Source organism: Nocardia salmonicida (assembly GCF_036142455.1).
Taxonomy (GTDB): domain Bacteria; phylum Actinomycetota; class Actinomycetes; order Mycobacteriales; family Mycobacteriaceae; genus Nocardia; species Nocardia salmonicida.
Map to the genome: position 1 here is coordinate 3,041,407 of NZ_CP108014.1, position 229,258 is coordinate 3,270,664.

Below are 229,258 nucleotides of genomic sequence, written 5' to 3' on the forward strand. Positions count from 1 at the left end.
TCGCCGTCGGTGTCGGTGTACTCGTCGGCTCGCTGCTCGGCGCGGTGGCGGGCTGGTTCGCCGGGTTCCCCGACAGCGCGGTGATGCGGCTCATCGACGTAGTGCTGTCGATTCCTGGCTTCCTGCTGGCGATCACCATCGTGGTGCTGCTCGGTTTCGGAGTGTGGCAGGCGGGGATCGCGGTCGGGCTCACCTCGTCGGCGACCTTCGCCCGGCTCATCCGCTCGGAGGTGGTCAAGGCCCGCACCAGCACCTACGTCGAGGCGGCCACCACCAGCGGGGCCTCGACCGGCGCGATTCTCCTACGACACGTGATCCCCAATTCGATCGCGCCGACCGTCTCGCTGGTCACCGTGCAGTTCGGCATCGCGATCATCTGGATCGCCTCGCTGAGCTTCCTCGGGCTCGGTGCGCAGCCGCCGGACCCGGAATGGGGTCGGCTGGTCTCCGACGGGCGCAACTACATCGCCACGCGCGGCTGGCTGACGCTGTGGCCGGGGCTCACCATCGTGGTGATGGTGCTGGCGACCAATCACCTGTCCCGCCATCTCTCCAGGAGGGGCTCCGCATGAGCGTCGTCCACGAAATAGCTACGTCTACACAAGAAGTCGATGTGCGGCCGGTGCTGCGCGTAGCGAACCTGCGCGTGGGTTACCGGGTGGACGACCGGGTCTCCCCGGTGGTGCGCGACGTCTCCTTCGACGTCCCGCCCGGCACCGTGCTGGCGCTGGTCGGCGAATCCGGTTCGGGCAAGACCACCACCGCCCACGCCGTCCTCGGGCTGCTGCCCGGCAACGGCGAGGTCACCGGCGGCACCATCACCTTTCGCGACCAGGTCCTCACCGAGCTGAGCGCGAAAGGGTGGCGCTCGATCCGGGGGCGTGCGATCAGCCTGATCCCCCAGGATCCGACCGTCTCGCTCGACCCGGTGCGCCGGGTCGGACACCAGGTCGAGGATGTGCTGCGGCTGCACACCGAGCTCGATGCCGACGCTCGCCGCGAACGCGTGCACGAACTGTTCGAGCTGGTCGGCTTCACCGATGTCGAGCGCCGCTATCGCCAGTACCCGCACGAACTCTCGGGCGGTATGCGCCAGCGGGTGCTCATCGCCGCCGCGGTCGCGGCCGAACCGGATCTGATCATCGCCGACGAGCCGACCTCGGCGCTGGACGCCACGGTGCAGAAACAGGTGCTCGACCTCCTCGACGAAGTCCGGCTGCGCACGGGGACCAGCGTGGTGCTGGTGACCCACGATCTCGGCGTGGCCGCCGATCGCTCCGATCTGATCGGGGTGCTGCGCCAGGGCGAGTTGGTCGAATTCGGGCCGACGGCGCAACTGGTCGCCGATCCGCGACACCCCTACACCCGGCGGCTGCTCGACAGCGTGCCGTCGCGGCGGCCGTGGGTACGCGAGCGCACACCGGTCGCGGTCGGCACCGAGACGGTCATCGAGGTCGACGAGCTGCGCAAGGACTACGGCGGCGTACCCGCTGTGGACGGCATCTCGTTCCGGGTACGACGCGGCGAAACCTATTCCATCGTGGGCGAATCCGGCAGCGGGAAGTCGACGACGGCGCGGGTGCTGACCGGGCTCACCGAAGCGGACTCGGGTCGGGTCGCGCTGCTCGGCACCGACATCACCCGGCTCAGCCGCCGGGAGTTCCGTCCACTGCGCCGCGACGTGCAGATCGTGTACCAGAACCCGTATTCCTCGTTCGATCCGCGCTTCGACGTCTACGACGTGGTCGACGAGCCGCTGCGCTCGTTCGAGCCGCGCCGTGGGCTGCGCCGCGGCAGGCCGAATCGGGACCGGGTGGTGGCCGCGCTCGAGGCCGCCGCCCTGCCTGCCGATTTCGTCGACCGGCATCCTCGCGAATTGTCGGGCGGGCAACGTCAGCGGGTGGCCATCGCTCGCGCGCTGGTGCTCGCGCCGAAGGTGATCGTGCTCGACGAGCCCATCTCGGCGCTGGACGTCTCGGTCGCGGCGCAGATCCTCGACCTGCTGCGCGGCCTGCAGGAGGAACGCGGGCTCACCTACGTCTTCATCTCTCACGACCTGGCCGTGGTGCGCGCGATCTCCGATCGCGTCGCGGTGATGCGCGAAGGCCGCATCGTCGAACAAGGCACCGTAGACCAGGTCTTCTCCTCTCCCGCCGACGATTACACCGTGCGTCTGCTCGACGCGATCGCCGGCCGCGACCTCATCGGAGGACTGTCATGACCACCACCATCGCGCCCGCCACCCTGGCCGAGGCGCTCCCCCGCATCCGGTCCATCCTGGCCGAGTTCGTGCCCGGCACGGGCGAGCGCGACCTCGCCTTCGAGCACCCCGACGCGCTGATCCAGGCGCTGGCCGACGCGGGCTTCGGCCAGTTGCGGGTGCCGGTGGAGTACGGCGGTTTCGACGTCGACCTGCCGACGCTGTTCGGGCTGCTGGCCGAGGCGGGACAGGCGGATTCCAATATTCCGCAGATCTGGCGCGGACATTTCACCACCACCGAGATCCTGCGCGCCGAAACCGATCCGGTGGTGCGCGAGCACTGGTTCCGGGCGGTCGGTGCGGGCGCGGTGTTCGGCAACGCGCAGTCCGAGCCCTCGGCGCTGGTCGCCGAAGCGGTGGGCGAATCCGCAGGCTGGGGCGTGACCACCACGCGCGCCCGGGTGGGCGAGGACGGCGTGCGCGTGGTCTCGGGCACCAAGTTCTACTCGACGGGCGCGCGATTCGCCGACTACATCCGCGCGGCCGTGGTCGACGACGAGGGCACCCGTGGTTTCGTGGTGATCCCGGCCCGGCACCCCGGCGTCACCCACGCCGACGACTGGGACGGCATCGGTCAGCGTCAAACCGGCAGCGGCACTACCTATTTCGAGGATGTGCCGGTCGAGGAGCACGGTGAAATCGGCCGGTTCAAGGAAACCTTGCGCGGACTGGATTCCTTCGTCCAGATCGTGCACCTGGCGAATCTGACCGGGATCGCGCGCAGCATCGTCGCCGAGACGGCGGAGATCGTGCGCGGTCGCACCCGCACCAGCCTGCACGCGCTCACCCAGCACGCCACCGAAGATCCCGACATCCTGTCGGTGATCGGCCTGCTCGAAGCCCGCAGGCTCACCGCCGAAACCCTGCTTCGGCATGCCGCCGAGCAGCTCGAGGCCGCGCACGCCGCCGGGGACGAGGCCGCCTACATCCGCGCTTACCTCGATACCTCCGCCGCGCAGATCGCGGTGATCGAGGCCGTACTCGATGCCGCGACAAGGGCTTTCGACGCAGGCGGATCGTCCGCGATCCGCAACAGCGTCCATCTGGACCGGCATTGGCGCAATGCCCGCACCCTCGCCTCGCACAACCCGGTCATCTACAAACCGCGCGTGCTCGGCGACTTCGTTGTCAACGGCAACGCGCCGGTACCGGGCTACTACCGGCAGCGTCCCTCTGTGGTCACCCCGGACGCCACCGTCGTCGCGACGAAGGGCGAGGCGACCACGGCAGCCGATGCCGCGCCGAGCGGCGCGCGATGACCGCCGTCGACCAGTCGGCGCCCCTGTTCGAACCCGGCGCGACCGATGCAGTACCGGCAAGGCCCGACTACCCGCTCACGGTGGCGGGCATCAGAGCCGCCGCGGCGCCGATCCTGCGGCAGCTCGCCGAGACGGCGCGGCAACGCGAGATCGACCGCGATTACGCCTTCCCACAGGTGCGCGCGCTCGCCGAGACAGGGATTGCCCTGACCGGAATCGCCGCCGCGGAGGGCGGGGCGGGCGGGTCGCTGCGCGAGGTCACCGACCTCGTGATCGAGATCGCGCGGGCCGATTCCAGTGTGGCGCAGGCATTGCGGAGCAGCTTTCTGACCGCGAACCAGGTGGCGGGCAGACCCGACCTGCCGCACCGGGAGCAGACGCTGCGACGGCTACGCGACCGGGACCTGTTCACAGGTACCAGCAATGAAAGAACGGGCGGTGCCAGCGGGCAGGTCAACGCGACCGCCCGCCGTGACGGCGCGGACTGGGTGGTCGACGGCGAGAAGTACTACTCGACCGGTGGGCTGTACGCGAACTGGTTCTCCACGCAGGCACAGACCGAGGACGGGACCGTGCTGCGGTTCACCGTGCCGGTGGATCGCGCGGGGGTGCAACGGCTCGACGACTTCGACGCCGTCGGCCAGCGCCTCACCGCCAGTGGGACCACCCGCTTCACCGGGGTACGGGTGAGCGCCGACGAGATCACCCCGGCACCGGAGACCGAGCCCGACAATCCATGGCAGGGCTCCTACGCCCAGCTGTATCTGGCCGCGGTGCAGGCGGGCATCGCCGCGCGCGCCCGTGACGACGCCGTCGCCTACGTGCGGGAGAAGGCCCGCCCGATCAAACACAGCACCGCGACCAGCAGCCTCGACGATCCCTATGTCCGCCAGACCGTCGGCGAGATCGCCGCCCGTGCCCAGGCGGCGCGAGCGGTGGTTCTGCTGGCCGCCGAAACCCTCGAGGGCGTGCGCGGGCGCACCGGCGACGATGCCAGAGCCGCGGGTGCGGCGGCGGCGGTCGAGGTGGCCCAGGCGGGCGTGATCGCCATCGAATCGGCGCTCGCCGCAGCCGAACTCGTCTTCGACGTGGGTGGCGGGTCGATCACCGACCGTGCCCTCGGCTTCGACCGGCACTGGCGCAATGCCAGGACCGCCGCCAATCACAACCCCCGCCAGTGGAAGCAATCCGTCGCAGGCGCGTTTCACTTGACGGGCGAACAACCCCCGACCACCGGTCTGTTCTGAACCACCGAGTAGAGAGATCCAACCTGATGAGCTACGGCCCCTTCGACCGCACCTACACCGCCGCGGAAGACCGCTACGAGAAGGTCCCGTACCGGCGCACCGGTGCCTCGGGCCTCGACCTGCCCGCCTTCTCCTTCGGGCTGTGGCAGAAGTTCGGCACCGACTACGCCTTCGCCACCCAGCGCGAGATCATCCTGCACGCCTTCGATCTGGGCATCACCCACTTCGACAACGCCGACCGCTACGGTCCGCCGCACCGCGCCGCGCAGAAGAACTTCGGCCGGGTGCTCGCCAAGGACCTCGCGCCGTACCGCGACGAGATCGTGCTGTCCACCAAGGCGGGCAACGCGATCGGGCCGAGCCCGTACCTGCGCGGCGGCTCGCGCAAGTCGATCCTGAACTCCCTCGAGCACAGCCTGCGCGATCTCGGCACCGACTACGTCGATGTCTTCTACCACCACAGCCCCGACCTCGACACCCCGCTGGAGGAGACCGTGGGCGCTCTGGTCAGCGCGGTACAGCAGGGCAAGGCGCTCTACGTCGGCATCTCCAACTACCTACCCGACCGTACCCACGAGATCGCCGAGCAACTGCGCGCCGCCGGTGTCCCGCTGCTGATCCACCAGGCCCGCTACTCGATCTACGATCGCCGCCCCGAGCAGAACGGTCTGCTCGACACCGCGACCCAGGACGGGTTCGGCGTGATCGTCTACTCGCCGCTGGCCCAGGGGTTGCTCACCGACAAGTACCTCGAGACCATCCCCGAGGGTGCTCGCGCGCAGAACAGCACGTTCCTGTCCCCCGATGTCATCGACGAGACCTACCGGCAGCGCACCGCCGAGCTGAACAAGATCGCCGCCGCGCGCGGGCAGTCACTGGCCCAGCTGGCGTTGCAGTGGGTGCTGCGCCGTCCCGAGGTCACCTCGGCATTGATCGGAGCGAGTTCGGTGGCCCAGCTCGACCACAACACCGCCGCGCTGAACTTCCCCGACTTCACCGCCGACGAACTCGCCCTCATCGAGGAGCACGGTGTCCACGGCACCGGCCTGAAGCTCTGATTCCTGCCCGAACACGACGCCGATGACGTGGCCGAGACCGCTCACGTCATCGGCGTTTCCTGCCTCACCGATCGCATCAGAAGGCACCAACCATGTCCGGATTCCATTTGAACCTGTCCCTGATGACACCGGGACACTTCCGTCAGGCGTGGCGACTCGATCATGCCGACCCGCTCGCCTACCTCGACATCGACTACTTCCAGCGCCTGGCCAAGATCGCCGAGGCCGCCAAGATCGACGCGGTCTTTCTCGGCGACGGCCCCGCCCTGCGCGGGGAGATCGAGGAGGCGCCCGGCACCGGGATCGACCCGCTCGTCCTGCTCGGCAGCGTCGCCGCGGTGACCGAGCACCTCGGTGTGGTGATCACCTCGTCGACCACCTACAACTCCCCCTACAACCTCGCGCGGCGGTTCCAGGCGCTCGATCACGTGACGAAGGGGCGGGCGGCGGTCAATATCGTGACCACCGGAACACCGGCTGCCGCAGCGAATTTCGGTCTGACCGATCATCCGGAGAAGGAGACCAGGTACCGGCGGGCCTGGGAATTCCTCGACGTGGTCACCCGGCTGTGGGACAGCTGGGAGCCGGACTGGCTGATCGCGGACAAGTCGACCGGTCGCTACGCCGACACCGACAAGATCCATCGCATCGATCACGAGGGCGAGTTCTTCTCGGTCGCCGGGCCGCTGCCGGTGGCTCCGGGCCCGCAGGGTCGACCGGTGGTCGTGCAGGCCGGCGGGTCCGAGGGCGGGCTCAAGTTGGCGGGTGACTTCGCCGATGTCGTGTTCACCGTCGCCCAGACCAAGGCCAAGGCGGTCGCGTTCCGCAATGACATTCGGCAGCGCGCGGCCGCGGCCGGTCGTCATCGCGATGATGTGAAGATCTCGCTCGGCGTGGTGGTGCTGGTCGCGTCGACTGAGGAGCAGGCGCGTCGGCGCGAGCAGGAGCTCTACGATCTGCTGCCGATCGAGCGGCTCACCACCGCATTGCTGGGTAACCTCGGCCTGCCCGCGGACTCCTTCGGTCCCGATGATCCGATCAGCGTCGACGATCTTCCCGACACCGTTCCGGCCGGTGCGTTCTCGACCGGGTTCAGCATCTCCACCCGCGCGCTCATCGCCGAGGGACCGCGCACTCCGCGCGAGTTGATCCAGCAGGGCGCCGGCGGCTCCGGCCACCGCCTCCTGGTCGGTTCGGCCGAACAGGTCGCCGACGATCTCGCTTCCTGGTTCGAGGCGGGCACCGCCGACGGCTTCACCATCATGCCCGCCGAGACCGCCGTCGACCTGGAGAATTTCGCGACCCTGGTGGTACCGATCCTCCAAGAGCGTGGTCTGTTCCACAAGGACTACTCCGCACCGACATTGCGCGCGCGCTTCGGTCTTCCCTTCCCAGCGGACCGCGCGGCGGAAAGCCTGCCCGCGTAATCACCGCACTCCAACGGCCGCCCCGCTCGCCTTCCGAGCGGGGCGGCCGTTTTACTGCTGTCCGTTACGGGGTCGCGCCGCAGTTGGGCCCGGTGACCGCGTCCTGGGTCGGGACCGGCGGGTGGTCGACCGGCGGTGTGCGCGACAGCGGGATCAGCGCGACAGCGGCAAGGAGGGCGGCGAACCCGATGACTACCAGGAATCGCCAGTCACCGAGCCAGGTGGCGGCCAAGGGGGCGCCCGCACGCGACAGCGCGATCGGGACCGTCATCACCGCGAGGATGCCGGCGAACTGGGGGACGCCGAAGCTGTCGGCGACGATGGAGGGCCGGGCGATCACGCTGGTGCCGTAGCCGGTACTGAAGGCGACGATGCAGGCCAGGGTGAGTGGCAGTGAGGTGCCTGCCAGCGGCAGAGCCAGCAATCCCGCCCCTTGGAGAGCGAAGGAAACCCCTGTCACGCTGGTCATCCCGAAACGGCGAGCCAAGGGGGCCAGCGCCAGGCGGGCGGCGATCTGGGTGACGCCGACGGCGATCGGGAGGGCGGCGGCGGACACGGGCGAATAGCCGATGTCGCGGAAGTAGGTGACCATCATCAGCAGGAAGGCCGAGGTGGACCCGCTCTGGGCGACGAAAGAGACCACCAGCAGCCAGAATTTGCGGTCACGGAGCGCGTCACCGAGGCGAACGCCTGTGCGTTGCGCGACCCGGCTGGTGTGCGCCGCCCGCCCCGGCACCGCCCACAGGTGCGTGGGCACCACGATCACCGCGAAACCGATCGCCAGCACCACCAGTGTTGTGCGCCAGCCGAGTTGCGTCTCGAGCCAGCCCGCGAAGAAGTAGTACAGGCTGGTGGCCAGTCCGACGACCGTGGTCACCGCGACGATCGCCGAATCCCGGTGTTCCGGTTCGGTGGCCACCACGAGAACGGCGAACGCGGCCTCATAGGTGGAAGTGGCCAGTGCCAACCCGATCAGCGTGAACGCCGCGTACAGCTGGGCCAGGCTCTGCGCCTGCGACCACAGCAGAACCGCGCCGACGCCGAGCGCCGAGCCCGCCGTCATCAAAGCCCGCCCACCGTAGCGGTCGAGCAGATTGCCCACCGGCACTGCGGCCAACGCCCCGATCAGCGTGGATATGGTGGCGGCGGCGGCGATTTCGGTGCGTGAGACCGCCAGTGCCTGCGACATCGGGACCAGCAGCACGGTGAACGCCTGGATCATCGCCCCGTAGCCGACGGTCTGGGTCACCGCGAAGACCGCGATGAGCCGGAACCGTCGACTGCGCACCGGGTCGACGGTCAGGACAGGGGTGGCACTCACTCCCCGAGCAACGGCAGCAGCTGGGAACCCTGGCGCTCGATCTCGCGCAGGTACGGGGTGTCGGACAGCACGAAGTGGGTGATGCCGAGATCGCGGTACTTGCGTAGCGACTTGGCGACATCCTCGGCGGAGCCGACCAACCAGGTGGTGCCCGCGCCGCCGCCGCCGTATTTGCCCGGCGCGGTGTAGAGATTGTCGTCGAGCACCTCGCCGCGCGCGGCGAGGTCGAGCAGTCGCTGTTGGCCGACAGCGGTGCGGCGGTGCGGATTCGACGCGCCCTGGCTGTTCTTCGCCATCTGCGCGACCTTCGCCTCCGCGTCCGCCCACGCCTGCTCAGTGGTATCACGGACGAAAGTCGTGATGCGTAAGCCGAATTCGAGTGGTGCGTGTTCACGGCCCAGTTCGGCGCTCAACGCGCGCAACCGTTCGATGCGCTCACGCACCCCTTCCAGCGGCTCACCCCAGAACAACTGCACATCGGCCTCGGTCGCGGCGACCCGTTCCGCCGCCTCGGAGGCGCCGCCGAAGTACAGCGTCGGATGACGGCGATCGCCGCGCTGCTCGATACGGGGCACCACCGTGGAGTCGGTGACCTGGAAGTGCTCGCCGCGGTAGGTGACGTTCTCCTCGGTCCACAGCTTGCGGACGAGCTGGAGGAACTCCTTGGTACGGGCGTAGCGGTCGGCCTGGTCGCCCTCGCTGTCGCCGTAGGCGACCAGATCGTCCTTGCCGGAGACGATGTTCACCCGAACCCGGCCACCGGAGAGATGATCGAGCGTAGCCGCGGCGGAGGCGAAGTTCGCCGGGCGCCAATAGCCGGGACGGATCGCGATGAGCGGCTCGAAGGACTCGGTCCTGGCCGCCAGCGCGGCAGCGACGGTGAGGGTGTCGGGTCGGCCCCAGCCGGTGCCGAGCAGCGCGCCCTTCCAACCGTGCGCCTCCAGCGCCTTCGCCTGCGTGGTCAGGGTGTCCAGACTGTTGTGGTCGGCGGCTACAGGCTCGCCGCGGTGGCCGGGCGTGACCTGATTGGGGATGTACCAGAGGAATTCGAGACTCATGTTCGGTGGTTCCGTTCGGTGGTGATCAGCGGGTCAGCGCAGCGAGCTGGGCGCGACGGACATCGGCGGTCTGTCCCTGGACCAGGACGAAGAGGACGGAGCGGGCGTGAAGTTGCGCGGTGTCGTCACCGCCGAGGCCACGGCCGGACCTGGTGATGAGCAGGGCGCGGCTGATCGCCGAGAGTGCTTCGCCGCTGGCCACTTTGGTGGCCAGGCGCTCGTCGAGGCGATGTGGTCCGCCGCCCGCCGCCGTTGCTTCGTCGGCGAGCGCGTACGCGGTGGAACGGATGTCGGCGACGCGTGGGCGCCAGGTCGCCGCGACGTCGGCGGCGAGCGGCACGGTGCTGTGCTCCAGCTCGGTCAGGATCGTCTCGGCGAGGCCGAAGTGATGGGCTCGCGCGTCACTCGCGGTCCCCGCGTCCGCGAAGCGCGCTTGGTCGAGACTCTGTGTGGTGAGCACGTTTTCGTCAGGAACGAAGACTTCGTCCAAGCGCACGCGGGCCGTCCGGCTGCCCGCGACGGCGCCGAGTTCCAGCGGTCCGGCGCTGCGGGTTCGTTCCCCGACCGGGACGAGCGCGGTGACCACGGTTTCGGTGTCCGGTTCCACGGCAGCCACGGTGAGCGCGGAGTTGAGACCCCAACCGCTGACCCAGGACAGGGTGCCGTCGAAGATCCAGCCGTTCGCCGCCTTCCGTGCCGCGACATAGTGATCGGGGAACCGCCGCACATCGCTGACCCCGGCGCCGAGCAGCAGCTCACCGCGCAGAATCCGGGCGGCAAGCGCCGACACCGGAGCACCCGTCGCGCGTGCGGCGGCGATGCGCCCGGCCAGCGGCGCGTGCTGTGCCCAGACCAGCCAGGTGTTGAAGCAGGCGCCGGCGATGATCTCGTGTACGCGGCGGTCGGTGTCGCGGTCGATCGCGAGCCCGCCGAATTCGCTCGGCGCCAGATGGTTGAGCAGGCCGAGGTCGCGCAGTTCGTCGATGCGGTCCGCGAGAACCCCGTCCCTGTCGGTCGACAACGCGGCGGGTCTCAACACTTGCTCCGCATAGTCGCGCACTCGACCGAGAAACTCCTCGCTCGAGTTGTCCTGCGCTGTCTTCACGTCGAAAGTATCGACCCGGTCGGCGAGCCAAAGCCTTTACCCACCTCCGGCTTACATCGGGTTTCACCGCTGTCACCTGCGCGGACGGGTTGCGGCCCGAGATAAATTCCGGGAGAGCGAGAAGTCGGTGAGATACGTCAGGTGACGAGGATCTACAGGTGCGCGGCGGCATTCGACGAAATGGTGGAACGACACCCTATTTCCCGTCGATCGGGCTGAATTCAACGGTTGACGTCGTCGCCGCGGCCGTTCGCATTCTCCCGGCCACCCCCGCTGGCCACCTGTGATCGATAGCGGCATCGCGCCACGCCCGTCAGGCAACTGCGGCACTCGTACCCGGCGCGCAGCGGGTGCCCGGCATCGAGCGTTGCACCAGGCACCGTTCACCGAACCACAGAAATGGCAGACGATGGCACCGAACCCACTGCACCTGGGTGTCGCGCTCGACGGCGCGGGCTGGCACCCGGCCGCCTGGCGAGCACCGAACTCGCGGCCCACCGAATTGTTCAGCGTCGGCTACTGGACCGACCTGGTAGGCACCGCGGAGCGTGGCCTGCTCGACTTCGTCACGATCGAGGACAGTCTGCGGGTCCCCGGTCCGCTGCACACCCGCGACGACAACGCCGTAGACCAGGTCCGCGCCCGGCTCGACGCCCATCTCATAGCAGCCAGCCTCGCCCCGATCACGCGCCACATCGGACTCATCCCGACGGTGACGACCACCCACACAGAGCCGTTCCACGTCTCCACCGCGCTCGCCACCCTCGACTACACCTCCCGCGGCCGCGCGGGCTGGCAGGTCAGGGTCTCGGCTGGTACCGAGGAAGCCGAGCACTTCGGGCGGCGCGAGATCACCGAGCCGACACCCGCCGAGTTCGCCGACATCATCGCGACCGGCACGCTCCCCGAATACGCCGAAGCATTGTTCGAGGAGGCCACCGACGCCGTCGAGGTGGTGCGCCGCCTGTGGGACAGCTGGGAGGACGACGCCGAGATCCGCGACGTCGCCACCCGCCGCTTCATCGACCGCGACAAACTGCACTACATCGACTTCGAAGGTCGCTTCTTCGACGTCCGCGGTCCCTCCATCACCCCGCGCCCACCACAGGGTCAGCCGGTGGTCACCGCACTCGCCCACGCCCCACGCGTCTACGAATTCGCCGCTACGGCAGCCGATCTCGTTTTCATCACACCCACGCGCGAGCACGGACCGGCGGAAATCCTGCGACAGGTCGCGACCGCCGGTGCGACCAGGGTGGGCGAACCACTGCGGGTGTACGCCGACCTGGTCGTCTTCCTCGACACCGACGACGACACGGGCGCGCAACGCCTGGCCCGCCTGAACGATCAGTCCGGTGCCGAATTCACTTCCGACGCGGCCATTTTCACCGGCAGCGCCGAGGAGTTGGCCGATCTGCTCACCGACTGGGACGCCCAGGGTGTCGACGGATTCCGGCTGCGGCCCGGTGTGGCTGTCGACGACCTGGCCGCGATCGCGGACCGACTCGTGCCCGCCCTCCAGCATCGCGGACTGTTCCGCACCGGCTACCCCGAAGATTCCCTGCGCGGCCTGCTCGGACTGTCGACCACCGTGCCCAACCGCTACGCCCGAGTGTGAGGTCTCACCGATGAGTACACCCCGTAAGCAGGTCATCCTCGGCGCCTACCTCGGCGGCGTGAACCACCACACCGCCTGGTGGCATCCCCAGGCGGGCAGCCAGATCGATTTCAGTTCTTTCGAACACACCGCGCGCACGGCCGAACGCGGCAAGTTCGACTTCTTCTTCCTCGCCGAGGGTCTCATCCTGCGTGAACGCGCGGGCCAGATCTTCGACCAGGACATCATCGGCCGCCCCGACACCTTCGGGGTGCTGGCCGCTATCGCCGCGGTCACCGAGCACCTCGGCGTCGCGGGCACCATCAACGCCACGTTCAACGAGCCCTACGAACTGGCCCGCCAATTCGCCACCCTCGATCACCTCTCCGGCGGACGCGCAGCCTGGAACGTGGTCACCTCCTTCGACGCCTTCACCGGACAGAACTTCCGGCGCGGCGGCTTCCTCGATCCGGCCGACCGGTATGTGCGGGCCGAGGAGACATTGAATGCGGTTCGGGCCCTGTGGGATTCGTGGAACGTCGACGACATCGTCGCCGACAAGGACAGCGGGCGATTCCTGGCCAGACCCGATGCCGGTGCGTTCGCGTTCCGGGGTCAGCAGTTCGACATCTCCGGCCGCTTCACCGTGCCGCGCAGCCCGCAGGGCAGGCCGGTGATCTTGCAAGCCGGTGTCTCGCCGCAGGGCCGCGATTTCGCCGCGGCCAATGCCGACGCCATCTTCTCCCCCTACGGCAAGCTTCCCGAGGCCGCGGACTTCTATCGCGACATCAAGGCGCGCGCGGTGGCAGCCGGGCGCTCGGCCGACGACATCAAGATCCTGCCGTCGGCGAGTTTCGTCCTCGGCGACACCGAAGCCGAGGCGATCGAGAAGTACCACGCGGTCCGCAACGAACAGGTCACCGGACAGACCGCGCTGATCCTGCTCGAACAGATCTGGAATCGGGATCTGTCCGGCTACGACCCCGAGGGCCCGATCCCCGACATCGAGCCGGATCCCGATGCGCCGTCGTTCATCCAGGGCCGTGCCTTCCTACACCAGGATCGCTTCGCCACGGTCAAGCGGCTGCGCGAGATCTCCGAGGCCAAGAAACTGACCCTGCGCGAGACGGTGATCGACCAGTTCGAGCGCGGCCCGATCGTGGGCACCCCGGCCCAGGTCGCGGAGAAGATCGACGAGTTCGTCAACAACGACGGCTCCGACGGTTTCATCCTCGGCTCGCACCTCGTCCCCACCGGCTTGGACGAATTCGTCGACCGTGTGGTCCCGCTGCTCCAAGACCGGGGCGCGCTTCGCACGGAATACACCGGAACGACCCTGCGAGACAACCTCGGCCTTCCCGATCTGCGGTCGGCCACCGTTTCCGTCGACGCCTGAGTGACGTTGCTGCTGTGGGCATCTCGTGTGAGCGCCCACAGCAGCGGCTCACGTCGTCATGCACCCGTGCGGCCGTTACCCTGAGCGAGGTACAGGTCCGGACCGCGTCGGGCTCGTCCCGCGACCGATGGTAGGACCGACATGTCCACCTGACGTACTCCGACGGGACTCACCTATGACCTCCACCGGCAGCAAGCCCACCGATTCCGGCCCGGCAATCGTCACCACGCTCGATGCCTGGCTGAGCGCGAGCGACCGACTCCACGTCGACAACGAGCAGACCCGCTGGGCGGGCGACGACGAGGCCGCGCTCGCGGTCGCCGATCTGGTGCCGACAACCACACCCATTGTCGTGCTCACCCCGCGCGGGGTCTCCCCCACCAGCGACACCGTTCCCCGTTCCGCCGTCGGCGACATCCGCTGGGCTCGCCGCGGTCCCGCCGGTCGCCATACGGAGTTGCTGCATCGGCCCGCGACAGCCGCGACGCTGGACCTGCTTCCGCATCCCGAAGGTGGCTGGTTCCGCGAAACCTGGCGCAGCGCACATACCTTCGTGCCCGAGGGCTATCCGGGCCCGCGAGTCGCCGCGACCGGCATCCTGTTCCTGCTGCCCCCGGACGAACAGTCGATCTGGCACGCGGTGCGCTCCGACGAGCTCTGGATGTGGCACCGGGGCGGGCCGCTGGAGCTGTCCCTCGGCGGCGACGGTGACACACCGGGCACACCCGAGCGGGTGATCCTCGGCCCGGACATCGAACAGGGGCACCGCGTCCAGCAACTCGTGCCCGCGGGCCACTGGCAGGCCGCACGACCCTGCGTGGTCGCGGAAGTACTGGTCAGCTGCGTGGTCGCACCCGGGTTCGACTTCGACGATTTCCGCAGCTGAGATGCGCGGATCTTCGTGCCCGTCCCGGTGCCCGGGCGGACCCCGCACGCATCGGGCACGATGGTGATCATGGACCTCCGCATCTTCACCGAGCCTCAGCAGGGCGCCGACTACGACACGTTGCTGTCGGTGGCGCGCGCGGCCGAGGAACTCGCCTTCGACGCGTTCTTCCGTTCCGACCACTACCTCGCGATGGGCGATGCCTCGGGCCTGCCCGGCCCGACCGATGCGTGGATCACCCTGGCCGGGCTGGCCAGGGACACCTCCCGGATCCGACTGGGCACCCTGGTCACCGCCGCGACCTTCCGGCTGCCGGGACCGCTGGCCATCCAGATCGCCCAGGTGGATCAGATGTCGGGCGGGCGGGTCGAACTCGGCCTGGGCAGCGGCTGGTTCGCCGCCGAACACGCGGCCTACGGCATTCCGTTCCCGGACAATCGGTTCGGTCTGCTCGAGGAGCAGCTGGCCATCGTCACCGGGCTGTGGGAGACCAAGCCGGGGGCGACGTTCAGCTTCGACGGCGTCCACTATCAGCTCACCGATTCCCCCGCCCTGCCCAAGCCGGTGCAGGATCCGGTGCCCGTGATCATCGGCGGCAACGGCAAGGTCCGCACCCCGCGCCTGGCGGCCCGCTACGCCACCGAGTTCAACATGCCGTTCGCCTCGATCGCCGACAGCGCCGCCCAGTTCGACCGGGTGCGCGCCGCGGTGCGCACGGCCGGGCGCACCGACGAACTGGTGTACTCCAACGCCCTGGTCGCCTGTGTCGGGCGCACCGACGCCGAGGTGGCCCGCCGGGCCGCCGCGATCGGCCGCGAGGTCGACGAGCTGAAGGAAAACGGTCTGGCCGGTTCGCCCGCCGAGGTCGTCGACAAGATCGCCCGCTACCGCGAGATCGGCGCGAGCCGGATCTATCTGCAGATCCTCGATCTCGCCGACCTCGACCACCTCGAACTCATCGCCGCCGAGGTGCAATCGCAGCTCTGAGCAGTCCGGCTGTCAGCCGGTGTGCAGGACGAAGAACAGGAAACAGGAACCCTGCGGCTGTGATCGTTGGGATCTGGCCGCGAAGGCAAGTGATCGGGCTAACTCGACAGCCGCCGACGACGGCGGGTGTCGCCCCGGGTGGAAACACTTTGTTCTGGCAGGCTGTCCTGGTGACCGGAGTGATTCTCGCGGTGTCGTCGGCGTTGGTGGTGTGGGCGATGCTGGCCGGGTGGTTCGAGCGGCACCGCATCACCGCGCCGATGGTGGTCGTCGCCGCGGGGATCATCGTCGGTTTCGCGTCGTACGACCACGTTGCCGAAGTCCTCGACGCGCATGCCGCGCTGGAGGTCGCCGAGATCATCCTCGCGGTCTTGCTGTTCATCGACTCCTCCGAAGCGCGCGGCCGACTGCTCGGCGGCCATCCCGGTGTCGTTGTCCGGATGATGGTGGTGGCGCTACCGCTGAGCATCGCCGCGGCCATGCTGCTCGGCTCCTGGCTGTTCCCCACCGCCGGATGGGCACTGCTTCTGGTGATCGCCTGCGTGGTCATGCCCACCGATTTCTCGCCCGCCACATCGATCCTGCGCGACAAGCGGGTGCCCGAGCGGGTACGCGATGTGCTGAATATCGAAGCAGGCTACAAAGACGGGATCCTGGCGCCGGTGCTGTTCTTCGGCGTGGCCCTCACCGTGGGCACCGCACCGTCGGAAACCGTGCTCGGAGCCCTCGGTTCGGCGGCATGGGCCGTCGCCGTGGCGATCATGGTCGGCGTCGCGATCGGTTTCGTCCTCGGAACCACCGTCAACGCGGCCGAACGGCGTGGACTGATGACCACGCAGTCCGAGCGGATGGTCGTCGTCGCGGCCCCGCTGCTGACGTTCGCGGTGGTGCACGAACTGGGAGGCAACGAATTCGTCGCCCCGTTCCTGTGCGGAGTCCTGTTCCATCACCTGCGCCGTCAGTCCGAGAATTTCGCCGAAGGCCATCGACTGATCGACGACGTCGGATTCCTGCTCACCACCCAGATGTGGTTCGCCTTCGGCGCCGCCGCCGTAGTCGCGCTCGCCGGCGAAGTCGACTGGCGATTGATCGTGTTCTGCGTCGCCGTACTCACGGTGGCGCGCATGGTGCCCGTCGCGATTTCCCTCCTGGGATCGAAGGTTCCCCGGCGAGAAGTCCTACTCCTGGGATGGATCGGTCCGCGCGGTACCCCCTCGATCATCTTCGGGCTGCTCGCCTTCAACTTGCTGCCCGAGCAGTACGGCGAACCGGTGTTGACCGTCATGGTCATGACGGTTCTCGGCAGCATCGTCCTGCACGGAGTCGGATCCACACTGGCCGCGCACCTTTTGAGGAGATCGTCGCCGGTGACGTGAACACCTCGCGAACCCCCGTGTGCGAGGGTGGAGGACATGACGGTAGAACGGTTCGAGGTCCAGCGGCATATCACCGCGTCACCCGCGGAAATCTTCTCGCTGCTGTGCTCCCCCGAAGGGCACGTAGCGATCGACAGTTCGGGCATGCTGCAATCGGCGGAGGGAAACCCTGTCACCGGGGTGGGCGACGAGTTCGTCGTGCACATGGACCGTGAGTCGCTCAACGACCTGCCGATGGGCAAATACGACGTGACGGTGATCATCACCGGATTCGAGCAGGACACCCACCTCGAATGGACGATCTCGGGCACCATCAAGCCGCCGATCGAGCACCTGTACGGCTATCGCCTGGAGGCCGACGACACCGGCACACTGGTCACCTCGTACTACGACTGGAGCAAGATCGCGCCCCGCTACCGCGAGGCGGCCATCTTCCCGATCATCCCCGAAGCGGCACTGCGAGCCACCCTCGGCATCCTCGCCCGCACCATCCAGAAGTAGCACGGCACACACCATTTCACGCCGGCCTGATTGACCGCACGAAGCCGGGGTATGCCGCCGGGGAGAGCGAGGGCCCGCACCGGGTGCTCGCCGGCACGTACAGATGATGGGAGTAGACCATGCTCGGTCTCGGAATTCTCGGATGGATCATCATCGGCGGACTCGCCGGATGGATCGCCAGCAAGATCATGAAAACCGATGCCCAGCAAGGGATCCTGCTCAACATCGTCGTCGGTGTGGTCGGCGGACTGCTCGGCGGGTTCCTGCTCAAACTGTTCGGTGTCGATGTCAACGGCGGCGGACTGTGGTTCAGCTTCTTCACCTGCATCGCCGGCGCGGTCATCCTGTTGTTCCTCGTCGGATTGGTCACCGGTCGTCGCGGTGTATCGCGATAACTGACACAACCCCAGTACACGGCCCGAAGCCCATCGGCTTCGGGCCGTTTCTGTCTCCCGCTACGGCTCGCTACCGCTCATATTCGGATGTAGACAGGATCGGACATACCTTTTGGTAGGTTTAACTGTACGGTGAAGTATGGTGCCAGCGGCGAGGAGACGATCATGACCGACGAGCCAGGCAACACCCGGCCGACGGCGCCGGTGTCCAAACGCAAAGCGGCGGCCGCGCGTGGGGCGGCGCGCAGGCTCGGCGTCGAGGACTGGACCGACGCGGCGCTGGGCGTGCTGCTGCGTGACGGCGTCGCCGCCATCACCATCGCCAAGGTCTGCGATGAGCTCGGCGTCACCAAAGGTAGCTTCTATTGGCATTTCGACGGTATCGACCAGTTGCTCGAGACCACCGCGCAGTTCTGGTGCGCCGATCAGAACGACGCGGCTCGCGGGTTCACCGACCTCGACGAACTGCCGACGCAGGAGCGCTTGGCCCGGATGGGCGCCTTGCTCACCGGAGAGCGGGTCTGGCAGGTGGAGCTCGCGGTCCGCGACTGGGCGCGCACGAACGCCAAGGTGGCCGAGGCGGTGAAGGCGCTGGATCAGCGGATCTTCCACACCCTGTCGAAGACCCTGGTCGACATGGGATTCTCCGCGGAACAGGCCGAGATGCGTGCCGGGCTGATGTGCTTCGCCGGGATCGGCTTCGTGCACGGCAACCAGAACCTACCCGTGCCGACCGAGGATCAGCGCCGCGAGTTCTTCCGGTTCATCACCAGCACCGAGTCGCCCCGCTGATCTCCGTTGCGCCGCAGAGGGTTCCGCGCCGGTGAGCACGGCACGGAGGGTCACGTCAGCGCGACCAGTTCGTGCAGCGTGGTCCCGCTGCGTCGCTGCGGTCCGCTCTCGGTGTGCACGGTCAGGTCGAAGCTCGACTCGAATCGGAAGTAGCCCGGGTGCCCGGCCAAGCGGTGCACCAGGGGTTTGACCAGGCGCGAACGCACGATCGGTAGATCGTCGAGCAGGTCGTGGGCGTGGATGACCCGCTCGACGTCCAGGCGCAGTTCGAGTTTTCCCGGCACCTGCAGTGCGATCCATTCGGGGTAGTTCCGCCCCGCCGTGGCGTCGAAGCGCGCGGGCCCCTCGGTGAGGACGGTCTCGCCGGTGGACAGCACGATGTCGGCGTGGTGGGCGAGCATCAGCGGGCTGATCTCGTGTCCGCCTCGGCGCTGCTGGGTGAGCACCGAGGCGAACAGCAGCGAGTAGTCCTCGACGTACAGCCTGCCCCAGTGCCAGCGCTCGATGATCTTCTTCATGTCGCCGACGCCCCAGTTGTGGTCGTGATACCCACGTCCGGTGACCTCGTGTCGCACCCCGTCGATTTCGATCGAGCCGGTGACCGCGGCACGCGGCGCGGCGACCATCCAGCCGAAGGAATCCTTACTGCCGAAACGGGTTTCCCCCTTGCCGGGCATCCAGCTGGGGACCTCGTTGTGGAACCGCAGGTCGAAGACGAGACCGTCCTCGGCCATCCGCAGGTGATGGACCGGAAGGCCGTCGTCGCGGAACTCGGTGCGCGCGGTGTTGGCGCCGACGCGCACATCGCAGGCGTCGGGCGAGAACGAGGTCGCCGAGTGCGGATAGCGCCGCGACACCTGGCGGCGGGTGCCGTCGGGGGCGTAGACCATCATCTCCACCCAGGGCCGGGCCAAGGGCAGGTCCTCGGGTCGGCGTTTGGTCAGGAAGCCGATCACCACGTGGCCGGTGTCGAGGTGCGCGTCGAAGTACCAGTGTTCGAAGGCGAGCTTGCTCGGCGAGGGATGTACTCCGTTGTGGCGCGGCTCGACCGGTGTCAGTTCGCCGTCGCGACGTCCCGGCCCATTCCACACTTCGATGATGTCTGCGGTAGTCATGGCTGCTTTCGGTGGGTTCATCGGCGCAGGGCACCGCTGGCGTCGAACGCCGCTGTGCGGCCCTGCATCTGGGCGCGATACCAGTTCTCGCGATGGGCGAGCATGAGCTTTTCGTGCGCCCGTGCGAACGGCGGGCAGATCCGGCGCACGATCTCCATCGCGGTGATCAGCGGAAAGCGCAGGATCGGGATGAGGATCCACGGGAACGCGGGTGGCATGGTGTAGTGACGGCGGGTGCCGGGGGCCATGTACATCGCGGAGTACACGGAATTGATCCGGTAGTTGTACTTCTCGCGCCACCGGGTCAGACCACGGTGGCCGTCGCGGGGCGCGAAGGCCGCCGGATAGGACTCGATCAGTTCCGTCCCGTGGTGTCCGGCGTCGTAGGACCGCGACACGATGGTCATCGCCAGTACCCGCAGTCCGTCGAGGACCGTCTCCGGATACCAGCGCACCCGCACGCCGAGCAGGTGGCCCATGTACTTCTGGAAGTGCAGCAGCGCACGGATTTCCGACGGCGTCGTCTGATAGCCCAGTGCCCACAGGCCGAGGCCGGGCGTCACGCTGCCCGCCAGCAGGGTGAGCATCTGGTAGGTCTGGCTGATCGGCAACCCCCAGCGTTCGAGGTCCCATTCGGGGTGGCCCGCGACCTTCGCGCGCACCGAGACATGCATGACCCGCACCTTCAGCGCGGTGGCCCGACCCGCCGAACCCGGGGTGAGCAGCGCGTCAGGGGCGGAGACGTCGATCCAGAAGCGAGTGGTCTCCAGGAACCGGCGCAGCGCGCTGTCGCCCGCGTAGCCACCCGCGAGCGACAGTGGCGTCGCGACCGCGGCCTCGGTGTACATCTCGAGCGTCTCGGCACCGGCGAAGCTGAAAAGCATGGTGCCCCAGCGCCGCCAGATCGCCGCGCCCTGTTCCACCAGTTCGGGCACCACCCAGTCGGGCACCGTCTCGAACTCGGCGAACAACGCGCGCATGGATTCCGGCGCGTCCGGCACCGCATCGATGCCCTCGGCCAGCGCCGTCTCCAGCATCGCGCGCCCGGCTTTCGACCCGATCGCACCGTGCATCACCTCGGCGACGAACCGTTCGGCTACCGGGTCACCGGTGAACAGGTCCTCGCACAGCGCACTCGCCTGCTCATCGCTGGGAAACAGCCGCTGCCTGGTGACGGTCGTGAAGACGCGCTCGAGCCCACGTACCAGCGGGGTGTCGCGCGCTTCCCAATAGCGAAAGGCGGTGGGGCACTTCACCGACGGCCCGGAGCGGGTGTGCTCGACCTGACGTTCGACGGCATCGACCACTGTCGGCCTCCTGATCTGACATCCACTCGCTGACTGCGATCGATGTCGACCATACTATGTCGAATCTCTTTCCGTACCTGAAAGTACGGAACCATCACGGCACGATGCGGTACTGCAGCATCATGTCGTGGTCCTCGTGGTCGAGCAGGTGACAGTGCCACACGTATCCGCGCAGGTCGTCGTGCTGATGACCGGCATGGTCGGGCGCGCGGTGACCGGTATGGGTATCCGCGCCGACGCGTTCGGTCGCGACCCGGCGCGGGAACGGCGCGTCCGGGTCGAAGCCCAGTTCCGCCGCGGTCGGGAACCGCACGATGATGCTGGTGACGGTGCCGCCGTCGACGCGCACGATGTCCTTGGTGCCCGCTTCCCACGGCTGCGGCGCCACCATCGGACCGGCCAGGAATCCTTCGGCCGACGGCGCCCATTTCTGTCCGACGGGCGGCTGCGGATGGGCCAGCTGATAGTCGACAGTGCGCAGCGGGGTCCGGCCGAGAACGCGAAAGGTGACCAGGTGCAGGTGAATCGGGTGCGGATCGGGCGTGATGTTGATGATGTTCCACTGTTCGACGGTGCCCTGGCGCGGCATCTCGATATCGGGACTGCTGAAGGTGAGATTGTTCAGCGACATGATCGCGGGCGGCACGCGCAGCTCGTAGGGCTGACTGACGGTGACATCGCGGATCACCGTCGGTGTGTCGATCGGCGGCAGCAGCGGCGCCAGTCCGGCTCCGCCGCGTAACCGTTCCGGCACGCCGCCCGCGAAGCCCGGCCGATCCTCCACCCGAAACTGACAGAACCGCGGCATCGCGACCTCGCCGAGGATCGCGGCCTGGGAGACCGGCGCCTCGTCGTTGCACAGTTCGACGGTCTCGCCCGGGTCCAGTTCGGCGAAGTCCACCAGCAGATCCACCCGTTCACCCGGCGCCAGCCGCAGCTCGTGGGTGGCGACCGGCGCGTCGAGCAGGCCGTGATCGGTGCCGATCACCCAGAACCGCATCCGGTTGCCGAAGAACAGATTCCACACGCTGAACGACGCCGCGTTGAGCACGCGGAAGCGGTAGAGGCAACGCGCGACCGATAGATACGGCCAGATCTTGCCGTTGACCAGGCCGATGTCGCCGACGGCTCCACCCTCCCAGCCCCCTTCCGGCACCACCGATGTCGACCGGACCGATTGGCGCCCGTCCGCGGTGAACAGCTTCTCCTGCAGGACCAGCGGCACCTCGAACTCGCCCGCGGGCAGGCCCAGTGGGTTGCCGGGTCCGCCGGTGTCGAACTCGTCGCGGAGCAACAGCATTCCGGCCAGCCCGGCGTAGACGTTCACGCGGGTGATGCCCATGGCGTGGTCGTGGTACCAGAGGTGGCCGGTGTCCTGCGCCAGCGGGAAGTCGTGGTCGATGTCGCCGCCGGGATAGACGAGTTGCTCGGGATGCCCGTCGCTGTCGGGCGGTGTCACCCCGCCGTGCAGATGCAGCGACGACGGCGGTGCGGTGCGGAAACTCTCGGCGACGCCGTGCAGGCTGGTGTCCATATCGGCGGCGAGCGGGTGCGTGGTCATCCTGTTGGCGAAACGCAGGCGCAGCGGGGTGCCCGCCGGATGCTCGACGGTCGGGCCCAGATAGCTCATGCCGTTGTAGCCCAGCGACGGCGACGGCGGCAGATCACGGTGGAACCGGTGGGTCGTGGTCTCGGCGACGAGCTCGAGCCGGTCGCCCCGCACCACGGGCAGGCGCGGCATCTCGTCGACGAACGGCTCGACCGCCGGGGAGTGGAACAGCAGGGGACTGCGCGCTCCCGGTGGCGCGGTGGGGACCGCGCCGACCTGCGACTCCCCCAGCGCCGCGGCGAGCAGGCCCGCTCCGGCCGCCCGCAAGAATCGACGGCGTTCGATCGGATGTTCCATGCTCGAGCCCTTCCCTGGCCCGCATCGTCGCAGGCACCGCGCGAGCGACCATACCACCGAGTACGGTAACCAGTACCTCTCCGGATGGCACTCGGTGCATCGTCGCAGCACATGCCGATATCGACTGCGTCCGAGGAGGACTCGCGACCCGTTCGTCGAAGGCATTTCGCGGGTCGGCGCCAGGCGTACGATCAGCGGACCAACATGAGGCGGGGGCTTCCAGCGCGAGGTGATGTCGCATGTTCGATACCGATGTTCTGATCGTCGGCGCAGGTCCGGTGGGGTCGGCGGCCGCCGTGGAGGTGGTCCGACACGGTGTGCGGTGCCGGATCATCGACGCGCAATCCGATCCGCCGCAGTACGCGAAAGCGGTGGGCATCCAACCCCGCACGCTGGAACTGTTCGAGGCGATGGGCATCCTGCGGGAGGTCCTCGACGCCGGGATCCTGATGCGCGGTCAGATCGTGTACGTCAACGGCACCGAGGCCGACCGAATGGATCTGACGCTGCCGCCCGAGATTCCTTTCGGGTTTCTCGGACTCCCCCAGTACGAGACCGAGCGGATTCTGCGCCGACACCTCGAGTCGCTGGGCACGCGCGTGGAGCGCGGGGTCCGGCTCGTCGGGTTCACCCAGGACGAGGATGGTGTGGATGCCGTGCTCGCCGGACCCGAGGGCGAGCACACGGTGCGGGCCCGGTATCTGGTCGGCTGCGACGGCGCGCACAGCACCGTCCGCAAGACGCTGGGTCTGACGTTCGAGGGTGCGGCCTTCGAGGAGCAGTACATGCTCGGCGATGTCGAGCTGGACTGGTCACAACCGCACGGTTACAACGTGCGGTCGATGCACCAGACCAACGGGGTCACCGACGACGTGCTGGTGTGCATCCCGTTGCCCGGCCACCACCGCTACCGCGTGTCGATGCGGGTTCCCCCGGAACTCGAGATCGACACCTCCGTCGGCGGCGACAAGATCGAGCACGGACTCGGCACCGGGCCCGGCCCCGGACTGGCCGATATCCAGGCGGTGCTCGACCGGCTCGCGCCCGAGCCGACGACCGCCTCGCATCTGCGCTGGTCCTCGGTCTTCCGGATCAGCCATCGCATCGTCGACGCCTACGGTCGGGGACGGGTCTTCGTCGCGGGCGATGCCGCCCACATCCACCCGCCCACGGGCGCCCAGGGCATGAACACCGGCATCCAGGACGCCCACAACCTCGCGTGGAAGCTGGCGCTGGCGGTCGCGGAGGTGGCCGCGCCGTCGTTGCTGGCCAGCTACGACGCCGAGCGCAGGCCGGTCGGCGAGGAGGTGGTCGGCCGCACCGTCCGGCACGCCCGCGACGGGATCGGCGGCGACGAATCGGACCCCGAACGGGTTCTGCTGCGCGAGGCGCAGCTGCTGATCGACTACCGGGACAGCCCCCTCGTCACCGAATCCCCCACCGGCGCGCGGTCTTCCCTCGCGGGCAGCCGCGCTCCCGACGCGACCGGGCTGACCAGAGACGGCGTGACTCCACCTTTCCGTCTGTTCCCGCTGCTCGCCGGACCAGGGCACACGCTGCTCCGGTACGTCGACAACACCTGCGACACAGCCACTCTCACCGAGATGGAACGCCACGCCGGGCTGCTCCGGAAACTGACCGACGACCACCTCGACATCTACCTCGTCGCCAGTCCGGGGGCCACCATCGCCCCGACGATCCTCCCGGTCATCCGCGACAGCGACGACGACTTCGCCCGGCGATACCACTGCGCCGACGGCGCGGCCTATGTCGTGCGCCCCGACGGCTACCTCGGCTACGCCGCCTCCCCCGCTACCCCGGACGATCTCATCCGTCATTTCGAGTCGACGTTCGCCCCGGCACCCGAGAGTGTCCTGGGGATCGCCTGATCCGCGCGATTACCGCTCGGGTCGGTCCGTCGGTGCGGTGTCGGCCTCGCCGCCGGGATTGTCGCCGGTCCCGATTCTGCGCGGCATCACCCTCGGCCGAGCACGCCCGGGAGAAGAATCGGCCCCCGTACGCTTCCGACGCGACGCGCCGAAATCTATGACATTGCCTTCGTGCTCGGGGTTCTCGTCGGCCTGCGCTGCCCCATGGAACAGCCACGCACCCGTCTCGCCCTGCAATTCCGCACGGGTCACCGGTCGGGTCGGCGCCGGATCGTCGACTTCCTCCGCGGGCCACGGCCGAGGCCGAGCTTCGTCGACCTTCTCCCGACCTCGTCGCGGCAGCCTCGGCAGCCGGACGACATTCGATGCACCGCCCGCGGCGGCACCGGAGCCGTCCTCGGAGGCCTTGGCCTCTTCCCATTTCCGACGCAGCCGCTCCACCGCATCGAAACGGTCTTCATCAGGTCCCATCGTGAACCCTGCCCCGGTTTCCTGCCGACATCGAACTAACCGCGGACAGGTGTCGCGACAGCTATCGGTCCCACAGCAGCCAACACCCCAACCTTCGTCTCAGGCCTATCGTTCACCTTCACATTCTGCATCAAGGCACCCTCCGCCGTCTTCGACCCATCCCAAAGGTCGCGGCAGCGCCCACTCATCTGCCGAACCGAGCCTCACTCCGCACGGCCTCCGCGACCATGACCCATCCCTTTATCGCATCGAAGTCGCATCGTTACCTCGAGCTACGATCAGGGCTTGCCCGCGGTCACGCCGGTCGCACTCGCGCAGAACTCCCACAGGCGATCGCGGTCGGCGGCCGACTCGATGGTGCGCCGCGAGTAGTGCTCGGGCCGCGGCATGCGGTCGTGCCAGAACAGTCCGGACGGCAAGCCGTCGGTGGCGGCGAGCCAGATCGCGGTGTCGGCGCCCTGGGCGGACGTGCGCAACAAGGGGCCGGTCAGCGCCCGAAACCTGGGCAACGAGGTGGCGACACCCGGAGTGTTCACCCAGCCGGGATGCATGCTGTGCACCGCGATGCCCGCTCCGAAATAACGTTCGGCCAGCATCGGCGTGAGCGCGACCTGCATCCGCTTCGAGCGGGCGTAAGCGGTGGCGCCGCGATAGTCGCCGGTGCGGTACTCGAGATCGTCGGGATGAACGGCCTGGGCGTACATGCCACCCGAGGACATCAGGACCACCTGCGCGTCCCCTGCGCGCTGCAGTGCCGGTGAGAGCATTTCGGTGAGCAGCAGCGGTCCCAGGACGTGCGTGGCCACACACAGCTCGTATCCCTGTCGGCTCTCGGTGCGGGTGGTGGGCATGACTCCCGCGTTGTGGACGAGTATGTCCACCTGGTCGGCCCGGCCGACGAAATCGGCAGCGAAATCCCGTACGTCCGCCAGGTCGGCGACATCGCATCGCCGCACCTGGACGAGGGCGCCGGGAACAGCCTCGGCGATCTCCGCGGCCGCGGAGATCCCACGCGCGGTATTGCGCACCACCAAGATGACCGCGGCGCCGAGTTCGGCCAGACCGACGGCGATCGCCTTGCCGATGCCGGAGTTCGCACCGGTGACCATGGCGGTCCGGCCCCGCAGCGCCTGCGGCGCGAACGGCGGCCACCCTCGGCTTCGCACCTGGAAGCCGATCCGGCTGTAGCCGGGGACGACGGTGCGGTCGAGTGCGGAGTCGATGAAGCTCGGAAGGTGAGTGGTCATCGTGCGCCCCTGCCTGATCGATCGACTGACAATCTATGCATCGTTTGTGCGTCGTTTCAATGGTAGCGTCGAAAGTGCGAGCCGGACAGTCCGCCGGCCGACCGAACTCCGGAGGACGTCATGACCCCCACCTCGCCCAGCAGGAAACGACACATCGCCGATTCGCCGGACCTACCGGTCGCGGTCCGGGGAAGCGACAAGCGATGACCGGTGATCGACGTCGGGTGGCCGTGATCGGCAGTGGGGTCGCCGGCCTCACCGCGGCCTGGGTGCTGGCCCGCACCTGTGAAGTCGTGCTCTACGAAGCGGATGCTCGCCTCGGCGGCCATGCCCACACCCATCGGGTGAATTCCCGCGCCGACGGCACCGGGGAGTGGCTCGGCGTGGATTCCGGCTTCATCGTGCACAACGACCGCACCTACCCGACCCTGCAGCGTTTGTTCGGCGAGCTGGGCGTGCGCACGCAGGACTCGGACATGTCGATGTCGATCCGCTGTGACGGATGTGGACTCGAATACGCCGGCGCCAACGGGCTGCGCGGGATCTTCCCGGAACCGCGGTCCCTGACCCGCGGCTCCTATCTGCGGATGCTCGGCGAGATCACGCGCTTCCACCGCCTGGCCCGCGCCGAACTGGACATCGACCACGGCGACGACCTGCGCACCGTGGGCGAATTCCTGCGAGCCAGCGCCTTCTCCGACTATTTCACCGCGCACTTCCTGGTTCCCCTGGTGGCGGCGGTCTGGTCGTGCCCGCCGGATCTCGCGCTGCGCTACCCCGCCCGCTACCTGTTCACCTTCCTCGACCACCACGGCATGCTCACCGTGTTCGGCTCCCCCACCTGGCGCACCGTCACCGGCGGCTCGGCCACCTATGTGCGAGCGGTCGCCGAGGGCGTGCAGGAGGTGCGCACGGCGGTGCCGGTGCGGGCCGTCCACCGCGCCGCGGGCTCGGTCGAGGTCCGCGACGACGCCGATCGGGTGGACCACTTCGACGCCGCCGTGATCGCCACCCACCCCGGTCAGGCGTTGCGGCTGCTGGATCGGCCGACCGCCGCGGAATCCGACATCCTCGCCGCACTGACCTATTCGACCAACCACACCGTGCTGCACACCGACGAGTCCGTGCTGCCCCGCCGCACCGCGGCCCGCGCGTCGTGGAACTACCGACTGCCGCACTGTGATTCCTCCCCGGACCGGGTGCTCGTGAGCTACGACCTGACCCGGCTGCACCGGCTGCCCGCCACCGTCGATCGCCGATTCCTGGTTACCCTCGGCGACGACGGCCGGGTGGCGCCGGACGCGGTTGTCGCCACGATGACCTACGAACACCCGCAGTACACGCCGCGTTCGATGGCCGCCCGACGGCGACTGTCCGAGATCGGCGACCAGACCGTGGCCTTCGCCGGCGCCTACCACGGGTGGGGATTCCACGAGGACGGCGCGCTGTCGGGGCTGCGCGCGGCCGAACGCATCGGCGGTCTGTGGCAACCGCGTCCCGCGGTCGCCCCGGCGGTCAAGCAGGAGGTGCGATGACCCGAGCCCGGCTGGTGCGCACGGTGATCCGCCATTCGCGTCGCGAACCGGTGCGGCACCTGTTCGCCTATCGCAGCTACAGCTGGCTCGTCGACGTCGACGAACTGCCGAGCCTGCCCTGGCCGTTGCGACCGTTCGCCGGCTTCCATGCCCGCGACCATCTCGGTGATCCGTCGGCCACGCTGCGCGACAACGTCGTCGACCATCTCGCCCAGCAGGGCATCGATCTGCGTGGCGGACAGATACTCATGCTCGCCAACGCGCGGATCTTCGGCTACGTCTTCAACCCGCTCACCGTGTTCTGGTGCCACGACGACACCGGCGCCCTGCGGTGCGTGCTCGCCGAAGTGCACAACACCTACGGTGAACGCCATCGCTATCTCGTGTCGCCGGAGCCGAATCCGTCGGTCGCCAAGGAGTTCTACGTCTCGCCGTTCAACCCGGTGACCGGGCGCTACCGGCTGCGTCTCCCGGTTCCCGACACACGGCTGCGGTTGGCGATATCGCTCGAGGGACCGGACGGCCGGTCCACCTTCGACGCCACCGTCCGCGGCCTCGTCCGCCCCGCGACCCGCCGCACTGTGACCAGCGCGGTTCTCGCGCACCCGATCGAAACCTGGCGCATCGCCGCGCGCATCCGATGGCAGGGCCTACGCCTGTGGCATCGGGGTCTGCCGATCGTGCCACGCACACCGCATCTCTCCCAGGAGGCTCTGTCATGACCACCATCTCCACCTGCGGTGCGCCGCCTGTCACCGCGTTCGTCGACCGATGGCCGCACCTGGCCGAGGTACCTCGCGGAGTCCGCGCCGGCGCCGGTCGGCTGGTGGCGGCGGCATTGTTCCGCCGGGCCGCGCAACGGCTCGCGCTGCGGGTCGAACTGCCCGACGGCACGATGTTCGGCGGCGGCGTCGACGACCCGACGGCCCCGCGGATGGTCCTGCACGACCCGGACGCGTTCGCCACCCGGCTCGGCGCGACCGGCCTCATCGGATTCGGCGAGGCGTACATGACGGGCGACTGGTCGGCACCGGACCCGACGGCGGTCCTCACCGTGCTGGCCTCGGACCTGAGCGCCTTGGTCCCGGCGCCGCTGCAAGCACTGCGTCCCCTCTTTCTGCCCGGACAACCCAGCCGAACCAGGGCCACGCCCGCCGGTGCCCGCAGCAATGCCGCGCACCACTACGACCTGTCCAACGACTTCTTCGCATTGTTCCTCGACGAGACCATGACGTACTCGTCGGCGCTGTTCGACCGGCTCGACCCCGCCCCGGAGTGGGACGACCTCGCCGCCGCCCAGCACGCCAAGATAGACCGCCTGCTCGACGCCGCGAACGTCGGACCGGGCAGCTCTGTGCTCGAAATCGGCACCGGCTGGGGCGAACTCGCCATCCGAGCCGCACAGCGCGGCGCGACCGTCCGCTCCGTGACGCTCTCGGCGCAACAGCTCGTGCTGGCCCAGCAGCGCGTGGCCGCGGCCGACCTCGCCGACCGCGTGACGATCGAACTGCGCGACTACCGCGATGTCGACGGCAGCTACGACGCGGTGATCTCGGTGGAGATGATCGAAGCCGTCGGCTACGAGTACCTGGCGGACTACCTGACCGTGCTCGAGCGACTGCTCGCGCCGGGTGGTCACGTCGCGGTGCAGGTCATCACCATGCCGCACGATCGGATGCTGGCCGGCCGCGCGACCCACACCTGGGTGCAGAAATACATCTTCCCCGGCGGCTTCCTCCCCTCGGAAGAACTGCTGGCGCAACTGCTCTCGGACCACACCGACCTGGAACTCGTAGATCGGAGCGCCATGGGACAGCACTACGCGCACACCCTGCGACTGTGGCAGGACAGGTTCACCGCCGCCGACGCCCAGGTCACCGCACTGGGTTTCGACGAGGTCTTCCAGCGAATGTGGCGGCTGTATCTCGCCTACTCCGAAGCCGGCTTCCGCTCCGGGTATCTGGATGCGCTGCAACTGATCCTTCGACGGAGCTCGTCGGCCGAGCTCGATGCGGTGGTGGCGCGATGAACCCGACCACGCCCTCGAGGATCCTCGGCGTCGCGACCGCGGCCTACGGCGTCGCGGTCACCGTCCGACCCGAGATCTTGCTGCGACCCAGCGGGCTCGGCACCGGCGCGGAACCCGAACTGCGCGCGTTGGCCCGCTCGGTCGCGCTGCGCGATGTGCTCTCCGGGCTCGCCTCGGTCACGGCGACCGGCGCCCGTGCGCGCACCGTGGCCGCCTTCGTCCGGATCGGCTCGGACGCCGCCGATACCGCCGTGTTCGCCCACGCGCTGAGGGGCCGTCCCGAACTCGGCAAGACTCTCGCGGTGACCTCGACGTGGGGACTGCTGTGTCTGGCCGGCGCTGTCTACGAGCGTCGCGGGAGAACCCGGCCGGTGCTCGAACGGGGCGCTCACCGGCCATGACGGCCACACCGGACGGCCCTCAGGCGGCGACGGAGCTGACCGTCGGCACCGTAGCGCGCCTGCTGGGAGTTCCGGTCGCCACCCTGCGCAGCTGGAATCAGCGCTACGACCTCGGCCCGCGCGGGCATCTGCCAGGTCGGCACCGCCACTACACCGGTGCCGACCTGGCCGTGGCCACCAAAATGGTCGAATTGGTCAGGGCCGGCGCCACTCCGGGAAGCGCCGCGCAGGCCGCGCGCACCGTGCGCGCCCCCGAGCCGGAGCTCGGCGCGGTCGATCCGGTGATCATCGCCGCCGAGAACATGGACATCTCCCGGCTGCTGGACCTGCTGGCGGCGCACATCACCCATCACGGCGTCGTGCCCACCTGGAACCAGCTGTGCCGACCCGCCTTCGAGCACATCGTGACTCGTCAGCAGCAGGGCCGCGGCTACATCGACGTCGAACACCTGCTGTCGTGGGCGATCACGACCAGTCTGCATCGCTGTGTCCCGCCCTTGACCGATGCGGGTCGAGAGCCGGAGGTCGTCCTCGCCTGTACCGCGGGCGAACACCATGTGCTGCCGCTCGAGATTCTGCGTGCCGCACTCGCCGAGAAGGGCAGGGCCGCACTGCTTCTCGGTGCGAATGTGCCCGACGACGCGCTGGCCCAATCGTTGTCGCGGCGGACACATCCCGCCGTCGTCGTGCTGTGGTCGCAGACGCCCGCGACCGCGGCACCCGCCGCGCTTCACGCGCTCGCCGGGCGAGGTCCGGTAATGTCCGCCGGTCCCGGCTGGACGGACGTCGTCATCGGGCGGCGGCTCAGCTCTCTGGAGGAGGCCGTCGATGTCTTGTCGAACCCCGTGCTGTGACTCGTCGGACAGGAGTGAACCGCTATGCGCTGTGTAGTGTTCGGCGCCACCGGATATCTGGGTGGCCGACTCGTTCCGGAACTGCTCGATGCCGGGCACACGGTCCGGGTGCTGGCCCGAGACCCGGGCAAACTCGTCGACGCGGCGTGGCGGGAACAGGTCGAGGTCGTGCGCGGCGACGTCACCCAGGCCGAGGATGTCCGTGCCGCGCTGGACGGACAGGAAGTGCTCTACTACCTCGTCCATTCCCTGGGCCGCGCCGATTTCGAGCACGTGGATCGCGAGGCGGCGCGCCTGGTCGCGGCGGAATCCGCGCGGGCGGGCCTGACCAGATCGGTGTATCTGGGCGGCATCACCCCCAGCGGCCAGGAGTTGTCGCGCCACCTCGCCTCACGGGCGGAGGTGGGCCAGATCCTGCTGGACGCACCGACGCCCGCCGTGGTGTTGCGGGCGGCGGTGATCATCGGTTCGGGCTCGGCCAGTTTCGAGATGCTGAGGTATCTGACGGAACGGCTACCGGTCATGGTGACGCCGCGCTGGGTGCGCAGCCGGATCCAGCCCATCGCGGTGCGCGATGTCCTGCACTACCTGGTGCACGCGGCCGACCTGCCCGACACCGTCAACGACGCCTTCGATATCGGCGGGCCCGATGTGCTCACCTATGAGGGCATGATGCGTGGCTACGCCGTGGCGGCGGGGCTGCCGCGGCGGGTGATCCTGCCGGTGCCGGTACTCACGCCGTGGCTGTCGGCGCAATGGGTCAACCTGGTCACCCCGGTACCGAAGGCACTCGCCGTGCCGCTGATGGAATCGCTTGTCAACGACGTGGTCTGCGCCGAACACCGCATCGCCGACCACATCCCCGACCCGCCGGAGGGGCTCACTTCCTATCTCGGCGCGGTGAGCTTGGCACTGCACCGCATTCGCGATCGGGACGTGCCCACCCGATGGTCGGATGCCGGCCTGGCCGATGCCCCGTCCGATCCGCTGCCCACCGATCCGGACTGGTCCGGCGGCACGCTCTACAGCGATGTGCGCGAGCGGGACACGACTGCCGACCCGGCCACGCTGTGGGCCGTCGTCGAAGCCGTCGGCGGCGAACACGGGTGGTACTCCTTCCCGCTGGCCTGGGCACTGCGCGGGTGGATCGACCGCCTGTCCGGCGGCGTCGGCCTCCGCCGCGGCAGGCGCGACCCACATCGCCTGCACGTGGGCGAGGCGCTGGACTGGTGGCGGGTCGAACACCTCGACCGCGGACGGTTGCTGCGCTTGCGCGCGGAGATGCGCGTGCCCGGACGAGGCTGGCTCGAGCTGTCGGTCACCCCGGCCGACGGCGGCGGCGCGCATTACCGCCAGCGGGCCCTGTTCGAACCACACGGACTGGCCGGACACCTCTATTGGAAGTCCCTCAGTCCCTTTCACGCGATCATCTTCGGCGGGATGGCCCGCAACATCACCGGGGCGGCCGAGTGACAACGGCATCCGGCCGGGCGCACTGCCCGGCCGGATGCCGTTGTCGCACAGATCGACTCAGCGCGGCGCCATCCGGATGGCGCCGTCGAGGCGGATGGTCTCGCCGTTGAGCATCGGGTTCTCCACGATGTGGCGAGCCAGCGCGGCGAACTCGGTGGGCTGCCCCAGACGCGAGGGGTGCGGCACCTGCGCGCCGAGGGACTGCAGCGCCTCCTCCGGCAGCGTCTCGAACAGCGGAGTGCGGAACAGTCCGGGCGCGATCGTGACGACGCGGATCTTGTAGCTCGCCAGGTCACGCGCGATCGGCAGGGTCAGGCCGACGATGCCGCCCTTGGACGCGGCGTAGGCGGCCTGGCCGATCTGGCCGTCGTAGGCGGCGACGGAGGCGGTGTTGATGATGACGCCCCGCTCCTCACCGACCGGGTCGGTGCCCGCCATGCGTTCGGCGGCCAGCCGGATCACGTTGAACGTGCCGACAAGGTTGACGTTGATCACCTTGGTGAAATCGGCGAGCGGGAACGCGCCCTTCTTGCCGACGGTCTTGATCGCGTTGCCGATGCCTGCGCAGTTCACGGCGATCCGCAGCGGAGCGAGCGATTCAGCGACGTCGAGTGCCGCGGCAACCGCCGATTCATCGGTCACGTCCGCGGCCGCGAAGGCCGCGCCCTCGCCCAGTTCCTTGGCGACGGCCGCACCGTTGGACGAGGGGAGGTCGACGATGACGACCTTGGCGCCCTTGGCGTGCAGTTCCTGCACGGTCGCCAAGCCGAGACCCGACGCACCACCGGTGACGATCGCGGACAAGTTGACGAAATCCATACTGTTTCTCCTGTTTTTCGGTGAGGTCTCACCGATATTGACACACTTCGCCAAAACTGTTTGGCTTTCGTGGTGACCCAGCCAGCGCCCCGCCGCCCCGGCCGTCCCTCCGTGCTGGACACCAGGGCCGTGTCGGCCGGCGCACTGCGTCTGTGGGCCGACCGCGGTTTCGCCACCACAAGCTGGAACGATCTCGCCGAGGCCACGGGGATCAGCACCCGCACCCTGTTGCGGCACTTCTCGTCCCGATCCGAGATCGCCTGGATCGGCGTCGCGCCTGCGACCGAGCGCCTGCAATCCGCACTCGGCGCCGCCGCCCCCGAGGAGCCGCCCGCGGTGGTCGTCCGGACCGCGATCGTCGAATCGGTATCCCGCGATCCGCAAATCCAGGAGCTGGCCGCGGGCTGGCTGCGGCTGATCTCCTCGGAACCCGAGCTGGCTGCGACCGCTCCCCGGATCTACCGGCCGTGGATCGATACGCTGTCGGGCTACCTGGCCGACCGGCTGCCCGGCTCCCCCGCCGCCGTCTGCCGGGCCATCGCGACCGCGTATCAGTCCGCCACCTTCGCCGCGCTGATCGAGTGGGCCGAGTCCGGCTCGGAGGGCGACTGCGCGGATTCGGTCGACCGGATGCTGCGATGGATGGATCCGCACCTGCCCGGCTCGGCGCCGGACTGAGCAGCGCTCCACCGGAGCGGGGGCGTCGGCGGGCAGGAAGTCTCCCGCTTACCGGTCATCCGGTGGTGTCGTCGCCACCGGCGTGGGACTGTCAGGAGGCGAGAACTTTCGATCGAGGAGGCCACCGGAGATGCGGGGAATCAACCACATCGTTCTGTTCGTCGCGGATCTGCCGCGCAGTATCGCGTTCTACGAGGACGTGCTCGGATTCGAGCGGCTCCCCGAAGGATTTCCCGGCGGCGCGTTTCTGCGCTCCCCCGGCTCGGCCAACGACCACGACCTCGGGCTCTTCCAGGCCAGGACACCCGCGTCCGGACCCACGGGCTCGGTCGGGCTCTATCACGTCGCGTGGGAAGTGGACACTTTGTCCGAGCTCGTAGCCGTCCGGGACCGCCTGGCGGCGGCGCACGCGCTGACGGGGGCCAGTGACCACGGGTCGACCAAAGCGCTCTACGCCCGCGACCCGGACGGCATCGAGTTCGAGGTGTGTTGGCTGGTCCCCGATGAACACGTCGAGGCCGCACTCGCGCCGGGCACCTCGCTGACCGCGCCGCTGGACATCGACGCCCAGATCCAGCGATACGGCGCAGCCACGCCGGGCGGCCCGCGCACCGATCCGCAGGTGTGGGCGCGCGTCGCGGCGCAGCGGGCCGCGACGTCCTGACCCTGCCGTCCTCGGCGTCCCGTAGGAATTACCAGCTGATGTCGGCCGTCGACTCGAGCGGGCGACGGCGGTCGACCGACTCCTGGGTCACGAACGTGTCGGCGATGTGCAGGGCCGCGGGGAATCGGCAGCGTGCTCGTTGCTCGATCTCGGGCACCGCTACCTGGAAGACGCGGAACTCGTCGAGCGCGAGCGCTTCGAGTTCGTCGAGGTGCTGGGTCAGCAGAAACGCCTTGCACCGCAGCCGGTTTCCCGCCACGAAGCAGATCACCTTCCAGTACTCCCGCGGCAATGCCACGCCACGATGCACCTGGTCGTCGGCGCGGAAAGCGGGTCCGCCGAAGACGCTCACCTTGAGGTCGTCGATGTCGACGTCGGCGAAGACCGCGTCTTCGAGCTGCCCCCACACCCCGGCGCGGCTGCTCTGGTTGAAGTCGTCCATCTGCGGGGTGATGTTGGTGTAGAAGAACGAGTCGATATTGGCCTGCTCGGCTTCGGTCTCGGTGCCCCACAGCAGATCCGCGCGCCGCGCCAGGTGTCCACGATCGAGCCGATTCCGTTGGTACAGTTCGTTTCCCACCTGCACCTCGGCCGGGATACGCGGATCTTTGACGAAGTCGATGCCGGTGCGAGGCAGTTTCCGCATCGCGGCGCCGTCGATGTTCCAGGCCACCCAGAACGCGAACCGTCGCGGCGTGCTCAACGCCAACGAGAAGTGCGTGTAGTCGATGACGTCGGAGCCGTCCAAGCGAACCGCGTCAGCGCGGACCGCGGCATCCAGTTCCGGGACCTCGACCCTGGGCCCGAGAAAGTCCGGGTCGTATCCGGTGCGCAGCGTGTCGCTCGCGCTACCGTTCGTCGACGCGGTAGCCAGGTTGGCGGTCATCGGGTGCCCCTTCCAGCAGGCGGACGTGGTGTATCGGTAGTTCGAACACCATCGTCGCCGCCGCCGGAGACATCCTCACGAGTAGTCGACTACCCGTTCGCGGGCCGCCCGGCCGGGTCCGGAGTCGCGTCATCGGTCACCGTGAACGTCGCCCACGCCCGCACGACGACGTTGCCCGCGGCATCGGCGCCGGCCAGTGCGACATCGACGCGCGATTCGCCGTCCTGCACATAGCTCTGCGTGACGCGGCCCGAACAGGACATGACCTCACCGGGCGGCAGAGGTCGCACCGACCTGGTACGGAATCGGCGGATAGCCTCGGCCCCGAGCCAGTCGGTGGCATAGGTCGCCAACAGCGCCGCCGCCTGTGGCGACACCTGCTCGCCCGCAAAGGTTTCCGCCGTAGCCCAGGATTCGGCGACCAGACCGCCGGTGCGGTCGAAGTATCGGGTCAGCGACTCCGTGGCGACGGCGGCGGGCTGGTCGGTGGTCGCGCCCGCGCGAATCGCGGTCAGCTGGTCACCCGCGCGGGGCGGCGGACCGAAGAACCGATGATCGGTCTCGACCCGCTCCCCCACGCCGGAGGCGAATCCGTCGGCGGGCAGGAAGGTCGGCGGCACCACCGGCCGATCGGCGAGCCGGTAGGCCGGGTTGTGCGAGCGCGCCGCCTCGGCGAACAGCCGGATGGCATCGGTTTCCAGGAGCATGCCGTCACGGTAGGACCGCTGCGCCCGTTGTGATCGGTTCCGCTCCCACTCATCGGGACGCCGGGTCGACCGCGCCGAAAACATGTCCGCTGACCGGGAACGCGACGGCCCGAACACCCGCGCACAGCGCGACCATCGGCGCAGCTCATCCCCACTCCGTCCGAACATGGAGGTTTCGATGCCGGAGAACCCGCCGAACGGCCGAACACCCGACGCCACCGACTACCGACAGATCGAGGCTGCTGCCGCGCCCACCCGCTTCGCGCGCGGCTGGCACTGCCTCGGCCTGCTCTCGTCGTTCCGCGACGGCAACCCGCACGAGGTGAAGGCCTTCGGCACCATGCTCGTGGTGTTCCAGTCCGAATCCGACGGCGCGCTGCACGTACTCGACGGCTACTGCCGCCACATGGGCGGCAACCTGGCCCACGGCACCATCAAGGGCGACTCGATCGCCTGCCCGTTCCACGACTGGCGCTGGGGCGGCAACGGCAAGTGCACGGCGATTCCGTACGCGCGCCGGGTCCCGCCGCTGGCCAAGACGCGCACCTGGCCGACGCTCGAGCGCAACGGCCAGCTCTACGTCTGGCACGACCCGCAGGGCAGCAAGCCCACCGACGAGGTGACCATTCCCGAGATCGAGGGCTACGGCACCCCGGAATGGACCGACCTGACCTGGAATTCGATTCTGATCGAGGGCTCGCACTGTCGCGAGATCGTCGACAACGTCGTCGACATGGCGCACTTCTTCTACGTGCACTACTCGTTCCCGCGCTATTTCAAGAACGTCTTCGAGGGTCACGTCGCCACCCAGTACATGCGCTCGACCCCGCGCATGGATATCACGGTCGGCACCAGCTACGACGATCCGAATTCCACCCTGCGCTCGGACGCGTCGTATTTCGGTCCGTCCTACATGCTCGACTGGCTGTGGAGCGAGGCGCAGGGCATGACTATCGAGACGGTGCTCGTCAACTGCCACTACCCGGTCGACGAGAACTCGTTCGTGCTGCAGTACGGCGCGATGGTGAAGAAGCCGGAGGGCATGTCCGACGAGGACGCCGACGCGATGGCGGCGCAGTTCGCGCAGGGCGTCGAGTACGGCTTCGAGCAGGACGTCGAGATCTGGAAGAACAAGGCGCCCATCGACAATCCGCTGCTGTCGGAGGAAGACGGCCCGGTGTATCAGCTGCGCCGTTGGTACAAGCAGTTCTATGTCGACGTCGACGACGTCACCGAGGACATGACCAAGCGGTTCGAGTTCGAGATCGATACCGACCGCGCGGTGACGAGCTGGGAAGCCGAGGTCGCCGACAACATCGCCCGCGGCGCCGTCATCGACACCATGTCCTGATCCCTCACCCCACCACGAACAGAAAGCATCATCGGAGATGACCAGAGTTCTCGACAATATCGCCGCCATCGCGGACCAGCTGCGCGAGCAGGCACCGGAGGCGGAGCGTCTCGGGCAGCTGCCCGATGCCACGGCCCAGCTGCTGAAGACGGCGGGCCCGATCCGTCTGCTCCAGCCCAAGAAGTACAGCGGTTACGAGGCGCACCCGCGCGAGTTCGCCGAGACGGTGATGGCTACCGCCGCGCTCGACCCGGCCAGTGGCTGGATCGCCGGCATCGTCGGCGTGCACCCGTGGCAGCTGGCCTTCGCCGACCCGAAGGTGCAGGACGAGGTGTGGGCCGACGACCACGACACCTGGATGGCCTCGCCCTACGCGCCGACCGGCATCGCCCGACCGGTCGACGGCGGCTACATCTTCAACGGCCGCTGGCAGTTCAGTTCCGGCACCGATCACTGCGACTGGATCTTCCTCGGCGCCATGCTCGGTGACACCGAGGGCAAGATGGCCATGCCGCCGACGATGCTGCACATGATCCTGCCGCGCCAGGACTACCAGATCGTCGAGGACTCCTGGAATGTGGTGGGCCTCAAGGGCACCGGTTCCAAGGACATCATCGTCAAGGACGCGTTCGTGCCCGACTATCGGGTGATGAACGGCGACCACGTCATCGACGGCACCGCGCAGAAGGAGTACGGGGTCACCGAGACGCTGTACAAGATGCCGTGGTCGACGATGTTCCCGCTGGGCATCAGCTCCGCGGTGGTCGGCATCGCCGAGGGCGCGCTGGCCGCGCACCTGGACTACCAGCGCGACCGCGTCGGCGCACAGGGCACCGCGGTCAAGGACGATCCGTACGTGCTGTTCGCCATCGGCGAGGCCGCCGCCGACATCAACGCCGCGCGCCAGGAACTCCTCGCGAACGCCGACATGATCTTCGACGCCGTCGACGCCGGCAAGGAGATCAGCTTCGCCGAGCGGGCCGCGGTCCGGCGCACCCAGGTCCGCGCGGCCTGGCGCGCGGTCACCGCCGTGGACCAGATCTTCGCCCGTTCCGGCGGCAACGCCATGCGGATCGACAAGCCGCTGCAGCGCTATTGGCGCGACGCGCACGTCGGCCTCGCCCACGCCATCCACGTGCCGAGCACGGTGTATCACGCCTCGGCCGTCAGCTCCCTCGGTCTCGAGCCCGCGGACAACCTGCGCTCGATGATCTGACCCGAATACCCAGAAGGACAACGGAAATGACAGACATCAAAGGCCTCGGCTACGTCAAGATCCAGACCGCCGACATGGACCGCTGGCGCAAATTCGCGTTCGAGGTGCTCGGCTTCGCGCAGGGCAACGGGCCCGACGAGAACGCGCTGTATCTGCGCATGGACGAGCGCGCGGCGCGGATCACGATCGTGCCCGGTGACAGCGACGCCATCGTGACGATCGGCTGGGAAGTGCGCGACCACGCGGCCCTGCTCCGCGTGCAGGAAGCCGTGACGGCGGCCGGGATCGCGGTGAAACCGCTGTCGGTCGAGGAGGCCGACGCACGCCGGGTCGAGGAGGTCATCACCTTCCAGGACCCGACCGGCGCCACCCTCGAGGTGTTCCACGGCGCGGTGCTCGACCACAGTCCGGTGGTGACGCCGTTCGGCGCGAAATTCGTGACCGGCGCACAGGGCCTCGGCCATGTCGTGCTGCCGACGATGGACCCCAACGGCGCGTTCGATTTCTACACCGACGTGCTCGGGTTCCTGCCGCGTGGCGCCTTCCGGATCCCGGCGCCGCCGGAGTACGGCCCGATGCGGGTGCGGTTCCTCGGCGTCAACGAACGCCATCACAGCCTGGCGCTGTGCCCGGCTCCGCACGGCGGCGCGCCCGGCCTGGTGCACATCATGGTGGAGGTCGACAGCCTCGACGCTGTCGGTCAGGCGCTGGACCGGGTGACCAAGGACGGCTTCTCGGTGTCGTCCACGCTGGGCAGGCACACCAACGACAAGATGGTCTCGTTCTACGTCCGCGCGCCCGGCGGCTGGGACATCGAGTTCGGCACCGAAGGCATGCGGGTCGACGAGACCTCCTACAGCGCTGAGGAGATCACCGCCGACAGCTACTGGGGCCACGACTGGTCCGGTAGCGAGCCGCTCGCGGCGATGTAACCCCGTACCCGACCCACGACGGCCCCCGGCCCGAGCCCATCGCTCGGACCGGGGGCCGTCGTCTTGATATGGACCTGCCGAATCATGTGACAACGACCACAACGGATGGTATGAATAGGTATATGCCTAATCGAAATATGCGAGTGGGCATCAGCTCGTAGATCCGAATGGAGAGCTCATGGTCATCCAGGCCGAGGCCACCACCCCGAGCGCGATCCTCGATCGCGCGTCCCTGCTGCTCGACGCCTTCGACGGCCCGGGCAGGCTCACCCTCGCCCAGATCGTCCGGCGCACCGGTCTACCCCGGTCCTCGGCGCATCGCATGCTCGATCGGCTGGTGCAGCTGCGCTGGCTACGTCGTGAAGGGCGCGACTACGAGCTCGGCATCCGGCTGATGGAGCTCGGCTCGCTGGCGGTGCACCAGGACCGGCTGCACCGTGCGGCGATGCCGTTCCTGCACGAGCTGCACCGGGTCACCGGGTTCGTCGTGCACCTGGCCGTGCTGGACGGTCCCGACGTCGTCTACCTCGACAAGGTCGGCGGCGAGCTGTCGGCGGTGGTGCCCACCCGCGTCGGCGGCAGGCGCCCCGCCGCCTGCACCGCGGTCGGCAAAGCGATCCTGGCCTACTCCGACGAGCGCCGCATCGCCGACGCCCTCGCAGGCCAGGTCGGCGCGCGCACGCGCTACTCGATCACCACCAAGGCCCAGCTCGACACCGAACTGGACAAGGTGCGCGCGCACGGAATCGCCGTCGAACGCGAGGAATCCCTGCCGGGCTTCGGCTGTATCGCGGCGCCCATCGGCGATCTCGGCGAGGCCGCTGTGGCGGCGGTGTCGGTGTGCGGGCCGCTGGATCGGATGCTGTTCGATCACCGTCTCAGCGCGCCGGTGCGCACGACCGCGCTCAATATCTGGCGCCACGTCGACGACGGCCGGGTGCGGGTGCATCCGACGTTGCAGCAGCATCCCCGCCCGCTCGGGGTGGGCCCGGCGGCGCGTCCGTACGCGGAGCAGCGTGGTCCGCGCACAGCCTGATCCATCACCTCACCGAGTCGCCGGCCCGGATTCGGGCGGCGACCGGCGCGAGGGTCAGGCCGGACTGTTCACGCAGAAGCTGTGACAGATACGGTCGCGGACAATCACTTCGGGACATTCGGGATCGAACCATCGGTCGACGTACGCCCAGTGGACGGGATGCATCAGATAGGGGCCGGCGAGGCCGTCCAGGTCGGTGAACTCCTGTTCCCAGACATGGGTCCACGGCGAGGATCCGGTACCGCGCGTGACCCGGCTCAACTGCCAGGACCGGATGCTCGGTAGATAGCGGGGCATCCGCAGCAGGTCCGCTTCGAAGCGCTCGATCGTCGCGCGCGGTGTGCCCGGCGCGACACGTAGCAGCAGGACCCGGTACACCGATCCGGTGGCGTCCGGTTCGGCGATACCCGTTGTGCCGCCCTGATATTCGGCGCCGTCGACGTGGGCCACCGGACTCTCACTCAGCAGCGTGTCCACCTCGGCAGTGGTCCCCGTCCAGTCGGCGGACTCGTCGAAGCGCAAGTGCACCAGCACATCACCGCCGTTGCGGACTCCCGGCAACGTGGGTTGGACCAACACGCGGCGCGCCACCGGAGCGGCGATTCCACGCAGCCCGGTCATCAACCGGTCACGTGCGTAGGGGTCGACGTCGGGCGAGAGATGCACCAGCCGCGTCACCTCAAACATCGCCGAGCCTGTCGACATCGGCGGCGAGCGCACCGGTGGCGCGAGTCCGTTCGACGATCAGGTCCGCCGCCGCGGCCCACCACTGCCGCACCGACTCGTCGCGACGCCCCTGCCAGGTCATCGCCCACCAGCCCTGAGCACCCTCGAGCACCCAACTCGCGATGACCGTGTTCGACTCGTCCGGGAACCACACGGGCGGGCTCACCACGATCCGCTCCAGCACCATGCCGCGTTCCCGCGCGCCCGGCGCGTAGTCGCGCAGATAGGCGTCGACGAATTCTCTGGCGCGGCCCGGCTTCGTCACTACGGTGTCGATCACGTAGACCTTCGTGGCTTCCATCCGCCGACCGTAGGCAGCCGCCGACGGGCATCGACCTGGTGTTTCCGCCCAGTGGGAGAACGCGGCCATGGGCCGGTCACTCGAACCCGACGCTCGCGAGAGCGTATTCGTGACCAATTGATTGACACTAAGAACCACATTGACAGTGACTGTCATCTCGAGTGATACTTTCACCTGTGATGCGGTGGATAGTTCGTCGCACGGTTCTCGAAAGGTGGTGGGCGGTGTCATTGCGCGATCGGCAACGTCGTCGGGTTCGCGACGACATTCAGCGGGCGGCCTACGGGTTGTTCGCACGGTCGGGGTTCGAGGCGGTGACCACCGAGCAGATCGCGACTGAGGCGGGGGTATCGCCGAGTACGTATTTCCGGCATGTGCGGAGCAAGGAGGATCTGCTGCTCGAACCGGTACGGGAAGGAGGTGCCGGTATCGCCGGCCTGTTGGAGGCCCGGCCCGGAAACGAGCCGGCCGATATCGCGTTGGCGGGGGCGATCCTTGCGCGTTCGACGTCCATGGCGGTCGAGGAGCTCGAGCAGTGGCGAGCGGCGTTCACGACAGCACCGCACCTGCTGGAGCGGGTCACGTTGATCCCGCCCGATCATCGGGTCCGGTTGGTCGAACTCGTCGCCAACCGGATGTCACGCGATCCCGAGGCCGATCCCACGCCGGGACTGTTGGTGCATCTGATGCTCGCGGCCGCGGAGTTCGGTCTCCTGCAATGGCTACGCGACGCACAAGACCCGGCGACGTCGCTGCCGATGTGTATGGAATCCGCGCTGGCCGCAGTTCATGGCCCTCGATGGCGTAGCGCCGAGGCTTGATCTCCCTGGCTCCCGATGTATTTCACAGATAGGAATCCACCCCAGTCATGCACCCAGAACACAGCGATACCGACACCGTCGACGTACTGGTGGTCGGCTCCGGCGCCGCCGGGATGACCGCCGCGATCACCGCTGCCCACCACGGGCTTTCGGTACTCGTCGTCGAAAAGGCCACCCATTGGGGCGGATCCACCGCCAGGTCCGGAGGTGGCGTCTGGATTCCGAGCAATACCGTGCTGCGCCAGGAAGCGCCTGATGACGACCTCGAGGCCGCGCGCACCTATCTGACCGACATCATCGGCCCAGCAGTCGACAAGGACAAGATCGACACCTATATCGACCACGGGCCGCAGGTATTCGACTTCCTCACTGCTCACAGCCCGCTGCGGATGCGGTGGGTGCCTGGTTACAGCGACTACTACCCCGAGGCCGAAGGTGGTCGCAGCCACGGGCGTTCCATCGAACCTTCCCCCTTCGACGCCCGAGGGCTTGGTGCGGAGTTGGCCACCCTCGAACCCGACTACTCGAAGGCCCCCCGCAATTTCGTGCTCACCCAGGCCGACTTCCGTCAGATCCACCTCGGGTTGCGCAATCCCCGTGCGCCCTGGCACGCGATCCGAATCGCCGCCCGCTGGCTCACCGCTCGCGTCCGAGGCCGTCACCTACTCGCTCGCGGCCAGGCGTTGAGCGCCATGTTGCGGACAGGGATGCTCGACGCCGGGGTCCCGCTGCTGCTCGACACCCCACTTCTCGAGTTGATCCGCACCGATGACCGAGTCACCGGCGCGATCGTGCGCCGTGGCGGCCGTGAACACCGCATCACCGCGCGAGCCGGGGTGATCTTGGCGTGTGGCGGCTTCGAACGCAATTCTGCTCTCCGTCAACTACATCAGCGCGCACCCATCGGCTCGGAGTGGACCGTCGGCGCCGCCGCCAACACCGGCGACGGTATCGCTGCCGGTGCCGCTCTGGGCGCGGCGACCGGATTCATGAACGACTCCTGGTGGGGACCATCGATCCCGTTACCTCGTCAACCGTGGTTCTGCCTGGCTGAACGGAATCTGCCCGGCAGCCTCATCGTCAACGACCGCGGCCAACGGTTCATGAATGAATCATTGCCCTATGTCGATGCCGTACACCGCATGTACGGCGGAGAATACGGACAGGGCGACGGTCCAGCGGAAAACCTGCCCGCTTGGCTGATCTTCGACCAGCGCTACCGCAACCGCTACCTGTTCGCGGGCCTTCCCCCGCGACAACCCCTGCCCCGGCGTTGGTTCGATGCCGGTGTGCTCGCCCGCGCCGCCACCATCGGCGAACTCGCCGACAAGATCGGCGTGCCCGCCGAGCGACTCACCGGCACGGTGAACCGGTTCAACACCTTCGCCCGCACCGGTGTCGACGAGGACTTCGGTCGAGGCGACAGCGCCTACGACCGTTACTACGGCGACCCCCGTCAACACCCCAATCCCAACCTCGGCGCCTTGGCCACCGGCCCCTATTACGCCGCCCGCCTGGTACCCGGCGACCTCGGCACGAAAGGCGGTCTGGTCACCGACACACACAGCCGAGTCCTGCGCGCCGACCACACCGTCATCGAAGGCCTCTACGCCGCGGGCAACACCGCGACACCGGTCATGGGCCACACCTATGCCGGACCCGGCGCCACCATCGGACCCGCGATCGTCTTCGCCTACCTCGCCGCCCATCACATCGCCACTACCGGACACCGCGCACTGCGCACCGCAAATCAGAACAACGGGTGACGCATCCGCGACGACTGTCGGTCGACCGAGTCGACGGGCATCGACCTGGTGTTTCCGCACAGTGGGAGAACGCGGTTCGGATCGCGCCGCACCGGTTCTACGGTGAGGCCGACGACGTGCTCGACCGCCGATCGCGTCGCCGAAGACCAGGAGGACCAGTGACTGTGCGAACTTTCCCGACCACCGGGCCGGGTGCGGTTCCCGATCCGGAGGTCGCGGCCATGCTCGCCACGCTCGACGCCGGATTCCCCGATGTCGCCACGATGGCCGCGGCCGATGTGCGCGCCGCGATCCGCGCCAGACGCGCCCCGCTGCAACGACTTCCCGACATGCGCCGAGCGCGCGACCTCACGATCGACGGACCCGGCGGCCCACTGCCGCTGCGCGTGTTCCGTCCCCATCACGACGGTGGGGCCCTGCCGGTGATCGTGTTCGCCCACGGCGGTGGCTTCGTGTTCTGCGATCTCGACAGCCACGACGAGTTCTGCCGCTCGATGGCGGCCGGTGTCGGCGCGCTGGTGATCTCGGTCGACTACCGGCTCGCGCCGGAGCATCCCGGCCCCGCGGCGCACGACGACATGTTCGCGGCGCTGCGGTGGGCCGCGAACAACGCCGGCGCCTACGGCGGTGATCCGTCGCGGATCGCACTGGCCGGTGACAGCGCCGGCGGCAATCTCGCGGCCACCGTGGCCATCGCCGCCAGGGACGGCGGCGGTCCGCGGCTCGCGGGGCAGATCCTGATCTATCCGGTGATCGACGACGACGTCGAGACCGAGTCCTACCGGCGTTTCGGCACCGGCCACTACAACACGACCAGCGCGATGCGGTGGTACTGGCAGAACTACGCCCCGGACGGCACCGACGACGTTCGCCTCGTGCCGACCAGGGCCGACTCACTCGCCGGTCTACCGCCCGCCGTCGTGATCACCGCTGAACTCGACCCACCCTGCGCCTCAGGCGACGCCTACGCCCAGCGCTTGGCAACCGACGGTGTCGCGGTCCGGCATCGCCGCTACGACGGGCTGTTCCACGGATTCCTCAGCATCCCGTCGCTGGCCGCCACCGTGTCCGCGCGCAAAGAGATCTGGGCCATGGTGCGCGAGATGCTCGACCTCCCGGGATCTGCCGATGGCCGGGGCGAGCGAAGCCACTAGCCTCGGCCGATCCCCGAAATTCATGGCGACCCGCCTGGAACCTCGATCCCCTCGATTCGAGGCAACTTCGCGCGCCGGTCGCCGCGGTCTCAGCCGAACGCGAACATCGTGGCGTGAGTGCGACATCGGCTGGCAGGGTGAGGCGCATGGAGAACTTACGCGACGCCGAGCGGCGGTTGCAGGCCGCGCAACTTGCTGGTGATGTGCAGGCGCTGGATCATCTACTGGATGACCGATTGATCTTCACCTTCGGCGCGGACACCTACACCAAGGCCGATGACCTGGAGCTGCACCGCACCCGGACGCAGGTGATGACGGCCCTGGTCGAGGAAGAATTGAACGTACTCACCGACGGGCGTGCCGGGGTGACCTGGTTTCTCGGGACCGTCGAGGGGACCGTCAACGGCGAGCCTTTCGGAGCCAGGATGCGTTACACGCGTTCCTGGTTGCACGACGATACGCATGGCTGGCGGATTATCGCGGCACACGCCAGCACGACGGATTGATGGTCCTGTCGTCGGCGCGGTTGGCTCGAGAAAGGTCGAGCCAACTCACCACCGGCGCAGCAGTTCGGGTTCAGACCGCGGTGAAGTACTCGATCTTCGGCGCACCCGCCAGCAAGGGAGCCATCAACTTGCCCGCCGCGCGGAAATGGTCCGACCGGCCGTGGGCTTCGACAGCAGCGTCGTCGGAATACAGTTCGAAGAACCGGTAGTGCTCGGCATCGGTGCGCGAACGCACCAATTGGTAGGTCAGATTGCCCGGCTCATTGGCCTTGATCTGTTCGATGAGATCGGCGACGACGGCTTCGAACTCCGCACCCGCACCGGCTTTGACGGTGACCTCGGCGATGACTGCGATCATGATTTCTCTCCTTTTCGGTGCGACGCTACCCGCGATCGGGCGCGCCTGACTCAGGTCTGTAGGTAGGCCACGATGCTGCCGGTGAGTCCGGCGAGGGCATCCTCGAGGTTGCCGTAGGTGCCGAGCGTGCGTTCGGAGGTGATGCCGCGCATCGCGGCGGGGATCAGCGCGGCCACCTGCCGCACCCTGACCGGGTCGACCCCCAGATCCGCGAACGCACGGTGACACGCATCGTCCCAGTTCGGTTTCCACGACGACAATTCCGCGGCGGTGAGCGGGAACTCGCGTTCGAGTTCGGCCTGCTCGCGCGGTAGCGCGGCGCGCAACGTCTCGATGGCCAGTGATTCCGGCGTGCGCAGGCCGACGGCCATGGCGTCGACAAGGGCAGCGACGCGTTCGTGCAATGTCCCGTCCGGCCGCAGATTCGCGGGTAGGTCGCCGCGCTTGTCGGCGGTGTAGCGCAGCACCGCGGCCCACAGGCCGTCGATATCACCGAACTGGTACTTGACCACACCCCAGGTGGCACCGATATCGCGAGCGATGCGATTGCCCGATACCGCTGCGGGATCGCCGGTGGCCAACGACGCGATAGCCGCCTTGATCATGCTGTCTCGCGATTCGATACCACGCCTGTTCGCGCGTCGCCCACCGATCGCCGGTTCTGTCACGAGGCTCGACTCTAGCCGCTCCGAGCTGCCTGTTCCAGTTTCACCGAACCCTCTTGTATTTTTTGATAGAGGGTTCTATTCTAATTCCGTTCTGTGGTCGGCATCACACCGAACAGCTCATGACCGCGTCGGCACGCGCCGGGTGCCTCTGGAGGATTCCGATGGCCAAAACACCCCTGCCCATGGAGCCGACAGGCTGGTTCCAAGTGGCGTGGTGCACCGAGATCACCGCAGGCGCCGTCCACCGGATGAAGTATTTCGGGCGCGAAATGGTCGCCTGGCGTTCGGCTTCCGGCCGGATCGCGGTATTCGACGCCTATTGCGAGCATCTGGGCGCCCACCTCGGCTACGGCGGGCATGTCGAGGGCGAGAATCTCGTGTGTCCGTTCCACGGCTGGGAATGGAACCGCGAAGGGCGCAATGTCTGCATCCCGTACGAGAGCCATCCGAACAAGGGTCGCCGCATCCGCAGCTATCCGGTGGTGGAGCGCAACGAGGCGGTGTGGATCTGGTACGACACCCAGGGCCGGGCCCCCTATTTCGAGGTGCCCGACATCTTCGCGGACTTCGACGACGACAAGACCGCCCAGGACTACTACCAGCCGATACCCGTTGCGACGCTCTATCGGCAGCAGCTGGAACTCCATCCGCAGTACGTACTGGAGAACGGTGTCGACTTCGCCCACTTCACGTTCGTGCACAAAACACCGTTCGTCCCGAATTTCACTCGCCACGACTTCTCCGGGCCGGTGTCGTTCGTGGACTTCACCATCGCCTTCGACACCGGCATCGCCGAGAACGACGTCAACAGCGGAGTCGAATCGATCAACGCGGGCCTTGGCTGCACGGTCACCAAGAGTTGGGGCATGGTCGACAACCGCACCATGCCCGCGGTGACACCGGTCGACGATGCCACCTGCGACGTCCGCTTCACCGTCTGGATCGGACGCGAACCCGGCGACGACAGCTCCGAGATCACCACCTACGGCAAGACGATGGCCGCCTACATCATCGAGCAGTTCGCAGCCGATATCCACATTTGGGCGCATCAGCGCTACTCCGACCCACCAGCGTTGTCGCGCAAGGAATTCGACGGGTTCACCGCGTTGCGCGCGTGGGCCGCCCAGTTCTATCCCGACACCGGCGCAGCCACAGCTCTCGACCAGCGACCCGCGACACAAGGATTCACATCATGAGCACCTCCGGCAGAGTCCGTGTATTCCAAGTGGCGACCGGCAATCTCGGCACCGAGATGATCGGCCGCATCCAGCAGCATCCCGATCTCGAACTGGTCGGACTGCATTGCTATTCGCCCGACAAGATCGGACGCGACGCCGGGGAGATCGTCGGTATCGATCCGATCGGAGTAACCGCTACCGGCTCGGTGGAGCAGATCATCGCCGCACGACCCGACGTGCTCACCTTTCACGGCGTATTTCCCGACGAGGACCTCTACGAGAAAGTCCTCGAGGCAGGCATCGATGTGGTGACCACCGCGGACTGGATCACCGGCTTCCACCGCGACACCAACCATCCGCACCCGTCCGGCAGGAAGGTGAGCGAGGTGATCGCGGCCGCGTGCGAGCGCGGCAATGCCACCTTCTACGGCACCGGCATGAATCCGGGACTGAGTCAGATCCTCGGAATCGTGCATACCGCCGATGTTTCCGAGATCGAGAACATCACCGTCACCGAATCGGTCGACGTCTCGTGTCACCACTCGGTCGACACCTGGAAGGCCGTCGGGTACGGGCGACCGATCGACGATCCCACGATCGGGGAATCGCTGCACAAATACACCGCGGTCTTCGCCGACGCCGTCTACCTGATGGCCGATGCCTTCGGCCTCGAACTCGACGAAGTGCGGTTCGGGTACGAACTCGGCGCCTGCACCGAGGACGTCGATCTCGGCTGGTACTTCCTGCCGAAAGGGTCTTTGGGTGCCAACTACATCAAGTACCAGGGCATGGTCGACGGAGTCGCGCGGGTGGAATCACATCTCGAATGGCAAATGACCCCGCACACCGATCCGGCGTGGAATATCAAAGGCTGCTACATCACTGAGGTAACCGGCGATCCCAACATCTATAGCAAGCACATGATCTTCCCTCGTAAAGGGTTCGACCTGTCGGATCCGAGCAACTTCGCCTCGATCGGCATGACCGTGACCGGGCTGCCCGCACTCAACGCCATCACCTCGGTGGTCGCGGCGCCCGCGGGAATCATCACCAGCGCGGACCTTCCCTTGCGAGCCTTCGCGGGACGCTTCAAGATCTGAGCCAGGACTGGAAATCACGGCCTAGTCTGCCGGGTCGTGCTGCTCGAGTTCTTCCGCGCGCACGCGCTGCTCGATCTCGCGCCAGCGTCCCGGCGTCGGATGGGGGTATTCGGCACGGTCGTCGTGTTCGGCGTCCGCCAATGTGGTGGCCGCGTTGTCGATGTCATCGATCAGCTGCTGGGCGAGGTCGCGTTCGGTCGCGTAATGGCGCTGCGCCCATTGCAGTACCAGCTGCGAATAAGCCCAGCCCGGTTCGGATTTCGCGGCTTCGGCATCGATCGCGGCGCGTTGCGCGAGTTTGTCGACATCGGCGATATGGTCGTGCAGGATCTGCTTGAGCCGATCCGGGGACCCGAGATGGCCGAACATGACGCGCAGCAGCACGTGGTGTTTGAGTACCGACGGATCGACGGGCGCCTTGTTCCACCACGTGGTCACCGCGGCCCGACCCTCCGCGGTGATCTGGTAGAGCCGCCTGGCGCGCATGGTGTTGTCGGGGTCGAGGCGCGAACTCGCGAAGCCGTGCTGCTCGAGCTTCTTCAGCTCGGCATAGATCTGGCTGTAGGACGGGGTCCAATAGATGTAGCGCAGGCTCCAATCGGCCCATTTCTTCAGGTCGTAGCCGGAGATCTCCTCCTCGTACGAGAGCATGGCGAGCACCGCCCAGCTGGTCGGCGGCAGATTCGGCACGCCGGTATCGGGGTCAGGGGTAGCCATTGCTGAATGCTAGCAACCGCCATTATCGGAATTCACCCGTCAACAACCGCTGACCGGGAGGCCGTCTTGAGCCGCGCCCCGATCTTCCCGGATTCTGGGAAACATCGAATTCCGTTCGGAAGGACCCCTATGAATGCGGACAACGTCGTCGTCGACGCAGGTATCCCGGCCCCCGCGGACCTACGCAGAGTGCTCGGTCACTTCGCGACCGGCGTCGCGGTGATCGCCGCCCACGACGGCACGCGACCGCTCGGCTTCACCTGTCAGTCGGTGGTGTCGGTGTCGCTGGACCCGCCGTACGTGTCGTTCTGCCCGGCCAAGAGTTCGACCAGCTGGCCGCTGCTGCGCGAGGCGGGCGCCCTGTGCATCAACATCCTGGCGCAGGACCAGAGCGCGCTGTGTCGCCAGTTCGCGGTGAGCGGCGCCGACAAGTTCGCCGGTGTCGAGTGGGACAGGGCGGGCAACGGCGCGCCCGCGCTGGCCGGGGCGCTGGCCCAGATCGAGGTGACCGTCGAGCTCGAGCACGATGCGGGCGACCACACCGTGGTGCTCGCCCGCATCGGTGACCTGCGGGCCACCGAGGGCGCCGAGCCGCTGCTGTTCTACAAGGGCGGGTTCGGCGGCTTCGCGTCCTGATCCGACGACAACGGGGTAGTCCTGCGGACCACCCCGTTGTCGTGTGTCACGCCTCGATGACGTCGAAACCCTTGTACCCGGCGGCCGCGACCTCGGCGATGATCTCCCCATAGACGCCGAAGCCGCCCACGAACGGCATGAACACCCGGGGCCTGCCCTCGATATTCGCGCCCAGATACCACGAATTCGCCTGTGTCATCAGCGTTCCCGCGGCCCGGTCGACGCATTCGAGCACCCACTCCGACACCGCGTCCCGGCGGGCCTCGAGCGCCACCGCTCCCCTGCCGTCGAGGAAGCCGATGGCCTCGGCCACCCAGTCCACGTGCAGTTCCGAGTGCAGCACCATATTGGCCAGCACCGACGGACTGCCGGGCCCGGTGAGGTTGAACAGGTTCGGAAAGCCTGTCATCCCCAGTCCCAGATAGGTTTTCGGCCCTTCCCGCCATGCCTGGTTGAGCGTCTCGCCACCCCGGCCGACGATGTTCATCCGCGATACCGAGCCGGTCATCGCGTCGAATCCGGTCGCGAGCACCAGGGTGTCGAGCGGGTAGTGCGCGTCGGTGGTGTGCACGCCCGCGGCGTCGATCCGGGTGATCGGCGTGGCCTTCAGGTCGACCAGCTCGACATTGTCGCGGTTGAAGGTCTGGTAGTAGTTCGTATCGGTGCAGATTCGTTTGGTGCCGATGGGGTGGTCGTGCGGGACGAGCAGATCGGCGACGCGCGGGTCCTCGATCACGGCCCGCACCTTCTCCTCCCAGAATTCGCGCGCGGTGTCGTTGGCGGCGAGGGTAGTCAGCTGGTCGGGGAAGGTCTTGCTGAACAGCACACCGCCCAGTGCCCAGCGCTTCTCGTAGGCCTCGCGCCGTTCCCGATCGCTCACCGCGACCGCGGAATCCGGATGCGCCTGATGCGGCGAACCGCCGCCGCTGGCCATCGACAGCCGCCTGCGCTCGGAATAGTTCGCCTTCTGCGCCGCCCGATCCTGCTCGGTCAGCGGCGTATTGCCAGCGGGCACACTGTAATTGGCGGTGCGCTGGAACACGTGCAACCGCTGCGCTTGTTCGGCCACGCACGGGATCGTCTGGATACCGGAGGATCCGGTACCGATCACGCCGACCCGGCGGCCGGTGAGGTCGACCCCCTCGTGCGGCCAGTGCGAGGTGTGCAGGATCTGCCCGGCGAAGGTCTCGAGTCCGTCGATGGCCGGGGTGTTCGCGTTCGACAGCGGGCCGGTGGCCAGCACGACGAACCGGGCCGAGACCGCGCGGCCGGTGTCGGTGTCGACCTGCCAGCGCAGGGTCTGCTCGTCGAGCACGATATCGGTGACACGGGTACCGAATTCGATGTCGCGACGCAGGTCGTAGCGATCGGCGACGTGCTCGAGGTAGGAAAGGATCTCGGGCTGGGTGGCGTATTTCTCGCTCCAGTTCCATTCCTGTTGCAGGGCGTCGTCGAAGGAGTACGAGTAGTCGACGCTCTCGACATCGCAGCGCGCGCCCGGATAGCGGTTCCAGTACCAGACGCCGCCCACGCCGTCACCGGCTTCGAACACCCGCACGGTGAGGCTGCTGCCGCGGAAGCGGTGCAGCGCGTAGAGGCCGGCGATGCCCGCACCGACGACGACCACGTCGACGTCGGTCGGGCCTTTCGCTGGTGCCGATGGGGTCTCGGGGTTCACAGTGCCTACCTTTCGATGGAGACCGGTTTCTCTGCGGCGACGCTAAGGACGCGCGCACCGTTCGAGCAGGTCCCCTTCCCGCTGACCGGCACATTCGCGGACCGATGCCCTCCCGGTGATCGGGAGATCGGCCCCACGGCCACCGGCGGCGGGCCTACCGTCGAGCGCAATTCGAGGTGGTACCAGGAGGAAACAGTGGTGGACTGGAACGACGAGGTCGATGTACTGGTCGCGGGGTCGGGCGGTGGCCTGGCCGGCGCCTACACCGCGGCCCGCGAGGGACTCAGCGTCGCGGTGGTCGAGGCGACCGACAAGTTCGGCGGCACGACGGCGTACTCGGGCGGCGGCGGAGTGTGGTTTCCCTGCAACCCGGTGCTCGAGCGGGCGGGCACCGACGACACCATCGACGACGCGCTGACGTATTACCGCGCCGTGGTCGGCGACCGCACCCCGGACGAGTTGCAGCAGACCTACGTCCGGCGGGGTCGCGATCTCATCGAATACCTCGAAGCCGACGACCATTTCGCGTTCATGGTGCTGCCGTGGCCGGACTACTTCGGCAAGGCCCCTAAGGCCCGGCTCGACGGTCAGCGCCACATCATGCCGACGCCGCTGCCTGCCGCGGAGATGGGTCCGCTGCGCGAATCGTTGCGCGGAACGCTCGACGCCGACCGGCTCGGCGCTCCCCCGCAGGACCTGCTGATCGGCGGGCAGGCGCTGATCGGGCGGATGCTGCGTGCGATCTCGAGCTACCCGCACGCGCGGCTGCATCTGGATTCGCCGCTGGTGGAACTGGTGGTCGAGGACGGGGTGGTGACCGGCGCGATCGTCGAACGCGACGGCGCCAGGATCGCGATCCGTGCCCGGCGCGGAGTGATTCTCGCGGCGGGTGGATTCGAGCAGAACGAGGCACTGCGCGAGCACTACGGCGTGCCGGGCGAGGCACGGGACACGATGGGGCCCTGGGGAAATCAGGGCAGGGCGCACCAGGCGGGCATCGCGGCGGGCGCCGATACCGATCTGATGGATCAGGCGTGGTGGTCGCCCGGGCTGACCCATCCCGACGGGCGTTCGGCGTTCGCGCTGTGGTTCACCGGCGGCATCTTCGTCGACCAGGAGGGCAATCGCTTCGTCAACGAGTCCGCTCCCTATGACCGGCTCGGGCGCGATGTCATCCGGCAGATGCGCGAGCGCGGGCTGACCCTGCCGTTCTGGATGATCTACGACGACACAGAAGGCGAGGTGCCCCCGATCAAGGCCACCAACGTCTCCATGGTCGAGACCGAGAAGTACGTCGAGGCGGGGCTGTGGCACACCGCCGACACCCTCGCCGAGCTCGCCGCGAAGATCGGCGTGCCCGCGGCGAACCTGGAGGCCACCGTCGAGCGGTTCAACGCGATGGTCCCCACCGGCGTCGATCCCGATTTCGGGCGGGGTGACGAGGCCTACGACCGGGCCTTCACCAACGGCGAACCGCCGCTGGTGACCATCGAGAAGGGCCCGTACCACGCGGCGGCGTTCGGCATCTCCGATCTGGGCACCAAGGGCGGTCTGCGCACCGACAGCGCGGCGCGGGTACTCGGCCGCGACGGCGAACCGATTCCCGGCCTGTACGCCGCGGGCAACACCATGGCCGCGGTGAGCGGCGAGGTCTACCCCGGCGGCGGCAATCCGATCGGCGCGTCCATGCTGTTCAGCCACCTCGCCGTTCGGCACATCCTCGGCGAATGACCCGTTCCCGGTCTCTCCCGCTGGTCGGGAGAGACCGGGGCATCCGGGCCACCGCATGTGGTTCGGTTCACAGACTCATCCCTTTCGACATTTCAGGAGCGACACGATGGCTTCAGCGGACGACATTCGCGCGACGGTGCGCAAGTATGTGGAGGCCGTCGGCAGCGGTACGGCCGCCGACGTCGTCGCCCTCTACCGCGAGGACGCGACGGTGGAGGACCCGGTCGGCACCGAGCCGCATATCGGGCACGCGGCGATCACGAAGTTCTACGAGAACATCGAGCCGCTCGAGCGTTCGACCGAACTGTTCACCCTCCGCGTCGCGGGCGACAGCGCCGCGTTCAGCTTCCGGGTGGTCACCAAGTTCGGCGAGCAGACCTTCACCCTCGACCCGATCGATGTCATGACCTTCGACGAGGACGCCCGCATCGTGAGCATGCGCGCGTTCTGGTCCCAGGACGACATGGTCGTCGGCTGAGCGAGGCGGACATGACTGCGACCGAACAACACTGGGATCACGAGGTCGGTTTCCTCGTCGTCGGCAGCGGCGCGGGCGGGCTCACCGCCGCGCTCGCCGCCGCCGATCGCGACCTGGACACCCTGGTCATCGAGAAGGCCTCGGTCTACGGCGGCAGCACCGCGCTCTCGGGCGGCGGCATCTGGGTGCCCAACAACCCGACGCTGCTGCGCGAGGGCCTCGGTGACTCCCGCGCCGACGTGCGCGCCTATCTCGACGCCGTTGTCGGCGACCGGGTGCCGACGACGAACCTCGACGCGTTCATCGACGAGGGCCCGCGCATGCTGGCCTTCCTCGAGACCAGCCCGCACCTGCGATTCCAGTGGTGCGCCGGCTACTCCGACTATCACCCCGAAGCGCCCGGCGGACGGCCCGCGGGCCGGTCCATCGAGCCGCTGCCGGTCGATCTCAAACAGCTCGGCGCGGACGAGGACCTCCTGCGTCCCGCCGCGCTCGCGACACCGCCCGGACTGTTCATCACCTCCAAGGACTTCGTCCAGCTCAATATGGTGACCCGCACCTGGCGGGCGCGCTGGACGGCGCTGCTGACCGGCCTGCGGGCGATCAAGGCGATCGTGTTGCGCAGGCACATGGACACGCTCGGCCGGGCACTGATCGCCCGGCTGCGGCTGGCGGTGCGCGATGCGGGAGTGCCGCTGTGGCTCGACACCCCGTTGCGTTCGCTGATCACCGACGACACGGGCGCGGTGCTCGGCGTGCTCGCCGAGCGCGACGGCCGCGAGATCCGGATCAGGGCGCGCGACGGTGTGCTGCTGGCCACCGGCGGTTTCGAGTACAACCAGACCATGCGCAAGGACCACCTGCCCGAGGGCGGGCGCGACAATTTCAGCGCGGCGTCGACGGACAACACCGGCGACGGCATCATCGCGGGCGAGCAGGTCGGCGCGGCAGTCGATCTCATGGACGACGCCTGGTGGATGCCCTCGTTCCAGCGGCCGGACGGCATCAATCAGGTGCTGGTGTCGGAGCGCTCCATCCCGCGCTCGATCATCGTCGACAACACGGGCAAGCGGTTCACCAACGAGGCGTCGCCGTATGTGACGTTCGTGCATGCCCAGCTGAAGGGCGGCCACGATCCGGCCTGGCTGATCTTCGACGCGAAAGCCAAGAGCCGCTACCCCATCGGCGGCATCGTGCCCGGCCAGAAGTTCCCGTCCTCCTGGCTGACGAGCGGCCTGATGCAGACCGCGCCCGACATCGAGGGACTGGCCGCGGCGATCGGCGTTCCCGTCGACAGTCTGCGCGACACCGTCGGGCGCTTCAACGGTTTCGCCCGCGACGGGCACGACGCGGACTTCGGTCGCGGGGTGAGCGCCTACGACAACTACTACGGCGACCCGACCCTGGCCACGCCCGCGCTCGATGTGCTGGACAAGGGTCCGTACTACGCGCTGCGGGTGCGGATCGGCGACCTCGGCACCAAGGGCGGACTGGTCTACAACGCCGACGCCCAGGTGCTGCGCGCCGACGGCTCGCCCATTGCTGGCCTCTACGCCGCGGGCAACACCTCCGCCGCGGTGATGGGCAACGACTACGCCGGCGCGGGCGCGACGATCGGTCCGGCCATGGTGTTCGGCTACATCGGCGCGCGCCATGCCGCCGGCGAGCGATGAGGCGGGTGAGAATGCAACCCGTCGAATGCGCTTCCTGCGGCAACAAGGTGCTCGCCGAGAAGTTCAGTCCGAGCCACACCAGCATCCAGTGGCTCGACGACGCCGAGTCCGCGTGCCCCGAGTTCGCTCGGCGCGCGGCGCTCGGTGAACACAGCAGTTGGATCCCCACCTGCCCCGCCCTTCGCGATTCCATCGAGGACGCCGTCCGCGCAGGCGCGCTGGCGACCGATCAGCTCCGCCACGAACCGGTTCCCGGCCGACTCGGCTGACACCCAGACCAGGAGAGAACCCATGAACAGACTCGACAACCACCGGACGCTGGTCACCGGCGCCGCATCGGGCATCGGCCAGGCCACCGCGCTGCGGCTGCTCGACGAGGGCGCCACGGTGGTCGCCGCCGACGTGTCGGCCGACGGCCTCGCCGCGACCAGCGCACAGGCTGCCGAGCGCGGCACCGCGGACCGGCTCACCACCCTGGTGATCGATATCGGCGACGAACAGTCGGTGGTCGAGGGCGTGCGCGCCTCGGTGGAGACCCTCGGCGGACTGGATTCGCTGGTGAACGCGGCGGGCATCCTGCGCGCCTCGCACACCGAACAGACCTCCCTCGACCTGTGGGACCTGATCATCCGGGTGAACCTCACCGGCACCTTCCTGGTGGTCCGCGAGGCACTGCCCGCGCTGCTGGCCAACCCGCGCGCGACGGTGGTGAACTTCAGCTCCACCTCGGCCGCGTTCGCGCACCCGTACATGGCGGCCTACGCGGCGAGCAAGGGCGGCATCCAGTCCTTCACCCACGCCATCGCCCTCGAGTACGGCGGCAAGGGCCTGCGCGCGGTCTGCGTCGCGCCCGGCAGCATCAAGTCCGGAATCACCGACGCCACTCCGGGATACGTGCCCGCCGACTCCGACTGGGCTCTGTTCTCCAAGCTGTCTCCCGTCCTGCCGACCGACCGCGAATCCGGCGGCGCGGGCATGGGTGACCCCACGGCGGTGGCGGGCGTGATCGCGATGCTCGTCTCCGAGGACGGCGCCTTCATCACCGGCACCGAGATCCGCATCGACGGCGGGACCCACGCATGACCGACCTGAGCTACGAGGGCACGCTGCGCGAGATCACCACCGACGCGGGTGTCCTGCGCTACCACGAGGCGGGCGAGGGACCACCGCTGCTGCTCCTGCACGGATCGGGGCCCGGCGTCACCGGGTGGCGCAACTTCGGCGCCAATCTCGCCACCTTCGCGGACCGATTCCGTTGTCTCGTCCTGGAATTCCCCGGCTTCGGGGTGAGCGACGACTTCGGCGGACATCCGATGGTCACCGCGCTCGATGCGGTGGTCCGTTTCGTCGACGCGCTCGGCCTGGACAGCGTCGACATCATCGGCAACTCGATGGGCGGCGGCGTGGCGCTCAACTACGCCATCGCCCATCCGGAGCGGGTCGGCAAGCTGGTGACGATCGGCGGCATCGGCCGTAACCTCTTCAGCCCCGGCCCCGGCGAGGGCATCAAGCTGCTGCAGGAGTTCACCGAGGAACCCACCCGCGAGCGGTTGGTCCAGTGGCTGCACTCGATGGTCTACGACCCGGCGATGGTCACCGAGGAATTGATCGAGCAGCGCTGGACCCAGGCCACCGATCCCGCGACCCTCGACAGCGCCCGCCGGATGTACAGCAAGGCCGCGTTCGCGATGATGGTCCGCGCCATGGAAGCCTCCGACGCCCCACCACCGTGGGCGATGCTGCACAAAGTGCAGGCGCCCACGCTGATCACCTGGGGCCGTGACGACCGCGTGAGCCCCCTCGATATGGCACTGATCCCGATGCGCACGATCCCGCGCGCCGAACTGCACGTGTTCCCGAACTGCGGGCACTGGGCGATGATCGAACGCAAGAACGAATTCGAGTCGGCGGTCATGGCTTTCCTCACTCGCAAGGACACCGCACTCTGAACCAGCACAATGCGCGGGCTGCCATTCGGCAGCCCGCGCATTTGTTGTTTCTGTGGCCGAGGATCCCCGCGACTAACGCTGGGTGCTGCCCGCGTCGATGGGCAGCGTCACCGCGGTGATGTAGCGGCCCTCGTCCGAGGCGAGGAACAGCGCGGCATTGGCGATGTCGACCGGTTCGACCCACGGGATGGGCAGCATGTTCATCGTCACGGCCGCCTCGGCGAATTCCTCGCGGGTGGGGTTGTCCCGGTCGGGCCGGAACACCCTGCGCACCATGTCGTTTTGGATCATCGGGGTGTCGACATTGGTCGGATGCACCGAGTTCACCCGGACATGGTGCGGTGCGAGCTCTTTCGCGAGCGAGCGCATCAGTCCCACCACCCCGTGCTTGGCGGCGGTGTAGTGCGCGACGCCGACCAGCCCGCGTAGCCCGGCGATCGAGCTGGTCAGGATCATCGCACCGCCACCGCGCGCGATCAGGTGTGGCGTGGCGGCCTTGCACGTCTGCCACACGCCGGTCAGGTTGACGTCGATCATCGTCTGCCACTGCTGTTCGGTCAGTTCCAGTGCGCCGCCGCTGGAACTGATTCCGGCGGTGGCGCAGACGATATCGAGACCACCCAACTGCTCGGTCGCGGCGTCGACCGCGGCCCGCAGCGCCGCGCCGTCGCGGACGTCGACGGTCGCGGCGACGATCCGCGCGCCGGTCGCCTCGACCGCGCGCACGGTCTCGGCGAGGTCGTCGTGGGTCGCTCCCGGCGACACCACGGTCTCGACCGGCCCGCAGATATCGACGGCGACGATGTCGGCGCCTTCCTCGGCCAGCCGGATCGCCTGTGCGCGGCCGATGCCGCGCGCGGCGCCGGTGATCAGCGCGATCTTGCCCGAAACCCGTCCCATGTCACACCTTCTGAGTAAGTCCGGCATCGACCACGAGTTGGATTCCCGTCACGTAACGGGACTCGTCGGATGCGAGGAAGAGCACGGCATTGCTGATGTCGACCGGATCCACCCACGGAACGGGCAGAATCGTGCGGCGGGCGAGCGCCTCCGCCGCGTCCTCGCGGGTCGGATTCGGCAGGTCGGGGCGCAGTTTGGCGTACACGGCGGCATTGAGGATCATCGGCGTCGCGACCGAGCCGGGATGCACCGTGTTCACCCGGATCCCGCGCGGGCCGAGTTCATTGGCCAGTGTGCGGGCGAGGCCGACCACGGCGTGCTTGCTCGCCGAGTAGTGCGCGGCCGCGGCCGCGCCGACGATGCCGTTGGTGGAGCTCACGATCACGACCGAGCCGCCGTCGGTCAGAGCCGGAACGGCTGCCCGCACGGTGTGCCACATGCCGGTGAGGTTGATGTCGATGGTGCGCTGCCAGGCCTGGTCCGACAGTTCCCAGGACAGGCCGAGGTCGGTGTAGATGCCGGCGTTGGCCACGATCACGTCGAGGCGGCCCAGTGCGGCGACCCCGTCGGCTACGGCCACATCGAGCTGCGCCTGATCGCGCACGTCGGCGACACCGGTGACGCACAGGCGGCCCACCGACTCGACGTCCCGTGCCGTCTTGCCCAATTCGTCCGCGGCGGCCTCGATGTCGAGGGCGATGATGTCGGCGCCTTCCTCGGCCAGCCGACGGCAATGGGCGCGGCCCATTCCCCCGGCCGCGCCGGTGACCAGCGCGACGGTGTTCTGCATGCGGTTCATCGGGCGCCCCCGGAATATCTGGTGTCCACGAGCCCGACGCTAGGGTCGTCGGCCACCGCGTCTGCCCTGGTCTTCCCGGTCAGCGGGCTGTGCGCGGCGATCTCCCGGCTACCGGGAGCCATGGGCTCCGCACCGTCGTCGGGCCTGCGACGGTTGCTCCGCAACGCCGGTTCTGTGATCGAGGAGGACACCAGTGACGAGGGCGACTGTCGACGTTCCGCGTGGCTCGCGGGTGGTGACGCTGCGAGTGTCGGCGGTGATCGAGGAGACCGAGGACGCCCGCTCGCTGGTGTTCGATGTGCCCGATGCGGTCGCCGACCGCTTCGCCTATCGGCCTGGCCAGTTCCTCACGCTGCGTATCCCGAGCGAGCGGACCGAGACGGTGGCGCGCTGCTACTCGCTGGCGAGTTCGCCGTTCACGGGCGATCCGCCGCAGGTCACAGTCAAACGCACGCCCGGCGGCTACGGCTCGAACTGGTTGTGCGACAACATTTCTGTCGGCGATACCCTCGACGTACTGCCACCGCAAGGAACCTTCACACCGGCCTCCCTCGACACCGATCTGCTGTTGTGGGCGGCGGGCAGCGGCATCACACCGGTGATGTCGATCCTGCGCTCGGCCCTGGTGCAGGGCGCGGGCCGGGTGGTGCTGTTCTACGCCAATCGCGACCAGGAATCGGTCATCTTCGCCGAGACCCTGCGCGGTCTCGTGGCGCGGTATCCGGGCCGAATCACCGTGGCGCACTGGCTCGAATCCCTCCAGGGACTGCCGACCGCGGCGCAGCTGGCCGAGTTCGCCGCGCCGTATCCGTCCTTCGCATCGTTCGTGTGCGGGCCGGGCCCGTTCATGTCGGCGGTGACCGAGGCGCTGTCCGGCGCCGGATGGCCACGCGAGCGCATCACCACCGAGGTATTCGTCTCGCTGTCCGGTGATCCCTTCGCCGAGCCCACGCCACTCGACCCCGTCGACGCCGAGGATGCCGCGCGCGTGGAGGTGGAGCTCGACGGGACGGTGCACGCGCTGAGCTGGCCGCGCTCGCGCACCCTCGTCGACGTGATGCTCGCCGACGGACTCGATGTCCCCTATTCCTGCCGCGAGGGCGAATGCGGTTCGTGCGCGTGCACCGTCGTCGACGGCGAGGTCACCATGACCAACGCGGCGATCCTCGATCAGGAGGACATCGACGCCGGCTACGCCCTGGCCTGCCAGGCCCGTCCGCGCACCGACCAAGTCCGTATCCGCTTCTGAAGCGAAAGGTGTGCTGTGGCAACCGATACCGCGCGATCCGATGTCGGATTCGGCTCGGACCGTGGGCCGGTGCTGGCCTCGCTGATGCTCGCCACCGGACTCGTCGCGCTCGATTCGACGATCCTGGCGACCGCGGTGCTGTCGATCACCGACAGTCTCGGCGATTTCACGCTGTTCCCGTGGCTGTTCACGATCTATCTGCTCGCCCAGGCGGTCACCGTGCCGATCTACGGCGCGCTCGCCGACACGTTCGGTCGCAAGCCGGTGATGCTGTTCGGCATCGCGGTGTTCGCGCTCGGCTCGCTGCTGTGTGGGTCGGCGAGCAGCATGCTCGCCCTGATCGTGTTCCGCGCCGTCCAGGGCATCGGCGCCGGCGCCATCCAGCCGACGACCATGGTCATCGCCGGTGACCTGTACACGCTGACCGAACGTGCCACTGTCCAGGGCTATCTGGCCGGGGTGTGGGCGGTGGCGTCGGTGACGGGGCCGCTGCTCGGCGGCATCTGCGCCGACTACCTCGGCTGGCGGTGGATCTTCCTGGTCAACCTGCCGCTGGCCGCGCTCGCCGCGTGGATGCTGGTCCGCAACTTCCACGAGTCCGTGCCCCGGCGTCGCCGCCACATCGACTACGCGGGAGCGGTGCTGTTGACGATCGGCGCGGGGGCGCTGGTGCTCGGACTGCTCGAAGGTGGGCACGCCTGGGCGTGGGGGTCGCCGGTCGGCTTCGCGGTGTTCGGTTGCGCCGCACTGTCGCTCGCGCTGTTCGTGGCCGTGGAAGCGCGGGCCGCGCAGCCGATTCTGCCGCTGTGGGTGTTCACCCGGCGGGTGGTGGTCGCGAGCTGTGTCGCGGCCATGCTCGGTGGGGCGCTGCTGTTCGGGTTCACGACCTATGTGCCGATGTTCAATCAGGGCGTGCTCGGTACGAGCGCTCTGGTCGCGGGGCTAGTCACCGGCGCGCTCACCCTCGGCTGGCCCTTGGCGGCGGCTCGTGCGGGAAAGGTGTACCTGCGCTTCGGCTTTCGCACCTGCGCCGTGCTCGGTAGCACCGTGGCGGCGATCGGCGCGGCGACGACGCTGCTCCTCGACGAGAACTCGGCGCTGTGGCAGGTCGCCGTCTCGTGTTTCGTGGTCGGCGCGGGCATGGGGTTGGTGGCCACACCCACGCTCATCGCGGCGCAGACGAGCGCGCAGTGGACCGAACGCGGCGTGGTCACCTCGGCCACTCTGTTCGCGCGGTCACTGGGCAGTGCGGTGGGGGTCGCCGCGTTCGGCGCGATCGTCAACGCGCGCCTCGGTGACGTGGGTGAGCCGTCGCCGCAATCACTCTTGGCCGCAACACATCTCGTGTTCGCGACCATCGCGGCGATGACCGTCGTACTGGTGGCCGCGTGTGCGGCGATCCCGGGCCGGGCCTCGCAATTTCCTGTCCATCCAGCGGGAGAGCCCGCCCCGGTGCGCGGTCTCGGCCACGAGCATGGGGTGGAATCACCAGAAGAGAAGAGGGAGCCAGGATGCTGACAACCGGCATGCGCGCCGAGCTCGCCGCCGAACTGGCGCGGGCGGAGCTGGACCGGGTGGCCGTGTCCCCCATCATCGGCCGGTATCCGGGCATCGATGTGGTGGACGCCTACGAGGTCCAGCTGCTCAATATCCGGCGCAGGCTCGACGACGGTGCGAAGGTCGTCGGGCACAAGGTGGGGCTGTCGTCGAAGGCGATGCAGCAGATGATGGGCGTCGACGAGCCCGACTACGGTCACCTGCTCGCCGACATGGAGGTCTACGAGGACCTCCCCGTCGACACCTCGAAGTTCCTGCTTCCCCGGGTGGAGGTCGAGGTCGGGTTCGTCCTCGGCGCCGACCTGCCCGGCGAGGACTGCACCGAAGCCGATGTCCTCGCCGCGACCGTGGCCTACGCGCCGTCGATCGAGCTGATCGACTCGCGGATCACCGAGTGGAAGGTCGGGCTGGCCGACACGATTTCCGACAACGCGTCCTCGGCCGGGTTCGTTCTCGGCAAGGAGCGAGTCGCCCCGGGCGACATCGACATCACCGCGATCGACGCCGTGCTCACCCGCAACGGTGAGGTCGTCGCCGAAGGCCGCAGCGACGCGGTCCTCGGCGATCCGACGATCGCGGTCGCCTGGCTGGCCCGCAAGGTCGCGACCTTCGGGGTGCGGCTCACAGCCGGTGACATCGTGTTGCCCGGCTCCTGCACCCGCGCGATCGACGCCAGACCCGGCGACGACTTCCTCGCCGACTTCGCCGGACTCGGCTCTGTCCGCTTGTCGTTCACCTGAGCCGACCCCACCCCGCCGGCCTGCCCGGCCGCTATTCCACGAGGAGGCCAACCGTGTCCCACGGTTCCGTCACCGCCGCGATCGTAGGATCCGGCAACATCAGCACCGATCTGCTCTACAAGCTGCTGCGCTCGGAGTCCATCGAGCCGCGCTGGATGATCGGCATCGACCCCGACAGCGAAGGGCTCGAACGCGCTCGCGGACTCGGCCTGGAAACCTCCGCCGAAGGTGTGGACTGGCTGCTCGCCCAGGACGAGAAGCCCGACATGGTGTTCGAGGCGACCTCGGCCTACGTCCACCGCGCCGCCGCGCCCCGGTATGCCGAACTCGGCATCCGCGCCGTCGACCTCACCCCCGCCGCGGTCGGCCCGGCCGTGGTGCCGCCGGTGAACCTGGCCTCGCTATTGGACGCGCCGAACGTCAACATGATCACCTGCGGTGGCCAGGCCACCATCCCGATCGTCGCCGCCGTCTCCCGCGTCGTGCCGGTCACCTATGCCGAGATCGTTGCCTCGGTTTCGTCCAATTCCGCAGGCCCCGGCACCAGGGCGAATATCGATGAGTTCACCAAGACCACCAGCCGTGGCGTCGAGACCATCGGTGGTGCGCAGCGTGGCAAGGCGATCATCATCTTGAATCCGGCTGAACCGCCGATGATCATGCGCGACACCATCTTCTGCGCCATTCCCGACGACGCCGATCACGACGCGATCACCGCCTCCATCCACCAGATGGTCGCCGATATCCAGCAGTACGTGCCCGGCTACCGGTTGCTCAACGAACCCCAGTTCGACGAACCCTCCGTCGTCTCCGGTGGGCTGGCGAAGGTATCGGTGTTCGTCGAGGTCGAAGGCGCGGGCGACTTTTTGCCGCCCTACGCGGGCAACCTCGACATCATGACCGCTGCCGCCACTCGCGTCGGCGAGGTCATGGCCGAACAGATCCTGTCGACTCGAGTGTGATCATGACCGATTCATCAGCCCTCGACACCATCACCCCCGAGGCCCTGCGCTCGTCGCAGCCGAGCCGGGCGTAAGGAGACTCGACCATGCCATTCTCTGCCGATCTCGACATTCGGATCACCGACACCTCCCTGCGTGACGGCTCCCACCACAAGCGCCACCAATTCACCACCACCGAAGTCCGCGATATCGTCGCCGCCCTCGACAACGCCGGCGTCCCCGTCATCGAAGTCACCCACGGCGACGGCCTCGGCGGCTCCTCGTTCAACTACGGATTCTCCAAAACCCCCGAACAAGAACTCATCACCATCGCCGCCCGAACAGCCAAGAACGCCAAAATCGCGTTCCTCATGCTCCCCGGCGTCGGCGTCAAAGAAGACATCAAGATCTCCCAGGACAACGGCGCCTCCATCTGCCGCATCGCCACCCACTGCACCGAAGCCGACGTCTCCATCCAACACTTCGGCTACGCCCGCGACCTCGGCCTGGAAACCGTCGGCTTCCTCATGATGTCGCACACCCAACCCCCCGAAGCCCTCGCGAAACAGGCTCGGATCATGGCCGACGCAGGCTGCCAATGCGTCTACATCGTCGACTCCGCCGGCGCGCTGGTCCTCGAACAAGTCTCCGACCGCGTCGCCGCCCTCGTCACCGAACTCGGCACCGACGCCCAAGTCGGCTTCCACGGCCACGAAAACCTCGGCCTCGCCGTGGCCAACTCCGTCTACGCCGTGCGCGCGGGAGCCACCCAGATCGACGGCTCCACCCGCCGCTTCGGCGCCGGCGCCGGCAACACCCCCGTCGAGGCGTTCGTCGGTGTCGCCGACAAACTCGCCATCACCACCGGTGTCGATTTCTTCGCCATCGCCGATGCCGCCGAAGATGTCGTCCGGCCCGCCATGCCCCAGGAATGCCTGCTCGACCGCCAATCACTGATGATGGGCTATGCGGGCGTGTACTCCAGCTTCCTCAAGCACGCCGAACGCCAAGCCGAACGCTACGGCGTCTCCGCCGCCGAAATGCTCGTCCGCGCGGGCAAACGCAAACTCGTCGGCGGCCAGGAAGACCAGCTCATCGACATCGCCTTGGAACTCCAGCGCGAAGCCTCCGTCACCATCTGAGGCGACCGGTCGGCATCTGAGCGGCACAGCTTCGCCCCGCGTGAATCACGGAGCAATGGTGACTCACCACGAAGGAAGCCTTGCCGTTATGGTGTTGCACGCGAGATCATCTGTCCGGGTAGACATTCCGACCCGATCGGCTAGCGTCTCATGCACGCCGATCGGGACAAGGAAAACCCTTCAGGAGTGATAGCCGGGAAACCGGCGGTGCAGCGCGGCACCTGCAACACCCTGTCTGTCTACCCACCGCTCGGCATTTTCTCCTCGGCGTCGACGTGCGAGCATCGCACGCGAGGTCTTGATGAAGTGGGGGATCATGGCCCAGCGGAGTAATCGCAGGCGTCAGGGCGAGGTACTGATCACGTCCGACACCACACCCTCACACGGCTTGGACCAGGTGCGCGTCAGCGGCACTGTCTCCCTGGCTGTTTCACCGGAAAAGCTGTGGGACTTGTTGTCCCAGCCGGAGCACATCGCCTCGTGGATGTCCGAACTCCACGCCTGGACCGGCCCGGCAACGGATCGAGTCGGCGCCGGTCGCGAACTCGCCGCGCAGGTTCAGATGTTCCACATGATCCACGACGTGCGCTTGGTCGTCACCGAATACCGCCCGACCCTCGGTTGGACGATGACGTGCGGCGGGGTAACCGGGGTCGCTGTCGCCTTCACCGTGGAAGTCGAGCAGCTGCGAGACGTTACCCGCGCGACGCTTCGAACCAGCCTGCACGGCCAGGTATTGCGGGACGCCGATGTGGTCGTGCTTCGTCACGCCATCCAGTCCGGACTGGACTCGAGCCTGCGACAGCTGGCCGACATCGCACACCCCGATATCGCCGCCTATCCGCTCCCGGTAGCCCTCGGTTACCACCCGACACGGGACAGAGCCGCCGGTTTCCCCTGATAGTCAGGCGACGCGTACGTGTTCCTCGACCGCCGCGGGCTCGGCCACAGGCTGCGCGGGCCGACGTCCGGTGACGAGGAACAAGACGACGAGCGCGACGGCCAACCACACGTACGTGTCGCCGATGATGTGCTGATCCCAGGTCCATGAGGTCTCACGGTGTTCGCCGTCGGGCAGGAAACTGTGCGGCGCGATCACGAAGACCGCGGCGACGACGACAGTCGTGGCATACCAGCCTCGGGCGCCTGCGACGGGCAGGGTGCGGGCGTGGCAGACCATCGCGAGCAACGCGGGCGCGATCCAGACCCAGTGGTGCGACCACGAGATCGGCGACAGCAGCAGCGTGAAGACCGCGTTGAGGGACAGGGCGATCGCCGGGGCGTCGGCGGCCTTGCGCATCGCGGCGACGACGAGGACGAGCAGCAGCGCACCCAGCACCAGCCACAGGACATCGAAGGGGAGGCCGGTGATGTGCAGTCGAGCCATGACGGCCTGGATCGACTGATTGGTATGGAAGGCCGAGCCACTCAGACCCGAGACGTTGCCGAGGCCACCGAACCAGTAGCGGGTGGATTCGGTGGGCAGGAACGCGAACGAGGCGATGGTGGCGATCGCACCGGTGGCCGCGGCGGTCGCGGCGGCCTTGTAGTCCTTGCGGACCAGGAAGTAGAGCACGAAGGCGGCGGGCGTGAGCTTGATGGCGGCGGCGAGGCCGATCAGCATGCCGCGCGGGTACCGGGTCTTCGGGAGCAGGCAGTCGGTGGCGACCAGCACCATCAGCAAGAGGTTGACCTGACCGAAGTCGATGGTCGAGCGGACCGGCTCCAGCAGCAGCGCCAGCGGCAACGCGCAGGCGGTGACGAGCAGGGCGGCCTGCTTGCGGTCGGGGTGGTAGCGCCGGGCGACCAGGTACAGGGTCCAGGCGACGGCGGCGATCGACACCACGACGTAGAGGATCTTCGCCGTGCCCCACGGCAGCAGCGCGAACGGCGCCAGCGCGATGGCCGCGAACGGCGGGTAGATGAAGGGCAGGCCGATGCCGATCGTGGTCTTGGGCAGCTGGCCGTACATGTCGGCGCCGTCGCGCATCGCCTCGATGCCGAGGCGGTAGACCTGAAGATCGATGAACCCGTCGGAATAGCGTTCGAAGGGCCAGATCGGCATCCTGACGCAGACGACCGAGACAATGGTGAGCAGCACCGGCACCAGCCACCATGCTCGATTGATCGGGCGTGGTGAACGCTCTTGCACGGGGTGGGTGGTGTCACTACTCATCCGCGGCGACTATACCGACTCGCGTGCGCTGCCGGGGCACCGCCCATCGGCCGGAGTGATGCGCGCAATAGCCAGCCGGATGCCCGCCGACGGAGCGATCGCGCTGAATACCGGGCTGGTCAGTCGCCGCGGTTGTAGCGGGTCAGGTAACCGGCCATGGCCGCGACATCCTCGTCCGTCCAGTCGGCGAAACGCGCCTGGAAGGCGTCCCGACGTCGCCGTTCGGCCTCTCGGGCGACGATTCGGCCCTCAGGGGTGGCGTGCAGGACGTGATTGCGCCGATTGCCGGGGTCGACCGCCCGTTCGAGGTAACCGAGCTTCTCCAGCGCGCCGACCTGCCTGCTGACGGTCGACTTGTCGAGCAGGAACTGGTCGGCGAGATCGGTAGCCAGGCAACCGTCGCGTTCGAGGATCAGGTCGAGAATGCTGTAGGCGACCAGGCTCAGCTCGGGATGCAGCTCGGCGGCGCGGCCACGGGCGCGCCGAGCGAAGGCGGTGAGCTCTCGCTGGATGGTGTCGACAGCCTGGGTTCTTGTGCTCCGCGCATTCATAGTTGTATCATACAACCATACATAGTTGCATTTACCAACTGTTTGGAGATTCTCTTCGATGACTCGCGCACAGTTCCGCCACCTCGCCGGACACCTGCTGACCCCGCTGCTGATGTGCCTCGGCATGGCCTTCGCCTACCTCGGCGCGTTCCACCAGCCCGAGCCGAACAATATGGCGCTCGCGGTCGTCGGCGACTCCCCGCAGACGATGGTGCTGGCGCAGACGATGAAGGACAAGGGCGGCGCCGGCCTCGACATGGTCACCGTGCCCGACCGCGAGGCGGCGGTCAGCGCGCTCCAGAACCGCGAGCTCATCGGCGCCTACGTGCCCGACGCCGACAAGCCGGAACTGCTCGTCGCCACCGCGAGCTCCGACACCAGCGCGATGGCCGCGGAGCTGGCCTTCCGGTCGGTGTCCGATCATCAGGGCGTGCCGCTGGTGGTCACCGATGTGACGACCAAGGCCGACGGTGATCCGACGGGTCAGGGCATTTTCTTCCTGCTGGTCGCGTTGAGCGTCGGCGCGTACGGCAGCGTCGCCGTGATCGGCGCCGCCGGGGCGATGCTGCGCATGCGGGTGCGCGCGGCGGTCGGTGTGGTGACGGCGCTGGTGGTCAGCCTCATCGGTGTCCTGGTGGCAGGTCCGGTATTCGGCGTGATCGACAGCGACTTCGCGAGTGTGTTCGGTATCGCCTGGCTCTATGCCTCGGGCATCATCCTGATCGGTATCGGCCTGCACACGTTCCTGAAGCGCTGGACCACCCTGGCCCTGATCACCCTGTTCGTGATGCTGAACTTCACCACCTCCGGCGGCGTCTACGGACCCGAGCTCCAGAACGGCTTCTTCGGTGCGCTGCACTCGTTCTGGAACGGCGCCGACTTCGTCGAAGGTCTGCGCGACCTGCTCTATTTCGACGGTGGGGCCGGGTTCGGTTCCCGCCTGTTCGGGTTGCTCGCCTGGTTGGTGGTCGGTCTGGTGCTGGTCGTGGTGGCGGGTCGCCACGAGGCACGGCACGCGCCGACACCGATCGCGCCTGCCGCGGTCGAGGAGGAGATCGGCGAATCGGTCGCCGTCTGACGAGGTGACGCCCCGCCCGATCAGTCGGGTCACGCCCCGGCGAATCCCGTTGCCCGACATCCGGACACACAGCTCCGGACCCGGTCGACGCGCTCGCCGGGGCGCTTTCGTATTCCCCGGCGATGTTGACGTGAATCGGCCACGGCCACCCGTAGACGCGAGTACGGTGTAGCGCGCAACCGCGGACCATCTGGCGCCGCGAGGGGGTGTGACAGCGGAAAGGGTGGGTGCCACCGATGAATGACCCCGGCGCGCAACGCCCTGGCGAATCGGTACCGCTCGATCAGCGCTATCAGGGCGCCGATCCGATCGAATGGTGCGGTGCGGCGGTCTATCCGATGTATGCCGAGGCGCTACCCGCCGGGACGACGGCGCTGCATCTGCGCGCACTGTCGGTGATGGCACCCGAGGATGTGACGGGCCTGGGCCTGGGGCTCTCCGTGCACGACGGACACGTGAACCTCGACGGGAGATCGCTGGCGGGCGTCGACATCTGGTACGAAGCACTCGCCGACGGCATCGACATCTCGGTGACCGCCGACGCACCCGACGCACTGTTCACTCTCACGCCCGTCTGGGTGGCGGGGTCGGGCACACACCAGTCCTGGACCGGCAATTACGGCGTAGTAGTCGACCTGCTTCCCGACGGAGGGTCGACGCTGTGGTGCAGTACCGGACCCGGCACACCCGATTTCAACGAACTGGTCGTCGAACTCACCACGGGACCGACAGAACCCGATCGAACACCCGTCGACGCGACCGAGCCTGCCTCACCCGCCGACCCCACCGAACCGACTCCGCCGTCCGAATCCACGGAGCCGACACTCCACACCGCGAACCTCGATCCCCCGACAGACGTCGCCATCGCACCCGCCTACCCCGTGACTCCCCCGCGATCGGCCGACCAAGGTGTCGGCGCCGCCCTGTACGACCTCGGAACCGCCATGCACGAACGCGGCGAACACGATTCGGCCCGCGCCCTGTGGACCCAGGCCGCCCAGGCAGGCCACAGCGGCGCCGCCTACGACCTCGGGGCACTCCTCTTGCGGCAGGGCGAACGCGCCGCCGCCGAACGATGGTGGAAAACCGCCGCCCACGACGACCCACGAGCAGCAGCCTCCCTCACCGCCCTGTCCGAACTGCCCTAGGTGTCGCGGGCACGACAAAGCCGCCGCCCGCGATGATTCGCGAGCGGCGGCCGTGTGGCTGATCTAGGTTGCCTGGTCCGCCAGTGCGCCGACAGCTTCCGGAGAGACCTCACGCATCGGCGTGAAGTCGCGGGCCGCGATGTATTGCGGACGGCGCTGGGGGGCCGCGAAGGGCTCCTCCAGGGCGTTTTCCACGCTGTTGAACACCATGAAGATGTTCGAGCGCGGGAACGGGGTGATGTTGTTCGACGATCCGTGCATCATGTTGGAGTCGAACAACAGTGCCGAACCGGCCCGTCCGGTGAACTGGGTGATGCCGTACCGGGCGGCCAGGAACGTGACGTCGTCCGTCGTCGGGACCCCGATCAGCTGCTCGCGCAACGACTCCCGATAGTGACCGCTCGGCGTTTCGCCCAGGCACGGCACGAAGGTGCGGTGTGAACCGGGCATCAGCATCAGGCTGCCGTTGAACGGGTAGTTGTCGGTCAACGCGATCGACAGACTCACCGCACGGGGAGTCGGCATGCCGTCCTCGGCGTGCCAGGTCTCGAAATCGGAATGCCAGCCGAAACCGCTACCGCCGAAACCGGGCATGTAGTTCACCCGGGTCTGATGCAGGTACACCGGTGAACCGAGGATCTGCTCGGCGAGCCCGGCGATCCGCGATTCGGCGACCAGCTCGGCGATCGGTTTGCTGAGCTGGTGTACCTGGAACACCGAACGGACCTGTCCCGCAACGGGTTCCACGATCACCCGTGCGTCGCCGTAGAGCACCGGGTCGGACGCGAGGTGGCCGACCTCGGCGCCGAACGCGGCCACCTCGTCGGGGGTGAGCAGATCGGGGATCGTCGCGAAACCGTTCGCCTCGAATCCGGTCAGCTCCGGCGAGGTGACCCGGCCCCACACCGTCGGATCAGTGCGCTCGATGTGCGGGGCCGGCTCGGACAACCGGGTCGGGTAGCGGTCGAGCTGATCAGACACTGGCGCCATCCTCCTCGATAATCAGCGGATACACCCCGTTCTCATCGTGTACCTCGCGGCCGGTAACCGGCGGATTGAAAACACAGAGCATCCGCAACTGGGTGCGGGCGGTCACCTGGTGACGTTCGTGACCGTTGAGCAGGTACATCGAGCCCGGGCCGAGCTCGTAGTCGGTCTCGTTGTCGAAATCGTGCAAACTGCCCTCGCCCTCGACCAACCACACCGCCTCCACGTGGTTCTGGTAGTGGAACTTGTGAACGGTGCCTGCCTCGATCGTGGTCTCGTGGAAGGAGAAACCGACCTTGTCGCCGCCGAGCACGATGCGCTTGCTGCGCCAACCGGGCCCTGCCACATCACGTTCGGTACCGGTGATCTCCGCTGTGGTGCGCACGATCATGCGGCACCACCACAGACGGTGTCGATCGAGGAGACCAGCACCGACAGGCCCTGATCGAGTTCGTCGCTGCCGAGTGTCAACGGCGGCAGCAGTTTCACGACCTCGTCCATCGAACCCGAGGTCTCCACCAGCAGACCCTGTTCGAACGCGGTGCGGCACACCTTGCCCGCCTGCGACGGCTCGTCGAAGACGATGCCGTGCACCATGCCGCGACCACGGGTGGATACCCCCTCGTGCCGCTGCGCGACCGCGTTCAGCGTGCGGGCCACGTATTCGCCGTTCTCGGCGGTGCGGTGGGCCAGCTTGTCGTCGGACCAGTACTCGCGCAGGGCGGCGGTCGCGGTGACGAAGGCGGGGTTGTTGCCGCGGAAGGTGCCGTTGTGCTCACCGGGGGCCCACTGGTCGTGCTCGGGCTTGAGCAGCACCAGCGCCATCGGCAGGCCGTAGCCGCCGATCGATTTGGACAGCGTCACGATGTCGGGGGTGATGCCCGCAATCTCGAACGAGAAGAACGGGCCGGTGCGTCCGCAACCCATCTGCACGTCGTCGACGATGAGCAGGATGTCGCGCGCGGCGCACAGACCGGCCAGGTGGCGCAGCCACTCGGCACGGGCCAGGTTGACACCGCCCTCACCCTGCACGGTCTCCACGATCACCGCGGCGGGGCGATCGAAACCCGAGGAACTGTCGTCGAGGACGCGCTGCATCCAGCCGAAGTCCTCGATGGTGTTGTCGAAGTAGCCGTCGTAGGGCATCGGGGTGGAGTGCTCGAGCGGCACACCGGCGCCGGCCCGCTTGGCAGCGTTGCCGGTAACCGACAGCGCGCCGAGAGTCATGCCGTGGAAGGCGTTGGTGAAGCTCAGGATGGTCTTGCGCCCGGTGACCTTACGGGCCAGTTTGAGCGCGGCTTCGACGGCATTCGCGCCGGTCGGCCCAGGGAACTGCACCTTGTAGTCGAGGCCACGCGGCGACAGCAGATTGTCGCGGATGGTCTCGAGTAGTTCGCGTTTGGCCACGGTCGACATATCGAGACCGTGGGTGATGCCATTGCTGCCGATGTATTCCAGCAGCGCCTTCTTCAGAATCGGGTTGTTGTGTCCGTAATTCAACGCGCCGGCGCCTGCGAAGAAGTCGAGGTATTCGCGGCCTTGCTCGTCGCGCAACCAGGCGCCTTCGGCGGTGCTGAAGATGGCCGGCCAGTCACGGCAGTATCCGCGCACGTTCGATTCCATAGCCTCGAAAATGCTGGTGTCGGTGGTCGTGATCATCGTCGTTCCTCCTGGCGCTGAGCCGGTGAAATCACATACAGCAGCTCTGCCTCGTGTGAATCGGGGAAATCGTTTTCTTCGAACAGGTCCTCGGTGCGCAAATCGGCACCTCGTTCCCGCGCCACCGCGGAGAACAACGCATGGGATGCGGTGTTTCCGGGTGAGATCGTGGTTTCCAGGGTGGTGATTCCTGCCGCTGCTACCGAATCGAGCAGTGCGTGCAGGATGGCTGCGGCCAAGCCGCGGCCTCGGCATTGCGCGTCGACGGCGATCTGCCAGACGAACAGCGTGTCCGGCGCTTCCGGACGCACATATCCGATGACGAACCCGACGGGCTGACCGTCACTCTCGGCGACCAAGGAGGTCGCACTGAAATCGCGACACCACAACAGGTACGCATAGCTGGAATTGACGTCGAGTACCTGCGAATCACGGGCGATCCGCCACAACTGAGCGCCGTCGCCCAGTCGTGGATGACGCAATCTCGGTTCCGAACCAGGGGCCGCCACACTAGCGGCCGGCTCGATGGACTTGGTGGACGTTGTCATATATCTAACGTGCCCAGCTGACTTTGCGGTCATTGTGTCGAACTCTTTGCGGTTGTATGACGAATCGTTTACTACGACTGCACATCGAGGCGATACCCGAGACCGCGCACGGTAACCACGATGCGCGGGTCGGAGGGGTCGCGTTCGATCTTGGTGCGCAGGCGGCGCACGTGGACGTCGACGATCCGCTCGTCACCGAAAAAGCCCTGATCCCACACTCTTTCGAGCAGCACGGATCGACTCAGCACCCGGCCGGGGGTCTCCGCCAGTTCACACAGCAACCGGAATTCGGTGACTGTGAGGTGAATCTCCTCGGTACCGCGGCGCACCGCGCCCGCGTCGGCCGCCAGCACCAGCGGTGCGTGCGGATCGGCGTCGAGCACGGCCTCGGGGGTCGTGTCGCGATCGGCGGTGATGCGGGCGCGACGGCGGAGCGCGCGCATCCTGGCAGTGATCTCCTTGATTTCGAACGGCTTGCTCACGAAGTCGTCGGCCCCCGCCTCCAGGGCCGCGACCACGTCGTGGGTGTCGTAGCGGGTACTGATCACGATGATCGGTACGTCATGGTCGCGACGGATCTCCCTGATGCAGTCGAAGCCGTCGGCCTCGCCGCGCATCAGGTCGACGATCATCAGATCGGGTGGCCCGTCGTTTCGCAGCCGATCGAGGGCATCGGAGGGCACGCCTGCCTCGGCTACGGCATACCCTTCGTCCTCCATCGCGCGACGCAGGTCGCCGCGCATCTGGACGTCGTCGTCCACGATCATCAGGTTCGCGCTCACTGTGCACATCCTTTGCTGACACGCCGGGCGTGTGCCGGTGCACTGGGGATTTCGCGTCCCCAGACCGACACGCCATCCCGCCTTCGAGCTTGTTACCGATCTGTTATGTACCCAGACTGGTCCCGGCGTAAACCCGTCGTAACAATTCGCCCGGTCAACAGCCCGTTCAGCGCGGCCGATCCGGTGGCATAGTCGGGAGCGTGACCCCGACTTTCGCTGACATCGAAGCCGCCGCGGCGCGCATCGACGGACTGGTTCGCCCGCTCACCGTCGCACCCGCCGGATCAGGGCCGGACCCACTCTGGTTCGCGCTGGAATTCCTGCAGTTCACCGGCACTTTCAAAGCACGCGGTGCGCAGAACTTCGTGCGCGCGCACGCCGCTGCGGGGACGTTGCCGGACGCGGGTGTGACGATCGCCTCAGGCGGCAATGCCGGGATGGCGTGTGCGTGGGCGGCACGCGAGGCGGGGGTGCCCGCGACGGTGTTTCTGCCCGAGACCGCTCCCCCGGTCAAAATTGGTCGACTTCGTGACTACGGCGCCGAGGTCCGACTGATCGGTCCGGAATACAAGCAGGCGCTGGCGGCATGCCGGGAGTTCGCCCGGACCAGTGGGGCGCTGGCCGCACACGCCTACGACCATCCACTCGTCGCGGCGGGTGCGGGCACGTTGATGCGCGAGATCCAGGCGCGGATACCCGATCTGGATACGGTGCTCGTCGCCGTCGGCGGCGGTGGGTTGTTCACCGGAACAGCGATCGCCGCACAGCATTTCGGGATTCGTACGGTGGCCGTCGAACCTCTGGGTTGTCGATCGCTGAACGCCGCGCTCGAAGCAGGTCGCCCAGTGGACGTCACCGTGGACTCGATCGCCGCTGACTCCCTCGGTGCGCCGAGCGTGTCCGCGATGGCCCTGGCCGCGGCCCAGCACCCGAGTGTGCGCTCGCTGCTGGTGCCCGACGAGGCGATCCGCGCGGCCAGGAAGCAGTTGTGGGACGCACACCGCATCGTCGTCGAGAACGGCGCGGCCACCGCGATGGCGGCACTGCTCGACACCGGGTCGGGCCCGGCCTATCGCCCCGAACCCGGCGAACGGGTGTGCGTCATCCTGTGTGGGGCCAATACCGACCCCAGCGACCTCGTCTAGCGGACCAGGGCGTTCTTCTCGGCGTAGTTGGTCATCGCGGTGTTCAGGCCGCGCATGGCCAGGGTGTAGCCATAGGGGAAGTAGCGCTGGCCCCAGTGGGCGAACTGGATGTCGCGGGAGGTGTAGACCCAGTAGCGGTTGCGTTCGACACCCTTGACGACGGCCGTAGCGGCCTGGTCGGGGGTGACGGCGTGGCGCATGAACAGGCCGATCGCCTTCTGCAGGGCCGCGTTGTCGCGGTCGACACCGGCGATGTCGATGGTGTCGGCCATCGGGGTGGCCATCGCGCCGGGGCAGACCAGGCTGACGCCGATCTTGTGGCGGCGCAGATCGAAACGCAGCACCTCGGAGATGCCGCGCAGCCCGAACTTGGTGGCGCTGTAGGGGGCGTGCCACGGTAGGCCGAAGATGCCCGCCGCCGAGGACACGTTCACCAGGTGACCGCCGCGGCCCGCGCCGATCATCGGGCGCACGAACTCCTCGATCACGTGGATCGGGCCCATCAGGTTGATGTCGACGGTGCGCCGCCACTGCTGGGGAGTGAGCTTGTCGACGGTGCCCCAGGTGGCGATGCCCGCCACATTCATGACGATGTCGACATGGCTGACGGCCTCGAAGGTGTGGGCGGCCAGTCCGACGACCGCGGAATGGTCGCTGACGTCGGCCGCGTGCGCGAGATGCACCGTCGCGCCGGTCGCGCGCAGTTCCTCGGCGGTGGTGGCGAGTGCGTCGGCGGTGATGTCGGTGAGGACAAGAGACGCCCCTTTGGCGGCGGCCGCGAATGCCGTGGCGCGGCCGAGGCCGCTGGCGGCACCGGTGATCAGGCAGGTCTTCCCGTCGAACTTCGTCATGATCCCGACCCTACGGTTTGGTGAACAGATGCGTCTACGGTTCCGAGGTGATCGCGATGGTGGTCCAGCCGCCGACGTGGATCCGGCTGCCTTCGCGTAGGGCGATCGCCTGCTGTGGGGTGATCGGAGATTCGGCGCCGTCCAGGCTGGTCCCGTTGGTGGAACCGAGGTCGGTGATGGTGAGCGCGCCACCCTGATCGACCTGGATCATCGCATGCGCGCGCGAGACTCCGATATCCGCGGGGGCGATGCCGAGGTCGATCTCGGGCACGATTCCCTGCGAAGCCGATCGCTTTCCGATCAGGAACTGGGTGCCGCGCAAAGCGATTCGGCGTTCGGGATAGAAGTCAGGGAATTCGACACGTTCGGCATCGGGCCCCTTGCGGGCTCGGACACGCGCGTAGAACTCGCGGTCGGCGAAGATCCGCGCGACCCACATCCTGGACCGACCGCTCTCCGGCGGCGCGCCGGTAGCGATCATGGTCGGGTCCAACCCACTGGACGGGACAGCCGATTCCGGTCGGTCACCCGGCCGCGACGTCGCGGTCGGTGCCGGAAGGGCGGAATCGTGGCCGCACCCTTCGCAGAAGCGCCCGCTGGTCGGCGCGTGGCAGTGGGGACACAGGCGCAGCGCCGCCGGGTCGGGCGCGGGCGGTGCGCCGAGTGCCGATCCGCACACATCGCAGTAGTCGGTCGACCGCGACTGGTGTCCGTCCGCGCACATCGGCATGTCAGCCGCCCTCCGGCCGCACCCGCGCGGTTTTGGTCGAGCGGATGTCGAGTGCGAGTTCGTCGGCCGCGGCGACCTGCCCGCGCAACTTCACGGTGCCGTCGTGCTCGACTTCCACCACCCCGCGCAGCAGTTTGGCGGTGGATTCGTGGCCGGAGGCGGCGGCCAACTCCACCGCGCGCCGCAGTTTCGCGGTGGCGGTCGTGACATCGCCGTTGCGGCGGGCAGCCAAACCCTCCTGGACGGCCTGGGCCAGTTCGACCTGCCCGGTGTAGTGGGCGACGCGGGTGCTGATGCGGGTCGACAGGGTCGAATCGGTGGTCCAGACGGCACGCACCAGACCCTGGCCGAGGACCTCGGCGCCGGCCAGCACGCTCAATCGCGCGGCCAGTTTCTCCCGGCCCGGCGCGGCCGGTTCCAGTTCGATCTGCACGTGGTATTCGCGTTCCTCGGCGGCCCACGACGACAGCGGGTACTCCCCCACCTGCGCACCGGTATCGGTGCGACGTCCGGTCAGATCCTCGAGCACCGGCGAGACCTGTTTGACCATGCGCACCCGAGCGCCCGCGGGGGTCCAGACCTTCAAGGTCAGCTCCGGGATCACCCGGGCGGCCGACGAGCGCATCATCGCGGCGAAGTCCGCGGCCAGGTCCTTCGGATCGGCGACGATATTGGCGTCACCGGACAATTTCTGAGCGATCTTACGCACTTCCTCGGCGACCCAGTCGTCGCCCACACCGCGACAATCGCAGACGAAAAGACCTTCGGCCCGGTCGAGTTCGGTCGCGAGTTCCTGCGGCGTCTCGTGTTCGTTCTTGCCGTCGGTGAGCAGAATCGCGTGTGCCTGCGCGCCGGGGTGCGCGGCGGCGACCTGGCGGGCCAGCGCCAGCCACGATCCCATCGCGGTGCCGCCGTCCGGCCGCAACCGATCCAGGGCCCGACGGGCCGAGCCGCGATGGGCGCGGTCGGCGGGCGCGGACATGGTGTTGTCGGTCGGGTAGATCAGGCGGGCCGCTTCGGTTCCCTCGATGATGGCGAACGCGGTGCCGTCGGGGATCTCGTCGAGGGCGGTACGGGTGGCGTTGCGCGCGTTCTCGAATTTGCGCTTGTTACCCATCGAGCCCGAACAGTCGATGATCAGGATCTCCAGGCGCGGCGGCGGCGTCGCGACCATGGCGAGTTCGGGGCCGGTGGTCACCGTCAGCACCGCGTCCACCACGCTCGCGCCTTCGGCGAGGAATTCGTTCTGGTCGACGGCGATCGAGATACCAGCTGTCTCAGGGGAACTCATGACACTCCTGGTTGGTGCGATAGGGCGACGGGCACCGGAGCCAGTGCGACCGTGATGTTGTCGCTGCCCCCGCTGTTCAAGGCGAAGTCGGCGAGCGCGCGGGCGGCGGCCTGCGGCGAGGTCTCCACCGTGAAACCGGCGAGCGCGACCGCCTCGGGCAGGTAGTTCCACAGGCCGTCGCTGCACAGCAGCAGCGTGCCCGGTTCGGTGGCGAGCATGCGTTGCAGGCAGTTCGCCGACCACGGTGCTTCGCCACCGTCGGCGCCGAGCCAGCGCAGCAGGGTGTGCGCGCGCGGGTCGTTCATCGCGGCGGTCTCGTCGAGGGCGCCCGCGTCGACGAGGGCCTGGGCCCACGAGTCGTCGATGCTGAGTCGGCGCGAGGCGGTGGGATCGCCCGCGGCGAGCCAGAAGGCCCGGCTGTCACCGACATTGGCGACGGTGATGTCGGTACCCAGGCTCGTCTCGCGCACGATCGCCGAGACGTAGGTGCACGACGGCGCGTACTCGGGGGTGCGTGACATGCCGCGCACCGCCGCGGTCGCCGCCGCCAGGCCCGCCATCGCGGCGTCGGAGTCCGGCCTGCCCTCGGCCAAGGCCGCCAAGGCGGCGTCGACGCCGGTACGGGCGGCATTGCCCGAGGCGGCTTGCGGATCCTGGGAGGTGGAGACGCCGTCGCTGACCACGATCACCCGGATGCCGTCGCCCTCGCGTACCGCGGCCGCGACAGCGTCTTCGTTGCGGGAGTGGCTGATTCCGCGGTCGGTGAGGACATACACCGCGCCGAGGTCTTCCTCGAAGCGATCGGGCATGGGCTTGGGGCTGCCGCACTTGACGCAGTAGCCGCCCTCGTAGCGGCGTTCCCCGCAGGTGGAGCATTGCGGCACCGCGACCGGATCATGCACGGGCAGTGCGACTTTGCGCACGCCGAGTTCGCGACCACAGCCTTCGCAGAAGCGGTGTCCCGCCCGTGCCGAGCCCACGCAATCGGCACAACCCGGCGCCGTCACAGGGTGGTCCTCGGGCGCACCGAGTTCGCCTGGTCCACCAGGACGAATCGGGTCCACATGTCGTCGGCCTCGCGCGCCAGTGTCCGCAAGCATCGTTCCAATCCCGTCCGCACGCCCTGCTCGGTGAATTCCACGTCCAACAGCTTGCCTGGTGTACTCGGCTGCTGTCCCGACCGGATCCAGTTCAGTGCCGCCTCGAGGACGAACATGCGCACCTGCGCGGTGCGTTTGCGCGAGTCGAGGCGCAGCTGGTCGACGCGCTCGCCGGTGCGGCGGAGCAGCGCTTCGTCGAGGTCGGCCGGATCACGATGCGTCAGTAGGGTTTCGACGGCGGAGACCCTGGCCTCGGTGAACATCGAGGAGGTGCGGTCGACTTGGTCGAGGACCGCTACCGCGCCAGTGCGGTCACCGCTGATACGACGCAGTCGCGCGGCGCCGAAGGCGGCGGACAGGAAGGTGTGGTCGGTCCGCCAGACCACGTCGTAGAGCGCCGAAGCACGGCCGAGCGCGAAGGCGTTCTCGCTGCCGCCGGTCTCGGCGCCGAGCTCCAGTGCGGCCGCCAAGGCGAGTTTCGGGGCGGGCTCACCGGGCAGCGCGGCGTAGACGGACTCGAAATCCGCTGCGGCGGCGTAGTAGTCGCCGGTGAGTAGGGCGACCTGGGCTCGATACCAGACCGGGCGCCAGTCGAATTCGAGCTCGGCGTCCAAGGCGGCGAGACGGTTCAGTGCCGCCGCCGCGTCACCTGCTTCGAGTTCGGCGCGAACCAGTCGCAGCGGGATCTCGACCGACTCGCCAGCTCCGGTGACCACCGCGCGCAGTCCGGCGGTGAGCGCCTGCTCGAGTTCGGCCGGGGTCGCGGCATCGGTGGTCGCCAGCAGGGCGGCGCCGCTGTCGCCGGGGTCGACCAGCGGAGCGGGCAGACCGGTGACGAGGGCGGCGGGTTCGGGTGTGACGCTGTCGATGCCGAAGACAGCACGGGCGGGACCGAACTGGCTCGACATGCCCGGACGTGGGATGCTGTCGCCGGTCGCCAGCACTTCCCGCAGGACCCCGGTGAGCTGGTCGGCCATCTCGCTCATCGAGGCGAAGCGCGCGAGCGGGTCGGGGTCGGTGGACCGCTGCAGGAAGCGGTGCAGCGAATCATGTTCGGCCAGTAGCGGTTCGGTGTCGGGGCCGGGTATCGGGCCGAGTTTGCCGTCGACGGAGGGCACCCGCATCATCAGCACGGCCAGCGTGCGGCCCGCGGTGTAGATCTCGGTGGCCACCGTCGGCCCGGTTTCGGCGATCTCGGGCGCCTGATAGCCGAGGGTGCCGTAGATGGGGCTGGTGCGATCGTCCATCGCGATGACCGCGCCGAGGTCGATCAGTTCGAGGCGTTCCTCGGTCTGCATCACATTGTCGGGCTTGAAATCGCAGTAGGCCCAGCCACGAGCGTGCAGGTAGCCGAGGGCGGGCAACATCTCCAGCACATAGGCGATCGCCTGGGCGGGCGGCAGATAGCGCTGGGTCTCGGCGCGGTAGGCGCGCAGGATCTGTTTGAGCGACGTGCCGCCGACATAGGCCATGACGATGTAGCCGACGGGCTCGCCGTCGGCGTCGGCGTGTTCGGTGAAGTTGTGGATCTTGACGATGTTGGGGTGGTCGACCTCGGCGAGGAAGCGGCGCTCGGCCAGCGCGGCGGCCAGCGCGTCGGGATCGCCGGTGTCGATGAGGCCCTTGAGGACCACCCAGCGCTTGTTGACGGCGCGGTCGGTGGCCAGATAGATCCAGCCGAGACCGCCGTGGGCCAGCGCGCCCGCCACCTCGTACTGGCCGCCGACGAGATCGCCTGCCCGCAACCGGGGCACGAACGAGTAGCGGGTGCCACAGTGCGGGCAGAACCCGGAGGTCCGGCCGGGAACGCCCGCCTGACCGCGGCCGACGGGCTTGTCGCACTTGCCGCAGAAGCGGTCGGATTCGGGCACCTGGGGATCGGCGAGCACGGCCGTGGCCGGGTCGACGCGCGGGACCGGTGGGACTTCGACGAGCCCGGCGCCGAGCCTGCCACGCGCGGCCGAACGGGCCGAGCCCGACCGGGTTCGCACCGAACGACTCGAGGTGCGCCCGCTCGCGCTGACCGTCGACGCGGACGGGCTGTGCAGCGGGCCTGTCACCGTGGCCGGAGCGGTACCGCAGGTGTCGCAGTAGCCGTCGACGATCGTTCCGTCACAATCGGTTTCGCCACAGGCACCCGGGACCGGCACGGGCAGAGGTGGCGCCTGACGGTTGCCGCCGCGTGGTTGCGCCGTGGTGCGCCCCGACCGACCGTTGGCCACGGCACTGGGCTGCCGCACCGGTGGTGGGGTCGCGACGGGCGCGGTACCGCACAGTGCGCAGTAGCCGTCCTCGATCGTGCCGCCGCACCCCGGTTCACTACACGTCATGCTGTCCGCCCCGCTTTCTCCCCGATGATCGAACGATAGTCCGCGACCGCCCGGGTGACCGCGGCCAGATCGCACGGTGTTCGGGTGAGCAGACCGGCCGCGATCCGGTCGGCCGCGAGCACATCACGGTCCTCGCTCACGCCGAGCCGAGAGGCCTTGGCGCGGTAGGCCGTGAGTCTGCCGCGTAGCTCGGCGCGCCGATCGAGCAGTCCACGCGCCAATTCGTCGCGCTGCGTGGCCTTTTCGGTGGCGTCGGCCGTCCGCACACGCAGCGCGAGGAGGTGTTGGACCGTCGGACGGTCGGGCGCGTCGCCGAGAGCGTCGAGTTCGGCGCCCAGCCTGGTGGCCGGTTCGCCGCTGTCGGGCAGCTCGCCGGTCGCGACCTTGTGCTCGGCCTGGGTCGCGGTGTCGTCGGCGCGATGTTGGAGTTCGCCGAGATCGGACAATCGCGCACGCAGGGCGGCGACCGCGCCTGGCAGGTCGGCGGCCGCAGCGAGATAGTCACTGTGACGGGCGGATTCGGTGTCGATCAGGGCGGTGAGTGAGGCCAGGGCGGTGTCGATCTCGCCCGGCCCGAAGCCGAGTGGGTCGGTGCCCGCGCGGCGCAGGAGGGTGGCCAGTGGTTCGCCGGCCGCATCCAGTGCGCCGCGCGCCTGTTCGACGCGTTGTTGCAGGGGGGCGAGCGCGCCCAGCACTTTCTCGTCGACCGCTGCGATCTCGTCGGCGAAGGGAGCAACGAAGGCGAACGCGGCGCGCATCCGGTCGAGGCAATCGGCGATACCGACCGTCACGATGGTCTCGCTGGGGCCGGTGAGACCGCGCTGCGCCAGGGGAATCGGGATCCTCGCCACTTCGTGTGGGCGGCCACGCAGCAGCTCCGTGAGCCGCCCGCGTGCGCGCTCGTCGACTTTGCCGCGCCCGGCCCGCACCGCCTCGGCTTCGGTGAGGATGGCGCGCACCCGCCCCAGGTCCTCCCAGAGTTCGCCCAGCGCCTTCTCAACCGGCACCCAACGGCGTGCGGTCTCCCCCGTCGGCGGATAGCGGCGCACCAGCGCCAGGCCGGGATGGCGGTCCAGCTCGAGCAAGGTCGTGGTCACCTTCGCCAGTTCCGCTGTGCGCCCGGTGAGTTCACGATCGATCTCGAGCACGCCGAGCATCGGCCAGGTCATCCGACGTACCGGGGCACCGGCGGGCCCTGCGAGGCGCCGAGGGTCGACAGGTGCTGGGCATAGATCCGCTGCCAGGTGCCGTCGTTGCGGGTGCGGTCGAGCACGCCGTTGACGAAGCGCACCAGTTCGTCACTGCCGCGCGGCACGCCGACCGCGTACGCGCCCGCACCGATCGGGTCGCCGACGACCTCGAGATTGCGGTCCTGGGCGACCAGACCCGCCAGGATGGGCTCGTCACCGCTGATCGCGTCGACGGTGCCCTGCTGCAGGGCGACCAGACAGTCGGTCCAGTTGGTCACGCCGAGCACGTTCGGGGGCGTCGGCAGGGTGAACAGCGGTGCGGCCGCGGTCGTGCCCTTCGCCACGCACACCCGCTTGCCCGCGAGCCCGGCGCCGTTGGTGATGCCCGCGCCGTGTGGGGCCGCGATGCGTTGCGCCGCACGGTAATACACGCTGGAGAAGTCGACCTCGCGGCGGCGTTCACAGGTCGCCGAGAAGGTGCGCACGATCATGTCGACCTTCTTCTCCTGCAGCAGCGGGATCCGGTCGGCCGCGGTGACGGAGCGCAGTTCGATCTTGTCCGGGTCACCGAACAGATCGCGCGCGATCTCCCTGGCGAGGTCGATATCGAAACCTTCGAGCCTGCCGGTCGACGGATTGCGGAACCCGAACATGTAGGTGTTCTGATCGACACCCACGCGCAGCCTGCCGTTGGCCACGATCGCGGCCATCGCCGATCCCACCGGCATCGCACCCGGTCGCGGCTGGGTCGTCGGCGCCAGCGTCGCCTCGGTATCGCAGGTTCCGGTGCCTTCGGCGGCCGGGGCCGAGATGATCGCTTCGGCGCCGGGCAGCGGTGGGGCGACGGCGGTGGCGGCGATGGTCGTCGGTTCGGGTGCGTCGGCGCAGCCCGCGGCCAGCGCGAGGGCCGCGGCGAGCACGACCAGCAGAGGGCGCCTCACAGGAATTCCTTCAGTCGTGGCCAGAGTCCGGAGATCACCGCGCCTGCCCCGGCCAGGAGCAGGAACAGGGTGCCGAAGGGGCTCAGGGTCAACGACGTTGCCGCGGCGGCGACGCCGTCGCGCAGGTCGTCGCGCGCCTGGGCGAGGTCGTCGCGCAGTTCCTGGTCGAGGCGGGCGAAGCTGGTGGCCGAGCTGTCGGGGCCGGTGCCGATCGCCTGGGTGACCGCACCGGGATAGTCGGCCTTCTCGTAGGCGGTGCGCTGGGCGTTGTGTCCCGCGGTCCAATTCGTCAGCGCGCGTTCGGCATCGGAGTCGCCGCCACCGGCCGCGGTGAGACGCCCGCGCAGGTCGCCGCTGTGGGTGTGGAAGGCCTTCTCCGTGGCGGTGATGTCGCCTCGGGTGATCAGGGCCAGGGTTTCGTCGGTGCGGGCCTGTTGGGCCAGGATGCGGGCGCCCGCCAGGTTCTCCACGCGCGCACCGGCGCCGGAATTGCCGTTGTCGAGCAGTTGCGCGGCTGTCAGGGTGGCGCCCGCGGTCCACAGCAACGCCACCAGGGCGGCCAGCCCCGCCATGGCCATACCGGTGTTCACCAGACGGTTGGTCCGGCGCAGCAACACGATCGACCCGACCGCGCATACCGCGAGCACGAGCACCAGGAGCACGATGCTCGTCCACGGCAGCGTGCCGATGCGCTGTTGGTCCTCCCGCACGGCGGCGAAGCGGGCCTTGCTGAGTTGTTCGGCATTGGGCAGCAGGGAGGTCTGCATCAGGTCCGAGGCCTGGCGCAGATACGCCGACCCCACCGGAAAGCCCTGACGATTATTGGCGCGCGCGGTCTCGACCAAGCCGGTGTAGGTCGGCAGGTCGGCGGCGATGCGGGCCACGATCGCCCTGGTCTGCGCGTCGGCGGCGCCGGCTGTCGCTTCCGCCAGTGCGGCGGCGGCATCGGCGAGTGCCTGCTCGTAAGTGTCTCGTACCTGCGGTGATTCGATGCCACCGGACAGGAAGGCCGTCGCCGCGCCCGCGTCGGCGGCCGAGAGCGACACATACAGACTCTGCGCGGCGAAGGCCAATGGCTCGGTCCGATCCAGCACCTGTTCGGTACGTACGATCTTCGCGTCGAGCTGTTGGCCCACAGTCGATCCGGCAACCAGACAGGCCACCGTGGTCACGACGAGGACCACCCCGATCACACCTGGTGTCGTCGCGGCGAATCGCCGCAGCCACGTCCCCGCGTCACGGATGGTCGCCGGTAGGCGAGATCCCACACCGTCCTCCTTCATCTCCCCGGGCGGTGTCTTCGATCGCGATAGTACGGGAGCGGCTGAAAGTTCGCCCGGGTGAAGGAAACCGGCCGATCGCGGGCGAAGAAAAGGCCCGCCACGGTTCGTCGTGGCGGGCCTTTCGAGTTCGGTGTCTACGCTCCGGCGACCTTCTCACCGGGCTTGACGGTGGTGCCGGTCTTGGTGAACTGCAGTACGCCGTCTTCGATCGGCGCCTTGTGCATCAGCGTGCGGTCCCGGTAGTAGTTGTTGATCAGTTTCCAGGCGCCGCGGGCACCCTGGCGGGGCATGGCGTCGTTGCCGCGCTGGATGTAGCCCGAGGTGAGGGCGCCGCCCATGAGCGACTCGTCGGCGATGTCCTCCGGGTTCGCGTGCACCTCGAAGGTGGTGTAGCCGCGGTCGCGCATGATGTTGAGCACGCGGCACAGGTAGGCGGCGGCGAGGTCGGCCTTCAGCGTCCAGGAGGCGTTGGTGTAGCCGATGATCATCAGGAAGTTCGGGATATCGGAGTACAGGACGCTCTTGTAGGCGACCGTCTCGTTGAACTTCACCGGGGTGCCGTCGATGGTCAGGCTGATGCCGCCGAGCATCTGCACGTTCAGGCCGGTGGCGGTGACGATGATGTCGGCCTCGAGCTCCTGACCCGACTCGGTCAGGATGCCCTTCTCGGTGAACTTCGCGATGCGGTCGGTGACGATGTCGGCCTTGCCGCTCTTGAGCACCTTGAACAGGTCGCCGTTGGGGACCACGCACAGGCGCTGATCCCACGGGTTGTAGCTGGGGGTGAAGTGGCGCAGGTCCACCTTCTTGCCGAGCTGCAGGCGCACCTGGGCCAGCATCAGCTTCTTGGCCAGCTCGGGGTTGGTGCGCGAGAGCTGGAAGCTGGCGCGCTGCAGGGCGATGTTGCGGGCGCGGCCGATCTTGTAGGCGACGGCGTCGGGCACGCGCGACTTCTTGAAACCGATGGCGACCGGGTCGTCGGAAGGCAGAGCCTGGATCCAGGTGGGCGAACGCTGCAGCATGGTGACGTGGGCGGCGGTGTCGGCCATCGACGGGATCAGCGTGATCGCGGTCGCACCGGAACCGATGACGACCACCTTCTTGCCCGCGTAGTCCAGGTCCTCCGGCCAGTGCTGCGGGTGCACGATCTGACCCTTGAAGTCGTCCTGACCGGGGAAGTCGGGCTGGTAGCCCTTGTCGTAGTTGTAGTAGCCGCTGGCGCCGACGACGAAGTTGGCGGTCCAGGTCTCGGTCTCGCCGGTGGCCTCGATCACAGCCTGCACGGTCCACAGGGCGGTGCCGCGGTCGAAGTCGGCGGTGACGACCTTGCGGCCGAAGCTGATGTGGTCGGTGACGCCGTATTCCTTGGCGGTGTCCTCGACGTAGTCACGGATGCTGGCGCCGTCGGCGAGCACCTTGGTGCCGATCCAGGGACGGAATCCGAAACCGAAGGTGAGCATGTCCGAGTCCGAGCGGATGCCGGGGTACTTGAACAGGTCCCAGGTGCCGCCGATGTTCTCGCGGCGCTCGAGGATCGCGTAGGTGCGTCCGGTCTGCTCGCGAGTGAGGTGACAGGCCGTGCCGATTCCGGACAGGCCAGCGCCGATGATCAGTACGTCGACATGCCGCGTCATTGAGGAAACTCGTTTCGTAGGGTCGCCGACCCGTGCACCGTCGCCCGAGCCTGCGTCGAGGTTACGTGTTTCGCATAGTTACGTCTAGTTCGGTGTGGTGGCGCCGCGGCGTGTCGTGGGTTGCGCGCACGGTGATCGGAATCCGTGACGGGGGCTCGCGCACCGGTCAGCATCGATGGGCCCCATCACTGCAACGAAAAAGGCGGACATGACCGAACGCGGACTGTCGTTCCACTGGTTCCTTCCCACCTACGGCGACTCGCGCGGCCTGATGGCGGGCGGACACGGCAGCTTCATGTCCGGTGATCGTCCCGCGACGCTGCGCTATCTCAACCAGCTCACCGCCGCCGCCGAGGACAACGGCTTCGAGGGCGTGCTCACGCCCACCGGCGCCTGGTGCGAGGACGCGTGGCTGACCACCGCCATGCTGGTGCAGACCAGCGAGACGCTGAAGTTCCTGGTGGCGCTGCGCCCCGGACTGACCAGCCCCACCCTGGCCGCGCAGATGGCGGCGACGTTCCAGCGTCATTCGGCCGGGCGCCTGCTGCTCAATGTCGTCACCGGCGGTGAGCAGCGCGAGCAGGAGGCCTACGGCGACTTCCTGGACAAGACCCAGCGCTACGCCCGCACCGGCGAGTTCCTGCACATCGTGCGAGAGCTGTGGTCGCGGACCGAGCCGTTCAGCTTCACCGGCGAGCACCTGCAGGTGAAGGACGCGATCCTGAGCACTCGACCCGACCCGATTCCGCCGGTGTTCTTCGGCGGCTCGTCGGGTCCCGCCGGTCCGATCGCCGCTCGCTACTCCGACACCTACCTCACCTGGGGCGAGCCGGTCGACGCCGTCGCCACGAAGCTGGACTGGATTCGCGGCCTGGCCGCGATCGAAGGCCGCACGGTCGACTTCGGCCTGCGCATTCACGTGATCAGCCGCGATACCGCCGCCGAGGCGTGGGCCGAGGCCGACCGCCTGCTCGACGGCATCTCCCCCGGCGAGATCGAACGGGTGCAGGCGAACCTGGCCAAGAGCGATTCCGAGGGGCAGCGACGCATGGCGCAGCTGCACAACGGTCGCACCGACGGACTCGAGATCGCCCCGAATCTCTGGGCGGGCGTCGGCCTGGTGCGCGGCGGTGCGGGTACCGCGCTGGTCGGATCGCACGCCGAGGTGGCCGATCGCCTGCTCGAATACGCCGCGATCGGGATCGACCAGTTCATCCTGTCCGGGTATCCGCACCTGGAGGAGGCGTACTGGTTCGGCGAGGGTGTGCTGCCGATTCTGGAGCGCAAGGGTGTGTGGACGCATCCGTCGCGACCGGTGTCGGTGCCCACGATCGCGCCGTTCACCGCGGCCGCCAGTAGCTGATGCCTCGGGGCGCGACCTGGACCAGGTCGCGCCGCGCGGGTAGTTCACCGTGCCGATCGGCAGTCGCTGCAGCGTTGCGTTATCTGCCATCGACTGAGCGACGGGATGGCTCAACACCTTTCGGCGCCACTCGATGCGGGCGTGACCTGCCGATTTTCCGGTTACCAACTGGTAGCCCCGAAATGCCGTGACGCACATCATGCTTCGCTGCACCGCACTCCCCCAACCGTTTTCGGCATCGAGTGCAGCCGGGGTTCCACGTGAATCAGTGCAGTTCGGGGCAGGTGCGGACATCGATCGACAGGGTTGGGGACGGTCGGCGATAGGCTCGGCACCGTGACTCTCACCGTCGGCTTCGACCTGGACATGACTCTCATCGACTCACGTCCGGGCGTCGCCCTGGCGATCGACACCCTCGCGCGCGAGTTCGATCTTCCGATGGACGGCTCACACTTCGCGGAGCACCTCGGCCCGCCGCTGGCCACGCTGCTGGGTGAGGCGGGCGCACCCGACGATCTGATCCCCCATCTGGTCACCCGCTACCGCAAGCTGTACCCGGACGTCATCGGCCACATCGCCGCGCTGCCCGGGGCCGATGACGCCCTGGCCGCCGTGCGAACGGGCGGTGGGCGAACCTTGGTCGTCACCGGCAAGTTCGAGCCACACGCGCGACTGCACGTAGATCACCTCGGCTGGCAGGTCGATCGTCTCGCCGGTGATCTGTGGTCGACCGGAAAGGCCGAGGTATTGCGGGCGGAGGCCGCGCATGTCTTCGTCGGCGATCACGCGGGTGACATGCGCGGCGCCACGGCCGCCGGTGTGGTGGCCGTCGGCGTCACGACCGGACCCTACGACGCCGAGGGCTTGTGGGCCGCGGGCGCCGATGTGGTGCTCGACGACCTCACCCAGTTCGCCGGGTGGTTGTCCGCCCACGCGGCGCTCGACCAGTAGTGTTCCGGAACCCATCCGAGACCCGGCGCGTTGACCGGTCATGCCGACCGACCCCTACTGGAACCACAACACGCAATACCACCCCTGGGTCCTCGAGCAGGTGCCCGAAAACGCCCGCACGGCATTGGATATCGGCTGCGGTGACGGGTTACTCGCCCGCAAACTCGCGACCCGCTGCGATGCGGTGCTCGGTGTCGACATCGACGACCAGGTGATCGCCAACGCCCCCGCCGCACCCAACGTCCACCTCGAACACGCCGACTTCCGCGACCTCGACCAGACTTTCGACATGGTCACCGCCGTCGCCACGCTGCACCACGTCCCCGTGCGCGACGGCATCACCGCGCTGCGTCACCTGGTCGCCCCGGGAGGCACCCTCGCGGTGGTGGGTCTGTGGAAGATGCACCCGGTCAGCGACTTCCACTACCTACCCCTCTTACCCGCCATCTGGGGACTCGATCGTTGGCGACACCGTTCGCACGGCGGGCCCGATGTCACCCTGGCCGCTCCACGGGAAACCCTCGCCGAAATCCGGTCCGCCGCCGCCGATCACCTTCCCGGCGCCGAGATCCACCGCCGCCTGATGTGGCGCTACACCCTGCGGTGGCAACGGCCGCGCTGAGTCGGCCGGTCACGACGCGCGCGGCGACCATGGCGGCGAACTTTTCGCCCGGTGATCCCGGATCTGCAACGCCAAGAATGGCGTCGACCTCAGACCTGACCCGAACAGGCCAGGTGCGTGCCCACTACGGCGAGTCCGAGGACCGCGACGGCCACCGAGAGGGCAGGGGCCGGTTCGCGAACCAACCGGGTCGCGCCGCGCCGTATCGCGTCGCCGACCCGCTCGAGCCGGACCCAGAGGGCGGAACCTCTCGTGGACTGCGCGTCCGCACGACCGCGCAGTTTCCGGCGGACGACGCCGACGAGGGTGAGAAGGAGTGCGGTGATCAACATCGCGTCCCCTTCCCGCTCAACGAGTTCCGACTGCGGCATGCGATGACGTCGCGGGCCGGCCGGGAGCGGTGACGATGCCGAAGGCGATCAGGCTGTCGGCGGTGTCGTGGACGGTGTCCTCGATCGGGCGCATCGTCCAGCCGAGTTCGCGGCGGGCCTTGTCGGCGCTGACGTGTTCGGTGCGACCGAGAACCGGCACCGTCAAGCGGACACCCTTGTCGAACACGGCGACGAGGTGGATCACCCAGTTCGGCAGAACCCGGGTCGGCACACGGAAACCCTCGGCGGCGTAGTCACGAGCCAGCAGGCGAGCCAACTCCCCCATCCACAGGGGATCGGTCGCACAGATGTATCGATTGCCCGCGGCCTCGGGTACTTCCATCGCGAGCCGGTGTGCGACGGCGAGATCGCGGACATCGACGGGGGTCCAGCCGGTTTTCACCGAACCCGGCACATCGCGAGCCAGCAGGCGGCGGACCGGTTCGTGGGAGGTGCTGGTCCTGGCTTCGAGCAGCGGGCCGAGGATCATGCCGGGGTTGACCACCACCAGTTCGAGACCGGTTGCGGCGGGCAGGGATTCGACGAACTCCCAGGCTGCCCGCTCGGCGAGGGTCTTGCTCTTCTGGTAGGCGGGGATGCGGTCGACCACCGACCAGTCGTCCTCGGTGCGTTCTTCGTCCACGTCGTGGCCGTAGGCGACGGCGGCGACCGAGGAGGTGAGCACGACGCGTCGAACACCGGCGGCCGCGGCGGCGCGCAGCACGCGCAGGGTGCCCTGTACCGCGGGTTCGATCAGGTCCTGCTCGTTGTCGGGCGGGGTGGCGGGGAACGGTGACGCGACGTGGAGCACGGTGTCGCAACCCGCGACCGCCGCGGCCCAGCCCGCGTCGTCACCGAGGGAGGCAGCGACGAATTCCAGGTCACCACCGGTGCGGCGCGCGAGCTCGGTGAGGTGGGCGCGGGTGGTGTGCGCGGCGAGATCGCGCACGGTGGCGCGGACGGCGTAGCCGTGGTCGAGGAGTTCGGCGATGCAGTGGCCGGCGACGAAACCTGTCGCGCCGGTGACGAGTACCCGAGTGGTCATGGTGGTCATCCATTCCGTCGATTCGGTGGGCGTGTATCTAAGCGATGCTCAATTAATCTAAACACTGCATAGATTTCCTGTCCAGTGCCAATTCCGGCCCGGGTCTCGCCTACCCTCGTGAGGGTGAAGCGCACCAGTTACCACCACGGCGACCTGCGCGCCACGCTGATGGACGCCTCCCTGCGCCTGATCGAGAGCGAGGGCTTGGCCGCGGTGAGCCTGCGCCGCGTCGCCAGGGAGGCCGGGGTCAGCAGCGGCGCGCCCTATCACCATTTCGCCGACCGCGCCGCGCTGCTCTCGGCGCTGTCGATCGACGGCTTCCAGCAGTTGGCCTCCTACATGAGAACCGCCAGGGCTACGACGCCCGACCCGCTGGCGGCCCTCACCGAACTCGGCGCGGCCTACGTGCGATTCTCCCGCGATCACCCTGCTCAGTTCCGGCTGATGTTCCGCCCCGAACTGTCCCAACCGGAAAAGCACCCCGACGCCCACGTGGCCGGTGACGCCGCCTTCAACGTCCTGGTCGACACCGTCGCCGAATGCGTCGCGGTCGGCGCCATCCCCGCCGACCGCGCCGAAACCCTCGCCGTCGCCTGGTGGGGGCTGGGGCACGGACTGGCGTCGCTGTGGCTCGACGGTCATCTCGAAAAGCGCAGCGAACAAATGGGCACCCACGCGCCCGAGCTCGTCGACACGATCATGCAGACATTCACCGCGCTGATCACGCCGGGCCCGCCACACGCCTGACGCACCGACGATATTCCGCCGAACCGGCGTGCGCGCTGCCCTAGAGTGAGTACGACCGTGTTTGTCGTTGCGTAGCCGATTCGAGCAGGAGGCCCGATGTCTGGCACCGCGAAACTCGATCCCGTGGTCGAGGCGTTCGTCGACGCGCTCAACGCGCAGGACACCGACCAGTTCTACGGCGTGCTCACCGAGGACGCCACGATGTCCGATGACGGCGTCGAACGCAATCTCGCGCAGTGGACCGAGGCCGAGATCTTCAGCAGCAACGGACATCTCGTCGTGGACACAGTCGACTCCGAAGACGGCCTCGCACTCACCGCCGACTACACCAACAGCCGGTGGGGTTCGATGCGAACCACCTGGCAGTTCGTCCTACGCGACGGGCTGATCAGCCGATTCGAAACAGGACAGGCGTGAGCGACGATCTCCTGCTGACACCGCGTTACGGCACAGCCGCACTCTCCGATCTACTCCCTTCGGTACTGACCTGCCTCGGCGCGCCCGGCGACACCGACCGGCTCGGCCTCGAGCTCGATGTCGACCGGGTCTGCGTCCTGCTCGTCGACGGACTCGGCGCGCAATCCCTGGCCGCCGAATCCGCTGCCGCGCCGTTCCTGACGAGCCTGCCCGAGGTCACCCTCGACGCCGGTTTCCCCAGCACCACGGCAACGAGCTTGACCACCCTCGGCACCGGACTGCCGTCGGGCGAGCACGGCATCGTCGGCTACAGCATGCGGCTGCCCGGCGAGGAGCGCCTGTTCAATTCGTTGCGCTGGCAACTCATCGGCGCCGGCCCCGAGGTGGAGGCGCTCACCGCCTTCCCACCCGACCGAATTCAGCCGCACCGCACCATCTTCGAGCGAGCCGCCGACGCGGGCATCGCCGCCGTGCAGGTAGCGCCGAGCTATCAGGACGGCTCCGGCCTGACCCTGGCCGGGTGGCGCGGCGGCGGATTCCGCACAGCCTTCTCGGTCGGCGATCTCGTCGACGGCGTTCTGACCGCCCTCACCTCCGCACCGAAAACCCTTGTCTACACCTATCATTCGGAGCTCGACACCACCGGTCACGCCCGCGGACCCGCCAGCCGCGCGTGGCGGTTCGAGCTCGCCAATGTCGACCGGATCGCCGCCGAGATCGCCTCCCGTCTGCCCGCGCGCTCGGCGCTCGTCGTCACCGCCGATCACGGCATGGTCGAACTCGTCGAGCGCATCGACTTCGACACCCACCCGCATCTGTCCAACAACGTGCTGGCACTCGGCGGTGAACCGCGCGCCCGCCACGTCTACACCGACGACCGCGCTGCGGTCGCCGACACCTGGCGAGGCGTGCTCGGCGCCGGGTTCCTGGTCCGCACCCGCGAGGAGGCGATCGACGCGGGCTGGTTCGGCCCGATCCTCACCCGCGACGCCGCCGCACGCATCGGCGATCTCGTCGTGGTCGCCGGCGGCGACGGCGGTGTCGTGCGGTCCGGCGCCGAACCGCTGCAATCGATCATGGTCGGCCATCACGGCTCGCTCACTGCCGCCGAACTGCGGGTTCCCCTGCGGATCCACCGCGCCTGAGCACCACCACCTAAGCTGTCCCCGACGCGCAGGCGCGCGCTGTGAACCATTCCAGGAGGAAACATGGCTGCCAACACCCGAACCGGCGCCGTCGCGGTGGGCGTCGCGGTGCTGGCGGCCATGGCCACCGGCTGTACCGAGGTCGAGCGGGCACTCAACCAGGGTGGCGAAACCAGCTGCCGCGACTACGTCAACCAGGACGCGAACACCAAGCGGATCACCATCACCAAGGCGATCAAGCAGCAGACCGGCAACGACAACGAGCCCGCGGGCACCGTGGTCGATTCGATGATCGTGCAGGTCGACCTGCTGTGCGCGACCCAGCGCAATGTCGACACTCCGATCAAGAACGCCGACATCGCCGGGATCTTTCTGAACAAATAGTCGGCGTCAAGCCGACACGACAGGTCAGCGACAGGTGACCTGGCCGTCCTCGGCACAAACGTTCCCACGGCGGCGACACAGCTGATAGACAGTAAGCGCCACACCCGTTCTCGTCGCTGGAACGGTGCGTCACCGACGAGCAGGGAGTGAACGTGGGCGAAGACCTGGGACGAGCCCGACCAGACGCCCCCGACAATCCGATCGCCGGCCCACACCGGCCTGAACGGCTCTCGGACTACCGCGTCGAGCTCGAGAAACAGTGGAACCGTCTGGCGGCACCCTCACGCCCACTGACTCTGCCCCGCGACACCGGCGCCGTGCGCAACGATGTCGCCAAATCCTGGCAGCGCTCACTGCACACCGTAGACCCCGCCACCGAAGTCGCGCCCGGATTCAACGACATCAGCGACCGCTGGTCGGAATCCTCGTTGCGCAGGCCCGTCACCGAACTCGCGGGCCAACTGCGCGGAATGGCCGAGGAATCGGGCTATCTCGCCGTCGTCAGTGACGAATCGGGCACCATCTTGTGGACCGCGGGCGACCGTACGCTGCGCCGCCAAGGGGAAGCGGTGAACTTCGCGCCGGGCGGGGTCTGGGACGAAAGCCATATGGGCACCAACGGGTTATCGCTTGCCCTGCACGACGACCGGGCTGTCACCGTGTTCTCCGCGGAGCATCTCGTCGCCGCGTTGCACGGCTGGGTCTGCTACTCCGCACCGATCCACGGCCCCGACGGTCGAACGGTGGGTGTGCTCGATCTGTCCTCGACCTGGGAACGCTCGCATCCGATGGTGATGACCTCGGTCCGCGCGCTCGTCACCGCCGTGGAGACGATGCTCCGTGCGGAAGCACCGACGCCCGCGCCGGGTGTGCGGCTCGAATGCCTGGGCGCGGCAAGACTTTTACGCGACGGACGCCCGGTACCGCTGCCGCCACGCCAACTCGAGATCCTGGCTCTGCTGGCGCTCGAACCCGACGGCTACACCCCCGAACAGCTCCACGCCGCGGTCTACGGTGAGCGGGCGGTGTCGCTGAACACGCTCAAAGCCGATGTGTCGCACCTGCGCCGCGCCACCCGCGGCGAGATCACGAACCGGCGCTACATGCTCACCGGCGAGGTGTCCTGCGACGCGGTGGATCTGCTGGCGGCCATCGAGGGCGGCGACCTCACCTCGGCGCTGTGGCTGTATCGCGGGCCGCTGCTGCCCGGTTCGGATCTGCCCGGCGTCGAACAGTGGCGCGCTCACCTCGACGTCGGTATCCGCAATGCCGTGCTGGGCAGCGACCGTCCCGAGCACGCGGTCGCGTTCGGGCAGCGGTGCCCCGGCGATGTCGCCGTGCACGAGCATGCCCTGCGGCTACTGCCGCGAGACGACGTCCGCCGCGCCGTGGTTACGGCCCGACTTTTCACCGCACGCCAAGGCTGAACTGCGCGAACGCCGTCACCAACCTCGTACCAACCTTCGCCGACCATAGTGTGGGGCACCACGCAGAGGTCGCGAGGAGCGAGGCGCATGATCTACGGCAAACCCGGATCGGACACCGGCATAGTCAGCTATGCCGCCCGATACGACAACTTCATCGGAGGTGATTGGTCTCCCCCTGTCGAGGGGCGCTATTTCGACAACACCTCACCGGTCGACGGTGAGACCTTCTGCGCGGTGGCCCGTTCCACCGCCGCGGATATCGACATGGCGCTCGAGGCCGCGCACCGCGCCACCGAGCGCTGGGCCGCGACCTCGGTCACCGAGCGCTCCGACATCCTGCTCAAGATCGCCGACCGGATCGAGAACAGTCTCGAACCGCTGGCGGTGGCCGAAACCTGGGACAACGGCAAACCGGTTCGCGAGACCCTCGCCGCCGACCTCCCCTTGGCCATCGATCACTTCCGCTATTTCGCGGGAGTGCTTCGCGCACAAGAGGGATCGCTGTCGCAGATCGACGCCGACACCGTCGCCTATCACTTCCACGAACCGCTCGGCGTGGTCGGGCAGATCATTCCGTGGAACTTCCCGATCCTGATGGCCGCCTGGAAACTCGCCCCCGCGTTGGCGGCGGGCAACTGCGTGGTGATCAAACCGGCCGAGCAGACTCCGGCGTCGCTGCTGCTCGTCGTCGAACTCATCGCCGATCTGCTGCCCGACGGAGTTCTCAACGTGGTCAACGGTTTCGGCGTCGAGGCGGGCAAACCGCTGGCGCAGAGCCCGCGCGTGGCCAAGATCGCCTTCACCGGGGAGACCACCACCGGACGGCTGATCATGCAGTACGCCAGCGAGAACATCATTCCGGTCACCCTCGAACTCGGCGGCAAGAGCCCCAACATCTTCCTACCCGATGTGATGGCCGCCGACGACGACTATCTCGACAAATGCGTCGAGGGGTTCGTCATGTTCGCCCTGAACCAGGGCGAGGTGTGCACGTGCCCGTCGCGCGCGCTGATCCACTCGTCGATCTACGACGAGTTCCTCGCCCGCGCCATCGCCCGCACCGAGGCCATCGTGTCCGGTCATCCGCTCGACACCGAGACGATGATCGGCGCACAGGCCGGCAACGACCAGTACGAGAAGATTCTGTCCTATTTCGACATCGGCAGAGCCGAAGGCGCCCGCGTGCTCACTGGAGGGGAAGCACGCAAGGTCGACGGTCTACCGGGTGGGTACTACATCGAACCCACCGTCTTCGAGGGTGACAACACGATGCGGATCTTCCAGGAGGAGATCTTCGGCCCGGTCGTCGCGGTCACCCGCTTCGATACCGTCGACGAAGCGATCCGCATCGCCAACGGCACCCTCTACGGTCTCGGTGCGGGCGTGTGGACCCGTGATATCAACACCGCCCATCGACTCGGCCGCGGCATCAAGGCGGGCCGGGTCTGGACCAACTGCTACCACGCCTACCCCGCCCACGCCGCATTCGGTGGCTACAAGAAGTCGGGATTCGGCCGGGAGAACCACGCGATGATGCTCGGGCACTACCAGCAGACCAAGAACCTGCTGGTCAGTTATTCGACGACGAGACTCGGGATGTTCTGATGCAGAATCGAATCCACCGTGTGGAGATCACCGAGCGCGCCCAGACCCTGCTCCGCCGCCTCATCGAGGACAACGGCCCGGTGCTGTTCCGCCAAGCCGGCGATGGCTGCGACGACGACAGCGCACCGGTGTGCCTGTCGGCCAAGCAGTTCCCGATCGAGAAGGCCGACATCCTGCTCGGCCGACTCAGCTGGCACACCGAATTCTGGATCAGCGCGGCACAGTTCGAATGCTGGAAAGATACCCACCTCACCGTCGATGTGACGCGCGGTGAGGCCGCCGAGGATTCGCTCGAGGCCGGCCAGGGCATGCGATTCGTGTTGCGCGCCAGGCTGCTGACCGCGGCGGAGAACGCGGCGCTGGCGGCCGGGCCGCCACCGCGAACGGGCGCCGACCGCACCCTGTAGCGGCACCCCCGAAAACCTGACCTGGCAGCATCTTTCCCGGCGCTGCCAGGTCGCGGCGAGCCCCCGCCGACTGGGCCATCGCGGCTCAGCCGGTGGGGTGAGCTCGCCGTTTTTTCGTCTTCGACCCATATAGCAAATGCGTTCCCGCGCAAACCAAATCGCGTCTCGCTCACCGAGACACACACGACAACACTGCAACGATTCCGTTACGTTGTGGCGATGTTCTTAGCGAGACTCGGTGTGCGCACCCGGATTCTGGCGATTGCTCTCGTACCCAGTTTGACCCTGGTGGTCGTCGGCGTCGGTACCGCCGGCTATCTGGTCAACGAGAGCAACAAGGCCAAAGCGTGGGCCACTGAGCTCCAGCAGGCCGGCCCCTCGACGCAGGAGATGGTCGAGTCCATCCAGTCCGAGCGCCACCTCACGATGTCGCTGGTCGCCGGCGACATGACCGTGACACCCGCGCTGCCCGCCGCGCGCACGCGTACGGACGCCGCGTTCGCCAAGCTCAACCAGATCGTGCAGCAGATGCAGGCCGTCGACGGCGCCGATATCGGCGACAGTCAGGCCGAATTCGCCACCTCCCAGCAGTATCTCAAAGCCATGCGCGGCGGCGCCGACGCGGGCATGCTGCCCGCCACGGACGCCTACATGTTCTTCAATCTGGTGGTCGACAAGTTCGTCCAGGGCACCAAAATCGCTGTACTCGCCGCGCCCGACGCGACCGTGTCCTCCGGTGTGGGCGAGGGTTTGCGCCTGCTCAACATCATCGAGGCCATGTCGCGCGGCAACGCGCTCGGATCGGCATTGGTCGCGGCCGAGGGCAACTTCGCTGTCGGGGTCGACGAATTCATCCGCCAGAGTGGCTTCTACCGCACCGAACTCGCCAACCTCACCTTCGAGCTCCCCGAAGCGGAGCGCAACGCTGTCGCCGCGCTGACCGCCTCTGCGCAGTGGCAGCAACTGACCCAGATGGACAACGCGATCATCGCGCGCTTCTCCACTCCCGCGGTCACCACGAGCACCACGAGCACCACCAAGGCGGCCACCCCGCCCGCGCTGCCGATGCCCGCCGCCGAATGGCAGAGCGCCGCGGCCAGCGTCAACCGGACGCTGCTCGATGTCTACACCGGTCACAACCGGTTCATCCAGACCCTGGCGAAGGATTCCTCGCAGCGCGCCGAGGCGACCGCGGCCGCGGCGGGCGGCGGCGTCATCGCCCTCAGCGTGCTCGCCTTCCTGGTCGCGCTGGTCCTCGCCAATCGGATCATTCGCCGCCTGCGCCGCCTGCGCACCGCCACGCTGCAGCTGGCCGACGAAAAGCTGCCTGCCACCATGCGCGTCCTGCGTGACGGCGGCGAGGTCGAGGCGAGCGATACCACTCCGACCCTGGACTTCGGGCACGACGAGATCGGTCAAGTCGCCAAGGCCTTCGAGCACGCCGCCGCGGCGGCGATCGGTGCCGCTGTCGACGAGGCCCGCACGCGGGAGGGTGTGCGCGCGGTGTTCCTCAATATCGCTCACCGCAGCCAGATCGTGGTGCACCGCCAGCTCGAGATCCTCGACGAAGCCGAACGGCGCCAAGAGGATCCGGCGCTGCTGGAGACGCTGTTCCGGCTCGACCACCTGGCCACCCGCGAACGCCGCAACGCCGAGAACCTGATCATCCTCGGCGGCGGTCGACCGGGTCGCCAGTGGCGTCAGCCGGTGCCTGTGATGGACGTGGTGCGCAGCGCCATCGGCGAAACGCTCGACTACGCGCGCGTGCGGGTCACCAAGCTGCCCGATGTCAACGTCGTCGGCACCGTCGTGGCCGACCTCGTGCACCTGCTCGCCGAGCTCGTCGACAACGCCACCGCGTTCTCCCCGCCGCAGTCGCGGGTCGAGGCGGGCGGCAATGTCGTCGGCAAGGGTGTGGTCGTCGAGATCACCGACCAGGGCATGGGCATGAGCGCCGACGACCTGGTCCGCTACAACACCATGCTGGCCGATCCGCCGGACTTCGGTGTCGGCACGCTGTCCTCGGACTCGCGCCTCGGCCTGTTCGTGGTCGCCCGGCTGGCCCTGGCGCACGGGGTGTCGGTGCGGCTGAGCGAATCCGATTACGGCGGCATCCGCGCCATCGTGCTGATCCCCCAGCAGTTGCTGGCGGGCGAGGCCGACTCGGCGGGCACGCCGCCCACGACGACGGGCCCGCTGCGGCGTGGTCTGCCCGCACCGCAGGAATCATCGGGACCGGTCGCCGCCCTCGAAGCGGCTCCGGCGCCCGTCGCGACCCTGGTCGCCGACCCGCCGACCCCGCGTCCCATGGCGCCGGCCCCGGAGGCGCCCCCCGTGCAGAACCCGCGCTACGACACCGGCTCCGACGAACGCCCGGCACTGCCGCGGCGCAGCAGGCAGACGAATCTGGCACCCGAGCTCACCGAGCCCGCCGTCGAGGCGCCACGCGCACCCGAGCGTCCCCGCTCCGCAGAACAGGCGCGCGACATCATGTCCGCGATCGAGAACGGCACCCGCCAGGGTCGCAAGCAACAGACCACATCGAATCAGGACGAACAGGAAGGCTGAGGTGAACTCTTCCCCCGGTGATCTCAACTGGCTACTCGACGATCTCGTCGACCGGCTGGCAGGGGTCCGCTACGCGGTTGTGCTGTCCACCGACGGACTGCTGCTCGGACGCTCCTCGCAGATGAAGCGTGAAGATGCCGAACACTTCGCAGCCATGTCCTCGACCCTCTACGGTCTCGCGCGCAGCGCGGGTAGTCGGTTCGACGGTGGCGGTGTGCGCCAAGCGGTGATCGAGCTCGATCGAGCGGTGCTCTTCGTCACCTCCGCAGGCGAAAACGCCTGCTTGGCACTGCAAGCCAACGAGTCGGCCAATCTCGGCATGGTCGCCTACGAAATGAATCTCACCGTGCAGCGGGTCGGCAGTTATCTGTCGACGGAGCCGCGGCACGGGCATGCGCAGCTATAGAAAGTTTCGACAATGACTCGACTCGGCGATCCGTGGTTCGACGACGCGGCCGGACCCCTGGTCCGGCCGTACGCGGTGACCCGCGGCCGCACCATGGGTGCGGCGCACGACCTGGACATGCTCACGGTGGTGGTAGCAGTGCATCCCGCCCCCACCCTGCGCAAACCAGAACCCGAGTACACGACGATCGCACAGTTGTGCAAGCGTCCGCAGTCGGTGGCCGAGGTCTCGGCCGTGCTGAAACTGCCTCTGGCGGTGACCAAGATCCTCGTCGGTGATCTCATCGCCGAGGGCCACCTCATCTTCCGGGCTCCGGTATCGGCCGAGGCCGGTGCCGGTGACCTCAACATATTGCGAGCGGTTCTGGATGGCATCCGAAAACTTTGACCCGACGTCCGCAGGCGACCAGCACATGGCCGCCTCGGTCAAAATCCTCATCGCCGGCGGCTTCGGCGTCGGCAAGACCACCATGGTCGGCGCGATCAGCGAGATCGCGCCGCTGCGGACCGAAGAGCTGATCACCGAGGTCAGCACCGGTGTCGACGATCTGTCGGGCGTGGAGCAGAAGCACACGACCACAGTCGCGCTGGACTTCGGTCGCATCACCATCGACCGGGATCTGGTGCTGTACCTGTTCGGTACGCCCGGACAGGACCGCTTCTGGTTCCTGTGGGACGAGCTGTGCCGTGGCGCCCTCGGCGCGATCGTGCTGGCCGACACCCGGCGCTTGAGCAACTCGTTCGCGGCTGTCGACTTCTTCGAGCGGCGCGGCTTGCCGTTCCTGATCGCGGTGAACTGCTTCGACGGTGCGCCGCGCTACACGGTCGAGGAGGTGCGTGACGCGCTGGACCTCGACCCGAACACGCCGGTGATCCTGTGCGACGCGCGGGATCGGCCCTCGGCCAAGGCGGTGCTGACGCACCTGGTCGAGTACCTGATCGATCGCGCCGCACGCACTCCCGTCACCACCTGAGCGGCTAGGCCGAGCCCGGCGCGGCGACTGCCCGCTCCGCGGCTCGGCTGGTCTGCTCCCATGCCGACCAGGTGGCCATCTTGGCTCGCGCGAGGTCGAAGGCCAAGTCGTACACCATGTTTCCGAGCAGCAGGCGTAGCGGCGGTTCCTCGGCGCCGACGAGCGTGAGCAGCGCCTCGGCGGCGAGGGCCGGTTCGCTGTCGACCGACCCTTCGGCCCACTGTGCCTCCAACTGTGCGCGCAACGGGGCGTAGGCCTCGATCGGTGTGGTGTTCGCCATCGCCGAATACAGATCGGTCCAGTACCCGCCCGGTTGCAGAATGCTCACGCGCACACCGAATTCCGCGGCTTCCATCGCCAGGGCCTCACTCATGCCCTCCAGCGCGAATTTGCTCGCAGCGTACATTCCCGACAGCGGGAACCCGGCCAGTCCGCCGATGCTGGAGACCTGCACGATGTGCCCGCCACGCTGGGCACGGAGGTGCGGAAGCACCGCCTGGCTCACCCAGAGCGCGCCGAAGAAGTTGACCTCCATCTGCGCACGGGCCTCGGTTTCGGTGAATTCCTCGATCATGCCCATCGAGAGAGTGCCCGCGTTGTTGACCACGATGTCGAGACGACCGAAGTGCGCGACGGCGGCATCGACGGCCTCGTGTACCGCACCGCGATCGGTGACGTCGAGTGTCAACGGCAGGACCCTGCCCGGATGCGCGGCGGCGAGTTCGTCGAGTGCGGATCCGGTGCGCGCGGCGGCGGCGACCCGGTCCCCCGCCGCCAGCGCAGCCTCGGCGAAGGCCCGGCCGAGACCGCGGCTGGCTCCGGTGACGAACCAGACGCGGGATGTGGTGGTACCGGTGGTGGTCATGGTGATCCTCCCTGCCTAGACAAGACGTTGCGTCTCGTCTGATGATTCGAGGATGCCCTCGACTCACCGTCGTGTCAAGACGCAACGTCTCGTCTCTTCGGTTGCTAGGATGGCGCCATGAGTCAGCAGGTGAACCCCGCACCCCGGCCGACGGCCGACGCGACCCGGCGCAACGAGGGATCTCGGCGCGCGATCCTGTCGGCCGCCTTCGAGCTGGCGGGCGAGATCGGCTACGACAAGCTGACCATCGAGGCGATCGCCGCCAGGGCCGGCGTCGGCAAGCAGACGATCTACCGGTGGTGGCCGTCCAAGGGCGCCGTCCTGCTCGACGCCTTCCTGATGCTCAGCGAGTCCGGCGACGACGCGACACCCGGCCTGCCGGACACCGGCGACCTGGAAGCGGATCTGAAACTGGTCCTGCGCGCCACCGTCGCCGAGCTGGCCGACCCCCGCTTCGACCTCCCCCTGCGCGGCCTGACCAGCGCCATCATGCACGACACCGCCCTGGCCGCGACTTACGTCGAACGGCTCCAGGGCCCCGTCGACGATCTGAAACGCCGACGGCTGGCCGCCGCGCAGACCGCGGGCCAGATCGCCGCAGACATCGACCTCGACGTGGCCATCGCGATGATCTGGGGCCCACTGATGGACCGATGGCTACTGCGCACAGGCACACTGACCACCGACTTCGCCGATCGCGTGGTCGAGACCGCCTTGCGCGGCCTACGCGGCTGAATTCACGGAATAGGTTGTCCGGCAGCGATATTCGACCGGTCCGAGGAACAAGAGATCGCGCATTACCCGCGTAGCGACGCGGGCAGCGGAGAACGATCGCCCGCGCCGGGGCCGTCCACCGGCTTCAGATCGCGGCCCCGGACCCGCTCCCCGCAGTGCGAGCACACCGGCTCGATCGTGGCGACGTGGCCGCAGCCGCGATGCAGAGCCTCGACCGGGGCGCCGTTCGGGGCAGCCCATTCGTCGCCCCACTGACGCATCGCAGTTACCACCTGCCACAGGGAGCGCCCCTTGGCGGTCAGGCGGTAGTCGTAGCGGACGGGATTGTCCTGGTAGGGCTCCCTGGTCATGATCCCGTGTTCGACCAGGCCCTCGAGGCGTTGGGTGAGCACATTACGGGCGATGCCGAGCCGGTCACGGAAGTCGTCGAATCGGGTCACGCCGAAGAGGGCGTCGCGCACGATCAGCAAAGTCCACCACTCCCCGACCACCTCCAGGCACTGGGCCATGGAGCAGTTCATGTCTTCGAAGCTGGTGTGCCGCATGGCCCCAGTGTAGTCGGTTGCATGAAAGAACTCACCGATCTATGGTGAGTTTCATGATAAAACTCACTGGGCGTCTAGGCGCGCAATTCGCCCTCACTGCCACGGAATCCGGGCGGTGGCATGCCGTGGTCGACGATTCGTGGCGCGGCTGGACGGGCCCACACGGCGGCGCGCTCGCCGGGCTGCTGATCGAGATCGCCCAGCAGGCGAGCTCGCGCGACCACCCCGTGCGCGCCGCCAATGTCCGGTTCCTCGGCAGACCGGCGACCGGCGCGTTCACCGTGCGCGCCACCGAACACACCGTCGGGCGCAGCACGACGATTCTGGATGTGATCGCCGAACAGGACGGTGCGCCGGTCGCGGCGGCCACCATCACTCTCGGCGCGACCAGTGCGACAGCGATCCCGGCCCACAGCGCCCGGCCCGCGCCCGTCGTGGCGGCGCCACAGGACTGCGCGCTGTTCCAGCTGCCGCCCGAGATCGTCCCCGTCGGCACGCATTTCGTCATCCGACCCGCCGCGGGTCCGTTGCCCCTCAGCGGTGCGGACGAGGCGATGATGTGCGCCTGGATCGCACTCGACCCCGCGCTGCCCCTCGACGCGCCGAGTCTGGCCGTCCTCGCCGACGCGCTCCCGCCCGGCCTGTTCCCGCTGCTCACCGCGCCGGTCGCCGTCCCGACCGTCACCCTGTCGCTGCAACTACACGCCGATCTCCCCCACCCCGGCGACACACCCGTACTGGTCCGCGCCGCGAACGTCAGTTCCGGTGACGGCTGGTCGGTCGACGACACCGATATCTGGGACGGCCATGGCGTTCTGCTCGCCACCGCCCGTCAGACCCGCCGCGTCCTCGGCTGAACGAGAGCTCGATCATGAAATCCATTGCCCCGTCACGGGATACGAATCCACGCCTGGTACTCGCCATCGTCTCCACCGGCGTGTTGTTGTCGAGCCTCGACCTGTTCATCGTCAATGTCGCCATGCCTGCCATGGCAGCCGACTTCGGCGCCGGGCTGACCGAGCTGTCCTGGGTGCTCAACCTCTATGCCATCGTCTTCGCCGCCCTGCTCGTTCCGGCCGGTCGGCTCGGCGACCGCAGCGGCAACCGCGGCACGTTCCTCACCGGACTGGCGATCTTCGTGATCGGGTCGGCACTGTGCTCGGCGGCCTGGAACGTGGAGTCGCTCATCGCTTTCCGTGTTGTCCAGGCCGTGGGATGCGCGCTCCTCACGCCGTCCTCGCTCGCGCTGGTACTCGCCGCGACGCCACCGGCGCAGCGCGCGGGCGCGGTTCGGCTGTGGGTCGCGTTCGGCGGCCTCGGCGCCGCGCTCGGCCCGGTCCTCGGCGGGTTGCTGGTCGAACTCGATTGGCGCTGGGTATTCCTCGTGAACGTGCCGATCGGCGCGGCCGCGTTCGCGATCGGCGTGCGAAAGCTGCCGTGCCCGCCCGCAGCGGGCGGTCCGCTGCCCGACCTGTTGGGCGCGGGCGCGCTGATCGGCGCGGTCGGATCGTTGATCCTGGCCGTCGTCGAAGGTCCCGAGTGGGGCTGGACCTCCGCAGGGGTCCTCGCCGGGTTCGGCGTCGCGATCGCGCTCGGTGTCGTTTTCGCGGTGAGCTCGGCCCGTCATCACAGCCCGATCATCGACTCGGCCCTGCTTCGGGTCCCGAATTTCGCACTCGCGGGGGCGAACTCGCTGGTGTTCCAGATCGCGTTCGCGGGCATGCTGCTCTCGGTCACGCTCTGGGCGCAGAACGTGTGGGGGTGGTCGGCCTTGCAGACCGGTCTGGCGATCGCGCCCGGCCCACTGGTCGTCCCGTTCGTCGCCGTCGCCGCGGGCAAGCTCATCGCCCGAGTCGGCCCGGGCCCGGTAATCGCGGCAGGCGGGCTCGCCTTCGGCGGCGGGCTCCTGTGGTGGGCGCGCGCGGCAGAACTGTCACCGGACTACGTGGGTGGCCTACTCGGCGGGATGCTGCTCACCGGTCTCGGCGTCGGGTTGACCCTGCCGACCGCCTTCGCCGTCGGCGCGGGAACCCTTCCCCCGCAGCGCTTCGCGACCGGATCGGCTGTCCTGAGCATGGCCCGCCAACTCGGTCTCGCCATCGGCGTCGCGGTGCTCGTCGCCCTACTCGGTACCCCGAACACCCCGGCTGCCACGCTCGACGCCTTCCAGCGCGCCTGGTACGTGACCGCCGCGGTCGCGGTCCTGGCCGGGCTCATCGGCTTCGCCGTACGGTCCGGGCAGGCGGTCGAATCGCCCGGCGACGTCACCACTCCGGCGGCGACCGAGAACTCCGGCGGCGCGGCAGTTTCCGCCTGACCCGAGCGGTCGGCGACCACGATGTCGCCGGCCGCGTCCCTCGGTCCGCTCAGCCCCAGCTCGCGTGATCCGGAACCGACGAATCGAAGATTACGTAGAAGAAGTGACCGGGGGTCAGTTCGTTCACGTCGTGCCAGCGACCCCATGGGTCTCGCTGGTAGTAGCGCTCCATCCCGGTGCCATCGTCGAAGCAGACGATGTTCGAGGTGCCGAACGGGCTCCAATAAACGTCGGTGCCGGGGCGCGGCAGTTCGAGCGGGGTGCGGAACAGGTGACTGCACGGCGTGATGACGGGGTCGTAATAGGTGGGCTGGGCGGCGGCGGTGGCCTGCCCGGCGATCCCGGCGACCGTGACCGCGGCGGCCGCGAAGCCGAGACGAACTATGGAACGCATCGCATCTGCTCCTCACCCGAGCGGAAAGGAAGGCCCTTCGTATCGCAAACGATATTACGCCCGCTCGCCGGGCTGCGCGGAAATCCGACCGTAGACGGATATGCCGAGCACCCGGTCGCGCTACCGTGGCATGACCGGGCTCAGCGGAAAGTAGGAAAGCTGTGGACAGCACGACGATTGCACGGCAATGCACACTGTGCGAGGCACACTGCGGAATTCTGGTCACCGTCGAGGATTCGCAGGTCACCCGCATCGAGGGCAACCCTGACGACGTGCTGTCGAAGGGCTACATCTGCCCGAAGGCCACAGCCATGGGCGGTCTGCACCACGATCCGGACCGGCTGCGGACACCGATGCGCCGCGTCGGCGACACCTTCGAGCCCGTCGGCTGGGACGAGGCATTCCGAGAGATCGGGCAGCGTTTGCGCGCGGTGCGGTCCGCGCACGGTCATAGCGCCACCGGGATGTACATCGGTAACCCCGCCGCCCACAGCTCCTCGGTGATGTACGGAGCGCTGCTTCGGACCGCCCTGCTGACCCGCAACTTCTTCTCCGCGTCCTCGATCGATCAGTTCCCGCAGGAATTCGTCGCGTGGCGGATGTTCGGCTCGAACGTTCTCATGCCGGTCACCGATATCGACCGCACCGACCGACTGGTGGTGCTCGGCGCCAATCCCGCGGTATCCAACGGGTCGATCACCACCATGCCCGGCGCGAAGACGCGGATCAAGAACGTCCGCGCACGCGGCGGCACCGTGGTCGTGATCGACCCGCGCCGCACCGAAACGGCCCGGCTGGCGGACGAGCACGTGGCAGTCCGTCCCGGCGGCGATATCTACCTGCTGCTCGGGATGCTGCACGTGCTGATGGTCGAGGAACTGTGCGACGAACAGGCCGTGCGGTCGCTCTGCACCGGCTGGGACGAGCTCGCCGAACTGGTCGCCGATACCACCGCCGAACGCATGGCGCCGCTGGCCGGCGTCGACGCCGAGACCATCCGACGGCTGGCCCGTGACCACGCGGCGGCGCCCTCCGCGGTGTTGTACGCGCGGATCGGGGTGTGCCAGCAGGTGACGGGCACGCTCACCCACTGGCTGGTCAACACGATCAACGCGGTGACCGGAAATCTCGATCGGGCGGGCGGGCAGATGTTCGCCTCCCCGGCCGTCGACGCCGCCCGCTACGCGAAGTACCTGCCGATGGGCCACGGCGCGTGGACCGACCGGTCCGGCGCGCACAAGTCGTTCCGCAGCGAACTGCCGGTCGCGGTCCTCGCCGAAGAGATCCTCACCCCCGGACCGGGCCAGATCAAGGCGATGATCACCTACGCGGGCAATCCGGTGCTCTCGACTCCGCAGGCGGACAAGCTCGACGCCGCGCTGGAATCATTGGATTTCTACGTGGCGGTCGACATGTACGTCACCGAGACGACCCGGCACGCCGACTTCATCCTGCCGCCCGTCTCGGCGCTGGAGCGCGAGGAACTGAGCCTGCTGTTCCCGATATTCAGCGTGCGCAACAACGCCCGCTACGACGCCAAGGTCTTCGATCCACCAGCCGACGGACTCGAGGACTGGCAGATCCTGGCCCGGCTGGTGACCGAACTGGTACCGCTGCCGGGACGACGGTTCGCCGGACGCGCGCTCAACGCCGCGTTCGAACAGCTCAGTCCCCTGCGATTGACGGCGGCGGCCGTCGCGACCGGCCCCTACGGCGTCCTGCGCCGCGGACGAAAAGGGTTGACGCTCAGCAAGATCCGCGACACACCGGGCGGTGTCGACCTCGGCCCGTTGCAGCCACGGCTGCCCGAGCTGATCGGCACCGGAGACCGCAAGACGCACTTGGTGCCCGAGGATTTCCTGGCGGCGGTGCGCACGGTCCTCGACGAGACGATCGCGACGCCCGAACCCGGTTACGACCTACAACTCATCGGACGGCGCCACCTGCGCAGCAACAACTCCTGGCTGCACAACATCCCGTCGATGGTGAAGGGCCGTGACCGCTGCACCGTGCTCATCCACCCCGACGACGCCGCCGCCCGTGGTCTTGCCGACGGCGATCCGGCGACGATCGAATCCCCCGTCGGGTCGATCGAGGTACCGGTGGAGATCAGCGGCGACATTCGCCCCGGGGTGGTGGCGATCCCGCACGGATGGGGGCATCGCGAACCCGGGGTCGGCTGGACCGTCGCGGCGGGACTGCCGGGCGCCAATGTCAACCTGTTGCACGACCCGGCCCGCATCGACCCGCTGTCGGGCACCTCGGCGGTCAACAGCACGTGGGTGCGGGTTAACCCGGTCGGGATCGGCATCCCGGACGCCACACCGCGATCCGAGGTCGCCGCCGCGCCGCGGTGAACCCGATCAGGAATCCGGGTCCACCGCGCCGGGTTCAGCGAAAGCGCAGGTTCGCGGTCGCGAGACCGAAGATCTTGCGACCGCCGGACTTGGCGACGATGGCGATCACCGCGCTGCGGGTGGCCGGGTCCAGCGACTTCACGCGGCCGACGTATTCGACCTGGCCGCCTTCCCTGCCGACGATCGTGTAGGTCGACAGGCGAACGCCGTAGCGGGTGACGGCGCCGGGGTCGCCGGACCAGGTGGAGAGGAAGCCCGCGCCCAGACCCATCGTCAGCATGCCGTGGGCGATGATGTCGGGCAGGCCGGCCAGCTCGGCGATCTTCTCGTCCCAGTGGATCGGGTTGACGTCACCGGAGACACCGGCGTAGTTGACGAGGTCGCCGCGCGAGATGCGGGCATCACGCAGCGGGAGTTCGTCGCCGACGGTCAGTTCGTCGAACGACATCGTGGTGTTCGGAACGCGGGCACCGCCCTCGACGGACAGCGGAATCTCACCCTCGGGACGCAGCGTGGTCTCCACGACGGCGTTCTTGTCGGCGCTGTAGATACTCACGCCGTGCACCATGATGTTCTCCACCGCGGCGGTGATCGCGGGATCGACCCCGTCGTCACCGGTGATGCCCACGACAGTGGTGTGCATGATGTGGACGGTCTCGCCGAGCTCGTCGACGAAGGTGTTGGTGACGGTGATCAGGTCCTTGCCCGCGATCGTGCGCACCGAGGACAGTTCGACGTCGACAACGAGGCGGTCACCGGCCACGATCGGCTTGTGCTGTTCGAAGACCTGCTCGGTCTGCACGAACATGTCGTAGCCGACCACCACCGTTTCGAACAGCAGCCTGTTGGCCGCCATAGCGGGGATGGACACGAACGTCAGCGGCGCGACCAGACCCGGGTAGCCGAGCGCGGCGGCCGCCTCGTCCTCCCAGTGCGCGGGGTGGAAGTCCTGGACCGCGCGAGCGTATTCGCGGATCTTCTCGCGGCCGACCTCGTAGACACCCTCTACCCGGTAGTAGTGCCCTACCTTCGACGCAGTATCAGGGGCATCGACGGGCGGGACATCGACTACGGAAGTCACTATGAATCACCTTCGTTCGGGGAACGGACACCCGGCAGGCTAGTCGACGCGCAGGCGGAGCGGACATACCTTGGCACAGTTCACAGTTCTGTCGCCTTCCTTCGCGCTCAGAAGGAGGGTACGTCGCTGGTGCTGGCATTGCCACCGATCGAGGGTTGCAGCGTGATCTCCCAGTCGGAGTCACCGTCGAACTGGTCGTCGAACTTCTGGAACTCGCGCTCGCGGGTGAACGCGAGCGTCGCCTCGTCCCAATCCTTTCCGGTCTTCAGATAGACGTAGTAGGTGCCGTCGATACCGTTGAGCGTGGCGCTGGAATTGCCCTGGACGTAGATGGTGGCCTGTGGCTTCTTGGGATCGCCGTTGGTGACCACGACCGCGAAGTCGTCGCTGTTGCCGTTGACGATGTCGAGCTTGCCCGCACCGACCAGCCCGTCCTGCTGGACCACCGCACCGTTCTCGCCGCGACGGTTCAGAACCGGCGCCGCGGGAGTGCTCGCGCGCACGGTCGTGGTGGCCTTCGATGAGCTGTTCGTCGGCGCGGCGTCGACGGACTGCCCCGACTCGCATCCACCTACCAGAAGGGCCGCCGCGATCGCGGACACGGCATACCACTGACGACTCGACATCGTTCCCACCCCATGATCGTGAACCAGCCTCCCCGAGCCGGTCTCCCCGCCAGTATTGCGTGGATTGCCCGAGATGTCATCCCAACTTATTCCGGAAAACCCTTCCCTCGTAATCTGGAATGAGTCATACTTTGGAATGTGTCCACCACATCGGACTTCGAACAGATGCTGCGTGCAGCCTCACTGCGCGTCACCGCGCCACGCCTGGCGGTGCTCACCGCAGTGCACCAGCATCCGCATGCCGACACGGACACCATTCTGAGCCGAGTCAGAGCCACCCTCGGGGCCGTCAGCCAGCAGGCCGTCTACGACGTACTGCGGGCACTCACCAGCGCCGGACTGCTCCGGCGGATCCAGCCGATGGGCACCGTCGCGCGCTATGAGACCCGCGTCGGTGACAACCATCATCACCTGGTGTGCCGATCCTGTGGGGTGATCGTCGATGTCGAGTGCGCCGTCGGCGACGCGCCCTGTCTGACTCCCCTCGACGACCGCGGTTTCGTCGTCGACGAGGCAGAAGTCATCTACTGGGGCAGGTGCCCCGACTGCACGACATCACCATCACTCTCCTGAAAGGATTCACCGTGCCCGAGGAACACCCACCTATCGCGGAAGCCAACACGGAAGCCGGTGACAGTGGTTGCCCCGTCATGCATCGTCCGTTCGCCTCCACCGACGCGCGCGGAGCGAACGCCGAGTGGTGGCCGAACCAGCTCAATCTCACACTGCTGCAGAAGAATCCGCCCTCGGTGAACCCGATGGGCGAAGACTTCGACTACGCGGCCGAATTCGCCACCCTCGACCTGGCCGCGGTGAAGGCCGATATCGAGCAGGTCATGACGACCTCGCAGTCCTGGTGGCCCGCCGACTTCGGCCACTACGGCCCGTTCTTCATCCGGATGGCCTGGCACTCCGCGGGCACCTACCGGGTCGGCGACGGCCGCGGCGGCGCGGGCGCCGGCCTGCAGCGCTTCGCCCCGCTCAACAGCTGGCCCGACAACGCCAGCCTCGACAAGGCGCGCCGCCTGCTGTGGCCGGTGAAGAAGAAGTACGGCCGCAAGCTCTCCTGGGCCGACCTCATCGTCTACACCGGCAATGTCGCGCTCGAGTCGATGGGCTTGCCGACCTTCGGGTTCGGTGGCGGCCGCGTCGACGCGTGGGAGCCCGAGGAAGACGTGTTCTGGGGTCCCGAGCGCACCTGGCTCGGCGACGAACGCTACACCGGTGAACGCAACCTCGACCGTCCGCTCGCCGCGGTCCAGATGGGCCTGATCTACGTCAATCCCGAAGGCCCCAACGGCAATCCGGATCCCCTCGCCGCCGCCGTCGACATCCGCGAGACCTTCGCCCGGATGGCGATGAACGACGAGGAGACCGCCGCACTCATCGCAGGCGGGCACACCTTCGGTAAGACCCACGGTGCGGGTGACGCGGACCTGGTCGGTGTCGAACCGGAAGCCGCGCCGCTGGAGCTGCAGGGGCTGGGCTGGAAGAGCAGCTTCGGCACCGGCGTCGGCGAGGACGCGATCACCAGCGGCCTGGAAGGCATCTGGAACAGCACCCCCATCACCTGGGACAACAACTTCCTCGAAACCCTCTACGGGTACGAGTGGGAGCTGTCGAAGAGCCCGGCGGGCGCGCATCAGTGGATCCCGAAGGACGGCGCGGGCGCCGACACCGTGCCCGATCCGTTCATCGCGGGCAAGAAGCGCGCGCCGGTCATGCTGACCACCGACCTGTCGCTGCGGTTCGACCCCATCTACGGGCCGATCACCCGCCGCTGGCTGGACAACCCCGCGGAGTTCACCGACGCGTTCGCGCGCGCCTGGTACAAGCTCACCCACCGCGATATGGGCCCCGTCGTGCGCTACCTCGGCCCGCTGGTGCCGTCCGAGGAGCTGCTGTGGCAGGACCCGGTTCCCGCCCAGAACGGCCCGCTCATCGGCGACGCCGAGATCGCCGCCCTCAAGGGCCAGATCCAGGCCTCTGGCCTGTCCATCGCCCAGCTGGTGACGACGACGTGGGCGGCGGCCTCGTCGTTCCGTGGCAGCGACAAGCGGGGCGGCGCCAACGGTGGCCGGATCCGGCTGCAGCCCCAGGCGGGCTGGGCGGTCAACCAGCCCGACGAGCTCGCCCAGGTGGTGCGGGTCTACGAGGGCATCCAGGAGACGTTCAACGCCACCGGCGGCGTGCAGGTGTCGTTCGCCGATCTGGTCGTCCTCGGCGGTGCGGTCGGCGTCGAACAGGCCGCCCAGGCCGCCGGGTTCCCGGTGACGGTGCCGTTCACGCCGGGCCGCACCGACGCGACCCAGGACCAGACCGACGTCGAGTCGTTCGACGCGCTCGAGACCGCGGCCGACGGGTTCCGCAACTACGTGTCCAAGGACGCGCAGATCCCCGCGGAGTTCCTGCTCATCGACAAGGCGAACCTGCTCACGCTCAGCGCGCCGGAGATGACCGTGCTGATCGGTGGTCTGCGCGTGCTCGGCGCGAACTACCAGTCCTCGTCGCTGGGTGTGTTCACCGAAACCCCGGGGGCGCTGACGAACGACTTCTTCGTCAACCTCCTCGACATGGGTACCGAGTGGACGCCGTCGGCCACCGACGACAACGTCTACGAAGGCCGCGACCGCGCGACCGGCGCGGTCACCTGGACCGGTAGCCGGGTCGACCTGGTGTTCGGCTCCAACTCGCAGCTGCGAGCGGTGGCCGAGGCCTACGCGACCGACGACGCGAAGGAGAAGTTCGTGCACGACTTCGTCGCCGCGTGGACCAAGGTGAGCAACCTGGATCGGTTCGACGTCACAGCCTGATCCGAACAGCGAAACACCCTGCGACGCACTGTGCGTCGCAGGGTGTTTCGCTGTCGTCAGGACTCGGCGAGCTCGGCCAGCCGGTCCACCGACGCCTGCAGCTTGTCGGCGGTCGTGGCCTTGGCCCGCACCTGACGCAGCTCGTCGTGCAGTTCGGTCCAGTCGTAGGTGTGGGTCACCCGGGTGTGGGTCTCGTCGATCGGCTCGAGCTCCCAGCGCCAGAGGTGCCCGGGCGGGGTCTTGTCACGCTCGGACGGATTCCACGCGATGCGACGACCCTCCTCGAACTCCACGATGTGGTTGTCGCGGTCGGCACCGTTGGTCAGCGTCGTGGTGAACACGTCACCGACCGCGCGGACCCGCTGGCCCGAGCTCGCCTGCGCGAGGTTGTCGTTGCCGTCCCAGCGGGGCTGCTGCTCGGGATCGGCGATCAGGTCGAAGATCGCGGCGGGGCTCGCCGCGACGTCGCGGGAGGCGTGGACTATGCGTGGCACGTCGATGGTTTCGGTCACCGGGCGATAGAACCAGCAGCTCACCCACCCCGGCAACCATTCCGCTCGAGGCAGCGACTAACTCGAGCGATACACCACGAACACGTGAATCTCGCGACTGGTCCCCGCATTCCGGCGCTGTCCACGGCATATGCGCCGAAGTCGTGACGTACTCTAACGTTGCGGGGTGCTAGGACATTCACATGCGACGAGTGGGGCGCTGGCCTGGGCAGGTACTGCCGCGGCGTTACCACTCACCGTCGCCGCTTTCCCCCTGTTCGACAGCGAGACAACGCGATTCGGCATCGCCGAGCTCATCATGGGCACGCTGCTCACCGCGGGTGCGGCGTTGCTGCCGGACGCGGATCATCCCAGCGGCACCATCTCCCACGTGCTCGGCCCGGTGTCACATCACCTGTGCCGCTTCATCTCCTGGGCGTCGGGCGGGCATCGTCACGGAACGCACTCACTGCTGTTCGTCGTCGCCGCGGTCGCGGCGACCTGGGCGGGCGAGCACTATCTCGGGCGGCCGTTCACGCTGGGCCTGGTGTTCTTCCTCCTCGCGCTGGCGGTGCGTTCGCTGCACCTGTGCCCGCCGGGCAAGAGTGTGCGTACCTACGGGACGGTGATCGTGCTCGCCACGGCGGGGACCTTCGCCGTCGATCACTGGATCGTCGATCGGCCGGTGTGGCTCCCGATCTGCGTGGGCCTCGGGTGTCTGGCGCACCTGCTCGGCGACTGCCTGACCGACCGGGGCTGCCGACTGCTGTGGCCGTTTCCGTTGCGTACCCGGGTGCCGCTGATCGAACGGACCGGGAACCGGGTCGAGACCTGGGTCATCTCCCCCCTGTTCGTGCTCGGCACGATGGGCGCGCTCTGGTACGCGATCACACACCGGCCGTGATCACCGGGACGGCGGGGCTCCCGCCGTCCCGAGCCCGGTCGGCGCAGCCGACCCCTCAGTCATCTGGCGCAACAATATTCATTGATGCGCATATCGCAGTATCGGTATGTAGTTTGTGACCCACCCCAGACCTGACGGCCCAGCATCGTCGCAGGTCTCGAAGCCGCCCCCAGATCTGACGCCTTTCAGTGCACAGTTGTACTCTCAAGACTGTGACGGAGCAGCTCCCCCAATCCCAGGCCGAAGTACAGGCGCTCACGCGGCTCGCCGGTGACGAGTTCGTCGGTGCGGTCACCGGGATCGCGGCCATCCACCGCGCCATCTCCGATCGGGTGTTCGCGGCAGTGCGGTTCGGCGTCGGACCGGCGGCGGCTCCGGTGAAGATCGTGCACGACGCCATCACCGACAGCATCTACGCGGCCGTCAGCGGCACCGGATTCGTCGTCGGCGAGGTCGCGAGCGCGGTCACGCTGCCCGGCGTCACCGCGCCGTCGCGCACGGTGTGGGGCTCGGGCGTACTGGCCGCGATCCAGGGGCTGATCGGTGACACCCTGGAAGACGAGACCCCGATCCTCTCCTCCCCCATGACCTTTCGCATCGACGGGGTCCCTGTTCCGCCCGAAGAGTTCGCCGCCCACGTCCCCGTGCCGACGACCAGACTGGTCGTGCTCCTGCACGGACTAGTGGAGACCGAACACTCCTGGCGCCTTGGTCACCGCCCCACCTACGGCGAGCGCCTGGAAGCCGATCTCGGCTACATCCCGGTCTTCGTCCGTTTCAATTCCGGCCTGCACATCTCCGAGAACGCCGCCCAGCTCAGCGCCCTGCTGACCCGTCTGGTCGACAGCTGGCCGATGCCGGTGCACGAGATCTGCCTGGTCGGGCACTCGATGGGCGGGCTGATCATGCGCAGCGCCTGCCATCAGGCCGAGGAGTCGGGCGAGGCGTGGGTGCGATCGGTGCGACAAATCGTCTGCCTCGGTTCCCCGCACCACGGTGCGCCGCTCGAACAGTTCGTGCACTACGCCTCGGCCGCACTGGACCGACTGCCCGAGACCCGGCCGCTGAGCACCTTGTTGCGTAGGCGTAGCGCGGGCATCCGGGACCTGCGTCAGGGTTCGCTGGTCGACGAGGACTGGCGCGACCTCGATGTGGACACTCTGCGCGCACGGGCGGTCAAGGAAGTGCCGCTGCTCGCCGGCGTCGATCACTACTTCGTCACCACGACCATCACCCACAGCCCGAAGCATCCACTCGGCGTGATCATCGGCGACGGCATGGTTCTCTCCGGCAGCGGGTCGGGACGCGGACGGACCAGGCGCCTGGATTTCGACGCGGTCAACGACCTGCACATCCCCGCGGCCAACCACTTCAGCCTGCTCAATCACGACGCTGTCTACGATGCGCTGCACAGCTGGTTGTCGAGCACGCCCCGCCGCTCGCGTCAGGTGGATACGCTGTGGCCATGACTCTCGACCACGGCGATCCGGGCGACGCACCTGCCATTCCGCTGCCGACCGCTCCCCTGGCCAACGAGGCCCGCCCCTCGCCGGCCGAAGAAGCCAGAACAATCGCGGCAGGCACCAATACCGGCACCCTGGCCAGCCTCACCGCCGACGGCGCACCATGGGCCTCGTTCATCACCTACGGATTGCTCGACGGCGCACCGGTATTGAGCGTGTCGCGACTGGCCGAACACGGCCGCAACCTGGCCGCCGATCCGCGCGCCAGCATCGCGATCGTCACGCCCGACATCCCCGCCGACCCCCTCGCGGGCACCAGGATCACCCTCGCGGGTTTCGTGGAACGGCCGACCGGCGCCGAAGCCGAAGCCGCCCGCGCGGCCCACTTGGCGGCGATCCCGGCGGCCAAGTACTACATCGACTACAGCGACTTCACCCTCTGGGTACTGCGGATCGAACGGGTGCGCTGGGTCGGCGGCTACGGGCGGATGGATTCGGCCTCGGCCGCCGATTACCTTGCCGCACAGCCGGACCCGATCGTCGCGCACGCCGCGCCCGGTATCGCGCACCTCAACGCCGACCACGCCGAAGCACTGCTGGCGATGGCCCAGCAGCTGGGCGGCTTCCCCGACGCCATCGCCGCCACCTGCGAGCGCGCCGACCGCTACGGCCTCGACCTGCGCGTGGAATCCCCCCGCGGAGTGGCGCGCACCCGGGTCGGCTACGCCGCGCCGCTGTCGGAGATCAGCGAATTGCGCGCGGCGACGGTCGAATTGACCCGACGGGCCCGCTCCACGGACTGATCACGCCTCGTACAGCTCGAGCGGCAGGTCGTCCGGATCGAAGAAGAAGGCCATCTGCTTGCCGGTGTGTTCATCGGTGCGCAATTCCTCGGTCCGGACGCCACGCGCCCGCAGCTCGTCGAGGGCGGCGGGCACGCTCGGGACCGCGAGCGCCAGGTGCCGCAAGCCCGCGGCTTCCGGCCTGCTCGGTCGGGCAGGCGGGTCGGGGAACGAGAACAGTTCGATGCGGACCCCTCCGGGCAGCTCGATGTCGAGCTTCCACGAATCACGATCGGCCCGGTAGTTCTCGTCGAGGACCGCGCCGCCGAGGGTTTCGGTATAGAAACGCTTGGAGCGGACGTAGTCCGTCGCGATGATCGCGATGTGGTGGACGCCGAGAAATCGCATGCCGCTGTCGCGCTCAGGTCCAGAGCACCGCGACCAGCACGTTCACGATCGCGAGGCCACCGGCCGCGTCGGTCATCCAGTCGATCTGCTTGCCCCGCTTCGCATCACCCCTGCCTATTTCGGCGAACGCGGCCACCGCGACCGCGACCGCGAGCTTGACCGCCAGCTTCGCCGTATCCGGCTCCTTGTCGAGCGAGTCGATGCCCGAAGCCATTCCGGCCAGGATCACGCCGGTGATCAGCTGCGCGCGAGCACCCCACACCATCAGCTCCGAGACCACCGGGCGCCCCGCGACGTAGCCACCGACCACCGCGGCCATGCCGAGCAGATGGGTGACGACCACCAGGTTGTAAACGAATTCCATGGGTGCGAAGCGTAGTTCAGACGAAAACGGCCGGTACCCGAAGGCACCGGCCGGTTCAGACGAACTTTTCCGTGGGGAGCTCAGACCACCTGCTGGTCCAGCAGATGCGCGTCCTTGCGGACACCGAAGGCGGTGATCACTTCCATGACACCGATGATGATCAAGAAGATGCCGACGACCCAGACCAGCGTGGACAGCGACGAGATCGGCCACACGATCAAGACGACGCCCGCCAGCGCGCTGATGATGCCGTAGAAGATCTGCCAGCCGCGGCCGGGCACGCCCGGGTCCGAGATCGCGGCGAACAGCACGGCCACGCCGCGGAACAGCCAGCTGATACCGATCCACAGCCCGAGCAGCACGATCGAGGTCAGATCGTCGCGGAAGCAGAAGATGCCGATGATCAGCGACAGCACACCGCTGATGAAGGACAGCACGCGAAAGCTGGTGCTCGGCAGATGAGTGAAGGCGGCGATCAGCTGGAAGATGCCGCTGACAACCATGTAGATACCGAACAGAATGCCCGCCACGAGCAGTGACGGACCGGGCCACACGAGCACGATGATGCCCAGGACCACCGCGAGGAGGCCGGTGACCAGAATTGTTTGCCAGGTCTTCTTGGCAAGAGCCGTCAGCGGGCTCCCTAGCACGGTATTTGTCGTCATAACGAGATGTTATGCCCGGTCGCTCCGGTTTTCCGGAAAATAGCTGGGGCTGTAATCGTGTCGCGATCGGGCGCCTCGCCCGCCGCGACCGTCGCACCGGCCCGTCACATCGTTGCCCTGGCGAAAAGTTTGGTCGGCGACCGTCTCGGGTAGATGAAGAATGTGTCGGTTGTACTCGTGCTGCAAGCTCGGGGCCTCGGTGAGCTTCTCTCCGCGGTCCCGGCTCTGCGTGCCCTGCGCCGGGCCGAACCACAGAAGCGGATCGTCTTGGCGGCCCCGCATCGGTTGGAGCAGATCGTCGACCTGATCTCCTCGGTCGACGAACTCGTCGCCACCGCCGATCCGGCCGCCTTGATCTGGGATGGTCCCGCGCCCGAATTGGCGGTGAACCTGCACGGCCACGACGGCGCCAGCGCACGAGCGCTGGCAGATACCGGGGCCGAGCGGATCATCGGCCATCGAACGCCCGCCCTACCCAAGCTCGCCGGTCCGCGCTGGGATCCGGAGGCGCATGTGGTCGACCGGTGGTGCCGTCTGCTCGAAGGCGAGGGCATCGACGCGGATCGACGTAACCTCGGGCTGGTTCCGCCGGTGGCCTCGATCAGCCGCCGCGACAGCATCGTCGTCCACATCGGCGCGGGCGCGCCCGCGCGCCGGTGGCCGCCGGAGCGATTCGCCGCGGTGGTGCGGCACCTGCTGGTGCTCGGCCGAGACGTGGTGCTCACCGGCGACCCGTTCGAGCACGACATCGCTCGACAGGTGGCCGCGCAGGCGGGCCTGCCCGACGACCGCGTCCTCGCGGGGCGGCAGAACCTCACCGATCTCGCGGCGACGGTGGCCGAAGCCGCCCTCGTGATCAGCGGCGATACCGGTGTCGCGCATCTGGCGACGGCGTTCGGCACCCGCACGGTGCTGCTGTTCGGTCCGACCCCGCCGCGCCGGGGCGGCCCGCCCGCGCACCTGCTCGGCAGGCACGCGGTGCTATGGGCCGGACAGGTCGGCGATCCCGACGGGCTCTCACCCGACCCCGGCTTGCTGCGGATCGGAGTGCCCGAGGTGATCTCAGCGGTCGACATGCAGCTGGACAAGCAAGCCTGGGCCGAATCCGGTAGGTCGCGCTACCGCCGAGTGGGCTGAGCCTGGTCGTCACCGACCGCGTCACGCAGCGCGGCGGCATGGGCCGCCAGCGCGCTCGGCCAGTATTTGTCGAGGTAGTCGCGGGCGTCGTTGAGGCCGCGGGGGTCCAGGGAGTAAAGGTGCCGGTTCCCGTCGCGACGCATACGGACCAGGTGGGCCTCCCGCAGCACGCGCAGGTGCTGCGACGCCGCTGAACTGGTGATTCCGGTGGCGGTGGCGAGGTCGGCCACCGAGCGGGGACCCTGCGGCAACGATTCGAAGATCGCGCGCCGGGTGGGGTCGGATAACGCCGTGATGGCACGGACTCCGTTAGCGTCCACTGAATCAGTGTCCCCGGGATGCGATATTTCGGCAACGATCTTGACCAGCGACATTTCACCCGGTGAGTCCGAGGATGCCAGCTATCGTTAGGCTATTGTTATAGATCAACTGGGGTTTTGCCGCTTCGTGATCGCAGCCACAGGATTCGCCGCGAAGGTTACGGTTTAGCTACGTTCTTAAACATGTTCGTGACCAACCCGTTATCTGCTCGAGTCTCCGACGCCTTCGCAGGTCGTTGGGGAGGCGTGGTCGCGGGTGCGGTGGCTTTGTCCGCACTCGTGGGTACCTCCGTCGCCACTTTCAGTGAGCCCGAGAGCCCTGTCCCCACTACCACGATCGCCGCGGATGCCACCGAGGCCATCAACACGGGCCAGTCACCGTACCGCTTCACCGCGTACACCCCTGCCGAGGCCCAGGGCCCGCAGGGCGAGACCCCCGCCTCCGCCCCGATCCCGTGGGAAGAGCACCGCGAAGCGGTCGGCCTGGAACTTCCGGCGCTGCCGTTCATCGCTCCCCCGCCGCCGCCGCGCCCGCAGACCGTTCGCCCGGTCAGCGGCAGGCTGACCTCCTACTACGGCGCCCGCTGGGGCACCGCGCACAACGGCATCGACTTCGGCGACCCGATCGGCGCACCGATCTTCGCCGTCACCGACGGTACCGTCATCGAGGCCGGTCCGGCTTCGGGCTTCGGCCTGTGGGTCCGCGTCCAGCAGGACGACGGCACCATCGGCGTGTTCGGCCACGTGAACGACATCCTGGTTCAGGTCGGTCAGCACGTCAACGCCGGTGACACCATCGCCACCGTCGGTAACCGGGGCAACTCCACCGGCCCCCACCTGCACTACGAGGTGCACGTGCCGGACGGCTCGCTCTACGGCGCCCCGATCGACCCGCACCCGTGGCTCGCCGCGCGTGGGATCGACGCCGGCGTCGCCCAGGACTGATCCTCACCCACTGATCGCCGCCCGACGCGCGATCAAGAATTCCCGAAGCCGCGCGACCGCGAGCGTCGAGTCATGGTCTCCCGAGACCAGGCCGACCTCGCGGTCGCGTTCGCCATCGATGGGGATCACCGCCAGGTCGGGATTGTCGACCTCGGCGGCAGGCAGGAGCGCGACCCCCTGACCGAGCGCGACCAGGGCGCGCAGAGTCTCGAACTCGGTGATTTCGAATACCACTCGTGGTGTGAACCCCGCTGCGGCACACCAGGTGTCGAGCAGGGTGCGCAGCTGATAACTCGGCGGGTTCGCGATGAACGCCTCCTCGGCCAGTTCGGCGAGGTCGATGTGGGTGCGCCCGGCCAGCGGATGCGTGCGCGACACGTGCAGGTCGATGCGCTGACGTCCGAGGTCGACCGTCGGCAGGTCGGACGGGGGCGGGATCATCACCGCGAGGTCGAGCCTGCCGTCGCGCACCTGCTCGGCCAACGCCTCGCCGTGTGCCTGCACCAGGTGCAGCCGGATCCGCGGCGCGCGGGTGTGGAACTGCGCCAGCAGCGAGGGAATGCTGACCGGACCCAGCGTGAGCGGGAAGCCGAAACGCACCAGCCCGCTGTCGGGGTCGGCGTCGGCACGCACCCGGTGCACCGCGTCGTCGAGCGCGCGCACCAGCCCGCGCGTGCGTTCGTAGAGGTCACGCCCCTGCGGGGTGAGCGCGACGCCGCGCCCGACCGGCTGGAACAGAGCCACTCCGAGTAGGTGCTCCATCGTCTTGACGCGGCGGCTCAGCGAGGACTGCGGCACGCCGAGACGCTGGGCGGCCCGGGTGAAGTGACCTTCTTCGGCTGCCGCGTCGAAGGCGGAGAGAAGCGGGGCCAGCGCCTGCGCTCCCGACTCCGATGAATCATCCATATCCGGATCATATCCTCGGCGATTCCGTGTTGGACGGATCACTGCTACCGGCGTGACGATAGAGGAACACAGCTCACGGGAGGTTCGACAATGAACGACACCACACCCATCCGGCCCGAATCCGGCAGTGGCGAAGACATTCTCGACGCGGTGCTGATCGGCGGCGGCATCATGTCGGCCACGCTCGGCGCCCTGCTGAGCACGCTCGCGCCGGACTGGTCGATCGCACTGTTCGAGCGCCTCGGCGAACCGGCGGCCGAGAGCAGTCATCCCTGGAACAACGCGGGCACCGGGCACTCCGGGATGTGCGAGCTCAACTACATGCCCGACCCGAGCGAGGCCGCCAAGGCGGCCGAGATCGCCGACCAGTTCGCGCTCTCGCGCCGGTTCTGGTCCGCGCTGGCTCACCGTGGCGAGCTGGAGCCCGCCACATTCCTGACCCCGACCCCGCACGTCACGGCGGTGTTCGGCGAGGCCGACATCGCCTACCTGCGGCAGCGCTACGCGACACTGCGGGAACTGCCCGCGTTCGCGGCGATGGAGTACACCGAGGACCGCGCGGTGATCGCCGACTGGGCACCGCTGCTCGTGCGCGGTCGGGCCGACGACGAGGCGATGGCGGCCACCCGGCACACCGCGGGCACCGATGTCGACTTCGGCGCGCTGACCAGGTCGCTGCTGTCGACGATGCGCGCGGCGGGCAACGCGGTGCGGATGCATCGTGAGATCACCGGTCTCACCCGCGGCAAGGACGGACTGTGGACCGTGCGCGGGCGCGATCTCGACAGCGGACGGCGGTTCCAGGTGCGGGCCCGGTTCGTGTTCGTCGGCGCGGGCGGATACGCGTTGCGGCTGTTGCAGCGGGCCGGGCTGCCGGAGGTGCGGGGGTACGGAGTGTTCCCGCTGGGTGCGCAGTTCCTGCGGACCGACAATCCCGAGGTCGTCGCCGAGCATCACGCCAAGGTCTACAGCCAGGCCGCGCTGGGCGCACCGCCGATGTCGGTGCCGCATCTGGATCGTCGCGAGGTCGACGGCGCGAGCGCGTTGCTGTTCGGTCCCTACGCGACATTCAGCACCCGACTGCTGCGCCACGGCAAGCTCACCGACCTGTTCACCACCTTGCGCCCGCACAATATCGTCCCGCTGGTCGCGGTCGGCCTGCGTAACTTCGATCTGGTCCGCTACCTCGTCACCGAACTGCTGGCCTCACCCCGACGCAAGTTCGCCCAGCTGCAACGTTTCTACCCGACCGCCGACCCCGCCGATTGGACCGTGATCCAGGCCGGGCAACGCGCCCAGCTGGTGAAACCCGATCGTCGACGCGGCGGAGTACTCGAATTCGGCACCGAACTGGTCTCCGGTGCCGACGGCAGCATCGCCGGGCTCCTCGGCGCCTCCCCTGGCGCCTCCATCGCACCGTCGATCATGCGGGATCTGCTCGAGCGCTGCTTCCCCGAACGCCGCTACGAATGGGCCCCACTGCTCGCGGAATTGCTCCCGCCTGCCGGAGCGACCACGGTTGTCTCGTAAGCGGCTGTCGCACAACTGAATTCGCACCCCGGCGGTAGTCGGGGTGCGAATCGCGTTCAGCGTGAGGCCGTCAGGAGAGCGCCGATCAGGCGGTGGCTGCGGGCGGTCATCTGGGCGGCCGTCTGATCGGCGTGGCGCAACCACCACAGGACCAGCGAGGTCACCGCACCCATCCAGACATCGGTCAGCGCGGAAAGGTCGGTGGGGTCGGTGAGCTCGACAGCACCGATGGCGTCGGCGACACCGCGGGCGGCCTGGGCGGCGATCCGGCGACGGGCGGCGCGGACGGCGTCGGCGGCAGGTCCGTCGTCGGGGTGGGATCGATCGAAGAGCACGGTCCAGTCGTGCGGGCGCGGCTCCAACGCGACGAAGATCGCGTCGAGGGTACGTTCGGCCTTGCTGAGACCACCGGCCCCGGCGATGGCGGACTCGATCGCGTCGAACAGCACACCCGCCGCCCGGTCCACGCAGGCGATGTAGAGCCCGTCCTTGGAGTGGAAATAGGTGTACACCAGCGGCTTGGACACTCCGGCGCGCTGCGCGACGTCGGCGAGGGAGAGCCCCGCGTAACCCACACGACCGATTTCGGCGACAGCCGCGTCGAGGATCTGCTGTTCGCGCTCGGGGCGCGGGACGCCCTTGGTACCGGCTGTGCTCACCCAGCCATCCAACCATTCGACCCCCCGCCGGTTGACACCCAATTGGCCTCTTTGTAATTTACTATTAAGTAAATTCGCTGTTCGTCCCCACCGCTCGACTCGACAGGAGTCCCCGTGTTCGCCGAAGTCGCACAATCGGTGCTGCTCAACCCGCCCGCACTGCCCGGCATGCTCGCACGATGGATCCGTGGTGAGCGGCAGGAGATCGCGGGCAAAACCGTCGTGGTGACGGGAGCCTCCTCGGGTGTCGGTAAAGCCGCGGCGCACGCCCTCGGCCGGGAAGGGGCGCGGGTGGTTCTCGTCGCCAGGAACGCCGAACCACTGGCCGAGGTGCGCGACGCGGTCCGCGCCGACGGCGGGAATGCCGACATGATCACCTGCGACCTCGCCGACGCCGAGCAGAACGACGCACTGGCCAAGGCCCTGCTCGAGCAGTTCGGGACCGTCGATGTGCTGGTGAACAACGCGGGCCGTTCGATCCGCCGCGGCGCCGCCGACACCACCGACCGGTTCCACGATTACGAGCGCACCATGGCGCTGAACTACTTCGGGGCGACGCGGCTCACGATGGGACTGCTGCCGTCGATGCTCGACGCCGGCACCGGGCACATCATCAATGTCGCGACGTGGGGCGTGGCCGCCGGGTCGATGCCGCTGTTCACCGCCTATCACGCGTCGAAGGCGGCGCTGGGCGCGTTCGGACGCAGCCTCGGCGCGGAGACCAGGCGTCGCGGCGTGCACGTCACCACGATCGGCTATCCGCTGGTCCGCACGGAGATGATCGCACCCACCGGCAAATACGCCGACGCGGCGGCGCTGTCGGCCGAGGAGGCGGCCGACTGGATCACCACCGCGATCCGGACCCGCCCGGTCGAGCTGTACCCGACCTACACCCGCGTTCTGCAGGCGCTCGCGCTCGTCTCCCCCCGTGCGGTCGATGCGGCGATCTGGCGCATGGGAATCTGAGACAACCCCTAGAACTCGGGTAGGACGACCCGTACCCCGGTATCGGAGCCGAACCGTTCCGCAGCGGGACGTGGTGTGGCGCACCGGATTTCTACCTTCGATCCATGGCGACGATCGATCTCACCCACACCCTGTCCCGGATCAGGTTCCACGCCGCGCGCGATGGCACCGACCGCGTGCCCTGGCACGGCCCGCTGCTGGTGAATTCCGCGCTCATGGCCGCGTTGGTCGTGGTGTCGATCGTCGGGATGGTGGTCGACGACCGGCTGCTGCTCGGCGAGTCGGTGTGGCTCAAGCCCGCCAAGTTCGGCCTCGCCTTCGCTCTCTACGGCGTGACCCTGGCCTGGATCCTGCGGCTGCCGCATCGCGGGCGGCGTGCCACCTGGTGGCTGGGCACCGTCTTCGCGATCACCGGCGTCGTCGATGTGGGGTTCATCGCGATGCAGGCGGCACGCGGGACGTTCAGCCATTTCAACGACTCCGCCGATCCGGTCAACGAGATCGGGCAGCAGGTGTTCGCCTCCGGCGTGCCCGGGTTGTTCCTCGCGAATCTCGTCCTGGCGATGATCATTTCCTGGCAGAAGCTGGCCGACCGGCCGACCAGGATCGCGTTGAAGGCGGGGCTGTGGCTGGCGGTGACCGGGATGGCACTCGGATACCTGATGGGGCTCACCGGGCCGCAGCTCGTCCGCCAGGCCGATGGCACCGTGGTGGGATTGGTGGCCGGTCACACGGTGCGGCCCGGCGATACAGCACGTGACAATGCCGCGGGCATGCCGATCACCCACTGGAGCACCATCGGCGGCGACCTGCGCATCCCGCACTTCGTCGGCCTGCACGGCATCCAGGTGCTGCTCCTGCTCGCCGTCGTCCTGGTCGCCCTCGCGCCTCGATACGCCTGGTTGCGCACCGAAACGACCCGGGCCGCCCTGCTCGTGGTCGCTGTCCTCGGCTACTTCGGCCTGCTCACGCTCGTGGCCTGGCAGGCGCTGCGCGGTCAGGCCCTCACCAGCCCCGACCTCGCGACCGCCGCCGCCGCGGCGGCCCTCGCGCTGTTCGTCGCAGGCGGCGTCACGGCCGTGTACCTGCGTTCGCGCGAGGCATTGTCGACCTGACGCCGCTGTCGCCCGCCCGATGCCGAGACCCCGTGTCGCCCCACCGAATCACAGTGGGAAGCACGGGGTTTCGCGCGTTCAGCGGAGCCGTTCGGCTTCCCGAGCCAACTGCACCAACGTCGCGCTCAGCTGCGCCAACTCCGCCGGGGAAGCACCCTCGCCCACCGCCGTCGCCACGTCCTCGGCCGCACACCGCGCCGCGAACCACCGATCCGCCAGATCCGCGGCTTCCTGCGCGGTCAGCACGACCGCGTCCTCGGGAATCCCGGTCCCCTTGAGACTGCTGCGGTGTTCATAGGCACGTTGGCGGCACGACTGGCGGCAATAGCGGCGACGCCGACCCGACTCCGAATCCACGATCTCCCGCCCGCACCACAGGCAGGACAGCAGGCGACTGCGCGACATGATCGGAAACCCTATCGGCCCGTGCCGGTCTTCGCCGGTTCAGGTCTCGCTGAGCGGGCACCCTCGGCGATGTCGGCCGAGACGACGCCGCGCGATTCGGGGGTCGACCGGCCTGTCCAGCCCTACGACTACAATGGAACAGTTCAGACTTCCCGTGCGTTGACGTAGTACTACGACGACCTGTTCTCGGCGAGTTCGGCGCCGAGGACAGCGGCGCAAGCCGCCGACAGGCACAGGAACCCGCGGCGCAAGCCGCCAAAAATTACAGGAGCACACATGGCAGATCGCGTACTCCGGGGCAGTCGGCTCGGAGCGGTGAGCTACGAGACCGATCGCGACCACGACCTGGCCCCGCGCCGGATCGCCCGCTACCGCACCGACAACGGTGAGGAATTCGACGTCCCGTTCGCCGACGACGCGGAGATCCCGCCCACCTGGTTGTGCCGTAACGGCCAGGAGGGGCAGCTCATGGAGGGCACCTCCGTGGAGACCAAGAAGGTCAAGCCGCCGCGCACCCACTGGGACATGTTGCTGGAACGTCGCAGCAAGGAGGAGCTCGAGGAGCTGCTCAAGGAGCGCCTCGACATCCTGAAGACCCGCCGCCGCGGGTAAGACGGTTCGACCGCACAACGCCGAAGGCCGCCTCCCCCACCGGGGAAGGCGGCCTTCGGCGTTCGAGGGCTTGTTCAGTGGCTCGCGACCTTGCGGTACTGCAGGAGGGCGGCCGGCATCGCGATGGCCAGAATGACCAGCGAGCAGATGATCGCGTAGAGGATGCAGTTCTCCGCGGCCCAGCCCGTCGCCGGGACGAAGGTGGGGGGCGAGTCGTTCTCGAAGAGCTTGCGACCCGCTGCCGAGACCGCGGTGATCGGGTTCCATTCGGCGATGGCGCGCAGGGGTCCGGGCAGCGTTTCGGCGGAGATGAACGCCGAGGAGATGAACGTCAGCGGGAACAGCCAGATCAGGCCCGCGCTCTGTGCCACTTCCACCGTCGGCGAGACCAGACCGGTCAGGGCGCCGACCCACGACATCGCGAACGCGAACAGCAAGATGATCGAGAAGGCGATCACGGCGTCGCCGAAGCTGCCGTGGATGCGCCAGCCCACGATGTACCCGCAGATCGACATCACGCCCAGGCTCACGATATTGACGACCAGGTCCGACAGGGTGCGCCCCATCAACACCGCCAGCCGCGACATCGGCAGCGTCCGCATCCGGTCGATGATGCCCTTCTGCAGGTCACCGGCCAGCCCGACGGTGGTGAACGCGGCATTGAACGCCACGGTCTGGGTGAAGATGCCCGCCAGCAGAAATTCGCGGTACTGATCGCCGCCGAGCGAGGCACCGAAGATGTAGGCGAACAGGAACACGAACATCAGCGGCTGGATGGTGGCGGTGACCAGCAGCGTCGGCACTCGCAGGATGGTGAGCAGATTGCGGTAGGCGACGATCGCGCTGTCACGCACGAACCGGGCCCGTGGTTCCATCTCCTCGGGGCCTGCCGACCGCGGGGTGGTCGACTGGACCGGCAGGTCGCGGGTTTCGTACTCGTCCACCGTGACCTCGGGGGCACTCACGACAGGACCTCCTCTTGCACATCGTCGGTTTCGGGTTCGGGGATCGGCTCGGCCGGGGTGCCGGTGAGCGACAGGAAGACATCGTCGAGAGTCGGGCGCACGACCGTCGCGTCGAGGACGCAGACCCCGGCGTCGTCGAGGCGGCGCAACGCTTCGACCATCGTGCGTGACCCGTTGCCGACAACCACCGACACCTCGTCGCTGCCGGGTTCGTGGAGGGGTTCGCCGACGCCCACCTGGTGCAGCACCGACATCGCGGGCCACGGGCTCTGCCCGGCGGCGAGGGTGACGGTGAGCCGGTCGCCGCCGATGGAGGTCTTGAGTTCGTCGGCGGAACCACGGGCGATGACGGTGCCCTTGTCGATGACGGTGATCCGGTCGGCGAGCAGGTCGGCCTCTTCGAGGTATTGGGTGGTGAGCAGGACGGTGGTGCCGTCGTCGACGAGATCGCCGATCACCTGCCACATATCGAGGCGGCCACGCGGGTCGAGGCCCGTGGTCGGTTCGTCGAGCACCACCACCGGCGGTCGCGCCACCAGCGCACCGGCCAGGTCGAGGCGACGTGCCATACCACCGGAGTAGGTGCCCGCCCGCCTGCCCGCCGCGTGGTCGAGTCCGAACGCGGTGAGCAGTTCCTCCACACGGGCGACGGACTGCTTGCGGCCCATCCCGTACAGGCGAGCCACCATGCGCAGGTTCTCGTAACCGGTCAGGTTCGCGTCGACCGCCGCGTACTGGCCGGACAACCCGATCCTGGTGCGCGCGGTGGCCGGATCGGCCAGCACGTCGATACCGGCGACCCGCACAGAACCGGCGTCGGGTCGCAACAGCGTGGTGACGATCCGCACGGTGGTGGTCTTGCCCGCGCCGTTGGGACCCAACAGCCCAAGTACGGTGCCCGCCGGGATCTCCAAATCGATTTCTTTCAGGACGCGCACCTTGCCGTAACTCTTGGCCAGGCCACGCACTTCTACCGCGAGACTCACGGATGCATCTCCTTCTGGCCGCTGCCGCACACGGTGATCTCCGGTATTCCGTCGAGGTGGCGATGCAGCACGGGGCCGATCGCCGCCAGCGATTCCGGTGTGGTCATCGCCGCGTGCCTGCAGGGCAGGTCGTGGTTGTGGATGTTGCCGGTGACGAACGGCTGCCAAGCTTGGGCACACCGGCTCGGATCGGCGGCGTTGATCTCGTCCGCCGTGGCGGTGAAGAACACGAGATCGCCGTCGAAGGTGCGCGGCCGGAACCGGTTTGCCATGACGGTGCCGTCGGCGTAGCCGGTGTAGAGGCGTTGCAGGTGGTCCACCGAGAGCGCGGCGAACGGGCCAGCCTGTGCCCGTAGCAGATCCGCCGCTTCGTGCAGGTCGAGGTCGGCGGGCAACGGTGCGCCGTCGACCAGGTCGGCGCCGAACTCGCCGAGGATATCGGCGACGCTGGGCATCGAGGTGTCGAGCCAGCGGTCGCCGAGTTGGTAGCTGTCCATCATCGCGAGCAGTGCGACGTCTTCACCCGCTTCCTGCAGTTGCACCGCGATCTCCTGCGCGATCAGGCCGCCGAGCGACCAGCCGAGCAGGTGGTAGGGACCGTGCGGCTGGATCGACTTGATATGGGCGACATAGTGTCCGGCGGCTTCGGGAATCGAGGTGAAGCTGTCGTCGCCGGACACGTGCGGGGCCTGCAGGCCGTATACCGGGCGCTGCGGGGCGAGATGAGCGAGCAGTCCCGCGTAGCACCAGGCCAGACCGATCGCCGGGTGCACGCAGAACAGCGGGGTGTCGTGCGGGCCGGTGGACGGGCGGATGGGCAGCACCGGGCTGGTCGCCGCCTCGATCACCGCCTCCGGGTCGGCGCCGTCGAGCTTGGCCGCGATGGCCGAGGGGGTGGCGTCGCCGAACATCATCTGGACGGGCATCTCGTAGCCCTGTTCACGCAGTGCCGCAACGACTTTGGTGGCCAGCAAGGAGTTGCCGCCGAGTTCGAAGAACCCGTCGTCCGCGCCGACCCGCTCCACCCCGAGTACCTCGGTGAACACCGCGCACAGCGCCCTCTCGGCGGCGGTCACGGGCGCGCGGTATCCACCGGACGCCGTGAACACCGGCTCGGGCAGCCGGGCGCGATCGAGCTTGCCGACCGGGCTCAGCGGTACCTCGTCGAGCAACATGATCGCCTGCGGGACCATGTAGTTCGGCACGTGCCCGGCGACGTGGGCGAGCAGATCGGGCACGCTCGGCGCGGACCCGTTGCGCGCCTTCACATACGAGACGAGCGCGGTGACCCCGGCCTGCGTGGTGTGACCGATGGTGAGCGCGAGCTCGACATCGGCGTGCCGGGCGAACGCGACGTCGATCTCGCCGAGTTCGATCCGGAAACCGCGCACCTTCACCTGGTGGTCGGTACGGCCGACGTACTCCACGTCCAGCGCCGACTTCGCGCCGTTGCGCCAGCGCACCAGGTCGCCCGTGCGGTACATCCGTTCGCCCGGTGCGCCATAGGGATCGGCGACGAACCGCTGGGCGGTGAGACCCGGCCGATTCAGGTAGCCGCGGGCCAGCGCCGAGCCAGCCAACTGCAGTTCACCGGTGACGCCGATCGGCGTCGGATGCAGGCGCCGGTCCAGCACGGTCGCCGCGACGCCGCGGATCGGCCCACCGATGGTGATCGGCCCCTGCGGGTTCATCGCCTGCGGCATCAATGTGACGATGGTCGTCTCGGTGGGGCCGTACACGTTGTAGAAGTTGCGCCCCGGCGCCCAGCGGGCGAGCAGTTCCGGCGGCAGCGCTTCACCACCGGTGAGCACATGGGCAAGGGAATGCACGCCCGCCGGGTCGACGGTGCCGAGCGCGGCGGTGGTGACGAACGCGTGGGTGATCCGTTCCCGGATGAACACCTGCCGCAGATCCTCGCCGCCGACCACCCCGGCCGGGGAGATCACCAGCGTCGCCGCACCACCGAGCGCGAACAGGATATCGAGCATGGCGGCATCGAAGCTCGGGGTGGCGAAGTGCAGCACCCGGCTGCCGGGACGCACGTCGAAACGGTCGGCGGTCTCGGCGGCGAAATTCGACAGACCACCGTGGGTGACGACGACGCCCTTCGGTGTCCCGGTGGAGCCCGACGTGTAGATCACGTACGCCGGATTGTGCAGGCGCAGTGGGCGAATGCGTTCGGCGTCGATGATCGGCGAGTCGTCGGTGCCGAGCACGGTGGCCCTGGTCTGCGGATCGTCCAGGACCAGCCAGCGGGTGTCGGCGGGCAGCCGATCACGATGCTCGAGCAGCGTCAGACCCAGTGCCGCGTCGGAATCGGTGAGCATATGACTGATCCGCTGTGCCGGGTAGTTCGGGTCGACGGGCACGAACGCGGCGCCCGCCTTGGCGACGGCGAGCATGGTCGCCACCGATTCCACTGAACGCGGAATACCCAGTGCCACCAGGGTTTCCGGCCCGACGCCCTGATCGATGAGAACGCGGGCGAGCCGGTTGGTCCACCGGTCGAGCGCGTCGTAGGTGACCACCGTGTCGCCGGCGCACAGCGCGACGCCGTCGCGCGAGCGGGCCACGGCGGCACCGAAGACCTCGGGCAGTGTGACCGGCTGCTCGGCGCGGGTGCCGTGCACCGGCGCCAGCGCGGTCCACTCGACCGCGTCGAGCAAGGCCAGGTCGCCGACCGCGGTGTTCGGGTCGGCGGCCACGGCGGTGAGCAACCGGACCAGACGGTCGCCGAGCCTGCGCGCGGTGACCTCGTCGAACAGGTCGGCCGCGTAGTTCACCGACAGGTTGATGCCGTCGCCCACCCGGTCGGCGGTCTGGGTTTCGGTGAAGGTGAACTGCAGGTCGAACTTGGCGATACCGGCGTCGGCGTCGACCGCTTCGATCCGCAGGCCGGGCAGTTCCAGCATGCGCACGGGACTGTTGCGCACCGAGAGCATCACCTGGAACAGCGGGTGATGTGCCTGTGAGCGCGCCGGGTTGACCACTTCGACGAGCCGTTCGAAGGGCAGGTCGGCATTGGCGAAGGCGTCGAGGTCTCCGTCGCGCACGGTGCGCAGCAGGTCGATGAACGCGCGCTCGTCGGCCACCTCGGTGCGCAGCACCAGGGTGTTGACGAACATGCCGATCATCGCGTCGAGCGCGGGATGCCCACGGCCGGCGCTGGCGGTGCCGACGGCGATGTCCTCGGTGCCGGTGACCCGGTGCAGCAGCACCGCGAGGGCCGCGTGCAACACCATGAACATACTGACGTTGTTCGCGGTGGCGATGCCGCGCAGCGCCCGGTGGGTCGCCGCGTCGACCGCGCAGTCGACGGTGCCGCCCCGATAGGAGGGCACCGGCGGGCGCGACCGATCGGCGGGCACGGTGAGCAGTTCGGGCAGGCCGTCGAGCACGCCGCGCCAGTGCTCGAGCTGCTTGCTGATCAGCGAATCAGGATCGTCCTCGGTGCCGAGCAGGTCCTGCTGCCACAGCGTGTAGTCGGCGTACTGGATTTGCGGGATCTGTTCGCCGAACGGTTCACCGATCTGGATGCCACGATAGGCGGCGGCCACTTCGGCGGCGAGCGGTTCCAGCGACCAGCCGTCCATCGCGATGTGGTGCACGACCAGCACCAGCACATGCTCGGTGGACCGGGCGACGGCGAACTTGGCCTTGGTCGGCGCCGACTGCCCGGTGTGGTCGACGCTGATCAGCGCCGCCCGCATCGGCACCGAGGCCGACAGGTCGAATCCCGGGGTGACGAAACGGGTCACGGCCGTCGCGACCTCACCGGCGGTGGCCGTCGCGTGGAACAGGGTGACAGCGGCGATCGCCGGGTCGAGCACCAACTGCTCGGGCTCCCCCGAGCTTTCCGGGAACACCGTGCGCAGCGTCTCGTGCCGACGTTGCACCGTGTGCAAGGCGGCGATGAGTGCATCGAGGTCGACCGTGCCGTGCAGACGCAGCACGACCGGGATGTTGTAGGCCCCCGACGATTGGCTCTCGCCCTGCGCGCCCGCGTTGAAGCGGTTGAGGAACCACAGCCTGCGCTGCGCCGCCGACAGCGGAATCCGTTCCGGTCGGCGCTGCGGCACCAGGTCCGGCCGGTACTCGTCGCCGGACGGTCCGGATTCGATGAGCGCGGCGAGCTCGGCGACAGTCGGCGTCGCGAACACGGTGCGCACTTCCAGGCGCACATTGCTGGCCGCGGCCAGGCGGGCCACCAGCTGGGTGGCCAGCAGCGAGTTGCCGCCGATGTCGAAGAAGCTGTCGGTGGCGCAGACCTCGCTCGCCCCGACCAGATCCTCGAATACCCGCGCGACGGTCCGCTCGGCTTCGGTCTGTGGCGCCCGGCCCGCGGTGGCGGTGAATTCCGGATCGGGCAGTGCGGTGCGGTCCAGCTTGCCGACCGGCGTGAGCGGCACCTCATCGATCAGGTTCAGCGAGGCCGGAACCATGTGCCCGGCCAGCCGGACCATCGCATGACGCTTCACCCCGGCCACTTCGGCCGGGTCGATGCCCTCGTTCAGCTGGATCCAGGCGACGATCCGATCGTCGCCGGCGATCCGGCGCACCTCGGTGTGCGCGAAGCGGACCTCGGGATGGCTGCCGAGGACGGCGCTGATCTCGCCGAGTTCGATCCGGAAACCACGCACCTTGACCTGATGGTCACTGCGACCGAGGTAGTCGATCTCGCCACCCGCGGTCCAGCGCACCACGTCGCCGGTGCGGTACATCCGGCTGCCCGCCGGGCCGAACGGGTCGGCGATGAATCGTCCGGCGGTCAGGCCGTAGCGCTCGTGATAGCCCTGGGCGATACCGGCGCCACCGATGTAGAGCTCACCCGGCACTCCGGTGAGGACCGGCCGCAGCCGTTCGTCGAGCACGAGGGCCCGCGAACCGCGCACCGGCGTTCCGATGGCCACCGGGACACCCACCCGCAGCTCCGACATCGCGGCGATGACGGTGAACTCGGTGGGCCCGTAGGCATTGACGAACCGCCGACCCGGCGCCCAGTTCTCCACCAGGTCCGGTGGCACCGCCTCGCCACCGGCCATCAGACCGCGCAGCATCGGCAGCGGGTGGCGGGTGGCATCGATGGAGGCCAGCACCGCGGGCGTCAGGAAGGTGTGGGTGATCTGTTCGTGTTCGAGCAGGGCCCCGAGTTCGTCACCGCCGTAGATGTCGATCGGGCCGATCACCATCTCGGCACCCGAGTAGACGGCAAGGAGCATGTCCAGCACCGAGACGTCGAAACTGGGCGTGGAGAAGAAGAACGTCCTGGAGAACCGGTCGAGACCCATGCGTTCGCGCAGGTCGAGCGCGAGGCTCGTGAGACCGCTGTGGGTGACGGTGACGCCCTTGGGCAGGCCGGTGGAGCCGGAGGTGTAGATCTGATAGGCCAGGTCGGCGGTGCGCACCGGGCGGATCCGCTCGGCATTGCTGATCCGGACCCCGTCGTAGCCCGCCAGTTCGGCGGTCAGCTCGTCGTCGTCCATCAGCAACCACTGGGTGTCGATCGTGCCCGCGGCCTCGCGCAGTGCGTCCGCGTCGGCGCGCACAGTGATGACCGCGCCTGCACCGGAGTCGGTGAGCATGTGCCGCACCCGATCGGCCGGGTAGCGCGGGTCGACGGGGACGAACGCCGCACCGGAGGCGGCGACGCCGAAGATGGCGAGGGCGCAGTCCAGTGAACGGGTCAGACCGACTGCCACGCGGTCGCCGGTGCCGATCCCGCGCGCGATCAGTGCCCGACCGAGCCGGTGTGCCCGGTCGGCGACTTCGGCGTAGTCGAGCTCGCCCACTTCCCCGCTGACACTGCCCCCGGCGAACCAGCGCAGCGCGGGCCGACGCGGATACTTCGTCGCCGCGCCGTCGAGAATGTCGGCCAGGATGACCGGCGTGACCGCGGCCGGTCCCTGTGCCGGGACGTGATCGCGATGTTCGAGCACGGTGAGCGGGTCGAGATCGCACACGAGTCGCCGCGGGTCGGCGGTCACCTGGTTGAGGATCTGCACGAACCGATCGGCGAGGATGTCGATGGTGGCGGCGTCGAACAGTTCGGCGGCGTAGACGAACTCGAACCGCAGCCCGCCCTCGTCGGCGGGCGCGACCCGCAGTTCCAGGTCGAACTTGGCCAGCGCGATGTCGAGCTCGCGCGCGTCCAGCCGCAGACCGGGCAGTTCCAGCGTCGGCGTGCGGTTGTCCTGCATGCTCAACGCGACCTGGAACAGCGGGTGCCGGTTGCTCGCCCTGCTCTCCCGGCCGAGCGCGTCGACGACGCGTTCGAACGGCACATCGGCGTGGGCGAGGGCGGCCAGTTCGCTGTCGCGGTCGGCGTGCAGCAGTTCGGTGAAGCTGCGGTCGGGGTCGACGTCGGAGCGCAGCACCAGGGTGTTGACGAACATGCCGACGAGGTCGTCGAGCTGGATGTCGGTGCGCCCGGCGACCGGAGTGCCGATGGGAATGTCGCGTCCGCCGGTGACGCTGCGCAGCAGCACCGACAGGGCAGAGCGCACGACCATGAACAGGCTGACACCGGTATCGGCTGCCAGCTCGGCCAGTGCTTGTTGCAGCGGCGCCGAAACCTGGCAGGTCACGGTGCCCGCCGTCCCCGTCGGTTCGACCGGCCGGGGGCGGTCGAACGGCAGCGGCAACTCGTCGGGCAGCTCGGACAGGGTCTCGCGCCAGAACGCGAGCTGGGTGGCGGTGATGCTGTCCGGATCGTCCTCGGCACCGAGCACGGCCCGCTGCCACAGGCTGAAGTCGGCGTACTGCACGGGCAGCGGCGCGTGCTCGACGGCGGTGCCGCCGGTCCGCGCCACGTACGCCATGGCGAGATCACGCGTCAGCGGGCCGAGCGACCAGCCATCGGCGGCGATGTGGTGCACGACGACGCCGAGCAGGTGCTCATCGGATGCGGTGCGCTGCAACGACACTCGCAACGGCGTCTGTAGGGTGAGGTCGAAGCCCTGGCGTGCCAGCGCGGTCAGCGCCGCCTGCGCCCGATCCGGTGCGGAGTCGACGACCTCGATCACCGGCATCGCCTGCGCGAGCGGCAGGATCACCTGCTGGGCGCCGGAGAGGTCTTCCGGGAACACGGTGCGCAGTACTTCGTGACGCTCCACCAGGTCGGTGAGGGCGCCCCGCAGCGCGTCGACGTCCAGATCTCCGCCGATTCGCAAGACGAATGCGATGTTGTAGGCGCTGGATTCAGGGGACAATCGGTTCAGGAACCACAGTCGTTGCTGCGGCAACGACAGTGGTATGCGTCCCGGGCGCGGGGTGTGTACCGCCAGCGCCACCCGCTGCGTCCGGGGCGCTTCCGTGATCAGCCGGGCGATGCCCGCCACGGTCGGCGCCTCGAAGATCTGGCGGACGGGCAGGTCCACCTCGAAGTCGGCGTGCAGCGCGGCGGCGAGCCGGGTGGCCAGCAGCGAGTTGCCGCCGATGTCGAAGAAGCTGTCCTCGGCGCCGGGGATCGGGCGACCGAGAATCTCGGTGAACACCGCGGCCACCCGCATCTCGAGGTGTGTGCGCGGCGCGCGCGACCCCCCGTTGACCACGAATTCCGGTGCGGGCAGAGCCTTTCGGTCCAATTTGCCCGCCGGGGTGACCGGCATCGCGTCGAGCACCGCCAGCGCGGCGGGCACCATGTAGCCGGGCAGCCTGCCACGAGCGGTGTCGAGCAGGGCGGCCGGTTCGACCGGGCCGTCGGCGGTGACATAGGACGCGAGCCGCTGCTGCCCCTGCTCGTCGACGTGGACAATGGTCAGCGCCGACCGCACGCCCGGGTGTTCGCGCAGCACGTGGTCGATTTCGCGCAGTTCGACGCGGAAGCCACGGATCTTGATCTGATCGTCGGCACGGCCGAGGAAACGCAGGCGGCCGGTCATATCGGCGACCACGAGATCGCCTGTGCGATACATCCTTTCACCGACGCGTCCGTGCGGATTGGCGACGAATCGCTGCGCGGTGAGCGCCGACTTGCCGAGGTACCCGCGAGCCAGACCGGGCCCTGAGACGTACAGCTCGCCCGGCGTCCCCGGCGGCACCGGGTTCATCCTGCCGTCGAGGACGAACAACCGCATGCCGCGCACGGGTGCGCCCAGCGGCACCGGCTCCCCCGGCACCATGGCCGCGCTCGCGGTGACCGCCACGGTGGCCTCGGACGGGCCGTACATGTTGTGCATCCGGTATTTCGTGGCCCAGGCGTCGACGAGCTCGTCCGAGCAGGCCTCGCCGCCGACGATCACCGTGCCGAGGGCCGGGAACTCACCCGCGGGCACCGTGGCCAGCGCGGCGGGGGTGATGAACGCGTGGGTGATGCGTTCCGAGCGCAGGAAACCGGCCAGTTCCGCGCCGCCGTAGAGATCGGCCGGGGCGACGACGATCGTCGCGCCCGCGGCGAACCCGAGCAGTAGTTCGAGCACCGAGGCATCGAAGCTGGGCGAGGAGAAGTGCATGGTGCGCGCGTGCTCGGTCACCTTGAACAGCTGGGTTTGTTCGCTGGCCAGCGAGGCGATACCCGCGTGGGTGACCACGACGGCCTTGGGGATGCCGGTCGAGCCCGAGGTGTAGATGAGGTAGGCGGGCTGACCCGCCCGCATCGGATTCCTGCGGTCGGCGTCGGACAGCGGAGTGGCGGAGCGGACCGCGCAGTCGGCCTCGAAATCAGCCGTCCCGAACACCATCCACTCCGGCGACCGCCGGTGCTTGCCGGTGATGGTGGGCAGCGCGGCGAGGTGTTCGGGCAGGGTGAGCCCGAGCGTGGCGCCGGAGTCGCCGACCATGTGCGCGATGCGTTCGGTCGGATAGGCGGGATCGACGGGCACGTACGCGGCGCCGGTTTTGGCGACCGCCCAGATGGCGATGATCGACTCGAGGCTGCGCGGCAGCGCGACGGCGACCACCGATTCAGGGGTGGCACCGTGCGCGATCAGGCTGCGCGCCAGCCGGTTCGAGCACTCGTCGAGCTCCCGGTAGGTGGTGTCGAAGCCGAGGTAGCGCACCGCCACCGAGTCGGGCAGGTGTTGTGCGGTGTCGCTGAGCAGCCGGGCCAGCGTGCAGGCCGGTTCGGCGGGCGCACCGGCCACCGGAACCAGTCGGGCGATCTCGCGGCGGTCGAGCACGTCGAGGTCGCCCACGGCCGTGTCGGGGGTCGCGACGGCGGCGGCCAGCAGCGTGGTGAACCGCCGGGCGATGGCCTCCACCGTGGCGCGATCGAAGACGTCGGTGGCGAAACCGAATTCGGCGTGCAGTGGTCCGTCATCGTGGTTGTCGCGCACTTCGAGCTGAAGATCGAACTTGGCGACACCGATCTCGATCGGCACCAGTTCCGCTGTGACACCGGGCAATTCGACGCTCAGCTCCGGAGTGCGGTCGTAGGACAACATCACCTGGAACAGTGGATGCCTGCTGGTCGAGCGATCGGGGTTGACCAGTTCCACGAGTCGTTCGAAGGGCACGTCGGGGTTGGCGAAGGCATCGAGATCGGTCTCGCGGACCAGGTCGAGCATGCGGTCGAACCCGGCATCGAGGTTCACGTCGGTGCGCAACACCAGGGTGTTGACGAACATGCCGACCAGCTCGTCCAGCGCCGGATCGGACCGGCCCGCGATGGGCGTACCGATGGTGACGTCGGTACTCGCGCACAGCCGGGCCAGCAGGGTGGCCAGCGCCGCGTGCAGCACCATGAACATGCTCACCCCGCGACCGGTCGCGAGTTCGGCTGCCGCACGCCGGGTTTCGGCGTCGATGACGAATTCGACGGTGTCTCCGCCGGTGCCACGCTGCATCGGCCGCGGCCGATCGAGCGGCAGGTCGAGCTGATCGGGCAGCCCGGCCAGCGTGCCGCGCCAGTGCCCGAGCTGACGCGCGATGGGCGCTTCGGGGTCGGTTTCCTCGCCGAGCAGTTCGCGCTGCCACATCGCGAAATCGGCGTATTGCACCGGCAGCGCCGCCCACTGGGGTGCGGCACCGCCCGCGCGCGCCGAGACCGCGACCATCAGATCCCTGGCCAACGGGGCGACCGACCAGCCGTCACCGCTGATGTGGTGCAGCACCACGAGCAGCAGGTGATCTTCGGCGCCGACCCGGTACAGCGCCACCCGCAGCGGTGTCTCGGTCCGCAGATCGAAACCGCGCCCCGCCACCTGCGCTGCCAGCGCGGGGATCTCGGCGGCGGACACGTCCACCGGCGTGAGTTCGGGTTCCACCCCGGCCGCCGGGTGGATGAGCTGGTACGGGCCGTCGGGGCCCTCGGGGAAACTGGTGCGCAGGCTCTCGTGACGGTCCAGGACGTCACGCAGACCCGCGCGCAACGCGTCGAGGTCGAGATGTCCGGTGAGCCGCAGGGCCAAGGGCATGTTGTAGGCGGCGGCGTGTTCGGCGAAGCGGTTGAGGATCCACAGCCGCTGCTGGGCCAGCGACAGCGGCACCAGTTCGGGCCTGCGCACGGGAACCAGTTTCGGCGTGGAGGTTTCGGGCCGATGGGTGCTGATGTAGGCGGCCAGCGCGGCGATATTGGGCGACTCGAACATTTCCCGGATGGTGAGGTTCGCATCCAGGGTGGTGTTGATCCTGGCGACCGCGCGGGCGGCGACCAGTGAGTTGCCGCCGAGGTCGAAGAAGCTGTCCTCGACACCGATCGCGGTGCCGTCCAAGGCGAGAACCTCGGTGAAGATCTCCGCGAGTGCGCATTCCAGTTCGGTCCGCGGCGCCGCGGCGCCTGCGGTAACCCGCACGCCCACCTCCGGCGCGGGCAGCGCTTTGCGGTCGACCTTGCCGTTGGCGCTCAACGGCAGTTCGTCGAGCACGACCAGTGCCGAGGGCACCATGTAGGACGGCAGGCCGCGGCGCAGTGTCGAGAGCAGGGCGGTGGGCTCCGGCGCCGAGGCGCCCCGCGCGGCGACCACGTAGGCGACGAGTTCGTCGTCACCGGTACGCCCGGCGCGAGCGACGCAGACAGCGCGGGCGATCCCGTCCTGGGCGAGCAACGCGGATTCGATCTCGCCGAGTTCGATCCGCAGTCCGCGGATCTTCACCTGGAAGTCGGTGCGGCCCAGGTATTCCAGGACACCGCCGGCGATCTGCCAGCGCGCCAGGTCACCGGTGCGATACATCCGCTGCCCCGGTGTGAACGGATTCGCGACGAACCGGTCGGCGCTCAGGTCGGGGCGGCCGAGGTAGCCGCGAGCCAGCTGCACGCCGGCCAGGTACAACTCGCCCGCGACACCGGGCGGCACCGGGCGCAGATGCGCGTCGAGCACGTAGGTCTGGGTGTTCCACACCGGCGAACCGATCGGCACCGTGGTGGCGTCGGCCGGGCACGGCCAGTAGGTGACGTCGACCGCGGCCTCGGTGGGCCCGTAGAGATTGTGCAGTTCCGGTCCCCCGTCGGGACCGTGCAGCGCGGCATGGAAATCGCGAACGGTGGCGCCCGGTAGCGCCTCGCCACTGCAGAACACCCGGCGCAGTCCCGCCCCGCCGCGCACGCGCGGGTCGGTGACGAACAACGACAGCATCGACGGCACGAAATGTGCTGTGGTGATAGCCCTTTCGGTGATGATTCGCGCCAGGTAGGCCGGGTCGCGATGCCCTTCGGGAGCGGCGACCACCAGGCGCGCACCGACCTGCAGCGGCCAGAAGAACTCCCACACCGACACGTCGAAGGTGGCCGGGGTCTTCTGCAGGACCGCGTCGGTGTGATCGATCGGGTATTCGGCCTGCATCCAGCGCAACCGGTTCACGATCGCGGCATGTGTGACGCCGACGCCCTTGGGCTTACCGGTGGAACCGGAGGTGAAGATGACGTAGGCGAGGTGCTCGGGCCGCAAGGGCGCGCGACGGTCGGCATCGGTGATCGGCGCGACATCGTTGCCGCTCACGTCGAGGGCGTCCAGATCGATCCGGACCGTGCCCGCGGGCAGCCGGACACCGTCGCGATCCGCGGTGAGCACACACACCGGATCCGCCTGTGTCACCACCGCTTCGATGCGATCGACCGGATGCTCGGGATCCAGCGGCAGGTAGGCCGCGCCGGTCGCGAGCACCGCGTAGATCCCGACGACCAGATCGATACTGCGGTGCAGGCACACACCGACGGTGGTCTCCGGGCCCGCGCCGCGGGCGATGAGTTCACGCGCCAGCTGGTTCACCCGGTCGCCGAGTTCGGTGTATCCGATGGTGCGGTCACCGAATTCGAGCCCGACGGCATGCGGGCTGCGGCGCACCTGCTCCTCGAACAGCGAGACCAGGGTCGCGGCCTGCATCGGCATCTCGGTGCTGTTCCACTCCCGCAGCACCCTGTCGTTCTCGGCGGCGGTGATCGCGGTGAGCGTGTAGGTGGGGGTGGTCGGCTCGGCAGCGAGGAAGCGCGCGAGGAAGTCGAGGTAGCGGGAGTGGTGGGCAGCGTTCTCGGACTCGCCGTAGAGCTTCGGGTTGGCCTCGAAGTCGAGTTGGATGCGGCCGCCGTCGCCGTTGTAGATGTTGATCGAGAGGTCTTCGACGGGTCCGGTGGCGAGAACGTTGACCTGACCGGCGATATCGTCGAACTTCAGCTCGTCGTGGAACAGCATGATGTTGACCATCGGCCCGAAGAAACCACGCGCGTCCCGGGAGTAGCCGCAGTCGCGACGGATGTCGTCGGAGCGGTAGCGCTGGTGCCGCAGCGCGCCGGTGATCTGCAGTTCGGTCTGGCGCACGACGTCGGCGACGGTGGTGTGCTCGTCGAACCGGACCCGCAGCGGTACCACGTTCGACACCACGCCCGCCGAACGGCGCAGCGCGACCGTGGTACGGGCCGAAACCGGCAGGCTCAGTACGACATCGGGGTCACCGGTGACCGAGCGGACGTAGGCGGCGAGTGCGGCGACGATGAGCGCCGAGTTGGCCGAACCGTGGGTGGCGATCGCGTCGGTGAGCAGGGTGTCGAGGTCGGTGTCGAGCACCGCGGTGGCACGGTGGCGACCCGCGTCGTGGGTATCGCCCGCGGCGGTCACCGACGACAGTGTCATCGGTTCGCCCACGCCGGCGAGCTGTTCCATCCAGTACTCGCGGTCGGCGCGGAACCGGGTGGACTCCCGGTAGCGGGATTCGTCGGCGTAGAGGTCGACGAGCGCGGCGGCCCTCGACACCGACGGTTCGCGCTGCTCGCCGACGGCGGTGTAGATCTCGGCGGTGCGCGAGAGCGCGTTCATCGCACCGTAACCGTCGATGACGATGTGGTGTCCGCGCTCGTACCAGAACCATTCCCGGTCACCGACCCGCAACACCACATTGATGGTGAGGGGCTCGTGCTCCATGTCGATCGGGGTGCTGGCGTGGGAGTTCATCCATCCCAGCGCGGCAGCGCGCGGGTCGGATTCGCCGCGCAGATCGAGCCGAGCCCAGCCGGGCCGCCAGGTCGGATCCACTCGCTGGTGGGGTACGCCGTCGATCTCGAGTAGGCGGACATGTCCCACTTGGGATTCCGCGCCGTAGCGCTCCACCGCGTAGAGCAGCCTCCCGACATCGAGATCACCGCGCAGTTCGACGTAGTGAGCGATGGTGAGCGGGATGTCGGGCCGGATCCGTTGCGCGTACCACAGTGCTGTCTGACCGGGTGAGAGGGCGAACGGTTGGCCCGGGTCCTCGTCGGTGACGCTCGAGCTGACGTGGTCGGTGGCCAAAGAACTCATCAAGCACTCCGTTTCTGCCTTGTGTCACAACTCCCCGAGCAGCGCCCGGGCACACGAGGACCCAGGGCGTGGCTTTACCACGCCCATGATTCGGAGTACTCCGGCAGCCGGATGGCTACCGAGATGGATTTATTTTGATCTCTTTGGATTACGCCCCTGCAGCTGCAACTTGGTGCCGCTTCCCCCGGGTTGAAACAAACCGCTTATTCAGAATTGTCCGAAATCCGCACAGTCTTCGTCGGATTCACTCGGCGGCGTCGAAGAAATACCAGCCCGACGCCGATCGCGGACAGGATAACGGACGCCAGTTCGGGCCATACACCGATTCGGGTAGCGATTGTCGTCGCGTCGCGCAAAGGTAGCTGTGCCTCCAGCGCGGCGGGGACGACCTGCTCGGTGTGCTGCCTGAGCACGCCGTCAGCAGTGATGATCCCACTCACTCCCGTGGTTGCTGCGACCACCAGCGCGCGCCCGTGTTCGACCGCGCGCACCCGCGACATGGCGAGTTGCTGATAGGTCATCTCGCTCTCACCGAACGTGGCGTTGTTGGTCGGCACTGTCAGCAGTTGGGCGCCCGCGGCGAGAGATTCCCGAAATGCTCGATCGAAAGCGACCTCGTAGCAGGTCGCCACACCGATCGGAACACCGGCGGCCGTCACTGTTCCGTCACCGTTACCCGGCACGAAATAGCCCGCACGATCAGCATAGGAAGAGAACAAACGGAAGAAACCACGCATCGGCAGGTATTCGCCGAACGGCTGGATGATCTTCTTGTCGTGCCGCTCGCCCGGGCCGGCCGTGCCGTTCCACACGATCACCGAGTTGGTGGTCGTGCGGTCACCATTCACCAGGACTGCGCCGACCAGGATCGGGGCGCCGATCTTCACCGAGGCTTCCGTGATCTCCGCGGCGGCGTCGGCATTACGCAACGGATCGATATCGGAGGAGTTCTCGGGCCAGATCACGATGTCGGGCCGTGCGGCCTGTCCGCGGGTGACGGCGTCGGCCAACTCCTCGGTGCGCCGGACGTGGTTGTCCAACACCGCACGGCGCTGGGCGTTGAAGTCGAGCCCGAGCCGCGGCACACTGCCCTGGATGGCGGCGACCGTGATCGTCCGGGTGCCCGCATCCGGGTCGGGCAGCGTCGGCCGCAGGATCACTCCGACCAGGGGCATGATAGCCACGGTCACCACGGCGGTGGCAAATCCCATGCGCGCGGCGCGGGTATTCGCGCGCGGCGCGGGGGTGCGCGCCCAGGCGAAGAGACGCAGCGTAAGGGCAGCCAGACCTGTGCCGGTCAGCGCCACCGCGAAGCCGACCAGCGGCGCGCCACCGTAGGCGGCCAGCGGCAGATACCAACCGTCGGCTTGCCCGAACGCGACACGCCCCCACGGGAATCCACCGAACGGGAAACTCGACCTGACCCACTCGCTCGCGGTCCACGCCAGCGCGAGCCACACCGGCCAGCCCGGCAGCGCGCTCAACCACCGGGCGAGCACGCCCCACAGCCCGAAGTACAACGCGCACACCGTCGAGAGCGCCAGCCACGGCACCGGCCCGACATAGATCCCGGTCCAGGGCAGCAGCGGCACGAAGAACGCCAGCCCGCCGAGCATCCCGTAGCCGAATCCCCCACGCAGCTTGCCCGGCCCGCGCACCGCGAGGGTGAGCAGAGCGATGGCGACCGGCGCGAGGAACCAGAACGGGCGGGGCGGGAAGCTGCCGAACAGCAACAACCCGCCCGCCGTCGCCAGCAGCATCCGCAGCATCATCGTGGAGTTCTGTCCCTTGTCCGTGTCGGCGACGTCGGACGTCGTAGCGTCGGGATGGGCCGTAGCGGGGTCGATCATGGTGTGCTGCTCCGTGATTCGTTGCCGGCGCGGTGCCGACGGCGGGTCAGGCGGTGTAGATCGTGGTGCCGTTGTGCACGGTGCGCAGGCAGGTCGGCAACTCGGCACCAGGGTCAAGGCGTGGGAGCCCGGGGACCCGGGAGCGGGGGTCGGTGGACCAGCGCTGCACGGTATCGGCGGCCGCGGCGACAACGAGGTCGCCCGCGTCCCAGACGGCGTAGGAGGCGGGGGCGCCGGGGACCAGCGTGCCCGCCATGCCGTCGCGCACGCCGCCCGCTCGCCAGGCGCCGCGGGTGGCGGCGGCGAAGCCGGCGCGCGGGGACAGTCCGTGGCCGGAGGTGCGGTGGTGCACGGCCGCGCGCACCTGTTCCCACGGTTTCATCGCGGTCACGGGTGCGTCGGAACCGATGGCGAGGGAGATGCCCGCCGCCGCCATCGCCGAGAAGGGGTTGAGGCCCGCGGCGCGCTCGGCGCCCAGGCGCGTCGCGTACATCCCGTCGGGTCCGCCCCAGGCGGCGTCGAAGCCGGGCTGCACGGAGGCGATCACGCCGAGCGCGGCGAGCTGTTCGATCGCGGCGGCGTCGGTCATCTCCGCGTGCTCCACCCGGTGCCCGCGTGCGGCGATCGCCGGACCTCCGAGTTCGGCTGCGACACGGGCGAATCCGGCGACGACAGTATCCATGGCGGCGTCGCCGATGGCGTGGAAGCCCGCCTGGATGCCGGCCTCGGTGCACGCGTGGAGATGCGCGGTGACGGTGTCTTCGTCGAGGAAGCTCTTGCCGCAGCCCGCCGCGTCGGCGTAGGGCGCGCGCAGCAATGCCGTGTGCGAGCCGAGCGAACCGTCGACGAACAGGTCGCCGCCGAGCGCGTGCACCCCGAGCTCGGCGATCAGGGCGCGCGCCTCGTCCGCGGTCCGCACGGCCTGACCCCAATAGGCGCGCACAGCCACGCCGTGTTCGAACGCGAGCAGTTCGCGGATGTCGTCGCGGCCGGAGATATCGGGCCCCGCGCATTCGTGCACAGCGACGATGCCATGTGCGGCTGCCGCGTCCAGAGCGGCCTTGCGCGCCGAATCTCGCTGGGCGCGAGTGAGTTCCGCGAGGGCGACCGTGCGCACCCGGTGGTGGGCGTCGGCACGCAGCAGTTCGCCGCGCTGATATCCGTCGCCGAGCTCGCCCGCCGCGTCGAGCAGCGCCGAGGACGCCACGGCCGAATGCGCGTCGACGCGCGCCAGGTAGACGAGCCTGCCCGCACCGGCGGCCTCGTCGAGTTCGGCGACCGTCGGCGGACGCTGTTCGGGCCAGGTGGTGTCGTCCCAACCCTCACCGATGATCACCCCGTCCGGCTGATTCGCGGCGTGCGTACGGACCGTCTCGAGCAGTTCGGTCAGGGATCCGGCGCCACTCACGTCGAGCCCGGTCAGTTGCAGTCCCAGCGCGGTGATGTGCACATGCGGGTCGACGAACGCGGGCGCGACGAACGCACCGTCGAGGTCGACGATCTCCGCATCGGGATGCATCGCGCGTCCAGGCGCTTCGGCGCCCAGCCACACCACGGTGCCGTCGGTGACCGCCATCGCGGTCGCGTCCGGGGAACTGGAACTGTAGAAACGACCACCGATCAGCAACTGGGTACTCACGATGTCCCAGTCTGCCGTATCGATGGATCGTCACCTCGGCAGGGACAGTCTCAGCCGGGCGGCGAGTAGGTCAGGTCGGCAGCGACAGCGCGGCGCGCACTTCCGCGTCGCCGAACCCGGCGGGACAGTGCCCACTCGCCTCTACGGCGATCAGTTCCAACCGCCACGCGGCGGTGGTGAAGTCCGACATCGACTGTCCGGCAGCGGCGCTCGCTCTACGCACCGCGTCGGCCAGTTCCTCGCTCACCGTAACGGTGATCTGCTCGGGGGCCATGCCGGTACTGTAGACCCTTCGCCGCCGAGCACGGGCATGTCGCTCGGAGCCTGGTCGAATTCAGGCGGGGCCGAGCGCGCGCGGGCCCGCGGTGTGACCGTCGTCGTACCACTGACCGACCACGGTGCCGTCCACCACATCGCCGTCGGCGTCGACCACCATCCCGCGATACGGCGAGGGCGCGAACGAGGGCAACGGACCGAAGCGCCGGGTACCGAGCTTCTCCAGTGCCGGTCGCAGCAGTGCCCTGGTCGGCGGGAACAGCGCGAGCAGGCCGACGAGTCCGGTGACCAGGCCGGGCACGAACAGCAGCACCGATCCGGTGGCGACGATCACGCCGTCGGCGACCGCGCTCTCGGCGGTCACCTCGCCGCGTGAGGCCCGCCGGAACCGGTCGAACACCCGCCTGCCCTGCCGTCCGAGCAGCACCAACCCCACGCCCGACACCGCGACCAGCGCGACCAGCGCCCAGCCGATGCCGATCAGCTGGGCGAGACCGACGAGGGCGGCGATCTCGACGACGAGGTAGAGGACGAACAGCAGGGCGGTCATGGCGATCCTTTCGGACGATCTATCCCGTCAACGCACGAGCGCCCGATTTTTCTCCCGAGCGGGACCGCGTGCTCAGCCACCGGGCCGGACGAGCCCGGTTTCGTAGGCCAGCACCACCGCCTGCACCCGGTCGCGCAAGCCGAGTTTGGTGAGCACCCGGCCGACATGTGTCTTCACCGTCGCCTCCGACAGGAACAGCGCCGCGGCGATCTCGGCATTCGAGCGGCCGACCGCGATCTGTTCGAGCACCTCGCGTTCGCGTGCGGTGAGGACGTCGAGGATCTTCGGGTCGCGCAGACTCGTCGGGTCCTCGGCGACGAGCCGGTCCAGCAATCGCTTGGTGACCTTGGGCGACACCACCGCGTCACCGCCTGCGACGCTGCGGATGGCCGAGATGAGGTCCTCGGGTGGGGTGTCCTTGAGCAGGAATCCGCTCGCGCCGGCGCGCAGGGCACCGAGAGCGTGTTCGTCGAGGTCGAAGGTGGTCATCACGAGCACCCGCACACCCTCGCCCGCGGCCACGATCCGCGCGGTGGCGGTCACCCCGTCGACGACGGGCATCCGCACATCCATCAGCACCACATCGGGGCGCAGTTCGCTCGCCCGCCGCACGGCCTCGTCGCCGTTGCCCGCTTCGCCGATCACCTCGATGTCGGGGTGTGCGCCCAGCACCATTTTCAGGCCCATCCGCATGAGTTCCTGATCGTCCACCACGAGCACGCTGATCGGCATTGCCTCACCCTAATGCGCACGGCAGCGCAGCGTCCTTCGGTTATTTCGCGTAAGTCAGTCCGTTTCGGAGCGCAGCGGGAGGTCGGCCCGTACCCGCCAGCGGCCGTCGTCGAGTCTGCCCGCGCTCAGGGTGCCGCCGAGCACCGCGACTCGCTCGCGCATCCCGACCAGCCCCATCCCGGCACCGGGAATCTCGGCGCCGGGGCTCACCTGCGCGGGAACGCCGCCGCTGTCGGTGACCTCGACGAGGATGTCCTCGTCGCGCCGATGCACCCGGACCACGGCCTTCGGCTCCGTTCCCGCGTGACGCAGGGTGTTGGTGAGCGATTCCTGCACGATGCGGTGCAGCCCGAGGCTCACCTCGGGGGCGATGTCGTCGAGTTCACCGGTCAGTTCGAGGTCGACGGCCAGACCCGCCTCGCGCATCATCTGGGCCAGCTTCGCGATACCCGCGCTGCCGTGTTGGGGCAGCAGTTCCGGGGCGTGCTCGGTGCGCAGCAGCGCGACGGTGCGGCGCAGCTCGCGCAGGGCCTCGCGCCCGGTTCCCGCGATGGTGGCAAGCGCGCGTTCGGCGGTTTCGGGGTCCTCGCGCAGGGCGTATTTGGCGCCGTCGGCCTGCACGATGATCACGCTCACCGCGTGCGCGACCACATCGTGGAGTTCGCGGGCGATGCGGGTGCGTTCGGCGGCGACCGCGTCGTGCGCGCGACGTTCCTTGTCGTAGTCGGCGACCGCGAGCCGGGCCGCGACCTCGGAGTCGTACGCGTGCCGGGCGCCGTTGAACTCGGCCAACGTCCAGCACAGCGCGTAGATGAGCCCGGCCATCGCCAGATCTCCACCCCGTGGCTGGTCGAGCAACAGGACCGACAACGCCATGTCGAGCGCGAGGAAGGCGAGGAAGATGAGGCCCTCACGTCGGCCCACGTAGGCGACGAGCGTGTAGAGCATCACCCCGAGGCCGATCAAGGCGACGTGGTCGGCGGAGTGTTCATCGGTCAGGTAGCCGATCAGGGTGTTCAGCAGCGACAGCACCAGCAGCGCCGCCGAGACCGCCCGCGGGTACACCCGGCGCAGGATCAGCGGCAACGGCAGAATCACCGAGAAGAACAGATAGACGACCTTGTTGCGTTCGTCGCCCACCCCGAGGGCGTCGAGCAGCAGGAGCAATCCCGCGAGGATCGAGTCGGCGACGATGGGTCGTCCGCGTAGCCACAGGCTGAACCGGCGCACGGGGCCAGCGTAGCCCCGGCTGGCTTTCCGGCCGTGATCTTGATTGCCTGGACGCGTGCAACTCGGAGACTGGACGGTCCTACTGGTGGCCGCCGCGGCGGCGGGCTGGGTCGACGCCGTGGTCGGCGGCGGTGGGCTGATCATTCTGCCGACGCTGTTCCTCGTCGTCCCCGGCATCGCACCGCAGACCGCGCTCGGCACCAACAAGCTCGCCGCCCTGGCGGGTACCGCGACCGCGGTGGCGACCTTCGCGCGCAGGGTGCCGATGCAGTGGAAGGTCCTGCTGCCCGGTGCGGTGATCGCCGCGATCACCGCCGCGTGCGGCGCGGCGGCGGTCTCGCTGATCGACCGTGAGCTGTTCATCCCCCTGGTGATGGTGGTGCTCGTCGGCGTGGCGGTGTTCGTGACCTTGCGCCCCTCGGTCGGCCTGACGATGGCCACCCATCCGCCGACGCGGCGCAGGGTGATCCTGGTCGTCGGCCTCGCATCCGGGCTGATCGGCCTCTACGACGGACTGCTCGGACCGGGCACCGGCACCTTCTTGATCATCACCTTCGCGACGCTGCTCGGCACCGAGTTCGTGCGGGCGGCGGCGATGGCGAAAGTGATCAACTGCGGGTCGAACGTGGGTGCGCTGCTGTTCCTCGGCTCGACCGGACACATCCTGTGGGGCCTCGGCGCCGGCATGGCGGTGGCCAATGTCATCGGTGCGCTGATCGGTTCGCGGATGGCATTGGCCAAGGGCGCCGAGTTCGTTCGGATCGTGTTGCTCGTCGTCGTGGTGGTGATGGTGATCCGCTTGGGGTGGCAGCAGTTCGGTTAGCGCACCGGCTCCGACGGCGCGGAGGCGGCCAGCCAGGGCTGCAGGACCCGCGAGGTGGTCTCGTGGATCTTGCGGTGCAGGCGTTCGCCGTCGTCGACGCCGTGCTGGGGCTGTTGGAACAGCACGGTCAGCGCCCCCGATACCGCGCCGACCACGGCGCCGACCAGCGCCGCGGCGCCGACCTCGTCGAGTTCGTGCGGGAACGCGAGGTGCAACTGGTGGGCGATCTCGCGCTGCGCGACCAATTGCGCGTGCGCGGCACGACCACTCACCGAGGGGACAGTGCGCGAGACCCGCGCCCGCAGCGCGGCCACCCGCGAGCTGATGTCGTCGACGAGGCGTTCGCCGGGATTGTCGCCCGCGGCGCGCAGGGCCCGCAGCAACACTTCCACCGGCCGCTCACCGGGCCGACGCGTGGCGATGGCGGCGACCGCCGCGCGCACCCGTTCGTCGCTCTCGGGGAAGAGCAGATCTTCTTTGCTCGCGAAGTAGTTGAAGAAGGTCCGGGTGCCGACCTCGGCCTCGGCCGCGATCTCGGCGACGGTCGTTTCCTCATAGCCTCTGGCCTCGAACAATTCGACGGCGGCCACGAGGATCGCACGACGGGTTCGTTCCCTTTTTCGATCACGCAGGGCAGATGGCGGCACGGCGGGGACCCTACGGCATTTTCGGCGTCGCTCGCGGGATGACCGGAGTCCGCGCGTCACGACGACAACCGACACATGTGCGCCGGAAGCGGTTGCGGCGCACATGTGTCGGTGGCACCGGTTAGCGTAGGTGCGGTGAGGGATACCACGACTTCCAGAGATGTGGATGCGGAGTTCCGCGCGCTCGGGCTCGCTACCCTGGCCGAAGCCGCGCTGTCGGCGGCCCGCGCGGCAGGGGCCGAGCATGCCGATCTGCGCGTGCAACGCTTGGTGTCACAGTCGATCCGGTTGCGCGACGGTCGCGTCGAAGCCGTCACCGACTCCACCGAGCTGGGGCTGGCAGTGCGCGTGATCGTCGACGGCACCTGGGGTTTCGCCTCCCACGCCGCGCTCACGCCCGACATCGCCGCCGAGGTCGCGCGCCGCGCGGTGACCGTGGCGAGGGCGCTGCGTTCGCTGAATCGGGAGCGCGTCGAACTGGCCGACGAGCCGCGCTATGACGACGTCTCATGGGTCTCGGCCTACGACCTCGACCCGTTCGCGGTGCCGACGGCCGACAAAGTGGCGCTGCTGCAGGACTATTCGGAACGCCTGTCGGCCGCCGATGGCGTCGACCATGTCACCGCCTCGGTCTTGCAGGTCAAGGAGCAGACGTTCTACGCCGACACCGCGGGTTCATCGATCACCCAGCAGCGGGTGCGCCTGCACCCCCAGTTGGCCGCGGTCACCGTCGATTCCGCGTCCGGGGTGTTCGAGACGATGCGCACCCTGGCCGCGCCCGCGGGTCGCGGCTGGGAATACGTCACCGGTGCCGACGGAACCTGGGACTGGACGGGCGAACTCGCCCAGATCCCCGGTTGGCTGGCCGAGAAGGTGAAGGCGCCCAGCGTTGTCGCGGGCCCCACCGATCTGGTGATCGACCCGACGAACCTGTGGCTGACGATCCACGAATCCATCGGCCATGCCACCGAATACGACCGCGCGATCGGCTACGAATCCGCGTACGCGGGTACCTCGTTCGCGACTCCCGATCAGCTCGGCACGCTGCGGTACGGCACGCCGATCATGCACGTCACCGGTGACCGCACCCAGGTCAACGGCTTGAGCACCGTCGGTTACGACGACGAAGGCGTGGCGGGCCAGCAGTGGGATCTGGTGCGCGACGGCGTCCTGGTCGGCTACCAGCTCGACCGCGTGTTCGCCCCACGTCTGGGCCTCGACCGCTCCAACGGTTGCTCGTATGCCGATTCGCCGCACCATGTTCCGATCCAGCGGATGGCGAACGTGTCGTTGCAGCCCGATCCCGAACGCGACACCAGCACCGCCGAGTTGATCTCGCGGGTGCAGGACGGCATCTACATCATGGGCGACAAAAGCTGGTCGATCGATATGCAGCGCTACAACTTCCAGTTCACCGGTCAGCGATTCTTCCGCATTCGCAACGGCGAACTGGACGGGCAGCTGCGCGATGTCGCCTACCAGGCGACGACCACCGATTTCTGGGGGTCGATGGAAGCGATCGGCGGACCGAGTACCTGGCAGCTCGGTGGCGCGTTCAACTGCGGTAAGGCGCAGCCCGGTCAGGTGGCGGCGGTGAGCCACGGCTGCCCGTCGGTGCTGGTGCGCGGGGTCAACATTCTCAATACCCGGACGGAGGGCGGTCAGTGAACGAGGGTCTGTTCCCGGCGGGCGCGGTGGTCGAGCGTGCGCTGGCGGCGTCGAAAGCCGACGAGGCGATCGTGATCGTCACCGACGCGCACGATGCGTCGCTGCGGTGGGCCGGCAATTCGATGACCACCAACGGTTCGTCGATCTCGCGGGAGTGGGCGGTGATCTCGGTGTTCCGTGACGGCCCGAACACCGCGCGGGTCGGCTCCATCAGCTCCACCAGCGTCGACCCCACCGAGATCGAGGCCGTGGTACGCGCCAGCGAGCAGGCCGCTCGCACGGCGGCCCCCGCCCGCGACGCGATGCCGCTGCTCGAACCCACCGACGACGACACCGCCACCTGGGATCAGGCGCCCGGCGCCACCGAGATCGCGGTGTTCACCGGGTTGGCGCGCGAGCTGTCCACCGGATTCGACGGCACCGATCGCCTCTACGGTTTCGCCCACCACCAGGTGCACACCACCTGGCTGGGCACCTCGACCGGTATCCGCCGACGGTTCAGTCAGCCCACCGGTTCGGTGGAGATCAACGGCAAGCGGGGCGAGGGCAAGGATCTGGCGAGCGCGTGGGTGGGTGTCGGCACCGCCGACTTCACCGACGTCGACACCCCGGGTCTGCTGGCCGAGTTGTCGCGGCGCCTCGACTGGTCCAAGCGCCGCGTCGAGCTGCCCGCGGGCCGCTACGAGACCCTGTTGCCGCCGTCGTCGGTCGCCGATCTGATGATCTATCTGGCGTGGAGCATGGAGGGCCGTGGTGCGCACGAAGGCCACACCGCGTTCTCCCGCGCCGGTGGCACGCGCGTCGGTGAGCGGCTCAGCGACATCGCGCTGACCCTGTTCTCCGACCCGAATGCGAGCGGTCTCGAATACCGGCCGTTCGTGGCGACGCCGTCGTCGTCGGAGTCGCTGTCGGTGTTCGACAACGGACTGTCCGCGCAGCGGGTGGACTGGATCAGCGACGGCGTCATCGAATCGCTGGTCTATCCGCGCGCGACGGCTGCCGAATTCTCCGCCCCCGCAACAGTTCCCGGCGAGAACCTGCTGCTCACCGGCGGCGGCGACGCGTCGCTGGACGACATGATCGCGCGCACCGAACGCGGCCTGCTCCTCACCTGCCTCTGGTACATCCGCGAGGTCGACCCCGCCACGCTGCTGCTCACGGGATTGACCCGTGACGGCGTCTACCTCGTCGAGGACGGCCAGGTGACCGGCGCGGTCAACAACTTCCGCTTCAACGAGAGTCCGCTCGACCTGCTGCGGCGGGTGTCAGAAGCGGGCGCCACCGAGATCACCCTCCCCCGGGAGTGGAAGGACTGGTTCACCCGTACCGCCATGCCCCCGCTGCGTATCCCCGATTTCCACATGTCGTCGGTGAGCCAAGCCACCTAGCGGGTGCGGGCGCGCACCGGGTCGACCGACTTCGCCGTGGTCGGCGCGTGAAAGCATGATCGGGTGACTGGTATCCGGATGTTCGCCACCGACCTCGACGGCACCTTGCTGCGTTCCGATCGCACCGTCTCGCCGCGTACCGCCGAGGCCATGGCCGGTGCGCAGGCCGCGGGCATCGAGGTGGTGTGGGCGACGGCGCGTGCCCGCCATTCGGTGCACGAGCTGGCGCAGTCGTGCGGTTTCCGCGGAAAAGCGGTGTGTGCCAACGGCGCTGTGCTGCTCGACCTCGCCGACGGCACCCCGGAGATCATCGACACCGTCTCGATCGACACCGGCGCGGCGGGAGCGGCGATGGCGCAGATCCGCGCGCTGATTCCCGGTGTCGTCTTCGCCAATGTGGGCGCCACCCGGTTCGTCGCCGAGCCCGCCTATGCCGCCCTGTGCAAGTTCACCGATCATCACCGGAACCCGCACGAGATGGAATTGTCGGACACCTTGCCGACGGGCGTCGACGCGATGGTGAAGATCGTCGCCCGTCATCCCGAGCTACCGGGCGCGCAGCTGTACCGCAAGGCGGTGGCGGTCGGAATCACCGGAGTGGAGCTGACCCACTCCGGCGCCGCGTACATGGAAATGGCCGCGGCGGGTGTGTCGAAGGCCAGCGCGCTGGCCCGATTGTGCGCGCTCGACGGCATCGACCTCTCGGAGGTCGCTGCCGCGGGGGACGCGCTCAACGATGTCGCCATGCTGACCTGGGCGGGTACCGCGCTGGTTCCGGCCAACGCGGTACCCGAGGTCATCGCGCTGGCCGACCGGGTACTCCCGACCAACGACGAGGACGGTGTCGCCTCCTACCTGGAGGAATTGGTGGGTGCGTCACCGCGCCACTCGGCTAGCTGACAGGTGTCGGAGCCCGACCCACGCTGAGGTGCAGGACCGTATCCGTCACGTGCACTGTGTCCGTATCCAGCGGGAAGTATCCCTGCTCCTGGGTGACGTCGGTGCGGGTTCGTCCGGGTCCGATCTCCGCCGCCGGGACCAGACCCCACGTGTCGATGCGGTTCTGCAGCGTGTGTTCGAAAGTACCCGGCGCGGGTTCGGCGAGTTCGAGTCCGTCACTGCGTCCCAGGCTGCCGAGAATCACCCCGTAGTGCTCCCCCAGGAGCGATCCGACGATCGCCCCCGCACCGGACCAGACGAGCTCCATCGGCCCCATCTGCATGACGCTGGTGTTGCGCCGCAGGTGCAGGTTGTGCGAGTACACCAGGGTCGGCCCACGGCGCGCTTCGATGGACCGGATGTCGAGCAGGTTCTGGGCCATGAGTGCGTCGCGGGAGGCGGCCAGGCTGTTCCATCGCACGCCGTCCTCGGTCGGCTGAGCCGCCTGCCGGTGATACCGGAGCAAGCCGAGTCCGGCGGTGAGATGGACTTCCGCCCGTCGCCACTCGGCGAGCGAGGTGGCCGCGATCCGCTCCGGCGCGCGCGTGTAGAGCAGGGTGAGCAGGTCGTCGGCGATCACCCGCAACCGCTCGGCCTCGGGGGTGGTACCGGGCGAGACGTTCGCGTCCAGGACCGCTTCGGCGCGGCTCCATCGCTCGTCGCTGCCGGCAGGTCCGCTGATGTCGAAGTCGAGCTCCAGGTAGTCGCGGGCGAATTCGAGATAGGTCCGTGGGCTGGGCGCACTCATCGTCTCCATCGCGGCGTCGAATCCGTAGAAGCCGACCTGATCTTCGGCCGGGAGGCCCGCGTTGTGGTCGCGCAGCCAAGCGACCAGTTCCCGGTTGCCTGCGAGTTCGCCGAATTCGTGCGAGAAGCCTGTTCGCATCACCTCGTCGAAGGCACCGTGGCCGCCTCGAACGAACTCGTCCACGGCGAGCGCGGCAACCCGATCAGTTTCGAGAGCGATCGATCGGAACCCACTGGCCACCAACTCGACGAACAGTTCGTTGCGGACCGACGCGAAGCCGGGTTCTTTGTGCGTCGGTTCCCCGAGCGCAAGCAGTTCACAGGACGAGCGGACGAAGTCGCTGATTTTCTGACTCATATCTATCAATCGTATCGTTGAAAGAACGGTTGAGACTTGATCAGGCACTCTTCGCACACTATGTCGTAAAGTCTCAAAACAGTGAGAACCCTACGACCGTCCGACCTCGCCCGCGAGCACGCGATCTCGACCCAGGCAGTCCGCAACTACGAACAGGACGGCTGCCTGCCACCGGCCGAGCGCACCCCCACCGGCTATCGGATCTACACCGAACTGCACGCGACAGCGCTGCGCACCTACCTGACCCTGATCCCCGCCTACGGCCACGCGACCGCGGGCGACATCATGCGCGCACTGCACGAGGACGACCTCGACAAGGCCCTCACGATCATCGACCGCGGGCACAGCAGGCTCCTGCGAGACCGTGAGACCCTCACCTCGGTGCACCGAGCCGTCGACCACCTGATCGCCGAATCGAGCTCTGAGACAACACATTCAGCGGGCACGAGAACCATCGGCGAACTCGCCCACCACCTCCGAATCACCCCGGCCACCCTCCGAGCCTGGGAAGCGGCGGGCATCCTCTCCCCCGACCGCGATCCGGCCACCGGGTACCGCCGCTACGGCCCCACCGATCTCCGCGATGCCGAACTGGCGCACATCCTGCGCCGCGGCCACTACCGCCTCGACCACATCGCCGCCGTCATCGGGCAGATCCGCGCCGCGGGCAGCACCGAAGCGTTGGCGAAAGCCCTCGCCGACTGGCGAGCCGGACTCACCGCTCAGGGCATCGCCATGCTCGACGCCGCCGCCGCGCTGAGCCGATATTCGGCTGTGCCGCGCCACTAGTACCGCGCCGCGCGCTGATCGCGATCCACTCGGCCGGGCGCACCGTCCCCGCCCCGGTGCGCCCGACTGACCTGTTCAGACCCGCTCGAGCACCGCCGACGCGCCGATGCCGCCTGCCGCGCAGATCCCCAGCAGTGCGGTCTCTTTCCCCGTGCGGGCCAGTTCGTTGGCCATGGTGGTGACCATGCGGGCACCGGTGGCGCCGAAGGGATGACCCAGCGAGATCGAGCCGCCGTGCACGTTCAGCTTGTCGAGGTCGACGGAGCCGACGGGCTCGTCACGATCGAGCCGGGCTTTGGCCCAGTCGGTGCTCTCGAGCATGCGCAGTACCGAAAGAGTCTGCGCGGCAAAGGCTTCGTGGATATCGACGAGGTCGATGTCGGCCAGGGTCATGCCCGCCTTGTCGAGGGCGCGCGGCATCGAGATCGCGGGGCCGATGAGGACCTGATCGGCGGGGTCGACGCTGACGAAACTCCAGGAGCGGAAGGCGGCCTGCGGGGTGAACCCGAGGGCGCGCGCCTTCTCCTCGCTCATCAGCAACACCGCCGACGCACCGTCGGTGAGCGGGCTGGCATTGCCCGCGGTGACCGTACCGTTCTTCTCGAACACCGGTTTCAGGGTGGCGAGCTTCTCGATACTGGTGTTCGCGCGGACGAGTCCGTCGACGTCGATCAGCGTGCCCGACGGGGTGGTGACCGGCACGACCTCGTCGTCGAAACGCCCCGAGGCGATCGCGGCCGCGGCTCGCTGGTGCGATCGGGCAGCGAAGGCGTCCTGATCAGCGCGCGAGATCCCGTTGATGCGGGCCATCTTCTCCGCGGACTCGCCCATCACCTCGCCGGTGGTGCGCTCGGAGATCTTCGGCTGACGCGGCAGGATGTCGGTGAACGGCGCGAGCTGACGGACCACGTCGAGGTAGTCCATCGCCTTGGGCTTGCCCAGTGCCACCGGCGCGACCGCGTGCACGACCTTCTGCGGCAGTTTGATCTCGGCATTGCTGGTGGAGTCGCTGCCGCCGGCGATCATGATGTCGTACTCGCCGCGCTCGATCGCCGCGGCCGCCGAGGTCACCGCCTGCAGACCGGACGCGCACGCGCGGGTGACCGTGTACCCCTCGCATCCGAAGTCCAGATTCAGGTCCAGGGCGATCTCGCGCGCGATATTCGGCGCGTGACTGGGCAGGACCACCCCGCCCCAGACGATCGACTGGATCTCGCCGGGCGCGATCCCGGTCCGCTCGATCAACCCCTGGACGGCCGCACCGGCCAGGGCGATGCTGTCGAGGCGGGTGAAGTCGGTGAACGCGCGCACGAAGGGGGTGCGAGCACCCGCGACGACAACGGCGCGGCGGCGCTTCTCGGCCATGGGGATCCTCTCGAAGAGCGAGTGAACCCCCACGGTATCCGATACCGGCAGTACTAGGTACTGATTCCGGGAACGGGATCAGGCCGGCGTGATCTCGATGCCGATCGTGCCTGCTTTCCCGCGGCGCAGATTGCTGGCGAGGATCACCAGCGGGCCGGTCAGCCAGTACTTACGGCGCACCCCCGACCGCACCTGCTCGGTTTCGGCGGCGTCGAGCAGTCGGGCGGTCCCGGTGACGACGGCGCCGTGGGCGGATCCGCGCGCGTTGCACGGTTGCAGCGTCACCTCCGGATTGCGCCGGATGCGCTTCACTTTCCAGCTGTCGGTGACCGTCCAGACATACAGCTTGTCCTCGCGGGCGACAGCCCACAGCGGCGTCCCGACCGGTGTGCCGTCTTTGCGGAAGGTGGTGAGGAGTACGTAATTCGCGGTCGCCAGTTCGCCGAGGCGGTTAGTCATGCCCGCAGCCTAATGGGCGCGGGGCCGGTCGAAAGATTATGGGCGCTCGCGCGAAAGTCTTCGTAGCCTCGGAAGCGAATCGACTCCCTGGCGAAAGGCCGACGATGACCGATACCGCGGTACCCCTGCTGTGGAGCGGTGACCTGCCGAGCACCCTCGAGTTCTACCGGGCGCTCGGCTACACCGTGACCCATGAGCAAACCCGCCCCTATGTCTACGGCGCGATCGAACACCACGGCTGTGCCCTGCATTTCGCGCCCGCGCCGAAGGGCATCGAGCTGCCGGTGGAGCACGCGGGCGCGCTGGTGATGGTCGACGACGTGGCCGCACGTCATGCCGAGTACACCGCCGCACTGCGCGCCCACTACGGCAGGATTCCGAGCAAGGGTCGCCCGCGGATCACCCGATTCCGTCCGGGTCAGTCCCGGTTCTCCCTGGTCGACCCGGTCGGGAACACCGTCCTCGTGATCCAGCGCGACGAGCCCATGGAACTCGAGTACGGCGGCTCGCGCGAGCTCGAAGGCCTGACCCGGGTTCTCGACAATGCCCGCATCCTGCGCGATTTCAAGAACGACGACCGCGCGGCCACCCGCGTTCTGGAGACCGGCTTGCGCCGTTTCGGCGCCACCGCGACCGCGCTCGACCGGGCTCGCGCCTACACCGCCCTCGCCGAACTCGCCGTCGTCGCCGGGGACACCGAACGGCTCGCGCACTGGAAAGCCGAACTCGACACCGTCGAATTGACCGACGAGGAGCGCGCGGCGATCGCTGACTATCTGCTCACGGCCGCGCCTACCCCGACCGACTGAACCGGCCTGGTGTCCGGTCGGCCAGTAGGCTTCGATCATGCGCGGTCGATCGAAGGAACTCATCACCCGTCGGCGGCGGACCCGTTGTCGGGCAACAGCAGTCACGGTTGCCGCCGCCCTCGGGGTCGGCCCGATGGGTGCCGCACAGGCCGGTGCGCCGTCGTGCGCCGACGGCTGGCACGCCGAGGTGCTGGCGGCCGATCTCGGCGGCTTGGAGAATCTCGAAGACGACGGCCGCGGCGGCTTCTACCTCAGTGGCATCGTTCGCGGCGAGCTCCTGCACGTGGCCGCCGACGGGCAGGTCACCACCGTCCGCACCGGCCTGGACAACCCCGCCGGGTTGCGCCTGATCGGCGAGGACCTCTATTTCGTCACCGGTGACGGCACCACACCGAACGGCGGCGGCACCCTGAGCCGACTCCACCTCGGTACCGGCGAAGTCACCGTTCTGCTGCCGAATCTGGTGCAGCCCAATGGATTGCTCCTGCTGCCCGACGGTGACCTGCTCATCTCCCAGCTCTCCGTCCCCTGGCCCCCGGTCGGCATCAGCCGCTACCGCCCCGCCACCGGCGAATTCACTCTCGCCTGGTCGCCCGTGCCCCGCCCCAACGGCCTCGCACTCGCACCCGATCACCAGGCAGTGATCACCGAGGACGTCGCGACCTCACAACTCCTACGAGTCCCCCTCGACGCCCCCGACCGCCCCACCCCCATCGCCACCGTGAACGACGGCCTGCTGCCCGCACTCGACGACCTCGATGTCACCGCCGCCGGTCTCGCCTTCGTCACCGGCGACTATTCCGGCAGCGTCTACCAGGTCGACCCGACCACGGGCACCTGGTGCACCCTCGCCACCGGCTGGACCACCCCGCGTGGACCCCTTCCCACCCCGCCGCCCATCGGCCCCACCTCGGCGCGCCTCGCCCCCGATCCCATCACCGGAGCCTGGTCTCTCTACGTCACCAGCATCGACGGCACCCTCCGCCGTCTCCGCCCGCCCGCCGCACTGGACCTCACTCCCTCCTTCCTCCGCTGAACACCTCGACCGATGGCCGGTCAGCGGGGCCGCTCGGCCCGGAAACGGAACATGGCACGACCGGTTTCGACGTCGATACCCGTGAAGCCTGCCGATGCCAGTCGGTCGGCGAGGGTATCCGGCGGGACCGGCACACACGTGTCACCCAGGTGCTGGAGCCGAAACAGCCGAGTGTCGAGGCCGTCCGAGCCTGCGAAGACACCGCCCGGTCGCAACACCCGCAGTGCTTCGGCGAACAGGTCGTCCTGTTGAGCGGGTGACGGCACGTGATGCAGCATCGTGAAGCAGACGACCGAGTCGAACTCCGTGTCCGGCAACGGCATCGCTGTCGCGTCACCGTCCACCACCCGCAGATCTCCGGCGAATCGGGTGCGTAGACGCGCGGCCAGCACCGGGTCGATCTCCAGACCGGCGAGGGAGACCGCCCGGTCCCGCAGGGGTGCCACATTCGCGCCGAAACCCGGGCCGATCTCCAATGCCGACGGGCCGAGTTCCACGTCGCGCGTCACCCAGGGCACGATCCGCGTCGCCGTCACCCACTCCCACGCCGCGGTCCGACACATCAGCCTGTGCCAATAATTCATCGCCATGGCCACGACGTTAGGAGCCCTTGGCCGTGGCCGAAAGTCATTACACTGCCAGACCATGTCGCAGAACAGACAGAACCTCGTTCTGGCCGCGGACATCGGTCCGACGGCGATGGTGTTCGGCACGGGAGTCCTCCCGGCCGGGTACTGGTTCGATGGGCATCGCCATCCTCAGCACCAGATCGCCTGGGCGGGAAGGGGAGTCATCGGGATCGAGATCGGCGCCAACCAGTGGGTGCTACCGCCGACCAGGGCCTTGTGGATCCCCGGCGGGATCGCGCATCGCACCGGGACGACGGCCGGCGCCGATATGCGCGGCATCTTCGTCGAACCCGAACGGTGCCCGACCCGGTTCGCCGGGCCCACCCTGCTGAGCGTCTCCGCGCTGCTGCGAGAACTCTTCGACCACATGACATCGCGACAGTTGCCGGACGATGAACGAACACGCGCCGAAGCGATGGTGTTCGACCTGCTCGAGCCGGTCGACGTCATCCCGATCGGTGCACCACTGCCGACCGACCCACGAGCTCGGGTGGTAGCCCAGGCCCTGCTCGACGACCCCGCCGACGACCGCACCCTCGCCGCATGGGGTCCGCACGCCGCGGCCAGCTCCCGCACCCTGGCCCGCGCGTTCCGCGCCGAGACCGGCATGACCTTCGCGCAGTGGCGGACCCAGATCCGCCTGGCCGCCTCGCTGACGCCCCTGGCCGACGGTGTACCGGTGACCCGCATCGCCGCCCGGGTCGGCTACCGCAGCGCCAGCGCTTACGTAGCCGCGTTCCGACGAGCGGTCGGCACCTCGCCGGGCCAGTACTTCGCCCGCTAGTCACTCGCTCGGCAGGCCACCGGGAGCCAGGATCGATCGGATTTTCGCGCAGCGTGCGGCGAGCACTGGTGTGGCGCCGATCTTCGTGGTGGACTGGCGGATTCGGCTATCGGGAGGTCAGCGTGCGATCGGCACCGCAGTGGGCACAGCAGGACGGGTTCGGGATTCGGGTCGATTGGGGGCGGACCGGGGCGGCGGTGCTCGGGCCGGGGGCCGGATGTCTGGTGGTGATCGATGTGTTGTCGTTCACGACGTCGGTGTCGGTGGCCACCGCGGCGGGTACCGCGGTGTTCCCGTATCGGTGGCGTGATGATTCGGCGCGGGTCTTCGCCGAGGAGAACGCCGCCGAACTGGCCGTCGGACGGCGGGAGGCCGGTCCGTGGTCGTTGTCGCCGGCGGCGATCCGGCGGGCACCGTTCACCCCCCGACTGGTGTTGCCCTCCCCCAACGGCTCCACCATCGCCGCCGCGGTCGAGGGGACACCGGTCGTCGCGGCATGCCTGCGCAATGTCAGTGCGGTCGCCGACTGGCTCGTCGCCCACCACTGGGGCACTCCCGATCAACCGATCGCGATCATCGCCTCGGGCGAGCACTGGCCGGGCACCGATACTGTGCGACCGGCGCTCGAGGACTGGCTCGGCGCCGGTGCGCTCGCTGCCGCGCTGATCGATCGCGGCCTCACCACCCCCTCCCCCGAAGCACACACGGCGGCAAACGCATTCCAGGCGACAGCGGACGTCGGCGCCTCGATCGTCGACTGCGCGTCCGGCCGTGAACTCGCCGCGATCGGCTTCGCCGACGATGTAGGCATCGCGATCGAACGGGATGCCGATTCCACGGTTCCGGTGCTCACCGACAACGCTTTCGTCGACATCCGACGGGGATAGCAGGGACACGGTCAGCGTGGAACGGCAGTCAGTCCTGAGAGGTGAGGATCCGCGGGCCGTCGGCGGTGACGGCGATGGTGTGCTCGCTGTGCGCACAGCGAGAGCCGTCGGCGGAGCGGATGGTCCATCCGTCGGCGTCGGTGTAGACCTTCGCGGTACTCGCCGCGAACCACGGCTCGATCGCCACGGTGAGGCCGGGCCGCAACCGGAACCCCCGGCCCGCCCTGCCATCGTTGGCGATATGCGGATCCTCGTGCATGGTCCGCCCGAGTCCGTGCCCACCGAACTCGGTGTTGACCGGATATCCGTACCCGCGTGCGACATTCGCGATCGCGGCGGAGATGTCACCGATCCGGTTGTCCGGCTGCGCGGCCGCGATCCCGGCGGCCAGAGCTTCCTCGGTGGCCCGCACCAGGCGCTCGTCCGCGGGCGCCGGGGCCCCGACGATGAACGAGATCGCCGAGTCGGCGACCCACCCGTCGATCGACACGGCCAGATCAGCCGTCAGCAGGTCTCCGTCGCGCAGCACGTAGTCGTGCGGAAGTCCGTGCAGCACAGCATCGTTCACCGCAAGGCACACCGTATTGCGGAACGGTCCGCGCCCGAACGACGGCGAGTAGTCCCAGTAGCACGACACCGCGCCGCGCTCGCGAATCCGTTCCCGCACATACGCTTCCAGCTCGAGCAGGTTCACCCCGACCGCCGCGCGGTCGCGCACCCCGGCCAGCACGTCGGCGACGAACCGGCCGGTCACCCGCATGCGCTCGATCTCCGCGGGCGATTTCAACTCCACCATCACGCCTCCAATTGGTATTTTCATACCGACACTAGCGGCGCCGGTATAAAAATACCAATCTCAGCGGTTCAGGTTGCCCATGTCCACGGGGATCTGCGCGCCGGTGATCTGACTCGCCTCGTGCGAGCACAACCACGCCACGGTCGCCGCGATCTCCTCGGGCTGACAGATGTGGCTGGGGAGCGCGTTCATGAAGATGGGCGCGAGGGTGGATCCGTACTCCTCGAACAGTGGCCCCATCTCGTTGATCTGCATGCCGGTCGCCACGCCCGCCGGGTGGATGGTGTTCACCCGGATCCGGTGTGCGCCGAGTTCGTTCGCCATCGTCTTGGCCAGCCCCGTGATCGCGTGCTTGGTCGCGACGTAGTGGCCGGTGAACGGAATGCCCTTGATGCCCGCCACCGAACTGGTGAACACCATCGCACCGCCCTCGCCCTGCGCGATCAGGTGTGGCACAGCGGCTTTCGCGGTGTGAAAAACGCCCGTGAGATTGACGTCGATGGTCTCGCGCCACTGCTCGGCCGTGATCTCCCACGACATCGCCGCAGAACAGATCCCCGCGTTGGCCACCACCACATCGAGCCTGCCCAACTGCCCGATGCCCGCCGTCAGCGCCGCCGAGAGCGCGTCGAAATCGCGCACGTCGACCTTGCTCGCGACGATCTTGCCGCCTGCCGCTTCGACCAGCTTCACGGTCTCGGCCAGATCCGCCTCCGTCGCGCCCGCGTAGCTGGTGCTGGCGAACTCCGCGCACGCGTCGATCGCGATCACGTCGGCGCCTTCCTCGGCGAAACGCACCGCCTCCGCCCTGCCCTGCCCGCGTGCCGCTCCCGTGACGAAAGCGACCTTGCCCTCGAACCGTCGTGTCATTCCCATGCCTTTCGAACCTCGATGTCCTCCCTTGACACCTACCACCGCCACCGCTCGAGCGAGGCGAAACGGAGATCCCTACTCAACTTGGCCAACCCGTTCGCGAGGACATACCATCGGTCACATGGTCCGTCTCCCGCTCAGCCCCGCGCAGGTCGAAGCGGGCCGCCGTCTCGGCCGCCGCCTTCGCACCGCACGCGGCGATCGCGACCTCGCCGAGGTGGCCCTGCGAGCCGGCATCTCCCCGGAGACGCTGCGCAAGATCGAGTCGGGCCGACTGCCCTCCCCGGCGTTCGGCACTGTCGTCGGCCTCGCCGAAGCCCTCGCGATCCCCTTGGCCGAACTGGCCGAGTCCTACCGCGACGAGCAGGTCGCCGAGTCCGCCTGACCATCGCGCGTCGACCTCGACCGCCTACCGGCGGTTCATCGACTCCTCGTTGTCGTATCCCAGCGTCACATCGTGGGTGATCTCGCCGCGCGTCACCGAGACCTGGCTCGCGACGGGTGGGTATCCGCGCGCGACCACGGTGTACTCCCCTTCGGGCAGGTCGGGGACCAGATACCGGCCCTTCTCATCGGTGCGCGCCGTCGCCGCCGGATCGCCACCCGAGTCCAGCACGGTGATCTGTACGTCGGGGACGGGGCGCTCGCCGTCCACCCAGGCCGAGCCGAGCAGAATCGCCATCGGTTCGAGGTCGATATCGCGCTGTAGCGAACCCGTCTCCGGCACGGTCAGCGCGACCGCCGAGGGACGCATGTGGTCGGCCACCGCGACCAGGGTGTAGGTGCCGCTCACGACGTCGCGGCACACGTAGGTACCGTCTTCGCCGGTGATCGCCGCACCCACCACCTCGCCCTCGGGGTCGGTGAGCGTGACCGTGGCGCCCCAGAGCGGTTCGCCGCGACGCGCCGACCGCACGATCCCGGTGAGTTCGCCCGCGCCGGTCAGCATCAGGTCGACGTGCTGGGCGCGCTCGCCGATCGACACGCTCACCGCCTCGGGCTGATGGCCGGCCGCGGCGGCGATGAGCACATAGTTGCCCGGTCGCGGCGCCTCGATCACGTACGCGCCGTCGGCGTCGCCGTTGCCGCGGGCCACCTGGCGCCCGTGCTGGTCGATCAGGGTGAGCGTGGCGGCGGGCACCGGACGCGCGTCGTCGCGGCGCAACAGTCCCGCGATCACCCGACCGCTCGAGACGGGGTGCAGTTTCCCGGCCATCTCGTGCGCGTCGTGCAGGCTCACGTCGCGCAGCAGGGTGGCATCGTCGTGCTCCTGCGGTGCCGGATCCTCCTGCAGCGGAATCTCTTTCATGAACACCAGCACCAGGCAGGCCACCACCGCGAGGTCGGCGGCGAGCAGGAACACGCTGTGCATCGAGTCGGTGAATCCCTCGAGGATCGGGATCCGCAAATCGTCGGGCAGGGTGGCGATGCCGCTGGTGTTGCTCAACAACCCCTCGAGCTGCGCCCCGTCGAAACCGGCGGGCAGGCTCCCACCGAAGGCTTCCAGGATCGAACCGGGCAGCCGGTCGAACAGCACCGTCAGGAACACCGCGACGCCGAGCGTCCCGCCGAGCTGACGGAAGAAGGTGGCCGCCGCGGTCGACACGCCCATCTCGGTGCGCCCGACCGCGTTCTGCGCGGCGATGATCAGCGTCTGCATGCAGCAGCCGAGGCCGAAACCCATGATCGCGCTGAAGGCGAGCGGCTGCCACAGCGGACCGTTGTAGGTGACCCGCGCGAACAGAGCGCACCCGATCGCCAGGATCAGCGCGCCGAGCACCGGCAGCACTTTGTAGCGCCCGGTGGCTTTCGTGATCAGCCCGGATATCTGCGCGCCCACCATGATCCCGAGCACCAGCGGCAACATCAGCAGACCCGCCTCGGTCGGCGAGAAACCACGCACGACCTGGAGATACTGCGGCACCATCGTGATCGCGCCGAACATCGCGACACCGACGAGGAACCCGCCGAGAATCGCGATGCTGAACGTGGAGCTGCGAAACAGCCGCAGTGGGATCAGCGCCGAGTCCTTCATCAAGAATTCGACCAGGACGAACAGCAGCAGTCCGGCCACGCAGATGCCGTAGCAGAGTAGCGATTTCGGCTCGGTCCAGCCCCACACCCGACCCTGCTCGGCCACGATCAACAGCGGCACCACACCCACGATGAGCGTGATCGCACCGAACCAGTCGATCCGGCTCTGTTGGCGTGTGTGCCCCACGTTGAGCACCTTCGCGACCACGAGGAACGCCAGCACCCCGACCGGCACGTTCACCAGGAACACCCAGCGCCAGCCCTCGATGCCGCCGAGACTCTCGTAATCGGACAGGAATCCGCCGACCACCGGGCCCAGCACCGTCGCGATGCCGAACACCATGAGGAAATACCCCTGGTAGCGGACCCGTTCGCGCGGGGGCACGATGTCACCGACGATGGTGAACGCCAGCGACATCAACCCGCCCGCGCCCAAACCCTGGAAGGCGCGGCACCCGGCCAGCTGGTACATGGTGGTCGCGAAGCAGCAGGCCGCCGAACCGATCACGAACAGCGCTATCGCCAGCAGATAGAACGGTTTGCGTCCGTAGATGTCGGCGAGTTTGCCGTAGAGCGGCGTGGTGACGGTGGCGGTGATCAGGTATGCCGTTGTCGCCCATGCCTGTTCATCGAACCCGTCGAGGCTGTTCGCGATGCGGACGATCGCGACGCTGACGATGTTCTGATCGAGCGCGGCGAGGAACACCCCCAATAGCAGGCCCGACAGAATGGTGAGCGTCTGGCGGTGCGTGAGGCGTGATTCGGCAACGACGGTATCGGTCATGGAAGAAGCCCTGGTTCTGATCGGCTGGCAAGTGGGGGTCGATCATTCGGCCCACACGAGGGCCGACAACCCCGCTGCGAGGAAAACATTGCGCCGCGGGTGGAACTCTTCATGCACTGGTGCGCCGAGCTTACCCACGTCTGATTTCCCGCCGTCACCGAGGGATCAAGTTATCGATCATTTCACCGGGAAACGAGAGCCCCCGGCGCTGGGAACTGTCAGTTCGGCGGACGCGAATTCAGCAGCCGAGTTCGGCGAGCGCGCACAGAGTTTCCGAACACCCCGCGTCGATTCGGAGGGTGGCCAGTTCGTCGCCGCGAGTGCGCCCGCGATTCACGATCACCACTGGCACACCGTTTTTCGCGGCTCTACGCACGAACCGAAGGCCCGACATCACCGTCAGCGAGGAACCGGCCACCAGAATCGCCCGCGCCTGTTCGACCATGTCGAAAGCGGCTTCCACCCGATCGGGCGGAACGTTCTCCCCGAAATACACGATGTCGGGTTTCAGCATTCCGCCGCACGCCAGGCAGTCGACCATCCGGAATCGGTCGGTATCGGACACCACGGCGTCCGCGTCGGGCGCCACTTCGATACCTGTCGCCCCCGCCGAAACATTCTCCGCGAAACCGGGATTGACGGCTTCGAGGTGTTCCGCGAGCGTCATTCGCGAGATCAGATTCGCACAATTCAGGCACCGCACTCGCGCGTAGGTTCCGTGCAGATCGATCACCCGCCGCGCCCCCGCCTTCGTGTGGAGCAGGTCCACATTCTGGGTGATCACCCCCGACACCGCACCCGCCCGTTCCAGCCGCGCGAGGGCGCGATGACCGGGGTTGGGCCGAGCGGCGTCCATGCGCCGCCAGCCGATGTGGTTGCGTGCCCAATACCGTTGCCGGAAGACCGGGTCACCGACGAACTGCTGATAGGTCATCGGCGTGCGCGCCGGCGAGTCGGGGCCGCGGTAGTCGGGAATCCCGCTGTCGGTGCTCAGGCCCGCTCCGGAGATCACCACGGTGCGGCGACCGCTCAGCAGCTCGGCCGCGCGTTCCACCGCGTCGGTGGTGTCGTCCACCATGGGTCCCACTCTACGAGCGGGGCGGCACCGTCTCGCGCGGGGGACGAACACGTCGGGCCGAGTTGCGTGCGGTGGGCGCGCGGCGACATGATTATTCCTCCGCCCGGCATCGACCGCTGCAGAGGAAAACCTATGTCCGACACCGATGAGTACGACCGCACCGCGCTCAATGCCGCGGTCGACGGGACCATCGTCACCGTCCGCCGGATGTTCTATGTCCTGGGTGACGAGGTCGACCGCACCGAGGGTCCGATCGAATTCACCTTCCACAACGGTTCGACTCTGCTCTTCGACGCCGGTACCGACGGCGCGGAACTACGCATCGGTGGAGCACCGTGGCGGGACCCGTTCGAGCCGCTGGTCGACCCGGTCAATATCGAATACGTCGCCAACTCCGGCAAGTACACCGCCTTCGACGTCACCGACGAGGCACCCTACGACGAGCTCACGGGCCGTCGCGTCGACGCGGTCTCGGTGGTGCCACTGGCCGACGGCCGCCCCCGTGCGGCAACCCTGTACCTGGGCACGGGCATGGTGAAGGCGGAGTCGATCGCCGACGAACTCATCGTGACCTTGATTTCCGCCTGAGCGCCTCGCCGAGCCATCGACCGACCAGGTCGGTGACGACGGCGCCACCCTGGTCGCTGAGGTGGATGTGGTCGACCAGGAGTTCGAGATGGTGACTGCGGGCGACCTCGTCCCAGCTCCGGCCGAGTAGGTAGTGCTTCGCCGCGGCACGGAAGGCGAGCGGAAAGCCGAAGTCGAATGGTGTTGCAGGACCGCCGGATCGGCGGAGTCGATCCGCGAACTGTTCATGGACGGGCAGGTAGTCGATTCCGGCGGTAGCGGCGATGCTCTCGATCGCGGCGTTGAAGTCGCCGAGACGATGGTTGATCGAGGCCTCGAGGTCTTCACCGAGGGGCGGTAGCGAGAGCAGCGCGACCCGCGCGGAGGTCTGGGATTCGATGCGGTCGACGAGCGCACCGAGGTCGGCGCGATACCGGTCGACCGATACCTCGCCGCGCACATCGTTGGTACCGACCAGCACCACCACCGCGTCTGGCCGACAACGCACCACATCCGTGTCGACCCGTCCCAGCAGGTCGGCGACGGTGTTGCCGTTGACCCCGGCATTGACGAACGTGTAGCCGGCGAACTCGGGCCGCTCACGCAGGGCGCCGACCCAATCCGCACCGAGGGTGCCCTGGGTCATGCTCGCCCCGGCCGCCACCACGACAGGCCCGGAGCCCGTCGGCCGCCCCGCACCGCACGCCTGCGACGGCGGGTTCGCGGGTGACCGCAGAAATGTGAGGTAGCCGACGGCGCCGCCCGCTCCCAGCACGCCGACAAGGAACAGGGCGGCCGCGATGAGGATCGGTTTCTTCGGAATTCGTCGCAACACAGTGATGACCTCCGGGTCCGGCAGGGTTAGTGATTACTAACCCCCAGTGTGGGCTAGTGTTCACTAACTGTCCAGCGCGAAAGGACGACGGGTGAGCACACGGGAACGGATCCTCGACGCCGCGGCGGAGATTCTGCGGACCCACGGTGTCGCACAGGCCACCACCAAGCAGATCGCCCACGCGACCGGCGTCTCGGAACCGACGCTGTACAAATACTTCGGCGACAAAGAGCGCCTGCTGCTGGCCGTCCTGCGCGAACGCGTCCCGGGGCCGTCACGAAGGGCGATCACAGCGGGCGAGGGCACGGTCGAGGACAACCTCACCGATGTGGTCGAGGCGACGTTGGAGTTCTATCAGCGATCGATCCCGATGCTGGGCGCGCTGCTGGCCGACCCCCAGCGGATGGCCACCCACCGGGAGACGATGAGCCGCCTCGACGCCGGCCCCGACAGGGCGGTCGAGTCGTTCGCCGGTTATCTGCGTGCCGAACAGGATCTGGGACGAATCGCCGCGACCGCAGATCCCCACGCGGTCGCGTCACTGCTGAACGGGGCCTGTTTCCACCAGGCGTTCCTGCGCTACTACGCCGCAGGTGCCGACGCCGAGCCCGCGCCGCGTTCCTACGCGGCGACACTCGTTCGGTCGATTATCGCGCCGCTGTGGTGAACGCCGAGCGATCGCACGCCTTGCCTACTGCCGGACCGCCTCCGCCACGAACGACTCCGACAGTTCGTCGATGACATCGCCGCGGATCTGCCTGCGCTCGTTGGCGAGCGCGGTGGTCGTGCAGATACCGAACGCGCCCTGCTCGTCGTAGAGCACCGCGGCACCCGCCGCGATCCCGTCGTCGCTGAGGTGGCTCTCCGCCTCGATGCCCATCTCGCCGCCGACGGGCATGCGCGAGAACGTGATCGACACATCGGTGTTGATGAAACCGATTCCCTCGGTGCCCCAGTTGGTGACCAGGCTGGTCTGCTCGCCGGTCATCGCGGCGTAGCAGAACGGCGACGACTCCTCCCCCGCGATCACGGGGATATTGCGTACCCACTTGCGTTTGCGGGTGTCGTTCTGATGTTCGGTCATATTCGCCGACCAGCCCTGCCCGTCACTGCCGAACAGGTGCATCACCTCGTCGATGGTGGCGAGCACGTTCGGCGGCGGTACCGGGCGAGCGCGGTCGTGGCGCCAGACCTCGCCCGGCGGCTGGGTCGAACGCTTCAGCAGCAGCGCGCTGCCGCGAGCGACGATCTCACCGTCGGCGCGCGCGACGATCGTCGCCGAACGGACCCGGTTCCCGTCGCGCACCAGTTCGCTGGCGACTGTCAACGGCACGGCGGGCACCGCACGGTGCAGGTCGATGGTCAGTCGCGCCGGGGCGAACCCCTCGGAGCAGTAGCGCGCTTCCACTTCGCGCGCCATCAACCCGCACACCGGTGGCCCGGACAGCGTGCTGGGCGACCACAGGCTCAGCGAGTACCGCATCGGCGTGTAGACGCCGTCCGCGTGCGTGAAATAGCCAGGGGAGGTACTCATCGTGCCCCTTTCCTCCGCGGGCGCCGGGCGGGATCGCGGCGGCACACCATGCCTCAGACTAGAACGTGTTGCAGTTTTGCGGCAAGTCGAGTCACTCCAGCTCACCCTCGGTTTCCAGGTAGACCTGGCGCAGCTTGTCCAGCGTTTCCTGTTCGGGGTGCTCCCACAGCTTGCGCTCGGCCGCTTCCAGGAGCCGTTCGGCGATGCCGTGCAGGGCCCAGGGGTTGGACTGCTCCATGAACTTGCGGTTCACATCGTCGAAAACGTAACTCTCGGAAAGCTTTTCGTACATCCAGTCGGCTACCACATTGGTGGTGGCGTCGTAGCCGAAAAGGTAGTCGACGGTGGCGGCCATCTCGAAGGCGCCCTTGTAGCCGTGGCGACGCATCGCCTCGAGCCAGCGCGGGTTCACCACGCGGGCGCGGAAGACGCGGGCGGTCTCCTCCGAGAGCGTGCGGGTGCGCACGGCATCGGGGCGGGTGGAGTCGCCGATGTAGGCCTCGGGGTTCTTGCCGGTCAGCGCGCGGACGGTGGCGACCATGCCGCCGTGGTACTGGAAGTAGTCGTCGGAGTCGGCGATGTCGTGTTCGCGGGTGTCGGTGTTCTTGGCGGCGACCGCGATGCGCTTGTAGGCGGTGCGCATGTCGTCGGCGGCGGGGGCGCCGTCGAGGTCGCGGCCGTAGGCGTAGCCACCCCAGGTGGTGTAGACCTGCGCGAGGTCGTCGTCGGTGCGCCAGCTCTTGGAATCGATGAGCTGTAGCAGGCCCGCGCCGTAGGTGCCGGGCTTGGAACCGAAGATGCGGGTGGTGGCGCGGCGGGTGTCGCCGTGGTCGGCCAGATCCGACTGGGCGTGCGCGCGAATGTAATTCGACTCGGCGGGCTCGTCGAGGTCGGCGACGAGGCGGACCGCGTCGTCGAGCAGGGCCAGCACGTGCGGGAACGCGTCGCGGAAGAAGCCGGAGATGCGGACGGTGACGTCGATGCGCGGGCGGGCGAGTTCGTCGAGCGAGATCACCTCGAGGGACGTGACGCGCCGGCTCGCCTCGTCCCACACCGGCCGAACGCCGAGCAGGGCGAAGACTTCGGCGATGTCGTCGCCGGAGGTGCGCATCGCCGAGGTGCCCCACACCGACAGACCGACCGACTTCGGGTACTCGCCGTGGTCGGCCAGATACCGGACGAGCAGCGATTCCGCCATCGCCTGACCGGTCTCCCAGGCCAGCCGCGAGGGCACGGCCTTGGGGTCTACGGAGTAGAAGTTGCGGCCGGTGGGCAGCACATTGATCAGACCGCGCAGCGGCGACCCGCTGGGGCCGGCGGGGATGAAACCGCCGTTGAGGGCGTGCAGAACGCGGGCGATCTCGATGCGGGTTTCGCGCAGGCGCGGCACGACTTCGGTGGCCGCGAACCGCAGGACGGTCGTCACCGCGTCGAGGCGGGCGGCTTCGTCGGCCGCGTCGCTCACTCCCCCGGCGAGAATCGCGGTGGCGAAGTCCTTCACCAGGGTCTCGACCGCGTCCGCCGACCAGTCCGTCGCCTGCAGTGCGCCGAGGAGTTCGCGCGCGCGGGCTTCCACCACGTCGACGCGTTCACGCGATTCGTCCCCGGCTTCGCTCAGGCCAAGGGCTTCTCGCAGGCCGGGCACGTTCTGTTCCCCGCCCCACAGCTGGCGGGCACGCAGCATGGCAAGCACCAGGTCGAGTTCCATGTCGCCCTCGGGGGCTTGGCCGAGGATGTGCAGACCGTCGCGGATCTGGACGTCCTTGATCTCGCACAGCCAGCCGTCGACGTGCAGGAGCATGTCGTCGAAGACGTCTTCCTCGGGGCGTTCGGCCAGGCCCAGGTCGTGGTCCATCTTGGCCGCGCGCATCAGGGTCCAGATCTGCTGGCGGATGGCGGGCAGTTTGGCCGGGTCGAGGGCGGAGATGTTGGCGTGCTCGTCGAGCAGCTGTTCCAGCCGGGAGATGTCGCCGTAGGTCTCCGCGCGCGCCATCGGCGGGATCAGGTGATCGACGAGGGTGGCGTGGGCGCGGCGCTTGGCCTGGGTGCCCTCGCCGGGGTCGTTGACCAGGAAGGGATAGATCAGCGGCAGATCGCCCAGCGCCGCGTCGGTGCCACAGGAGGCGGACATGCCGAGAGTCTTGCCGGGCAGCCACTCCAGGTTGCCGTGCTTGCCCAGGTGCACCATCGCGTCGGCGCCGAAACCGTCGGGTGCGGACAACCAGCGGTAGGCGGCGAGATAGTGGTGGCTGGGCGGCAGGTCGGGGTCGTGGTAGATGGCCACGGGGTTCTCGCCGAAACCGCGAGGCGGCTGCACCATCAGCACCACATTGCCGAAACGCAGTGCGGCGATGACGATTTCACCCTTGGGATCGGCCGACCGGTCGACGTAGAGTTCGCCCGGCGGCGGCCCCCACGCCTCGACCACGGCCTCGCGCAGGTCCTCGGGCAGCGACTCGAACCAGCGGGTGTAGGTGGCGGCGCCGATGCGAATCGGATTGCCTTCCAACTGTTCCGCGCTCAGCCACTCCGGATCCTGGCCGCCCGCGGCGATGAGCGCGTGGATCAGCGCGTCGCCGTCGCGTGCCACCAGGCCGGGGATCTCGTCGATATCGCCGAGATCGTAACCGGCCGTGCGCAATTCGGTGAGCAGGCGAATCGCGCTCGCGGGGGTGTCGAGGCCGACGGCATTGCCGATGCGGGCGTGCTTGGTGGGATAGGCCGAGAGCATGATCACGATCCGCTTGTCGGCGGCGGGGATGTGGCGCAGGCGGGCGTGGCGTACCGCGATCCCCGCCACGCGCGCGCAGCGTTCGGGATCGGGGACGTAGGCGGACAGCCCGTCGGCGTCGAACTCCTTGAAGGAGAACGGCACCGTGATGATGCGCCCGTCGAATTCGGGCACCGCGACCTGCGTGGCCACATCGAGCGGCGACAGGCCGTCGTCGTTGGCCTCCCACTGCGCGCGGCCGCTGGTCAGGCACAGGCCCTGCAGGATCGGCACGTCGAGGGCGGCGAGCGCGGCCACGTCCCAGGCTTCGTCGTCGCCGCCGGCCGAGGCGGTCGCGGGCTTGCTGCCGCCCGCCGCGAGAACGGTCACCACGAGGGCGTCGGCACGGCCGAGCAGGCTGAGGAGTTCGGGTTCGGCGGTGCGCAGCGAGGCCGCGTACACCGGCAGCGGGCGTGCGCCTTTGGACTCGATCGCCTTGCACAGCGCCTCGATGTAGGCGGTGTTGCCCGCGAGGTGCTGGGCGCGGTAGTAGACGACGGCCACGGTCGGGGCGTGTGGTTCGAGGATCCGCGGGGACCGGTCGAGTTCGCCCCAGGTGGGGAGTTGTGCGGGAGGTTCGAAGCCGTGGCCGGTCAGCAACACCGTGTCGGACAGGAAGTTGTGCAGCTGGAGCAGGTTCTCGGCGCCGCCCGCGGCGAGGTAGTTGTGCGCGTCGGCCGCGACGCCGACCGGCACCGTCGAGCATTCCATCAGCTCGGCGTCGGGCGCGATCTCGCCGCCGAGCGCCACCATCGGCACCCCGCTCGCCCGAATCGCGTCGAGGCCCTCTTCCCACGCGCGCTTGCCGCCGAGGATTCGCACGATCACCAGGTCCGCGCCGTCGAGCAGTTCCGGCAGATCCTCGACCAGCAGCCGGGCGGGATTGCCCCAGCGGTACTCGGCGCCGCTCGCGCGGGCACTCAGCAGGTCGGTGTCGGAGGTGGACAGCAGCAGGATCACAGGGTGAGACCTTCCTCGGGTTACGCGCCCATCGGGGTTGCGGTGCTCGCCGGAGAGGGTCTGGCTGTTCACAGTGGCGCGACCGCACCGGATTTCCACCGGTTTCCTCGACGCCCGCCGAGCAAGACGATGCTACTGGGCCCACCCCACCCACAACTTTCCAGGCCGCCCCCTGGCGCTGGACGATTGATCAGCAGGCGGTGGCGCGCGCATCGCCCGAGAGCGTTGCAGTGACGTGATGGAGGCCGGTGTCAGTGAGTGGGTCGGCGGGTGGTGTCCTCGGCGGCGATCGCCGCCGCGACCCCCGTGCAGGCGCCTCGGATCAGGGCGCCGTAGTCGTCGTCCGGGAGGATGTCGAGGCGTTCGCGGGCAGCTTCGATGTGGCGGGTGGCGGCGGGGAACGCGCCGAGGCGGCGGAAGTTGTCGGCGAGGTTCAGGTGCAGCGAGGGGTAGAAGCCGGCGACCTGGAGGCCCGCGTGGTGGTCGTGCAGGCGGGTGTCGGTGAGGGTGTCGGCGGCGTCGAGGGCGCGGACATCCCAGACGAGGGCTTCCGCCGGGTCGTCGTAGGTGTCGGCCAGGTAGTGGGCGAGGGTGCAACGGTGCAGGGGGTCGCCGGCGGGGCCGATGTCGGCCCACACCGCGAGCAGGCCCGCGCGGGCGCGATCGGGATCGCCGGTGCGGAAGTCGCTGACGCCCTGGGTGATTCGGGTCATGATCGGGTCGGCGGTGGTCATCGGGAGCTCTCCTGGGTGGGTTCGGGTCTGCGCGGCATGGCCAAGGTCGACAGGTCTCCGTCGTCGGCGGAGCGGATCAGAACAGGCTGGTCGGGGGTGATGAGGTCGAGCATCACGTCGGGTCCGACGGCGGCGGCGACGGCCGGGTAGAGGGTGGTGACGGCGAAATGGATCGTCATGGCAGGGCCGGTGGCTCTCGCGTGCGGGATGTACCGCACCGCGCCCCGTTCCGATGCCTCGCACGCAGCGGCCGCGGCGCTCGAACTCTCCTGCGCGACAGGGTCGCCCGTTGTGGCGGTGCCTGTCGGGGTGTGCTCCGTCCACGGGCTCGACGTCGTCAGGGAGACGGTGCCCGTGGAGGTCGTGTGCAGGACCACGGTGGGCGAGTCGAGGTGCTCCATGGCGTCGAGCAGCGCCGCACGAGGGAGCACGACTCGGGTTCGCACCGGGGCGAGCGCGGCCAGCATCGCTCGGTAGTCGGGGAAGTCGTGGGTCGATCGGCGGCAGGAGCGTCGGGTGTCGTCCGGCTGGGCGGCGTGGCGCGTCGTCGGCTCGCCGCCTCCTTCGGTGCGGTCTCGGTCGACTGAATCTGTTGTGGCCATGAGGAATTCGACACGATCGGAATCGGGGCGGATCGCGACGGAGTGCCGGCGACGCAACCAGGACGCGGCCGCACGGAGGTCCTCGGCGTCCACCGTCGCGGCCCAGACCGCGGGACCGACCCGGGTGGGGCGGACGGTGCGGGTGGCCAGGCGGTAGCGGTCCGTCGCGGTGAGGATCAACTGCTGACCGTCGGTCTCGAACAGAATCGTGTCGAGGACCGCCAGATCCGGATCGGCGACCGTGGCCGTCGCCACCTGGTCGATCGCCGCCGCCAGCACCGGTCCGCTCACCCACACGTCGTCGCACGTCCCGGGCGAACCTCTCTCGAGGCCCTGCGCGGTGCCGAGCGGCGATCGGGCACTGCCTCGATCGGTTGGCGCCGAGACCTGGGCGCGATGCCCGTTCCCGCCTTCGGACGCCGATCCGTGGGCGGCCAGAAGCGCGCCGAGGGCAGCCGCGGCTGCGGCGCGGACCTCGCCCTGGTGCCGGTCCAGGTCGGCGAGGTGCTCGTCGAGGAGGACGATCGCGCGGGCGGGGTCTGGTTCGGCGAGCAGGGCGGTCACGGCGGGCAGCGGCATGTCGATAGCGCGCAGGTGACGCAGCAGGCGGGCGGGAGCGGACTGCTCCGGGGCGTAGTAGCGGTAGCCGGTGACCTCGTCGACGACGACGGGGGCGAGGACGCCCGCGTCGGCGTAGAAGCGCAGGGCGCTGGCGCTCAGGCCGCAGGCGCGGGCGAAGGCTCCGATGGTGATCAGTTCGGTGTCGGGCACCGATTCATGATCGGGGTTCGAGTGAGTCGAAGGTCAAGTCGTCTATCGGTCGGTGCCCGCGGCGACCATTTCCGGGGAGCCGGTGCCGAGATGGCGGTACACGTTCGCGATCACCAGTTGACCGAGCGCGTTGTTGCCGACGCCACCGATCACCGCACCGATACCCGCAGGGACGAGGGTGCCGAACAGCAGCACGGTGCGTTTGACCAGGTAGTTGACGATGAAGCGCTTGGCCGGGGAATCGGGCATGCTCGCCAGCACGGGAATGTGGTCGGTGACCACCGAGAGCCACTGACCCTTCTTGTGGCCCGCGGTCTCGTCGAGCACCTTCGTGCCCGCCTCGCCGAGCACGACCTTCGACATCAGATGCGCCTGCCGTGAGTCGTCGGGCTCCAGGCCGTACGCCGCGGCGGCGCCGACGGACAGCACCGACGACGCCTCGAGGAACACCACGGTATCCACCCCGGTCGCCGCGAGACCGAGCACGGTGCCGAGGCCGGGCACCGCGGCGGTGAGCCCCACGGCGACGCCGCTTGCCGTGACGACCAGCAGGTACTGACGCGACAGCCGCTGCACGATCTCGACCGGCGCTTCCTCCGGGTGGCGACTGCCCAGCCAGCCGACATACCGATGCACCACGGGCGCCTGTGCCTGCGCGGCTCTGTCGAGTGCGGGAACGACACGCTTGTCCACGAATTCACGCAGCATGTGGCGGCTCTCCTGTCAGTGCTCGGCTGGCGAAGGATCCGCCACTCACCCTAGGCGAATACCCCCGAACCGCCCCGTCACGCGAGTCGGCCTCGTCACATCGACGAAGCCCGGCCACGGCCGGTCGACAGCGACGGTCGGCGGAGGGAACGTGGTTCGACCACGGTTGAGGTTCGGGGCACAGTCGGCGCGTCGTAGGCTGGAACATCATGACCAGGAGTGCGCCCGATTCTTGTCCAGGGGTTCTGCGGTTGCATCAGGCTGCCGACGGGCCACTGGCGCGAATTCGTGTGCCGGGCGGACGATTGGAATCGGCGCAGCTGCAGGCGCTGGCCGATGCGGCACGCGATCTCGGCAACGGGAACCTCGAGCTGACCTCGCGGGGAAACATTCAGTTGCGCCAGGTCCGTGACGCCTCCGAACTCGCACTGCGATTGGGTGCGGCGGGACTGCTACCCAGCGAGACCCACGAACGGGTACGCAATATCGTGGCCTCGCCGCTGTCCGGCCGAGTCGGCGGGTTCGCCGACGTCCACGGGCTCGCGGTCGACCTCGACACGGGATTGCGCGGCGACCCGCTGTTGGCGGAGCTGCCGGGGCGAGTGCTGTTCACCCTCGACGACGGACGCGGCGATGTGAGCACGCTGCACGGCGACATCGGCATCCACGCGGTGGGCGAGAACGAGTTCGCCCTGCTGCTGGCCGGCGCCGACACCGGACTTCGGATCACCGCGGGCGAGGCGGTCCAGGTGATGCTCGACGCGGCGCGCGGCTTCCTCGATCTGCGGGGAACCAGCGATTCGGGACAGTGGCGACTGCACGAGATTCCGGGCGGGGTCGAATCGGTGGTCGAGACGCTGAACCGCTCCCCCGTCGGCGAACCGCTCGAACTCGGTGCGACACACGATATTCCGATCGGCTGGCTCGACCAGGAGAACGGCCTCGTCACGCTCGGCGCCGGGGTACCGCTGGGCACCCTGTCGGCCAGAACCACCGAATTCCTGGCCGCCGTCGAACGGCCCGTCTTCGTCACCCCGTGGCGCAGCCTGGTGATCACCGACCTCGACGAGGGACCCGCCGAAACCGTGGTGCGAGTGCTCGCGCCCATGGGGCTGATCTTCGACGCGAATTCCCCGTGGCTGCGGGTCAGCGCCTGCGCCGGACGCCCCGGCTGCGCGAAATCACGCACCGACGTCCGCGCCGACCTCGCCGCCGCCATCGATTCCGATCGCGTCCTGCCCGCCGCCGAGGCTTCCGAGTATCGGCCGCCCGCGCGGAACGAACTCGTCGCGGCCGAAGCCGTCACCGTGGCGGGTCGCCAGCACTGGTCCGGATGCGACCGTTGCTGCGGTCGCCCGCGCGGACCCGTGACCGATGTCGTCGCCACCGACCACGGGTATCGCATCGAGGTCGACGACGCGGCAACCGCTCCCTGAGCTGCTCCGGCGGCCGAGCGAAACTCGATCGACGATCCCGAAACCTCTCGTACCCTTGCCTTCTCGCTATGAGGGCTTCCCATGTCCACCCTGCAGGTAACGGCCGAGCGGCTCGCCGGCACCGAGTACGAGTGTGCCCACCGCGCTACGCGTGCGTATTCACCTCCACGAACGATTTGCCACCGATGTGCGGCGCCGACCAGCCGAGCGCGAGCGCGCCCGCTCGGCTAACCCACGGTCGTGTCGCGGCGGGTGTGCAGCTCGAGCACGCAGCACTTCACGCCGCCGCCGCCCTTGCGCAGTTCGGACATGTCGACCGGGACCGGAACGAATCCGCGCTCGCGTAGCTGCGCGATGAGCGCGGTGGCGCCGGGGTCGAGGAAGACGTGTTCACCGTCGCTGAGTCCGTTCAAACCGAAGCAGAGCGCGTCGTTGTCGTCGGCGAGGATCGCGGTCGGGTAGAGCGCGGTGAGCAGGTCGCGGGCGGCGGGGCTGAACGCGGCCGGGTAGTAGGCGACGGTGGTGTCGTCGAGAACCATCAGCGCGGTGTCGAGGTGATAGAAGCGCGGGTCGACCAGTTCGAGCGAGACCACCGGCATGTCGAAATACCGCTCCACCTCCGCGTGGGCGGACAACGAACAGCGGAACCCGACGCCGGCCAGAATCCGCTGCCCGGCGAACGCGAAGTCGCCTTCGCCCTCGTTGGTTTCGGCCGCGGCGGCCAGTGCGCGCAGTTCGCGGGCGGCGAACCACTGATGGAAGGCGGGGCCCTCGGCGGCGCGTTCGGGGTGGGCGAATCGTGCCGAGAGCGCGTGTCCACCGATCACGAGGCCGCTGTTGGCGGCGAAGACCATATCCGGCAGGCCGGGTTCGCCGGGCACCGTTTCCACCGTGTGCCCGTGCGCTTCCAGCCTCGCGCGCAGGATCTCCCACTGGGCGAGTGCGCGGGCTCGGTCGACCGGGGCGGCCGGGTCCATCCACGGGTTGATCGCGTAGGTGACCTCGAAATGGTCGGGGCGGCACAGCACGTAGCGGCGCGGCGAGGCGGTCCGCGCCGGCGCAGATACACGAAGGGGGCTAGCGGCGGTCATCAGGACTCCTGGTGGCTGCGCGGATGGTTTCTCCGACCGTAATCGCCGTTCCATTGCACGGGGAACACCGTTTCGTTGCGCATATCAGTGTGAGAATGGGGAATCATTGCGTGAGAAGGTGAAGGAGCGACGTGGACGATATCGATCGGCGAATTCTCGCGGAGCTGCTCGTCCACGCCCGCGCCTCGTTCCAGGAAATCGGTTCGGTGGTCGGCCTCTCGGCGCCCGCGGTGAAGCGACGGGTGGACAAGATGGTCGCGAGCGGGCAGATCACCGGGTTCACCGCCCAGGTCAACCCGGCCGCGCTCGGCTGGAAGACCGAGGCGTATGTCGAGGTCTACTACCGCGACAACATCTCCCCGGCCGAGCTGCGCCGCACCCTGGAACCGATTCCGCAGGTCGTCGGAGTGTGGACGATCGCGGGCGAGGCCGACGCGCTCGTACACGTGATGGCCACCGATATGGCCGAGATCGAGGTGACGGTCGAACGGATCAGGGAGAACGCGCGCGTCGGGCGCACCCGTAGCTCGCTGGTGATGTCACGCATTCTCGAACGCCCCCGCACCTGAGCCGCCGGACACCACGTCAGACCCAGGTTCTAGGGTTACCGGCATGTCCGATGTGCGTGCCAGCTACCTCACCGACGGGGCCGAGATCTATCGGCGCTCGTTCGCGACGATCCGCGCCGAGGCCGATCTCGCCGGATTCCCCGCCGATGTCGAGCGGGTAGCGGTGCGAATGATCCACGGCTGCGGGCAGGTCGACCTGGCCCCCGATATCGCCTACTCCCCCGGCGTGGTCGCCGCCGCGCGCGCCGCGCTGCACGCCGGTAAGCCGATCATCTGCGACGCCAATATGGTCGCCTCGGGGGTGACCCGCAAGCGCCTACCCGCCGACAACGCGGTGCTGTGCAACCTCACCGATCCTCGGGTGCCCGCACTCGCCGCGCGACTGGACAACACCCGCTCGGTGGCGGCGCTGGAACTCCTGCGCGACCAACTCGACGGTGCGGTGGTGGCCATCGGCAACGCACCGACCGCCCTGTTCCACCTGCTCGACATGCTCGACGCCGGTGCGCCGCGACCCGCCGCGATCATCGGCATTCCGGTCGGGTTCATCGGGGCCGCCGAATCCAAGCAGGCGCTGATCGACTTCGGCGGGATCGAATATCTGACTGTGCGCGGTAGGCGGGGCGGCAGCGCGATCACCGCATCGGCACTGAATGCGATTGCGAGCGAACAGGAGTGAGTGAGATCAGCACCGGCAAATTGTGGGGTATCGGCCTCGGCCCCGGCGATCCCGAACTGGTGACGGTGAAGGCCGCCCGGCTCATCGCCGAAGCCGATGTGGTCGCGTTCCACAGCGCCAAGCACGGGCGCAGCATCTCCCGCGCCATCGCGGCGCCGTACCTGCGCGCGGGGCAGATCGAGGAGCACCTCGTCTACCCGGTGACGGTGGAGACCACCGATCATCCCGGTGGGTATCAGGGCGCGATCGACGAGTTCTACGAGCAGGCCGCCGCGCGGCTGGCCACCCACCTGGACGCGGGGCGCACCGTCGCGCTGCTCGCCGCCGGTGATCCGCTGTTCTACTCCTCCTATATGCACATGCACCGGCGGCTGGCCGATCGGTTCGATGCCGAGATCGTTCCCGGCATCACCTCGGTCAGCGCGGCGTCGGCGGCGCTGGGCACTCCCCTCGTGGAGGGCGAGCAGGTGCTCACGGTGCTGCCCGGCACCATGCCCGTCGACGAGCTGACCGAGCGCCTGCGCGAGACCGACGCCGCCGCGATCATGAAGCTGGGTCGCACGTTTCCCGGTGTGCGCCAGGCGCTGTCGGATTCCGGTCGGCTGAAGGACGCCTACTACGTCGAACGCGCGAGCAGCACCCGTCAGCGGGTACTCGCCGCGGCCGACGTCGACGAGGCGGACGTGCCGTACTTCTCGATCACCCTCGTCCCCGGTCCCACACCCACCACTCCGATTCCCGCTCGCGGCGCGACTTCCCACGAGCGGCCCGCCGCCCACGATGCGGCCGTGGCGTCCAGTGGCGCGACGACCGCGCCCGATGTCGAACCCGGCGAAGTGGTGGTGGTCGGTCTCGGTCCTGGTGCTGCGGACTGGACGACGCCGCAGGTCAGCGCCGCGTTGGCCGCGGCGACAGACCTCGTCGGGTACACCACCTACATCAATCGGGTGCCCGAGCGGGCCGGTCAGCGCAGGCACGCCAGCGACAACAAGGTCGAATCCGAGCGGGCCACGATGGCGCTCGACCTCGCCAAGCGCGGCGCTCGCGTCGCGGTCGTCTCCTCCGGCGACCCCGGCGTGTTCGCCATGGCGGCGGCCGTGCTCGAGGTGTCGGCCGAACCACAGTTCAAGGACGTTCCCGTGCGGGTGCTGCCCGGACTGACAGCCGCCAACGCGGTGGCGAGCCGCGTCGGCGCCCCCCTCGGGCACGACTACGCGATGATCTCGCTGTCGGACCGACTCAAGCCGTGGGATGTTGTCGCACAACGCCTTTCGGCGGTGGCCGCGGCCGACATGGCCATCGCGATCTACAACCCGGCCTCCTCGCAACGACGCTGGCAGGTCGCGGCCATGCGCGAAGTGCTGCTCGAACATCGCCCACCGCAGACGCCGGTGGTCCTCGGCCGCGATGTCGGCGGGCCGACCGAATCGGTCCGGGTGACCACCCTGGGCGAGCTCGAGCCGGACGAGGTGGACATGCGCACCTTGCTGATCATCGGATCGTCGACCACCACCACCTTCGACACGCCGGAGGGCACCCGCGTTTTCACCTCGCGCAGATACGGGTCGGCGGACAGCCGGTAGTCCGCACCGGACAATCAGCAAACCGCACGGTCGGTACCCGCACCGAGCGGCCGTCGAATCCACACGGCGGTCGCTCCGGCGACCTTACGGCCGACCGCAACCACCGCGATCCCCGGCGACCCGCGTGGTCTGCGCGGCCAGACGAGACCCACGTGCGATGGCACACTGGTTCCGCGGGCTTGCCCGCGTGCACAACAGTGTGACTGCTCGTTTCCTGGTTCGATTCCCCAACGCGTCCCCCGTGGACGATGAAAGGATTCACCACGATGAGAGTTCAGCACCACGCACAGAACGCCCTCGGTACCCGATTACGGCGCGGCGTGACGGTCGGCCTGATCGCCGCCGCCATGGCGGTTCCCGTCGCCGGGATCGCATCGGCCCAGCCGGCCCCACCGGCCCCGCCCGCGGCACCCGCGGCACCCGCCGCTCCCGAAGCGCCGGCCGCACCTGCGGCACCCGCCGCCCCCGCGGCACCCGGCCTGCCGAGCTTGCCCGGGCTTCCCCTCGCCGAGAACGCGACCAGCATCACTTTGACGGTCAACGGCTTGGACGGCGAGCCCATCGCGGTCGATGTCGACACCACGGCGACCGTCAAGGACCTGAAGGCCCTCATCCAGGAGCAGACCGGCGTTCCGGCGGCCGAGCAGCAGCTCGTCACCGAGAGCGAGGTCAAGCTCGAGGACTCCAATACCCTGGCGTCCTACGAACTGGCCGACGGTGACGTCGTGAACCTCGCATTGGCCTGAGCCTGACGGGTCGATCACCGCGGCGGTGGTGCTCAGCGCGCGAGCACCACCGCCGCACCCCGGTCCGGCGAACACACCGCAACACCGGCACTATTGGTGGACCGCCGACTCAGGCGTAACATTCCACTTAGGAATGTAGTTCGAAAGGGAGTTGACCGTTGACCGATATCGCGACACGACGCCGCCCGCTGAACTCCACCGCGGCCTCGCTACTCGGGTTCCTGCACGAGGGCCCGAAGTCGGGCTGGGATCTCGCCACACAGGCCCAGCAACGCATCGGCGACTTCTGGACCATCACACAGAGCCAGGTCTACCGCGAACTGTCCACGATGGACGCCGCGGGCTTGGTGACCAAGGGCGAACGCGGCGCCAGGGAGCGCACGCCGTACCGGATCACCGATATCGGGCGCGACGCGTTCGCCGAGTGGATCGGGCGCGACCCGGGCGCCGAGACCATCCGGGTGCCGCTGCTGCTCACGCTGTCCTTCGGCGAGCACCTGGATCCGGCTCATCGCGATCAGATCATCGCCGCCAACAAGAACATTCATCAAGATCGCCTCGACCGCTACCTCGACGAGGACGAAACCGCCCTGGCGCCGCACCAGCGAGCAACCCTCGAGTTCGGCATCGCCTACGAGCGAGCGGTTCTGCACTGGTTCGACCAGTTGCCGACGATCTTCACACCGCCACAGCCCCACTGACCGAGTTCAGCGCACCCGGTGCGAGGTGGACTCGCGCAACCACTCGACGGCGTCGCCGACCTCGGCCACGGTGACCGCGCCCGTGGGCAGCGGCGGCCGGTCGACCATGATCACCGGTAGACCCGCGGTACGGGCGGCGAAGATCTTCGCCTCGGTCTGCTCACCGCCACTGTTCTTGGTGACCAGCACATCGATGCGATGACGCGACATCAGCACGAGTTCTTCGTCGAAAGTGAACGGCCCACGCGCCAGCAGCAGTTTCGAGCGCGGCGGCAGCGGGACTTCGGGGGCGTCGATGGAGCGGATGACGAAGCCGTGCCCCGTGCACCCGACGAACGCGCCGACCCCCTGGCGGCCGATGGTCAGCAGCACCTGTTCGTCGCGGGCGGTCAGAGCCGCGGCCGCCGACGCGAGATCGGGCACTCTGGTCCACAGGTCGCCGCGCCGCTGCACCCACTCCGGGCGGCGCAGATGCAGCGCGGGGATGTCCAGGTCGGCCGCGGCCGTGGCCGCGTGCGCGCTCACTTTCGCGGCGAAGGGATGGGTGGCGTCCACGACAGCGTCGATCGCGTTCTCGCGTAGCCACGTTCGGAGGCCCTCGACACCACCGAACCCACCCACGCGGACCGCTCCGACCGGCAGCCGCGGGTTGGCGACCCGACCCGCGAGGGAGGACACTATGTCGAGTCCACGCTCGCCGGACGCTCTGCGCGCCAACTCCCTGGCTTCACCGGTGCCGCCGAGGATCAGAACTCTCAGGACAACCCTCCGAAATCATCGGCACCAGCATCGCCATCGAACTTCGAGTACTTCATGTAACTCTCCATCGTGGAAAAACGAACCGGGGGGATTACCCGGAACGGCAACGACCCTACCCCCGAGCCCTCGGTTCTACACGTTCGGTCCGAAACTTTTCCGGCGCGCGAACCCTGCGACGACGGATTCATCGTGATCTGCGCGTGATCTGATCGTGATCGGGCTTATTGGTCCATACTCCGGCGACCAGCGGGTTTTCGGACAATCCACTGGGCGACCGGCAGGTGCGGTCGCCAGGCGGTGAACCCGCCGAGCGGTTCGCCTCGATAGATCTGGAATTTGCGCAGGGTCCCGCCGAAGCCGGCAGACCAGTCGAGCAGCAGCGCTTCCGATTCCGCGGTGACCGCGTTGGCGACGAGGCGGCCGCCGGGGCGCAGGCGTTGCCAGCACCGCTCGAACATGCCGTCCTGGGTGAGGCCGCCACCGAGAAAGATGGCGTCGGGCGCCGTGATCGTTTCTTCGGCTAACTCTGAGCGCACTTCGCCGCGGATCGTTATTCCCGGCACCCCGAGCGCGTCGATATTGGTCGCGATTTGTTCGCGACGAGCGGGCAGCCGTTCGAACGTGACAGCGCGGCACAGCGGATGGGTGCGGCACCATTCGATGGCGATGCTGCCCGAGCCGCCGCCGATATCCCACAGCATTTCCCCCGGTGCGGGGGCGAGAGCGGTGACGGTGAGCGCGCGGACCTCGGCTTTGGTGAGCTGGCCGTCACCGGCGAAGGCGGTGTCGGCCAAGCCGGGCAGGCGCGTGTCGCGGCGTGTGTCGGGATCGGCACGGCAGTCGATGGCGACGATGTTGAGCGGGTCGCCACCGGGGTGCGGCCACGCCGCCGCGGGACCGGCGCGCAGGTGTTCGGCGGGGCCGCCGAGTTGTTCGAGGACGGTCAAGATCGAGCCGCCGAACCCGTTGTCGCGCAGTAATTCCGCGATTCTGCTCGGCGTTGTCTCGTCTTCGCTGAGAACGAGAATCCTTCGACCTTCGGACAATTCAGGCAGGACGGTGGGCAATGGCCGGGCAACCACGCTCACCACCGGAGTTTCCGCCAGTGGCCACCCGAGCCGGGCGCACGCCAGCGATGCAGAGGAGGGCTGCGGGAACACCCGCAGTGCCGCCGGGCCGAACCGGCGGGCCAGGGTGACGCCGATGCCGTAGAACATGGGATCACCGCTGGCCAGGACGCCGATGCGTCGATCGGCGTTGCGCGCGAACAACTCCGGCAGCGCGGGCAACAGGGGCGTCGGCCACGGCACGCGTTCGCTATCGCTCGCCGGGAGCAGCGCCAGTTGACGCGGGGATCCGAACACCACGTCGCAGTCGCTGACCGCCTGTCGGGCCGTCTGCCCCAGCCCGGACCAGCCATCGGCGCCGATGCCGGCCACGATGATCGGCTCGCCGGTCCAGCCGGCGGCTTCCGTCTCGGTCACCGTGGCATCCGGCGCCAGACGGATTGCGGGATCAGGCCCATCACGAAGAACGCCAGCGACAGCCGACCGGGAACCACCACTCGGGTCGCGCCCTTGCCGAGGCCGCGGACGACGGCGTCGGCGACCTGGCCGGGGGTACTGGACATGGGGGCCGGGTCCATACCGGTGGTCATTCGGCCGATCACGAAGCCCGAGCGCACCAGCAGCAGCTGCACGCCGGTGCCGTGCAGGGCGTCGCCGAGGCCGCTGGCGAAGCCGTGCAGGCCCGCTTTGGCCGAACCGTAGACATAGTTCGCCCGGCGCACGCGGACGCCCGCGATGGAGCCGAAGACGACGATCTGGCCGGAGCCCTGCGCGCGCATCAGGTCGGCGAGGGTGGTCAGGACACTGACCTGGGCGACGTAGTCGGTGTGCACGACGGCCACCGCGTGCGCCGGGTCGTGTTCGGCACGGTCCTGATCGCCGAGGACTCCGAACGCGAGCACCGCGGTCGCGATGCCGCCGTGCTCGGCCGCGAGCTTGTCGAGCAGCGGCGCGTGGGTGGCCGTCTCGTCGGCGTCGAATTCCACGGTGTGTACGGCGGTCGCGCCCGCCGCGCGCACCTGCTCGGACTCGGCGTCCAACGCGTCGGCGCGACGGGCCGCCAGGATCACCACCCGTCCGGGTGCCAGCCTGGTCGCCACCTCGAGGCCGATCTCACTGCGCCCGCCCAGGACCAGGACCGGCCCGTCGTTCTGCTGCATTCCCATGGCGCCAGTCTGTCATCCGGCCGAGGTGGTCGGATTCGGCCCGCCCCGAAACCCGAGGGGGTCACCGCTGGTCGGCCCGGCTACCGTTTCCGGTATGCCGACCACCACCGCACAGCTGTCCCCCACCGCACTCGAGTTCGTCACCGAGCGGCACCTGGCCACGCTCACCACGCTGCGCGCCAACGGCACCCCCCACGTGGTCGCGGTGGGATTCACCTGGGATCCCGAGAGCGGGATCGCCCGCGTGATCACCGACGGCGCGTCGGTGAAGGCGCGCAATGCCGCACGCGGCGGCTACGCGGCGGTGAGCCAGGTCGAAGGGCCGCGCTGGCTCACCCTCGAAGGACCGGCCACGGTGCTCGACGACAGCGCCGACGTCGCCGAGGCCGTCCGCCGCTACACCGAGCGCTACCGGGTGCCGCGCGAGAATCCGACACGGGTCGTCGTCGCGATCCAGGTGCGCCGAGTGCTCTCGTCGAGCACGCTGAAATAGCCTGTGCCGCTTACAACACCGTCAGACCGTGCGGCCGGTTGTTCATCGACTCCCCACCGTTGTCGGTGACGACCACGATGTCCTCGATCCGCGCGCCCCATTCGCCGCGGAAATAGATGCCGGGTTCGATGCTGAACGCCATGCCCGGTTCGAGCACCAGGTCGTTGCCCGCCACGATGTAGGGCTCCTCGTGCACCGACAGGCCGATGCCGTGGCCGGTGCGGTGGATGAACGCCTCGCCGAGGCCCGCGTCGGTGAGCACGGCGCGGGCGGCGGCGTCGATGGACTCCGCGCTCACCCCTGGCCGCACCGCTGCCACCGCGGCGGCCTGGGCGGCCTCGAGGACCGCCACCTGTTCGACGATCTGCGGGCTCGGGGTTCCGAGCACGTAGGTGCGGGTCGAGTCGGAGTAGTAGCCGGGCTCGACCGGGCCGCCGATATCGATGACGACCACGTCGCCCTGTTCGATGACGCGATCGGATACCTCGTGGTGCGGGTCGGCGCCGTGCGGGCCACTGCCGACGATGACGAACGCCGCCTCGGTATGGCCTTCCTCGACGATCGCGGCGGTGATATCGGCGCTCACCTCGGCCTCGGTGCGACCCGCCCGCAGGAATTCGCCCATCCGCGCGTGCACGCGGTCGATGGCAGCGCCCGCTCGGCGCAACGCGTCGATCTCGGCGTCGTCCTTGATCATTCGCGACTCACGCAGCACCGGTGTGGCCGAGGCGGGCAGCCCGGTGGTCGATTCGGCGAGCGGGATCAGGTGCAGGGCGGGCATGGCGTCGGCGACCGCGATACGGGAACCGGCATGCAGGATCGAGCGAACCAGTTGGTACGGATCGACGCCGTCGACCCAGTCCAGCACCCGCAGGCCGAGTTCGCCCGCCGCGGAATCACTGAGGGAGGCCAACTCGAGTTTCGGGATCACTACCGCCGGCGTCGAGCCGTCGGCCGGGATCACCAGGCAGGTGAGCCGCTCGTAGGAGTCCGCGGCCGAACCGATCAGGTAGCGCAGGTCGGGGCCCGGAGTGATCAGCAGGGCGTCCAGATGCGCCGCCCGCATCAACTCGACCGCCCGTTCCAGACGCTGACCGTAGACCTTCGCCGCGAACCTGGCATCCGTGTGCGCGCTCATAGGATCCGACGTTACCCGCCCCGAGCCGACGCCAGCCACCGAAGCCCGTCGGCACGGCCACGGGCACGGTGTCGGTGGCTCGGGGCACAATCAGCGGGTGACCGCTGACGAGAGCACCCGTGGACCCCTGTTGATCCTCGACGGCGCCAGCCTCTGGTTCCGCGCCTATTACGCCATCCCCGACAAGCTCAGGGGCGCGGACGGCCGCTCGGTGAACGCGTTGCGCGGATTCACCGACATGGTGGCCTCGCTGGTCACCAAGCATCGCCCGAGCAGGCTCGTCGTCGGTCTCGATCTCGATTGGCGCCCGCCGTTCCGGGTGGCCCTCGTGCCCTCGTACAAGGCGCATCGGCTCGACACGAGCACCAGTGCGGCGCCCGGCGCGGAGGAGGTGCCCGACACCCTCACCCCGCAGGTCGAGATGATCCTCGAGGTGCTGGCCGCGGCGGGCATCGCCACCGGCGGCGCGGAAGGCCTCGAGGCCGACGATGTGCTCGGCACCCTCGCGAGCAGGGAGCGCACCGATCCGGTTGTCGTCGTCAGCGGTGACCGCGACCTGCTGCAGTTGGTGCGCGACGAGCCCGCCCCACCGGTCCGGGTGCTCTACGTCGGCCGTGGCCTGGCCAAGGCCGAACTGTTCGGGCCCGCGGAGCTGTCGGCGAAATACGGTGTGCCCGAACAGAATGCGGGCCCGGCCTACGCCGACATGGCGACGCTGCGCGGCGACGCCTCCGACGGCCTGCCCGGTGTGGCGGGCATCGGCGACAAGTCCGCTGCCCAGCTGATCACGAAGTTCGGCTCGCTCGACGCGCTCATGGACGCCGTCGCCGATCCGGGTGCCGATATCGCCAAGGGTGTGCGCGCGAAACTCGTTGCCGCGCAGGACTATCTGAAGGTCGCCGCACCGGTGGTACGGGTGGTCCGCGACGCCGAGGTCATCCTGTCGCGTCCGGATGTGTTGCCCGCCACCCCCGTCGACCCCGACCGGCTGCTCGCGTTGGCTACCGCGTACAACGCCGAGAGCCCGATCACCCGCCTGGTCACCGCCTTGACCGCGGCACACGCCGACTGACCCGACCGAGGCGAGCCACCGCCGCCCCGGAAACGACACCGGGCCGCCCGCGTAGTCGCGGACGGCCCGGAAAACGTAGTGCGAGCGCCTAGTTGGGGCGGCCGACCTCGTAGGTGCCATCGTCCTTGGTGATCTTGACGGTGACCTTCTTCGCCTCACCGCTGACCTTCAGGTCGCAGGTGAAGGTCGCATCGACCTCGACGGCCTGACCGGACGGGCAGCTGACATCGGAGACGTCGGCGATGCCGTAGGAGTCCTTCAGCACGCGCGAGACACCGTCCTGCACGGCCACGTTGTCGAGTTCGTCGGAGGAGAACACGACCAGGAGCAGGCCGATGACCGCGGCGACCACGAGCACGCCCGCGATGACGAGCCCGATGATCAGACCCTTGCTCTTGCCGCCGGAGGACTGCTGCGGCTGCTGGCCCCACTGCTGCTGCGGCGCGGGCTGCTGCCCCCACTGCTGCTGCGGCGGGGGCTGCTGGCCCCATTGCTGCTGTGCGTTGGCGGCCTGGTTGTTCCAGTCCTGCGGAGGCGGCTGGGTCTGACCCCACTGCTGCTGCGGTCCGGTCGGTTGCTGCGGCGGCACGCCACCCTGCTGCGGCTGCTGCCCCCATGGCTGCTGCGGCTGCTGGGGCTGTTGTCCCCACTGCTGCTGCGGCTGCTGGTTCGGATCGCCCCACTGCTGGGTGGGCTGGGCGCCCTGTTGCGGCGGCTGCTGCGCGCCGCCCCAGTGCTGGGTGGGACCGGCGCCACCGGCCCCCTGCTGACCCCCCCAGTGCTGGGTGGGATCGTTATTCCCCTCCCCGGGGTTGTTCGGTCCGTAAGGGCCGCTCATCCACTCGCCTCCACTCGCATTATTAGTCCATACGGTAGCCCCCCGCGCCGGGCCTGCCGCATTCGCACGACATCCGCCTCACGGTCGGTACGCGAAGAAATCAAATCACAGACGTCCCGACTACGCGGCGTCCACCGCGACGACACCCCGCCGGACGGCGCGCACCGCCTTGGCCGCGGTGGACGCGACCTCGGGGTCGTCGGCGGTGTTGTGGATCTGATCGAGCAGGTCGATCACCTGCCTGCACCACCGCACGAAATCGCCCGCCGACATCGTGGTGCCCTGGTCGCCACTGGCCAGCAACGCCTCGGCCAACGCGTCACCGCGCGCCCATTTGTACACCCCGGTGACGAACCCGAGATCGGGTTCGCGGGTGGGCGGAAGTTTGTGCCGCGCCTCGTCGGAGCGCAGGTCCGACCACACTTCGATGGTGGCCGCGATCGCCCGGCGGATCGGATCGGTCGGCCCCGCAGGCGTCAGCAGGCCGGTCTCCTGGCGCGATTCGTAGACCAGCGTCGATACCACCGCGGCGAGCTCGGCGGGCCCGAGCCCGCGCCACAGACCCTGACGCAAGGCCTCGGCGACCACGAGATCGCTTTCGGCATAGATCCGGGCCAGTCGTCTGCCGTCGGCGGTCACCTCACCGTGGGCGACGAACCCGCGTTCCTCGAGCAGTCCGACGATCCGGTCGAAGGTGCGCGCCAGCGAGTTCGTGGTCGCGGCAACCTTCTGGCGCATCGTCTCGGTCTCGCGGGCGAGCCGCGAATACCGCTCGCCGGTGCGGCTCAGTTGCTCGCGATCGGGACGATCGTGCGCGGGATGGGATCGCAGGCTGCGCCGCAGCGTCGAGAGTTGACGATCTTCGCCGCCGCGAACACGGTCGTTGCGCTTGCCCCTGCGCGGAGCCGAGATCCCGGTACCGCGCAACGCCGAGGCCAGATCGCGGCGAATGCGCGCGGTGCGGTGGTCGACCCGGCGCGGCAGATCCATCCGCCCGAGCGCTTCGGCGGGCTCCGGGAAATCGGCCGCGGACACGCGCCCGGCCCAGTGGTCCTCGGTCAGCACCAGCGGACGCGGGTCGCCGGGTGTCTGGTCGGGTTCGAGGATCACCGCGAGCCCGGAACGTTTGCCCACCGGGATCGACACCACGTCGCCGCGACGCAAGCCGATCAGCGCTTTCACCGCTGCGCCGCGCCGATCGGCTCGGCCCTGCTGCTGGATATCGCGCTCACGCTGCTTGATCCGGTCGCGCAGCGACAGGTACTCCATGAAATCGCCGCCGACGCCACCGAGCTGACTCTCCAGCTTGCGCAGCGCGCCCTCGTTGCGTTCGATGCCACGGACCAGCCCCACCACCGACCGGTCGGCCTGGAACTGGGCGAACGACCGTTCGAGCAGGGTTCGAGCCTCCTGGGCGCCCATGCGGTCGATCAGGTTGATCGACATGTTGTAGCCGGGCCGGAACGAGCTGCGCAGCGGATAGGTGCGGGTGGAGGCGAGACCCGCGACCGCACTGGTGTCGACCTCGGGCTGCCACAGCACCACCGCGTGACCCTCGACGTCGATGCCGCGCCTGCCCGCGCGACCGGTGAGCTGGGTGTATTCGCCGGGGGTGAGCTCGGCGTGGGTTTCACCGTTGAACTTCACCAGGCGCTCGAGGACCACGGTGCGGGCGGGCATATTGATGCCGAGCGCCAGGGTTTCGGTGGCGAACACCGCGCGCACCAGCCCCTTGACGAACAGTTCCTCGACGGTGTGCCGGAACGCGGGCAGCATGCCCGCGTGATGGGCGGCGAGGCCGCGGTGCAGCGCCTCGCGCCACTCCCAGAAGCCGAGTACCTCCAGATCGCCCTTGGGCAGATCACCGGTGTGCTTCTCGATGATCTCGTCGATCTGCTCGGTCTCACCGCGCCGACTCAGATCGAGCCGGGCGCGCAGGCACTGGGCCAGCGCGCCGTCACAGCCCGCGCGGCTGAAGATGAATGTGATCGCGGGCAGCAGGTTTTCCTCGTCGAGGCGAGCGAGGACGTCCGGTCGGGGCAACGGACGGAAGTTGCCACCGCGACCGCCACGACCGCGCGGCCCGCCGTAGCCGTGCATCCGGTCGGCGCTCTCGCGCTGACGGATGAACCGTACGAGGTCTTCGTCGACGACGACCTTGCGATCGCTGGACTTGGTGTCGAACAGGTCGAACATCCGCCGACCGACCATCACGTGCTGCCACAGCGGCACCGGCCTGGTCTCGTCGACCACCACCGCGGTGTCGCCGCGCACGGTTTCCATCCACGCGCCGAATTCCTCGGCGTTGGACACCGTCGCCGACAGGCTCACCAGTCGCACATCCGGCGGCAGGTGCAGGATCACTTCCTCCCACACCGCGCCACGGAATCGGTCGGCCAGGTAGTGCACCTCGTCCATCACCACATAGGACAGTCCGTGCAGCGAGTCCGAAGACGCGTAGAGCATGTTGCGCAGCACCTCGGTGGTCATCACGACCACCGGCGCGCCGGGGTTGATCGACTGGTCACCGGTGAGCAGGCCGACACTGTCGCGGCCGTAGCGGGCGGTGAGATCGGCGAACTTCTGATTCGACAGCGCCTTGATCGGCGTGGTGTAGAAGCACTTTCCGCCCGAGGCGAGCGCCATGTGCACGGCGAACTCGCCGACGATCGTCTTGCCCGCACCGGTGGGGGCGCACACGAGCACGCTGTGCCCGTCTTCCAACGCCGCGCACGCGGTGCTCTGGAAGGGGTCCAGATCGAACGAGATTTCACCGGCGAATTTCGCCAGTTCGCTGGGCAGCCCCGGAGTGTCGGTCACCCCTCAGAGCGTATCGGAGTAGTCCGACACCGGGCGCGTGGTTTTCTCCGCCTCGCCCACCGGATCGGTGGCCGCCACGGGTTCGGGGTTGTCCAGCGGTGAGGCTTGTTCGTCGTCGAGCGGGCCCCAGCCCTCCTTCGCCTCCCGGCGCGCCTTGCGGGCGTCGCTGAACCGCGCGAACTGCACCGCGAACTCGAACAGCACGGTCAGCGCGATCGCCAGCGCGAGCATGGAGAACGGGTCCTGCGGGGTGACGATCGCGGCGAAGACGAACAGGCCGAAGATCATGCCGCGTCGCCAGGCCTTGAGCTTGGTGTAGGGCAGCACCCCGACCAGGTTCAGCCCGATGATGATCAGCGGCGTCTCGAAACTGACGCCGAAGATGATCAGCAACTGGATGATGAACCCGAAGTATTGATTACCGCTGAGCGCGGTGATCTGGACGTTGTCGCCGATGGTCATCAGGAACGACAAGGCGTGCGAGACAACCACGTAGGCCAGCACAGCGCCCGACACGAACAGCACCGAGCCCGTGACCACGAACCCGACCGCGTACCTGCGCTCCTTGGCGTACAGCCCCGGGGTGATGAACGCCCACAGCTGATACAGCCAGAACGGCGTCGCGATCACCACACCGGCGGTGAACCCGACCTTCAACCGGAGCATGAACTGGTCGAATGGTCCGGTAGCGAGCAATCGACAGGCGCCGTCGGGAGTCAGGCTCGCCCGCGCCGATGCCGGCAGCGCGCAGTAGGGGCCACGCAAGATTTCGCCCAGGCTCTCCATTCCGAAGAGGGTGTGCGCGTACCAGAAGAAGCCGATCAGGGTGGTCACCGCGATCGCGGCCAGCGCGAGCAGCAGCCGTGTGCGCAGTTCCTGCAGGTGCTCGACCAACGACATGGTGCCGTCGGGATTCGTCCTGCGCTTGGTGCGCCGGGGATCGAACGGGATGCGCATGGTGGGTGGTGGCCTCTAACCCTCGGTTCGGCGGATGCTCGGCGGCAACTTGTGACCAGACAGCACTTCGCCCCGGGGCGGTGGCATCCGTCCCGGGGTGATGGCCGAGGTCAGAGGGTTTTGTGGCCCTGCTGCGGTTCGACGATCGGGGTCTGCGCCTGCGGGGCGGACGCGGACAACTGCTGCGGCGGCGCGGGGGTGGACGTGGTGGTCTGCGGTGCGTCGGACGTCGCCGACTCCGCCTGCATCTGTCCGACCTCGCTCTTGAAGATGCGCAGCGAGCGGCCCAGACCGCGTGCCGCGTCGGGAAGCCGCTTCGCGCCGAAGAGCAGAACGAACAGCAACGCGATGATCAGCAGGTGCGTCCAGCTGAACGTGCCCATTATCAGATACCTCCAAAGACTGTGGTGATTACCGATGCTACCTGTGTTCGGACCGTGGCGGACGCCCAGCCGCATCGGTGTTCGCCACGCGTTCAATCCGCGACAGCGACCGCCGCCCCGGTCAGCTCGGCGAGCAACCGGCTTCCGGTGAACCGTGCGGTATCGCCGGACTCGGCGATCCTGATCAGTTCCGTCAACTTCCGGTTGACCGGCGTGGGATGTCCCACCATCTCGCCGAGGCGCACGATTTCCCCACACAGCCATGCGATTTCGGTGCGCCGGCCGAGTGCCAGGTCATCGGCCATCGACGAGCGCGCGAGCGGGTCGATGGCGAGCACCCGGCCGAACACCCGCCGGAAGACGGCGTCGGGAACACGCAGTAGATGCACCATCAGCTCGGGCGGAACGGGGGTGAGCTGCGCGGGCCGAATTCGCGCAGTGTTCATCACGGCGAGGGCTTCGGACTGAGTGAGGGCGAGGCAGCGGCGGTAGTCGCGTTCGGCGAGCTCCTCGCGCAATGGCCTGCCCGACAGCGCGTTGATCGGATTGTTCAGGTTGAGCAGCAGCTTCGCCCATTGCACCGGACGCAGGTCGCGGTGGCGGCGCAGCGGCAGTCCCGCCGCCCGGAAACCGTCGGCGAAGCGGTCGACGACCTTGTCGTCCTGGATCGCGAGGTCGCCATCGCTGGCGCGGTGGAAGCACCCGCGACCGCTGTGCACCACGTTGAACATCACCATTCCGGCCAGCGCGATGCTGGTCGGCAGGATCTCTCTGATCACGCTGGCGTTGCCGATGCCGTTCTGCAGGCTCACCACCGGCGTGCCGGGGCGTAATCGGCCCGCGACGGCACGAACGGCGGCGGCGGTGTCGGCCGATTTCACCGTCACAAGGACCAGGTCGGCCAACTCGGGTTCGTCCGGTTCGAGCGCGAGGCCGAACCGGTCGGGCGCGACCTCGGTCGAACCGCCGTCCAGATCGGTCAGGCGCAGGCCGTGCTCGGCGATGTCGTCGAGGATCCGCTGACGGCCGACGAAGATCACTTCCATGCCCGCGGCGGCCAGATGACCGCCGATGAATACCCCGACGCTGCCCGCACCGAGGACAAGTACTCGCTGACTCACGCGGGTTCGGTCTCCCCCACCAGTCCGGCGGCCGCGTAGGCGGCCAGGGCGGCGTCGGCGCGCGAGCGCACGGCCGCCACCAGTTCCGACGGCCCGAGGACGGTGACGCCGGTCCCGAAGCCGAGCAGCAGCCGGGCCATCCAGTCCGGCGAGGCGAAGCGCATACCCGCCTCGATGCTGCCGTCGGCGCGTGACTCGATGCGGTGCATCGGGTACTGGTCGAGCACCCACGCGTAATCGGCGCGGATCCGCAGCCGGGCCAGCGGCACGTCGGGGTCGTCCTGGAACAGGTCGAGTGCGGCCGCGTCGGTGGCGGCGTGGCTCGGCGCGTGGGCCGGCTCGTCGAGTTCGGTGGCATCCTCGATCCGATCGAACCGGAACAGGCGAACGCCTTCGGCCTGCCTGCACCAGGCCTGCAGGTAGCTGTTGTTGTCGACCAGCACCACCCGAATCGGGTCGACGATGCGCTCGGACACCTCGTCGCGGCTGGCGGAGTAATAGACCAGGCGCAGGGCCCGCGCGTCGGCCAGCGCGGCGCGCACGGTCGCGACCACCGGCTTCTCGATAGGGACCTCGACCGGTTTGCCCGCGACCACCGCATCGGTGCTGGCGATCGCCGATTCGATCTTGGCGATGGCGGCGTGCGCGGCGGTCGGGTCGACCATGCCCGGCATCTCCACGATCGAGCGAAGCGCCACCAGCAGCGCGGTGGCCTCGGTGGAGGTCAACCGCAGCGGCCGTTCGATCCCGGCCGAGAAGGTGACCTCGATGCTCTCCTCGGAGAACGACAGGTCGATCAGATCGCCGGGGCCGTAGCCCGGCAAACCGCACATCCACAGCTGGTTGAGGTCGCTCATCAGCTGTTTGGTGGTGACACCGAGTTCCGCGGCGGCCTCGGCCGCGCTGATACCCGGGTGCGCGAGTAAGTACGGCACCATGTTCAGCAGGCGCGAAAGTCGTAGGGAAAGACGCGAACTCACGACGTGACCTCCGTGTGGTCGAGTACCGACCGTAGCCGGTCCATCACATCGGCGCGCAGTTCCGGTGGTTCGAGAACGAGGACGTCGGGGCCCAGGCCGGTGATCAACCGGGCGACCCAGTCCCTGGATCGGACCGGTACCTCGAGCACCGAGCCGGGGCGACCGCCCAGATCGCGGGTCTCGACTTCGGTGCCGATGCGGCGCAATTCACGCCCACGGCCCTTGGCGACCCACACGGTGGCCGACCCGGTGACGGGAGCATCGCCGGTGACCCGGTCGACGATCGCGCGCAGATCGGTGTGCGCGGGCTTGTGCACCGCGTCGACCGGACCGTACGGCCGCACCTGGCCGCCGATCCGCGACAGCCGGAACGTGCGAACGGCGTCACGTTCGCGGTCGTGCCCGACGAGGTACCAGCGCCCGTGCCGAGTCACCACGCCCCACGGTTCGACATCGCGGGTCACGAACGGATCGGTGACGGCACTGTGGTGGCCGAAACGCACGGCCTGTCCCGCATCGATCGCGGCGAGCAGTTCCCGCAACACCGGCTCCGACCCGCGGGTGCGCGCGGGCACCGCGGGAACCGACACCCCGACGTTGTCGGTCTCGACGGTGACACCGGCCGCGCGCAACTTCAACAGCGCGCCCTCGGCCGCCCCCGCCAATTCCGGTGAGGCCCACATCTGCACCGCGACGGCGACCGCTGCGGCTTCCTCGCTGGACAGGTCGATATCGGGCAGTTCGTAGGCGTCCCGGTTGATCCGATACCCCTCGAGTGTCGAGAACCTTCCCACCGGACCGACTTCCAAGGGGATGCCCAGATCACGCAGTTCGTTCTTGTCGCGCTCGAACATCCGGCTGAACGCCTCGTCGGTCGCGGAGTCCTCGTAACCGGCCACACTGGCGCGAATACGTTCCGCGCTCAGGAACTGCCTGGTCGACAGCAGCGCGATGACCAGATTCATCAGCCGCTCGACCTTGGATATCGCCACCCGATAGAGGGTAATGGTCGCGCCCTCTCCCCCGCGCGTCGGCGCACAGTTGTGCCGCGGCCGGGGACCATGGACAGCGCCCCCAGCGAAAGGACCCACGATGCTCGTTGCCTTCTCCGTCGCCCCCAGCGGTGCCGCCCACGCCGACGGCTCGGTCGGCGAAGCTGTCGCCGCGGCCGTTCGCGTGGTCCGTGATTCCGGCCTCCCGAATCACACCGACGCGATGTTCACCACCATCGAAGGCGAGTGGGACGAGGTGATGGCGGTGATCAAGGCCGCCACCGACGCCATCCTCGCCACCGCCCCGCGCTGCAGTCTGGTCCTCAAGGCCGACCTCCGCCCCGGCGTCACCGACGCTCTGAACACCAAGGTCGAAACCGTCGAGCGCCTACTCGCCGAGGGCTAGTTCCGGTCGGTGGATGAGACACTGTGACGGTGGACCTACGTCTGACATGCCGTGCCGCGGGCATCGGCGTGGTGGCGCTCAGCGAGCACGTCGGTCGCGCTCGTCCCCATCGCGCCGTTCCCACGCTGTCCGCGCGGTTGGTCGTCAGCCTCGGTGCCCCGATCGAGGTCGACTACGACGGACGGACCCTCAACGCCCAGGCTGTGGTGGCCGGATTGATGCGGCCCGGGATCGCGACGCCGGTCACGACCCTGCTACCGGGGCAGCCGACGGCCTATGTCGAGTTGTCGGCCGCGGCCTTGCGCAGGCTGATCGGCATGCCGATCAGCGAAGTGGACGCGGGCGGTGTCATCGCCGATGCTGTTGTGCCGTGGGTGAACTCGCTGTGCGAGGAGTTGGCGGACCGTCCCGTCGGTCACCGCGAGACGCTGCTGCGAATTCGGCTCCTCGACCAGCTGTACCGGGCAGATCCCGACACCCGAGCCGACGACGCCTACCGAGCGCTGGACCTGATCCGAGCCGGTAGCGGGACGGCTTCGATCGACGATCTCGCGCACGAGGTGCACCTGAGCCCCCGGCGATTGCGATACGTGATGCGACGCTCGCTGGGGATCACCCCGAAGTTCGCCTCCCGCGTGGCCCGTATGGAGTCCGCGGTGCGCCGTGCGGGTACAGGCGCTGCCACCTGGGCGCAGGTGGCAGCCGATTCGGGCTACCACGACCAGAGCCACCTCGTGCACGACTTCCGCGACCTCATGAACACCACGCCCACCGAGTGGCTCGACGAAGAGGGCCGAAATCTACAAGGCCGACAACGCCCCGCCCGGTGAGCATGGAGGGATGAACAACCACCTGGTCCCGAAGCTGCTGGTCTCCGATGCGCAGGCAGCGATCACCTTCTACACCGAGGCGCTCGGAGCCGAGGTGCGTCTTCGAGTCGCCGATGACCACGGCGTGGTGAACCATGCCGAACTCTCGCTCGGCGCTGTCGTGTTCGCCCTGGCGCAGAGTGTCGAGGAGTGGGGGTGGTCCGATCCCCGATCGCTGGGCGGCTCGCCCGTCCTGCTCGAGCTCACCGTTGCCGACCCGGACTCCGTAGCGCACCGGATGGTGCGCTACGGCGCCGAGTTGGTGATCCCTGTCGAGAACCGCCCCTACGGCAAGCGCCAGGGCCGGGTGGAGGACCCGTTCGGCCACCTCTGGGTCATCAGCGGAGAACTCCGCTAGTCACAGGAGGAAGCGGGCGATGGAATCGGCCACACACGCCGGGCGGGGGGCGTTCTCGAGTTCGACGGTGACGTGGCGATGGATTTGGACGCCGCCGGGAACTTCGGTGACCTCGGCGAGGGTGAGATGGGCGCGGATGCGGCTGTCGACGGGGACAGGCGTGAGGAAACGAACTCGGTCGAAGCCGTAGTTGATGCCCACATTCGCAGCGCTGACGCTCATGATCTGTTGGGTCATCGGCACGATCAGCGACAGGGTGAGCAGCCCGTGGGCGATGGTGGTGCCGTACGCGCCCGCGGCGGCGCGTACGGCGTCGACGTGGATCCACTGGTGGTCGCCGGTGGCTTCGGCGAACAGGTCGATGCGGCGCTGGTCGATAGTGACCCACTCGCTGGGGCCCAGTTCGGTTCCGACCGCGGCGCGCACGGCGTCGAAATCGGCGAAATCCGTTGTCATGCCGCTCCTCCGAAACGTTGGCGCAGTTCGCGCTTGAGAACCTTGTGGGTGGGACCGAGCGGTAGCTCGGTGACGAATTCGACGCGGCGCGGGTACTTGTACTTCGCGACCTGCGCCTTGGCGAAGTCGATCACATCCTGCTCGGTCAGCGCGCCGTCCGGCACGACGACCGCCACGACCTCCTCACCGTAATGCGGGTCGGGCACGCCGATCACCGCGACCTGCGCGATGTGCGGGTGCCGCATGAGGGCCGCTTCCACCTCGGTCGGATAGACGTTGAAACCACCGCGCAGGATCATCTCCTTGATCCGGTCGACGATGCGTACCCGGCCGGTTTCGTCGCGGGTACCGAGATCGCCGGTCCGGAACCAGCCGTCGATCACGGCCGCCGCGGTCGCCTCCGGCCTACCGGTGTAGCCGCTGAACACGTTGTGCCCGCGCACCACCACCTCCCCCACGGCGCCGATGGGCAGCAATTCGATGCGATCGGCAATCGCGGGATCGGCGATCTCCACGTCGACTCCCCACACCGGATGTCCCACGGTGCCCGCTTCGGTGCCGAAGGACGGCTGGTTCACCGCGGCGGTCGGTGAGGTCTCCGACAGGCCGTATCCCTCGAGCACCGGCGCGTGGAAAACGCGCTCGAATTCCTCGAGCACGGCCACGGGCAGTGCGGCGCCACCGCTGATGCACAGTTTCAGCTCCGGCAATCGCGGTGCCGATGCCGCCGCCTCGATCAGCGACAGATACATGGTGGGCACACCGTGGAACAGGTTGACCCGCTCGGCCGCCATCAGCGAAATAGCCGCGGCCGCATCGAATCTCGGCATCAGCACCAAGGTGCCGCCGACCCGCCAGTGCGAGTTCATCGACACCGTCTGCCCGAACACGTGGAACAGCGGCAGCGCGCCGAGTGCGATGTCGTCGCGGTGGATCTCATTGGCGTCGAAGGTGTTCACCGTCGCGCACATCACCATGTTGAGATGGCTGAGTTCGGCTCCCTTGGGCGTTCCGGTGGTGCCGCTGGTGTAGAAGACGACAGCGGTATCGAGGGGACCACGGGAGACGAAGTTCGGAATCGCCTCGCCGACCAGCTCTTCGGGCGCCACCACATCGATGCCCGCGTTGCGAGCGGCTTCGGCACCCGTGGCCGCGACCATCGGATGACAGATCAGCGACGAGGCGCCGCTGTCGCGCAGCACGTACTCCATCTCCGGCGCGGTGAGCAGCAGATGCACGGGCACCACCGTCGCGCCCGCGGCCAGGATGGCGAAGTAGGCGCGCGGGAAGTCGGCGGTGTTCGGACACAGCAGCCCGACCCGGTCACCGGGCTTCACTCCACGCGCGATCAGGGCGCCTGCTTGTTCGCGGGCCTGGCGCCACAGATCAGCGAAGGTGATGCGGGTGTCGCCTTCGATCAGGGCGAGGTGGTTCGGTCGGCGACGGGCTGGTTCGGCGAGGATGCTCGCCAGAGACAGAGTGGCGTTCACGGTGTTCCTAGTGTTCGAAGCGATGGAGGTGGACAGCGAGGCCTTGTCCCACGCCGACGCACAGGGTGGCGATCGCATGGCGCGCGTCGCGTTCGACGAGTTCGAGTGCCGCGGTGAGCGCCAGCCGCGCACCGCTGGCACCGAGCGGATGTCCGAGCGCGATCGCACCGCCGTTGGGATTGACGTGCTCGGCGTCGTCGGGCAGGCCGAGCCCGCGCAACACCGCGAGGGCCTGCGCGGCGAAGGCTTCGTTGAGCTCGATGACGTCGATCTCACCGATTTCCAACCCTGTTCGGGCGAGGAGTTTTTCGACGGCGGGCACCGGCCCGATACCCATGGTTCGCGGCGCGACACCGGCCGCGGCCACCGCCCCGACCCGTGCCAGCGGGGTGAGACCGTACCGACGAACAGCGTCCTCGGAAGCAAGTAGTAGAGCGGCGGCGCCGTCATTGATCCCCGAGGAATTGCCCGCGGTGATCGATCCGCCGGGCACCACCGCCCGCAACGCCGCCAGCGACTCCGCGCTGGTCTCGCGCGGATGTTCGTCCCGATCGACGAGCACCGGTTCACCGCGCCGCCGCGGCACCGGCACCGCCGTGATCTCGCGCGCCAGCCTGCCCCGGTCGATCGCCAGCGCCGCCCGCTGCTGCGAGCGCAACGCGAACGCGTCCTGATCGGCACGCGCGATGCCGTACTCGTCGGCGATGTTCTGCGCGGTCTCGGGCATCGTGTCCGTGCCGTACCGTTCGCGCATCCGCGGATTGACGAACCGCCAGCCGATCGTGGTGTCGGCCAGTTGCGCGGAACGATCCCAAGGCGCACCGCTTTTCGGTAGCACATACGGCGACCGGGTCATCGACTCCACCCCACCGGCGATCACCAGGTCCGCGTCACCGGACCGGATCGCTCTGGCCGCGGAGCCCACGGCGTCCAGACCGGACGAGCACAGCCGGTTCACGGTGAGACCGGGCACGGTCACCGGCAACCCGGCCAGCAGGGCCGCCATCCGCGCGACATTGCGATTGTCCTCGCCGGCCTGGTTCACGCAGCCGAACACCACATCGTCGACGGCGCCGAAATCCACACTCGGCAGGCGCGCTACCAGCGCGGCGATCGCGTGCGCGGCAAGGTCGTCGGGGCGCACGTCGGCCAACGCGCCCCCGTACCGGCCGAACGGCGTCCGCACGCCGTCGACCAGATACGCGGCGCCCGTCACAAGCCCATGTCCTTGGCGATGATCATCTTCATCACCTCGCTGGTGCCGCCGTAGATCCGGTTGACCCGGTTGTCGGCGTACAGGCGGGCCACCGGGTACTCGTTGATGTAGCCGTAGCCACCGTGCAACTGCAGGCAGCGGTCGATCACCCGCGAGGCCACCTCGGAGCAGAACAGTTTGGCCGAGGCCGCGTCGGCGGCGGTGAGCTCATCGCGGTCGAGGGCCTCCAGCGCCCGGTCGACGACCGCCTCGACCGCATCGACCTCGGCCTGACAGGCGGCCAGTTCGAACTTGGTGTTCTGGAACTGCGCGACCGGCTGACCGAAAACGTTGCGGCCCCTCGTGTATTCGAGGGTGAACCGAATCGCCGCCTTGGCCTGGGCATAGGCGCCGAGCGCGATCGAGAGACGTTCCTGGGGCAGATTCTGGCCCAGGTAGCTGAAACCCTGGTTCGCCTCGCCCAGCAGATCCGAGACCGGCACCCGCACGTCGGTGAACGACAGCTCGGCCGTGTCGGACACCTTCAGACCCAGCTTGTCCAGCTTGCGGCCCACCGCGTATCCCGGCGAGTTCGTATCGACGACGAGCAGTGAGATCCCGTGGCGCCGATCGGTTTCCGAGGCCGGGGCGGTCCGCGCGCACACGATCACCCGATCGGCGTGCACACCACCGGTGATGAACGTCTTGGAACCGTTGAGCACGTAGTGCGTGCCGTCCTCGGAAAGCTGCGCGGTGGTCCGCATTCCGGCGAGGTCGGAGCCGGTGCCTGGCTCGGTCATCGCGATCGCGAACATGATCTCGCCCGAGACGAACCCCGGCAGCCAGCGCTGCTTCTGTTCTTCGGTCGCGAGATTCTTCAGATACGGCAGGCACAGGCCCACGTGCACGCCCGAACCACCGAAAGACACACCGGCGCGAGTGGTTTCCTCCAGCAGAATCGCCTGGAATTTGAACGACTCGATGCCGGCGCCGCCGTATTCCTCCGGCACCTCGATCCCGAACACACCGAGATCGGCCAGCTTGCCGTAGAACTCGCGCGGCACGATGCCCGCCTCGTACCACTGGTCGTAGACCGGTGCGACCTGCGATTCGATGAACGCGCGCACGGTCTTGCGGAATGCCTCGTGCTCGTCGTTGAAAACTGTTCTCTGCATGATGGTTCTCCGAAATCTAGAGACGACGTCCGCCGTCGACATACACGGTCTGTCCGGTGACGAACCCGGCATTGTCGGAGGCGAGGAAGGCGACCACATTCGCGATGTCGGCAGGCAGGCCGACCCGGCGCAGCGGGGTGATCTCGGCGGTCTTCGCCTGCAGCTCCTCGGCGCTCATGCCCCTGCGCGCCGCGGTGGCCGCGGTCATCTCGGTGGCGATGAAGCCGGGTGCCACAGCGTTGACGCGAATCCCGAACGGGCCGAGTTCCATGGCCAGCGTGCGGGTCAGGCCCTGGATGCCTGCTTTCGCCGCCGCGTAGTTGGCCTGACCACGGGTGCCGAGCGCCGAGACGCTCGAGGTGTTGACGATGGCGCCGCCGCCGTTGTCCACCATGTGTTTCTGCGCGGCCTTGCAGCACAGGAACGCACCGCGCAGGTGCACCGCCATGACGGTGTCCCAGTCCTCGACCGACATCTTGAACAGCAGGTTGTCGCGCAGCACGCCCGCGTTGTTCACCAGGACGTCGAGCGAGCCGAAGTCCGCCACGGTGCGCGCGACGGCGGCGGCTACCTGCGCCTCGTCGGCGACGTCGCAGCCGATGCCGATCGCGGTGCCGCCCGCCGCGTTGATCTGCCCGGCGGCCAGTACCGCGGCATCGGCGTCGAGATCGACGACGGCCACGGCGAATCCGTCGTCGGCCAAGCGGGCTGCGGTCGCCGCGCCGATGCCGCGGGCCGCCCCGGTGACGAGGGCTGTTCGGTGGATCATGGGTCGTACTCCTGTATCAGACAATGGCATTCACGCCGGTGAGGGCGCGCCCGATGAGCAGCTTCTGGATCTGGGTGGTGCCCTCGTAGAGGGTCAGCACGCGGGCGTCGCGCAGGTACTTGGCGACGGGGTATTCATCGATGTAGCCGTAGCCGCCGAACACCTGGATCGCGTTGTTGGCGGCGGAGACCGCCGCCTCGGAGGCGAACAACTTCGCCATCGACGCGGCGGTGCCGAAAGGTTCGCCGCGGTCGGCGAGATCGGCGGCGCGCCAAGCGAGTAGCCGTGCGGCGTCGGTGTCGACGGCGATATCGGACAGGAGTTCTTGCACCAGCTGGTAGCCGGCGATCGGCTTGCCGAACTGTTCACGCTCACCGGCGTAACGCACCGCGGCTTCGAGGCAGGCACGCGCCAGCCCGACGCACCCGGACGCGACCCCGATACGGCCCTTGTCGAGCGCGGACATCGCGATCCGGAAGCCCTGCCCTTCCTCGCCGAGGCGCAGCGCGTCGGGCACCCGAACCCCGTCGAGGACGAGTTCGGCGGTGGCCTGGCCGCGCAGACCGAGCTTGCCCTTGATCTCGGTCCGGCCGAAACCCGGTGCGTCCGTCGGCACCACGAACGCCGTGACGCCCTTGGGCCCCGGACCGCCGGTCCGCGCGAAGACCAGCGCGTGATCGGCCCAGGTGCCGTTGGTGATGAAGATCTTGGTCCCGGACAGGACCCAGTCCGAACCGTCACGTGTCGCACGGGTGTCGAGGTTCGCCGCGTCCGAGCCGGTGCCGGGTTCGGTCAGCGCGAAACACCCGAGCTGCTCACCCGCGCAGATCCCCGGCAGGAACCGCTGCTTCTGCTCCTCGGTGCCGTACGCGGCGATCGATTTGCCGAACAGGCCGAGCGAGACCGACACGATGCCGCGCACCGCGCTGTCACCGCGCCCGAGCTCCTCGAGCAGCAGGCAGTAGTCGAAGGTGTCGCCGCCGGAGCCACCGTATTCCTCGGCGATCCCGATGCCGAGGAAGCCCAGCGCACCGAGCTTGCCGACGATCTTCGGATCCACCGATTCGTCGCGATCCCACTGGGCGGCATACGGCACGACTTCCTTGTCCACCCACGTGCGGGCGAGTTCGCGCAGGTCGGACTGCGCGGGGGTGAGCTGGAAATCCACGGAACCACTCCTGAACCAAACGGCGTTAGGTTTACTGGGGCACCGTATCCTAACGCCGTTCGGTTAATCAAGAGTCGTTTTCGGCATCGGTGATACCGTTCGATTCCCCGACGAGAGATGGAGGAGCACATGGCGAGGCCGCGCGTACCGCTGTTGAGCCGCGAGCGAATTCGCGACGCCGCGCTGGTCCTGATCGACCGCGACGGACTCGCCGAGGTCTCCATGCGCAAGCTGGGCGCCGAACTCGGCGTGCAGGCCGCCTCGCTCTACGGCCACTACCCGAACAAGGACGAGCTGTTCGACGACATCGCCACCGGCATCATGAGCCTGGTCGATACCTCGACCTTCGACACGGTGAGCTGGGATCGAGCACTCGCTGACTGGGCACGCAGCTATCGCGCGGCACTGGCCACCCACCCGAATTTCGTGCCGTACCTGGCAACGGGCCCGGGGCGCCGCGCCGAGAATCTCCGCGCGGCCGACGCCGTGCACGGCGGTCTGGTCGGTGCGGGCTGGCCACCGCGCTACGCGACCATGATCGGCGCGGCCACCCGCTACCTGGTCATGGGTTCGACGGTCGGCTCGTTCGCCGGCGGGTTCGCCGACGACGTGCAGGTGTACCGCGACCGGTACCCGCACCTGAACCAGGCCCATCTGCTGCGCGCGATCGCCGACGAAATCGATGACGACAGTTTCGAATTGGCGCTCACCGCGTTCATCGCCGGGCTCAACGCCACGTACGCGACGGTCGTCACCGCGGACTGAGCCGCCCTACACACGAGGGAACCGGTGGCGCCTACGCAATCGCTCCCATGCGCCACCGGTTCCGTCGTGGTCCCCCCGCCTGAGGGGTTCGCCTACATCGAGGCGATCAGCCGGTCGACGCGCTCGTCGACCGATCGGAACGGATCCTTGCACAGCACCGTGCGCTGCGCCTGATCGTTCAGCTTGAGGTGCACCCAGTCGACGGTGAAATCGCGGCCCGCCTCCTGCGCGGCGGTGATGAAGTCACCGCGCAGTTTGGCCCGCGTGGTCTGCGGCGGGGTGTCCACGGCGGCGTCGACAGCGTCGTCCTCGGTGATCCGCTTGGCCAGACCCTTGCGCTGGAGCAGGTCGAACACACCGCGACCACGCTTGATGTCGTGATAGGCCAGATCCAGCTGGGCGATCTTGGGATCCGACATCTCCATGCTGTATCGGTCCTGATAGCGCTGGAACAGCTTGCGCTTGATCACCCAGTCGATCTCGGTGTCGACCTTGGCGAAGTCCTGCGCCTCGACCGCGTCGAGGGTACGACCCCACAGATCCACCACCGCGTCGACCTGCGGATCGCGGTCACGGTTGCGCAGGTGCTCGACGGCGCGGGCGTAGTACTCGCGCTGGATCTCGAGGGCGCTGGCCTGACGCCCGCCGGCCAGGCGCACGGGACGACGGCCGGTGAGATCGTGGCTGACCTCGCGAATGGCCCGTATCGGGTTGTCGAGGGCGAAATCGCGGAACGACACCCCCGCCTCGATCATCTCCAGCACCAGCGAGGCCGTACCCACCTTGAGCATGGTGGTCGGTTCGGCCATGTTGGAGTCGCCGACGATCACATGCAGACGCCGGTACTTCTCGGCGTCGGCATGCGGCTCGTCGCGGGTATTGATGATCGGGCGCGAGCGAGTGGTCGCCGAGGAGACGCCCTCCCAGATGTGCTCGGCACGCTGCGACAGGCAGAACGTGGCCGCCTTGGGCGTCTGCAGTACCTTGCCCGCCCCGCAGATGAGCTGGCGGGTGACCAGGAACGGAAGCAACACATCGGAGATCCGGGAGAACTCGCCCGCGCGGACCACGAGGAAGTTCTCGTGGCAGCCGTAGGAGTTGCCCGCGGAGTCGGTGTTGTTCTTGAACAGGTAGATGTCGCCGCCGATGCCTTCCTCGGCGAGGCGCTGTTCGGCGTCTATGAGCAGGTCTTCCAGTACCCGCTCGCCTGCCCGGTCGTGGGTGACCAACTGCACCAGGCTGTCGCATTCGGCGGTGGCGTACTCGGGATGCGATCCGACGTCGAGGTACAACCTGGCACCGTTGCGAAGGAAGACATTGGAGCTACGGCCCCAGGACACCACCCGGCGGAACAAGTACCGGGCTACCTCGTCGGGGGACAGCCGACGGTGACCGTGGAAGGTGCATGTCACACCGAACTCGGTCTCGATCCCCATGATTCGTCGCTGCACACTATCGACACTACAGCCATGACCAGTGCCCGCGCGGCGCTCCTGACATCCCATTCGCATACGTGTTCACAACGATTCGGACAGCGAACGACCGCCGCGCACACGACGAGATCGGGCCTGCGAACCGGAGTGATTCGCAGGCCCGATCATGATCGTGACGGTGGGTTATTTCCCCGCGTCGTCGTCGGGTTCTGGCAGCTTCGCCTCTTTCACCGGCTTGGGCTTGGACTTGGACGCGGCGAGCGCCGCCTCCAAGGCCGGGCCCTGCAGCCTACGGAACGCCCGCCGCGGCCGCTGCTGCTCGAGCGTGGCCACCTCGAGGGAGGCCTCACCGAGCGAACGCTTGTCCCTGTCGGCTTCGGGCTGACCGGCCAGCAGTGCGCCGATCGCCACCTTCAACGCGTCGTCCAGCGACAGACCCGGCTTGTAGGTGGCTTTGAGCTGGGTCAGGATCGGCTCGGTGGTGCCGCCCATGACGACGTACTCGCGTTCGTCGACGATGGACCCGTCGAAGGTGATCCGGTACAGCACCGAAGTCGGTGACTGTTCGGGATACCCCACCTCGGCGACGCAGATCTCCACCTCGTAGGGCTTGAGCTGATCGGTGAAGATCGACCCGAGGGTCTGCGCGTACAGGTTGGCCAGCCCACGCCCGGTGACATCGCGCCGGTCGTACTGGTAACCCTTGAGGTCGGCCTGCAGGATGCCGCCACGGCGCAGGGCCTCGAACTCGTTGTACTTACCGACCGCGGAGAATCCGACGCGGTCGTAGAGCTCGCTCACCTTGTGCAACGTCGCCGAGGGGTTCTCGGCGACGAACAGCACGCCGTCGGCGTAGACCAGCACGATCACGCTGCGACCGCGACCGATGCCCTTACGGGCGAGCTCGGTCTTGTCGCGCATGATCTGCTCGGCCGAGGCGTAATACGGCAGCGTCATCGGACGGCGCCCCCTTCTTCCGCGGCTTCCCGATCGGCGATCACACCGCGGGCGATCTCGGCGAGACGATCCTCGCCGATCTCGTCCGCACCGTCGGCGTCGATCACCACCGCTGTCGGGAAGATCCCGCGCAGCATGTCGGGACCACCGGTGGCGGTGTCGTCGTCGGCGGCGTCGAACAGCGATTCCACCGCGATCCGCAGGGCCCGATCCTGATCGATGCCGCGCTGGTAGAGCTTCTTCAGCGACGACTTCGCGAACATCGAGCCGGAGCCGACGGCGGTGTAGCCGAACCGTTCCTCGCTGCGCCCGCCGACCACGTCGTAGGACACGATGCGACCGGACCGGTCCGGGTCGAGGATCTGGTCGTCGAAACCGACCAGCAGCGGGATCGCGGCCAAACCCTGCATCGCGGCAGGCAGATTGTCGCGAACCATCTTCGACAGCTTGTTGGCTTTACCGTCGAAGGTGAGCGGCACGCCTTCGATCTTCTCGTAGTACTCCAGCTCCACCGCGAACAGCCGAACCATCTCGATCGCGATACCCGCGGTGCCCGCGATGCCAGCCGCCGAGAAAGTGTCGGTGATGTACACCTTCTCGGTGTCGCGGCTGGCGAGCAGGTTGCCCATGGTCGCCCTGCGGTCGCCCGCGATCAGTACGCCGCCACGGTAGGTGACCGCGACGATGGTGGTGCCGTGCGGCGCCAGGTCCTTCGTCGCGGTCAGATCCGAGGCCGGAAACCTGTTGGCGGGCAACAGGTCCGGAGCGTGCATGCGGAGATGTTCGGTGAACGAGGAGAGAGCCCGCCCCGCGTGGAGGCGCAAGGGGTCACCTGGGGTCACTGGCCGCCCTTCTGCACATATGCCCGCACGAAGTCTTCGGCGTTCTCTTCGAGCACGTCATCGATTTCATCGAGCAAGTCGTCGGTTTCCTCCGCGAGCTTTTCGCGGCGTTCCTGCCCTGCCGCGTCGACGCCCTCGGGGCCCTCGTCCTCGTCGCCACCCCCGGCGCGCTTGGTCTGCTCTTGTGCCATGGCAGCCGACCTCCTCTTCCTCATCACGATGATCGTGTGTGTCCCACAACCCTACCGAGCCGATCCGACAAGGTGGTCGATAGCGATCGTATTGTCGCGCGGTCGTGCCCCGCAACGCATCAGTGGGTGAGCTGCTCGACCAGTTCCGCGGCGGTGCGCGAGGCGTCGAGCAGCTTTCCTACGTGCGCTTTCGTGCCCCGGCGGGGTTCCAGCGTCGGAATCCGCACCAGCGAATCACCACCGAGATCGAAGATCACCGAATCCCAACTGGCGGCGGCGATATCGGCGCCGAACCGGCGTAGACACTCACCGCGGAAGTAGGCGCGGGTGTCGGTGGGCGGATTGGTCATCGCGTCGAGCACCTGCTGCTCGCTGACGAGCCGCTTCATCGACCCGCGCGCGACCAGTCGGTTGTAGAGCCCCTTGTCCAGGCGCACATCGGAGTACTGCAGGTCCATCAGGTGCAGCTTCGGCGCGGCCCAGCCCAGCCCTTCCCGGGTGCGCATACCCTTGAGCAGGCGCAGTTTGGCCGGCCAGTCGAGCAGGTGCGCGGCCTCCATCGGATCGCGCTCGAGCAGGTCCAGGACCATCGCCCAGTTGTCGAGGATGTCGAGCACGCGCGGGTCGTCGTTGCCTTCGCGGTGGACGAATTTGGCGGCCCGCTCGTGGTAGAGCCGTTGCAGCGCAAGGCCGGTCAGCTCGCGGCCGTCGGCGAGGGCGACGGTGGCGCGCAGCGTCGGGTCGTGGCTGATCTGGTGCACGGCGGTGACCGGGCGGGCCAGCTGGAACTCCGAGAGGTCCTCGCCGCCCTCGATCATGTCGAGCACCAGCGCGGTGGTGCCGACCTTGAGGTAGGTCGACATCTCGGCGAGGTTGGCGTCGCCGATGATCACGTGCAGTCGCCGGTACTTGTCGGCGTCGGCGTGCGGCTCGTCGCGGGTGTTGATGATGCCGCGCTTGAGCGTGGTCTCGAGGCCGACCTCGACCTCGATGTAGTCGGCGCGCTGGGACAGCTGGAAACCGGCGTGGTCGCCGGACTGGCCGATGCCGACCCGGCCCGCGCCACAGATCACCTGGCGGGAGACGAAGAACGGCGTCAGGCCCGCGATGATGTGGCTGAACGGGGTGTCGCGGCTCATCAGGTAGTTCTCGTGGGTGCCGTAGGAAGCGCCCTTGCCGTCGACGTTGTTCTTGTACAGCTGCAGCCGGGGGGCGCCTGGCACGCTCGAGGCGTGCCGGGCGGCCGCCTCCATCACTCGCTCGCCCGCTTTGTCCCAGATGACCGCGTCGAGCGGATCCACGACCTCGGGTGCGGAGTACTCCGGGTGGGCGTGGTCGACGTAGAGCCGGGCGCCGTTGGTGAGGATCATGTTCGCCGCGCCGACCTCGTCGGCGTCGATGATCGGGGCGGGCCCGCTCATCCGGCTCAGGTCGAATCCACGCGCGTCACGCAGCGGGGATTCCACCTCGTAGTCCCACCGGGTCCGCTTGGCTCGCGGCAATCCCGCGGCGGCGGCATAGGCGAGAACGGCCTGCGTGGAGGTGAGGATCGGGTTGGCCGTCGGCTCCGTGGGGGTCGAGATGCCGTATTCGACCTCGATTCCGATGATGCGCTGCATGCAGACGAGCCTAGGCGACGGGCCCGACCCGCACCCGCATCTCCGCCCAGCGGGGCCGTGGGAGGCCGGGAACGTCCCCCAAGAGGGGGACCATGGAATCGTCCTCGTGAGCGATCCGCTGGGCCGGTGGTCGCGCTGATACTCGGTGCATGACCGACGCCGTCGCACCCGCCGCCGAAGCGCCCGCCGCGCCCGGGCCCGCTCGCATGATCGCGCTGGATGTGCTGCGCGGCATCGCGATCCTGGGCACTCTCGGTACCAATATCTGGATCTTCACCGATTCGGCGGGCATGGTCGGCTACCTCGACGAGCTCGGCGCGACCCCCGAGAACGCCTGGATGTGGTCCGAACGGGTGCTCCAGCAGCTCGCGCAGGGCAAATTCCTCGGCCTGCTCACGGTGATGTTCGGGATCGGGCTCGCCATCCAGCAGGGGTCGGCGCGGCGGGGAGGGCGACCATGGCCCGGCAAATACCCCTACCGCGCGGGACTGCTGTTCCTCGACGGCCTGCTGAACTTTCTGTTCGTCGCGGAGTTCGACGTACTGATGGGTTACGCGCTGACCGGCCTCGCCGTGGCCTACATCCTCGCGACAAGCGAACGGGCACAACGTCGATGGGTGATCATCGCCGCATCGGTCCACGTGACGATGTTGACGTCGATCGCGGCGGCGTTCGCCTTCGCGCCACAGTACGAAGAGGCCGACTCGGCACCGCTGGACCCGAATCCCTATGCGGACGGCTCCTTCTGGGATCTGGTGCTGTTCCGTATCGACCACGCCCTGCTCTTCCGGCTCGAGACGATCTTCGTGTTCCCGATGTCGATCGCGCTGTTCCTGGTCGGCGCGCGGCTGTTCCGCGCGGGCGTCTTCCGGCCCGAAGGCGCGCGAATTCGCCGCGGGATCATGGTGATCGGGTTCGCGGTCGCCGCGCCGCTGGACCTGGGAGTCGGCATCGTGGGCGGTGGCGACTTCATCTTCTTCACGCGATACGGGACGGCGCCGTTCGTCGCCCTCGCGATCTTGGCGGCGGTCGCCGAGTTCTACCTGCGCAGGCCCCGCGTCGGATTCGCGGGCACCCGCTTGAGCGAGGTCGGCCGCACCGCCCTCAGCTGCTACATCCTGCAGAACCTGATCGCCGGAATACTGTGCTACGGCTGGGGTTTCGGCCTTGCGGCACGGGTGTCCGACTCGGCGAGGGTGCCGTTCACCGTGGCGATCTACCTGCTCGTCGCCGCCGCGATCATCACCTTCGCCCACCTGTGGTTGCGCCGATTCGAGCGCGGCCCCGTGGAGTGGCTGTGGAATCGAACCTATCGCGCGCTGGCCGGTTGAGTCAGCGCAGTCGCTCGCCGGGGGGCGGGGCCGCGTCCGGTGCGATGAGCAGGTCGGCGATGAGCGAATCCCGTTGCAGCGGAACACCGAGACTGCGCGCATTGCCCTCGAACAGCGACAGCACCGACTCGGTCAGAATGCCCTGCACCTGCTCGGTGGTGAGGACCGGTTCCGATTCCGCGCGCCAACTCGCCACCACGCCGTCGACGAGCCCGACCATGCCGAATGCCATCGGCCGACCGCGCGCCGGGTCGATGCCGAACCGGGCCAGGGTGGCCGCGAAGATATCGGCGAGCTGTCCGCCCACCGCGCGGCCCGCGCCGCTCAGACTCGGCGCGCCCTGCGGTGCCGCGTCGCCGAGGAAGCGGTGCAGATTCGGGTGGCGTTCGATCCAGCCGAGATAGGTACCGATGGCGCCGCGTACGGCTTCTTTGAGCGAGCCCTCGGACTGCAGAGCGGGCAGCAGCTCCGCGAGCAGCAGTTCCAGGATCCGCTGCCGCGACAGCGCGTCTAGTTCGGCCCGGCCACCGACATGGCGGTAGACCACCGGTCGAGGCAGTGCCAGATGTTCGGCGATCAACTGCACCGAGATCTCGAGACCGTGTTCCTCGATCACCTCGATGGCGGCGTCGATCATCTCCGCGCGGCGGCGCTCTTTGTGGCCGTGCCAGCGGGTGGCGCGACCGTCGGCGGCGGTCTGATCGGCGTGCGCGGATGGTGCAGTCACAGTGCCAACGATACCCGTGCGGATATTGACCGTGACATGGCGTTCCACTAACCTTGGTGATACACGCTGTAACACCTAGCGTGGCACGTTCCGCCGAGAGTGAGCCCGCGATGCCCCACGCTACCGCCTCCCCGCGCGATTCCTTCGCCCAGCGCCTGCTGATCGGCTCGGTGCGAAAATCCTATGACCCGGTGGTCGACATCGACTGGGCCGAACCTCTCGACCCGGCGAAGCTGTTCCTGCCCCCGCGCGTCATCTCCCTCTACGGCACCGATCTGTGGGACGCGATGACACCCGACCAGCAGCGCGAGCTCTCCCGCCAGGAACTGGCCAATGTGCTCTCGGTCGGCATCTGGTTCGAGAACCTGCTCAATCGACTGCTGCTGCGCGAACTGCTCCGCGGCGACCCCACCTCCGCGACCTCGCACTACACCCTCACCGAGATGGCCGACGAGTGCAGGCACATGATGATGTTCGGCAAGCTCATCGAGCGCGTCGAGGCCCGTCCGTACTGGCCGCGTCCGGCGGCGCGGCTCGCGATCACCGCACTGCCCGCCGTGCTGCACGGCCCGATGGTGTGGGTGGCGGCGCTGGTCGGTGAGGAGATCTTCGACGCGCTGCAGCGGCGGATGCTCGACGATCCGCAGTTGCAGCCGATCGTCGCGCGGGCCATGCGCGTCCACGTCACCGAGGAGGCCCGCCACATCGGCTTCGCCAGGGACGCGCTGTCTCGGCGAGTGCCCGCGATGTCGGCGGTTGAGCGGGCCTATATCCGCTTGTGCGTGGCGGTGGCCGGACCGCTGTTCGTCTCGCTGGTCACCAACCGGCATCTGTACATTCGCGCCGGGCTCGACGGTCGACAGGCACGCAGAGCCGCACTGGGTAATCCGAGGGCGCGCGAATCCAGGGCGGCCGGGGCGGCGGATCTGGTGACGTTCCTGGGTCAGCACGGGCTGATCGGAGCGGCCGGACGCAGGCGGTGGCGGGCGGTGGGTCTGCTGTGAACGTCGCCGTCATCGGCGCCGAATCCGGGGCGATCGTGCGCGCGCTGCGGGCGGTCGGTATCGCCGAAGTATGTGTCTACGAACCGGTTCCAGCAGGTGATCGGTCGCGATCTCCGGTCGGCCGACAGCGCCGAACACCGTGGACGTCGCGGCACAGATGGCTGTCTCGCGAGGATCGGCCGGTCCCCCGGCGTCTGGTCGATGTCGACGAACTCGTTTTCGACGAGGACGAGGACCGCTGGCTGATCCACCTGGTCGGAGACGAGCCCGCCCAGGCGAGGGTGGTGATTCTGACCGCCGACACCACCAGACGACTCCGCGCCGACTTCGCACCGAAAGCCGCAGACCGTTTCGTCGGCGTCCGACTGCCGGTCACGGGACGCGAGGCCCGCACACTCGACGCGGCGTGGTCGCCCGCTCCGGTCACCTTTCGCGGCATCGCGACCCATGGCTTTCCGAACCTGTTCTTCGTCGGCGGTGCCGAACCCGCCGTCCAGGAACCGTCGGTCGCCCAGTCGGTCCGAGTCGATCTCGTCGCCACCTGGGTCCGCGCTCTTCAGCGGCAATCGGGCACTCGAATCGAAGTGCGGGCCAGCACCCAGCACGAATACCACCGTCGGCTCGACCCGACGCCGAGCATGCGTCGCCATGGCCGCCCGAAGCCCCACCATTTCGACATCACCGTCGCCGCCGACCGGCATCCGGATCACGACTACGCCGGACCGGCCGTCCTCGATCTACCCGGAGCCGAATACTCCGTCCTCGCCACCCTCACCGGCCACCTCGACCCGATCGACGGCCGCTACCACTGGTACGGCCGCCTCGATCCCACCGAGACCACCACCCTGCCCGAACCGACGCGAGCATCCGCCTTCCTCGTCCTGCCCGGCCGCGAACCCGCGGCGGCACACCTCACCGAACGCGACCCGTGGGGCAATCTCCGCGTCACCGGCATCGGCACCCCACCCTTCGCGCTCGAGGCATAGCAGCGACCCTCGCCCCATCCGTCGGTATGCTCGGTGACATGCAGGCACGGGCGATGATGATGGCGTACGCGGTTCTCGCGTGCGTGCTGCCCGCCTTCGTGCTCATCTCCACGCCCGGCGGTGAGGCCACGCGCATGCTCGCGTTCGGCGCTGTCGCCGCCGCGATGGTGTGCGCGCTGGTCGCGGTCACCGGCCGCAGTCGGCTACCGGTTCGAGTCGCGTGCGCGGGCCCGCCGCGGTCGGCACAGCGCCGGTTGCGCGGTTCCTTTCTGCGACAGAGCAATCCGGATGCCGCCGGTCGTCCACGTCCACGAGCACCGGGGATCGATCACCACTGACAGGTGCCGCGCCGTCGGCGCCGCCTGTCGGATTTCGTGATCCCACTCCCCCTTTTCGTGCGTTCGCGCACGCTTCACGGACAGGTCGTCCCGTCATGCTCGATGTCGTCTATTTTCCCGTGTCCGCGGTCCTATGGTGCTGGCACCAACTCTTCGCGATTCCGCTCGGCCCGGCCAGTGGTCTCGCGTGGCTACTCGCCGTGGTCGCGCTGGTCGTCACCGTCCGCGCGCTGCTCGTGCGCACCGCGCTCCGGCAAGCCCGGTCCCAGCGAGTCCTGCGTTCCCTCCAACCGCAGATGGACGCCATCCGCCGCACCCATCGCGACGACCCGCGCGCCCAGGCCGAGAAGATCCGGTTGCTCCATCGCGAACACGGCGTCGGCATGTTCGCCGGATTCGTCCCGCTGATCGCCCAGGGACTGGTCTTCCTCGGCCTGTTCCATGTATTGCGCTCGTTCGATCGGACCGGCACCTACGCGGTCGGCCCGTTCAGTTCGACGGACAGCCCACTTCCGGTGGAGCTCAACAGAGCCACCGCGAACTACCTGTTCGGCGCACCCGAAGTCCGCGCGTTCCTCGATGCCAGGCTGTTCGGCGCACCACTGTCGGCGACCCTCAGCGGCGCGGGCGAGGTTTTCGTCGCGGTGGCCGTCCTCGCTGTCCCGTTGGTGCTGATCGCTGCCCTAGCCACGCACTTCACGGCCCGGCTCACCCCGGCGGTCGGGGACAACAGCACGGCCGCGATCATGCGCAACCTGTCGCTGTGGGTGTTCCCGGCGGGTGCGCTGATCGGCGGTGCCGTCCTGCCGGTCGTCGTGCTCACCTATTTCGCCACCAACGCCCTGTGGACCTGCGGCCAGCAGTATCTGATCCGGCGCACCCTCGCCGCCGAGGAATCCGAGAAGAAGGCGCTGGTCACCACGGCGGCCCGCGCCGCCGCGCCGCGACCGGGGGTGAAGCCACAGCGCCGGAAACGGTGAATCGCGGGATGGACACTCGTGGCGGTTACCCTCGGGCGGGTGTCAGCGAATCCGGAGGCCGAACTGCTCGCCGTCTACGATGCCGAGGGGCTGGTGATCGGCGAGGCCGATCGAGGCACCGTCTACCGTGAGGGACTCTGGCACGCCAGCGCGGGCGTGCTGGTCCGGTCTGCCGACGGCGACCGGGTGTATGTCCATCGGCGTACCGACACCAAACTCGTCTTCGCCGGCATGCACGACTGCCTCGCGGGCGGCGTGGTCGACGCGGGCGAGCACCCGTCCGACACCGCGATCCGCGAACTGCGCGAGGAACTGGGCATCGTTGTCCCCGCGGGCACGGTACTTCCGTTGCGCGCCACCGCGTCCTGGGACGGCGACTGGGCGGGCCGCGCACTGCGCTGCCACCTGTTCGCGTACGAGTACCGCTACGACGGTCCGATCGTCCACCAGCCGTCCGAGATCGTGGACGGCTGGTGGTGGACCGATGCCGAACTGCGTGCGCACCTGCGTGATCCGGCGTGGCCCTTCGTTCCCGACACGCGAGTCGTCCTGGACGGCCTGCTCACCGCAGGCGACGGCCCCCCGCCGCTGACTCGATAGACGACCACCAAGCCTTCCGAACGGCAGGCCACCGGTCGCCGAGGTCAGTCCAGCGTGCGCAGGGATTCCTCGTCGCGAGCAACCACCGCGCCACCGTCGGCGGTGAGCACGATCGGGCGCTGGATCAGCTTCGGATGCTGGGCCAGCGCGGTCAGCCACTGCTCCCGATCCGCCTCGGCGCGACCCCATTGCGCCATCCCGAGATCCTTGGCGATCTGCTCGCCGGTGCGCGTGATGTCCCACGGCTCGGCGCCGAGGCGCGCCAGCACCGCCCGCAACTCCTCGACCGTCGGCGGATCGTCGAGGTAGCGGCGCACGGTGTACTCCACCCCCGCCGCGTCGAGGTGCGCGGTGGCATTGCGGCTCTTCGTGCAGCGCGGGTTGTGCCAGATCTCGGTCTGCCCAGATGTCATATCGGCAGCGTAGTCACGTGCCGTGCGGGCGCGGCCGCACGTGGCGATACTGGAAACCATGAGCGACACCGCACCCCCCGAGAACCCTTACGGCACACCGACGACCACCGGTCCTGAACCTCTCCGCTCCTATCAGAACAAGCTCAATACCCTCATCCGCAGCCTGCTGAAGGTGCCGGTACTGTCCGGCGTCGTCGGCAAGCGGCTGGCCACCCTGCACGTGGTCGGCCGCAAATCCGGCGCCGTCTACGACGTCCCGATCGCCTACACCGTGCACGACGGCGCCTTGCTGATCGGCACCGCGCTGCGCCCCTGGGTGAAGAATCTGCGGGGCGGCGCACAAGTGCGGGTGTCGCGTGGCGGCGCGCCCGAAACCTTCACCGCCACTGTCTACACCGACGAGAGCGACGTCATCGAACTGTTCGCGGTGATCGCGCGCGACAACAAGCAGAACGCGAAATTCAACGGCATCGGCTATCTCGCCGACGGCGAACCGTCCAAGGCCGACATTTACCAGACCTGGCAGCAGGGTGGCGTGGTCATCGGACTGACCCCGCAGTGAGCACACCGCGAGGCTACTTACCGCCCTCGGTCGGGGTGACCTGAGCAGGCTGGTAACTCGCGCCCGTGACGTCGACGCCCGCGGCTTTCAACTGATCGAGAGCCTTGGTGACGTAGTCGGTGGAATAGGCGTCGGCGTCGGGGTCCTTGGTGAGAACCGTTGCGCCCTCGGCGTTCTTGGTGTTCTTCGCGATCGAGACCGTGCGATCCCACGCGGTCTTGTCGATGGCGCCGATGCCCGCGGGAGCGGGCCAGATCAGCTTGTTCACCTCGTTGATCTGCCACTGCTGGTGTCCCGCGCCGAGCGTGGCGCCCGCGGCGACGGTGATGTCGCGACACTTGTCGAGGTTGTCACGGCAGAACGCCCAACCCTTCAGCGAGGCGACCAGGAACTTGACCGTCCGATCCTGGTACTCGCTGCCCTTCAGCTTCTCGGTGTTGGCCCACAGGGCGTCCTGCAGCATGGCCACGCCCTCGTCGTTCCAGTCGATGGTGGTGAAATCGTCTGCGGTGTAGAGCTTTCCGGTCGCGGGGTTCTCGGTTTCGAGCAGCTGGGCGTACTCGTTGTAGGACATGGCCTGGGCGGCGGCGATGTCCTTGGCGAGGAAGGCGTTCATGTCGAACTGCTGCTGGACCAGTTTCACATCCCTGGCCGGATCGATGCCTGCCTTGGTCATCCCGGCGAAGAGCTCGAATTCGTTGCCGTAGCCCCAGTTTCCGACGGTCTTGCCGCGCAGCGCGGCGGGCCCGGCGATATTCTCGGACTTGAACGAGACCTGTTTGGTGCCCGATTTCTGAAAGACCTGCGCGATTTCGGTGATCCCGGCGCCCGCCTCCCGCGATGCGAGGGCCTTGGGCACCCAGGCGACCGCGTAGTCGGCCTGACCCTGGGCCAGCACCGTCTGCGGGACGATGTCGGTGCCGCCGTCGAGGATCTCGACCGACAGGCCCTGTTCCTTGTAGAACCCCTGGTCGACGGCGGCCAGGTAGCCGGCGAACTGCCCCTGTTTGAACCATTGCAGCTGCAAGGTCACCTTGGTGAGGCCGTCGGCGGTGGTCTCGGAACCACTGTCGGTGGTACTACAGCCGGTCAGCGCGGCGGCGGCCACGGCGGCCAGCGCCACCGCGGTACGCAACCGGAGTGCGGTCTTGCTCATGGACGGATCTCCCTCATCGGATCGTGGACAGCAGTGGGGTTCGGGGTCGGCGGGTGAGGTGTTCGAGCAGCAGGACGGCGGCCAGGAACACGAGGCCGACGCACATCGCACCGACGACGTAGGCCCACGCCCGCGGATAGGCGGTGTTGGCGGCGGCGGAGGTGATCCGGCTACCGAGCCCGTTCTGCAGGCCGCCGAAGTATTCGGCGATGATGGCCGCGATGACCGCGCCGGGCGCGGCGATCCGCAAACCCGTGAACAGGTGTGGCAGCGCGGCGGGCACCCGCACGGTGCGGGTGATCTGCCAGCCCGACGCGGCGTAGGAGCTCATCAGGTCGGCCTGCACCTTCGGCACCTGACGCAACCCGCGCGCGGTGCTGACGAAGACCGGGAAGAACACCACGATGGTGACGACGAGCCGTCGCGGTGTCTCGGTGGTCGTGGAGTACATCGAGTTCAGCAGGGGTGCCAGCGCTACGATCGGCACCGCGGCGGCGGCTGCGGCCAACGGCGTGAGCAGCCCGTCGATCAGCCCGAAGCGCACCGCGAGGACGGCGGCGGCCAGGCCGAGGATCGTGCCCGCGACGAACCCGATCAGCGCGTTCGTGCCGGTGGCCAGGGAAGCATCCAGGATGCGGCCCGCGTTCTCGGCGAACTGTGCGGCGATCGCGCTTGGCGCGGGCAATAGGAACGACGGCACGCCCGCCGCCACGGTGAGCACCTGCCACAACGCCAGGACGACAACGCCGACTACTAGTGGTGGCAGCCAGGTCTTCATCGCAGATCCTGTCCATCGGCGGTCGTGTCGCCGCGCAGTGCCGCGCGCACCGCGGCGACAGCGGCGAAGAACTCACCGGACGCGCGAACATCGTTGCCCGCCTGTCGATCCCAGCCACCGGTGGACACGATGTCGCTGATCCGGCCTGGTCGTGCGGACAGCACAACCACCCGGTCCGACAGGTACACCGCCTCGGGAATCGAGTGGGTGACGAACACGACGGCGGCGCCGGTCTCCCCGGCGATGCGCAGCAGCTCGCCCTGCATGTGTTCTCTGGTCATCTCGTCGAGCGCGCCGAACGGTTCGTCCATCAGCAGCAGCGACGGTGTGCGGGCCAGCGCGCGGGCGATGGCGACGCGCTGCTGCATGCCGCCGGACAGTTCGGCCGGGTACCGGTCGGCGAATTCGCTGAGCCCGGCCATGGCGAGCAGTTCGGCACTGCGTGCCTTGCGTTGCGCTTTGGCTACCCGGTGCAGTTCGAGGGGCAGTTCGACATTGGCTGCGACAGTGCGCCATTCCAGCAGGCCGGCCTGCTGGAACGCGATGCCGTAGTCCTGGTCGATCCGGGCCTGGCGCGCGGACTTGCCGTGCACGGTGACAACACCGCTGCTCGGCGTCTCGAGGTCGGCGATGATCCGCAGCAGGGTGGACTTGCCGCAGCCCGAAGGCCCGATGAGCGAGACGAATTCGCCCGCCGAGACAGTGAGCGAGACGTCGGACAGCGCTGTCACGGCACCCGCCGCGAAGGTCTTGCCGAGGTCGCTCAGTTCGACTGCGGCAGCGACCGGTGACACCGGAGAGCCGGGATCGGTGCCCGAGGCGGTCATGGGTGCTTCACTCATCAGTCCTCGCTCGATGTGCTGGTGCCGGGCGGGTGGCTGTAGCGGCGCAGTGCCAGCTCCACCAGTCCGACCAGGGCGGTGAGGACGACGCCGAGCAGCGCGGCGGCCAGGACAGCGGCGTAGAGCCGGGCCGAGTCGCCGGTGGCCTGCTGGGAGAACACGATGATCTGTCGCCCGATCCCGCCCGCGGTACCGGTCGAGATCTCGGCGACGACCGCGCCGATCACCGCCGCCGCGGCGGCCAGCCGTAGCGCCGGAATCACCGAGGGAACCGAGGCGGGAAACCGCAAGCGCGTCAACGTCGCCCACCAACCGGCCGAGCAGCTGCGCATCAATTCGACCGAAGCCGCCGACGGCGTCTGTAGCCCGCGCAGCATCCCGATAACGATCGGGAAGAAGGCGAGGTAGGCCGCGATCACCACGATGCTCATCCACGGCCGCCACGGCTCACCGCCGATGGACAGTTTGCCGCCCCACGCCACCACCAGCGGCGCGAGCGCGATCAGCGGAACCGTCTGCGAGAGCACCACATACGGCAGCAGGCCACGCTCGAGCCAGCCGAACCGCTGCATCGCGACCGCCAGTGCCACACCGACCACAGCACCGAGCAACAGCGCCAGCAAGGACAGACCCAGCGTGAACATCGCTGTGCGCAACAGTGTTTCACCGACGGTGCCCTTGCCGTCCGGGTCGCCGAGCACGGTGAACACCGCCCAGACGTGTGGGAGCGCGCCGTCGCTGGTGCGAGGGAGTACGCGGGTGCCCGCGATGCTCACGCCGTCGGCGGGCACCAGCATCTTCACCAGCTCCCAGATCGCCGCCACGAGGACGAACGCGCTCACCGCGTAGGCCGCGCGCAGCAACCGGGTCCGACCAGGTGTGGAGGCTCGGATCTTGTGTGGAACAACAGCTGTCGCCGGATCGAAGGTCGCCGTGCTCACCGACGCACTCCCACCGGCCATCGTCCGGCGATACCGTGCGCGCCGGTGTTCGACGCCCACACCGGGGTGCGATCGGCGATCACGACAGACCGGCCGCTTCGATCGCGGTGACCTGCTGATTCAGCCGCGGCAGCACCTGCTCGCCATAGGCCTCGAGCGTGGACGTTTTGGCGTCGTGCTGCAGATACACCGCGAATTGGCCGACGCCGAGCTTCTCGAGCTCCCACAACCGGGCGAGCTGCTCGTCGGGGGTCCCGATCAGGCAGAACCGGTCCACGATCTCGTCGGGTACGAATGCGGCCTGGGTATTGCCCGCGCGCCCGTGCTGGTTGTAGTCGTAGCCCTGCCTGCCCGCGATGTAGTCGGTCAGCGCCGTCGGAACATCGCCGCCCGTACCGTATTTCGCGACGATGTCGGCGACGTGGTTGCCGACCATGCCGCCGAACCAGCGACACTGGTCGCGGGCGTGTTCCAGGCCGGCCTGCGATCCATCGGTGACATAGGCGGGCGCGGCGACACAGATCTTCACCGACAGCGGATCTCGGCCTGCCGCCGCCGCCGCGGCACGCACCTTGCCGACGGTCCATGCGGTGATGTCGGGGTCGGCGAGTTGCAGGATGAATCCGTCGGCGACCTGACCGGTGAGCGCGAGGGCCTTCGGTCCGTATCCGGCCACCCACACCTCGAGCCGCGAATCGGCGGCCCACGGGAACCGCACGTCCAGGTCACCGACGCGGGCGCTGCGGCCGTTGCCGAGTTCCCTGATCACCTCGACCGATTCGCGCAGGGTGGCCAACGTCGTCGGCTTGTCCCCGAGTGTGCGGACCGCCGAGTCGCCGCGCCCGATGCCGCAGATCGTGCGGTTGCCGTACATCTCGTTGAGCGTGGCGAAGACGGACGCGGTCACCGTCTGGTCCCGGGTGGCCGGATTGGTGACCATGGGACCGACGATCACCTTGCGGGTGGCGGCCAGGATCTGGCTGTAGATCACGTAGGGCTCCTGCCAGAGCAGGTGCGAGTCGAAGGTCCACACATGCGAGAACCCGTGGGTCTCGGCCACTCTGGCCAGTTCGATCACCCGCGACGAGGGTGGTGTGCACTGCAGGACGACTCCGATGTCCATCGGCACTCTCCGTTTCGGCAGTTGGTTTCTACAGCAGGTTCTGCGACAGGCCGCGACGGACGAACCGGCCGTGCCCGGCGCGACCGTGATAGGCGCCGTCGTCGACGATCACCCGGCCGCGGGACAGGACCGTGTCGACGTGTCCGTCGATCTCGAAGCCCTCCCACGCGGAGTGATCCATGTTCATGTGGTGGGTCTTGCCGAGCCCGATGCTGGTGTGACCGTGGGGGTCGTAGATCACCACATCGGCGTCGGCACCCGGGCTGATCACGCCCTTGCGGGGATACATGCCGAACATCCGGGCCGGGTTGGTGCAGCAGACCTCCACCCACCGTTCGAGCGAGATCCGCCCGTCCTTGACGCCCTGGAACAGCAGATCCATCCGGTGCTCGACCCCGCCGATGCCGTTCGGGATCTTGCTGAAATCGCCCACGCCGAGCTCTTTCTGGTCCTTCATGCAGAACGGGCAGTGGTCGGTGCTCACCGCGGTGACATCACCGGTGCGGATGAACCGCCACAGCTCGTCCTGATGCCCCTCCGCGCGCGAGCGCAACGGGGTGGAGCAGACCCATTTGGCGCCCTCGAAACCCGGTGCGCCCAACTGTTCTTCGAGCGAGAGGTACAGGTACTGCGGACAGGTCTCGGCGAATACGTTCTGGCCCTTGTCGCGCGCCGTCGCGATCTGTTCCATCGCCTGCTTGGCAGATACGTGCACCACATACAGCGGGGCGCCGGTCAACTGCGCCAGCATGATCGCGCGATGGGTGGCTTCCTCTTCCATCTGCCACGGGCGGCTGGTGCCGTGGAAGTAGGGCGAGGTGTTCCCGCGGGCGAGAGACTGTTCGACGAGGACATCGATGGCGATGCCGTTCTCCGCGTGCATCATCATCAGCGCACCGAGGTCACCCGCGGTCTGCATGGCGCGCAGGATCTGGCCGTCGTCGGAGTAGAAGACGCCCGGGTAGGCCATGAACAGTTTGAAGCTGGTGACGCCTTCGTCGACGAGTTCGCTCATCCCTTTGAGAGATTCGTCGTTGACATCGCCGATGATCTGATGGAACCCGTAGTCGATCGCGCACTGTCCGGCGGCCTTGCCGTGCCATTCGGCGAGGGTGTCCTGCACCCGCTGGCCCGGTTTCTGCACGGCGAAGTCGACGATCGTGGTGGTGCCGCCCCATGCCGCGGCCCTTGTCCCGGTTTCGAAGGTGTCGCTGGCCTCGGTGCCGCCGAACGGCAGCTGCATGTGTGTGTGCCCGTCGACGCCACCGGGGATCACGTACTTGCCGGTCGCGTCGATCACCGTCTCGGCGTCGGCGGCCGGATCGGCGCCGAGCGCGGTCGAACCCGGTTGCAGGACAGCGACAATCGTCTCGTCTTCGATCAGCACGTCGAGCAGCTGGGACCCGGTGGCGCTCACCACCGTCCCGCCGTGGATGAAAGTGCGCATCAGGGGTTCACCAACGGTCCGTAGGCATCGGGGCGACGATCGCGATAGAACGCCCATCTCTCGCGAACGATCTTGATCAGATCCATATCGAGATCACGAACAACCAATTCCGGCGAAGTATCGGAGGCGACCTCGCCGACGAACTTCCCCTCGGGGTCGACGAAATAGCTCGTCCCGTAGAAGTCGTTGTCGCCGTATTCGCTCTCGATACCGACGCGGTTGATCGCGCCGATGTAATACTCGTTGGCCACCGCCGAGGCGGGCTGCTCGAGTTTCCAGAGATAACTGGAAAGCCCTCGCGACGTCGCCGACGGATTGAACACGATTTCCGCGCCCGCGAGGCCGAGCGCCCGCCAGCCTTCCGGGAAATGGCGGTCGTAACAGATGTAGACGCCGACCTTGCCGACCGCGGTGTCGAACACCGGCCACCCGAGGTTGCCCGGGCGGAAGTAGAACTTCTCCCAGAAGCCGGTCACCTGCGGTATGTGGTGTTTGCGGTATTTGCCCAGATAGGAACCATCGGCGTCGATCACCACCGCGGTGTTGTAGAGCAGCCCGTCCATCTCGCGCTCGTACACCGGCGCCACGATCACCAAGTTCAATTCGGCGGCCAGGGCGGCGATTCGATCGGTGGTCGGGCCCGGCACCGATTCAGCGTATTCGTAGAACTTGGCGTCCTGTAGCTGACAGAAATACGGGCCGTAGAACAACTCCTGGAAGCAGATCACCTGCGCCCCCTGCGCCGCCGCCTCCCGTGCGTAGTCCTCGTGAACTTTGACCATTGATTCTTTGTCACCAGTCCAGCTGGTCTGGACGAGCGCCGCTCTGACGATTCCCATGCTTTGTTATACTGCACCTTCAACTGATTCTGTTGTGTTACAACTGCGCGGAAACAGTTTCGGTGCCGTAAACGTTGGCGGTGCGCCCCGGATCGGTCGCGTACGGCCCGCAGAATGAGCCGATGACCGAAGCCTCGCCGACCGCACTGCCCGCGGACTTCGCCGGGGACCTCGACGAGCGAACCGCCGCCGGAATCGCCGCCGCCCTCGGCCGCCGCATCCGCTCCGGCGACCTCGCACCGGGCACCCGACTGCCCACGGTGCGTGCGGTGGCCCGCGAACTCCGGGTCTCCCCTGCCACCGTCAGTCAGGCGTGGCGGGCGCTGGCCGCGACCGGCGCGATCACCGCGCGCGGTCGGGCGGGCACCTTCGTCGGGGAGAAGCGGGAGGCGCCGATCGGCCGGTATCAGCGCCTGCACTCGCCCTCCGACAAGGCCTTTCGTGTCGACCTGTCCCGTGGCACCCCTGACCCGGCGCTGCTGCCCGACCTCGCCGCCGCGTTGCGCGCGCTCTCGCGCGATACCGCGCCGGGCGACCTGTCGGCCCACTATCTCGGCGAGGCGGTGCTGCCCGCGCTCGCCGACACGCTGCGCGCGGACTGGCCGTGGCCGTGCGAACGGCTGACCGTCCTCGACGGCGCCCTCGATGCCGTGGACCGGCTGCTCGCTGCCCACGTGCGTTTCGGCGATCCGGTGATCGTCGAGGACCCGTGTTTCCCGCCGTTCCTCGATCTTCTCGCCCGCCTCGGCGCGCGCCCGGTCGCGGTCCGTCTCGACGAATCCGGTTTCCGGCCGGAGGAATTCGCCCGCGCCTTCGACGGCCCCGCACCGCGCGCGGTGATCCTGCAGCCGCGCGCCAACAACCCGACCGGCGCCTCCCTCGGCGCCGCCAGAGTGCGCGAGCTGACCGCTCTACTCGGCCCGCAGCAGGCGCTGATCATCGAGGACGACCACTCGGCGGGCATCGCCACCACCACGCTGCGTTCGCTGGCCGCGCACTTCCCCGATCGCGGTGTCTACATCCGCTCCTACTCCAAGTCGCACGGCGCCGATCTGCGACTGGCCGTCGCGGGCGGGCCGGCGGCACTGCTCGATCCGGTGGTCGAACGCCGGATGCTCGGGCCGGGGTGGTCCAGCCGATTACTCCAGCGCGTGCTGTCGACGATGCTCCAGGATCCCGATGCCAGCGCCACCGTCGAGAGTGCGCGACTCGAATACCGCAGGCGCGCTACCGATTTGCGTCGCGCGCTGGCCCGGCACGAGGTGATCGTGGCGGCGGGCGACGGCATCAATGTCTGGCTCCCGGTCTCCGACGAGAACGCCGCCATGATCAGCCTCGCCGCAGCGGGCATCAAGGCCGCGCCCGGCGGACCGTTCGAAGCGGGCGAGCGGCCCGCCACCGACCATCTGCGGCTGACGCTGGGCGGCCTCGGCGATACCGACATCGCATGGCTGGCCGCCGAACTCGCCGCCGCGGCCGCCGCCACCCCGACCTATCGGCGCATTCGCCGATCCTGACCCGTCATCGCGCACTACATCGTGCGTAGGTCGAGCCACAGCTGCGACCAGGGTCGAACCGGTTGTTCGCACCGCCAGATCGTCACGTCACGGGTGGCGCCCTCGTAGCCGAGCCGGGCGTCGGATCGCCCGATCGGCGTCACCGTCCCGAAGCTCTCGCGCAGTTCCTCGAGCTCGCCGCCGACGTAGAGAATCGTCGTCGCCGAGTCCGGCGGTGTGCCGAGGTAGCCGTACCCGCGACTCGGGCTGTACACCGCCGGCCAGCCGTACTGCGGCCGATAGGTGTCGAGAGCCCCTGCCTGCCAATAGGATTGGGCGACGATCACCACACGTGCCCGCTCGTCCTCGGGCAGCGCCCGGTAGGCGAGATCGGTCGACGCGGCCAGGTCGGACCAGCCGAACTTGCCGTGCAGCAGCAGATCCACCCCACCGGTACTCGGCGGGATCGAGGATTCCGGCTGCCACGGCAGCGACAACGCCGCGAGGACCACCGACAGTCCGATCACCGGAACCGCGGCGATCCGCTGCCAGGTGACTCTGGCCTCGACCAGCCCGACAGCCCCGGCCGCCATCGCGACCGGATAGATGCCGACGGCGTAGTACGAGCGCCCACCGGTCGCCACGAACGCGACCACGAGCAACACGACAACCAGACCGAAGAACCGGTAGGGTCGCAGCGATTCGGCGCGGAACAACCGCACCGTGCCGTAGACCAGCAGGATCGCGCCGAGCAGCCCGGCCGCGAGCAGGGCAAGGGGCACGAAGGCCAACCGGCCACCGATCGCCTCCTGCTCCGCACTCACCACCGCTCCCATCTCGAGCTGCGGCCACCCGTTCGCCGCCTGCCACAGCAGGCTGGGCACCATCGCGACCGTGGTGATCGCGGCGCCGACCCACAGTGCGGGCCTGCGCAGCAGATCGCGGGGTCCGTAGACGAGCACGCTGATCCCGACACAGATCCAGAAGAAGGGAATCAGCCATTTGACCTGCATGTCTATCGCGGTGACGACGCCGGCCATGATCAGCAGCACATCGGCGCGCGTCCGGACCCAGCGCACGAGCAGCCAGGTGATGAGCACCCACAGCGGCCCGTCGATCGCATTGGTGGAGAGCTGGCTGCCCTGCACGAACAGAAACGGTGACGTCGCGTAGGCGGCCGCGCTGATCAGCTGCGCGCCACGGCCGCCGCCGAATTCCCGTGCGATCGCCGCGGCGAGCACGATGCCCGCCACCGTGACCAGCAGGGCCGGAACACGCAGCGCCACCAGCGAACCGGGTGCGATCGAATCCATCAGCGCAGCGATCAGCGGCAGTAGCGGGCCCTGGTCGGCGTAGCTGACGGCCAGGTGGTGCCCGCCCGCCGCGAGAAAGTACAGCTCGTCACCGAAGTAGCCGTACTGCCCGAGCACGGCGAACAACCCGATCGCGGCCACCACCGCGATCGCGCCGACACCGAGCACCGCGAACGGCGGAACCTCGCGTGTCGCACCGGGTTCGGTCGATTCCGTCGTCGTTGTCATCGGTCGTCGTCCTTCCTCGTCACCGCGTCGTACATCCGGATGAGATGCGAGCGGTACCGGCGCACATCGAAATCGGGTTGCCGCACCGCCCGGTTCGCGATGCCGTCGATCGAGTCCCGGATCAGACGCGCGAGCACGGTCGGGTCGAAGTCGCCGAATTCGCCGGCGCGCTGGCCTTCTGCCAGGGCCGAGACCAGCGGCGCGATCATCTCCCGGTCGCCGTCGGGGGTGTCGAAGCGCAGCGAACCGTCCGGGCCGCGCAGATTGACCACGATGTCGCCGACGGCGGCGACGTAGCTCTTGTTGTCGTCGATGAATTGCAGATTCGACGACAGGTAGGCGTGCAGGGCGGCGCGGTAGCCGTCGGCGATCGCCGCGGTGACGAACGGCGACAT

General features: G+C 68.4%; 218 protein-coding genes (2 of these 218 running past the window's edge). 110 read left to right on the plus strand and 108 right to left on the minus strand.

From position 1 onward, the window contains the following. The 6 genes from OHS03_RS14440 to OHS03_RS14465 form a co-directional block, all read left to right on the plus strand. Positions 1-572 carry the 3' portion of an ABC transporter permease gene (locus OHS03_RS14440; RefSeq protein WP_328663234.1) on the plus strand. Its footprint begins 313 nt before the window's first position, so the window shows 572 of its 885 coding nt (coding positions 314-885); its start codon lies beyond the left edge, outside the window; its stop codon occupies positions 570-572. Beyond that, entirely contained in the window at positions 569-2,221 is a 1,653-nt protein-coding gene (locus OHS03_RS14445; protein WP_328663235.1) for a dipeptide ABC transporter ATP-binding protein, read from the plus strand. Before OHS03_RS14440 ends, OHS03_RS14445 begins: the two co-directional genes overlap by 4 nt. Further along, the gene (locus tag OHS03_RS14450; RefSeq protein ID WP_328663236.1) at positions 2,218-3,519 is read left to right on the plus strand and encodes an acyl-CoA dehydrogenase family protein; all 1,302 of its coding nucleotides are present in this window, start codon (positions 2,218-2,220) and stop codon (positions 3,517-3,519) included. The genes OHS03_RS14445 and OHS03_RS14450 overlap by 4 nt, the downstream gene beginning before the upstream one ends. Then, a complete protein-coding gene (locus tag OHS03_RS14455; RefSeq protein WP_328663237.1) occupies positions 3,516-4,766 on the plus strand; it encodes an acyl-CoA dehydrogenase family protein in 1,251 nt (416 codons plus the stop codon). Before OHS03_RS14450 ends, OHS03_RS14455 begins: the two co-directional genes overlap by 4 nt. 26 nt (positions 4,767-4,792) lie before the next feature. Then, a complete protein-coding gene (locus OHS03_RS14460; RefSeq protein WP_328663238.1) occupies positions 4,793-5,824 on the plus strand; it encodes an aldo/keto reductase in 1,032 nt (343 codons plus the stop codon). A gap of 92 nt (positions 5,825-5,916) precedes the next feature. Beyond that, a complete protein-coding gene (locus tag OHS03_RS14465; protein ID WP_328663240.1) occupies positions 5,917-7,251 on the plus strand; it encodes an NtaA/DmoA family FMN-dependent monooxygenase in 1,335 nt (444 codons plus the stop codon). A 64-nt stretch (positions 7,252-7,315) separates the two neighbouring features. On the opposite strand, the gene OHS03_RS14470 is transcribed toward OHS03_RS14465, so the two are convergent. Genes OHS03_RS14470 through OHS03_RS14480 form a run of 3 tightly spaced genes read right to left on the minus strand, consistent with a single transcriptional unit; the run spans position 7,316 to position 10,735 of the window. Next, the gene (locus tag OHS03_RS14470; protein WP_328663242.1) at positions 7,316-8,572 is read right to left on the minus strand and encodes an MFS transporter; all 1,257 of its coding nucleotides are present in this window, start codon (positions 8,570-8,572) and stop codon (positions 7,316-7,318) included. Beyond that, a complete protein-coding gene (locus OHS03_RS14475) occupies positions 8,569-9,630 on the minus strand; it encodes an LLM class flavin-dependent oxidoreductase (protein ID WP_328663245.1) in 1,062 nt (353 codons plus the stop codon). The genes OHS03_RS14470 and OHS03_RS14475 overlap by 4 nt, the downstream gene beginning before the upstream one ends. 25 nt (positions 9,631-9,655) lie before the next feature. Continuing rightward, positions 9,656-10,735: an acyl-CoA dehydrogenase family protein gene (locus OHS03_RS14480; protein ID WP_328663246.1), complete on the minus strand. Its 1,080-nt coding sequence runs from the start codon at positions 10,733-10,735 to the stop codon at positions 9,656-9,658. Positions 10,736-11,144: 409 nt separating this feature from the next. On the opposite strand from OHS03_RS14480, the gene OHS03_RS14485 reads away from it, so the two are divergent. The 8 genes from OHS03_RS14485 to OHS03_RS14520 all read left to right on the plus strand — a co-directional run bounded on the left by OHS03_RS14485 (position 11,145) and on the right by OHS03_RS14520 (position 18,665). Next, positions 11,145-12,353 carry an LLM class flavin-dependent oxidoreductase gene (locus tag OHS03_RS14485; protein WP_328663249.1) on the plus strand — a complete coding sequence of 403 codons (1,209 nt, stop codon included), beginning with the start codon at positions 11,145-11,147 and terminating at the stop codon, positions 12,351-12,353. A 10-nt stretch (positions 12,354-12,363) separates the two neighbouring features. Next, on the plus strand, positions 12,364-13,728 hold the full coding sequence (locus OHS03_RS14490) for an NtaA/DmoA family FMN-dependent monooxygenase (protein ID WP_328663252.1): 1,365 nt from the start codon (positions 12,364-12,366) through the stop codon (positions 13,726-13,728). 457 nt (positions 13,729-14,185) lie between these two features. Further along, complete coding sequence (locus OHS03_RS14495) at positions 14,186-14,614, plus strand: cupin domain-containing protein (RefSeq protein WP_328664232.1); 429 nt, start codon at positions 14,186-14,188, stop codon at positions 14,612-14,614. A 69-nt stretch (positions 14,615-14,683) separates the two neighbouring features. Then, positions 14,684-15,601 carry an LLM class F420-dependent oxidoreductase gene (locus OHS03_RS14500; RefSeq protein ID WP_063006585.1) on the plus strand — a complete coding sequence of 306 codons (918 nt, stop codon included), beginning with the start codon at positions 14,684-14,686 and terminating at the stop codon, positions 15,599-15,601. A 170-nt stretch (positions 15,602-15,771) separates the two neighbouring features. Then, positions 15,772-16,977 (plus strand): cation:proton antiporter, encoded by a 1,206-nt coding sequence (locus OHS03_RS14505; protein ID WP_328663255.1) that lies wholly within the window; start codon positions 15,772-15,774, stop codon positions 16,975-16,977. 36 nt (positions 16,978-17,013) lie between these two features. Next, complete coding sequence (locus tag OHS03_RS14510) at positions 17,014-17,478, plus strand: SRPBCC family protein (protein ID WP_328663257.1); 465 nt, start codon at positions 17,014-17,016, stop codon at positions 17,476-17,478. Between the two features lie 119 nt (positions 17,479-17,597). Then, positions 17,598-17,873 (plus strand): GlsB/YeaQ/YmgE family stress response membrane protein, encoded by a 276-nt coding sequence (locus tag OHS03_RS14515; RefSeq protein WP_056809579.1) that lies wholly within the window; start codon positions 17,598-17,600, stop codon positions 17,871-17,873. A 165-nt stretch (positions 17,874-18,038) separates the two neighbouring features. Further along, a complete protein-coding gene (locus OHS03_RS14520) occupies positions 18,039-18,665 on the plus strand; it encodes a TetR/AcrR family transcriptional regulator (RefSeq protein WP_056809585.1) in 627 nt (208 codons plus the stop codon). 50 nt (positions 18,666-18,715) lie between these two features. Here the strand turns inward: OHS03_RS14520 and OHS03_RS14525 are convergent, their stop codons facing one another. The 3 genes from OHS03_RS14525 to OHS03_RS14535 form a co-directional block, all read right to left on the minus strand. Continuing rightward, positions 18,716-19,780: a lipocalin-like domain-containing protein gene (locus tag OHS03_RS14525; protein ID WP_328663260.1), complete on the minus strand. Its 1,065-nt coding sequence runs from the start codon at positions 19,778-19,780 to the stop codon at positions 18,716-18,718. 17 nt (positions 19,781-19,797) lie between these two features. Further along, positions 19,798-21,087, minus strand: coding sequence for an oxygenase MpaB family protein (locus OHS03_RS14530; RefSeq protein WP_328663262.1), 1,290 nt, complete (start codon positions 21,085-21,087; stop codon positions 19,798-19,800). Positions 21,088-21,181: 94 nt separating this feature from the next. Then, on the minus strand, positions 21,182-22,993 hold the full coding sequence (locus tag OHS03_RS14535) for a multicopper oxidase family protein (RefSeq protein ID WP_328663264.1): 1,812 nt from the start codon (positions 22,991-22,993) through the stop codon (positions 21,182-21,184). A gap of 239 nt (positions 22,994-23,232) precedes the next feature. Here OHS03_RS14535 and OHS03_RS14540 point away from each other — a divergent pair, with 239 nt between their 5' ends. Further along, the gene (locus OHS03_RS14540) at positions 23,233-24,882 is read left to right on the plus strand and encodes an FAD-dependent monooxygenase (protein WP_328663266.1); all 1,650 of its coding nucleotides are present in this window, start codon (positions 23,233-23,235) and stop codon (positions 24,880-24,882) included. Positions 24,883-24,891: 9 nt separating this feature from the next. Here OHS03_RS14540 and OHS03_RS14545 read toward each other — a convergent pair whose 3' ends face one another. Next, complete coding sequence (locus OHS03_RS14545; RefSeq protein WP_328663267.1) at positions 24,892-25,353, minus strand: hypothetical protein; 462 nt, start codon at positions 25,351-25,353, stop codon at positions 24,892-24,894. Positions 25,354-25,631: 278 nt separating this feature from the next. Next, complete coding sequence (locus OHS03_RS14550) at positions 25,632-26,600, minus strand: SDR family NAD(P)-dependent oxidoreductase (RefSeq protein WP_328663269.1); 969 nt, start codon at positions 26,598-26,600, stop codon at positions 25,632-25,634. Positions 26,601-26,803: 203 nt separating this feature from the next. On the opposite strand from OHS03_RS14550, the gene OHS03_RS14555 reads away from it, so the two are divergent. The 6 genes from OHS03_RS14555 to OHS03_RS14580 are packed head-to-tail and all read left to right on the plus strand — an operon-like array spanning position 26,804 to position 32,892. After that, positions 26,804-28,135 (plus strand): NAD(P)/FAD-dependent oxidoreductase, encoded by a 1,332-nt coding sequence (locus tag OHS03_RS14555; RefSeq protein ID WP_328663271.1) that lies wholly within the window; start codon positions 26,804-26,806, stop codon positions 28,133-28,135. Beyond that, positions 28,132-28,857, plus strand: coding sequence for a DUF1365 domain-containing protein (locus OHS03_RS14560; RefSeq protein WP_328663273.1), 726 nt, complete (start codon positions 28,132-28,134; stop codon positions 28,855-28,857). Before OHS03_RS14555 ends, OHS03_RS14560 begins: the two co-directional genes overlap by 4 nt. Beyond that, positions 28,854-30,164, plus strand: a complete 1,311-nt coding sequence (locus OHS03_RS14565) for a class I SAM-dependent methyltransferase (RefSeq protein ID WP_328663275.1) — start codon at positions 28,854-28,856, stop codon at positions 30,162-30,164. Before OHS03_RS14560 ends, OHS03_RS14565 begins: the two co-directional genes overlap by 4 nt. Continuing rightward, entirely contained in the window at positions 30,161-30,565 is a 405-nt protein-coding gene (locus OHS03_RS14570; RefSeq protein WP_328663277.1) for a hypothetical protein, read from the plus strand. The genes OHS03_RS14565 and OHS03_RS14570 overlap by 4 nt, the downstream gene beginning before the upstream one ends. Next, complete coding sequence (locus tag OHS03_RS14575) at positions 30,562-31,419, plus strand: MerR family transcriptional regulator (protein ID WP_328663279.1); 858 nt, start codon at positions 30,562-30,564, stop codon at positions 31,417-31,419. The genes OHS03_RS14570 and OHS03_RS14575 overlap by 4 nt, the downstream gene beginning before the upstream one ends. 24 nt (positions 31,420-31,443) lie before the next feature. Further along, positions 31,444-32,892, plus strand: coding sequence for an SDR family oxidoreductase (locus tag OHS03_RS14580; RefSeq protein WP_328663281.1), 1,449 nt, complete (start codon positions 31,444-31,446; stop codon positions 32,890-32,892). A gap of 57 nt (positions 32,893-32,949) precedes the next feature. Here the strand turns inward: OHS03_RS14580 and OHS03_RS14585 are convergent, their stop codons facing one another. Continuing rightward, positions 32,950-33,711 (minus strand): 3-hydroxyacyl-CoA dehydrogenase, encoded by a 762-nt coding sequence (locus OHS03_RS14585; RefSeq protein WP_063055076.1) that lies wholly within the window; start codon positions 33,709-33,711, stop codon positions 32,950-32,952. A 72-nt stretch (positions 33,712-33,783) separates the two neighbouring features. On the opposite strand from OHS03_RS14585, the gene OHS03_RS14590 reads away from it, so the two are divergent. Then, on the plus strand, positions 33,784-34,389 hold the full coding sequence (locus OHS03_RS14590) for a TetR/AcrR family transcriptional regulator (protein ID WP_328663283.1): 606 nt from the start codon (positions 33,784-33,786) through the stop codon (positions 34,387-34,389). A gap of 130 nt (positions 34,390-34,519) precedes the next feature. Continuing rightward, complete coding sequence (locus OHS03_RS14595) at positions 34,520-35,053, plus strand: VOC family protein (protein WP_328663285.1); 534 nt, start codon at positions 34,520-34,522, stop codon at positions 35,051-35,053. A 28-nt stretch (positions 35,054-35,081) separates the two neighbouring features. On the opposite strand, the gene OHS03_RS14600 is transcribed toward OHS03_RS14595, so the two are convergent. After that, positions 35,082-35,939 (minus strand): DNA/RNA non-specific endonuclease, encoded by an 858-nt coding sequence (locus tag OHS03_RS14600; protein ID WP_328663287.1) that lies wholly within the window; start codon positions 35,937-35,939, stop codon positions 35,082-35,084. 89 nt (positions 35,940-36,028) lie between these two features. Further along, positions 36,029-36,646: a hotdog family protein gene (locus OHS03_RS14605; protein ID WP_328663289.1), complete on the minus strand. Its 618-nt coding sequence runs from the start codon at positions 36,644-36,646 to the stop codon at positions 36,029-36,031. 178 nt (positions 36,647-36,824) lie between these two features. Between OHS03_RS14605 and OHS03_RS14610 the strand changes: the two genes are divergently transcribed. The 4 genes from OHS03_RS14610 to OHS03_RS14625 all read left to right on the plus strand — a co-directional run bounded on the left by OHS03_RS14610 (position 36,825) and on the right by OHS03_RS14625 (position 41,181). After that, positions 36,825-37,997, plus strand: coding sequence for a 3-ketosteroid-9-alpha-monooxygenase, oxygenase component (locus tag OHS03_RS14610; protein ID WP_442942358.1), 1,173 nt, complete (start codon positions 36,825-36,827; stop codon positions 37,995-37,997). Positions 37,998-38,034: 37 nt separating this feature from the next. Further along, positions 38,035-39,213, plus strand: a complete 1,179-nt coding sequence (locus OHS03_RS14615) for an acyl-CoA dehydrogenase family protein (RefSeq protein WP_328663293.1) — start codon at positions 38,035-38,037, stop codon at positions 39,211-39,213. Positions 39,214-39,239: 26 nt separating this feature from the next. Then, positions 39,240-40,145: a biphenyl-2,3-diol 1,2-dioxygenase gene (bphC, locus tag OHS03_RS14620; protein ID WP_328663295.1), complete on the plus strand. Its 906-nt coding sequence runs from the start codon at positions 39,240-39,242 to the stop codon at positions 40,143-40,145. Positions 40,146-40,323: 178 nt separating this feature from the next. After that, positions 40,324-41,181 carry an IclR family transcriptional regulator gene (locus tag OHS03_RS14625; RefSeq protein ID WP_328663297.1) on the plus strand — a complete coding sequence of 286 codons (858 nt, stop codon included), beginning with the start codon at positions 40,324-40,326 and terminating at the stop codon, positions 41,179-41,181. 54 nt (positions 41,182-41,235) lie between these two features. On the opposite strand, the gene OHS03_RS14630 is transcribed toward OHS03_RS14625, so the two are convergent. Both OHS03_RS14630 and OHS03_RS14635 read right to left on the minus strand, forming a co-directional pair. Next, positions 41,236-41,868, minus strand: a complete 633-nt coding sequence (locus tag OHS03_RS14630; protein ID WP_328663298.1) for a Dabb family protein — start codon at positions 41,866-41,868, stop codon at positions 41,236-41,238. Next, a complete protein-coding gene (locus OHS03_RS14635) occupies positions 41,861-42,208 on the minus strand; it encodes a hypothetical protein (RefSeq protein WP_328663300.1) in 348 nt (115 codons plus the stop codon). The genes OHS03_RS14630 and OHS03_RS14635 overlap by 8 nt, the downstream gene beginning before the upstream one ends. Before the next feature lie 224 nt (positions 42,209-42,432). Between OHS03_RS14635 and OHS03_RS14640 the strand changes: the two genes are divergently transcribed. From OHS03_RS14640 to OHS03_RS14655, 4 genes are all read left to right on the plus strand, one after another. Further along, a complete protein-coding gene (locus tag OHS03_RS14640; protein ID WP_328663301.1) occupies positions 42,433-43,029 on the plus strand; it encodes a TetR/AcrR family transcriptional regulator in 597 nt (198 codons plus the stop codon). Between the two features lie 47 nt (positions 43,030-43,076). Further along, the gene (gene kstD, locus OHS03_RS14645) at positions 43,077-44,795 is read left to right on the plus strand and encodes a 3-oxosteroid 1-dehydrogenase (RefSeq protein ID WP_328663303.1); all 1,719 of its coding nucleotides are present in this window, start codon (positions 43,077-43,079) and stop codon (positions 44,793-44,795) included. Between the two features lie 158 nt (positions 44,796-44,953). Then, positions 44,954-45,949 carry an alpha/beta hydrolase gene (locus OHS03_RS14650; protein ID WP_328663305.1) on the plus strand — a complete coding sequence of 332 codons (996 nt, stop codon included), beginning with the start codon at positions 44,954-44,956 and terminating at the stop codon, positions 45,947-45,949. A gap of 113 nt (positions 45,950-46,062) precedes the next feature. After that, positions 46,063-46,455 carry a nuclear transport factor 2 family protein gene (locus OHS03_RS14655; protein WP_328663307.1) on the plus strand — a complete coding sequence of 131 codons (393 nt, stop codon included), beginning with the start codon at positions 46,063-46,065 and terminating at the stop codon, positions 46,453-46,455. 70 nt (positions 46,456-46,525) lie between these two features. Here OHS03_RS14655 and OHS03_RS14660 read toward each other — a convergent pair whose 3' ends face one another. Together OHS03_RS14660 and OHS03_RS14665 are read right to left on the minus strand one after the other, a co-directional pair. Next, positions 46,526-46,813 (minus strand): putative quinol monooxygenase, encoded by a 288-nt coding sequence (locus OHS03_RS14660; RefSeq protein WP_194824950.1) that lies wholly within the window; start codon positions 46,811-46,813, stop codon positions 46,526-46,528. Between the two features lie 50 nt (positions 46,814-46,863). After that, a complete protein-coding gene (locus tag OHS03_RS14665) occupies positions 46,864-47,481 on the minus strand; it encodes a TetR/AcrR family transcriptional regulator (protein WP_063006516.1) in 618 nt (205 codons plus the stop codon). A gap of 161 nt (positions 47,482-47,642) precedes the next feature. Here OHS03_RS14665 and OHS03_RS14670 point away from each other — a divergent pair, with 161 nt between their 5' ends. Further along, the gene (locus tag OHS03_RS14670; protein ID WP_328663309.1) at positions 47,643-48,677 is read left to right on the plus strand and encodes a Rieske 2Fe-2S domain-containing protein; all 1,035 of its coding nucleotides are present in this window, start codon (positions 47,643-47,645) and stop codon (positions 48,675-48,677) included. Further along, positions 48,674-49,759, plus strand: coding sequence for an NAD(P)H-dependent amine dehydrogenase family protein (locus tag OHS03_RS14675; RefSeq protein WP_328663311.1), 1,086 nt, complete (start codon positions 48,674-48,676; stop codon positions 49,757-49,759). Before OHS03_RS14670 ends, OHS03_RS14675 begins: the two co-directional genes overlap by 4 nt. Positions 49,760-49,780: 21 nt before the next feature. Here OHS03_RS14675 and OHS03_RS14680 read toward each other — a convergent pair whose 3' ends face one another. Beyond that, positions 49,781-50,476: a PadR family transcriptional regulator gene (locus OHS03_RS14680; RefSeq protein WP_056809637.1), complete on the minus strand. Its 696-nt coding sequence runs from the start codon at positions 50,474-50,476 to the stop codon at positions 49,781-49,783. Between the two features lie 129 nt (positions 50,477-50,605). On the opposite strand from OHS03_RS14680, the gene OHS03_RS14685 reads away from it, so the two are divergent. After that, positions 50,606-51,112, plus strand: a complete 507-nt coding sequence (locus tag OHS03_RS14685; RefSeq protein ID WP_056809639.1) for a flavin reductase family protein — start codon at positions 50,606-50,608, stop codon at positions 51,110-51,112. A 46-nt stretch (positions 51,113-51,158) separates the two neighbouring features. Here OHS03_RS14685 and OHS03_RS14690 read toward each other — a convergent pair whose 3' ends face one another. Then, positions 51,159-52,790 carry a flavin-containing monooxygenase gene (locus tag OHS03_RS14690; RefSeq protein ID WP_328663313.1) on the minus strand — a complete coding sequence of 544 codons (1,632 nt, stop codon included), beginning with the start codon at positions 52,788-52,790 and terminating at the stop codon, positions 51,159-51,161. 195 nt (positions 52,791-52,985) lie between these two features. Between OHS03_RS14690 and OHS03_RS14695 the strand changes: the two genes are divergently transcribed. The 6 genes from OHS03_RS14695 (at position 52,986) to OHS03_RS14720 (ending at position 58,621) form a co-directional block, all read left to right on the plus strand. Next, positions 52,986-54,521 (plus strand): FAD-binding protein, encoded by a 1,536-nt coding sequence (locus tag OHS03_RS14695; protein ID WP_328663316.1) that lies wholly within the window; start codon positions 52,986-52,988, stop codon positions 54,519-54,521. A gap of 106 nt (positions 54,522-54,627) precedes the next feature. Continuing rightward, positions 54,628-54,999, plus strand: a complete 372-nt coding sequence (locus OHS03_RS14700) for a nuclear transport factor 2 family protein (protein WP_056809643.1) — start codon at positions 54,628-54,630, stop codon at positions 54,997-54,999. An 11-nt stretch (positions 55,000-55,010) separates the two neighbouring features. Next, a complete protein-coding gene (locus OHS03_RS14705; RefSeq protein WP_056809645.1) occupies positions 55,011-56,672 on the plus strand; it encodes an FAD-binding protein in 1,662 nt (553 codons plus the stop codon). 11 nt (positions 56,673-56,683) lie between these two features. Then, positions 56,684-56,941, plus strand: a complete 258-nt coding sequence (locus tag OHS03_RS14710; protein WP_062989633.1) for a hypothetical protein — start codon at positions 56,684-56,686, stop codon at positions 56,939-56,941. 22 nt (positions 56,942-56,963) lie between these two features. Further along, the gene (locus OHS03_RS14715; protein ID WP_328663317.1) at positions 56,964-57,755 is read left to right on the plus strand and encodes an SDR family NAD(P)-dependent oxidoreductase; all 792 of its coding nucleotides are present in this window, start codon (positions 56,964-56,966) and stop codon (positions 57,753-57,755) included. Next, positions 57,752-58,621 carry an alpha/beta fold hydrolase gene (locus OHS03_RS14720; protein ID WP_328663319.1) on the plus strand — a complete coding sequence of 290 codons (870 nt, stop codon included), beginning with the start codon at positions 57,752-57,754 and terminating at the stop codon, positions 58,619-58,621. Before OHS03_RS14715 ends, OHS03_RS14720 begins: the two co-directional genes overlap by 4 nt. Before the next feature lie 72 nt (positions 58,622-58,693). Here OHS03_RS14720 and OHS03_RS14725 read toward each other — a convergent pair whose 3' ends face one another. Further along, entirely contained in the window at positions 58,694-59,521 is an 828-nt protein-coding gene (locus OHS03_RS14725; RefSeq protein WP_328663321.1) for a mycofactocin-coupled SDR family oxidoreductase, read from the minus strand. A gap of 1 nt (position 59,522) precedes the next feature. After that, positions 59,523-60,320: a mycofactocin-coupled SDR family oxidoreductase gene (locus OHS03_RS14730; RefSeq protein ID WP_328663324.1), complete on the minus strand. Its 798-nt coding sequence runs from the start codon at positions 60,318-60,320 to the stop codon at positions 59,523-59,525. A 193-nt stretch (positions 60,321-60,513) separates the two neighbouring features. On the opposite strand from OHS03_RS14730, the gene OHS03_RS14735 reads away from it, so the two are divergent. The 6 genes from OHS03_RS14735 to OHS03_RS14760 all read left to right on the plus strand — a co-directional run bounded on the left by OHS03_RS14735 (position 60,514) and on the right by OHS03_RS14760 (position 66,850). Next, on the plus strand, positions 60,514-61,569 hold the full coding sequence (locus OHS03_RS14735) for a 2Fe-2S iron-sulfur cluster-binding protein (protein ID WP_328663327.1): 1,056 nt from the start codon (positions 60,514-60,516) through the stop codon (positions 61,567-61,569). Between the two features lie 15 nt (positions 61,570-61,584). Then, entirely contained in the window at positions 61,585-63,087 is a 1,503-nt protein-coding gene (locus OHS03_RS14740) for an MDR family MFS transporter (RefSeq protein WP_328663329.1), read from the plus strand. Then, positions 63,081-63,866 carry a 2-keto-4-pentenoate hydratase gene (locus tag OHS03_RS14745; protein ID WP_328663330.1) on the plus strand — a complete coding sequence of 262 codons (786 nt, stop codon included), beginning with the start codon at positions 63,081-63,083 and terminating at the stop codon, positions 63,864-63,866. Before OHS03_RS14740 ends, OHS03_RS14745 begins: the two co-directional genes overlap by 7 nt. Before the next feature lie 53 nt (positions 63,867-63,919). Continuing rightward, positions 63,920-64,828: an acetaldehyde dehydrogenase (acetylating) gene (locus tag OHS03_RS14750; protein WP_328663331.1), complete on the plus strand. Its 909-nt coding sequence runs from the start codon at positions 63,920-63,922 to the stop codon at positions 64,826-64,828. Between the two features lie 86 nt (positions 64,829-64,914). Further along, positions 64,915-65,949 carry a 4-hydroxy-2-oxovalerate aldolase gene (gene dmpG, locus OHS03_RS14755; RefSeq protein ID WP_328663332.1) on the plus strand — a complete coding sequence of 345 codons (1,035 nt, stop codon included), beginning with the start codon at positions 64,915-64,917 and terminating at the stop codon, positions 65,947-65,949. Between the two features lie 316 nt (positions 65,950-66,265). Continuing rightward, positions 66,266-66,850 carry an SRPBCC family protein gene (locus OHS03_RS14760; RefSeq protein WP_328663333.1) on the plus strand — a complete coding sequence of 195 codons (585 nt, stop codon included), beginning with the start codon at positions 66,266-66,268 and terminating at the stop codon, positions 66,848-66,850. A gap of 3 nt (positions 66,851-66,853) precedes the next feature. Here the strand turns inward: OHS03_RS14760 and OHS03_RS14765 are convergent, their stop codons facing one another. Both OHS03_RS14765 and OHS03_RS14770 read right to left on the minus strand, forming a co-directional pair. Next, positions 66,854-68,125, minus strand: a complete 1,272-nt coding sequence (locus OHS03_RS14765; RefSeq protein WP_328663334.1) for a glycosyltransferase 87 family protein — start codon at positions 68,123-68,125, stop codon at positions 66,854-66,856. A 119-nt stretch (positions 68,126-68,244) separates the two neighbouring features. Further along, complete coding sequence (locus OHS03_RS14770) at positions 68,245-68,676, minus strand: MarR family winged helix-turn-helix transcriptional regulator (protein ID WP_328663335.1); 432 nt, start codon at positions 68,674-68,676, stop codon at positions 68,245-68,247. 58 nt (positions 68,677-68,734) lie between these two features. On the opposite strand from OHS03_RS14770, the gene OHS03_RS14775 reads away from it, so the two are divergent. Next, positions 68,735-69,754: an ABC-2 transporter permease gene (locus tag OHS03_RS14775; protein ID WP_328663336.1), complete on the plus strand. Its 1,020-nt coding sequence runs from the start codon at positions 68,735-68,737 to the stop codon at positions 69,752-69,754. A gap of 236 nt (positions 69,755-69,990) precedes the next feature. Continuing rightward, positions 69,991-70,902: an SEL1-like repeat protein gene (locus OHS03_RS14780; RefSeq protein ID WP_328663338.1), complete on the plus strand. Its 912-nt coding sequence runs from the start codon at positions 69,991-69,993 to the stop codon at positions 70,900-70,902. A 63-nt stretch (positions 70,903-70,965) separates the two neighbouring features. On the opposite strand, the gene thpD is transcribed toward OHS03_RS14780, so the two are convergent. The 5 genes from thpD to OHS03_RS14805 all read right to left on the minus strand — a co-directional run bounded on the left by thpD (position 70,966) and on the right by OHS03_RS14805 (position 74,878). Continuing rightward, complete coding sequence (gene thpD / locus OHS03_RS14785; protein ID WP_328663341.1) at positions 70,966-71,892, minus strand: ectoine hydroxylase; 927 nt, start codon at positions 71,890-71,892, stop codon at positions 70,966-70,968. Then, positions 71,876-72,280, minus strand: coding sequence for an ectoine synthase (locus OHS03_RS14790; RefSeq protein WP_056809684.1), 405 nt, complete (start codon positions 72,278-72,280; stop codon positions 71,876-71,878). The genes thpD and OHS03_RS14790 overlap by 17 nt, the downstream gene beginning before the upstream one ends. After that, positions 72,277-73,545: a diaminobutyrate--2-oxoglutarate transaminase gene (gene ectB / locus OHS03_RS14795; RefSeq protein WP_328664234.1), complete on the minus strand. Its 1,269-nt coding sequence runs from the start codon at positions 73,543-73,545 to the stop codon at positions 72,277-72,279. Before ectB ends, OHS03_RS14790 begins: the two co-directional genes overlap by 4 nt. After that, positions 73,545-74,096, minus strand: coding sequence for a diaminobutyrate acetyltransferase (gene ectA, locus OHS03_RS14800; RefSeq protein WP_084504612.1), 552 nt, complete (start codon positions 74,094-74,096; stop codon positions 73,545-73,547). The genes ectB and ectA overlap by 1 nt, the downstream gene beginning before the upstream one ends. A 71-nt stretch (positions 74,097-74,167) precedes the next feature. Then, the gene (locus OHS03_RS14805) at positions 74,168-74,878 is read right to left on the minus strand and encodes a response regulator transcription factor (protein WP_056809688.1); all 711 of its coding nucleotides are present in this window, start codon (positions 74,876-74,878) and stop codon (positions 74,168-74,170) included. A 200-nt stretch (positions 74,879-75,078) separates the two neighbouring features. Here OHS03_RS14805 and OHS03_RS14810 point away from each other — a divergent pair, with 200 nt between their 5' ends. Continuing rightward, positions 75,079-76,023: a threonine/serine dehydratase gene (locus OHS03_RS14810; RefSeq protein WP_328663344.1), complete on the plus strand. Its 945-nt coding sequence runs from the start codon at positions 75,079-75,081 to the stop codon at positions 76,021-76,023. Here OHS03_RS14810 and OHS03_RS14815 read toward each other — a convergent pair. From OHS03_RS14815 to OHS03_RS14855, 9 genes are all read right to left on the minus strand, one after another. After that, positions 76,020-76,874: an SDR family oxidoreductase gene (locus OHS03_RS14815; RefSeq protein WP_328663346.1), complete on the minus strand. Its 855-nt coding sequence runs from the start codon at positions 76,872-76,874 to the stop codon at positions 76,020-76,022. The two genes, OHS03_RS14810 and OHS03_RS14815, sit on opposite strands and share 4 nt — an antisense overlap. Before the next feature lie 34 nt (positions 76,875-76,908). Further along, positions 76,909-77,604, minus strand: coding sequence for a double zinc ribbon and FHA domain-containing protein (locus tag OHS03_RS14820; RefSeq protein WP_328663348.1), 696 nt, complete (start codon positions 77,602-77,604; stop codon positions 76,909-76,911). Between the two features lies 1 nt (position 77,605). After that, the gene (locus OHS03_RS14825; protein WP_328663350.1) at positions 77,606-78,895 is read right to left on the minus strand and encodes a VWA domain-containing protein; all 1,290 of its coding nucleotides are present in this window, start codon (positions 78,893-78,895) and stop codon (positions 77,606-77,608) included. Beyond that, a complete protein-coding gene (locus OHS03_RS14830; protein ID WP_328663353.1) occupies positions 78,892-79,902 on the minus strand; it encodes a protein phosphatase 2C domain-containing protein in 1,011 nt (336 codons plus the stop codon). Before OHS03_RS14830 ends, OHS03_RS14825 begins: the two co-directional genes overlap by 4 nt. Next, a complete protein-coding gene (locus OHS03_RS14835) occupies positions 79,899-82,325 on the minus strand; it encodes a serine/threonine-protein kinase (protein ID WP_328663355.1) in 2,427 nt (808 codons plus the stop codon). Before OHS03_RS14835 ends, OHS03_RS14830 begins: the two co-directional genes overlap by 4 nt. Further along, positions 82,322-83,494 carry a hypothetical protein gene (locus OHS03_RS14840; protein WP_328663356.1) on the minus strand — a complete coding sequence of 391 codons (1,173 nt, stop codon included), beginning with the start codon at positions 83,492-83,494 and terminating at the stop codon, positions 82,322-82,324. The genes OHS03_RS14835 and OHS03_RS14840 overlap by 4 nt, the downstream gene beginning before the upstream one ends. After that, positions 83,491-84,462: a glutamate ABC transporter substrate-binding protein gene (locus OHS03_RS14845; RefSeq protein ID WP_328664236.1), complete on the minus strand. Its 972-nt coding sequence runs from the start codon at positions 84,460-84,462 to the stop codon at positions 83,491-83,493. The genes OHS03_RS14840 and OHS03_RS14845 overlap by 4 nt, the downstream gene beginning before the upstream one ends. Next, positions 84,453-85,724 (minus strand): GlnX family signal transduction membrane protein, encoded by a 1,272-nt coding sequence (locus OHS03_RS14850; protein WP_328663357.1) that lies wholly within the window; start codon positions 85,722-85,724, stop codon positions 84,453-84,455. The genes OHS03_RS14845 and OHS03_RS14850 overlap by 10 nt, the downstream gene beginning before the upstream one ends. A gap of 149 nt (positions 85,725-85,873) precedes the next feature. After that, a complete protein-coding gene (locus OHS03_RS14855) occupies positions 85,874-87,373 on the minus strand; it encodes a flavin-containing monooxygenase (RefSeq protein WP_328663358.1) in 1,500 nt (499 codons plus the stop codon). A 208-nt stretch (positions 87,374-87,581) separates the two neighbouring features. Between OHS03_RS14855 and OHS03_RS14860 the strand changes: the two genes are divergently transcribed. From OHS03_RS14860 to OHS03_RS14870, 3 genes are all read left to right on the plus strand, one after another. Then, the gene (locus OHS03_RS14860; RefSeq protein WP_328663360.1) at positions 87,582-88,736 is read left to right on the plus strand and encodes an LLM class flavin-dependent oxidoreductase; all 1,155 of its coding nucleotides are present in this window, start codon (positions 87,582-87,584) and stop codon (positions 88,734-88,736) included. 336 nt (positions 88,737-89,072) lie between these two features. Then, positions 89,073-89,687, plus strand: a complete 615-nt coding sequence (locus OHS03_RS14865; RefSeq protein WP_328663362.1) for an HAD family hydrolase — start codon at positions 89,073-89,075, stop codon at positions 89,685-89,687. A gap of 40 nt (positions 89,688-89,727) precedes the next feature. Beyond that, positions 89,728-90,309: a class I SAM-dependent methyltransferase gene (locus OHS03_RS14870; protein ID WP_328663363.1), complete on the plus strand. Its 582-nt coding sequence runs from the start codon at positions 89,728-89,730 to the stop codon at positions 90,307-90,309. Positions 90,310-90,398: 89 nt separating this feature from the next. Here OHS03_RS14870 and OHS03_RS14875 read toward each other — a convergent pair whose 3' ends face one another. Both OHS03_RS14875 and OHS03_RS14880 read right to left on the minus strand, forming a co-directional pair. Then, the gene (locus OHS03_RS14875; protein ID WP_328663365.1) at positions 90,399-90,641 is read right to left on the minus strand and encodes a hypothetical protein; all 243 of its coding nucleotides are present in this window, start codon (positions 90,639-90,641) and stop codon (positions 90,399-90,401) included. Between the two features lie 16 nt (positions 90,642-90,657). Next, a complete protein-coding gene (locus tag OHS03_RS14880; RefSeq protein WP_328663367.1) occupies positions 90,658-91,725 on the minus strand; it encodes an NAD-dependent epimerase/dehydratase family protein in 1,068 nt (355 codons plus the stop codon). A gap of 123 nt (positions 91,726-91,848) precedes the next feature. On the opposite strand from OHS03_RS14880, the gene OHS03_RS14885 reads away from it, so the two are divergent. The 11 genes from OHS03_RS14885 (at position 91,849) to OHS03_RS14935 (ending at position 101,804) form a co-directional block, all read left to right on the plus strand. Continuing rightward, positions 91,849-92,472: a TetR/AcrR family transcriptional regulator gene (locus OHS03_RS14885; protein WP_328663369.1), complete on the plus strand. Its 624-nt coding sequence runs from the start codon at positions 91,849-91,851 to the stop codon at positions 92,470-92,472. A 96-nt stretch (positions 92,473-92,568) separates the two neighbouring features. Next, positions 92,569-92,889 (plus strand): nuclear transport factor 2 family protein, encoded by a 321-nt coding sequence (locus OHS03_RS14890; protein WP_101467413.1) that lies wholly within the window; start codon positions 92,569-92,571, stop codon positions 92,887-92,889. Next, positions 92,886-94,034, plus strand: a complete 1,149-nt coding sequence (locus OHS03_RS14895; RefSeq protein WP_328663371.1) for an alkaline phosphatase family protein — start codon at positions 92,886-92,888, stop codon at positions 94,032-94,034. The genes OHS03_RS14890 and OHS03_RS14895 overlap by 4 nt, the downstream gene beginning before the upstream one ends. A 63-nt stretch (positions 94,035-94,097) precedes the next feature. Continuing rightward, positions 94,098-94,418: a hypothetical protein gene (locus tag OHS03_RS14900; protein WP_328663372.1), complete on the plus strand. Its 321-nt coding sequence runs from the start codon at positions 94,098-94,100 to the stop codon at positions 94,416-94,418. A 152-nt stretch (positions 94,419-94,570) separates the two neighbouring features. Beyond that, positions 94,571-95,845 carry a transcriptional regulator gene (locus OHS03_RS14905; protein ID WP_328663374.1) on the plus strand — a complete coding sequence of 425 codons (1,275 nt, stop codon included), beginning with the start codon at positions 94,571-94,573 and terminating at the stop codon, positions 95,843-95,845. A gap of 87 nt (positions 95,846-95,932) precedes the next feature. Continuing rightward, entirely contained in the window at positions 95,933-97,450 is a 1,518-nt protein-coding gene (gene exaC / locus OHS03_RS14910) for an acetaldehyde dehydrogenase ExaC (RefSeq protein WP_063006487.1), read from the plus strand. Then, complete coding sequence (locus OHS03_RS14915; protein WP_056809726.1) at positions 97,450-97,857, plus strand: DUF779 domain-containing protein; 408 nt, start codon at positions 97,450-97,452, stop codon at positions 97,855-97,857. Before exaC ends, OHS03_RS14915 begins: the two co-directional genes overlap by 1 nt. A 219-nt stretch (positions 97,858-98,076) precedes the next feature. Further along, on the plus strand, positions 98,077-100,425 hold the full coding sequence (locus tag OHS03_RS14920) for a sensor histidine kinase (protein ID WP_328663376.1): 2,349 nt from the start codon (positions 98,077-98,079) through the stop codon (positions 100,423-100,425). Between the two features lies 1 nt (position 100,426). Next, on the plus strand, positions 100,427-100,831 hold the full coding sequence (locus tag OHS03_RS14925) for a roadblock/LC7 domain-containing protein (protein WP_056809728.1): 405 nt from the start codon (positions 100,427-100,429) through the stop codon (positions 100,829-100,831). A gap of 12 nt (positions 100,832-100,843) precedes the next feature. Beyond that, positions 100,844-101,218, plus strand: a complete 375-nt coding sequence (locus tag OHS03_RS14930; protein ID WP_056809730.1) for a DUF742 domain-containing protein — start codon at positions 100,844-100,846, stop codon at positions 101,216-101,218. Continuing rightward, entirely contained in the window at positions 101,199-101,804 is a 606-nt protein-coding gene (locus tag OHS03_RS14935; protein WP_328663378.1) for a GTP-binding protein, read from the plus strand. The genes OHS03_RS14930 and OHS03_RS14935 overlap by 20 nt, the downstream gene beginning before the upstream one ends. A 4-nt stretch (positions 101,805-101,808) precedes the next feature. Here OHS03_RS14935 and OHS03_RS14940 read toward each other — a convergent pair whose 3' ends face one another. Beyond that, complete coding sequence (locus OHS03_RS14940; protein WP_328663379.1) at positions 101,809-102,669, minus strand: SDR family NAD(P)-dependent oxidoreductase; 861 nt, start codon at positions 102,667-102,669, stop codon at positions 101,809-101,811. Between the two features lie 117 nt (positions 102,670-102,786). Between OHS03_RS14940 and OHS03_RS14945 the strand changes: the two genes are divergently transcribed. Further along, a complete protein-coding gene (locus OHS03_RS14945; RefSeq protein WP_328663381.1) occupies positions 102,787-103,404 on the plus strand; it encodes a TetR/AcrR family transcriptional regulator in 618 nt (205 codons plus the stop codon). A 62-nt stretch (positions 103,405-103,466) separates the two neighbouring features. Here OHS03_RS14945 and OHS03_RS14950 read toward each other — a convergent pair whose 3' ends face one another. Beyond that, on the minus strand, positions 103,467-103,949 hold the full coding sequence (locus OHS03_RS14950; RefSeq protein WP_328663383.1) for a winged helix-turn-helix transcriptional regulator: 483 nt from the start codon (positions 103,947-103,949) through the stop codon (positions 103,467-103,469). A gap of 53 nt (positions 103,950-104,002) precedes the next feature. Between OHS03_RS14950 and OHS03_RS14955 the strand changes: the two genes are divergently transcribed. Both OHS03_RS14955 and OHS03_RS14960 read left to right on the plus strand, forming a co-directional pair. After that, a complete protein-coding gene (locus OHS03_RS14955) occupies positions 104,003-104,806 on the plus strand; it encodes an acyl-CoA thioesterase (protein WP_328663384.1) in 804 nt (267 codons plus the stop codon). A gap of 14 nt (positions 104,807-104,820) precedes the next feature. Then, the gene (locus OHS03_RS14960; RefSeq protein WP_328663386.1) at positions 104,821-106,266 is read left to right on the plus strand and encodes an MFS transporter; all 1,446 of its coding nucleotides are present in this window, start codon (positions 104,821-104,823) and stop codon (positions 106,264-106,266) included. Positions 106,267-106,315: 49 nt separating this feature from the next. Here OHS03_RS14960 and OHS03_RS14965 read toward each other — a convergent pair whose 3' ends face one another. Further along, the gene (locus OHS03_RS14965) at positions 106,316-106,660 is read right to left on the minus strand and encodes a hypothetical protein (protein WP_328663388.1); all 345 of its coding nucleotides are present in this window, start codon (positions 106,658-106,660) and stop codon (positions 106,316-106,318) included. Between the two features lie 161 nt (positions 106,661-106,821). Here OHS03_RS14965 and OHS03_RS14970 point away from each other — a divergent pair, with 161 nt between their 5' ends. Continuing rightward, entirely contained in the window at positions 106,822-109,017 is a 2,196-nt protein-coding gene (locus OHS03_RS14970; RefSeq protein WP_328663389.1) for a molybdopterin oxidoreductase family protein, read from the plus strand. A 34-nt stretch (positions 109,018-109,051) separates the two neighbouring features. On the opposite strand, the gene OHS03_RS14975 is transcribed toward OHS03_RS14970, so the two are convergent. Both OHS03_RS14975 and OHS03_RS14980 read right to left on the minus strand, forming a co-directional pair. Then, positions 109,052-110,098: a fused (3R)-hydroxyacyl-ACP dehydratase subunits HadA/HadB gene (locus tag OHS03_RS14975; protein WP_328663391.1), complete on the minus strand. Its 1,047-nt coding sequence runs from the start codon at positions 110,096-110,098 to the stop codon at positions 109,052-109,054. Between the two features lie 107 nt (positions 110,099-110,205). Next, positions 110,206-110,724 (minus strand): hypothetical protein, encoded by a 519-nt coding sequence (locus tag OHS03_RS14980; RefSeq protein WP_328663393.1) that lies wholly within the window; start codon positions 110,722-110,724, stop codon positions 110,206-110,208. Between the two features lie 165 nt (positions 110,725-110,889). On the opposite strand from OHS03_RS14980, the gene OHS03_RS14985 reads away from it, so the two are divergent. Then, positions 110,890-111,297 carry a Fur family transcriptional regulator gene (locus tag OHS03_RS14985; RefSeq protein ID WP_387218796.1) on the plus strand — a complete coding sequence of 136 codons (408 nt, stop codon included), beginning with the start codon at positions 110,890-110,892 and terminating at the stop codon, positions 111,295-111,297. Between the two features lie 11 nt (positions 111,298-111,308). After that, positions 111,309-113,537: a catalase/peroxidase HPI gene (gene katG / locus OHS03_RS14990; RefSeq protein ID WP_328663394.1), complete on the plus strand. Its 2,229-nt coding sequence runs from the start codon at positions 111,309-111,311 to the stop codon at positions 113,535-113,537. A gap of 56 nt (positions 113,538-113,593) precedes the next feature. On the opposite strand, the gene OHS03_RS14995 is transcribed toward katG, so the two are convergent. Continuing rightward, the gene (locus OHS03_RS14995) at positions 113,594-114,049 is read right to left on the minus strand and encodes an SRPBCC family protein (protein WP_063006572.1); all 456 of its coding nucleotides are present in this window, start codon (positions 114,047-114,049) and stop codon (positions 113,594-113,596) included. A gap of 166 nt (positions 114,050-114,215) precedes the next feature. Between OHS03_RS14995 and OHS03_RS15000 the strand changes: the two genes are divergently transcribed. The 3 genes from OHS03_RS15000 to OHS03_RS15010 all read left to right on the plus strand — a co-directional run bounded on the left by OHS03_RS15000 (position 114,216) and on the right by OHS03_RS15010 (position 117,198). Next, positions 114,216-114,932 carry a metal-dependent hydrolase gene (locus tag OHS03_RS15000; protein ID WP_328663396.1) on the plus strand — a complete coding sequence of 239 codons (717 nt, stop codon included), beginning with the start codon at positions 114,216-114,218 and terminating at the stop codon, positions 114,930-114,932. A gap of 212 nt (positions 114,933-115,144) precedes the next feature. Beyond that, positions 115,145-116,401 carry a lipase family alpha/beta hydrolase gene (locus tag OHS03_RS15005; protein WP_328663398.1) on the plus strand — a complete coding sequence of 419 codons (1,257 nt, stop codon included), beginning with the start codon at positions 115,145-115,147 and terminating at the stop codon, positions 116,399-116,401. Next, on the plus strand, positions 116,398-117,198 hold the full coding sequence (locus OHS03_RS15010) for a HugZ family pyridoxamine 5'-phosphate oxidase (protein WP_056815237.1): 801 nt from the start codon (positions 116,398-116,400) through the stop codon (positions 117,196-117,198). The genes OHS03_RS15005 and OHS03_RS15010 overlap by 4 nt, the downstream gene beginning before the upstream one ends. Here OHS03_RS15010 and gloA2 read toward each other — a convergent pair whose 3' ends face one another. The 3 genes from gloA2 to OHS03_RS15025 form a co-directional block, all read right to left on the minus strand. After that, the gene (gene gloA2 / locus OHS03_RS15015) at positions 117,199-117,585 is read right to left on the minus strand and encodes an SMU1112c/YaeR family gloxylase I-like metalloprotein (RefSeq protein WP_328663400.1); all 387 of its coding nucleotides are present in this window, start codon (positions 117,583-117,585) and stop codon (positions 117,199-117,201) included. Positions 117,586-117,598: 13 nt separating this feature from the next. Then, complete coding sequence (locus OHS03_RS15020; RefSeq protein ID WP_328663403.1) at positions 117,599-117,949, minus strand: hypothetical protein; 351 nt, start codon at positions 117,947-117,949, stop codon at positions 117,599-117,601. An 80-nt stretch (positions 117,950-118,029) separates the two neighbouring features. After that, entirely contained in the window at positions 118,030-118,614 is a 585-nt protein-coding gene (locus tag OHS03_RS15025) for an HdeD family acid-resistance protein (protein ID WP_328663404.1), read from the minus strand. Positions 118,615-118,767: 153 nt separating this feature from the next. Here OHS03_RS15025 and OHS03_RS15030 point away from each other — a divergent pair, with 153 nt between their 5' ends. Continuing rightward, positions 118,768-119,751, plus strand: coding sequence for a glycosyltransferase family 9 protein (locus OHS03_RS15030; RefSeq protein WP_482809849.1), 984 nt, complete (start codon positions 118,768-118,770; stop codon positions 119,749-119,751). Here the strand turns inward: OHS03_RS15030 and OHS03_RS15035 are convergent. Continuing rightward, a complete protein-coding gene (locus tag OHS03_RS15035) occupies positions 119,733-120,071 on the minus strand; it encodes an ArsR/SmtB family transcription factor (RefSeq protein ID WP_328663406.1) in 339 nt (112 codons plus the stop codon). The two genes, OHS03_RS15030 and OHS03_RS15035, sit on opposite strands and share 19 nt — an antisense overlap. Before the next feature lie 279 nt (positions 120,072-120,350). Between OHS03_RS15035 and OHS03_RS15040 the strand changes: the two genes are divergently transcribed. Beyond that, positions 120,351-121,016, plus strand: a complete 666-nt coding sequence (locus OHS03_RS15040; protein WP_328663408.1) for a M23 family metallopeptidase — start codon at positions 120,351-120,353, stop codon at positions 121,014-121,016. A gap of 3 nt (positions 121,017-121,019) precedes the next feature. On the opposite strand, the gene OHS03_RS15045 is transcribed toward OHS03_RS15040, so the two are convergent. Further along, complete coding sequence (locus OHS03_RS15045) at positions 121,020-121,922, minus strand: LysR family transcriptional regulator (RefSeq protein WP_328663409.1); 903 nt, start codon at positions 121,920-121,922, stop codon at positions 121,020-121,022. 90 nt (positions 121,923-122,012) lie between these two features. On the opposite strand from OHS03_RS15045, the gene mqo reads away from it, so the two are divergent. After that, positions 122,013-123,452, plus strand: a complete 1,440-nt coding sequence (gene mqo, locus OHS03_RS15050) for a malate dehydrogenase (quinone) (protein WP_328663411.1) — start codon at positions 122,013-122,015, stop codon at positions 123,450-123,452. Positions 123,453-123,508: 56 nt separating this feature from the next. Here the strand turns inward: mqo and OHS03_RS15055 are convergent, their stop codons facing one another. After that, positions 123,509-124,111, minus strand: coding sequence for a TetR/AcrR family transcriptional regulator (locus tag OHS03_RS15055; RefSeq protein ID WP_328663413.1), 603 nt, complete (start codon positions 124,109-124,111; stop codon positions 123,509-123,511). 114 nt (positions 124,112-124,225) lie between these two features. Here OHS03_RS15055 and OHS03_RS15060 point away from each other — a divergent pair, with 114 nt between their 5' ends. Together OHS03_RS15060 and OHS03_RS15065 are read left to right on the plus strand one after the other, a co-directional pair. Then, entirely contained in the window at positions 124,226-125,077 is an 852-nt protein-coding gene (locus OHS03_RS15060; protein ID WP_328663415.1) for an SDR family oxidoreductase, read from the plus strand. A gap of 104 nt (positions 125,078-125,181) precedes the next feature. Beyond that, positions 125,182-126,192, plus strand: coding sequence for a hypothetical protein (locus OHS03_RS15065; protein ID WP_328663417.1), 1,011 nt, complete (start codon positions 125,182-125,184; stop codon positions 126,190-126,192). Positions 126,193-126,270: 78 nt separating this feature from the next. Here OHS03_RS15065 and OHS03_RS15070 read toward each other — a convergent pair whose 3' ends face one another. Beyond that, on the minus strand, positions 126,271-126,597 hold the full coding sequence (locus OHS03_RS15070; RefSeq protein WP_056809772.1) for a hypothetical protein: 327 nt from the start codon (positions 126,595-126,597) through the stop codon (positions 126,271-126,273). 276 nt (positions 126,598-126,873) lie between these two features. On the opposite strand from OHS03_RS15070, the gene OHS03_RS15075 reads away from it, so the two are divergent. After that, complete coding sequence (locus OHS03_RS15075; RefSeq protein WP_056809774.1) at positions 126,874-127,209, plus strand: RNA polymerase-binding protein RbpA; 336 nt, start codon at positions 126,874-126,876, stop codon at positions 127,207-127,209. Positions 127,210-127,283: 74 nt separating this feature from the next. Here OHS03_RS15075 and OHS03_RS15080 read toward each other — a convergent pair whose 3' ends face one another. The 9 genes from OHS03_RS15080 to OHS03_RS15120 all read right to left on the minus strand — a co-directional run bounded on the left by OHS03_RS15080 (position 127,284) and on the right by OHS03_RS15120 (position 149,101). Continuing rightward, complete coding sequence (locus tag OHS03_RS15080) at positions 127,284-128,084, minus strand: ABC transporter permease (protein WP_056815247.1); 801 nt, start codon at positions 128,082-128,084, stop codon at positions 127,284-127,286. An 86-nt stretch (positions 128,085-128,170) separates the two neighbouring features. Then, positions 128,171-129,160, minus strand: coding sequence for an ATP-binding cassette domain-containing protein (locus tag OHS03_RS15085; RefSeq protein ID WP_194824883.1), 990 nt, complete (start codon positions 129,158-129,160; stop codon positions 128,171-128,173). Further along, positions 129,157-142,824, minus strand: a complete 13,668-nt coding sequence (locus tag OHS03_RS15090; RefSeq protein WP_328663419.1) for a non-ribosomal peptide synthetase — start codon at positions 142,822-142,824, stop codon at positions 129,157-129,159. The genes OHS03_RS15085 and OHS03_RS15090 overlap by 4 nt, the downstream gene beginning before the upstream one ends. A gap of 203 nt (positions 142,825-143,027) precedes the next feature. Next, positions 143,028-144,596 carry an apolipoprotein N-acyltransferase gene (gene lnt, locus OHS03_RS15095; protein ID WP_328664240.1) on the minus strand — a complete coding sequence of 523 codons (1,569 nt, stop codon included), beginning with the start codon at positions 144,594-144,596 and terminating at the stop codon, positions 143,028-143,030. Positions 144,597-144,720: 124 nt separating this feature from the next. Then, positions 144,721-146,313, minus strand: a complete 1,593-nt coding sequence (locus tag OHS03_RS15100) for an amidohydrolase (RefSeq protein WP_328663421.1) — start codon at positions 146,311-146,313, stop codon at positions 144,721-144,723. A 70-nt stretch (positions 146,314-146,383) separates the two neighbouring features. After that, on the minus strand, positions 146,384-146,587 hold the full coding sequence (locus tag OHS03_RS15105) for a hypothetical protein (protein WP_062983470.1): 204 nt from the start codon (positions 146,585-146,587) through the stop codon (positions 146,384-146,386). 60 nt (positions 146,588-146,647) lie between these two features. Then, on the minus strand, positions 146,648-147,139 hold the full coding sequence (locus OHS03_RS15110; protein ID WP_056809781.1) for an FxsA family protein: 492 nt from the start codon (positions 147,137-147,139) through the stop codon (positions 146,648-146,650). A gap of 72 nt (positions 147,140-147,211) precedes the next feature. Then, the gene (locus OHS03_RS15115; RefSeq protein ID WP_056809783.1) at positions 147,212-147,871 is read right to left on the minus strand and encodes a response regulator; all 660 of its coding nucleotides are present in this window, start codon (positions 147,869-147,871) and stop codon (positions 147,212-147,214) included. Between the two features lie 54 nt (positions 147,872-147,925). Continuing rightward, entirely contained in the window at positions 147,926-149,101 is a 1,176-nt protein-coding gene (locus OHS03_RS15120; protein ID WP_062983469.1) for a sensor histidine kinase, read from the minus strand. Positions 149,102-149,156: 55 nt separating this feature from the next. Between OHS03_RS15120 and OHS03_RS15125 the strand changes: the two genes are divergently transcribed. Beyond that, positions 149,157-149,924, plus strand: coding sequence for a sulfite exporter TauE/SafE family protein (locus OHS03_RS15125; RefSeq protein ID WP_328663423.1), 768 nt, complete (start codon positions 149,157-149,159; stop codon positions 149,922-149,924). Here OHS03_RS15125 and OHS03_RS15130 read toward each other — a convergent pair. Further along, positions 149,921-150,571, minus strand: a complete 651-nt coding sequence (locus OHS03_RS15130) for a TetR/AcrR family transcriptional regulator (protein WP_371852058.1) — start codon at positions 150,569-150,571, stop codon at positions 149,921-149,923. The genes OHS03_RS15125 and OHS03_RS15130 overlap by 4 nt on opposite strands. A 135-nt stretch (positions 150,572-150,706) precedes the next feature. Between OHS03_RS15130 and OHS03_RS15135 the strand changes: the two genes are divergently transcribed. The 3 genes from OHS03_RS15135 to OHS03_RS15145 all read left to right on the plus strand — a co-directional run bounded on the left by OHS03_RS15135 (position 150,707) and on the right by OHS03_RS15145 (position 154,527). Then, positions 150,707-152,239 carry a TldD/PmbA family protein gene (locus OHS03_RS15135; RefSeq protein ID WP_328663424.1) on the plus strand — a complete coding sequence of 511 codons (1,533 nt, stop codon included), beginning with the start codon at positions 150,707-150,709 and terminating at the stop codon, positions 152,237-152,239. A gap of 8 nt (positions 152,240-152,247) precedes the next feature. Then, entirely contained in the window at positions 152,248-153,627 is a 1,380-nt protein-coding gene (locus OHS03_RS15140; protein ID WP_328664242.1) for a metallopeptidase TldD-related protein, read from the plus strand. Positions 153,628-153,690: 63 nt separating this feature from the next. Further along, a complete protein-coding gene (locus OHS03_RS15145; protein WP_328663426.1) occupies positions 153,691-154,527 on the plus strand; it encodes an HAD family hydrolase in 837 nt (278 codons plus the stop codon). Here OHS03_RS15145 and OHS03_RS15150 read toward each other — a convergent pair. Continuing rightward, positions 154,520-155,671 carry an erythromycin esterase family protein gene (locus tag OHS03_RS15150; RefSeq protein WP_328663428.1) on the minus strand — a complete coding sequence of 384 codons (1,152 nt, stop codon included), beginning with the start codon at positions 155,669-155,671 and terminating at the stop codon, positions 154,520-154,522. The two genes, OHS03_RS15145 and OHS03_RS15150, sit on opposite strands and share 8 nt — an antisense overlap. A gap of 81 nt (positions 155,672-155,752) precedes the next feature. Here OHS03_RS15150 and OHS03_RS15155 point away from each other — a divergent pair, with 81 nt between their 5' ends. Beyond that, complete coding sequence (locus tag OHS03_RS15155; protein WP_328663429.1) at positions 155,753-156,460, plus strand: TioE family transcriptional regulator; 708 nt, start codon at positions 155,753-155,755, stop codon at positions 156,458-156,460. Positions 156,461-156,535: 75 nt separating this feature from the next. Here the strand turns inward: OHS03_RS15155 and OHS03_RS15160 are convergent, their stop codons facing one another. Beyond that, positions 156,536-157,825: an acetyl-CoA C-acyltransferase gene (locus tag OHS03_RS15160; RefSeq protein ID WP_328663431.1), complete on the minus strand. Its 1,290-nt coding sequence runs from the start codon at positions 157,823-157,825 to the stop codon at positions 156,536-156,538. Positions 157,826-157,903: 78 nt separating this feature from the next. Further along, entirely contained in the window at positions 157,904-158,284 is a 381-nt protein-coding gene (locus OHS03_RS15165; protein WP_328663434.1) for a PPOX class F420-dependent oxidoreductase, read from the minus strand. Between the two features lie 104 nt (positions 158,285-158,388). Here OHS03_RS15165 and OHS03_RS15170 point away from each other — a divergent pair, with 104 nt between their 5' ends. Together OHS03_RS15170 and OHS03_RS15175 are read left to right on the plus strand one after the other, a co-directional pair. Next, positions 158,389-159,093 (plus strand): DUF8817 family protein, encoded by a 705-nt coding sequence (locus tag OHS03_RS15170; RefSeq protein ID WP_328663435.1) that lies wholly within the window; start codon positions 158,389-158,391, stop codon positions 159,091-159,093. 37 nt (positions 159,094-159,130) lie between these two features. Next, on the plus strand, positions 159,131-160,129 hold the full coding sequence (locus OHS03_RS15175; protein ID WP_328663437.1) for an SMP-30/gluconolactonase/LRE family protein: 999 nt from the start codon (positions 159,131-159,133) through the stop codon (positions 160,127-160,129). A gap of 20 nt (positions 160,130-160,149) precedes the next feature. Here OHS03_RS15175 and OHS03_RS15180 read toward each other — a convergent pair whose 3' ends face one another. Beyond that, positions 160,150-160,719, minus strand: coding sequence for a class I SAM-dependent methyltransferase (locus OHS03_RS15180; protein WP_328663439.1), 570 nt, complete (start codon positions 160,717-160,719; stop codon positions 160,150-160,152). A 55-nt stretch (positions 160,720-160,774) separates the two neighbouring features. Here OHS03_RS15180 and OHS03_RS15185 point away from each other — a divergent pair, with 55 nt between their 5' ends. Then, positions 160,775-161,542, plus strand: a complete 768-nt coding sequence (locus OHS03_RS15185) for an AraC family transcriptional regulator (protein ID WP_328663441.1) — start codon at positions 160,775-160,777, stop codon at positions 161,540-161,542. Positions 161,543-161,664: 122 nt separating this feature from the next. After that, positions 161,665-162,429: a 2-phosphosulfolactate phosphatase gene (locus OHS03_RS15190; protein ID WP_328663443.1), complete on the plus strand. Its 765-nt coding sequence runs from the start codon at positions 161,665-161,667 to the stop codon at positions 162,427-162,429. A gap of 28 nt (positions 162,430-162,457) precedes the next feature. Here the strand turns inward: OHS03_RS15190 and map are convergent, their stop codons facing one another. After that, positions 162,458-163,225 carry a type I methionyl aminopeptidase gene (gene map, locus OHS03_RS15195; protein ID WP_063006469.1) on the minus strand — a complete coding sequence of 256 codons (768 nt, stop codon included), beginning with the start codon at positions 163,223-163,225 and terminating at the stop codon, positions 162,458-162,460. A gap of 60 nt (positions 163,226-163,285) precedes the next feature. Then, the gene (locus OHS03_RS15200) at positions 163,286-164,101 is read right to left on the minus strand and encodes a mycofactocin-coupled SDR family oxidoreductase (RefSeq protein WP_405147038.1); all 816 of its coding nucleotides are present in this window, start codon (positions 164,099-164,101) and stop codon (positions 163,286-163,288) included. A 118-nt stretch (positions 164,102-164,219) separates the two neighbouring features. Between OHS03_RS15200 and OHS03_RS15205 the strand changes: the two genes are divergently transcribed. Then, the gene (locus tag OHS03_RS15205; protein WP_301900960.1) at positions 164,220-164,483 is read left to right on the plus strand and encodes a helix-turn-helix domain-containing protein; all 264 of its coding nucleotides are present in this window, start codon (positions 164,220-164,222) and stop codon (positions 164,481-164,483) included. Positions 164,484-164,507: 24 nt separating this feature from the next. On the opposite strand, the gene OHS03_RS15210 is transcribed toward OHS03_RS15205, so the two are convergent. After that, entirely contained in the window at positions 164,508-166,916 is a 2,409-nt protein-coding gene (locus tag OHS03_RS15210) for an MFS transporter (protein ID WP_328663445.1), read from the minus strand. A 238-nt stretch (positions 166,917-167,154) separates the two neighbouring features. Continuing rightward, the gene (locus OHS03_RS15215; protein ID WP_328663446.1) at positions 167,155-167,994 is read right to left on the minus strand and encodes an NAD-dependent protein deacetylase; all 840 of its coding nucleotides are present in this window, start codon (positions 167,992-167,994) and stop codon (positions 167,155-167,157) included. 132 nt (positions 167,995-168,126) lie between these two features. On the opposite strand from OHS03_RS15215, the gene OHS03_RS15220 reads away from it, so the two are divergent. Beyond that, complete coding sequence (locus OHS03_RS15220) at positions 168,127-168,582, plus strand: hypothetical protein (RefSeq protein WP_056809820.1); 456 nt, start codon at positions 168,127-168,129, stop codon at positions 168,580-168,582. On the opposite strand, the gene OHS03_RS15225 is transcribed toward OHS03_RS15220, so the two are convergent. Then, positions 168,557-169,396 (minus strand): SGNH/GDSL hydrolase family protein, encoded by an 840-nt coding sequence (locus OHS03_RS15225; RefSeq protein WP_328663447.1) that lies wholly within the window; start codon positions 169,394-169,396, stop codon positions 168,557-168,559. The genes OHS03_RS15220 and OHS03_RS15225 overlap by 26 nt on opposite strands. 91 nt (positions 169,397-169,487) lie before the next feature. On the opposite strand from OHS03_RS15225, the gene OHS03_RS15230 reads away from it, so the two are divergent. Next, the gene (locus OHS03_RS15230; RefSeq protein WP_328663449.1) at positions 169,488-170,063 is read left to right on the plus strand and encodes a TetR/AcrR family transcriptional regulator; all 576 of its coding nucleotides are present in this window, start codon (positions 169,488-169,490) and stop codon (positions 170,061-170,063) included. Positions 170,064-170,087: 24 nt separating this feature from the next. Here OHS03_RS15230 and OHS03_RS15235 read toward each other — a convergent pair whose 3' ends face one another. The 5 genes from OHS03_RS15235 to OHS03_RS15255 form a co-directional block, all read right to left on the minus strand. Next, complete coding sequence (locus OHS03_RS15235) at positions 170,088-170,930, minus strand: acyl-CoA thioesterase domain-containing protein (RefSeq protein ID WP_328663450.1); 843 nt, start codon at positions 170,928-170,930, stop codon at positions 170,088-170,090. A gap of 91 nt (positions 170,931-171,021) precedes the next feature. Beyond that, positions 171,022-174,660, minus strand: a complete 3,639-nt coding sequence (gene cobN, locus OHS03_RS15240; protein ID WP_328663451.1) for a cobaltochelatase subunit CobN — start codon at positions 174,658-174,660, stop codon at positions 171,022-171,024. Positions 174,661-174,911: 251 nt separating this feature from the next. Beyond that, entirely contained in the window at positions 174,912-175,394 is a 483-nt protein-coding gene (locus OHS03_RS15245; protein WP_328663452.1) for a hypothetical protein, read from the minus strand. After that, the gene (locus tag OHS03_RS15250) at positions 175,391-176,767 is read right to left on the minus strand and encodes a DNA polymerase III subunit beta family protein (protein ID WP_328663454.1); all 1,377 of its coding nucleotides are present in this window, start codon (positions 176,765-176,767) and stop codon (positions 175,391-175,393) included. The genes OHS03_RS15245 and OHS03_RS15250 overlap by 4 nt, the downstream gene beginning before the upstream one ends. Positions 176,768-176,809: 42 nt before the next feature. Beyond that, a complete protein-coding gene (locus tag OHS03_RS15255; protein WP_328663456.1) occupies positions 176,810-177,475 on the minus strand; it encodes a hypothetical protein in 666 nt (221 codons plus the stop codon). 209 nt (positions 177,476-177,684) lie between these two features. Here OHS03_RS15255 and cobG point away from each other — a divergent pair, with 209 nt between their 5' ends. Continuing rightward, the gene (gene cobG / locus OHS03_RS15260; protein WP_328663458.1) at positions 177,685-178,911 is read left to right on the plus strand and encodes a precorrin-3B synthase; all 1,227 of its coding nucleotides are present in this window, start codon (positions 177,685-177,687) and stop codon (positions 178,909-178,911) included. Between the two features lie 227 nt (positions 178,912-179,138). On the opposite strand, the gene ddaH is transcribed toward cobG, so the two are convergent. Continuing rightward, the gene (gene ddaH, locus OHS03_RS15265) at positions 179,139-180,002 is read right to left on the minus strand and encodes a dimethylargininase (protein WP_328663460.1); all 864 of its coding nucleotides are present in this window, start codon (positions 180,000-180,002) and stop codon (positions 179,139-179,141) included. A gap of 131 nt (positions 180,003-180,133) precedes the next feature. On the opposite strand from ddaH, the gene OHS03_RS15270 reads away from it, so the two are divergent. The 5 genes from OHS03_RS15270 (at position 180,134) to OHS03_RS15290 (ending at position 184,280) form a co-directional block, all read left to right on the plus strand. Then, positions 180,134-180,571 carry an Lrp/AsnC family transcriptional regulator gene (locus OHS03_RS15270; RefSeq protein ID WP_056809834.1) on the plus strand — a complete coding sequence of 146 codons (438 nt, stop codon included), beginning with the start codon at positions 180,134-180,136 and terminating at the stop codon, positions 180,569-180,571. A gap of 43 nt (positions 180,572-180,614) precedes the next feature. Then, positions 180,615-181,250, plus strand: a complete 636-nt coding sequence (locus OHS03_RS15275; protein ID WP_056809835.1) for a precorrin-8X methylmutase — start codon at positions 180,615-180,617, stop codon at positions 181,248-181,250. Between the two features lie 5 nt (positions 181,251-181,255). Then, positions 181,256-182,833 (plus strand): precorrin-3B C(17)-methyltransferase, encoded by a 1,578-nt coding sequence (gene cobJ, locus OHS03_RS15280; protein ID WP_328664246.1) that lies wholly within the window; start codon positions 181,256-181,258, stop codon positions 182,831-182,833. A 266-nt stretch (positions 182,834-183,099) separates the two neighbouring features. After that, positions 183,100-183,579, plus strand: coding sequence for a ubiquitin-like domain-containing protein (locus tag OHS03_RS15285; protein WP_328663462.1), 480 nt, complete (start codon positions 183,100-183,102; stop codon positions 183,577-183,579). Between the two features lie 158 nt (positions 183,580-183,737). Then, positions 183,738-184,280 (plus strand): PadR family transcriptional regulator, encoded by a 543-nt coding sequence (locus OHS03_RS15290; protein WP_328663464.1) that lies wholly within the window; start codon positions 183,738-183,740, stop codon positions 184,278-184,280. A 6-nt stretch (positions 184,281-184,286) separates the two neighbouring features. On the opposite strand, the gene OHS03_RS15295 is transcribed toward OHS03_RS15290, so the two are convergent. The 3 genes from OHS03_RS15295 to dprE2 form a co-directional block, all read right to left on the minus strand. Next, positions 184,287-185,039, minus strand: a complete 753-nt coding sequence (locus tag OHS03_RS15295; protein ID WP_328664247.1) for a cobalt-precorrin-6A reductase — start codon at positions 185,037-185,039, stop codon at positions 184,287-184,289. A 221-nt stretch (positions 185,040-185,260) separates the two neighbouring features. Next, a complete protein-coding gene (cbiE, locus tag OHS03_RS15300; RefSeq protein WP_405151696.1) occupies positions 185,261-186,541 on the minus strand; it encodes a precorrin-6y C5,15-methyltransferase (decarboxylating) subunit CbiE in 1,281 nt (426 codons plus the stop codon). Continuing rightward, the gene (gene dprE2, locus OHS03_RS15305) at positions 186,520-187,272 is read right to left on the minus strand and encodes a decaprenylphospho-beta-D-erythro-pentofuranosid-2-ulose 2-reductase (RefSeq protein ID WP_156677375.1); all 753 of its coding nucleotides are present in this window, start codon (positions 187,270-187,272) and stop codon (positions 186,520-186,522) included. The genes cbiE and dprE2 overlap by 22 nt, the downstream gene beginning before the upstream one ends. Before the next feature lie 94 nt (positions 187,273-187,366). On the opposite strand from dprE2, the gene OHS03_RS15310 reads away from it, so the two are divergent. Next, positions 187,367-187,765, plus strand: a complete 399-nt coding sequence (locus OHS03_RS15310) for a PPOX class F420-dependent oxidoreductase (RefSeq protein ID WP_328663468.1) — start codon at positions 187,367-187,369, stop codon at positions 187,763-187,765. A gap of 10 nt (positions 187,766-187,775) precedes the next feature. Here the strand turns inward: OHS03_RS15310 and OHS03_RS15315 are convergent, their stop codons facing one another. Next, entirely contained in the window at positions 187,776-188,903 is a 1,128-nt protein-coding gene (locus OHS03_RS15315) for a M24 family metallopeptidase (RefSeq protein ID WP_062983431.1), read from the minus strand. A 97-nt stretch (positions 188,904-189,000) separates the two neighbouring features. Here OHS03_RS15315 and OHS03_RS15320 point away from each other — a divergent pair, with 97 nt between their 5' ends. After that, complete coding sequence (locus tag OHS03_RS15320; protein ID WP_328663470.1) at positions 189,001-189,975, plus strand: 5'-3' exonuclease; 975 nt, start codon at positions 189,001-189,003, stop codon at positions 189,973-189,975. A gap of 88 nt (positions 189,976-190,063) precedes the next feature. Here the strand turns inward: OHS03_RS15320 and OHS03_RS15325 are convergent, their stop codons facing one another. The 7 genes from OHS03_RS15325 to OHS03_RS15355 form a co-directional block, all read right to left on the minus strand. Next, the gene (locus OHS03_RS15325; protein ID WP_328663471.1) at positions 190,064-190,813 is read right to left on the minus strand and encodes a DUF4333 domain-containing protein; all 750 of its coding nucleotides are present in this window, start codon (positions 190,811-190,813) and stop codon (positions 190,064-190,066) included. Between the two features lie 120 nt (positions 190,814-190,933). Then, positions 190,934-193,633 (minus strand): DEAD/DEAH box helicase, encoded by a 2,700-nt coding sequence (locus OHS03_RS15330; protein WP_056809855.1) that lies wholly within the window; start codon positions 193,631-193,633, stop codon positions 190,934-190,936. A 3-nt stretch (positions 193,634-193,636) separates the two neighbouring features. Further along, on the minus strand, positions 193,637-194,590 hold the full coding sequence (gene tatC / locus OHS03_RS15335) for a twin-arginine translocase subunit TatC (protein WP_328663472.1): 954 nt from the start codon (positions 194,588-194,590) through the stop codon (positions 193,637-193,639). A 110-nt stretch (positions 194,591-194,700) separates the two neighbouring features. Further along, positions 194,701-194,973 carry a Sec-independent protein translocase subunit TatA gene (tatA, locus tag OHS03_RS15340; protein ID WP_062983426.1) on the minus strand — a complete coding sequence of 91 codons (273 nt, stop codon included), beginning with the start codon at positions 194,971-194,973 and terminating at the stop codon, positions 194,701-194,703. 92 nt (positions 194,974-195,065) lie between these two features. After that, positions 195,066-196,094: a 2-dehydropantoate 2-reductase gene (locus tag OHS03_RS15345; RefSeq protein WP_328663474.1), complete on the minus strand. Its 1,029-nt coding sequence runs from the start codon at positions 196,092-196,094 to the stop codon at positions 195,066-195,068. Beyond that, positions 196,091-197,074, minus strand: a complete 984-nt coding sequence (locus tag OHS03_RS15350; RefSeq protein WP_328663476.1) for a helix-turn-helix transcriptional regulator — start codon at positions 197,072-197,074, stop codon at positions 196,091-196,093. The genes OHS03_RS15345 and OHS03_RS15350 overlap by 4 nt, the downstream gene beginning before the upstream one ends. Continuing rightward, entirely contained in the window at positions 197,071-198,066 is a 996-nt protein-coding gene (locus tag OHS03_RS15355; protein WP_082843757.1) for a helix-turn-helix transcriptional regulator, read from the minus strand. The genes OHS03_RS15350 and OHS03_RS15355 overlap by 4 nt, the downstream gene beginning before the upstream one ends. Before the next feature lie 100 nt (positions 198,067-198,166). Between OHS03_RS15355 and OHS03_RS15360 the strand changes: the two genes are divergently transcribed. The 3 genes from OHS03_RS15360 to OHS03_RS15370 are packed head-to-tail and all read left to right on the plus strand — an operon-like array spanning position 198,167 to position 199,699. Next, complete coding sequence (locus OHS03_RS15360) at positions 198,167-198,472, plus strand: thiamine-binding protein (protein WP_328663477.1); 306 nt, start codon at positions 198,167-198,169, stop codon at positions 198,470-198,472. Positions 198,473-198,501: 29 nt separating this feature from the next. Continuing rightward, positions 198,502-199,302, plus strand: a complete 801-nt coding sequence (locus tag OHS03_RS15365) for a helix-turn-helix domain-containing protein (protein WP_328663479.1) — start codon at positions 198,502-198,504, stop codon at positions 199,300-199,302. A gap of 10 nt (positions 199,303-199,312) precedes the next feature. Continuing rightward, positions 199,313-199,699 carry a VOC family protein gene (locus OHS03_RS15370; protein WP_328663481.1) on the plus strand — a complete coding sequence of 129 codons (387 nt, stop codon included), beginning with the start codon at positions 199,313-199,315 and terminating at the stop codon, positions 199,697-199,699. Here OHS03_RS15370 and OHS03_RS15375 read toward each other — a convergent pair whose 3' ends face one another. Genes OHS03_RS15375 through OHS03_RS15400 form a run of 6 tightly spaced genes read right to left on the minus strand, consistent with a single transcriptional unit; the run spans position 199,700 to position 205,952 of the window. Continuing rightward, positions 199,700-200,155, minus strand: a complete 456-nt coding sequence (locus OHS03_RS15375) for a MaoC family dehydratase (RefSeq protein WP_328663483.1) — start codon at positions 200,153-200,155, stop codon at positions 199,700-199,702. Next, positions 200,152-201,645: a long-chain-fatty-acid--CoA ligase gene (locus OHS03_RS15380; protein ID WP_328663486.1), complete on the minus strand. Its 1,494-nt coding sequence runs from the start codon at positions 201,643-201,645 to the stop codon at positions 200,152-200,154. The genes OHS03_RS15375 and OHS03_RS15380 overlap by 4 nt, the downstream gene beginning before the upstream one ends. A 7-nt stretch (positions 201,646-201,652) precedes the next feature. Then, positions 201,653-202,861, minus strand: coding sequence for a 3-oxoadipyl-CoA thiolase (gene pcaF, locus OHS03_RS15385; RefSeq protein WP_328663488.1), 1,209 nt, complete (start codon positions 202,859-202,861; stop codon positions 201,653-201,655). Then, on the minus strand, positions 202,858-204,015 hold the full coding sequence (locus OHS03_RS15390; RefSeq protein WP_328663490.1) for an acyl-CoA dehydrogenase family protein: 1,158 nt from the start codon (positions 204,013-204,015) through the stop codon (positions 202,858-202,860). Before OHS03_RS15390 ends, pcaF begins: the two co-directional genes overlap by 4 nt. A gap of 16 nt (positions 204,016-204,031) precedes the next feature. Continuing rightward, positions 204,032-204,784: a 3-oxoacyl-ACP reductase FabG gene (fabG, locus tag OHS03_RS15395; protein WP_063006451.1), complete on the minus strand. Its 753-nt coding sequence runs from the start codon at positions 204,782-204,784 to the stop codon at positions 204,032-204,034. A 16-nt stretch (positions 204,785-204,800) separates the two neighbouring features. Further along, positions 204,801-205,952 (minus strand): acyl-CoA dehydrogenase family protein, encoded by a 1,152-nt coding sequence (locus tag OHS03_RS15400; protein WP_194824834.1) that lies wholly within the window; start codon positions 205,950-205,952, stop codon positions 204,801-204,803. A 129-nt stretch (positions 205,953-206,081) separates the two neighbouring features. On the opposite strand from OHS03_RS15400, the gene OHS03_RS15405 reads away from it, so the two are divergent. Further along, a complete protein-coding gene (locus tag OHS03_RS15405) occupies positions 206,082-206,717 on the plus strand; it encodes a TetR/AcrR family transcriptional regulator (RefSeq protein ID WP_056815272.1) in 636 nt (211 codons plus the stop codon). Positions 206,718-206,809: 92 nt separating this feature from the next. On the opposite strand, the gene pafA is transcribed toward OHS03_RS15405, so the two are convergent. The 5 genes from pafA to dop all read right to left on the minus strand — a co-directional run bounded on the left by pafA (position 206,810) and on the right by dop (position 211,759). Next, positions 206,810-208,168, minus strand: coding sequence for a Pup--protein ligase (gene pafA, locus OHS03_RS15410; RefSeq protein WP_194824832.1), 1,359 nt, complete (start codon positions 208,166-208,168; stop codon positions 206,810-206,812). A 165-nt stretch (positions 208,169-208,333) separates the two neighbouring features. Then, positions 208,334-209,107 (minus strand): proteasome subunit alpha, encoded by a 774-nt coding sequence (gene prcA / locus OHS03_RS15415; protein WP_328663492.1) that lies wholly within the window; start codon positions 209,105-209,107, stop codon positions 208,334-208,336. Next, positions 209,104-209,949 (minus strand): proteasome subunit beta, encoded by an 846-nt coding sequence (prcB, locus tag OHS03_RS15420; RefSeq protein ID WP_062983401.1) that lies wholly within the window; start codon positions 209,947-209,949, stop codon positions 209,104-209,106. Before prcB ends, prcA begins: the two co-directional genes overlap by 4 nt. Then, positions 209,946-210,140: a ubiquitin-like protein Pup gene (locus tag OHS03_RS15425; protein ID WP_019047503.1), complete on the minus strand. Its 195-nt coding sequence runs from the start codon at positions 210,138-210,140 to the stop codon at positions 209,946-209,948. The genes prcB and OHS03_RS15425 overlap by 4 nt, the downstream gene beginning before the upstream one ends. A 119-nt stretch (positions 210,141-210,259) precedes the next feature. After that, a complete protein-coding gene (dop, locus tag OHS03_RS15430; protein WP_328663493.1) occupies positions 210,260-211,759 on the minus strand; it encodes a depupylase/deamidase Dop in 1,500 nt (499 codons plus the stop codon). Positions 211,760-211,908: 149 nt separating this feature from the next. On the opposite strand from dop, the gene OHS03_RS15435 reads away from it, so the two are divergent. Next, complete coding sequence (locus OHS03_RS15435) at positions 211,909-213,090, plus strand: DUF418 domain-containing protein (protein ID WP_407942485.1); 1,182 nt, start codon at positions 211,909-211,911, stop codon at positions 213,088-213,090. A gap of 1 nt (position 213,091) precedes the next feature. Here the strand turns inward: OHS03_RS15435 and OHS03_RS15440 are convergent, their stop codons facing one another. Further along, positions 213,092-213,817: a TetR/AcrR family transcriptional regulator gene (locus tag OHS03_RS15440; protein ID WP_056809893.1), complete on the minus strand. Its 726-nt coding sequence runs from the start codon at positions 213,815-213,817 to the stop codon at positions 213,092-213,094. Positions 213,818-213,927: 110 nt separating this feature from the next. On the opposite strand from OHS03_RS15440, the gene OHS03_RS15445 reads away from it, so the two are divergent. The 5 genes from OHS03_RS15445 to OHS03_RS15465 all read left to right on the plus strand — a co-directional run bounded on the left by OHS03_RS15445 (position 213,928) and on the right by OHS03_RS15465 (position 217,725). After that, a complete protein-coding gene (locus OHS03_RS15445) occupies positions 213,928-214,821 on the plus strand; it encodes an AurF N-oxygenase family protein (RefSeq protein WP_328663495.1) in 894 nt (297 codons plus the stop codon). Further along, a complete protein-coding gene (locus OHS03_RS15450; RefSeq protein ID WP_328663497.1) occupies positions 214,818-215,807 on the plus strand; it encodes a DUF4873 domain-containing protein in 990 nt (329 codons plus the stop codon). Before OHS03_RS15445 ends, OHS03_RS15450 begins: the two co-directional genes overlap by 4 nt. A 38-nt stretch (positions 215,808-215,845) precedes the next feature. Next, complete coding sequence (locus tag OHS03_RS15455; protein ID WP_328663499.1) at positions 215,846-216,145, plus strand: DUF6412 domain-containing protein; 300 nt, start codon at positions 215,846-215,848, stop codon at positions 216,143-216,145. Positions 216,146-216,240: 95 nt separating this feature from the next. After that, complete coding sequence (gene yidC, locus OHS03_RS15460; protein ID WP_328663501.1) at positions 216,241-217,125, plus strand: membrane protein insertase YidC; 885 nt, start codon at positions 216,241-216,243, stop codon at positions 217,123-217,125. A gap of 39 nt (positions 217,126-217,164) precedes the next feature. After that, complete coding sequence (locus tag OHS03_RS15465; RefSeq protein WP_328663503.1) at positions 217,165-217,725, plus strand: NUDIX hydrolase; 561 nt, start codon at positions 217,165-217,167, stop codon at positions 217,723-217,725. A 44-nt stretch (positions 217,726-217,769) separates the two neighbouring features. On the opposite strand, the gene OHS03_RS15470 is transcribed toward OHS03_RS15465, so the two are convergent. After that, on the minus strand, positions 217,770-218,138 hold the full coding sequence (locus OHS03_RS15470) for an arsenate reductase family protein (RefSeq protein WP_056809900.1): 369 nt from the start codon (positions 218,136-218,138) through the stop codon (positions 217,770-217,772). 58 nt (positions 218,139-218,196) lie between these two features. Between OHS03_RS15470 and OHS03_RS15475 the strand changes: the two genes are divergently transcribed. Continuing rightward, a complete protein-coding gene (locus OHS03_RS15475) occupies positions 218,197-218,700 on the plus strand; it encodes a nitroreductase/quinone reductase family protein (RefSeq protein WP_131816944.1) in 504 nt (167 codons plus the stop codon). Positions 218,701-218,713: 13 nt separating this feature from the next. Here OHS03_RS15475 and OHS03_RS15480 read toward each other — a convergent pair whose 3' ends face one another. The 7 genes from OHS03_RS15480 to OHS03_RS15510 all read right to left on the minus strand — a co-directional run bounded on the left by OHS03_RS15480 (position 218,714) and on the right by OHS03_RS15510 (position 225,826). After that, positions 218,714-219,856 carry an ABC transporter substrate-binding protein gene (locus OHS03_RS15480; protein ID WP_328663505.1) on the minus strand — a complete coding sequence of 381 codons (1,143 nt, stop codon included), beginning with the start codon at positions 219,854-219,856 and terminating at the stop codon, positions 218,714-218,716. Positions 219,857-219,869: 13 nt separating this feature from the next. Further along, positions 219,870-220,634, minus strand: coding sequence for an ABC transporter permease (locus OHS03_RS15485; protein ID WP_328663508.1), 765 nt, complete (start codon positions 220,632-220,634; stop codon positions 219,870-219,872). Next, positions 220,631-221,476, minus strand: coding sequence for an ABC transporter ATP-binding protein (locus OHS03_RS15490; RefSeq protein ID WP_328663509.1), 846 nt, complete (start codon positions 221,474-221,476; stop codon positions 220,631-220,633). Before OHS03_RS15490 ends, OHS03_RS15485 begins: the two co-directional genes overlap by 4 nt. Beyond that, the gene (locus OHS03_RS15495) at positions 221,476-222,417 is read right to left on the minus strand and encodes an ABC transporter permease (protein ID WP_328663511.1); all 942 of its coding nucleotides are present in this window, start codon (positions 222,415-222,417) and stop codon (positions 221,476-221,478) included. Before OHS03_RS15495 ends, OHS03_RS15490 begins: the two co-directional genes overlap by 1 nt. Positions 222,418-222,496: 79 nt before the next feature. Beyond that, positions 222,497-223,540, minus strand: a complete 1,044-nt coding sequence (locus OHS03_RS15500) for a TIGR03842 family LLM class F420-dependent oxidoreductase (RefSeq protein ID WP_328663513.1) — start codon at positions 223,538-223,540, stop codon at positions 222,497-222,499. Positions 223,541-223,568: 28 nt separating this feature from the next. Further along, positions 223,569-224,987 carry a dihydropyrimidinase gene (gene hydA / locus OHS03_RS15505; RefSeq protein WP_405147085.1) on the minus strand — a complete coding sequence of 473 codons (1,419 nt, stop codon included), beginning with the start codon at positions 224,985-224,987 and terminating at the stop codon, positions 223,569-223,571. Next, positions 224,987-225,826 carry a nitrilase-related carbon-nitrogen hydrolase gene (locus tag OHS03_RS15510; protein ID WP_328663516.1) on the minus strand — a complete coding sequence of 280 codons (840 nt, stop codon included), beginning with the start codon at positions 225,824-225,826 and terminating at the stop codon, positions 224,987-224,989. Before OHS03_RS15510 ends, hydA begins: the two co-directional genes overlap by 1 nt. Positions 225,827-225,948: 122 nt before the next feature. Here OHS03_RS15510 and OHS03_RS15515 point away from each other — a divergent pair, with 122 nt between their 5' ends. Beyond that, positions 225,949-227,343 carry an aminotransferase-like domain-containing protein gene (locus OHS03_RS15515; protein WP_328663518.1) on the plus strand — a complete coding sequence of 465 codons (1,395 nt, stop codon included), beginning with the start codon at positions 225,949-225,951 and terminating at the stop codon, positions 227,341-227,343. Between the two features lie 14 nt (positions 227,344-227,357). Here OHS03_RS15515 and OHS03_RS15520 read toward each other — a convergent pair whose 3' ends face one another. Then, entirely contained in the window at positions 227,358-228,863 is a 1,506-nt protein-coding gene (locus OHS03_RS15520; protein WP_328663520.1) for an ArnT family glycosyltransferase, read from the minus strand. After that, positions 228,860-229,258, minus strand: partial view of a TetR/AcrR family transcriptional regulator gene (locus tag OHS03_RS15525; protein WP_062983379.1) — the 3' portion only. Its footprint extends 240 nt past the window's final position; 399 of the gene's 639 nt are visible here — the last part of the coding sequence; its start codon lies off the right edge, out of view; the stop codon is at positions 228,860-228,862. The genes OHS03_RS15520 and OHS03_RS15525 overlap by 4 nt, the downstream gene beginning before the upstream one ends.

What these genes read in the sequence shown, in the direction of transcription:
- OHS03_RS14710 (WP_062989633.1), top strand. Translation starts at nt 56,684, where the DNA reads ATGCAACCCGTCGAATGCGCTTCCTGCGGCAACAAGGTGCTCGCCGAG.
- OHS03_RS15475 (WP_131816944.1), top strand. Translation starts at nt 218,197, where the DNA reads ATGAGCGACACCGCACCCCCCGAGAACCCTTACGGCACACCGACGACC.
- OHS03_RS14475 (WP_328663245.1), bottom strand. Translation starts at nt 9,630, where the DNA reads ATGAGTCTCGAATTCCTCTGGTACATCCCCAATCAGGTCACGCCCGGC.
- OHS03_RS14700 (WP_056809643.1), top strand. Translation starts at nt 54,628, where the DNA reads ATGGCTTCAGCGGACGACATTCGCGCGACGGTGCGCAAGTATGTGGAG.
- OHS03_RS15405 (WP_056815272.1), top strand. Translation starts at nt 206,082, where the DNA reads ATGGCGAGGCCGCGCGTACCGCTGTTGAGCCGCGAGCGAATTCGCGAC.
- OHS03_RS15025 (WP_328663404.1), bottom strand. Translation starts at nt 118,614, where the DNA reads ATGACGACAAATACCGTGCTAGGGAGCCCGCTGACGGCTCTTGCCAAG.
- cobG (WP_328663458.1), top strand. Translation starts at nt 177,685, where the DNA reads ATGACCAGGAGTGCGCCCGATTCTTGTCCAGGGGTTCTGCGGTTGCAT.
- OHS03_RS14815 (WP_328663346.1), bottom strand. Translation starts at nt 76,874, where the DNA reads ATGACGAAGTTCGACGGGAAGACCTGCCTGATCACCGGTGCCGCCAGC.
- OHS03_RS14870 (WP_328663363.1), top strand. Translation starts at nt 89,728, where the DNA reads ATGCCGACCGACCCCTACTGGAACCACAACACGCAATACCACCCCTGG.
- yidC (WP_328663501.1), top strand. Translation starts at nt 216,241, where the DNA reads ATGCTCGATGTCGTCTATTTTCCCGTGTCCGCGGTCCTATGGTGCTGG.
- OHS03_RS15425 (WP_019047503.1), bottom strand. Translation starts at nt 210,140, where the DNA reads ATGGCACAAGAGCAGACCAAGCGCGCCGGGGGTGGCGACGAGGACGAG.
- OHS03_RS15325 (WP_328663471.1), bottom strand. Translation starts at nt 190,813, where the DNA reads ATGAGCGGCCCTTACGGACCGAACAACCCCGGGGAGGGGAATAACGAT.
- OHS03_RS14790 (WP_056809684.1), bottom strand. Translation starts at nt 72,280, where the DNA reads ATGATCGTGCGCACCACAGCGGAGATCACCGGTACCGAACGTGATGTG.
- OHS03_RS14770 (WP_328663335.1), bottom strand. Translation starts at nt 68,676, where the DNA reads ATGAATGCGCGGAGCACAAGAACCCAGGCTGTCGACACCATCCAGCGA.
- OHS03_RS14485 (WP_328663249.1), top strand. Translation starts at nt 11,145, where the DNA reads ATGGCACCGAACCCACTGCACCTGGGTGTCGCGCTCGACGGCGCGGGC.
- OHS03_RS14585 (WP_063055076.1), bottom strand. Translation starts at nt 33,711, where the DNA reads ATGGATTTCGTCAACTTGTCCGCGATCGTCACCGGTGGTGCGTCGGGT.
- OHS03_RS14490 (WP_328663252.1), top strand. Translation starts at nt 12,364, where the DNA reads ATGAGTACACCCCGTAAGCAGGTCATCCTCGGCGCCTACCTCGGCGGC.
- OHS03_RS15110 (WP_056809781.1), bottom strand. Translation starts at nt 147,139, where the DNA reads ATGACCGCCCTGCTGTTCGTCCTCTACCTCGTCGTCGAGATCGCCGCC.
- OHS03_RS14500 (WP_063006585.1), top strand. Translation starts at nt 14,684, where the DNA reads ATGGACCTCCGCATCTTCACCGAGCCTCAGCAGGGCGCCGACTACGAC.
- OHS03_RS14610 (WP_442942358.1), top strand. Translation starts at nt 36,825, where the DNA reads ATGCCGGAGAACCCGCCGAACGGCCGAACACCCGACGCCACCGACTAC.
- OHS03_RS14565 (WP_328663275.1), top strand. Translation starts at nt 28,854, where the DNA reads ATGACCACCATCTCCACCTGCGGTGCGCCGCCTGTCACCGCGTTCGTC.
- OHS03_RS14960 (WP_328663386.1), top strand. Translation starts at nt 104,821, where the DNA reads ATGAAATCCATTGCCCCGTCACGGGATACGAATCCACGCCTGGTACTC.
- OHS03_RS14760 (WP_328663333.1), top strand. Translation starts at nt 66,266, where the DNA reads ATGGCCCAGCGGAGTAATCGCAGGCGTCAGGGCGAGGTACTGATCACG.
- prcA (WP_328663492.1), bottom strand. Translation starts at nt 209,107, where the DNA reads ATGACGCTGCCGTATTACGCCTCGGCCGAGCAGATCATGCGCGACAAG.
- OHS03_RS14445 (WP_328663235.1), top strand. Translation starts at nt 569, where the DNA reads ATGAGCGTCGTCCACGAAATAGCTACGTCTACACAAGAAGTCGATGTG.
- OHS03_RS14720 (WP_328663319.1), top strand. Translation starts at nt 57,752, where the DNA reads ATGACCGACCTGAGCTACGAGGGCACGCTGCGCGAGATCACCACCGAC.
- OHS03_RS15360 (WP_328663477.1), top strand. Translation starts at nt 198,167, where the DNA reads ATGCTCGTTGCCTTCTCCGTCGCCCCCAGCGGTGCCGCCCACGCCGAC.
- OHS03_RS14660 (WP_194824950.1), bottom strand. Translation starts at nt 46,813, where the DNA reads ATGATCGCAGTCATCGCCGAGGTCACCGTCAAAGCCGGTGCGGGTGCG.
- OHS03_RS14450 (WP_328663236.1), top strand. Translation starts at nt 2,218, where the DNA reads ATGACCACCACCATCGCGCCCGCCACCCTGGCCGAGGCGCTCCCCCGC.
- OHS03_RS15480 (WP_328663505.1), bottom strand. Translation starts at nt 219,856, where the DNA reads ATGAGCAAGACCGCACTCCGGTTGCGTACCGCGGTGGCGCTGGCCGCC.
- ddaH (WP_328663460.1), bottom strand. Translation starts at nt 180,002, where the DNA reads ATGACCGCCGCTAGCCCCCTTCGTGTATCTGCGCCGGCGCGGACCGCC.
- OHS03_RS15020 (WP_328663403.1), bottom strand. Translation starts at nt 117,949, where the DNA reads ATGGAATTCGTTTACAACCTGGTGGTCGTCACCCATCTGCTCGGCATG.
- OHS03_RS14855 (WP_328663358.1), bottom strand. Translation starts at nt 87,373, where the DNA reads ATGACGCGGCATGTCGACGTACTGATCATCGGCGCTGGCCTGTCCGGA.
- OHS03_RS14930 (WP_056809730.1), top strand. Translation starts at nt 100,844, where the DNA reads ATGACTCGACTCGGCGATCCGTGGTTCGACGACGCGGCCGGACCCCTG.
- OHS03_RS14730 (WP_328663324.1), bottom strand. Translation starts at nt 60,320, where the DNA reads ATGAACCGCATGCAGAACACCGTCGCGCTGGTCACCGGCGCGGCCGGG.
- OHS03_RS15010 (WP_056815237.1), top strand. Translation starts at nt 116,398, where the DNA reads ATGACTCTCGACCACGGCGATCCGGGCGACGCACCTGCCATTCCGCTG.
- OHS03_RS15220 (WP_056809820.1), top strand. Translation starts at nt 168,127, where the DNA reads ATGTCCGACACCGATGAGTACGACCGCACCGCGCTCAATGCCGCGGTC.
- OHS03_RS15435 (WP_407942485.1), top strand. Translation starts at nt 211,909, where the DNA reads ATGACCGACGCCGTCGCACCCGCCGCCGAAGCGCCCGCCGCGCCCGGG.
- OHS03_RS15215 (WP_328663446.1), bottom strand. Translation starts at nt 167,994, where the DNA reads ATGGTGGACGACACCACCGACGCGGTGGAACGCGCGGCCGAGCTGCTG.
- OHS03_RS14625 (WP_328663297.1), top strand. Translation starts at nt 40,324, where the DNA reads ATGGTCATCCAGGCCGAGGCCACCACCCCGAGCGCGATCCTCGATCGC.
- OHS03_RS14705 (WP_056809645.1), top strand. Translation starts at nt 55,011, where the DNA reads ATGACTGCGACCGAACAACACTGGGATCACGAGGTCGGTTTCCTCGTC.
- kstD (WP_328663303.1), top strand. Translation starts at nt 43,077, where the DNA reads ATGCACCCAGAACACAGCGATACCGACACCGTCGACGTACTGGTGGTC.
- OHS03_RS15510 (WP_328663516.1), bottom strand. Translation starts at nt 225,826, where the DNA reads ATGGGAATCGTCAGAGCGGCGCTCGTCCAGACCAGCTGGACTGGTGAC.
- OHS03_RS15485 (WP_328663508.1), bottom strand. Translation starts at nt 220,634, where the DNA reads ATGAAGACCTGGCTGCCACCACTAGTAGTCGGCGTTGTCGTCCTGGCG.
- OHS03_RS14525 (WP_328663260.1), bottom strand. Translation starts at nt 19,780, where the DNA reads ATGACTACCGCAGACATCATCGAAGTGTGGAATGGGCCGGGACGTCGC.
- OHS03_RS14575 (WP_328663279.1), top strand. Translation starts at nt 30,562, where the DNA reads ATGACGGCCACACCGGACGGCCCTCAGGCGGCGACGGAGCTGACCGTC.
- OHS03_RS14860 (WP_328663360.1), top strand. Translation starts at nt 87,582, where the DNA reads ATGACCGAACGCGGACTGTCGTTCCACTGGTTCCTTCCCACCTACGGC.
- OHS03_RS14605 (WP_328663289.1), bottom strand. Translation starts at nt 36,646, where the DNA reads ATGCTCCTGGAAACCGATGCCATCCGGCTGTTCGCCGAGGCGGCGCGC.
- OHS03_RS14955 (WP_328663384.1), top strand. Translation starts at nt 104,003, where the DNA reads ATGATAAAACTCACTGGGCGTCTAGGCGCGCAATTCGCCCTCACTGCC.
- OHS03_RS15520 (WP_328663520.1), bottom strand. Translation starts at nt 228,863, where the DNA reads ATGACAACGACGACGGAATCGACCGAACCCGGTGCGACACGCGAGGTT.
- OHS03_RS15255 (WP_328663456.1), bottom strand. Translation starts at nt 177,475, where the DNA reads ATGCTGCGTGAATTCGTGGACAAGCGTGTCGTTCCCGCACTCGACAGA.
- OHS03_RS15115 (WP_056809783.1), bottom strand. Translation starts at nt 147,871, where the DNA reads ATGCCGATCAGCGTGCTCGTGGTGGACGATCAGGAACTCATGCGGATG.
- OHS03_RS14615 (WP_328663293.1), top strand. Translation starts at nt 38,035, where the DNA reads ATGACCAGAGTTCTCGACAATATCGCCGCCATCGCGGACCAGCTGCGC.
- OHS03_RS15500 (WP_328663513.1), bottom strand. Translation starts at nt 223,540, where the DNA reads ATGGACATCGGAGTCGTCCTGCAGTGCACACCACCCTCGTCGCGGGTG.
- OHS03_RS14875 (WP_328663365.1), bottom strand. Translation starts at nt 90,641, where the DNA reads ATGTTGATCACCGCACTCCTTCTCACCCTCGTCGGCGTCGTCCGCCGG.
- OHS03_RS14635 (WP_328663300.1), bottom strand. Translation starts at nt 42,208, where the DNA reads ATGGAAGCCACGAAGGTCTACGTGATCGACACCGTAGTGACGAAGCCG.
- OHS03_RS15045 (WP_328663409.1), bottom strand. Translation starts at nt 121,922, where the DNA reads ATGGATGATTCATCGGAGTCGGGAGCGCAGGCGCTGGCCCCGCTTCTC.
- OHS03_RS15310 (WP_328663468.1), top strand. Translation starts at nt 187,367, where the DNA reads ATGCCGACCACCACCGCACAGCTGTCCCCCACCGCACTCGAGTTCGTC.
- OHS03_RS15390 (WP_328663490.1), bottom strand. Translation starts at nt 204,015, where the DNA reads ATGCAGAGAACAGTTTTCAACGACGAGCACGAGGCATTCCGCAAGACC.
- OHS03_RS14550 (WP_328663269.1), bottom strand. Translation starts at nt 26,600, where the DNA reads ATGACCACTCACCTTCCGAGCTTCATCGACTCCGCACTCGACCGCACC.
- OHS03_RS14915 (WP_056809726.1), top strand. Translation starts at nt 97,450, where the DNA reads ATGCAGAATCGAATCCACCGTGTGGAGATCACCGAGCGCGCCCAGACC.
- dprE2 (WP_156677375.1), bottom strand. Translation starts at nt 187,272, where the DNA reads ATGGGAATGCAGCAGAACGACGGGCCGGTCCTGGTCCTGGGCGGGCGC.
- OHS03_RS14600 (WP_328663287.1), bottom strand. Translation starts at nt 35,939, where the DNA reads ATGACCGCCAACCTGGCTACCGCGTCGACGAACGGTAGCGCGAGCGAC.
- OHS03_RS14595 (WP_328663285.1), top strand. Translation starts at nt 34,520, where the DNA reads ATGCGGGGAATCAACCACATCGTTCTGTTCGTCGCGGATCTGCCGCGC.
- exaC (WP_063006487.1), top strand. Translation starts at nt 95,933, where the DNA reads ATGATCTACGGCAAACCCGGATCGGACACCGGCATAGTCAGCTATGCC.
- OHS03_RS14560 (WP_328663273.1), top strand. Translation starts at nt 28,132, where the DNA reads ATGACCCGAGCCCGGCTGGTGCGCACGGTGATCCGCCATTCGCGTCGC.
- OHS03_RS15170 (WP_328663435.1), top strand. Translation starts at nt 158,389, where the DNA reads ATGACCGATACCGCGGTACCCCTGCTGTGGAGCGGTGACCTGCCGAGC.
- OHS03_RS14715 (WP_328663317.1), top strand. Translation starts at nt 56,964, where the DNA reads ATGAACAGACTCGACAACCACCGGACGCTGGTCACCGGCGCCGCATCG.
- OHS03_RS14725 (WP_328663321.1), bottom strand. Translation starts at nt 59,521, where the DNA reads ATGGGACGGGTTTCGGGCAAGATCGCGCTGATCACCGGCGCCGCGCGC.
- OHS03_RS15175 (WP_328663437.1), top strand. Translation starts at nt 159,131, where the DNA reads ATGCGCGGTCGATCGAAGGAACTCATCACCCGTCGGCGGCGGACCCGT.
- OHS03_RS14940 (WP_328663379.1), bottom strand. Translation starts at nt 102,669, where the DNA reads ATGACCACCACCGGTACCACCACATCCCGCGTCTGGTTCGTCACCGGA.
- OHS03_RS14520 (WP_056809585.1), top strand. Translation starts at nt 18,039, where the DNA reads ATGACCGACGAGCCAGGCAACACCCGGCCGACGGCGCCGGTGTCCAAA.
- OHS03_RS14545 (WP_328663267.1), bottom strand. Translation starts at nt 25,353, where the DNA reads ATGGGACCTGATGAAGACCGTTTCGATGCGGTGGAGCGGCTGCGTCGG.
- OHS03_RS15030 (WP_482809849.1), top strand. Translation starts at nt 118,768, where the DNA reads ATGAAGAATGTGTCGGTTGTACTCGTGCTGCAAGCTCGGGGCCTCGGT.
- OHS03_RS14465 (WP_328663240.1), top strand. Translation starts at nt 5,917, where the DNA reads ATGTCCGGATTCCATTTGAACCTGTCCCTGATGACACCGGGACACTTC.
- OHS03_RS15150 (WP_328663428.1), bottom strand. Translation starts at nt 155,671, where the DNA reads ATGAGTCAGAAAATCAGCGACTTCGTCCGCTCGTCCTGTGAACTGCTT.
- OHS03_RS15445 (WP_328663495.1), top strand. Translation starts at nt 213,928, where the DNA reads ATGCCCCACGCTACCGCCTCCCCGCGCGATTCCTTCGCCCAGCGCCTG.
- OHS03_RS15080 (WP_056815247.1), bottom strand. Translation starts at nt 128,084, where the DNA reads ATGGAACCACGGGCCCGGTTCGTGCGTGACAGCGCGATCGTCGCCTAC.
- fabG (WP_063006451.1), bottom strand. Translation starts at nt 204,784, where the DNA reads ATGATCCACCGAACAGCCCTCGTCACCGGGGCGGCCCGCGGCATCGGC.
- OHS03_RS14540 (WP_328663266.1), top strand. Translation starts at nt 23,233, where the DNA reads ATGTTCGATACCGATGTTCTGATCGTCGGCGCAGGTCCGGTGGGGTCG.
- OHS03_RS15455 (WP_328663499.1), top strand. Translation starts at nt 215,846, where the DNA reads ATGCAGGCACGGGCGATGATGATGGCGTACGCGGTTCTCGCGTGCGTG.
- OHS03_RS15490 (WP_328663509.1), bottom strand. Translation starts at nt 221,476, where the DNA reads ATGAGTGAAGCACCCATGACCGCCTCGGGCACCGATCCCGGCTCTCCG.
- OHS03_RS15160 (WP_328663431.1), bottom strand. Translation starts at nt 157,825, where the DNA reads ATGGCCGAGAAGCGCCGCCGCGCCGTTGTCGTCGCGGGTGCTCGCACC.
- OHS03_RS15245 (WP_328663452.1), bottom strand. Translation starts at nt 175,394, where the DNA reads ATGACCACCGCCGACCCGATCATGACCCGAATCACCCAGGGCGTCAGC.
- OHS03_RS15185 (WP_328663441.1), top strand. Translation starts at nt 160,775, where the DNA reads ATGTCGCAGAACAGACAGAACCTCGTTCTGGCCGCGGACATCGGTCCG.
- dmpG (WP_328663332.1), top strand. Translation starts at nt 64,915, where the DNA reads ATGCCATTCTCTGCCGATCTCGACATTCGGATCACCGACACCTCCCTG.
- OHS03_RS14580 (WP_328663281.1), top strand. Translation starts at nt 31,444, where the DNA reads ATGCGCTGTGTAGTGTTCGGCGCCACCGGATATCTGGGTGGCCGACTC.
- OHS03_RS14835 (WP_328663355.1), bottom strand. Translation starts at nt 82,325, where the DNA reads ATGACGTGTAGTGAACCGGGGTGCGGCGGCACGATCGAGGACGGCTAC.
- OHS03_RS14965 (WP_328663388.1), bottom strand. Translation starts at nt 106,660, where the DNA reads ATGCGTTCCATAGTTCGTCTCGGCTTCGCGGCCGCCGCGGTCACGGTC.
- OHS03_RS14455 (WP_328663237.1), top strand. Translation starts at nt 3,516, where the DNA reads ATGACCGCCGTCGACCAGTCGGCGCCCCTGTTCGAACCCGGCGCGACC.
- OHS03_RS14670 (WP_328663309.1), top strand. Translation starts at nt 47,643, where the DNA reads ATGGCCAAAACACCCCTGCCCATGGAGCCGACAGGCTGGTTCCAAGTG.
- OHS03_RS15205 (WP_301900960.1), top strand. Translation starts at nt 164,220, where the DNA reads ATGGTCCGTCTCCCGCTCAGCCCCGCGCAGGTCGAAGCGGGCCGCCGT.
- OHS03_RS14950 (WP_328663383.1), bottom strand. Translation starts at nt 103,949, where the DNA reads ATGCGGCACACCAGCTTCGAAGACATGAACTGCTCCATGGCCCAGTGC.
- OHS03_RS15370 (WP_328663481.1), top strand. Translation starts at nt 199,313, where the DNA reads ATGAACAACCACCTGGTCCCGAAGCTGCTGGTCTCCGATGCGCAGGCA.
- OHS03_RS14780 (WP_328663338.1), top strand. Translation starts at nt 69,991, where the DNA reads ATGAATGACCCCGGCGCGCAACGCCCTGGCGAATCGGTACCGCTCGAT.
- OHS03_RS14680 (WP_056809637.1), bottom strand. Translation starts at nt 50,476, where the DNA reads ATGGCTACCCCTGACCCCGATACCGGCGTGCCGAATCTGCCGCCGACC.
- bphC (WP_328663295.1), top strand. Translation starts at nt 39,240, where the DNA reads ATGACAGACATCAAAGGCCTCGGCTACGTCAAGATCCAGACCGCCGAC.
- OHS03_RS14935 (WP_328663378.1), top strand. Translation starts at nt 101,199, where the DNA reads ATGGCATCCGAAAACTTTGACCCGACGTCCGCAGGCGACCAGCACATG.
- OHS03_RS14570 (WP_328663277.1), top strand. Translation starts at nt 30,161, where the DNA reads ATGAACCCGACCACGCCCTCGAGGATCCTCGGCGTCGCGACCGCGGCC.
- OHS03_RS14515 (WP_056809579.1), top strand. Translation starts at nt 17,598, where the DNA reads ATGCTCGGTCTCGGAATTCTCGGATGGATCATCATCGGCGGACTCGCC.
- lnt (WP_328664240.1), bottom strand. Translation starts at nt 144,596, where the DNA reads ATGATGCTGCGGATGCTGCTGGCGACGGCGGGCGGGTTGTTGCTGTTC.
- tatA (WP_062983426.1), bottom strand. Translation starts at nt 194,973, where the DNA reads ATGGGCACGTTCAGCTGGACGCACCTGCTGATCATCGCGTTGCTGTTC.
- OHS03_RS14980 (WP_328663393.1), bottom strand. Translation starts at nt 110,724, where the DNA reads ATGTCGAGTCGTCAGTGGTATGCCGTGTCCGCGATCGCGGCGGCCCTT.
- tatC (WP_328663472.1), bottom strand. Translation starts at nt 194,590, where the DNA reads ATGCGCATCCCGTTCGATCCCCGGCGCACCAAGCGCAGGACGAATCCC.
- OHS03_RS15105 (WP_062983470.1), bottom strand. Translation starts at nt 146,587, where the DNA reads ATGGCCCCCGAGCAGATCACCGTTACGGTGAGCGAGGAACTGGCCGAC.
- OHS03_RS14775 (WP_328663336.1), top strand. Translation starts at nt 68,735, where the DNA reads ATGACTCGCGCACAGTTCCGCCACCTCGCCGGACACCTGCTGACCCCG.
- OHS03_RS15470 (WP_056809900.1), bottom strand. Translation starts at nt 218,138, where the DNA reads ATGACATCTGGGCAGACCGAGATCTGGCACAACCCGCGCTGCACGAAG.
- OHS03_RS14745 (WP_328663330.1), top strand. Translation starts at nt 63,081, where the DNA reads ATGCTGACAACCGGCATGCGCGCCGAGCTCGCCGCCGAACTGGCGCGG.
- OHS03_RS14825 (WP_328663350.1), bottom strand. Translation starts at nt 78,895, where the DNA reads ATGAGTTCCCCTGAGACAGCTGGTATCTCGATCGCCGTCGACCAGAAC.
- OHS03_RS15090 (WP_328663419.1), bottom strand. Translation starts at nt 142,824, where the DNA reads ATGAGTTCTTTGGCCACCGACCACGTCAGCTCGAGCGTCACCGACGAG.
- OHS03_RS15165 (WP_328663434.1), bottom strand. Translation starts at nt 158,284, where the DNA reads ATGACTAACCGCCTCGGCGAACTGGCGACCGCGAATTACGTACTCCTC.
- OHS03_RS14630 (WP_328663298.1), bottom strand. Translation starts at nt 41,868, where the DNA reads ATGTTTGAGGTGACGCGGCTGGTGCATCTCTCGCCCGACGTCGACCCC.
- map (WP_063006469.1), bottom strand. Translation starts at nt 163,225, where the DNA reads ATGGTGGAGTTGAAATCGCCCGCGGAGATCGAGCGCATGCGGGTGACC.
- OHS03_RS14765 (WP_328663334.1), bottom strand. Translation starts at nt 68,125, where the DNA reads ATGAGTAGTGACACCACCCACCCCGTGCAAGAGCGTTCACCACGCCCG.
- OHS03_RS14880 (WP_328663367.1), bottom strand. Translation starts at nt 91,725, where the DNA reads ATGACCACTCGGGTACTCGTCACCGGCGCGACAGGTTTCGTCGCCGGC.
- OHS03_RS14985 (WP_387218796.1), top strand. Translation starts at nt 110,890, where the DNA reads ATGCTGCGTGCAGCCTCACTGCGCGTCACCGCGCCACGCCTGGCGGTG.
- OHS03_RS14900 (WP_328663372.1), top strand. Translation starts at nt 94,098, where the DNA reads ATGGCTGCCAACACCCGAACCGGCGCCGTCGCGGTGGGCGTCGCGGTG.
- OHS03_RS14510 (WP_328663257.1), top strand. Translation starts at nt 17,014, where the DNA reads ATGACGGTAGAACGGTTCGAGGTCCAGCGGCATATCACCGCGTCACCC.
- OHS03_RS15210 (WP_328663445.1), bottom strand. Translation starts at nt 166,916, where the DNA reads ATGACCGATACCGTCGTTGCCGAATCACGCCTCACGCACCGCCAGACG.
- OHS03_RS14460 (WP_328663238.1), top strand. Translation starts at nt 4,793, where the DNA reads ATGAGCTACGGCCCCTTCGACCGCACCTACACCGCCGCGGAAGACCGC.
- OHS03_RS14555 (WP_328663271.1), top strand. Translation starts at nt 26,804, where the DNA reads ATGACCGGTGATCGACGTCGGGTGGCCGTGATCGGCAGTGGGGTCGCC.
- OHS03_RS15375 (WP_328663483.1), bottom strand. Translation starts at nt 200,155, where the DNA reads ATGACAACGGATTTCGCCGATTTCGACGCCGTGCGCGCCGCGGTCGGA.
- OHS03_RS15515 (WP_328663518.1), top strand. Translation starts at nt 225,949, where the DNA reads ATGACCGAAGCCTCGCCGACCGCACTGCCCGCGGACTTCGCCGGGGAC.
- OHS03_RS14535 (WP_328663264.1), bottom strand. Translation starts at nt 22,993, where the DNA reads ATGGAACATCCGATCGAACGCCGTCGATTCTTGCGGGCGGCCGGAGCG.
- OHS03_RS14675 (WP_328663311.1), top strand. Translation starts at nt 48,674, where the DNA reads ATGAGCACCTCCGGCAGAGTCCGTGTATTCCAAGTGGCGACCGGCAAT.
- OHS03_RS15200 (WP_405147038.1), bottom strand. Translation starts at nt 164,101, where the DNA reads ATGGGAATGACACGACGGTTCGAGGGCAAGGTCGCTTTCGTCACGGGA.
- mqo (WP_328663411.1), top strand. Translation starts at nt 122,013, where the DNA reads ATGAACGACACCACACCCATCCGGCCCGAATCCGGCAGTGGCGAAGAC.
- OHS03_RS15235 (WP_328663450.1), bottom strand. Translation starts at nt 170,930, where the DNA reads ATGAGTACCTCCCCTGGCTATTTCACGCACGCGGACGGCGTCTACACG.
- OHS03_RS15315 (WP_062983431.1), bottom strand. Translation starts at nt 188,903, where the DNA reads ATGAGCGCGCACACGGATGCCAGGTTCGCGGCGAAGGTCTACGGTCAG.
- dop (WP_328663493.1), bottom strand. Translation starts at nt 211,759, where the DNA reads ATGCAGCGCATCATCGGAATCGAGGTCGAATACGGCATCTCGACCCCC.
- OHS03_RS14685 (WP_056809639.1), top strand. Translation starts at nt 50,606, where the DNA reads ATGAATGCGGACAACGTCGTCGTCGACGCAGGTATCCCGGCCCCCGCG.
- OHS03_RS14945 (WP_328663381.1), top strand. Translation starts at nt 102,787, where the DNA reads ATGAGTCAGCAGGTGAACCCCGCACCCCGGCCGACGGCCGACGCGACC.
- OHS03_RS15180 (WP_328663439.1), bottom strand. Translation starts at nt 160,719, where the DNA reads ATGGCGATGAATTATTGGCACAGGCTGATGTGTCGGACCGCGGCGTGG.
- OHS03_RS15075 (WP_056809774.1), top strand. Translation starts at nt 126,874, where the DNA reads ATGGCAGATCGCGTACTCCGGGGCAGTCGGCTCGGAGCGGTGAGCTAC.
- hydA (WP_405147085.1), bottom strand. Translation starts at nt 224,987, where the DNA reads ATGCGCACTTTCATCCACGGCGGGACGGTGGTGAGCGCCACCGGGTCC.
- ectA (WP_084504612.1), bottom strand. Translation starts at nt 74,096, where the DNA reads ATGACAACGTCCACCAAGTCCATCGAGCCGGCCGCTAGTGTGGCGGCC.
- OHS03_RS15285 (WP_328663462.1), top strand. Translation starts at nt 183,100, where the DNA reads ATGAGAGTTCAGCACCACGCACAGAACGCCCTCGGTACCCGATTACGG.
- OHS03_RS14920 (WP_328663376.1), top strand. Translation starts at nt 98,077, where the DNA reads ATGTTCTTAGCGAGACTCGGTGTGCGCACCCGGATTCTGGCGATTGCT.
- OHS03_RS15275 (WP_056809835.1), top strand. Translation starts at nt 180,615, where the DNA reads ATGTCCGATGTGCGTGCCAGCTACCTCACCGACGGGGCCGAGATCTAT.
- OHS03_RS15065 (WP_328663417.1), top strand. Translation starts at nt 125,182, where the DNA reads ATGGCGACGATCGATCTCACCCACACCCTGTCCCGGATCAGGTTCCAC.
- OHS03_RS14890 (WP_101467413.1), top strand. Translation starts at nt 92,569, where the DNA reads ATGTCTGGCACCGCGAAACTCGATCCCGTGGTCGAGGCGTTCGTCGAC.
- OHS03_RS14820 (WP_328663348.1), bottom strand. Translation starts at nt 77,604, where the DNA reads ATGCCGATGTGCGCGGACGGACACCAGTCGCGGTCGACCGACTACTGC.
- OHS03_RS15070 (WP_056809772.1), bottom strand. Translation starts at nt 126,597, where the DNA reads ATGTCGCGCAGTCGCCTGCTGTCCTGCCTGTGGTGCGGGCGGGAGATC.
- thpD (WP_328663341.1), bottom strand. Translation starts at nt 71,892, where the DNA reads ATGGCGCCAGTGTCTGATCAGCTCGACCGCTACCCGACCCGGTTGTCC.
- OHS03_RS14840 (WP_328663356.1), bottom strand. Translation starts at nt 83,494, where the DNA reads ATGACCTGGCCGATGCTCGGCGTGCTCGAGATCGATCGTGAACTCACC.
- gloA2 (WP_328663400.1), bottom strand. Translation starts at nt 117,585, where the DNA reads ATGCGATTTCTCGGCGTCCACCACATCGCGATCATCGCGACGGACTAC.